At 60.2% G+C, this 229,760-nt stretch carries 203 protein-coding genes, 2 tRNA genes and 10 pseudogenes (1 of these 215 running past the window's edge); 100 read left to right on the top strand and 115 right to left on the bottom strand.

Annotated elements, in window-relative coordinates; all coding sequences use genetic code 11:
- Positions 1–713, top strand: the 3' portion of a protein-coding gene (gene mgrA, locus HCU66_RS02590) for an L-glyceraldehyde 3-phosphate reductase (RefSeq protein WP_205886970.1). The gene continues 325 nt to the left of window position 1, outside the view; the window shows 713 of its 1,038 coding nt (coding positions 326–1,038); the start codon falls outside the window, past its left edge; its stop codon occupies positions 711–713.
- 123 nt (positions 714–836) lie between these two features.
- Here the strand turns inward: mgrA and tauD are convergent, their stop codons facing one another.
- The 7 genes from tauD to HCU66_RS02555 form a co-directional block, all read right to left on the bottom strand.
- Positions 837–1,679, bottom strand: coding sequence for a taurine dioxygenase (gene tauD / locus HCU66_RS02585; protein WP_205886968.1), 843 nt, complete (start codon positions 1,677–1,679; stop codon positions 837–839).
- 39 nt (positions 1,680–1,718) lie between these two features.
- Positions 1,719–2,552 (bottom strand): taurine ABC transporter permease TauC, encoded by an 834-nt coding sequence (tauC, locus tag HCU66_RS02580; RefSeq protein ID WP_205886966.1) that lies wholly within the window; start codon positions 2,550–2,552, stop codon positions 1,719–1,721.
- A complete protein-coding gene (tauB, locus tag HCU66_RS02575; protein WP_205886964.1) occupies positions 2,549–3,343 on the bottom strand; it encodes a taurine ABC transporter ATP-binding subunit in 795 nt (264 codons plus the stop codon). Before tauB ends, tauC begins: the two co-directional genes overlap by 4 nt.
- Positions 3,344–3,359: 16 nt before the next feature.
- Positions 3,360–4,337: a taurine ABC transporter substrate-binding protein gene (tauA, locus tag HCU66_RS02570; protein WP_205886962.1), complete on the bottom strand. Its 978-nt coding sequence runs from the start codon at positions 4,335–4,337 to the stop codon at positions 3,360–3,362.
- A gap of 272 nt (positions 4,338–4,609) precedes the next feature.
- The gene (gene gshA / locus HCU66_RS02565; RefSeq protein ID WP_205886961.1) at positions 4,610–6,193 is read right to left on the bottom strand and encodes a glutamate--cysteine ligase; all 1,584 of its coding nucleotides are present in this window, start codon (positions 6,191–6,193) and stop codon (positions 4,610–4,612) included.
- A gap of 225 nt (positions 6,194–6,418) precedes the next feature.
- A complete protein-coding gene (locus HCU66_RS02560; RefSeq protein WP_192346434.1) occupies positions 6,419–6,802 on the bottom strand; it encodes a PaaI family thioesterase in 384 nt (127 codons plus the stop codon).
- Positions 6,802–9,126 (bottom strand): Tex family protein, encoded by a 2,325-nt coding sequence (locus HCU66_RS02555; RefSeq protein ID WP_205886959.1) that lies wholly within the window; start codon positions 9,124–9,126, stop codon positions 6,802–6,804. The genes HCU66_RS02560 and HCU66_RS02555 overlap by 1 nt, the downstream gene beginning before the upstream one ends.
- Before the next feature lie 361 nt (positions 9,127–9,487).
- Between HCU66_RS02555 and ompR the strand changes: the two genes are divergently transcribed.
- Complete coding sequence (gene ompR / locus HCU66_RS02550) at positions 9,488–10,228, top strand: osmolarity response regulator transcription factor OmpR (RefSeq protein WP_205886957.1); 741 nt, start codon at positions 9,488–9,490, stop codon at positions 10,226–10,228.
- Positions 10,229–10,343: 115 nt separating this feature from the next.
- Positions 10,344–11,657 carry an ATP-binding protein gene (locus tag HCU66_RS02545; RefSeq protein ID WP_205886951.1) on the top strand — a complete coding sequence of 438 codons (1,314 nt, stop codon included), beginning with the start codon at positions 10,344–10,346 and terminating at the stop codon, positions 11,655–11,657.
- Between the two features lie 64 nt (positions 11,658–11,721).
- Here HCU66_RS02545 and rimK read toward each other — a convergent pair whose 3' ends face one another.
- Entirely contained in the window at positions 11,722–12,627 is a 906-nt protein-coding gene (gene rimK, locus HCU66_RS02540) for a 30S ribosomal protein S6--L-glutamate ligase (protein WP_008005189.1), read from the bottom strand.
- The gene (gene rimB / locus HCU66_RS02535; protein ID WP_007939540.1) at positions 12,624–13,103 is read right to left on the bottom strand and encodes a retropepsin-like aspartic endopeptidase RimB; all 480 of its coding nucleotides are present in this window, start codon (positions 13,101–13,103) and stop codon (positions 12,624–12,626) included. Before rimB ends, rimK begins: the two co-directional genes overlap by 4 nt.
- A gap of 212 nt (positions 13,104–13,315) precedes the next feature.
- On the opposite strand from rimB, the gene HCU66_RS02530 reads away from it, so the two are divergent.
- The 3 genes from HCU66_RS02530 to HCU66_RS02520 all read left to right on the top strand — a co-directional run bounded on the left by HCU66_RS02530 (position 13,316) and on the right by HCU66_RS02520 (position 16,576).
- Positions 13,316–13,726 carry an RNA-binding S4 domain-containing protein gene (locus tag HCU66_RS02530; protein ID WP_205886950.1) on the top strand — a complete coding sequence of 137 codons (411 nt, stop codon included), beginning with the start codon at positions 13,316–13,318 and terminating at the stop codon, positions 13,724–13,726.
- Positions 13,727–13,952: 226 nt separating this feature from the next.
- On the top strand, positions 13,953–14,855 hold the full coding sequence (gene hslO / locus HCU66_RS02525; protein ID WP_205886948.1) for an Hsp33 family molecular chaperone HslO: 903 nt from the start codon (positions 13,953–13,955) through the stop codon (positions 14,853–14,855).
- Between the two features lie 179 nt (positions 14,856–15,034).
- Positions 15,035–16,576 (top strand): phosphoenolpyruvate carboxykinase, encoded by a 1,542-nt coding sequence (locus HCU66_RS02520; protein WP_205886946.1) that lies wholly within the window; start codon positions 15,035–15,037, stop codon positions 16,574–16,576.
- Between the two features lie 153 nt (positions 16,577–16,729).
- On the opposite strand, the gene HCU66_RS02515 is transcribed toward HCU66_RS02520, so the two are convergent.
- Positions 16,730–17,083, bottom strand: a complete 354-nt coding sequence (locus tag HCU66_RS02515; RefSeq protein ID WP_205886945.1) for a DUF1493 family protein — start codon at positions 17,081–17,083, stop codon at positions 16,730–16,732.
- Positions 17,084–17,291: 208 nt separating this feature from the next.
- On the opposite strand from HCU66_RS02515, the pseudogene HCU66_RS02510 reads away from it, so the two are divergent.
- Positions 17,292–18,218: pseudogene (locus HCU66_RS02510) on the top strand (S-type pyocin domain-containing protein); the annotation flags it as partial.
- Between the two features lie 147 nt (positions 18,219–18,365).
- Positions 18,366–18,596 carry a DUF7683 domain-containing protein gene (locus tag HCU66_RS02505; protein WP_205886944.1) on the top strand — a complete coding sequence of 77 codons (231 nt, stop codon included), beginning with the start codon at positions 18,366–18,368 and terminating at the stop codon, positions 18,594–18,596.
- 18 nt (positions 18,597–18,614) lie between these two features.
- Here the strand turns inward: HCU66_RS02505 and HCU66_RS02500 are convergent, their stop codons facing one another.
- The 5 genes and pseudogenes from HCU66_RS02500 to HCU66_RS02490 form a co-directional block, all read right to left on the bottom strand.
- Positions 18,615–18,797 carry a YhfG family protein gene (locus HCU66_RS02500; protein ID WP_205886943.1) on the bottom strand — a complete coding sequence of 61 codons (183 nt, stop codon included), beginning with the start codon at positions 18,795–18,797 and terminating at the stop codon, positions 18,615–18,617.
- A gap of 180 nt (positions 18,798–18,977) precedes the next feature.
- Positions 18,978–19,101: pseudogene (locus HCU66_RS27045) on the bottom strand (transcriptional regulator); the annotation flags it as partial.
- Between the two features lie 172 nt (positions 19,102–19,273).
- Positions 19,274–19,572, bottom strand: a pseudogene (locus tag HCU66_RS27040) (hypothetical protein).
- Positions 19,573–19,920: 348 nt separating this feature from the next.
- Positions 19,921–21,048 (bottom strand): hypothetical protein, encoded by a 1,128-nt coding sequence (locus tag HCU66_RS02495; RefSeq protein WP_205886942.1) that lies wholly within the window; start codon positions 21,046–21,048, stop codon positions 19,921–19,923.
- A gap of 113 nt (positions 21,049–21,161) precedes the next feature.
- Positions 21,162–21,440, bottom strand: coding sequence for a hypothetical protein (locus HCU66_RS02490; protein WP_205886941.1), 279 nt, complete (start codon positions 21,438–21,440; stop codon positions 21,162–21,164).
- Positions 21,441–22,095: 655 nt separating this feature from the next.
- Here HCU66_RS02490 and HCU66_RS02485 point away from each other — a divergent pair.
- The 3 genes from HCU66_RS02485 (at position 22,096) to HCU66_RS02475 (ending at position 25,881) form a co-directional block, all read left to right on the top strand.
- Positions 22,096–24,024 (top strand): RecQ family ATP-dependent DNA helicase, encoded by a 1,929-nt coding sequence (locus HCU66_RS02485; protein WP_205886940.1) that lies wholly within the window; start codon positions 22,096–22,098, stop codon positions 24,022–24,024.
- A 124-nt stretch (positions 24,025–24,148) separates the two neighbouring features.
- Positions 24,149–25,375 (top strand): 3-hydroxyacyl-CoA dehydrogenase, encoded by a 1,227-nt coding sequence (locus HCU66_RS02480; protein ID WP_205886939.1) that lies wholly within the window; start codon positions 24,149–24,151, stop codon positions 25,373–25,375.
- 74 nt (positions 25,376–25,449) lie between these two features.
- Entirely contained in the window at positions 25,450–25,881 is a 432-nt protein-coding gene (locus HCU66_RS02475) for an acyl-CoA thioesterase (RefSeq protein ID WP_205886938.1), read from the top strand.
- Positions 25,882–25,949: 68 nt separating this feature from the next.
- On the opposite strand, the gene HCU66_RS02470 is transcribed toward HCU66_RS02475, so the two are convergent.
- The 5 genes from HCU66_RS02470 to yrfG form a co-directional block, all read right to left on the bottom strand.
- Positions 25,950–26,444 (bottom strand): glycine zipper domain-containing protein, encoded by a 495-nt coding sequence (locus tag HCU66_RS02470; RefSeq protein WP_205886936.1) that lies wholly within the window; start codon positions 26,442–26,444, stop codon positions 25,950–25,952.
- Between the two features lie 232 nt (positions 26,445–26,676).
- Complete coding sequence (locus HCU66_RS02465; RefSeq protein ID WP_205886934.1) at positions 26,677–29,025, bottom strand: FdhF/YdeP family oxidoreductase; 2,349 nt, start codon at positions 29,023–29,025, stop codon at positions 26,677–26,679.
- Positions 29,022–29,861 carry a formate dehydrogenase accessory sulfurtransferase FdhD gene (fdhD, locus tag HCU66_RS02460; RefSeq protein WP_205886932.1) on the bottom strand — a complete coding sequence of 280 codons (840 nt, stop codon included), beginning with the start codon at positions 29,859–29,861 and terminating at the stop codon, positions 29,022–29,024. Before fdhD ends, HCU66_RS02465 begins: the two co-directional genes overlap by 4 nt.
- Positions 29,862–29,955: 94 nt before the next feature.
- Positions 29,956–30,843 (bottom strand): LysR family transcriptional regulator, encoded by an 888-nt coding sequence (locus HCU66_RS02455; RefSeq protein WP_205886930.1) that lies wholly within the window; start codon positions 30,841–30,843, stop codon positions 29,956–29,958.
- Between the two features lie 201 nt (positions 30,844–31,044).
- Positions 31,045–31,707, bottom strand: a complete 663-nt coding sequence (gene yrfG / locus HCU66_RS02450; protein WP_205886928.1) for a GMP/IMP nucleotidase — start codon at positions 31,705–31,707, stop codon at positions 31,045–31,047.
- 208 nt (positions 31,708–31,915) lie between these two features.
- On the opposite strand from yrfG, the gene nudE reads away from it, so the two are divergent.
- Entirely contained in the window at positions 31,916–32,482 is a 567-nt protein-coding gene (gene nudE, locus HCU66_RS02445) for an ADP compounds hydrolase NudE (RefSeq protein ID WP_205886926.1), read from the top strand.
- Positions 32,479–33,312 (top strand): 3'(2'),5'-bisphosphate nucleotidase CysQ, encoded by an 834-nt coding sequence (cysQ, locus tag HCU66_RS02440; protein ID WP_205886924.1) that lies wholly within the window; start codon positions 32,479–32,481, stop codon positions 33,310–33,312. Before nudE ends, cysQ begins: the two co-directional genes overlap by 4 nt.
- A 104-nt stretch (positions 33,313–33,416) precedes the next feature.
- Here cysQ and HCU66_RS02435 read toward each other — a convergent pair whose 3' ends face one another.
- From HCU66_RS02435 to rfbC, 4 genes are all read right to left on the bottom strand, one after another.
- The gene (locus HCU66_RS02435) at positions 33,417–33,872 is read right to left on the bottom strand and encodes a thioesterase domain-containing protein (protein WP_205886922.1); all 456 of its coding nucleotides are present in this window, start codon (positions 33,870–33,872) and stop codon (positions 33,417–33,419) included.
- A gap of 40 nt (positions 33,873–33,912) precedes the next feature.
- Positions 33,913–35,307 (bottom strand): sigma-54-dependent transcriptional regulator, encoded by a 1,395-nt coding sequence (locus HCU66_RS02430; protein ID WP_205886920.1) that lies wholly within the window; start codon positions 35,305–35,307, stop codon positions 33,913–33,915.
- The gene (locus HCU66_RS02425) at positions 35,304–37,112 is read right to left on the bottom strand and encodes a sensor histidine kinase (protein ID WP_205886918.1); all 1,809 of its coding nucleotides are present in this window, start codon (positions 37,110–37,112) and stop codon (positions 35,304–35,306) included. The genes HCU66_RS02430 and HCU66_RS02425 overlap by 4 nt, the downstream gene beginning before the upstream one ends.
- A 106-nt stretch (positions 37,113–37,218) precedes the next feature.
- On the bottom strand, positions 37,219–37,764 hold the full coding sequence (gene rfbC / locus HCU66_RS02420; protein ID WP_205886916.1) for a dTDP-4-dehydrorhamnose 3,5-epimerase: 546 nt from the start codon (positions 37,762–37,764) through the stop codon (positions 37,219–37,221).
- 177 nt (positions 37,765–37,941) lie between these two features.
- Between rfbC and HCU66_RS02415 the strand changes: the two genes are divergently transcribed.
- The 10 genes from HCU66_RS02415 to HCU66_RS02370 all read left to right on the top strand — a co-directional run bounded on the left by HCU66_RS02415 (position 37,942) and on the right by HCU66_RS02370 (position 47,260).
- Complete coding sequence (locus HCU66_RS02415; RefSeq protein ID WP_205886914.1) at positions 37,942–40,854, top strand: aminotransferase; 2,913 nt, start codon at positions 37,942–37,944, stop codon at positions 40,852–40,854.
- A gap of 199 nt (positions 40,855–41,053) precedes the next feature.
- Positions 41,054–41,932, top strand: coding sequence for an N-carbamoylputrescine amidase (aguB, locus tag HCU66_RS02410; RefSeq protein ID WP_205886912.1), 879 nt, complete (start codon positions 41,054–41,056; stop codon positions 41,930–41,932).
- Between the two features lie 4 nt (positions 41,933–41,936).
- A complete protein-coding gene (gene aguA, locus HCU66_RS02405) occupies positions 41,937–43,043 on the top strand; it encodes an agmatine deiminase (RefSeq protein WP_205886910.1) in 1,107 nt (368 codons plus the stop codon).
- 249 nt (positions 43,044–43,292) lie between these two features.
- A complete protein-coding gene (locus tag HCU66_RS02400; protein WP_205886909.1) occupies positions 43,293–43,505 on the top strand; it encodes a hypothetical protein in 213 nt (70 codons plus the stop codon).
- Positions 43,506–43,737: 232 nt separating this feature from the next.
- Entirely contained in the window at positions 43,738–44,409 is a 672-nt protein-coding gene (locus HCU66_RS02395) for a DsbA family protein (RefSeq protein WP_205886908.1), read from the top strand.
- Between the two features lie 17 nt (positions 44,410–44,426).
- Positions 44,427–44,822: a nuclear transport factor 2 family protein gene (locus HCU66_RS02390; RefSeq protein ID WP_205886907.1), complete on the top strand. Its 396-nt coding sequence runs from the start codon at positions 44,427–44,429 to the stop codon at positions 44,820–44,822.
- Between the two features lie 222 nt (positions 44,823–45,044).
- The gene (locus HCU66_RS02385) at positions 45,045–45,791 is read left to right on the top strand and encodes a 2OG-Fe dioxygenase family protein (protein WP_205886906.1); all 747 of its coding nucleotides are present in this window, start codon (positions 45,045–45,047) and stop codon (positions 45,789–45,791) included.
- A 46-nt stretch (positions 45,792–45,837) separates the two neighbouring features.
- Complete coding sequence (locus tag HCU66_RS02380; RefSeq protein ID WP_205887079.1) at positions 45,838–46,251, top strand: GNAT family N-acetyltransferase; 414 nt, start codon at positions 45,838–45,840, stop codon at positions 46,249–46,251.
- Positions 46,248–46,964, top strand: a complete 717-nt coding sequence (locus HCU66_RS02375) for an AzlC family ABC transporter permease (protein ID WP_205886905.1) — start codon at positions 46,248–46,250, stop codon at positions 46,962–46,964. The genes HCU66_RS02380 and HCU66_RS02375 overlap by 4 nt, the downstream gene beginning before the upstream one ends.
- Positions 46,943–47,260: an AzlD domain-containing protein gene (locus HCU66_RS02370; protein WP_007939492.1), complete on the top strand. Its 318-nt coding sequence runs from the start codon at positions 46,943–46,945 to the stop codon at positions 47,258–47,260. The genes HCU66_RS02375 and HCU66_RS02370 overlap by 22 nt, the downstream gene beginning before the upstream one ends.
- On the opposite strand, the gene HCU66_RS02365 is transcribed toward HCU66_RS02370, so the two are convergent.
- Entirely contained in the window at positions 47,177–48,103 is a 927-nt protein-coding gene (locus HCU66_RS02365) for a LysR family transcriptional regulator (protein ID WP_205886904.1), read from the bottom strand. The genes HCU66_RS02370 and HCU66_RS02365 overlap by 84 nt on opposite strands.
- A gap of 608 nt (positions 48,104–48,711) precedes the next feature.
- Between HCU66_RS02365 and HCU66_RS02360 the strand changes: the two genes are divergently transcribed.
- Both HCU66_RS02360 and HCU66_RS02355 read left to right on the top strand, forming a co-directional pair.
- Positions 48,712–49,122, top strand: a complete 411-nt coding sequence (locus tag HCU66_RS02360) for an MbcA/ParS/Xre antitoxin family protein (protein ID WP_205886903.1) — start codon at positions 48,712–48,714, stop codon at positions 49,120–49,122.
- Entirely contained in the window at positions 49,122–49,799 is a 678-nt protein-coding gene (locus HCU66_RS02355) for an RES family NAD+ phosphorylase (protein WP_205886902.1), read from the top strand. The genes HCU66_RS02360 and HCU66_RS02355 overlap by 1 nt, the downstream gene beginning before the upstream one ends.
- A gap of 57 nt (positions 49,800–49,856) precedes the next feature.
- On the opposite strand, the gene HCU66_RS02350 is transcribed toward HCU66_RS02355, so the two are convergent.
- Positions 49,857–51,014: an AAA family ATPase gene (locus HCU66_RS02350; RefSeq protein ID WP_205886900.1), complete on the bottom strand. Its 1,158-nt coding sequence runs from the start codon at positions 51,012–51,014 to the stop codon at positions 49,857–49,859.
- 206 nt (positions 51,015–51,220) lie between these two features.
- Here HCU66_RS02350 and HCU66_RS02345 point away from each other — a divergent pair, with 206 nt between their 5' ends.
- The 3 genes and pseudogenes from HCU66_RS02345 to HCU66_RS02340 all read left to right on the top strand — a co-directional run bounded on the left by HCU66_RS02345 (position 51,221) and on the right by HCU66_RS02340 (position 52,347).
- Positions 51,221–51,442, top strand: coding sequence for a tautomerase family protein (locus HCU66_RS02345; protein WP_205886898.1), 222 nt, complete (start codon positions 51,221–51,223; stop codon positions 51,440–51,442).
- Positions 51,439–51,559 (top strand): annotated as a pseudogene (locus HCU66_RS27035) (DsbA family protein); the annotation flags it as partial. The gene HCU66_RS02345 and the pseudogene HCU66_RS27035, both read left to right, overlap by 4 nt.
- Before the next feature lie 77 nt (positions 51,560–51,636).
- Positions 51,637–52,347 (top strand): SDR family NAD(P)-dependent oxidoreductase, encoded by a 711-nt coding sequence (locus HCU66_RS02340; protein ID WP_205886897.1) that lies wholly within the window; start codon positions 51,637–51,639, stop codon positions 52,345–52,347.
- 66 nt (positions 52,348–52,413) lie between these two features.
- On the opposite strand, the gene HCU66_RS02335 is transcribed toward HCU66_RS02340, so the two are convergent.
- Positions 52,414–52,737: a hypothetical protein gene (locus tag HCU66_RS02335; protein WP_205886895.1), complete on the bottom strand. Its 324-nt coding sequence runs from the start codon at positions 52,735–52,737 to the stop codon at positions 52,414–52,416.
- Between the two features lie 440 nt (positions 52,738–53,177).
- Between HCU66_RS02335 and HCU66_RS02330 the strand changes: the two genes are divergently transcribed.
- From HCU66_RS02330 to HCU66_RS02320, 3 genes are all read left to right on the top strand, one after another.
- Positions 53,178–53,576 (top strand): carboxymuconolactone decarboxylase family protein, encoded by a 399-nt coding sequence (locus HCU66_RS02330; protein WP_205886893.1) that lies wholly within the window; start codon positions 53,178–53,180, stop codon positions 53,574–53,576.
- Complete coding sequence (locus tag HCU66_RS02325; protein WP_241015326.1) at positions 53,542–53,886, top strand: hypothetical protein; 345 nt, start codon at positions 53,542–53,544, stop codon at positions 53,884–53,886. The genes HCU66_RS02330 and HCU66_RS02325 overlap by 35 nt, the downstream gene beginning before the upstream one ends.
- A gap of 250 nt (positions 53,887–54,136) precedes the next feature.
- Positions 54,137–54,886 carry a hydroxypyruvate isomerase family protein gene (locus HCU66_RS02320; protein ID WP_205886891.1) on the top strand — a complete coding sequence of 250 codons (750 nt, stop codon included), beginning with the start codon at positions 54,137–54,139 and terminating at the stop codon, positions 54,884–54,886.
- Positions 54,887–55,047: 161 nt separating this feature from the next.
- On the opposite strand, the gene HCU66_RS02315 is transcribed toward HCU66_RS02320, so the two are convergent.
- From HCU66_RS02315 to HCU66_RS02280, 8 genes are all read right to left on the bottom strand, one after another.
- Complete coding sequence (locus HCU66_RS02315; RefSeq protein ID WP_205886890.1) at positions 55,048–56,037, bottom strand: Abi family protein; 990 nt, start codon at positions 56,035–56,037, stop codon at positions 55,048–55,050.
- A gap of 271 nt (positions 56,038–56,308) precedes the next feature.
- Positions 56,309–56,384: transfer RNA gene (locus HCU66_RS02310), tRNA-Thr, on the bottom strand.
- A 77-nt stretch (positions 56,385–56,461) separates the two neighbouring features.
- On the bottom strand, positions 56,462–57,286 hold the full coding sequence (locus HCU66_RS02305) for an FkbM family methyltransferase (RefSeq protein WP_205886888.1): 825 nt from the start codon (positions 57,284–57,286) through the stop codon (positions 56,462–56,464).
- A 343-nt stretch (positions 57,287–57,629) separates the two neighbouring features.
- Entirely contained in the window at positions 57,630–58,859 is a 1,230-nt protein-coding gene (locus tag HCU66_RS02300) for a methyltransferase (RefSeq protein ID WP_205886886.1), read from the bottom strand.
- On the bottom strand, positions 58,840–59,529 hold the full coding sequence (locus HCU66_RS02295) for an ABC transporter permease (protein WP_205886884.1): 690 nt from the start codon (positions 59,527–59,529) through the stop codon (positions 58,840–58,842). The genes HCU66_RS02300 and HCU66_RS02295 overlap by 20 nt, the downstream gene beginning before the upstream one ends.
- A complete protein-coding gene (locus HCU66_RS02290; protein ID WP_205886882.1) occupies positions 59,526–60,221 on the bottom strand; it encodes an ABC transporter permease in 696 nt (231 codons plus the stop codon). Before HCU66_RS02290 ends, HCU66_RS02295 begins: the two co-directional genes overlap by 4 nt.
- Before the next feature lie 78 nt (positions 60,222–60,299).
- A complete protein-coding gene (locus tag HCU66_RS02285) occupies positions 60,300–61,046 on the bottom strand; it encodes an ABC transporter substrate-binding protein (protein ID WP_205886880.1) in 747 nt (248 codons plus the stop codon).
- 13 nt (positions 61,047–61,059) lie between these two features.
- Entirely contained in the window at positions 61,060–61,833 is a 774-nt protein-coding gene (locus HCU66_RS02280) for an ABC transporter ATP-binding protein (protein WP_019651465.1), read from the bottom strand.
- Between the two features lie 564 nt (positions 61,834–62,397).
- On the opposite strand from HCU66_RS02280, the gene gabP reads away from it, so the two are divergent.
- Positions 62,398–63,789, top strand: coding sequence for a GABA permease (gene gabP / locus HCU66_RS02275; RefSeq protein WP_205886878.1), 1,392 nt, complete (start codon positions 62,398–62,400; stop codon positions 63,787–63,789).
- A 78-nt stretch (positions 63,790–63,867) separates the two neighbouring features.
- Here the strand turns inward: gabP and vapC are convergent, their stop codons facing one another.
- The 6 genes and pseudogenes from vapC to HCU66_RS27030 form a co-directional block, all read right to left on the bottom strand.
- A complete protein-coding gene (vapC, locus tag HCU66_RS02270) occupies positions 63,868–64,275 on the bottom strand; it encodes a type II toxin-antitoxin system tRNA(fMet)-specific endonuclease VapC (protein ID WP_205886877.1) in 408 nt (135 codons plus the stop codon).
- A complete protein-coding gene (vapB, locus tag HCU66_RS02265) occupies positions 64,275–64,505 on the bottom strand; it encodes a type II toxin-antitoxin system VapB family antitoxin (protein ID WP_205886876.1) in 231 nt (76 codons plus the stop codon). The genes vapC and vapB overlap by 1 nt, the downstream gene beginning before the upstream one ends.
- A gap of 180 nt (positions 64,506–64,685) precedes the next feature.
- Positions 64,686–65,138: a hypothetical protein gene (locus HCU66_RS02260; RefSeq protein WP_205886875.1), complete on the bottom strand. Its 453-nt coding sequence runs from the start codon at positions 65,136–65,138 to the stop codon at positions 64,686–64,688.
- A gap of 6 nt (positions 65,139–65,144) precedes the next feature.
- Entirely contained in the window at positions 65,145–65,561 is a 417-nt protein-coding gene (locus HCU66_RS02255) for a hypothetical protein (protein WP_105348826.1), read from the bottom strand.
- A gap of 37 nt (positions 65,562–65,598) precedes the next feature.
- A pseudogene (locus HCU66_RS02250) lies at positions 65,599–65,715 on the bottom strand (alpha/beta hydrolase); the annotation flags it as partial.
- A 125-nt stretch (positions 65,716–65,840) separates the two neighbouring features.
- Positions 65,841–65,981: pseudogene (locus tag HCU66_RS27030) on the bottom strand (PDDEXK nuclease domain-containing protein); the annotation flags it as partial.
- Positions 65,982–66,177: 196 nt separating this feature from the next.
- Between HCU66_RS27030 and HCU66_RS02240 the strand changes: the two are divergent.
- Positions 66,178–66,627 (top strand): carboxypeptidase regulatory-like domain-containing protein, encoded by a 450-nt coding sequence (locus HCU66_RS02240; RefSeq protein ID WP_205886874.1) that lies wholly within the window; start codon positions 66,178–66,180, stop codon positions 66,625–66,627.
- A gap of 85 nt (positions 66,628–66,712) precedes the next feature.
- On the opposite strand, the gene HCU66_RS02235 is transcribed toward HCU66_RS02240, so the two are convergent.
- The 5 genes from HCU66_RS02235 to HCU66_RS02215 all read right to left on the bottom strand — a co-directional run bounded on the left by HCU66_RS02235 (position 66,713) and on the right by HCU66_RS02215 (position 70,937).
- Positions 66,713–66,788, bottom strand: a tRNA-Phe gene (locus HCU66_RS02235).
- A 103-nt stretch (positions 66,789–66,891) separates the two neighbouring features.
- The gene (locus HCU66_RS02230) at positions 66,892–67,164 is read right to left on the bottom strand and encodes an oxidative damage protection protein (RefSeq protein WP_205886873.1); all 273 of its coding nucleotides are present in this window, start codon (positions 67,162–67,164) and stop codon (positions 66,892–66,894) included.
- On the bottom strand, positions 67,161–68,228 hold the full coding sequence (mutY, locus tag HCU66_RS02225; RefSeq protein ID WP_205886871.1) for an A/G-specific adenine glycosylase: 1,068 nt from the start codon (positions 68,226–68,228) through the stop codon (positions 67,161–67,163). The genes HCU66_RS02230 and mutY overlap by 4 nt, the downstream gene beginning before the upstream one ends.
- Complete coding sequence (locus tag HCU66_RS02220) at positions 68,225–70,456, bottom strand: AsmA family protein (RefSeq protein WP_205886870.1); 2,232 nt, start codon at positions 70,454–70,456, stop codon at positions 68,225–68,227. The genes mutY and HCU66_RS02220 overlap by 4 nt, the downstream gene beginning before the upstream one ends.
- Before the next feature lie 76 nt (positions 70,457–70,532).
- Entirely contained in the window at positions 70,533–70,937 is a 405-nt protein-coding gene (locus tag HCU66_RS02215) for an acetyl-CoA sensor PanZ family protein (RefSeq protein WP_205886868.1), read from the bottom strand.
- A gap of 239 nt (positions 70,938–71,176) precedes the next feature.
- Here HCU66_RS02215 and HCU66_RS02210 point away from each other — a divergent pair, with 239 nt between their 5' ends.
- The 7 genes from HCU66_RS02210 (at position 71,177) to HCU66_RS02180 (ending at position 77,005) form a co-directional block, all read left to right on the top strand.
- Entirely contained in the window at positions 71,177–72,838 is a 1,662-nt protein-coding gene (locus HCU66_RS02210; protein ID WP_205886866.1) for an OFA family MFS transporter, read from the top strand.
- 287 nt (positions 72,839–73,125) lie between these two features.
- Positions 73,126–73,719 carry an imidazoleglycerol-phosphate dehydratase HisB gene (gene hisB / locus HCU66_RS02205; RefSeq protein WP_007939452.1) on the top strand — a complete coding sequence of 198 codons (594 nt, stop codon included), beginning with the start codon at positions 73,126–73,128 and terminating at the stop codon, positions 73,717–73,719.
- Complete coding sequence (gene hisH / locus HCU66_RS02200) at positions 73,719–74,357, top strand: imidazole glycerol phosphate synthase subunit HisH (RefSeq protein ID WP_205886865.1); 639 nt, start codon at positions 73,719–73,721, stop codon at positions 74,355–74,357. Before hisB ends, hisH begins: the two co-directional genes overlap by 1 nt.
- Entirely contained in the window at positions 74,358–74,618 is a 261-nt protein-coding gene (locus tag HCU66_RS02195; RefSeq protein WP_205886863.1) for a DUF2164 domain-containing protein, read from the top strand. It begins immediately after the preceding gene.
- A 42-nt stretch (positions 74,619–74,660) separates the two neighbouring features.
- Complete coding sequence (gene hisA / locus HCU66_RS02190; RefSeq protein ID WP_019581800.1) at positions 74,661–75,398, top strand: 1-(5-phosphoribosyl)-5-[(5-phosphoribosylamino)methylideneamino]imidazole-4-carboxamide isomerase; 738 nt, start codon at positions 74,661–74,663, stop codon at positions 75,396–75,398.
- A 9-nt stretch (positions 75,399–75,407) separates the two neighbouring features.
- Complete coding sequence (gene hisF / locus HCU66_RS02185; protein WP_007897430.1) at positions 75,408–76,178, top strand: imidazole glycerol phosphate synthase subunit HisF; 771 nt, start codon at positions 75,408–75,410, stop codon at positions 76,176–76,178.
- A gap of 71 nt (positions 76,179–76,249) precedes the next feature.
- Positions 76,250–77,005, top strand: coding sequence for a substrate-binding periplasmic protein (locus HCU66_RS02180; protein ID WP_205886861.1), 756 nt, complete (start codon positions 76,250–76,252; stop codon positions 77,003–77,005).
- On the opposite strand, the gene HCU66_RS02175 is transcribed toward HCU66_RS02180, so the two are convergent.
- The 5 genes from HCU66_RS02175 to gpmI all read right to left on the bottom strand — a co-directional run bounded on the left by HCU66_RS02175 (position 76,996) and on the right by gpmI (position 83,525).
- Entirely contained in the window at positions 76,996–78,225 is a 1,230-nt protein-coding gene (locus HCU66_RS02175) for a trypsin-like serine peptidase (RefSeq protein WP_205886859.1), read from the bottom strand. The genes HCU66_RS02180 and HCU66_RS02175 overlap by 10 nt on opposite strands.
- A 104-nt stretch (positions 78,226–78,329) precedes the next feature.
- Positions 78,330–79,127: a divergent polysaccharide deacetylase family protein gene (locus tag HCU66_RS02170; protein WP_205886857.1), complete on the bottom strand. Its 798-nt coding sequence runs from the start codon at positions 79,125–79,127 to the stop codon at positions 78,330–78,332.
- Between the two features lies 1 nt (position 79,128).
- Complete coding sequence (locus tag HCU66_RS02165) at positions 79,129–80,448, bottom strand: S41 family peptidase (RefSeq protein ID WP_205886855.1); 1,320 nt, start codon at positions 80,446–80,448, stop codon at positions 79,129–79,131.
- A 34-nt stretch (positions 80,449–80,482) separates the two neighbouring features.
- Positions 80,483–81,775 carry a murein hydrolase activator EnvC family protein gene (locus HCU66_RS02160; RefSeq protein WP_205886853.1) on the bottom strand — a complete coding sequence of 431 codons (1,293 nt, stop codon included), beginning with the start codon at positions 81,773–81,775 and terminating at the stop codon, positions 80,483–80,485.
- 220 nt (positions 81,776–81,995) lie between these two features.
- A complete protein-coding gene (gene gpmI, locus HCU66_RS02155) occupies positions 81,996–83,525 on the bottom strand; it encodes a 2,3-bisphosphoglycerate-independent phosphoglycerate mutase (protein ID WP_205886851.1) in 1,530 nt (509 codons plus the stop codon).
- 152 nt (positions 83,526–83,677) lie between these two features.
- Between gpmI and HCU66_RS02150 the strand changes: the two genes are divergently transcribed.
- From HCU66_RS02150 to secB, 3 genes are read left to right on the top strand one after another with little or no spacing between them, the layout of a single operon-like run.
- Positions 83,678–84,091 (top strand): rhodanese-like domain-containing protein, encoded by a 414-nt coding sequence (locus tag HCU66_RS02150; protein ID WP_205886850.1) that lies wholly within the window; start codon positions 83,678–83,680, stop codon positions 84,089–84,091.
- Position 84,092: 1 nt separating this feature from the next.
- Positions 84,093–84,347 carry a glutaredoxin 3 gene (gene grxC, locus HCU66_RS02145; protein ID WP_053153180.1) on the top strand — a complete coding sequence of 85 codons (255 nt, stop codon included), beginning with the start codon at positions 84,093–84,095 and terminating at the stop codon, positions 84,345–84,347.
- Positions 84,348–84,403: 56 nt separating this feature from the next.
- The gene (secB, locus tag HCU66_RS02140) at positions 84,404–84,889 is read left to right on the top strand and encodes a protein-export chaperone SecB (protein WP_007939439.1); all 486 of its coding nucleotides are present in this window, start codon (positions 84,404–84,406) and stop codon (positions 84,887–84,889) included.
- A gap of 172 nt (positions 84,890–85,061) precedes the next feature.
- Here the strand turns inward: secB and trmL are convergent, their stop codons facing one another.
- The gene (trmL, locus tag HCU66_RS02135) at positions 85,062–85,517 is read right to left on the bottom strand and encodes a tRNA (uridine(34)/cytosine(34)/5-carboxymethylaminomethyluridine(34)-2'-O)-methyltransferase TrmL (protein WP_205886849.1); all 456 of its coding nucleotides are present in this window, start codon (positions 85,515–85,517) and stop codon (positions 85,062–85,064) included.
- Here trmL and HCU66_RS02130 point away from each other — a divergent pair.
- The gene (locus HCU66_RS02130) at positions 85,516–85,956 is read left to right on the top strand and encodes a hypothetical protein (protein WP_205886848.1); all 441 of its coding nucleotides are present in this window, start codon (positions 85,516–85,518) and stop codon (positions 85,954–85,956) included. The genes trmL and HCU66_RS02130 overlap by 2 nt on opposite strands.
- 547 nt (positions 85,957–86,503) lie before the next feature.
- On the opposite strand, the gene ntrC is transcribed toward HCU66_RS02130, so the two are convergent.
- The 6 genes from ntrC to glnA all read right to left on the bottom strand — a co-directional run bounded on the left by ntrC (position 86,504) and on the right by glnA (position 92,573).
- Complete coding sequence (gene ntrC, locus HCU66_RS02125; RefSeq protein WP_205886847.1) at positions 86,504–87,940, bottom strand: nitrogen regulation protein NR(I); 1,437 nt, start codon at positions 87,938–87,940, stop codon at positions 86,504–86,506.
- On the bottom strand, positions 87,937–89,022 hold the full coding sequence (gene glnL, locus HCU66_RS02120; protein WP_205886846.1) for a nitrogen regulation protein NR(II): 1,086 nt from the start codon (positions 89,020–89,022) through the stop codon (positions 87,937–87,939). The genes ntrC and glnL overlap by 4 nt, the downstream gene beginning before the upstream one ends.
- 230 nt (positions 89,023–89,252) lie before the next feature.
- The gene (locus tag HCU66_RS02115) at positions 89,253–89,870 is read right to left on the bottom strand and encodes a DUF4124 domain-containing protein (protein ID WP_277397038.1); all 618 of its coding nucleotides are present in this window, start codon (positions 89,868–89,870) and stop codon (positions 89,253–89,255) included.
- A complete protein-coding gene (locus HCU66_RS02110; RefSeq protein WP_205886843.1) occupies positions 89,867–90,382 on the bottom strand; it encodes a DUF4124 domain-containing protein in 516 nt (171 codons plus the stop codon). Before HCU66_RS02110 ends, HCU66_RS02115 begins: the two co-directional genes overlap by 4 nt.
- 101 nt (positions 90,383–90,483) lie before the next feature.
- The gene (locus HCU66_RS02105; RefSeq protein WP_205886841.1) at positions 90,484–91,032 is read right to left on the bottom strand and encodes a chorismate mutase; all 549 of its coding nucleotides are present in this window, start codon (positions 91,030–91,032) and stop codon (positions 90,484–90,486) included.
- Positions 91,033–91,166: 134 nt separating this feature from the next.
- Positions 91,167–92,573: a glutamate--ammonia ligase gene (glnA, locus tag HCU66_RS02100; RefSeq protein ID WP_205886839.1), complete on the bottom strand. Its 1,407-nt coding sequence runs from the start codon at positions 92,571–92,573 to the stop codon at positions 91,167–91,169.
- Between the two features lie 328 nt (positions 92,574–92,901).
- Between glnA and thiI the strand changes: the two genes are divergently transcribed.
- Both thiI and typA read left to right on the top strand, forming a co-directional pair.
- Positions 92,902–94,356 (top strand): tRNA uracil 4-sulfurtransferase ThiI, encoded by a 1,455-nt coding sequence (thiI, locus tag HCU66_RS02095; RefSeq protein ID WP_026286654.1) that lies wholly within the window; start codon positions 92,902–92,904, stop codon positions 94,354–94,356.
- 139 nt (positions 94,357–94,495) lie between these two features.
- Positions 94,496–96,316, top strand: a complete 1,821-nt coding sequence (gene typA / locus HCU66_RS02090; protein WP_047536358.1) for a translational GTPase TypA — start codon at positions 94,496–94,498, stop codon at positions 96,314–96,316.
- Between the two features lie 172 nt (positions 96,317–96,488).
- Here the strand turns inward: typA and HCU66_RS02085 are convergent, their stop codons facing one another.
- Entirely contained in the window at positions 96,489–96,929 is a 441-nt protein-coding gene (locus tag HCU66_RS02085) for a YkgJ family cysteine cluster protein (protein ID WP_026286653.1), read from the bottom strand.
- A gap of 259 nt (positions 96,930–97,188) precedes the next feature.
- On the opposite strand from HCU66_RS02085, the gene HCU66_RS02080 reads away from it, so the two are divergent.
- From HCU66_RS02080 to HCU66_RS02060, 5 genes are all read left to right on the top strand, one after another.
- The gene (locus HCU66_RS02080; protein WP_205886838.1) at positions 97,189–99,639 is read left to right on the top strand and encodes a glycogen/starch/alpha-glucan phosphorylase; all 2,451 of its coding nucleotides are present in this window, start codon (positions 97,189–97,191) and stop codon (positions 99,637–99,639) included.
- Positions 99,640–99,782: 143 nt separating this feature from the next.
- Positions 99,783–103,370, top strand: a complete 3,588-nt coding sequence (locus tag HCU66_RS02075) for a DUF2339 domain-containing protein (protein WP_205886836.1) — start codon at positions 99,783–99,785, stop codon at positions 103,368–103,370.
- Positions 103,367–104,737 (top strand): DUF3999 domain-containing protein, encoded by a 1,371-nt coding sequence (locus tag HCU66_RS02070; protein WP_205886834.1) that lies wholly within the window; start codon positions 103,367–103,369, stop codon positions 104,735–104,737. The genes HCU66_RS02075 and HCU66_RS02070 overlap by 4 nt, the downstream gene beginning before the upstream one ends.
- A 181-nt stretch (positions 104,738–104,918) precedes the next feature.
- The gene (locus HCU66_RS02065) at positions 104,919–105,929 is read left to right on the top strand and encodes a class 1 fructose-bisphosphatase (RefSeq protein WP_205886832.1); all 1,011 of its coding nucleotides are present in this window, start codon (positions 104,919–104,921) and stop codon (positions 105,927–105,929) included.
- 3 nt (positions 105,930–105,932) lie between these two features.
- A complete protein-coding gene (locus tag HCU66_RS02060) occupies positions 105,933–106,535 on the top strand; it encodes a DUF924 family protein (protein ID WP_205886830.1) in 603 nt (200 codons plus the stop codon).
- 136 nt (positions 106,536–106,671) lie between these two features.
- On the opposite strand, the gene HCU66_RS27460 is transcribed toward HCU66_RS02060, so the two are convergent.
- Together HCU66_RS27460 and HCU66_RS27455 are read right to left on the bottom strand one after the other, a co-directional pair.
- The gene (locus tag HCU66_RS27460; RefSeq protein ID WP_420908039.1) at positions 106,672–107,436 is read right to left on the bottom strand and encodes a methyl-accepting chemotaxis protein; all 765 of its coding nucleotides are present in this window, start codon (positions 107,434–107,436) and stop codon (positions 106,672–106,674) included.
- Positions 107,437–107,529: 93 nt separating this feature from the next.
- Positions 107,530–108,552: pseudogene (locus HCU66_RS27455) on the bottom strand (HAMP domain-containing protein); the annotation flags it as partial.
- A 296-nt stretch (positions 108,553–108,848) separates the two neighbouring features.
- On the opposite strand from HCU66_RS27455, the gene HCU66_RS02050 reads away from it, so the two are divergent.
- Positions 108,849–109,103, top strand: a complete 255-nt coding sequence (locus HCU66_RS02050) for a hypothetical protein (RefSeq protein WP_205886827.1) — start codon at positions 108,849–108,851, stop codon at positions 109,101–109,103.
- Between the two features lie 33 nt (positions 109,104–109,136).
- Positions 109,137–109,706 (top strand): lipocalin family protein, encoded by a 570-nt coding sequence (locus HCU66_RS02045; protein ID WP_205886825.1) that lies wholly within the window; start codon positions 109,137–109,139, stop codon positions 109,704–109,706.
- Between the two features lie 113 nt (positions 109,707–109,819).
- Here HCU66_RS02045 and HCU66_RS02040 read toward each other — a convergent pair whose 3' ends face one another.
- A complete protein-coding gene (locus tag HCU66_RS02040) occupies positions 109,820–111,184 on the bottom strand; it encodes a formimidoylglutamate deiminase (RefSeq protein ID WP_205886823.1) in 1,365 nt (454 codons plus the stop codon).
- A gap of 146 nt (positions 111,185–111,330) precedes the next feature.
- On the opposite strand from HCU66_RS02040, the gene hutC reads away from it, so the two are divergent.
- From hutC to HCU66_RS01940, 20 genes are all read left to right on the top strand, one after another.
- Positions 111,331–112,041 carry a histidine utilization repressor gene (gene hutC / locus HCU66_RS02035; RefSeq protein ID WP_162135916.1) on the top strand — a complete coding sequence of 237 codons (711 nt, stop codon included), beginning with the start codon at positions 111,331–111,333 and terminating at the stop codon, positions 112,039–112,041.
- Positions 112,042–112,053: 12 nt separating this feature from the next.
- Positions 112,054–112,623: a HutD/Ves family protein gene (locus HCU66_RS02030; RefSeq protein WP_205886821.1), complete on the top strand. Its 570-nt coding sequence runs from the start codon at positions 112,054–112,056 to the stop codon at positions 112,621–112,623.
- A 449-nt stretch (positions 112,624–113,072) separates the two neighbouring features.
- On the top strand, positions 113,073–114,770 hold the full coding sequence (gene hutU, locus HCU66_RS02025; RefSeq protein WP_205886819.1) for a urocanate hydratase: 1,698 nt from the start codon (positions 113,073–113,075) through the stop codon (positions 114,768–114,770).
- A 171-nt stretch (positions 114,771–114,941) separates the two neighbouring features.
- Positions 114,942–115,910: an ABC transporter substrate-binding protein gene (locus tag HCU66_RS02020; protein ID WP_205886817.1), complete on the top strand. Its 969-nt coding sequence runs from the start codon at positions 114,942–114,944 to the stop codon at positions 115,908–115,910.
- Positions 115,911–115,980: 70 nt separating this feature from the next.
- On the top strand, positions 115,981–116,832 hold the full coding sequence (locus HCU66_RS02015) for an ABC transporter permease (protein ID WP_008025264.1): 852 nt from the start codon (positions 115,981–115,983) through the stop codon (positions 116,830–116,832).
- Positions 116,829–117,659, top strand: a complete 831-nt coding sequence (locus tag HCU66_RS02010) for a quaternary amine ABC transporter ATP-binding protein (protein ID WP_205886815.1) — start codon at positions 116,829–116,831, stop codon at positions 117,657–117,659. Before HCU66_RS02015 ends, HCU66_RS02010 begins: the two co-directional genes overlap by 4 nt.
- 167 nt (positions 117,660–117,826) lie before the next feature.
- Positions 117,827–119,350: a histidine ammonia-lyase gene (hutH, locus tag HCU66_RS02005; RefSeq protein ID WP_205886813.1), complete on the top strand. Its 1,524-nt coding sequence runs from the start codon at positions 117,827–117,829 to the stop codon at positions 119,348–119,350.
- 111 nt (positions 119,351–119,461) lie between these two features.
- On the top strand, positions 119,462–121,000 hold the full coding sequence (hutH, locus tag HCU66_RS02000) for a histidine ammonia-lyase (RefSeq protein ID WP_205886811.1): 1,539 nt from the start codon (positions 119,462–119,464) through the stop codon (positions 120,998–121,000).
- 82 nt (positions 121,001–121,082) lie between these two features.
- Positions 121,083–122,492 (top strand): amino acid permease, encoded by a 1,410-nt coding sequence (locus HCU66_RS01995; protein ID WP_205886809.1) that lies wholly within the window; start codon positions 121,083–121,085, stop codon positions 122,490–122,492.
- Positions 122,493–122,509: 17 nt separating this feature from the next.
- A complete protein-coding gene (gene hutI / locus HCU66_RS01990) occupies positions 122,510–123,715 on the top strand; it encodes an imidazolonepropionase (protein ID WP_205886807.1) in 1,206 nt (401 codons plus the stop codon).
- Positions 123,716–123,725: 10 nt separating this feature from the next.
- On the top strand, positions 123,726–124,529 hold the full coding sequence (gene hutG / locus HCU66_RS01985; protein ID WP_205886805.1) for an N-formylglutamate deformylase: 804 nt from the start codon (positions 123,726–123,728) through the stop codon (positions 124,527–124,529).
- Between the two features lie 234 nt (positions 124,530–124,763).
- On the top strand, positions 124,764–125,711 hold the full coding sequence (locus HCU66_RS01980; RefSeq protein WP_205886804.1) for a choline ABC transporter substrate-binding protein: 948 nt from the start codon (positions 124,764–124,766) through the stop codon (positions 125,709–125,711).
- Positions 125,712–125,793: 82 nt separating this feature from the next.
- Positions 125,794–126,714, top strand: a complete 921-nt coding sequence (locus HCU66_RS01975) for an alpha/beta hydrolase (protein ID WP_205886802.1) — start codon at positions 125,794–125,796, stop codon at positions 126,712–126,714.
- Between the two features lie 114 nt (positions 126,715–126,828).
- Complete coding sequence (pip, locus tag HCU66_RS01970; RefSeq protein WP_018929173.1) at positions 126,829–127,800, top strand: prolyl aminopeptidase; 972 nt, start codon at positions 126,829–126,831, stop codon at positions 127,798–127,800.
- A complete protein-coding gene (gene dtd / locus HCU66_RS01965; RefSeq protein WP_205886800.1) occupies positions 127,797–128,234 on the top strand; it encodes a D-aminoacyl-tRNA deacylase in 438 nt (145 codons plus the stop codon). The genes pip and dtd overlap by 4 nt, the downstream gene beginning before the upstream one ends.
- Before the next feature lie 320 nt (positions 128,235–128,554).
- Complete coding sequence (locus tag HCU66_RS01960) at positions 128,555–130,360, top strand: glucan biosynthesis protein (RefSeq protein WP_205886798.1); 1,806 nt, start codon at positions 128,555–128,557, stop codon at positions 130,358–130,360.
- On the top strand, positions 130,353–132,923 hold the full coding sequence (mdoH, locus tag HCU66_RS01955; protein ID WP_205886796.1) for a glucans biosynthesis glucosyltransferase MdoH: 2,571 nt from the start codon (positions 130,353–130,355) through the stop codon (positions 132,921–132,923). Before HCU66_RS01960 ends, mdoH begins: the two co-directional genes overlap by 8 nt.
- 315 nt (positions 132,924–133,238) lie before the next feature.
- Positions 133,239–134,036, top strand: coding sequence for a transporter substrate-binding domain-containing protein (locus tag HCU66_RS01950; protein ID WP_205886794.1), 798 nt, complete (start codon positions 133,239–133,241; stop codon positions 134,034–134,036).
- 140 nt (positions 134,037–134,176) lie between these two features.
- Positions 134,177–135,136, top strand: coding sequence for an amino acid ABC transporter permease (locus tag HCU66_RS01945; RefSeq protein WP_205886792.1), 960 nt, complete (start codon positions 134,177–134,179; stop codon positions 135,134–135,136).
- On the top strand, positions 135,129–135,863 hold the full coding sequence (locus tag HCU66_RS01940; protein ID WP_205886790.1) for an ATP-binding cassette domain-containing protein: 735 nt from the start codon (positions 135,129–135,131) through the stop codon (positions 135,861–135,863). Before HCU66_RS01945 ends, HCU66_RS01940 begins: the two co-directional genes overlap by 8 nt.
- 132 nt (positions 135,864–135,995) lie before the next feature.
- Here HCU66_RS01940 and HCU66_RS27450 read toward each other — a convergent pair whose 3' ends face one another.
- From HCU66_RS27450 to ubiE, 11 genes and pseudogenes are all read right to left on the bottom strand, one after another.
- Positions 135,996–136,709 carry a methyl-accepting chemotaxis protein gene (locus HCU66_RS27450; RefSeq protein ID WP_420908038.1) on the bottom strand — a complete coding sequence of 238 codons (714 nt, stop codon included), beginning with the start codon at positions 136,707–136,709 and terminating at the stop codon, positions 135,996–135,998.
- Between the two features lie 144 nt (positions 136,710–136,853).
- A pseudogene (locus HCU66_RS27445) lies at positions 136,854–137,912 on the bottom strand (methyl-accepting chemotaxis protein); the annotation flags it as partial.
- Between the two features lie 252 nt (positions 137,913–138,164).
- Positions 138,165–138,872, bottom strand: coding sequence for a 16S rRNA (uracil(1498)-N(3))-methyltransferase (locus HCU66_RS01930; protein WP_205886788.1), 708 nt, complete (start codon positions 138,870–138,872; stop codon positions 138,165–138,167).
- Positions 138,869–139,663, bottom strand: coding sequence for a twin-arginine translocase subunit TatC (tatC, locus tag HCU66_RS01925; RefSeq protein ID WP_241015325.1), 795 nt, complete (start codon positions 139,661–139,663; stop codon positions 138,869–138,871). The genes HCU66_RS01930 and tatC overlap by 4 nt, the downstream gene beginning before the upstream one ends.
- On the bottom strand, positions 139,660–140,091 hold the full coding sequence (tatB, locus tag HCU66_RS01920; protein WP_205886786.1) for a Sec-independent protein translocase protein TatB: 432 nt from the start codon (positions 140,089–140,091) through the stop codon (positions 139,660–139,662). The genes tatC and tatB overlap by 4 nt, the downstream gene beginning before the upstream one ends.
- 10 nt (positions 140,092–140,101) lie before the next feature.
- Positions 140,102–140,380: a twin-arginine translocase TatA/TatE family subunit gene (locus HCU66_RS01915; protein WP_205886785.1), complete on the bottom strand. Its 279-nt coding sequence runs from the start codon at positions 140,378–140,380 to the stop codon at positions 140,102–140,104.
- Positions 140,381–140,404: 24 nt separating this feature from the next.
- On the bottom strand, positions 140,405–140,737 hold the full coding sequence (locus tag HCU66_RS01910) for a phosphoribosyl-ATP diphosphatase (RefSeq protein ID WP_150802271.1): 333 nt from the start codon (positions 140,735–140,737) through the stop codon (positions 140,405–140,407).
- Positions 140,730–141,131, bottom strand: a complete 402-nt coding sequence (gene hisI / locus HCU66_RS01905; protein WP_205886783.1) for a phosphoribosyl-AMP cyclohydrolase — start codon at positions 141,129–141,131, stop codon at positions 140,730–140,732. Before hisI ends, HCU66_RS01910 begins: the two co-directional genes overlap by 8 nt.
- Positions 141,132–141,221: 90 nt before the next feature.
- Entirely contained in the window at positions 141,222–142,826 is a 1,605-nt protein-coding gene (ubiB, locus tag HCU66_RS01900) for a ubiquinone biosynthesis regulatory protein kinase UbiB (protein WP_205886782.1), read from the bottom strand.
- On the bottom strand, positions 142,823–143,446 hold the full coding sequence (locus HCU66_RS01895) for a ubiquinone biosynthesis accessory factor UbiJ (protein WP_205886780.1): 624 nt from the start codon (positions 143,444–143,446) through the stop codon (positions 142,823–142,825). The genes ubiB and HCU66_RS01895 overlap by 4 nt, the downstream gene beginning before the upstream one ends.
- Entirely contained in the window at positions 143,446–144,216 is a 771-nt protein-coding gene (ubiE, locus tag HCU66_RS01890; protein WP_205886779.1) for a bifunctional demethylmenaquinone methyltransferase/2-methoxy-6-polyprenyl-1,4-benzoquinol methylase UbiE, read from the bottom strand. Before ubiE ends, HCU66_RS01895 begins: the two co-directional genes overlap by 1 nt.
- Before the next feature lie 154 nt (positions 144,217–144,370).
- Between ubiE and HCU66_RS01885 the strand changes: the two genes are divergently transcribed.
- The 3 genes from HCU66_RS01885 to HCU66_RS01875 all read left to right on the top strand — a co-directional run bounded on the left by HCU66_RS01885 (position 144,371) and on the right by HCU66_RS01875 (position 146,079).
- A complete protein-coding gene (locus HCU66_RS01885) occupies positions 144,371–144,646 on the top strand; it encodes a polyhydroxyalkanoic acid system family protein (protein WP_018929158.1) in 276 nt (91 codons plus the stop codon).
- Positions 144,647–144,848: 202 nt separating this feature from the next.
- Positions 144,849–145,271 (top strand): phasin family protein, encoded by a 423-nt coding sequence (locus tag HCU66_RS01880; protein ID WP_205886777.1) that lies wholly within the window; start codon positions 144,849–144,851, stop codon positions 145,269–145,271.
- Between the two features lie 10 nt (positions 145,272–145,281).
- The gene (locus tag HCU66_RS01875) at positions 145,282–146,079 is read left to right on the top strand and encodes a phasin family protein (RefSeq protein ID WP_205886776.1); all 798 of its coding nucleotides are present in this window, start codon (positions 145,282–145,284) and stop codon (positions 146,077–146,079) included.
- A 200-nt stretch (positions 146,080–146,279) separates the two neighbouring features.
- On the opposite strand, the gene HCU66_RS01870 is transcribed toward HCU66_RS01875, so the two are convergent.
- From HCU66_RS01870 to HCU66_RS01825, 10 genes are all read right to left on the bottom strand, one after another.
- A complete protein-coding gene (locus tag HCU66_RS01870) occupies positions 146,280–146,897 on the bottom strand; it encodes a TetR/AcrR family transcriptional regulator (RefSeq protein ID WP_205886775.1) in 618 nt (205 codons plus the stop codon).
- A 59-nt stretch (positions 146,898–146,956) separates the two neighbouring features.
- Positions 146,957–148,639: a class II poly(R)-hydroxyalkanoic acid synthase gene (gene phaC / locus HCU66_RS01865; RefSeq protein ID WP_205886773.1), complete on the bottom strand. Its 1,683-nt coding sequence runs from the start codon at positions 148,637–148,639 to the stop codon at positions 146,957–146,959.
- 129 nt (positions 148,640–148,768) lie between these two features.
- A complete protein-coding gene (gene phaZ, locus HCU66_RS01860) occupies positions 148,769–149,623 on the bottom strand; it encodes a poly(3-hydroxyalkanoate) depolymerase (RefSeq protein ID WP_205886771.1) in 855 nt (284 codons plus the stop codon).
- 134 nt (positions 149,624–149,757) lie between these two features.
- A complete protein-coding gene (phaC, locus tag HCU66_RS01855) occupies positions 149,758–151,437 on the bottom strand; it encodes a class II poly(R)-hydroxyalkanoic acid synthase (protein ID WP_205886769.1) in 1,680 nt (559 codons plus the stop codon).
- 236 nt (positions 151,438–151,673) lie between these two features.
- The gene (locus tag HCU66_RS01850) at positions 151,674–152,045 is read right to left on the bottom strand and encodes a gamma-butyrobetaine hydroxylase family protein (RefSeq protein ID WP_205886768.1); all 372 of its coding nucleotides are present in this window, start codon (positions 152,043–152,045) and stop codon (positions 151,674–151,676) included.
- Between the two features lie 80 nt (positions 152,046–152,125).
- On the bottom strand, positions 152,126–153,466 hold the full coding sequence (hslU, locus tag HCU66_RS01845) for an ATP-dependent protease ATPase subunit HslU (RefSeq protein WP_205887076.1): 1,341 nt from the start codon (positions 153,464–153,466) through the stop codon (positions 152,126–152,128).
- Between the two features lie 54 nt (positions 153,467–153,520).
- Positions 153,521–154,051: an ATP-dependent protease subunit HslV gene (gene hslV / locus HCU66_RS01840; protein ID WP_007936812.1), complete on the bottom strand. Its 531-nt coding sequence runs from the start codon at positions 154,049–154,051 to the stop codon at positions 153,521–153,523.
- Between the two features lie 246 nt (positions 154,052–154,297).
- Complete coding sequence (locus HCU66_RS01835) at positions 154,298–155,005, bottom strand: SPOR domain-containing protein (protein ID WP_205886766.1); 708 nt, start codon at positions 155,003–155,005, stop codon at positions 154,298–154,300.
- A gap of 1 nt (position 155,006) precedes the next feature.
- Positions 155,007–156,743, bottom strand: a complete 1,737-nt coding sequence (argS, locus tag HCU66_RS01830; protein ID WP_205886764.1) for an arginine--tRNA ligase — start codon at positions 156,741–156,743, stop codon at positions 155,007–155,009.
- 148 nt (positions 156,744–156,891) lie between these two features.
- Positions 156,892–159,111 (bottom strand): primosomal protein N', encoded by a 2,220-nt coding sequence (locus tag HCU66_RS01825; protein WP_205886762.1) that lies wholly within the window; start codon positions 159,109–159,111, stop codon positions 156,892–156,894.
- A 172-nt stretch (positions 159,112–159,283) separates the two neighbouring features.
- On the opposite strand from HCU66_RS01825, the gene rpmE reads away from it, so the two are divergent.
- From rpmE to HCU66_RS01810, 3 genes are all read left to right on the top strand, one after another.
- A complete protein-coding gene (gene rpmE, locus HCU66_RS01820) occupies positions 159,284–159,502 on the top strand; it encodes a 50S ribosomal protein L31 (protein WP_047700495.1) in 219 nt (72 codons plus the stop codon).
- Between the two features lie 35 nt (positions 159,503–159,537).
- Entirely contained in the window at positions 159,538–160,326 is a 789-nt protein-coding gene (locus HCU66_RS01815) for a thermonuclease family protein (RefSeq protein WP_205886760.1), read from the top strand.
- Positions 160,327–160,509: 183 nt separating this feature from the next.
- Positions 160,510–161,778, top strand: a complete 1,269-nt coding sequence (locus HCU66_RS01810; protein WP_205886759.1) for a malic enzyme-like NAD(P)-binding protein — start codon at positions 160,510–160,512, stop codon at positions 161,776–161,778.
- A 252-nt stretch (positions 161,779–162,030) separates the two neighbouring features.
- On the opposite strand, the gene HCU66_RS01805 is transcribed toward HCU66_RS01810, so the two are convergent.
- Positions 162,031–164,469, bottom strand: coding sequence for a penicillin-binding protein 1A (locus HCU66_RS01805; RefSeq protein ID WP_420908037.1), 2,439 nt, complete (start codon positions 164,467–164,469; stop codon positions 162,031–162,033).
- 220 nt (positions 164,470–164,689) lie between these two features.
- Here HCU66_RS01805 and HCU66_RS01800 point away from each other — a divergent pair, with 220 nt between their 5' ends.
- The 11 genes from HCU66_RS01800 to hemE all read left to right on the top strand — a co-directional run bounded on the left by HCU66_RS01800 (position 164,690) and on the right by hemE (position 180,498).
- A complete protein-coding gene (locus tag HCU66_RS01800) occupies positions 164,690–165,754 on the top strand; it encodes a type IV pilus assembly protein PilM (RefSeq protein ID WP_205886756.1) in 1,065 nt (354 codons plus the stop codon).
- The gene (locus tag HCU66_RS01795; RefSeq protein WP_205886755.1) at positions 165,754–166,320 is read left to right on the top strand and encodes a PilN domain-containing protein; all 567 of its coding nucleotides are present in this window, start codon (positions 165,754–165,756) and stop codon (positions 166,318–166,320) included. Before HCU66_RS01800 ends, HCU66_RS01795 begins: the two co-directional genes overlap by 1 nt.
- Positions 166,317–166,940, top strand: a complete 624-nt coding sequence (pilO, locus tag HCU66_RS01790; RefSeq protein ID WP_205886754.1) for a type 4a pilus biogenesis protein PilO — start codon at positions 166,317–166,319, stop codon at positions 166,938–166,940. The genes HCU66_RS01795 and pilO overlap by 4 nt, the downstream gene beginning before the upstream one ends.
- Entirely contained in the window at positions 166,937–167,464 is a 528-nt protein-coding gene (locus tag HCU66_RS01785) for a pilus assembly protein PilP (protein ID WP_205886752.1), read from the top strand. The genes pilO and HCU66_RS01785 overlap by 4 nt, the downstream gene beginning before the upstream one ends.
- A 13-nt stretch (positions 167,465–167,477) precedes the next feature.
- Positions 167,478–169,553, top strand: a complete 2,076-nt coding sequence (locus tag HCU66_RS01780) for a type IV pilus secretin PilQ (RefSeq protein ID WP_205886751.1) — start codon at positions 167,478–167,480, stop codon at positions 169,551–169,553.
- A 4-nt stretch (positions 169,554–169,557) separates the two neighbouring features.
- Positions 169,558–170,076, top strand: a complete 519-nt coding sequence (aroK, locus tag HCU66_RS01775) for a shikimate kinase AroK (RefSeq protein ID WP_019581860.1) — start codon at positions 169,558–169,560, stop codon at positions 170,074–170,076.
- 150 nt (positions 170,077–170,226) lie between these two features.
- Positions 170,227–171,327 (top strand): 3-dehydroquinate synthase, encoded by a 1,101-nt coding sequence (gene aroB / locus HCU66_RS01770; RefSeq protein ID WP_205886750.1) that lies wholly within the window; start codon positions 170,227–170,229, stop codon positions 171,325–171,327.
- A gap of 10 nt (positions 171,328–171,337) precedes the next feature.
- A complete protein-coding gene (locus tag HCU66_RS01765; RefSeq protein ID WP_205886749.1) occupies positions 171,338–172,975 on the top strand; it encodes an AAA family ATPase in 1,638 nt (545 codons plus the stop codon).
- Between the two features lie 350 nt (positions 172,976–173,325).
- Entirely contained in the window at positions 173,326–177,771 is a 4,446-nt protein-coding gene (gltB, locus tag HCU66_RS01760) for a glutamate synthase large subunit (protein WP_205886748.1), read from the top strand.
- 33 nt (positions 177,772–177,804) lie between these two features.
- Complete coding sequence (locus HCU66_RS01755) at positions 177,805–179,223, top strand: FAD-dependent oxidoreductase (protein WP_205886747.1); 1,419 nt, start codon at positions 177,805–177,807, stop codon at positions 179,221–179,223.
- Positions 179,224–179,430: 207 nt separating this feature from the next.
- The gene (gene hemE, locus HCU66_RS01750; protein WP_205886745.1) at positions 179,431–180,498 is read left to right on the top strand and encodes a uroporphyrinogen decarboxylase; all 1,068 of its coding nucleotides are present in this window, start codon (positions 179,431–179,433) and stop codon (positions 180,496–180,498) included.
- A 68-nt stretch (positions 180,499–180,566) separates the two neighbouring features.
- Here the strand turns inward: hemE and HCU66_RS01745 are convergent, their stop codons facing one another.
- A complete protein-coding gene (locus tag HCU66_RS01745; protein ID WP_205886743.1) occupies positions 180,567–181,841 on the bottom strand; it encodes an MFS transporter in 1,275 nt (424 codons plus the stop codon).
- Positions 181,842–181,959: 118 nt separating this feature from the next.
- On the opposite strand from HCU66_RS01745, the gene HCU66_RS01740 reads away from it, so the two are divergent.
- Entirely contained in the window at positions 181,960–182,859 is a 900-nt protein-coding gene (locus HCU66_RS01740) for a LysR family transcriptional regulator (RefSeq protein ID WP_205886742.1), read from the top strand.
- Positions 182,860–183,358: 499 nt separating this feature from the next.
- Here the strand turns inward: HCU66_RS01740 and HCU66_RS01735 are convergent, their stop codons facing one another.
- The 22 genes from HCU66_RS01735 to HCU66_RS01630 all read right to left on the bottom strand — a co-directional run bounded on the left by HCU66_RS01735 (position 183,359) and on the right by HCU66_RS01630 (position 203,609).
- Positions 183,359–184,300, bottom strand: coding sequence for a lipid II-degrading bacteriocin (locus HCU66_RS01735; protein ID WP_205886741.1), 942 nt, complete (start codon positions 184,298–184,300; stop codon positions 183,359–183,361).
- Positions 184,301–184,641: 341 nt separating this feature from the next.
- Positions 184,642–185,445 carry a hypothetical protein gene (locus HCU66_RS01730; protein ID WP_205886740.1) on the bottom strand — a complete coding sequence of 268 codons (804 nt, stop codon included), beginning with the start codon at positions 185,443–185,445 and terminating at the stop codon, positions 184,642–184,644.
- 26 nt (positions 185,446–185,471) lie between these two features.
- Complete coding sequence (locus tag HCU66_RS01725; RefSeq protein WP_205886739.1) at positions 185,472–186,698, bottom strand: beta-ketoacyl-ACP synthase; 1,227 nt, start codon at positions 186,696–186,698, stop codon at positions 185,472–185,474.
- Complete coding sequence (gene fabG, locus HCU66_RS01720) at positions 186,698–187,426, bottom strand: 3-oxoacyl-ACP reductase FabG (RefSeq protein WP_205886738.1); 729 nt, start codon at positions 187,424–187,426, stop codon at positions 186,698–186,700. The genes HCU66_RS01725 and fabG overlap by 1 nt, the downstream gene beginning before the upstream one ends.
- A complete protein-coding gene (locus HCU66_RS01715; RefSeq protein WP_205886737.1) occupies positions 187,426–187,884 on the bottom strand; it encodes a hotdog family protein in 459 nt (152 codons plus the stop codon). Before HCU66_RS01715 ends, fabG begins: the two co-directional genes overlap by 1 nt.
- Positions 187,881–189,077, bottom strand: a complete 1,197-nt coding sequence (locus tag HCU66_RS01710; RefSeq protein WP_205886736.1) for a beta-ketoacyl-[acyl-carrier-protein] synthase family protein — start codon at positions 189,075–189,077, stop codon at positions 187,881–187,883. The genes HCU66_RS01715 and HCU66_RS01710 overlap by 4 nt, the downstream gene beginning before the upstream one ends.
- Entirely contained in the window at positions 189,074–189,571 is a 498-nt protein-coding gene (locus HCU66_RS01705; RefSeq protein WP_205886735.1) for a DUF3261 domain-containing protein, read from the bottom strand. Before HCU66_RS01705 ends, HCU66_RS01710 begins: the two co-directional genes overlap by 4 nt.
- Positions 189,571–190,296, bottom strand: coding sequence for a class I SAM-dependent methyltransferase (locus HCU66_RS01700; RefSeq protein ID WP_205886734.1), 726 nt, complete (start codon positions 190,294–190,296; stop codon positions 189,571–189,573). The genes HCU66_RS01705 and HCU66_RS01700 overlap by 1 nt, the downstream gene beginning before the upstream one ends.
- Positions 190,293–191,540, bottom strand: a complete 1,248-nt coding sequence (locus HCU66_RS01695) for a tryptophan 7-halogenase (protein ID WP_205886733.1) — start codon at positions 191,538–191,540, stop codon at positions 190,293–190,295. Before HCU66_RS01695 ends, HCU66_RS01700 begins: the two co-directional genes overlap by 4 nt.
- Positions 191,527–192,684, bottom strand: a complete 1,158-nt coding sequence (locus HCU66_RS01690; RefSeq protein WP_205887075.1) for a sodium:proton antiporter — start codon at positions 192,682–192,684, stop codon at positions 191,527–191,529. The genes HCU66_RS01695 and HCU66_RS01690 overlap by 14 nt, the downstream gene beginning before the upstream one ends.
- Positions 192,684–195,023, bottom strand: a complete 2,340-nt coding sequence (locus HCU66_RS01685; RefSeq protein WP_205886732.1) for an MMPL family transporter — start codon at positions 195,021–195,023, stop codon at positions 192,684–192,686. Before HCU66_RS01685 ends, HCU66_RS01690 begins: the two co-directional genes overlap by 1 nt.
- Entirely contained in the window at positions 195,007–195,573 is a 567-nt protein-coding gene (locus HCU66_RS01680; protein WP_205886731.1) for an outer membrane lipoprotein carrier protein LolA, read from the bottom strand. The genes HCU66_RS01685 and HCU66_RS01680 overlap by 17 nt, the downstream gene beginning before the upstream one ends.
- Before the next feature lie 170 nt (positions 195,574–195,743).
- Positions 195,744–196,169, bottom strand: coding sequence for an acyl-CoA thioesterase (locus tag HCU66_RS01675; protein ID WP_205886730.1), 426 nt, complete (start codon positions 196,167–196,169; stop codon positions 195,744–195,746).
- Positions 196,162–197,706 carry an HAL/PAL/TAL family ammonia-lyase gene (locus HCU66_RS01670; protein ID WP_205886729.1) on the bottom strand — a complete coding sequence of 515 codons (1,545 nt, stop codon included), beginning with the start codon at positions 197,704–197,706 and terminating at the stop codon, positions 196,162–196,164. The genes HCU66_RS01675 and HCU66_RS01670 overlap by 8 nt, the downstream gene beginning before the upstream one ends.
- Positions 197,687–198,634 (bottom strand): LpxL/LpxP family acyltransferase, encoded by a 948-nt coding sequence (locus HCU66_RS01665; RefSeq protein WP_205886728.1) that lies wholly within the window; start codon positions 198,632–198,634, stop codon positions 197,687–197,689. Before HCU66_RS01665 ends, HCU66_RS01670 begins: the two co-directional genes overlap by 20 nt.
- Entirely contained in the window at positions 198,631–199,365 is a 735-nt protein-coding gene (locus HCU66_RS01660) for a glycosyltransferase family 2 protein (RefSeq protein WP_205886727.1), read from the bottom strand. The genes HCU66_RS01665 and HCU66_RS01660 overlap by 4 nt, the downstream gene beginning before the upstream one ends.
- Entirely contained in the window at positions 199,358–201,040 is a 1,683-nt protein-coding gene (locus HCU66_RS01655; RefSeq protein ID WP_205886726.1) for an acyl-CoA synthetase family protein, read from the bottom strand. Before HCU66_RS01655 ends, HCU66_RS01660 begins: the two co-directional genes overlap by 8 nt.
- Positions 201,037–201,582 carry a COG4648 family protein gene (locus HCU66_RS01650; RefSeq protein WP_205886725.1) on the bottom strand — a complete coding sequence of 182 codons (546 nt, stop codon included), beginning with the start codon at positions 201,580–201,582 and terminating at the stop codon, positions 201,037–201,039. The genes HCU66_RS01655 and HCU66_RS01650 overlap by 4 nt, the downstream gene beginning before the upstream one ends.
- Positions 201,579–201,833, bottom strand: coding sequence for an acyl carrier protein (locus tag HCU66_RS01645; protein WP_205886724.1), 255 nt, complete (start codon positions 201,831–201,833; stop codon positions 201,579–201,581). Before HCU66_RS01645 ends, HCU66_RS01650 begins: the two co-directional genes overlap by 4 nt.
- A gap of 9 nt (positions 201,834–201,842) precedes the next feature.
- Complete coding sequence (locus tag HCU66_RS01640; protein WP_205886723.1) at positions 201,843–202,118, bottom strand: phosphopantetheine-binding protein; 276 nt, start codon at positions 202,116–202,118, stop codon at positions 201,843–201,845.
- The gene (locus HCU66_RS01635; protein ID WP_205886722.1) at positions 202,096–202,908 is read right to left on the bottom strand and encodes a lysophospholipid acyltransferase family protein; all 813 of its coding nucleotides are present in this window, start codon (positions 202,906–202,908) and stop codon (positions 202,096–202,098) included. The genes HCU66_RS01640 and HCU66_RS01635 overlap by 23 nt, the downstream gene beginning before the upstream one ends.
- Positions 202,884–203,609 carry a beta-ketoacyl synthase chain length factor gene (locus HCU66_RS01630; RefSeq protein WP_205886721.1) on the bottom strand — a complete coding sequence of 242 codons (726 nt, stop codon included), beginning with the start codon at positions 203,607–203,609 and terminating at the stop codon, positions 202,884–202,886. The genes HCU66_RS01635 and HCU66_RS01630 overlap by 25 nt, the downstream gene beginning before the upstream one ends.
- 355 nt (positions 203,610–203,964) lie before the next feature.
- On the opposite strand from HCU66_RS01630, the gene HCU66_RS01625 reads away from it, so the two are divergent.
- Positions 203,965–204,735: a ParA family protein gene (locus tag HCU66_RS01625; RefSeq protein WP_205886720.1), complete on the top strand. Its 771-nt coding sequence runs from the start codon at positions 203,965–203,967 to the stop codon at positions 204,733–204,735.
- Between the two features lie 3 nt (positions 204,736–204,738).
- Here HCU66_RS01625 and trxC read toward each other — a convergent pair whose 3' ends face one another.
- The 6 genes and pseudogenes from trxC to HCU66_RS27435 form a co-directional block, all read right to left on the bottom strand.
- Entirely contained in the window at positions 204,739–205,176 is a 438-nt protein-coding gene (gene trxC / locus HCU66_RS01620; protein WP_205886719.1) for a thioredoxin TrxC, read from the bottom strand.
- Between the two features lie 114 nt (positions 205,177–205,290).
- On the bottom strand, positions 205,291–206,754 hold the full coding sequence (selO, locus tag HCU66_RS01615; RefSeq protein WP_205886718.1) for a protein adenylyltransferase SelO: 1,464 nt from the start codon (positions 206,752–206,754) through the stop codon (positions 205,291–205,293).
- Positions 206,755–206,802: 48 nt separating this feature from the next.
- On the bottom strand, positions 206,803–210,153 hold the full coding sequence (gene mscK / locus HCU66_RS01610; protein ID WP_205886717.1) for a mechanosensitive channel MscK: 3,351 nt from the start codon (positions 210,151–210,153) through the stop codon (positions 206,803–206,805).
- Positions 210,154–210,187: 34 nt separating this feature from the next.
- Entirely contained in the window at positions 210,188–211,930 is a 1,743-nt protein-coding gene (locus tag HCU66_RS01605) for a potassium/proton antiporter (RefSeq protein WP_205886716.1), read from the bottom strand.
- Between the two features lie 228 nt (positions 211,931–212,158).
- Positions 212,159–213,022, bottom strand: coding sequence for a methyl-accepting chemotaxis protein (locus tag HCU66_RS27440; RefSeq protein ID WP_420908036.1), 864 nt, complete (start codon positions 213,020–213,022; stop codon positions 212,159–212,161).
- Positions 213,014–213,769, bottom strand: a pseudogene (locus HCU66_RS27435) (MCP four helix bundle domain-containing protein); the annotation flags it as partial. The pseudogene HCU66_RS27435 and the gene HCU66_RS27440, both read right to left, overlap by 9 nt.
- Positions 213,770–214,059: 290 nt before the next feature.
- Here HCU66_RS27435 and HCU66_RS01595 point away from each other — a divergent pair.
- From HCU66_RS01595 to HCU66_RS27425, 4 genes and pseudogenes are all read left to right on the top strand, one after another.
- Positions 214,060–214,290 carry a hypothetical protein gene (locus tag HCU66_RS01595; RefSeq protein WP_205886714.1) on the top strand — a complete coding sequence of 77 codons (231 nt, stop codon included), beginning with the start codon at positions 214,060–214,062 and terminating at the stop codon, positions 214,288–214,290.
- Positions 214,287–214,589, top strand: a complete 303-nt coding sequence (locus HCU66_RS01590; protein WP_007903196.1) for a cell division protein ZapA — start codon at positions 214,287–214,289, stop codon at positions 214,587–214,589. Before HCU66_RS01595 ends, HCU66_RS01590 begins: the two co-directional genes overlap by 4 nt.
- Positions 214,590–214,689: 100 nt before the next feature.
- Positions 214,690–215,775, top strand: a pseudogene (locus tag HCU66_RS27430) (HAMP domain-containing protein); the annotation flags it as partial.
- An 18-nt stretch (positions 215,776–215,793) separates the two neighbouring features.
- Positions 215,794–216,639, top strand: coding sequence for a methyl-accepting chemotaxis protein (locus HCU66_RS27425; RefSeq protein WP_420908035.1), 846 nt, complete (start codon positions 215,794–215,796; stop codon positions 216,637–216,639).
- Positions 216,640–216,758: 119 nt separating this feature from the next.
- Here the strand turns inward: HCU66_RS27425 and HCU66_RS01580 are convergent, their stop codons facing one another.
- Both HCU66_RS01580 and putA read right to left on the bottom strand, forming a co-directional pair.
- Positions 216,759–218,561, bottom strand: coding sequence for an acyl-CoA dehydrogenase (locus HCU66_RS01580; RefSeq protein WP_205886712.1), 1,803 nt, complete (start codon positions 218,559–218,561; stop codon positions 216,759–216,761).
- A 171-nt stretch (positions 218,562–218,732) separates the two neighbouring features.
- The gene (putA, locus tag HCU66_RS01575) at positions 218,733–222,686 is read right to left on the bottom strand and encodes a trifunctional transcriptional regulator/proline dehydrogenase/L-glutamate gamma-semialdehyde dehydrogenase (RefSeq protein WP_205886711.1); all 3,954 of its coding nucleotides are present in this window, start codon (positions 222,684–222,686) and stop codon (positions 218,733–218,735) included.
- Between the two features lie 461 nt (positions 222,687–223,147).
- On the opposite strand from putA, the gene putP reads away from it, so the two are divergent.
- From putP to HCU66_RS01555, 4 genes are all read left to right on the top strand, one after another.
- Positions 223,148–224,632, top strand: a complete 1,485-nt coding sequence (gene putP, locus HCU66_RS01570) for a sodium/proline symporter PutP (protein ID WP_205886710.1) — start codon at positions 223,148–223,150, stop codon at positions 224,630–224,632.
- A gap of 376 nt (positions 224,633–225,008) precedes the next feature.
- A complete protein-coding gene (locus HCU66_RS01565; protein WP_205886709.1) occupies positions 225,009–227,027 on the top strand; it encodes a type VI secretion system Vgr family protein in 2,019 nt (672 codons plus the stop codon).
- Positions 227,017–227,754 carry a DUF4123 domain-containing protein gene (locus HCU66_RS01560; protein ID WP_205886708.1) on the top strand — a complete coding sequence of 246 codons (738 nt, stop codon included), beginning with the start codon at positions 227,017–227,019 and terminating at the stop codon, positions 227,752–227,754. Before HCU66_RS01565 ends, HCU66_RS01560 begins: the two co-directional genes overlap by 11 nt.
- A partial coding sequence (locus HCU66_RS01555) for a DUF6531 domain-containing protein (protein WP_205886707.1) occupies positions 227,754–229,760 on the top strand: 2,007 nt, incomplete at its 3' end. The genes HCU66_RS01560 and HCU66_RS01555, both read left to right, overlap by 1 nt.

The following is a 229,760-nucleotide window of genomic DNA, read 5'->3' as shown; positions in this document are numbered from 1 at the left end:
AGGGCGGTGGTTCGCGCAAGTACGTGCTGGCCAGCCTTGATCAGAGTCTGCGACGCCTGGGCCTCGATTACGTCGACATCTTCTACTCCCACCGTTTCGACCCTGATACTCCGCTGGAAGAAACTGCCAGCGCACTGGCCACTGCCGTGCAGCAAGGTAAGGCGTTGTACATTGGCATCTCGTCTTATTCCGGAGTGAAAACCCGGGAAATGGCCGCGTTGCTCAAGGAGTGGAAAATCCCGCTGCTGATCCACCAACCGGCCTACAACCTGCTCAATCGCTGGGTCGAAAAGGACCTGCTGGACACCACCGATGAACTCGGCACCGGCGTGATCGCCTTCACGCCATTGGCTCAGGGGCTGTTGACCGACAAGTACCTCAATGGGGTGCCAGCGGATGCGCGGGTCAATCGACCGGGCGGTGGTTCGTTGCAGGCGTCGCACCTGTCCGAAGCCAACATCGCCCATGTGCGGGCGCTCAATGAAATCGCCAAGCGCCGCGGTCAGAGCCTGGCGCAGTTGGCGCTGGCCTGGACCCTGCGCGACCCACGGGTGACCTCGGCGCTGATTGGGGCGAGCCGGCCGGAGCAGATTATCGAGAACGTCGGGGCGTTGAAGAACTTGAGTTTTAGCGTGGAAGAATTGGCGCAGATTGATCGGTTTGCCCAGGAGGGCGGGATCAATTTGTGGGAGAAGCCTTCGGCGGCTGAGTAACTCCGTACTGATCGTTCCCACGCGCCGCAAAGGAATGCAGCCCGGGACGCTCCGCGTCCCATCCAAAGCCGAACGCAGAGCGTCCGTTGAGGCATTCCCACGCGGAGCGTGGGAACGATCGGCTCACCGAAAAAACGGTATATCCCCCAACACCGTCGCTCGCTGCATCACCCGCCGCGCCGGGCGGTAGTCGTCCACTGCGTAATGCTGGGTCACGCGGTTGTCCCAGAACGCGATGTCGTCTTTCTGCCAGCGCCAGCGAATGGTGAAGTCCGGCCGGGTGGAATGGGTGAACAAGAACTTCAGAATCACCTCGCTTTCCGTTTCCGACAATTCATTGATCTTCGACGTGAACCCTTCATTGACGAACAACGACCGACGTCCGCTCACCGGGTGCGTGCGAATCACCGGGTGTGACAGCGGCGGATTCTTGCGGCGCGCCTCTTCCCACTGGGCCAGGGCTTCAGGTGTGTTGCCATAGCGCTCCAGTGGAAACGAACGGGTGAAGTCGTGAGTGGCGGTCAGCCCTTCGAGCATGGTTTTCATCGGCGCGGACAATGCTTCGTACGCCGCAATACCGCTGGCCCATAACGTGTCGCCGCCAAACTCCGGCAGCAGTTTGGCGCTGAGCACCGCGCCCATGGCCGGGGTCGGCAGGAACGTCACATCGGTGTGCCAGATCGCATTGTCCCGAACGTCGGTGACGGCGGTGTCGAGGATCAGCACTTGCGGTTGTTCCGGCACGTTCGGGTAGATCGGATGAATATGCAGGTCGCCGAAATAGGCGGCGAAGCGCGCCTGCTGCTGCGGTTCGATAGGCTGGTTACGGAAGAACAGCACTTGATGCTTGAGCAGCGCCTGTTCGATGGCGTCGCGTTGCTCCACGCTCAGCGGCTGGCTGATGTCGATGCCGCTGATATGCGCGCCGAGGGCGCAACTTAAAGGGACGATGGTCAGGTGGCTCATGGTGGCCCTCTTCAATCCGGGGTGTCGACACATGAATATTCACTGAGCCTGGCCATGCCACGGCACCAGTTTGCGTTGCAGGGCGCGCAGGCCCATTTCCATGGCGAAGGCGATCAACGCGATCACCAGAATCCCCAGCACCACTACGTCGGTGACCAGGAACTGCGCGGCCGACTGCACCATGAAGCCCAACCCGCTGGTGGCGGCGATCAACTCGGCGGCCACCAGCGTCGACCAACCCACACCCAAACCAATCCGTACGCCGGTCAAGATGTCCGGCAAGGCACTGGGCAGAATCACATGCCGAATCAACTGCGCCCGAGTCGCGCCCAACGACTGCGCGGCGCGTAATTTGGCCGGGTCGACGGTGCGCACGCCAGTGGCGGTGGCAATCGCGATCGGGGCGAAGATCGCCAGGTAGATCAGCAAGACTTTCGACAACTCACCGATGCCGCACCAGATCACGATCAGCGGCAGATAAGCCAGCGGCGGAATCGGGCGATAGAACTCGATCAGCGGATCAAGAATGCCGCGGGCAATACGGTTGTGGCCGATGGCAATGCCAACTGGCACGGCGGTCAGCACTGCGAAGCCCAGGCCCAAGCCGATGCGGCTGAGACTTGCGCCCAAGTGCTGCCATAAGGTCGAATCCATGTAACCGGTGGTCAGCAGCAGCCAGCCTTTTTGCAGCACGGCGGACGGTGGCGGCAGAAATAGCGGTTCGATCAACCCGGTGGCGGTGACGGCCCACCAGATCGCCAACAATGCAATCAAGGTCAATACGCTGATTGCGCGTGTGCCGACGCTGCGACGCAGCACAATCGCCGTCGAGCCCGGTTTCACCGTCGTGGCGGGAATGTGATAGCTGCTCATGCACGCTCCTGCCGCTGAACGGCACTGCGTTGGGAGAACACTTTGGCGAGCACGTGTTCGCGGGTTTCGATAAAACGCGGGTCGGATTTGATCGAGCGTGCCGACTCCCCGGCGGCGTAACGCTGACCGAAATCCAGGCTCAGACGCTCGACAACTTGCCCGGGGTTCGGCGCCAGCAGAATCAGATCCGTGGCGAGGAACACCGCTTCTTCAATATCGTGGGTAATCAGGAACACCGGTTTGGCGGTGCGCTGCCAGACCTGCAACAGCAGCTCCTGCATCTGTTCGCGGGTAAAGGCGTCGAGGGCGCCGAAGGGTTCATCCATCAGCAAAACCCGAGGATCGGCGGCGAGGGCGCGGGCCAGGCCGACACGTTGTTTCTGTCCACCCGAGAGTTGCCAGATGCGGCGGTTTTCGAAACCGGAGAGGTCCACCAGCGCGAGCATTTCCCGGGCGCGGGTTTCGCGTTTTTCTCGGGGAATACCGGCCAGTTCCAGACCGAAACCGACGTTGGCCAGCACGTCCTGCCAAGGCAGCAGAGCGTCATCCTGGAACACCACGCCGCGCTCGGCGCTCGGGCCTTTGACCGGTACTCCATCAAGGGTGATGCGCCCCGTGCTGGGCTCGACGAAACCGGCAATCAGATTCAACAGCGAAGTCTTGCCACTGCCGGAGGGGCCGAGGGCGACCAGCAACTGCCGGGGCCCAAGGCTCAGGGAAATATCCGCCAGCACCGGTTCCGCTGCGCCGGGGTACTGTGCGCTGATGCGCTCCAGCTGTAGCAAAGCCATCGCGGTTAACTCCCGATCAGTTGGTGATGTACTTGGCGCTGACGTACGGCGCGTAGTCCGGCAGCACGGCCTCGACCTTGCCCTGTTCCTTGAGAAACACCGCCGTGTCGGTGATGGCTTTGGTGGTCGGCGCGCCGAGGGTGATCACCTGATCAGCTGCCAACGGGAAGACGTTGCCTTGCAGCAGCAACGGAATGTCGCTGGCCTTGGCACCGGAGAGTTTCACCAGTTTGTCGACGTTGCTTTGATTGGCCAGCCAGGCGTTCGGATCCTTGCGGTAGTCGGCGTAGGCATCGAGGGTCACTTTGGCGAAGGCGGTGACGATTTCAGGATGCTTCTCGGCGAAATCCTTGCGCACGATCCAGGCATCGAAGGTTGGCGCGCCGAACTTGGCCAGCTCGCCGGAGGTAATCAGCACTTTGCCGTTTTCCTTGGCTACACCGAGGGCCGGGTCCCACACGTAGGTGGCGTCGATGTCACCGCGTTTCCATGCCGCGATGATGGCTGGCGGCGCGAGGTTGAGCACGGTGACTTTCGACGGGTCGATGTTCCAGTGTTTCAGCGCGGCCAGCAGGCTGTAGTGGCCGGTGGAAACGAACGGTACGGCAACTTTCTTGCCGATCAGGTCTTGCGGGGTCTTGATCCCGGAACCGTCGCGGGCGACTAGCGCTTCGGCGGCACCGATCTGGGTGGCGATGAGGAAGGTTTCCACCGGGACTTTACGGGTAATCGCTGCCGTCAGGGGGCTGGAGCCGAGGTAGCCGATCTGCACATCGCCGGAAGCGATGGCCGCGATGATGTCGGCGCCATTATCGAATTTTCGCCAGTTGATGTCGGCTTTGGTGGCTTTTTCGTAGGTGCCGTCGGCTTGAGCGACTTTGGCCGGGTCAACGGTGGTTTGGTAGGCGACGGTCACGTCTGCTGCCTGAGCCAGGAAACTCGCCGCAGCCAGCGACGCGGCGGCCAGGAGGCGAAGGGAGGAAGTCAGTTTCATGGGAAAGCTCCTTGTCAGGCGACCGGGAAGTCGGCGTCAAAGGAGACTAAATGATATAAGAAACTTAAAATAAATAACTTTTTCGAATTATCTTATGAGCGGAAAATTCTAAGAGAGGTCGTTGTGGCGAGGGGGCTTGCCCCCGTTCGGCTGCGCAGCAGTCGTAACACAGACGACTCGGTTTATCCGAATGTTGCATGTATCGGTTTTGGGACTGCTGCGCAGTCCAACGGGGGCAAGCCCCCTCGCCACAGGGGACCTGCTCTGACAGCTTAGTTACTGATCGCCAGAATACTCGCCTGATACGCCCCGACAAACACATCGAAATCGCCGACTTCATTCCGTTCCAGCTCCGCCTGCTGAGCCAACGACGAACGTGCCAGTTCTTCAAATTTAGCCTGCTCTTCGCCTGAAAGCGGCTCGCTGCGGAAAAATTCGGCATGCGCCCGGCTCTGGCGCAAGGAGAACCGGGCGAAGCTCTCCTTGTGCTCGGCCATGGCCGCCAGCACTTGCGCCGATGGCGTCAGGGACGAGTCCTTGACCTTGGCCAGTTGGGCGTCCAGTGCCTTGCGGTGGGCATCGCCGCCATGGGTCTGATCCAGCAACGCCGCCAATGGCGCAATTTTTTCCAGCAACTCGTCGGCCCATTCCTTCAGGTCCACCGCTTGGCCATCACGTTGCAGTTGCAGGCCCGGACGACGACCTTCCTTGACCACGCTGAGGAAGTTCGACGTTGCGTTACCGCAGCTGGTACTGGTCAGCAGCGGGCTGTCGTTCAGCGCGCAGTACAGCAGGAACGCGTCGAGGAACCGGGATTCGGTGAGGTCGATGCCCATCGGCAGGAACGGGTTGATGTCCAGACAGCGCACTTCGACATACTGAATGCCACGGGCCACCAGCGCCTGGATTGGCCGTTCGCCGGTGTAAGTCACGCGCTTGGGACGGATGTTGGAGTAGTACTCGTTTTCGATCTGCAGGATGTTGGTGTTGAGCTGAACCCACTCACCGTTCTGGTGCGTACCGACCTCGACGTACGGCGGGTAAGGCGTGGCCACCGCCTGGCGCAGGCTGTCGGTGTAGCTGGTCAGATCGTTGTAGCACGGCGTCAAGCCGGCCTGGGCGTTGCTCTGGTAACCCAGATCGCTCATGCGCAGGCTGGTGGCGTACGGCAGGTACAAGGTGTCTGGGTCCAGCTGTTCCAGTTGATGCGGGCGACCGCGCAGGAAACCGGCGTCCAGCGCCGGCGAGGCGCCAAACAGGTACATCAGCAGCCAGCTGTAGCGACGGAAATTGCGGATCAGCGCAATGTAGGCCGACGACTGATAATCGCGGTCGGTGCCGTCAAAGCCTTCAGCTTCTTTGAGCAGCGGCCAGAGCTTTTCCGGCAGGGAAAAGTTGTAGTGAATCCCGGCAATGCACTGCATGGTCTTGCCGTAGCGCAGGGCCAGGCCCTTGCGATAGACATACTTGAGCTGACCGATGTTGGAGGTGCCGTAATAGGCGATCGGGATGTCTTCCTCGGCCGGCAACGGGCACGGCATCGATGGACTCCACAGGTACTCGTTGCCGAGCTTGCTGTAGGCAAAACGGTGAATCCTGTCCAGGCTCGCCAGCATATCCGCCGGGTCTGGCAGGGCGGGCGTGATGAACTCCAGCAGCGACTCGGAATAGTCGGTGGTGATTTGTTCGTTGGTCAGCGCGGAACCCAGTGCTTCAGGGTGCGGCGTTTGCGCCAGGCGCCCTTCGCCGGTCACGCGCAGGCATTCACGTTCGATGCCGTGAAGGCACTGTTCGAGCAGAGAGAGGTTAGCGCGCTCGCCGAGCAGAGCCAGGCGGCGGTTGAGAAGTTCGCTCAAGTTGGATTCCTTCACGCGTCAGTCGCCCCAATATGGGGGTGGGCAAGACGGTCTACAAGGGTGAAGTTAAAACTGGCGTTTTCGCCTGGTTTTGTAGGAGTGGGCTTGCTCGCGAAGAGGGGGGTGTCAGTCAACATTGAAGTCGCCTGACACTCCGCCTTCGCGAGCAAGCTCGCTCCTACAGGATTCGTTGAGCCGAAATTAACTCAAATTGATGACCAGTAGCTACAGGACAGCGAACGTGCCTTGTGCTTTTGCGACCAGTTTGTCGCCTTGCATCACATCGGCTTCGACCACCAGCGTCCGGCGGCCCGGATGGATCACCCGTGCCGTGCACATGACTTCACCGTCGGCGACGGCGCGGATGTAGTTGATCTTGCACTCGATGGTCGCGCTCTGCTGGTCAAAGCCGTGGGTGCTGGAGCAGGCCAGCCCCATGGCAATGTCCACCAGACTGAACAAGGCCCCACCGTGCAGTTTGCCGCCGCGATTGCGCAGTTCTGGCTCAAGCGCCAGGGCGACTTGCGCCACCCCGGCTTCCAGGCTGTGCAAGCGACATCCCAGCAGCTTGAAAAACGCGCTTTCGGTCAAGCCGGCCGGGATCTCCATCAGCGTTTCTTCAACTGCTTGGCGTTGGCGAACAGCGAGGCCATGGCGTTGTTGGCCGGGGCCGCTGCCGTGGTTTCCTTACGTGGTGCAGTGTTCTGGGATGGGCGCGGTGCCGACCCCGGACGTGCACCACGGGCACCGTCGATCTTCTCGCCCGGGGTGTCGCTCATGCGCATCGACAAGCCGACGCGTTTGCGCGGGATGTCGACTTCCATGACCTTCACCTTGACCACATCACCGGCCTTCACCGCTTCGCGCGGATCCTTGATGAACTTCTCCGACAGCGCGGAAATGTGCACCAGACCGTCCTGATGCACGCCGATGTCGACGAATGCGCCGAAGTTGGTCACGTTGGTGACCACGCCTTCGAGGATCATCCCCGGTTGCAAGTCCTTGAGATCTTCGACGCCATCCTGGAATTCGGCGGTCTTGAACTCTGGACGCGGGTCGCGACCGGGTTTTTCCAGCTCTTGCAGGATGTCGGTGACCGTCGGCAGGCCGAACGTTTCGTCGGTGTACTTCTTCGGATCCAGGCGCTTGAGGAACGCGGCGTCGCCGATCAGCGAGCGAATGTCGCGGTCGGTTTCAGCGGCAATGCGCTGCACCAGCGGATAGGCTTCCGGGTGAACCGCGGACGAATCCAGCGGGTTGTCACCGTTCATCACACGCAGGAAACCGGCGGCCTGTTCGAAGGTTTTTTCACCCAGGCGGGCGACTTTCTTCAGCGCCGCACGGGTTTTGAACGCGCCGTGCTCGTCGCGGTGGGCGACGATGTTCTGCGCCAGGGTCGCATTGAGACCGGAGATGCGTGCCAGCAGCGCCACGGAGGCGGTATTGACGTCGACACCCACGGCGTTCACGCAGTCCTCGACCACCGCGTCCAGGCCGCGCGCCAGTTTCAGCTGCGACACGTCGTGCTGGTACTGGCCGACGCCGATGGATTTCGGATCGATCTTCACCAGCTCGGCCAGTGGATCCTGCAGGCGACGAGCGATGGACACCGCGCCACGGATCGACACGTCCAGGTCCGGGAATTCCCTGGAAGCCAGTTCCGACGCCGAGTACACCGATGCACCGGCCTCGGAGACCATGACTTTGGTCATCTTCATGGCTGGGTATTTTTTGATCAGTTCAGCGGCCAGTTTGTCGGTCTCGCGGCTGGCGGTGCCGTTACCGATGGCGATCAGGTCCACCGAATGCTTGGCGCACAGGGCGGCGAGCACGGCGAGGGTCTGGTCCCACTTGTTGTGCGGCACGTGCGGGTAAACCGTGGCGTGGTCCAGCAGCTTGCCGGTGGAGTCGACCACGGCGACCTTGCAACCGGTGCGCAGGCCCGGGTCGAGGCCCAGGGTCGCGCGCGGGCCGGCCGGAGCGGCCAGCAGCAGATCGTGCAGGTTGTGGGCGAACACGTTGATCGCTTCGGTCTCGGCGCCATCGCGCAGTTCGCCCAGCAGGTCGGTTTCCAGGTGGGTGTAGAGCTTGACCTTCCAGGTCCAGCGCACCACTTCACCCAGCCATTTGTCGGCAGGGCGGTTCTGATTCTGGATGCCGAACTGCTGGCCAATCATGCCTTCGCATGGGTGCATGGTGCCCGGCAGTTCGTCGCCGACTTTCAGCGCGGAGCTGAGAATGCCTTCGTTGCGGCCACGGAAAATCGCCAGCGCGCGGTGGGACGGCATGCTTTTCAGCGGTTCGTCGTGTTCGAAGTAGTCGCGGAACTTGGCGCCTTCCTCCTCTTTGCCGGCGATCACGCGGGCGCTGAGGGTGGCTTCCTGCTTGAGGTAGTTGCGCAACTTGTCCAGCAGGCCGGCGTCTTCGGCGAAGCGCTCCATGAGGATGTACTTGGCGCCTTCAAGGGCGGCCTTCACATCGGCCACGCCTTTTTCGGCGTCGATGAAGCGCGCGGCTTCGGTTTCCGGGCTCAGGGTCGGATCGTTGAACAGGCCATCGGCCAGCTCGCCGAGGCCGGCTTCCAGGGCGATCTGGCCCTTGGTGCGGCGCTTCTGCTTGTACGGCAGGTACAAGTCTTCAAGGCGGGTCTTGGTGTCGGCGAGTTTGATGTCGCGCTCGAGTTGCGGGGTCAGCTTGCCTTGCTCTGCGATGCTGGCAAGGATGCTGATACGCCGTTCGTCGAGTTCTCGCAGGTAGCGCAGTCGCTCTTCCAGATGACGCAGTTGCGTGTCATCGAGGCTGCCGGTCACTTCTTTCCGGTAGCGGGCGATGAAGGGCACCGTGGAGCCTTCATCGAGTAGCGCGACGGCCGCTTCGACCTGTTGTGGGCGTACACCGAGTTCCTCGGCGATGCGGCTGTTGATGCTGTCCATAAAACCACCTGACAAATTGTGAAAGCAGGCTCGCAGGCGCACAGATAAAGGCGCGGCGAGTCTGGTTGAGCGGCCTGGCGTGCACCGCTACCTGGATCAACAGGCTTGCCGTTGACCCGTGAAATCGAACAATTACTGCCAGCACCATGAAAATAAAAAGCGGCTACCGGCAATAACGATCAGACGTTGCCTGACACAAAAGGCCGCGCATTATAACCAGCGTTCGGTCATGCGGGGGCATTGAAGGCTATAGGCGCAAAGGCCGGTTTTCTGGCGGGGCAGGAAAAATCTGCTAACAATGCACACGGTGCGTATAACGGCAGCTACGCCATAATGCGCGCCGAGCTAAAAGGAGCATCCAATGAGCAGCACTGCACAAACTGCTGAAGGCGAAAAAATTCTTATCGTTGACGACGATCCGGGGCTGAGCAGCCTGCTGGAGCGCTTTTTCGTCAGCAAGGGCTACCGCGCCCGCACCGTCCCGAACACCGAACAAATGGATCGCCTGCTGGCGCGTGAAGTGTTCAACCTGGTCGTCCTCGACCTGATGCTGCCCGGCGAAGATGGCCTGACCGCCTGCCGTCGTCTGCGTGCGGCGAACAATCAGATTCCGATCATCATGCTCACCGCCAAGGGCGACGAGCTGAGCCGCATCAAAGGCCTGGAGCTGGGCGCCGACGACTACCTGGCCAAGCCGTTCAACCCGGACGAATTGATGGCCCGGGTCAAAGCGGTGCTGCGGCGCCAGGCGGCACCAGTGCCGGGCGCACCGGGTAGCGAAGACGAAAACGTCACGTTCGGCGATTACGTATTGTCCCTGGCCACCCGCGAACTCAAGCGCGGCGACGAAGTGCATATGCTCACCACCGGTGAGTTCGCGGTACTCAAGGCCCTGGTCATGAACGCCCGTCAGCCACTGACCCGCGACAAGCTGATGAACCTGGCCCGCGGCCGCGAGTGGGATGCCCTGGAGCGTTCCATCGATGTGCAGATCTCCCGTCTGCGCCGGATGATCGAGCCCGATCCGTCCAAACCACGCTACATCCAGACCGTCTGGGGCGTGGGTTATGTGTTCGTTCCGGATGGCGCCGCCACGAAGTGATTGATGATTTGTAGGAGCGGGTCTTGCGGGTAACGGGTCGGATGGCCTTGGCCGCAGACTCGCGATCCGCAATATGCGAGCATGGCTCGCTCCTGCAAGTGTGTAGCGGTTACCCATGAAAACCCCTGTTTGGTTCCCCCAGAGCTTCTTCTCCCGCACCCTGTGGCTGGTGCTGATCGTCGTCCTGTTCTCCAAGGCGCTGACGCTGGTTTATCTGTTGATGAACGAAGACGTACTGGTGGATCGCCAATACAGTCACGGCGTCGCCCTGACGTTGCGCGCCTATTGGGCCGCCGATGAAGAGAACCGCGCAAAGATTGCCGATGCTGCGACCTTGATTCGGGTGGTCGGCGCCGGTGTGCCGGAAGGCGAACAGCACTGGCCTTACAGCGAAATCTACCAGCGCCAGATGCAAGCCGAACTGGGGGCCGACACCGAAGTGCGATTACGCATGCACTCGCCACCGGCGCTGTGGGTTCGGGCGCCCAGTCTGGGCGATGGCTGGCTGAAAGTGCCGCTGTACCCGCATCCGTTGCGTGGCCAGAAAATCTGGAACGTGCTCGGCTGGTTCCTCGCCATTGGTCTGCTATCCACCGCTTCGGCATGGATCTTCGTCAGCCAGCTCAATCAACCGTTGAAACGATTGGTCTATGCCGCGCGGCAACTGGGTCAGGGCCGCAGTGTGCGCCTGCCGATCAGTGATACACCGAGTGAGATGACCGAGGTGTATCGCGCCTTCAACCAGATGGCCGAAGACGTCGAACAGGCCGGCCGCGAGCGCGAACTGATGCTGGCCGGGGTGTCCCACGACCTGCGCACGCCGTTGACCCGTTTGCGGCTATCCCTGGAATTGATGGGTGACCACAGCGACCTGACCGACGACATGATCCGCGACATCGAAGACATGGATGCGATTCTCGACCAGTTCCTGGCGTTCATTCGTGACGGGCGAGACGAGTCGGTGGAGGAAGTGGACCTGAGCGAGCTGGTTCGCGAAGTCGCCGCGCCGTACAACCAGAACGAAGAAAAAGTGCACTTGCGCCTGGAGCCGATCCAGCCGTTTCCGTTGCGGCGGGTGTCGATGAAGCGGCTGCTGAACAACCTGATCGGCAATGCTTTGCATCACGCCGGCAGCGGCGTCGAAGTGGCGGCTTATGTGTCCGGGGATACCAGTGCGCCGTATGTGGTGTTGAGTGTCATGGACCGTGGCGCGGGGATCGATCCGTCGGAACTGGAAGCGATCTTCAACCCGTTCACTCGCGGCGATCGGGCCCGCGGCGGGAAAGGGACCGGGCTGGGCCTGGCGATCGTGAAGCGGATCGCTTCGATGCATGGCGGCAATGTCGAGTTACGCAACCGGCCCGGTGGCGGGCTGGAAGCGCGGGTGCGATTGCCGCTTGGGTTGATGTTGCCGCGGGATGCGGTTTAAAAACAGCTACAAGCTACAGCGGCTTTTACTTGCCGCTTGAAACTTGTAGCTTGAAGCTGCTTTTCTAACCCTTCCCTTTGGTCCGCGTCATATTCGGCCCGCCATTCTTCTCCAGATGCTCGATGATGATCCCCGCCACGTTCTTTCCGGTGGTGGTTTCAATCCCCTCCAGACCCGGCGACGAGTTCACTTCCATCACCAGCGGGCCATGATTGGAGCGCAGGATATCCACACCCGCCACCGCCAGACCCATGACCTTCGCCGCACGCAATGCGGTCATGCGTTCTTCCGGGGTGATCTTGATCAGGCTTGCACTGCCGCCGCGATGCAGATTGGAGCGAAACTCCCCCGGCTTGGCCTGGCGCTTCATCGCCGCGATCACTTTGTCGCCGACCACGAAACAACGGATGTCCGCGCCGCCGGCTTCCTTGATGTATTCCTGGACCATGATGTTCTGCTTCAGGCCCATGAAGGCCTCGATGACTGACTCCGCCGCTGTCGCCGTTTCACACAGCACCACCCCGATGCCCTGGGTGCCTTCCAGCACCTTGATCACCAGCGGCGCGCCGTTGACCATCTCGATCAAGTCGGGAATGTCATCCGGGGAGTGGGCAAAACCGGTGACCGGCAAACCGATTCCCCGGCGCGACAGCAATTGCAGCGAGCGCAGTTTGTCTCGCGAGCGGGCGATGGCCACCGACTCGTTGAGCGGAAACACCCCCATCATTTCGAACTGGCGCAGCACCGCGCAGCCATAAAACGTCACCGACGCACCGATCCGCGGGATCACCGCATCGAAACCCTCCAGCGGTTTGCCCCGGTAGTGGATTTGCGGCTTGTGACTGGCAATGTTCATGTAGGCGCGCAGGGTGTCGATCACCACCATTTCATGGCCACGCTCCATACCGGCTTCGACCAGACGACGGGTGGAATACAGACGCGGATTCCGCGACAGCACAGCGATCTTCATGCAACACCTGTGGAGAAGGTAGATACCGGGAACACCGGCTTGTCTTGTACATATTTGGTGCCCGGATTGACCACCAACTGGCCGTCGATCAGAGCTTTGGAACCGAGTAACAGGCGATAACGCATGGACTTGCGGCAGGCGAGGGTGAACTCGACCCGCCAGACCCGATCACCGAGGGCCAGGGTGGTACTGACCACGTAGCGCATCTGCGCGTGGCCGTTGGAGCTTTTAATGGTTTTCATCGTCACCAGCGGGGCTTCGCAGCGCCGGTGCCGCAATTGCACCACCGTGCCCAGGTGCGCGGTGAAGCGTACCCACTGTTCCCCATCGCGCTCGAATGGCTCGATGTCAGTGGCATGCAGGCTGGAGGTGCTGGCGCCAGTGTCGATTTTTGCCCGAAGGCCCGCGACTCCCAAATCCGGGAGCGCCACCCACTCGCGCAGACCGATAACGGTCAAATGGTCAAATGTCTTCAATAGTGCTCAACCGGCAAAAAACGCTCAGGCCGCGTGCGGCCGAATTCGCGGTATTCACGCAGAATAATGGGTAAAAGGCGACAGATATCTACTGCCCGGATTTCCATCCCTCAATTGCGGGGAATGCCTGCATTCTAATCCACCGCGTGGAGATTCATGGCACGACAGAAACGGTAGTACAGTTCATCGATATTTCAGAATGAGGTCATCCAATGGCACAAAAAAGCGAAGAGGACGACAAGGTCCGTCTCGATAAATGGTTGTGGGCCGCGCGTTTTTATAAAACACGTGCCTTGGCCAAGGCTGCAATCGAAAGCGGCAAGGTGCATTGCCGGGGTGAGCGTTGCAAGCCGGGCAAGGAGCCGAGGATCGGCGATGAGTTTCAGATCCGCACCGGTTTCGAGGAACGCACGGTGGTGGTCCAGGCCTTGTCAATCGTGCGCCGTGGCGCGCCGGAGGCTCAGACCCTGTATGCCGAAACCGAAGCCAGCATCGCCAAACGCGAAGCGGCTGCTGCCCTGCGCAAGGCCGGGGCATTGGGCGTGAGTACCGACGGCAAGCCGAGCAAGAAACAGCGCCGGGATCTGTTCAAGTTTCGCGGTAACAGCAACGACGAATCGTGACGGCCGTCGGGCACAGACTTGCAATCGTGCACCTGTGCAGCCATATGAGGAGTTCGCCAGCGGTGCTTTGAGCAGGCGGAAATGCCGTTCGTCGAAAACCATGGGTTTGACCTTGCTTGGAACAACCCCGGTTTGTTCATAAAATGCCGCCATGGCTGAACTTGCGCCTCGGCGCGACGTTCAGTTTTTGTAACCTTTTTTGTCACCACTTCAGATACCCAGACCTATGACCGATCTAGCGGATACCGACTACACCCAACGCTTCATCTTCGATGACAGCGACACCCGAGGCGAGCTGGTCGGGTTGGAACGTAGCTATGCCGAAGTCCTCGCCAAACACGCCTATCCGGAGCCGGTCGCGCAACTGCTGGGCGAGCTGATGGCGGCGGCAGCGTTGTTGGTGGGCACTTTGAAGTTCGATGGCTTGCTGATTCTTCAGGCCCGTTCCGAAGGCCCGGTGCCGTTGCTGATGATCGAGTGCTCCAGCGAGCGCGAAATTCGTGGCCTGGCCCGTTACCACGCCGAGCAGATCGCGCCCGATGCGACCCTCGCCGACCTGATGCCCAATGGCGTGTTGGCGCTGACTGTCGACCCAAGTCAGGGCCAGCGCTACCAGGGCATCGTCGATCTCGATGGCGAAACCCTGGCCGATTGCTTCACCAACTATTTCGTCATGTCGCAGCAGGTCGGCACCCGCTTCAAGCTGTACGCCGACGGCCGCCGTGCCCGCGGCATGTTGCTGCAGCAATTACCGGCCGACCGTCTGAAAGATGAGGAAGAACGCGCCGCCAGCTGGCAGCACATCACCGCCCTGGCCAACACCCTGAGCGCCGATGAATTGCTGAGCCTGGACAACGAAACCGTGCTCCATCGCCTCTACCACGAAGAGCAAGTACGCCTGTTCGACGTGCAGAAACTGCGCTTCCGTTGCAGCTGCTCCCGGGAACGCTCGGGCAATGCGCTGGTCAGTCTGGGTCTGGAGGATGCTCAGAAGCTGGTCGTCGAACATGGCGGCAGCATCGAGATCGATTGCCAGTTTTGCAATGAACGCTACCTGTTCGACGCGGCTGATATCGTCCAATTGTTTGCCGGTGCAGGGGTCGATACGCCGTCAGATACCCGTCACTAAAACGTTTCAGCGCAGGTAAATTCACTGCTTAACGCCGGAATAACGCCGTTCTGACGGGAGGGCCCTACACTTTTTGGGCTTTTCTGGCATAATCCGGCCCACTTTTTTCGCGGTAGTAGTGCAGGACTTTCTACTACAAAACGTTTGGAGCACTCGGCCACTGGCCGACGGGGAACCTCATGACGCAAGCCAATAACGCCGTGTACACCGATCTGAGTGTTGATGATCTGGTTAAAGAAGCCCTGAAGCGCGGTGAGGGCGAGCTTGCCGATACCGGCGCGCTGGTTGTTCGCACCGGTCACCGTACCGGCCGTTCGCCAGTCGATCGTTTCATCGTTGAAGAGCCAACCACCCAGGACGCCATTGCCTGGGGCCCGATCAACCGCAAGTTCCCGGCCGACAAGTTCGATGCCCTGTGGGCTCGCGTCGAGGCGTTCAACAATGCGCAAGAGCATTTCGTTTCCCACGTGCACGTAGGTGCGGCCGCCGAGCACTACCTGGCCGTGAAGATGACCACCCAGACCGCCTGGCAGAACCTGTTCGGCCGTTGCCTGTTCATCAATCCTGCACAGTACAACCCGGCTGGCCGTGACGAGTGGCAAGTGCTCAACGTTGCCAACTTCGAGTGCGTGCCAGAGCGTGACGGCACCAACTCCGACGGCTGCGTGATCATCAACTTCGCCCAGAAGAAAGTGCTGATCGCTGGCATGCGCTACGCCGGTGAAATGAAAAAAGCCATGTTCTCGGTGCAGAACTTCTTGCTGCCTGCCGCCGACGTGCTGCCAATGCACTGCGCCGCCAACATCGGCGAAGCGGGCGACGTGACCCTGTTCTTCGGCCTGTCGGGCACTGGTAAAACCACTCTGTCGGCCGACGAAAGCCGTTACCTGATCGGTGACGACGAACACGGCTGGGGCGAGGGCGTGGTGTTCAACATCGAAGGCGGTTGCTATGCCAAGTGCATCGACCTGTCCGAGAAGAACGAGCCGGTCATCTGGAAAGCCATCAAGCACGGCGCAGTGCTGGAAAACGTTGTGCTGGACGACGCCAAGAAGGCTGACTACGCCGACGGCAGCCTGACCCAGAACAGCCGCGCTGCGTACCCGCTGGAGCACGTCGAGAAGCGTTCCGAGAAGAACCTCGGTGGCGAGCCCAACGCGGTGATCTTCCTGACCTGCGACCTGACCGGCGTACTGCCGCCAGTCTCGATCCTCAGCGAAGAACAAGCGGCCTACCACTTCCTGTCCGGCTACACCGCACTGGTGGGCTCGACCGAAATGGGTTCGGGCAGCGGCATCAAGTCGACCTTCTCCACCTGCTTCGGCGCACCATTCTTCCCGCGTCCGGCCGGCGAATACGCAGAACTGCTGATCAAACGCATCCGCGGCTTCGGCTCCAAGGTCTACCTGGTCAACACCGGCTGGACCGGCGGCGGCTACGGCGTCGGCAAACGCTTCAACATCCCGACCACTCGCGGCGTGATCGCAGCGATCCAGAGCGGCGCGTTGATCGGTGCCGAGACTGAGCACCTGGACACCATCAACCTTGACGTGCCATTGGCTGTGCCGGGCGTTGAGACTGGCCTGTTGAACCCACGTAACACCTGGGCTGACAAGGCTGCTTACGATGAAGCGGCGAAAGCACTGGCCGGGTTGTTTGTTGAGAACTTCAAGAAGTTCGACGTGAGCGACGCGATCAAGGCTGCTGGGCCGAAGTTGTAAGAATCGGTAGTGGTTTGAGGTAAGAGAAAGCCGCCCTTTGAGGGCGGCTTTTTTGTGGGCGCTGCTTCAGTTCCTTTGAGGCATAACTGGCAATATTCCCGCAGTAAACACGCAAAACAGCCAGAATAATGCCACTTCTGTTGCGCTGATCTGCTAGACCTCTTCCACTTTCTGCGTGTCCCACCGTTGCTTCTTGACTGCTTGGTAGAGCATGCCAATGGTCAGCGGGACTTTGTCGCCACGCCCCTTCGCCCGGCGCTTGAGAAACACATCAAACCCTTCCGGCTTAAAATACCGATATGCGTCGTAGTCGACGAAGTCGATGGCGAACTGTTCCTCCAGCGCTTCCATCAGCTGCCGCGCATCGGCGCCGTCGCAACCCAGGTCGAAGTTGATCGAGGTGGTGAGGCTGATGGTTTTGCGTTCAGGCAGGCCGAGTTCTTCGTGCAGCAACTGCATGAGCAGGTGCATGGCGTGGTCGTCGGGGAAGTTGGGGGCGAGGTTCATGGTGCATTGTCCGTAAGGGGTATGCCGATGGGGCGGCTTGAGTCTGATTTTGCGGCAAGTTCAGGGCGGAATCATCCGCGATTGGAGATGAAGAAGGATCGCACGACAGGTTCAGACTCACCCTACAAACACATCTTCAAACACTCGGTAACGTCACCGGCCTCAGCTTTGAGCTGGAGGTTTTCAAGGCCTACCGAGAGGGAGATGGATGACCAGGAGCAAGGACACACCGCAAGTGTGGCAGCACTACGACACCGATGGTGGTGGCTATCGCCGTCTACGGGACATGACCGTTAGTGAGCTAGCGGAAAGAGAGTTCAGGCCAAAAGCCTACGACGATATGCTCGTCAGACAGGCCATGTATGAAAAAAGCCGGGAAGTGGAGTTTCAGAAAAAGCACCAGTCTCTGGCTGGCTGCGTTTTTGCCAAGTCCTGCAAGTTGCCGGATTCAATCATCGACTACTCCAGCCCATCCGGATTTGTGCCCACGGAACGCGTTAAAGAGTACGGCGAGTTCACCTTGCTGGGAGGTCGTCAGGCAGATGATTCCGGCTGTTTGCCGCTCAAGAAAATCAGTGGTGTTTTGCCGGCAGGCATTGGCTCTTTGGCGTTGGGTGGTGTAGCGATTGCTCCGGCAGCGACTTCCGTCGCAGGTACTGGCGCCGGAGTCGTCACTGCCGGCGTTGCCGCGGGTGCATTGGTGGGGTTGGTGGCTTTGCTTGCGCCATCGAGTCTGGGCGATGGTGCGTTGTATACCGACGATCAACTCAGATCACTCAAACAAGCTCGAACGCGAGTCCGATTGCGCGTGGAAGAGCAGGCTGACGGTACGCTCAAAGGCTACGGGTACAACACGCAGAGTCGACGCGATTGGGAGATGATCCCTGTTGTGACGTTTGAGGCTCGTGGTTCTCAGCAAGTGGCTGACTTTGGCGGCGGGGTTGAGTTGATCTGGACGCCCGCAGTGGACCCGGCAGATGTGATGGGCATCCCGGCGTTGGAAGCTGCACCGCAAGCGCCTCAGGTGTGGATCTTTCCACCTACTGATGCGGCTGACAGCATTATTGTCAGCCCGGTTTATCCGCCGGAGTATCAGGATTTCATTCTGGTGTTTCCGACGGATTCGGGTGTCCGGTTTCATTAGACCACTACAATGTGTGGTAGCCGGTAGCTGCTTAAAAATGTTTCGAGGTGTGCGCCCTCTATGACAAGCAGAGCCCTGTGAGAATGCGCAAAAGTCGGCAATAGTTTAGGGGCGAGGATTCAGGGCGGTCACACAAAAATGAAGCATTCCATCAGAGCGTTTTATAAAACAACGGAGCGGCTGGCATTCCGAATTGGTATTCCCGCAGAGCATTTCGAGCAGCTCAGAGAGCTGATGGAGTGGAAGGAGCCAGACGATCCCATCTATGAGTACGAGCTATCGCACGAGCAAATAAACAGCCTGGAGGTACTAATCGGGACGAAATTCGACAGCCCGGACTACCTGTTTTTTTTGTCTTGTAGCGCATGAAAAAATGGGAGTTTACTGTCAGGACGGACGTTGGCTTTTGTTTTGTCGGTATTTGGCAAGTGCTTCTTTTCGAGTCAGCAGCGGTTTTTCGAGGTCTGCCGGGGACGTGTCGAACCCTGCGAGCCGCAAACTTGCCAAGTAGTTTGAGCGGCGCATTTTTTCGTAGTGCGCTTGTTTTTGTTTGAACGTTAATTCGGTCATCGCGGTTGTCTCGGGTTACGAGTGTTTGGTCATTGCCACGGGGCTGCTGTCTTGACTTTCGAGGTTGACGCACGTTGCGACTGTCCACGTTTTATGGAATGTGGACAGTCGGGAAAACGGCTTCATGAAGAGTCAAGACTTTTGCTCGTTCTCGCGTTCTGGACCCAAGCGATGATGAGTCTTACGAATTTCTTTGACTTGCAGCGCATCAACATGGAATTCGCGGGGGAGGCTCTCGCTCACCGCGTAAGATTTCGTTCATCTGTTGGACGCTTTCCATTAGCTCATCAAAAAATTTGCTCATGGCTTTCTCCATTGTTCCTGATGGCATTCACGATGCTCAGGTCTTACTGTTTGATCGTTCCTACGCTCCGCGTGGGAATACAGCCCGGGACGCTCTGCGTTCCAAAAAGCCGAACGCGGAGCGTCCGTAGAGGCATTCCCACGCGGAGCGTGGGAACGATCTTCACTCGGCGTCAGGCCGGTGCTTTCCAGCTCATCATGCGTTGCTGGGCGACTTGCAGCAGGTCGTAGCCGTCCTGGGTCAGCAAGAAGAGCGCGTGGGTGATGTGGGGGATGTCTTCTACGTCGCCGTGTTTGAAGCAAATGCAGTGCAGGGTTTTGAGGAGGTCGCTGGAGGCTCGGATGCGCTGGAGGGCGGCTTCGAGGATGTCTTGCGGGTTGGCCTCTGTGTCGATGATCAGGGGCGGGGTGTTGGTGAGGTTGGATTGGATTGGAGTGGGCGGTAGCGATCGAGTGTGAACGGATTATTCATAATGTGTAATCTCGAATGCATCAGAAAGAACCGCTGCCATCGTGACCAAGCGATGGGAGGCGGACTGTATTCGGGTTGGTCAACCGGTGAGATCACACGCTTACCCGGCACGCCCGAAGACGTCCCAAACACAGCCGCCATAAAGGGTGCTGACACAAAGCGCCAGCAGCATACAGCGGGTGCGTACGTAGATCTAATTCGGGTGACCAAGCCCGAGCCGCTGATTTGGCAGCGACAATCACGACTATAGAGTTGAGCTACAGGGCGGCGATAGGCGACAAGGAGCTTTCGCTTGTAGGAACGGTATGAAGATTTGATAGGCCGTTCCTACCGATCCGCCATCGTTTTTCAACGGATATGCTGATACGCCGCAACATCCAGGACGCTAGTGGTCAACCCGGTCGCCGGGGTGTAGATCGTGCCTTTCACCGCCGAGAAGTTGACCCCATTGCTGCCCAGCGAAACGTAGCGTTCGCCTTGATCCAGCTCGGTGAAGTAGGTGTAGGAGTAGTTGTGCATCAGCCGGTACTTCGCTTCGGCATCGACCATGGCTTTGCCGAGGTTCTCCAGTTCGGCCTGGGTCAGGTTCAACGGCTTGTCCAGTTGTACGCCCCAACGCTTGAGGCAGACTTCGGCGAAGTGGCGGACGATTCGGCCGGGTTCGGCCAGGGCTTTCGGGCCGCTGACGCCATCGGTGGAGGCGTTGCCAACCAGCGTGGCGTGGCGGCCGGGCATTGGGTAGATGTGGGTATGGGTGCCGGTGGCGGTTTGCGGGATCACGCAGCTGAAGCCTTTCGAGCGTTCATCCCGGGCGTAGAAACCGACGTATTCTTTTACGTTTCTGTTCAGCTTTACCCGGTGCTCCTGAAAGTTACCGATACCCGGCACCGGATCAATTGCGAAGATGTTTACCGGGATATGGGTGAGTTGGGCGTCGTTGAACATGGCATTGGCCAGCATATGGCAACTGATGCCGCCGCGACTCCATCCCACCAAGTTGACCTGTGTGGGAATAACACCGTCCTTTCGGAAGGTTTTAATAATCTGTTCTTGCAGCGCCTGCTGGGTCACGCTGCGATCGCCATAGTTATACTTGCGCCAAAACCACGAGCCTTCCACTTTCACGTCTTCGATGGGGATGCCGGCGGCTTTCAGGCGGTTATATTCCTCTTCGGTCAGTTGCTCGCGCTGCCAGTTGCACTGACCTTTGATGATGTTGATAGCATGTTGCACGTTTTGCTCCCAGCCTTTGCCGAACAGCGTACCGCTGAGGCCGTAGTCCTCGGACTTGGTGAAGAGATCGTCGGCTTGCAGGTTGCCGCTGCCGGGGCCATCGACCACGATCCATTCGGCGAACTCTCGACCAAGATGGTGGGATGCGAGTGTTGACACCAGTTCGCCGTCCCAGTAATTGGCATTAGTATCGTCGAACTTGGTTGAGCCAGTGCCGCAGAAGAAAATAGTTAATACAGTCATTTGTGTTGCCCTTGTTTGATGTAAGAGCTGACACGCTAGTTTGTGATGTTTAAATAGTGAAGTGATGAAGTGTTGCTGTTTTTGTGTGAGGTGTTAGTTGTTTTTTAAAGTGGCTATTTTATTAGTTGTTTAGCGGTTTCAAGAAGTTCGCAACCATCTTGGGTCAGCAAATAAAGCGCATTGACGATATTGGGAATGTCTTTCACGTCGGCCTGTTTGAAGCACAGGCAATAGAGCGTTTCGAGCAGGTCGCTGGCAGCGCGGATGCGTTGCAGGGAGGCGTCGAGAATCTCGTGAGGATTGGCAGCGGTGTCGATGACCAACACGGGGGCATCGCTGTAGCTGGTTTTGAGCGGGCGATAGCGGTCTGTTAACGAGTGGAACGTGTTCATCAAAGTCAGTCCTGTGGGGAAGTCGTGCAGTTTCACCGGCAGGCCGACACAGTGTTTCAGCCTCGTCGAAAACTATAGAGGGCCGCGACGAGGCGTCGCAAGGTGGCGGAAATGGACAGGTTTTGTAGGGGATTTACCGGCTCTATCGCCCTTTGCCTACGCACCCCCAGACTATTTTTCAGCTTTTCCCCTGGAAGTCGAAATTCCTACGGGATTGTCAGGCTTAACGCATCAAACCTCGGTAGGGTGCGCGCCAGAATGTGTAGGACGTTTCGAAGCATCCGCAGTGAATGCGGCGAGGAGTGGAGGCTCTTCGGGAATCTTCGTGCATCCGCTCAGCAGCAGGGACGCAATGATGAGGGCGATTGGAAAAGTCAGTGTGTGAGGCATGGTCATTCCTTTGTGAAGATCCGCACGCATCAGAGCTTCCTGCCGTGACGTGAGTTTTGCGGACGATGGATTTGTGAAGGCGCACCGTATCGTCAAATCGGACGACCGAGCGAGGAACAAAGTGTTTCGTTTGTTTCATTCTGTGGCGAAGCACCCTGGGCCAAGGCTGTATCATCCCGTATCGATTTGCCCCCGGCCTTTTCTCGACTCGCTGCGATCGCCCGCTAGGCTTTGGGCATCGCAGCAGTCAACGGAGTGACAGCTTATGCACAACACCCTGGAACAGGTTTTCGGTTATCCACAGTTTCGACCCGGTCAGGAGGCGGCGGTCAGCGCGGTGCTGGCCGGGCGCTCGGCGGCGGCGATTTTCCCCACGGGCTCAGGCAAATCCCTGTGCTATCAGTTACCGGCCATCCTGCTGCCGCACCTGACGCTGGTGGTCTCGCCTTTGCTGGCGTTGATGCAGGATCAGTTGGCGTTCCTGCAGCGCCACGGCATAGCAGCGGGCAGTATCGATTCGGCCCAGAGCCGCGATGACGCCAGCGATGTGATGGCCCGGGCCAAGTCCGGCGAATTGAAGATTCTGATGGTTTCCGTGGAGCGCCTGAAGAACGAGCGCTTTCGCCATTTCTTGCAGCAGGTACCGATCTCGTTGTTGGTGGTGGACGAGGCCCACTGCATCTCCGAGTGGGGCCACAACTTCCGCCCCGACTACCTCAAGCTGCCGGACTATCAGCGCCAGTTCAACATCCCTCAGGCCCTGCTGCTGACCGCCACCGCGACACCCAAGGTGATCGCCGACATGGAGGCTAAATTTTCCATCGCCCCCGAGGACGTGGTGACCACCGGTTTCTACCGGCCCAACCTCAATCTGTTGGTGGAACCGGTGCGCGGCCAGGACAAGCGCCGTCGCCTGGTCGAGTGGATGAGCGAGCGTCCCGGCCAGCCGAGCATCGTCTATGTCACCCTGCAGAAAACCGCCGAGCACATCGCCGAACACCTGGGGCGCAACGGCATCCAGGCCGAGGCCTATCACGCCGGTTTGCCCCATGAGCAACGGGAAGCGATTCAGCGCCGGTTCATGGGCGGGCAGTCCAATTGCATCGTCGCCACCATCGCCTTCGGCATGGGCATCGACAAAAGCGACATCCGCAACGTGGTGCATTTCGACCTGCCCAAATCCATCGAAAACTACAGCCAGGAAATCGGTCGCGCCGGGCGTGACGGTCGGCCGTCCGATTGCCTGGTATTGGCCAACCGCGACAGCCTCAACGTGCTGGAGAACTTCGTCTATGGCGACACGCCGGAGCGGGATGGCATTCGGTGTGTGCTCGACGAGTTGCAAGCCGCCGCGCCCGAAGGGCAGTGGGAGTTTCTGCTGGGGCCGTTGGCTGATCAGAGCAACATTCGCCAGCTACCGCTCAAGACCTTGCTGGTACAGCTGGAGCTGCGGGGGTTGATCGCTCCGCGCTATGCCTATTACGCCGAATACCGCTTCAAGTATTTGCAGGAGCCTGAGGCGTTGCTGGCCCGTTTCGAGGGTGAGCGCAGGGACTTTGTCTCGGCGATCATTCAGACCTCCAGTCGTGCGCGGACCTGGGCCACGGTGAATTTCGATGCGCTGTATGAACAGCATCAGGCTGAACGCAGTCGGGTGGTCAAGGCGCTGGATTATTTTCAGGAAAAGGGCTGGGTCGAGCTTGAAAGCAAGCAGATGACGGAGGTCTACAGCTTGCTGAAGACGGACTTTGAGTCGCAAAACCTGAGCGCCGAGTTACACGCCTGCTTTACCCGACACGAGCACACCGAGATCGCACGGATTCATGACATGCTGGATCTCTTCGCCACCGACCGCTGCCTGGGCTATCGCCTGGCCGAGTACTTCGGCGACGAAAACGCGCCGCAGCGGTGCGGGCATTGTTCGGTGTGCCACGGTCATGTGGCGCGGCTACCCGAGCCGCCGCAATTGCCGGCGCTTGTGGATAAAAGTTTCGAGGCACTGTGCGGTGATTTTATCCACAGGCATGAGCAGCACACGGGGCGTGTTCCATCGGCAGAGCGCGTGACGCGGTTTCTGTGCGGGATCAGCGTGCCGCTGTTTACCAGGCTCAAGGCGCGGTCGATTCCGGGGTTCGCGGCGTTGGAGGATTATCCGTATGCCGAGGTCCGACGCTGGACTGAGGCGAACCTCTAACAGGGGGCGGTGTTTCGAAGTGCATCCATCCGCTGAATGTCGCCCATCACAGGAATAAACTTCAAAAACACCCATGGGCTGACTATGGTGAGGGCTGTCTTCGGATCGCCAACAAGAGAACAACATGAGCCAGACATCGTTCGATATTCAGCGCGCGGCCGTGATCGGCGCGGGCACCATGGGCCGTGGCATTGTCATGTGCCTGGCGAACGCCGGGGTGCCGGTGCAGTGGGTCGACAACAATCCACAGATGCTCGAGCAAGCGCTGACCAGCGTGGCTGACACTTACGCCCATAACGTGCGTCAGGGGCGGATCGATCAGGCCGAGGCGGATGCGCGTATTGCACGGGTAACGGCGGCAGCCGATTACGCAGCGATTCGCGATGTCGATCTGGTTATCGAAGCGGTCTACGAAAACCTCGAGCTGAAGCAGAACATCTTTCGCGAACTCGACAGCCTGCTCAAGCCTGAAGCGATTCTGGCCAGCAATACCTCGGCGCTGGATATTGACGCGATCGCTGCTGCTACTCGCCGTCCGCAGCAGGTGCTGGGCCTGCACTTCTTCAGCCCGGCGCACATCATGAAGTTGCTGGAGATCGTGCGCGGCGCCCAGACCGCGCCGGCGGTCCTTGATGCAGCCCTGGCGCTGGGCCAGCGCATGGGCAAGGTCAGCGTGGTCTCGGGCAACTGTCACGGTTTCATCGGTAACCGCATGCTGCATCCGTACGTACTCGAAGCGCGCAAGATGTTGCTGGAGGGGGCTTTGCCCTATCAGGTGGATGCGGCGCTGCAAGGGTTTGGTTTCGCCATGGGGCCGTTTCGCATGTACGACGTAGTCGGCATCGACCTGGAATGGCGCGCTCGCGAATTGGCTGGCAAAGGCCAGGATGCGCCAGAGGTTCAGGTGGACAACCGCCTGTGCGAGCTGGGGCGTTTCGGCCAGAAGAGTGGCGACGGGTATTACCACTACGAACCGGGCAGTCGTCAGGCGGAGCATGATCTGGAAGTCGATGCGCTGGTACTGGAAGTCAGCGAAGGACTGGGGTTTCAGCGACGCGAGATAGGGCCTGAGGAGATTCTGGAGCGCAGCTTGCTGGCACTGGTCAATGAAGGAGCAAAGATTCTTCAGGAAGGCATTGCCGCATCGGCGCATGACATCGATCTGGTGTACCTCAACGGGTATGGTTTCCCGGCGGACAAGGGCGGGCCGATGGCCTGGGCGGATCGGCAGGGGCTTGAAGATATTCATTTGCGGTTGTTGCAGCTTGAGACCAAGCAGGGTGATCACTGGGCGCCGGCGCGGTTGATTGGTGAACTGGCGGCGCAGGGCAGAGGGTTTGCCGACATGTGATTTAGGTGGCGCCTGTGACGGCGCCTTCGCGGTTTCACCTTAAACTGGCCATCCAACTCCAGGAGCCGACGCTGATGTCCAACCCGATGCCCCAACGCACCGACTACCCTCACTTCCAACCCGTTACCACTCGCTGGCACGACAATGACGCCTACGGTCACGTCAACAACGTCACCTACTACAGTTTCTTCGACACGGCGGTGAACACCTACCTGATCGAAGTCGGCGGTCTGGATATCCATGACGGCGAGGTGGTGGGTTTTGTGGTGAGTTCGGCCTGCGACTACTTTGCTTCCATCGCCTTCCCGGATCGAATCGAGATCGGTTTGCGGGTCGGCAAGTTGGGCAACAGCTCGGTGCAATACGAGTTGGCGGTGTTCAAGGCTGGAGACGACGAGGCCTGCGCGGCGGGGCGCTTCGTGCATGTATTCGTGGATCGGGTGTCGAATCAGCCGGTGACGATTCCTGCCGGGTTGCGCGGGGCGTTGGAGCGACTGGCGATCTGAGGGCAAAAAAAATCGCAGCCCTGGGGCTGCGATTTTTGGATCTACCGGTCGACGAGGCGATTCAAGCCTCAGTCGTCATCGTGATAGCGATGTTTATGCTTGCGATGGCCGTAGGCATGGCCGCGACCTGGGTGACCACGGTAGTAGCGACGATCATCATCGTCATAACCACGACGATAGGAACGACGATCATCTTCGCGATCGCTCTTGTTGCCCATGTAGTTACCCAGCGCGCCACCGGCGCCGCCGCCTGCTGCGGAGCCGATCAGGCTACCGGTGGTGCCGCCCATGCTGCGGCCGACCACGTTACCGCCAGCTGCGCCCAACGCACCGCCAATGGCGGCTTCGCCACGGCTGCGTTTGTCTGCGCCAACTGCGCTACCACCCGCGCCGCCCAGGGCCGCGCCAATGGTTGAACCTGTACTGCCGCCTAGCGATTGACCGACGACCGAGCCAAGAACCCCGCCCAATGCGCCGCCCACACCTGCTTCGGTGGTGCCGCCAGCAGACGCAAAGCCACTGACCAGGCCAAGGGACAACAAGAGAATCGAGGAGAACTTCATAGAGGAACCTCAAGGGGATGACGGCGCGATCCTGAGGCTGTGTTGTGGTTGTGACAATAGAAATCCGACGAATAACACGACTTGAGCACATTTCTATAAGTTGCTGTTTTTTGGGCGGAACTTAAGTGTTTTTCGCCGGTCTTTAGCTACTTATCAAAGGCCGTTTTTATATAAAAACGGCCTTTTTTGTGGGTGTTTGATAGTAGTTGTATCAGCGATCTTTGATCTTGAATTAAGCCGACTTCGCCATGATCAACCCCGTCTCACTCGCCGCTTCCAACCGGATCGCCACGAACTTCGACGTCGGCGTATGGCTGCCATCTCCGATGCTTTCCAGCGGCACCAACGGATTCACTTCCGGGTAGTAAGCGGCCGCTTGCCCGGCAGGAATATCAAACGCCAACAGTGTAAAGCCCTTCACCCGCCGCTCACGACCGTCATCCCAGATTGAAACGATGTCTGCTTTCTGCCCCGGTTTGAAGCCCAGGCGAATGATGTCAGCCTCATTGACGAACAGCACATCCCGCTGACCTTTCACCCCGCGATAACGATCATTGAGGCCATAAACAGTGGTGTTGTACTGATCATGGGAGCGCATCGACTGCATGATCAGGTCGGGCAGCACGCCGGTGGCGCGGGTGCGTTCATGCACCAGGTCTTTGGGCAGGATGTTCGGGCGGAAATTGGCCCGACCCGATGGAGTGTTCCAGCGACGTGCGCCGGCACTGCTGCCCAGGTAGAAACCGCCCGGGTTCTGGATTTTCTCGTTGAAGTCCCGGAAACCCGGGATGGTGTCGGCGATCAGGTCGCGGATGCGGTTGTAATCGGCTACCAGCCAGTTCCAGTCCACCGGTTGGTTGCCCAAGGTCGCGGCGGCGATGCCGGCGATGATTGCAGGCTCCGAGCGCATCAGGTTCGACAACGGCTGCAACTGACCGTTGGAGGCGTGGACCATGCTGAAGGAGTCTTCCACCGTCACCGCCTGGGCGCCTTCGGTCTGGATATCGATGTCGGTACGGCCCAGGCACGGCAGGATCAGCGCGTCTTTACCGTGGGCCAAATGGCTGCGGTTGAGCTTGGTGCTGATCTGCACGGTCAGGTCGCAGTTGCTCAAGGCCTGGAAGGTCCGTGGGCTGTCCGGGGTGGCTTGGGCGAAGTTGCCGCCCAGGCCGATGAAGACTTTCGAACGGCCTTCGGCCATGGCGTGAATCGCCTCGACCACGTTGTGACCGTTTTCACGCGGGACCTTGAACTGGAAGCGCCGCTCCAGGGAGTCGAGGAACGCCACCGGCGGACGTTCATTGATGCCCATCGTCCGGTCGCCCTGCACGTTACTGTGGCCACGCACCGGGCACAGACCGGCACCCGGCCGGCCAATGTTGCCGCGCAGCAGCATCAGGTTGGCGATTTCCTGGATGGTCGGCACCGAATGGCGATGCTGGGTGATGCCCATCGCCCAGCACATGATCACGTTCTTGCCCTTGGCGTACATGCGCGCTGCTTGCTCGATGTCCACCAGGGGCAAGCCGGATTGCTCGACGATCTGCTCCCATGGGGTGTCGTCGACGATGCCGAGGTATTCCAGAACGTTGACGCTGTGTTCATTGAGGAAGTCGTGGTCGAACACCGCAGGCTCACCCGTCTTCTGCGCATCGCGCTCCCACTGCAGCAGGAACTTGGCCATGCCGCGCATGATCGCCATGTCACCGCCCAGTGCCGGACGGAAGTAAGCAGTGTTGGTCGGCTTGTCGCCGTTGGTGAGCATTTCGATCGGGTGTTGCGGGTGCTGGAAGCGTTCCAGGCCGCGCTCTTTAAGCGGATTGATGCACACCACCTGCGCACCGCGTTTCACCGCTTCGCGCAGCGGTTCGAGCATCCGCGGGTGGTTGGTGCCAGGGTTTTGGCCCCAGACAAAAATTGCATCTGCATGTTCGAAATCGTCGAAGGTCACCGTGCCTTTGCCGACTCCGACGCTTTGGGCCAATGCCACACCGCTGGCTTCGTGGCACATGTTCGAGCAGTCGGGGAAGTTGTTGGTGCCGTAGGCGCGCACGAACAGCTGATAGAGGTACGCCGCTTCATTGCTGGCGCGGCCGGATGTGTAGAACTCGGCTTGATTCGGGCTCGACAGGTTCTGCAGATGTTTGCCGATCAGCGCGAAGGCGTCTTCCCAGCTAATGGGTTGGTAACGATCGGTTTCGGCGTTGTAGCTCAATGGCTCGGTCAGGCGGCCCTGATATTCAAGCCAGTAGTCGCTCTGTTCCAGCAACGAGGTGACACTGTGTCTGGCGAAGAATTTGCCATCGACACGCCGTTTGGTCGCTTCCCAGTTCACTGCTTTGGCGCCGTTCTCGCAGAACATCACCATGCCGCCTTCCTGAGAATCGCCCCAGGCGCAACCGGGGCAGTCGAACCCGCCGTTCTTGTTGGTCTTGAGCATCATGCGCAGATTTTTCAACGCGTTGTCGCTGGTCAACCAGGCCCGGGCAACGCTGGCCAGCGCGCCCCAGCCACCGGCCGCGCCCTTATAGGGCTTGTAACGTGGAACGGGTTTCTGGTCGGCTTGTTGATGTTGACTCACGCTTGATTCTCCAACGCAGGGCTGTAGACCCTCGGTGCACTTTTCTGAGGTAGGTGGATGAGATTGAGGTTGTGTCGACGGGCCCATTGCACGGCAAGACTAGTGGGCGACGACAGGCTGACCAAGGTCTGGATGCCGGCGCGTAACACTTTCTGGATCAACTCTAGGCTGCAACGACTGGTGACGATCGCCAGACCACCGGTGGTCGGGATTTTCTGGCGGATCAGCCCGCCGATCAGTTTGTCGAGGGCGTTATGTCGGCCGATGTCTTCGCGGCCCAGCAGCAATTGGCCTTGACTGTTCATAAACACCGCCGCATGCACCGCGCCGCAATGCTGGCCCAGCGGCTGGAATTCGCCGATGCGATGGCGCAGACCCTCCAGCCATTGGGCCGGGGGCAGCGGCGCACCGGGCAGCACCTTGAGGTCGGGCAGCGCTTGCTCCACTGCTTCCACGCCGCAGAGCCCGCAACCACTGGTGCCGGCCAGTTGCCGACGCTGCTGCTTGAGGTTCCAGAAGGCGCGGTTGGCGATGGTCACTTGCGCATATTGCGCCGAACCCGTGCCGCTGAGTTGCAGGTCATAGATGTCTGAAGCGTCTTCGATGATGCCGCTGCCGAGGCTGAAGCCGACGATGAAGTCTTCAAGATCCGTCGGCGTCACCAGCATGACCGCCTGGCTGATGCCGTTGTAGGAGATCGCCAATGCGACTTCCTCGGCCAGTGCGGCGCTGGCCGATTCGGTGTACTCAAGATTGCAGTAACTGTAAGTCTGGCTGGCGGCGGGCGCGGGCGTTTCAAGAGCAGGCGCCGCGCCGGAAGGGCGCTTGGCGTTCATTAGGCATCACCGACGGTTTAGTCAGCTTTAAGCCTATGCGCGTCAATGTGTCGTGTCTAATCGCTATTACTGATCTGCCGATAGATGGGCTCGATCAAGAGACCGTCAGTGATTTCTGATAGATCGCGAAACAGGCTTCTGCAAGTGCCGAACGCGGCGCGCTGCGACGCATGATCAGCCCCAGCCGGGCAAGGGTCCGGGCGTTTTCGATGGGCTGCAGTCGCAAATGATCGGTGAGGTTTTCGAGGCCGCTGTCCAGCGGCATCACCGCGCAACACAGACCACCGTGTACCGCTTGTAACAATTGGTGGACCGCGTCGGTTTGCAGCAACGGCTGTGGGGTCAGGCCACGGCTGTGAAAGTTATGGTCGATGGACTGGCGAAAATGCATGCCGCTAGTGAGCATGCCCAAGGGCAGTTCAATCAGCGACTCCCAACTCAGTGGCGCCTCGCCGAAACTGAAGAAACGCTGATCGTAGAGCAAGCCCATGCGGGTTTCGCTAAAGGCCAGGGAATCGAAACGCTCGCCGTCCAGATGCTCCAGGTACGACACGCCAAGGTCGAGACGGTTGTTTGCCAGTTGTTCGAGGATCTGCTCGGAACTCAGGGCCGAGAGTTCGAAGCGCAGGTTCGGGTGTTCGGCGTGCAGGCGTTGCATCAGCGGCACCGGGTCGAAACTCGACAATGGCACCACGCCCAGGCGCAACGTACCCACGAGGTTGCCGCGGCAGGCCGCCGCTTCGGCCTGCAAGCCGTCGTAAGCTGCCAGTACCGTACGCGCCCACGCCAGCACGCGCTCGCCCGGCGCGGTGAAACCTTCGAAGCGTTGACCGCGATTGACCAGCGGCAATTCGAGTTCTTCTTCGAGACTGCGCAGGCGCATGGACAGGGTTGGCTGGGTGATGTGACAACGTGCGGCGGCCTGGCCGAAGTGGCGGGTTTCGTCCAGAGCGATGAGGAATTTGAGCTGCTTGATGTCCATCTTCGCTCCAGGGCGCAGGCAAGGTTTGCGATTCTACCGCCTGCGCGGGGTTGGGTCATTGGTCGGCTGGGAACCGGACTTTAAGAGGCTGGTCTAGTCTTGGGCGTCTGGAACCCATACCGCAATGGTGTCGTTCACGAAGGATGCGAACGACACAGATCCGGTGGGAGCGTGGCTTGCCCGCGATGCAGGCGACTCGGTCTAAAGCCCTGCGATGAGCTCCCGATAATCCCCCACCGCCGCAAACTCGGCCGTGTCCTTCGGCCCTTTACGGCTGTCCGGCTCGCTCACGGCCAACAGGTGTGCCACGCCAAAATTGCGTGCGCTGCGCAGGATCGGCAAAGTGTCGTCGATAAACAGACTGCGCGCCGGGTCGAAGCCGATGTCGGCCTGCAAGGCATCCCAGAACTGCGGGTTTTCCTTGGCGAAACCGTAATCGTGGGAGCTGATCAACCGCTCGAAATATGGCGCCAGTTCAATTTTTTCCAGTTTCAATGACAGCGAATCGCGGTGGGCGTTGGTGATCAGCACCACGCGTTTGCCAGCCCGTTTGATCGCCGCCAGAAAAGTGTCTGCATCCGGGCGCAGGGCGATCAGGTGCGCGGTTTCCAGTTTCAGCTCGCGCACCGACAGTTTCAGCTCGGCGCTCCAGAAGTCCAGGCAATACCATTGCAACTGACCGGCATGGCGTTCGAACAGCGGCTGCAATTCCAGCTCTGCCATGGCCAGGCTCACCCCGTGCAGCTCGGCATAACGCTTTGGCAGGTGCTCCATCCAGAAATGGTTGTCGTAGTGCAGGTCCAGCAGCGTGCCGTCCATATCCAGCAAAACGGTATCGATGTCGCGCCAGGGCAGCAGGGACATAAAAAACTTCTCCAGCGGTAAAAAAGATATCCGAGGTAAACAATCAGGATAGGCCCTGTAGGAGCGGGCTTGCTCGCGAAGACGGTGTGCCAGGCAACATTAACGTCGACTGACACGCCATTTTCGCGAGCAAGCCCACTCCCAGATGAATTGCCCAGCATTAGCGATAGCCCGGGTATAGTAACCCGCTTACGCCAAGGAGCCGTCTATGCGCCAGAAACCCACCGTACTTGCCCGCGAGATCGTCGCCACCAGCCGATTGTTCTGCGTCGAAGAGCTGAAGTTGCGTTTTTCCAATGGCGTGGAGCGCACCTACGAGCGCCTGGTCGGCAAAGGCGCCGGTTATGGCGCGGTGATGATCGTGGCGATGCTCGACGCGGATCACGCGGTGCTGGTGGAGGAATACTGTGGCGGCACCGATGCCTACGAGCTGTCCCTGCCCAAAGGCTTGATCGAGCCGGGCGAAGACGTGCTGGCGGCGGCCGAGCGCGAGCTCAAGGAAGAGGCCGGGTATGGCGCGCGGCAGCTGGAGCATCTGACTGAGTTGTCGTTGTCACCTGGCTACATGAGCCAGAAGATCCAGGTGGTGCTGGCCACCGATCTGTACGAAGAACGCCTGGAGGGTGACGAGCCCGAGCCGATGGGGATGGACAAGATCAATCTGCGTGAATTGTCGGCGTTGGCGCAGAACCCGCGATTCACTGAGGGCCGTGCCTTGGCGGCGCTGTATCTGGCCCGTGATTTGCTGACTCAGCGCGGGGTATTCCTGCCATGACGCTGAATTTCCCCCATCCGTTGATGGCGCCGGTGGTTGAACTGGCATTGCAGGCTGGCGAGGCGATTCTTCCATTCTGGCGGGTCAATGTTGCCGTGACGGCAAAGTCCGATGATTCCCCGGTCACGGCCGCCGACATGGCCGCTCACCATGTGATTCTGGCCGGGCTGACGGCGCTGGATCCGAGCATTCCGGTGCTGTCCGAAGAGGACGCCAACATTCCTCAGAGTGTGCGCGCCGGGTGGCAGCGCTGGTGGCTGGTCGATCCGTTGGATGGGACCAAGGAGTTCATCTCCGGCAGCGAAGAGTTCACCGTCAACATTGCACTGATCGAGCAGGGGCGTGTGGTGTTCGGCGTGGTGTCGATGCCGACCAACGGGCGCTTTTATGCCGGCGGTTCCGGGCTGGGCGCCTGGCGTGGCGATAAAGGCGCCGAGCCGTTGCCGATCCAGGTGCGCGAGGTTCCGGCTGCGGGTGAAGCCTTCACGGTGGTTGCCAGTCGTCGGCATTCGAGCCCTGAGCAGGAGCGGCTACTTGCGGGATTGAGCGACAGCCTGGGTGAGCTGCAACTGGCCAATATCGGCAGTTCGCTGAAGTTTTGCCTGCTGGCGGAAGGGGCGGCGGATTGTTATCCGCGCTTGGCGCCGACTTCGCAGTGGGACACAGCCGCGGCTCAAGGCGTACTGGAAGGAGCCGGCGGCGAGGTGCTGGATTTGAGCGGTGAGCCGTTCTGCTATCCGGCGCGGGAATCGTTGTTGAATGAGTTCTTCCTGGCGCTGCCGGCCAAAGCGGCTTGGCGGGAGAAATTGTTGGCGTTGGCCCGCAATTAAGATCGTTCCCACGCTCCGCGTGGGAACGCAGCCCGTGACGCTCCGCGTCACTGGACGCGGAGCGTCCCTAGAGGCATTCCCACGCAGAGCGTGGGAACGATCAGTCATCGGTGAAGGACGTACTGCCCGGTAAACCTCACCGCATCCTCATCACTCGCTGAATTCACAATCCGCGAATGCAGCGTCAACCGCGCCCGACCATAGCGTCGATACATCGCCACAAACTTCCTCCACACGGCAGCACTCGGTGCCTGGCAAATCGCCGTCGCGTCCATGGTGACCGGCAGCGGATAGCTGATCTGCCCTTCCTGAATCACGATGTGCCCGTCTTCGATGCCTTCTTCGCGCAAACGTAAATGCAGCCAGCCCCAGCCGGCCAGCACTGCGCCGCAATACAGGCTGCCACCGAACATGGTGCTCTTGTGATTGACGTTGGGCGCAAGCGGCAGGTGCAGGCGCAGTTGTTGGTCGTGCCAGTCGAGCACTTTGAGGCCCATGTCCCGCGTCAGGGGAATGTCGTGATGGAGAATCGATTCCAGGTGACGACTGTCGCGGCTCATGCAGGGGTCTCTTGTATGAAGATGGTGATTTGACGGTAGCTCAATCGAGTTCGTCAGTGTGGCTGCTGGCGCCGCTGTCGGCGAAGTTCAGGCCATGCTTGCGCAGTTTGTCGTGCAAGGTTTTACGCGGAATGCCGAGCGCTTCGGCAAGGCTGCGCAGGGAACTGTGCGAGCGCGCCAGTTCGGCGGCAATCAGACTCTTCTCGAAGTTCTCCACTTGCTCGCTCAGGCCGCCGCTGACCACTTCAACCGTGCTGCCAACTCCGCCATCCGGCGCGCTGTTGTCCAGTGCCAGTTCCAGGCCAAGGGCAAAACGTTCGGCGGCGTTCTGCAGTTCCCGCACGTTGCCTGGCCAGCTGTGACGCAGCAGCAGCGCCCGTTGCCCCGGTTGCAGTTCGTGGGGCGGCAAGCCGTGGCGGGCGCTGGCTTCGTCGGCGAAATGCTGGAACAGCATCAGCGCATCTTCGCCCCGCTCGCGCAATGGCGGAATGCGCAACGGTGCGACGTTCAGGCGGTAATACAAGTCGGCACGGAAGCGCCCTTGATCGGCGGATTGCCGCAGGTCTTCCTTGGTTGCGGCAATGATGCGGATGTCCAGCGGGATTTGCTGGTTGCCGCCCAACCGCTCGACGACCCGCTCTTGCAGCAAGCGCAGCAATTTCACCTGCACGTCCAGGCTCATGCTTTCGATTTCATCGAGGAACAATGTGCCGCCGTTGGCGAATTCGAACTTGCCGATGCGGCGCTTCTGCGCGCCGGTGAACGCACCGGGCTCGTGACCGAACAGCTCGCTTTCCACCACCGACTCGGCCAGGGCCCCGGCGTTGATTGCCACGAACGGGCCGTTACGTCGACTCGACAAATCGTGCAGTGCGCGGGCCACCACTTCCTTGCCCGCACCGGTTTCGCCGAGGATCAGCACGTCGGCCTTGGTCGCTGCCAGCGCACCGATCTGCTCGCGCAGGCGCAGCATCGGCGCCGATTGCCCGACCAGTCGAGCGCTCAGCTCGTTGCGATCGCTCAGGGCCAGACGCAGGCTGCGGTTGTCCAGCACCAGCCGGCGCAAGGCCAGGGCACGGCGCACGCTGTCGAGCAGGGCGTCACTGGCGAAAGGTTTTTCCAGAAAGTCATAGGCCCCGGCGCGCATGGCTTGTACGGCCAGTGGCACATCGCCGTGGCCGGTGATCAGCAGCACCGGCAGCTCCGGGTCCTGGGCGTGGAGATCGGTCAGCAGTTCGAGGCCGTCCATGCCCGGCATGCGGATGTCACTGACCACCACGCCCGGCCAGTCGCGTTCCAGTTGCCCGGCCAGGCCCTTGGCTTCAGCGAGCGGCAGGATCTTCAGGCCGGCCAGGTCCAGGGTCTGGCTCAAGGCCTGGCGCAGGTGGGGATCGTCGTCGATCAACACGACCTGGATGCGGTTGTCGATGGTCATGCACTTCGGTCCTCGGACGGTTGCAGGCTCACACCCGGTGCGCCTGCACGCAGCTTCAGGGTAATCAGGGCGCCGCCTTCCTTGTGGTTGGAGAACGACAGTTCACCACCGAAGGCGCGCATCAGGGTGTCGCAGATGGCCAGCCCCAAGCCCAACCCCTGAGTGCGGGTCTTGGTGGTGTAGAAGGGCTCGCCGGCACGCCCCAGCGCCTCCATGCAGAACCCGGGGCCGTTGTCGCGGATGTACAGATTGACGCCATTGGCGGTGGATTCGGCACTCAACCAGAGTTTACGCGGCGGGCCTTTTTCCGTCAGCGCATCGAGGGCATTGGCCAGCAGGTTGCCGAGTACCTGGCGCAGACGGGTTTCCCCGGCTTCGACCCACAGGGTGGCGGCCGGCAGGTCACGGATCAGCTCGACTTCCATGCTCCGTCGGCGTTTGGCCAGTAACGCCAGCGCATCGTCCAGCGCCGGTTGCAGGGCGACGCTTTCCGGGGCGTGGCGATCACGCCGGGCGAAGGCGCGCAGGTGGGCGATGATCGACGCCATGCGCCCGGTCAATTCGCTGATCAGCTTGAGATTGCCGCGAGCATCCTCGGTGCGCTCATGATCGAGCAGCACTTCGGCGTTTTCGGCATAGCTGCGGATCGCCGCCAACGGTTGGTTGAGTTCATGACTGATGCTCGCCGACATCGTCCCCAGCGCCGAGAGTTTGCCGGCCTGCACCAGGTCATCCTGGGCGCGCACCAGTTCCTGCTGGGCGTGTTCGCGCTCCAGCACTTCCTGTTTCAGTCGACGGTTGAGGCTCTCGAGGTCGCTGGTCCGTTCGGCGACCCGGCCTTCCAGTTCATGGCGGGCCTTGGCTTCGAAGGCGATCCGGTCCAGGTAATGGCGTCGGCGTTGCATCATCAGGCCGAGCAGCAGCATCAATACCAGCAGCGTTGCGCCGCCGATGGCCACCACCGTGCGCACCGGGCGGTCGATCAAGGTGCGCGGGGCGAGGATACTGACGCTCCAGCCGGTTTCTTCGATCTGCCGGGTTTGGGTCAGCCAGGCATTGGTGTCGAGACTCAGCGGCTTTGGGTCGCGGGTCGGATAGGGTTGAATCGCGGCGATTGCCTCGTTCTCTTCATCGCTCAATGGACGGGTCGAGCGGAACCGCCATTCTGGCCGCGATGTGAGGATGACCACGCCGTTGTGGTCGGTCACCAACAGTTGTTCCGGGGTTTTGCCCCAGAGGCTTTCGGTGTGGTCGAGGTCGACCTTGACCACCAGTACGCCGATGATTTTTTCGCGATCATGTACTGGTGCAGCAAAGAAGTAACCGCGCTTGCCCGAGGTGGTGCCCAGGCCGAAGAAGCGCCCCAGGCGCCCGGCCATGGCTTCACTGAAATAAGGACGGAAAGAGAAATTGCGGCCGACGAAGCTATCGTGTTTGTCCCAGTTGGAGGCCGCCAGCGTCTTGCCGGTGGTGTCCATCAGGTACATGACTTCGGCGCCGGTCTGGGCGCTGATGTGTTTGAGCAGGCGATTGGCATTGCCTTGAATCACGCCTTCGTCGGGTGCGCCCAACGTCGCACGCAGAGCGGGCAGGTCGCCGAGAATCTGCGGCAGCACTTCGTAACGGTGCAGAGTGCCGAGCAGGTTGGCGACGTAGAGGTCGAGGGTCTGACGGTTCTGCCCGGCCAGCTCGCTGCGATAGTAACGCTCGGCCAGATGCTCCAGCGGCCACAGCAAGGGTGCCAGGCACAGCGCAAGCAGTGCCAGGCTGCGCCAGCGGGGTCTGCGGGGGAGAGTTGGTGTCATGAGCATCAAGCGCCTGTGGGTACAGACGCATTATGCCTAGGCTTGCGGGCGCAGTCTGCGCACCCGGGATCAAGTGCACGCTGGCGGTGAAAATTCAGACAGGAATTCAGGAAAAAACTTCAGCGTCCTTGAAGAACGCGGCGGCCTGATCCTTGGCCGACAGCTTCGGTGCTTCGTCCAGCTGCCAGTCGATGGCCAGGTCCGGGTCGTCCCAGCGAATGCTGCGCTCGGCCGACGGGGTGTAATAGTCGGTGGTTTTGTAGAGGAACTCGGCGAAATCGCTCAGCACCACGAAACCATGGGCAAAACCTTCCGGCACCCAGAGCTGGCGATGGTTGTCGGCGGACAGGCGCACCGCGACCCATTTGCCGAAATGCGGCGAGCTGCGGCGAATGTCCACCGCCACGTCCAATACTTCACCAACGGTGACGCGGACCAGTTTGCCCTGAGTGTTTTCCAGTTGGTAATGCAAGCCGCGCAGTACGCCTTTTTGCGAGCGGGAATGGTTGTCCTGAACGAATTGGGTGTTCAGGCCGGTTGCTTCTTCGAAAGCCTTGGCGTTGAAACTCTCATAGAAGAAGCCGCGCTCGTCACCAAATACCTTGGGTTCGATGATCAGAACACCGGGCAGGTCGGTGGTGATTACATTCATGGTGTTTCTCCAGCAATAGGCGTTGATGGCCGACATTCTTACGCAAAGTGATGGCCGGTGCGAGTGCGGTGAAGGGAGTTGCTCGGGCATTGGATTCGCGCCAATCAGGGAAGGGGGTTGCGTATCGCCCCCGGCAGTGGCGATATAAGCGCCTAATAAAATTTCAGGGGTCGTTGTATGCCGCTCGCCACGTTGATTCACCGCGCCAGTCTGCCCAGCCCGCACGTGTCTGCGGCGCAAGCGCTAGAGCTGCTGGAAGAACATTACGGGCTGAGCGGGCAGCTGCAGGCGCTGGGTAGCCAGCAAGATCTCAACTACCGCGTCGACAGCGAGCAGGGGCGTTTCGTCCTGAAAATCTGCCGGGGCGACTATTCGGTGCTGGAGCTGCAAGCCCAACACGCAGGGCTCAAGCATTTGGCTGAGCATTCCGGCGTGCAGGTGCCGCGAGTGATCCCGGCCAAAAATGGCGTTGACCTGCTCTCCCTGGAGATCGGCGGTCAGGCGGTGCATGTGCGACTGCTCGATTACATTGACGGCCAGTCCCTGACGCACCTCGATCATCTGAACCATTCAGTGGTCGCCGGTTTCGGCCGGCTCTGCGGCGAGATGGACCTGGCGCTGGCCGATTTCGACCATCCTGGCCTTGAGCGCACCCTTCAATGGGACGCCCGCCACGCCAATGCGTTGATCGCGCATTTGCTGCCGGTGATCAAGGATGACCAACAGCGAACGCTGATGGCTGAAGCGGCCGAACAGGCCGAGCGCCATTTGCTGCCGCTGGTGGATAAGCTGCCGGTGCAGGCGATTCACATGGACATCACCGACGACAACGTGGTCTGGCAGCGAGATGCGCAACGCCAATGGCAGTTGCAGGGCGTCATCGATTTCGGCGACCTGGTCCGAACCTGGCGGATCACCGATCTGTCGGTGACCTGTGCCGCGCTGCTGCACCATGCCGGTGGCGATCCGTTCTACATTTTGCCGGCGGTTCGGGCTTATCACGCGGTCAATCCGTTGCAGCATGAAGAGTTGCTGGCGCTCTGGCCGCTGATCGTTGCCCGCTCGGCGGTGCTGGTGCTGAGTGGCGAGCAGCAGGTCAGCATCGATCCGGGCAATGAGTACAGTCGCGACAACCTGACCCATGAGTGGGAAATTTTCCGTGTTGCCGCATCTGTGCCGTTGGAGTTGATGGAGGCGGCGATTCTTACCGCGGTTGGTCAAAGCCTGCCGAGTATTGGCAGTGAAAGTTTCGCGCCATTGTTGCCGAGTCTGGTGGGGCGTGAGTTTGCCTTGATCGATCTGGGCGTGCTCAGCCCGCACTTCGAGGCAGGTAACTGGGAGCAGCAAGGGATCGATCTGCGTCTGTTGAGGGAAGCCGCCGCTGCTCATGGATTGGCGGCCAGTCGCTATGGCCAATATCGTCTGTCCCAAACCCGACCGGACAGTGCCAGCGAACCGGACACTTTCCCATTGCATGTGGCGTTGCAAGTGCCTGACGGCACGGCGGTCGAAGCACCTTTTGCCGGAGTCATCCATATCGAAGGGCAGAGCCTGCTGCAACTGGACGGCCCAGAGCTCAGCGTCCGGTTGTGGGGTGTAACCCCATCGGTGCGCAGTGGCGCGGCATTGGTCAAAGGCCAGGTGCTGGGCTCGGTCGGCGGACCGTTGATCGTACAGTTGTGCCGCAGTACTCAGCTCGATGCGCCGTTATTTTGCACACCTTCACGCGCCGCAGCCTGGCAGGCGTTGTGTCCGTCACCGGCCGCGTTGCTGGGCCTGGCCTGCGATGCAGAAGAAGAACTCGACCCGCAGGCATTGCTGGCCCGCCGCGACGCCAGTTTCGCCCGATCCCAGAAGCATTATTACGTCGATCCGCCGCGCATCGAGCGTGGCTGGCGCAATCACCTGATCGATATGCAGGGCCGCTCTTACCTGGACATGCTCAACAATGTCGCGGTCCTGGGCCATGGTCATCCGCGCATGGCCGCCGTCGCCAGCCGGCAGTGGTCGTTACTCAACACCAACTCGCGTTTTCACTATGCCGCGATTGCCGAATTTTCCGAGCGCTTGCTGAAGCTGGCACCGGACAACATGGACCGGGTATTTCTGGTCAACAGCGGCACCGAGGCCAATGACCTGGCGATTCGTCTGGCCTGGGCCTACAGCGGCGGTCGCGACATGCTCAGCGTGCTGGAGGCGTATCACGGCTGGTCGGTGGCGGCGGATGCGGTCTCGACCTCGATTGCCGACAACCCCAAAGCCTTGAGCAGCCGGCCCGATTGGGTGCATCCGGTGACCGCGCCGAACACCTATCGCGGTGAATTCCGTGGCCCGGACAGCGCGCCGGACTACGTGCGCAGCGTCGAACACAACCTGGCAAAAATCGCCGGGCAGAAACGCCAACTCGCCGGTTTCATCTGCGAGCCGGTGTATGGCAATGCCGGTGGTATCTCGCTGCCGCCGGGTTACTTGAAGCAGGTCTATGCATTGGTTCGCGCGCAGGGCGGGGTGTGCATCGCCGACGAGGTGCAGGTCGGGTACGGCCGCATGGGTAAATTCTTCTGGGGCTTCGAAGAGCAGGGCGTGGTGCCGGACATCATCACCATGGCCAAAGGCATGGGTAACGGCCAGCCGTTGGGCGCGGTGATCACTCGCCGGGAAATCGCCGAGGCGCTGGAGGCCGAGGGGTACTTCTTCTCGTCCGCCGGCGGCAGCCCGGTCAGTTGCCGGATCGGCATGGCAGTACTGGATGTGATGGAGGAAGAAAAACTCTGGGAAAACGCCCAGGTCGTTGGCGGGTATTTCAAGGAGCGCCTTGAAGCCTTGATCGACCAGCATCCGTTGGTGGGAGCGGTGCATGGTTCCGGCTTCTATCTGGGCGTGGAGTTGGTGCGCAATCGCGAAACCCTTGAGCCGGCGACCGAAGAAACCACCGCGTTGTGCGATCGCCTTCGTGAGTTGGGGATCTTCATGCAACCGACGGGCGATTACCTGAACATCCTCAAGATCAAACCGCCGATGGTTACCTCGCGTCAGAGTGTGGATTTCTTCGTGGACATGCTGTCGAAGGTGTTGGATGAGGGTTTGTAGGTATCGTGAATATCGATTGTTATCGGGTTTAAGTGAAATATTTTTGACGGAATGAATGTTTATCGCTTTTAAAGCCGATTTTTATCGGCTATAAAGTCGCGACTGCCCGCGCCGTGGACGAACCACGCCCGGTGCTTCCCATTTCTGTCATCGGTCGATGCCACACTCGACCCTCAAGCACTTGCCCAGGAGATGATTCATGAGCCGTATCGTTACCGTCGCCGCCACCCAGATGGCCTGTTCCTGGGACCTTGAAGCCAACATCGAGACCGCTGAGAAGCTGGTCCGTGAGGCCGCGGCCAAAGGTGCGCAAATCATCCTGATCCAGGAACTGTTCGAGGCTCCGTACTTCTGCCAGAAGCCGAATCCGGACTACCTGCAGCTGGCCACGACGGTTGAAGACAACGTCGCCATCAAGCATTTCCAGAAAGTTGCCAAAGAGCTGCAGGTGGTATTGCCGATCAGCTTCTACGAATTGGCCGGTCGGGCGCGTTTCAACAGCATCGCGATCATCGATGCCGACGGCAGCAACCTCGGGATTTATCGTAAAAGCCACATCCCGGATGGTCCTGGCTATCACGAGAAGTATTACTTCAACCCGGGCGATACCGGCTTCAAAGTCTGGAATACCCGTTACGCGAAAATCGGCGTGGGCATCTGCTGGGATCAGTGGTTTCCTGAGTGCGCCCGCAGCATGGCGCTGCAAGGCGCGGAGATCCTGTTCTACCCGACCGCCATCGGCAGCGAGCCGCACGACAAGACCATATTGTCCCGCGACCACTGGCAGCGCGTGCAACAAGGCCATGCCGGCGCCAACCTGATGCCGCTGATTGCCAGCAACCGCATCGGCAACGAAGAGCAGGATGGCTACGACATTACTTTCTACGGCTCGTCGTTCATCGCCAATCAGTTTGGTGAAAAAGTCCAGGAGCTGAACCAAACCGAAGAAGGCATTCTGGTTCACCGCTTCGACCTCGATGAGCTGGAACACATCCGCAGCGCCTGGGGCTCGTTCCGTGACCGTCGTCCGAACCTGTACAGTGCGATCAAAACCCTCGACGGTTCCCTGGAGTCCTGAAGCCATGACCACTTTGAACAGCACCCCTCGCGCCGACGGCTTTTACATGCCCGCCGAATGGGCGACGCAAACCCAGACCTGGATGATCTGGCCCGAGCGCCCGGACAACTGGCGTTTGGGTGGCAAACCCGCGCAAGCCGCGCACGTGGCGGTGGCCAAGGCCATCGCCCGATTCGAACCGGTGACCGTGGCGGTTTCCGCTGGCCAGTACGAAAACGCTCGCACCCGTCTCGATGTGCCGAATATTCGTGTGGTGGAGATGTCCAGCGACGACGCCTGGGTTCGGGACACCGGCCCGACGTTCGTCATCAATAACAGCGGCGAAGTCCGTGGTGTGGATTGGGACTTCAACGCTTGGGGCGGTTTCGATGGCGGTTTGTATTCGCCGTGGAACCGTGACTCGCAGGTGGCGGGCAAGATCCTCGAAATCGAGCGCAGTCCGCGCTACCGCACCGAGGGTTTTGTGCTCGAAGGCGGCTCGATTCATGTCGATGGCGAAGGTACCCTGATCACCACCGAAGAGTGCCTGCTCAACCGCAATCGCAACCCGCACATGAGCCGTGAGCAAATCGAAGCGGTGCTCTGCGCCAATCTGGCTGTGGATAAGATCATCTGGCTGCCGGACGGTTTGTTCAACGACGAAACCGACGGCCATGTGGATAACTTCTGCTGCTACGTGCGTCCGGGCGAAGTACTGCTGGCCTGGACCGACGACCCGCAGAACCCGAACTACCCGCGTTGCCAGGCGGCAATGAACGTGCTGCAAAACAGTACCGATGCCAAGGGACGCTCATTTACGGTGCACAAAATGCCGATTCCGGGGCCGCTGTATGCGACCGAAGAAGAGTGCGCAGGTGTGGACCCGGTGGACGGTACTCAGGAGCGCAATCCGACTGTTCGTCTGGCCGGCTCTTATGTGAACTTCCTGATCGTCAACGGCGGCATTATCGCGCCGAGCTTCGACGACCCGCTGGACGGTCCGGCCAAAGAGATTTTGCAGAGCCTGTTCCCGCAACACGAAGTGGTCATGGTGCCGGGTCGGGAACTGTTACTGGGGGGCGGTAACATCCACTGCCTTACCCAACAACAGCCCGCACCGCACAAGGCGTGAGTGAGTGAGGTCGTAACAGCTTAAGTTGATTGAAAAATCGATTGAGCAAAGGTTTATCCTCGTTATTACACAGAAAACCCGCAGCCCATCAGGACTGTGGGTTTTTTTGTATCCACTTATCGACACTTCGAAAACATTGGCACAGCTCTTGTATCTTCGCTGAGGCAACACGGGGAGGGAGAGAACTTCGATGTTCTGTCATAAACCTTGGATAAGTTAGCCGCTCACAAACCGGGAGAGAGCGCTGAGATGAACGCCGAAATGAACGTAGTGAGCGAGCGGGCACTGCATCCCCTGGCAATTAACAGCGAATCGCTCCAGGCTCTGGCGCAGTGGTTGAAGTCCAATGGAACGCGTCAGATCAGAGAGCCTGATCCGCGCCGGATGATGATCGAGCGCTACCCTGCTGGTTTATTCAGCGAGGCGGAACTGGAAGCATTGTGGGATGTGATGGAAGGATAAGAAGAAAAACAACGGATTGATAAAAGCGCTGCCGGGAAGGCGGCGCTTTTTTATGCCTGTTGGAAAATTTACGCCTGCAAGATCTTGCCCTTAAAAGCTGTAGTTGCCGGTCACGAAGCTCATTCGACCGATTCATGAAACAGACTGAAAGCCATTCCAGCGTTTTTCAGAAACTGTCTGGGGACTAATCTGCCGGCATTGAGTTTTCCTACGTTGTTGCCGGAGTCTTCCCATGATCCTTCATTACATTTACGACCCATTGTGTGGTTGGTGCTACGGTGCCAAGCCATTGGTGCAGGCCGCTCAAGCCGTATTGCCGGTGATTGCCCACGGCGGCGGCATGATGACCGGCGCCAATCGCCAGACTGTTTCGCCACAACTGCGCAACTATGTGATGCCCCACGACCGACGCATCGCCGAGTACACCGGCCAGCCGTTTGGCGAGGCCTATTTCGAAGGTCTGCTGTGCGATGAAACGGCGGTGTTCGATTCCACGCCGCCGATTGCCGCCGTATTGGCGGCCGAGCAGATTGCTGGACGCGGACTAGCATTGCTGGGGCGTTTGCAGACGGCCCATTATGTGGAAGGTCGACGCATCGCTGACGAAGCCGTTCTGCTGGAACTCGCTATACAAATGGGTCTTGAACCTGAGACGTTCCAACAGGCATTTAATGAAGCCGACACTGATCGCCATATAAAGGACAGCCGCGGACTCCTGGCCCGTGTCGGCGGTCAGGGCTTTCCGACCTTCGCGCTGGAACAGGATGGCCAGTTCACCCTGGTCGATATCGGCCCCTGGCTTGGCAAGCCGCAAGCGTTCGCCCACTGGTTGAGCCAGTCACTCCCGGCAAAGGAGTCTTCATCCGTGTTTCAAGCTTGTGGTCTCGACGGCTGCGCCCATTGAATTCATCTGGAGTCATCATGGATAACCTGAGCCTGATCAAAAGCACTTACGAAGGTGCCAACTCCCAGGAGAACGCGCGCAACACCGCCGCGGCGCTGGCCGATGACGCGCGCTGGACCGAAGCGGCGGGTTTTCCGTATGCCGGGACCTACGTCGGCTTCGACGCTATCGTCGAAAACGTCTTCAAGCGCCTGGCCACGGAGTGGGAAGATTTTCAGTTCAAGGTCGAGAACTATGTCGCCCAGGACGACCAGGTATTTGCCTACGGCAATTACAGCGGCATCTACAAAGCCACCGGCCGTGCGATGAACGCCCGAGTTGCTCACTTGTGGACTCTGGCCGACGGCAAAGTCACCCATTTCGAACAATTCGTCGACAGCCATATCGTGCAATTGGCTGTCGCTGACAAGTGAAGAGTTGTTCAGAGTCGATAGAAACCCCGACGGGTTCGGTTTTTTTTCGCCTCATGATCGTAAGAAAACACTGAAAACGACTGTTTTCGATCGTAAAAAGTCGAATTGAAGCAACTTCATCCTGCGTTTCAAGCAACGCTTGATATGCCTGAAATTCTTTCTCATGGGCCGTAATTTCTACAGCTACTAGATTAAGCCGCTAAATGCAGCGGAGACCTAGTAATGATCGTTTTGAACAGAGAAGTGGGCGAATCGCTACGACGCGACAAATATGTCAACGTCCAGGGAGCCGACTTCAATCTCTTCGGTCATTTTTCCGACTTCGTCAGATTGACTAAAAGTTGGGAAAACATGGAGCCGGACAGTTATTACGGCCAGGCCGATGCGGGCATGCGTTTTCGTCGCTACAGCGATTTCGAATACAACCCGGTCACCCGTGACTTGAAGCAGTTGGAACACCGCGCCTACGTGCAATCGAAGGCCAACAACAGCTACGTCGGCGGACTGGAGCGGCACTTCCAGGATTTCTCCAATGAAGTCATCAATTCGCCGGTGATGCGCAGCCTCGTCGACGCGGATTTCGAGGTGTACAAACACGTATTGCCGTCGGAGTTGCACGACGAAATCTGGCAATGCCAGATCCATCAGATCCGCATCGAGATCAAGCCGGGCAAGCAACTGGAAATCACCCCCGAAGGTATTCACTGCGACGGTTATCCGTTCAGCGGTGTGCATTTCTGGGGCCGCAACAACGTGGATGGGGCGGAGAGCCGTTTGTATTCGGCCCAAGAGGAACAGTTGGCGGCTACGACCTATCTGGAAATCCTCGACACTACCTATTTCCTCGATCGGGATATGCGTCACTACGTGACACCTGCGCGCAACATCCATGCTCACGAAATGGCCTATCGGCAGATTCTGGCCATTTCCTTCTCGCGGCCCGGGACCGCTTTCGACATTGTTCGCTGAACAGCTCGATCCCATGATGAGCATCGCCGAGTGCCCTGCACCGGTGATGCTGCGACGCGCGACGGCCAAGGATGCCCAGCGCCTGGAGTGCTTCTTTCGGCAATTCGAAGAAGTGTCGTTCTGTGAATGGCAGGACGCCAAATGCCTGCGCGGTGTGTTGGTGCAGAAAACCACCACCGCGTTCCTTGCGCTCGATGTCTGTGGCGAAGTGGTCGGCGCGGTGTTGGGTGGCATGCTCGGCAGCCGTGGCACCATCAATCACCTGGCAGTGAGCCCGTTGTATCGCAGCCAGGGCGTCGGTCAGCGCCTGGTGGAAGCGGCCTCGGCGGACATGAAACGGGTGGGCGTGCTGCGCATGTTCCTGTTCGTCGACGATGCTAACCTTGCCGGCAAACGTTTTTGGAGTGCCCAGGGCTTTTGCGAGCCGCGCGGCGAAACGACCTTTGAGAGGGACCTATGAATGAGACGTCCAGCAGCCAGCCGCTGATGGTCGAGCCCCAGCCCTCGCGCACGTTTGCTGAAGCCAGCCCGGTGGTTGCGGGCTACTTCACGGTGTCGTTCGTGTTTGGTTTGATGGCCGTCAATGCCGGGTTGCCCGTGTGGCTGCCGGTCGCGATGTGCCTGTTCGTCTACGCCGGCGCCTCGCAGTTCGCCGCCCTGGCGCTGATCTCCAGTGGTGCGTCGCTGACCACCATCATCCTCACCACGTTTCTGATCAATGCGCGGCACATGCTGATGTCGGTCTACATGGCCAAGGCCCTGCAAGCGATGGGGCTCAGTCGCCTGGAGCGCTGGTGTTATGCAGGTGGGCTGACCGATGAATCGTTCGCCTTCCACAGCGTCAAACTGGGCAAGGGCTCGCCGGTCAATGTGCGTTACCTGATCGGCTTCAATCTGTATTGCCACACCTCGTGGGTGCTCGGCGGTTTGCTGGGGGCGATCTGCGCGCAGTACGCGGCGCACCTGATCAAATACCAGCTCGACTATGCGCTGACCGCGATGATGCTCTACGTGCTGGTATCGCTGTGCAACACCCGCAACAAACTGATCGCCGCACTGGCCGCGGTCGCCTGCATGGGTGTCCTGAGCCTGATCGGCAGCTCCCCCTTCAACGTGTTCATCGCCACATTCGTGGGCTGCGGAGTGGGTGTATGCCTGACCAAACGTTCCTGATCCTGGTCGTCGCGCTGATGATGGCCGTGACATTCCTGCCGCGCGCGTTGCCGCTGCAGGTCAACACCGACCATTGGCCACCCCTGGTCGCCCGGGCGCTGGAATACCTGCCGGTGGCGATCGTCGCTGCCATCAGCCTCACGCCCCTGTTGATCAAGGATCAGCATGTACAGCTCGATCGCCCGGAATTTTATGCGGCCATTCCGACGCTGTTATGTGCGTATTTCAGCAAAAACCTCTTTCTCTCCGTTGCGGTGGGAACGGCTGCGTACATTGCGCTCGGCTCGTTCATGTAGCGGCAGATCGACCACGTCGTTCAAGGCCTGGCCTGACAACTCGGGGTTATTGATCGCCAGCCGCACTTCGAGGGAGTCCTCGAAACCCGGGAAAATGGTCAGGCCGTTACGCAGGGCCGCCTCGCGGGAAACCATGCCGAGGCCGTCCATTTGTGTGATCAACGACAGGGTCAGGGTCTCGCTGCAGGAATAGATCATCCGCTTGCCTGACTCGTAGTTGCCAAGGCCGGCGTCGAGAAAGCGCAAGAAGCTGTGGGAATACGGACAATCGTCGGCTGGTCGAACCTGAAGCTTATTGCCGAGCAGCATCAGCGGATCGTTTTCCTGACCGCAATGAGCACCGACCACCTGCACCTGTACATCGGGCAGGACAATGCTGGGTAACCCCGGCTGCTGTGGCCCGATCAGTACGGCTAGGTCGAAGTCCTCATTCTTCAACTTGCTGAGGTTTTCCATCGACTCGGCGTAGCTGAATTCCAGCTGATAATCAGGAAACACCTCGATGAGGCGTCCGATCATTCGCCGGTTGAAGTCAGCTGCGAGCGTGGTATTAAGCGCAACCTTGAGCGTGCGCTGCCCGGGTACCTTGAGCGCGGCGACTTTTTCTTCCAGTTGGCGCGTGGCGACCAATACTTTGTCCATATAGGGCGTGAGCTCCGTGCCCTGGGTTGTCAGGGTCAGCCCCTTGTTGGAGCGACGAAACAACCGAAAACCGAACTGCTCTTCGACCTTGTTCAACTGTGCGGCCAACGCCTGCACCGTCAAACAGGAATGCTCTGCCGCCGCCGACAACGAGCCGGTCTGCACGATGCGCATGAGGTTGCGTAAGGTTCTGCTATCCATGGGGGTAATGCCCTCTAAAGTGGGCTGGCTATTGTTGTGTACCTGGCCGCCGGGTGGGCGTCGGTCGCGTGCTGGCTATGATCCTGCACCAGAGCATGCTTGTCCCGAGTTTAGTAGCGAAATGATTCCGCGTCCGATGGCTGGAGGCTGACGCAGGATCGAGGTTTTTGGCGGGGGGTGGCTGATCGGGGTCAAGGAAATGGCCCGGATGGGCAGGTGTGGGCGTTTTTTGGGTGTTGGTCTATCAACGAAACCTTTTCCCAAGGCAAAAAAAAGCAGCCTGATCAGGCTGCTTTCATGAAAAGGTGCTTGATATTGTGCTCCCTCAAGCAGGGGAGAAGAGGTCTCACCGAGCGCTGATGTCCAGGTCAACAGCGGGGTTCCTACGCCGACTATTGCCACCTGAAGGCAGTCGGTTTCGCGCTCTCGATTAAATTCTGTGCCCCTATAGTGTGGGTGTCAACGTGTGCGCTGGACCGTGTGTCGGCGCCTTTCCAGGCTGCGAAAAATCTGTGTGAAGGCTAATACGTATACGAATTAAAGTTTCATCTCTATTCGTATCTGTACTAGTCTGAAATCAAGACATCGCACATCCAAGGAGGCGACCCATGCCTGCCTCAACTACGGCCCTCAGCCCACAGCAACAACTCGACTCCCCCGAAGCCGGTCGAGTCGCGCTGAAGTTTTTTTTCAACCTCATGGAGCGCTGGGGCTGCACCGCCGAGCAGCAACGCACGCTCTTGGGCAAAGTCGGCAACACCACTTTCTACAAGTACAAACACCTGCCGCCCAACGTGCGCCTGCCCCACGACACCCTGGAGCGCATCTCGTATCTGATGGGCATTCACAAAGCGTTGAGCATCATCTTCAGCAACAGCCGTGAGCGTGCCTACACCTGGGTCAGCAGCCCCAACACCGCCGCGCCGTTCAATGGCCAGTCGGCATTGAGCTACATGCTGGCCGGCCGTGTAGTCGACATCGCTGACGTGCGCCGCTACCTCGACGGGGTGCGCGGTTGATGGCGCCGGAACTGGCCGACCCGCAGTGGCCGCGGGCCTACCGGATCGTCAACAGCTGCTTCCCGCCGATCTCGTTGTTCGAAGACGTCCTCGACCCCGAAGACCTGGCCACTGCCTATGCGCTGGAAGCCTTGACCAACGATCGGCTGATGGAAGAAGCCGGCGTACTCGCCCGCGTGCGCCCCGAAGACCGCATCTCCGGCCCCGGCTCCACGCCGGTCATGGCCGCGTTCACCCACATCGGCAAAACCAGCCGCTTCACCGACGGCACCTTCGGCGTCTACTACGCCGCCAGCAGCCAGGCCGCCGCCATCGCCGAGACGAGTTATCACCAGGAGCGATTCCTCGCCGCGACCAACGAGCCGGATCTTGAGTTGACCATGCGCACCTACGTCAACCAAGTGGTCAAACCTCTGCATGACATCCGCGCCGACTACCCGCACCTGCACGACCCGGATCCCAATGCCTACGGCCCGGCCCAGGCCTTTGCCCGACAACTGCGCGAAACATTGTCCTGGGGGTTGCTCTACAACAGCGTTCGTCTGCCTGGGCATGAATGTGTTGCCGCATTTCGGCCGCCGGCCGTGTCCATTCCGAAGCAGGGGAAACATATTCGGTATGTGTGGAGCGCGAGCAGTCGCAGGATTTCGTTTGTGTTTGAGGTCAGCGAGATGTGAGCCGGGAACGCGATGTTCGGCGACGGCGACGTACTCACAATTCTCTCCAGCTAGATTCTAACTGGCATCAATCAACGCTCGTTCTTCCAACCAAATCTCCTGAACAAACTGATCCGTAATCGCATAGATCCCATGCCCACGCCGCATGATGATGTTCTCGGCAACCAGCGCAATCACCACCGGTTGAATCTCTTCCACGCGTACCTCACGACCTACAGTCTTCGAATACTCAGCCGCCGCATCGGTGGAGAAAATCCCCCGAGCGTCGCCTTCCGTGGATGCGATTTTGTTGAAAATAGCCTGAGCCAGGCTGCCTAACTGCTCCACTTTCTCAAGCTCAATACTGGCCGCTGCCGAGCGCAAAGTACTGGCAATTACCGGGAGAAATAGATCGGGATCACCTTCTTGCTGCATGAGTTGTCGCAGCGCCTTGAGCATTTCCTCAGGCCGATTCCCCAAGGTGTTGAACGCTTCAATGGCAACCTCAAGAGACGGTAACTTTTCCTTCTTCACCGTCATTGCGAGGCGATTGAGCAGGTACTCAACGTAATCCCCTTTCAGCACCGGATACGCCGCTGACGTTGCGCCGGAAAACGCCTGGTTTCGCTTTGCGGTCAATTCGCTGACTTGCGCTCGGTGCGATCCCGTTCCGATGAACAGAAAGTAGCCCGGTGTATTCGGGCGCGGATTGATTGCATCACGTGCAGCCTTGAGTGCCAGGAGCAGTTGATTGCCATCGTCAGAGGAGATGGCGTGCTGCACTTCGTCGATGATCAGCACTAAATCGGTTTTCGCTTGATCGACCACCTCAGTCAGCGCCTGTGCCAACGTTGGCCCACCTGCATTGCCAATGCTGTCGAGCTTGAAACCAAACTTGAATCCGGCTGCGCCAATGTCTGCACCGCTAACGCGCTTGAGCATTTCAAGCAGGCTGGAGCCGGGCGTTTGGAGTTCTTCCAGGCGTTGACGGATAGCGTCATGCACGAGGGTGGCAGGATTGGCCAGCGTGTCGCTCCATAAGTCGACGTAAATGACCAGAGCACCCGCTTCTTCCAGGGCAGGGATGAGGTCATTTCTCAGGAATGTCGTTTTACCGGTCCTGCGCAGGCCGGACAGAAACAGACCTGAGCGCAGACCTTCATCGAGAACACCCGGATTGAGAAGCTGATTTGCCATCTGTTCAGCCAGTTCAGGGCGCTGAAAAATGCTGCTCATGCAATTACCTCTTTTTATGGATACGCCATAATTATTGGCCAGCCATAATTTAGCATAAAGGTTAAGACCTGACCTGAGGGCGGACTCATTACATCACGTCACTAATGATGTTCCCGCCCCCACCTTTATCCCCCCAAACCAACCTCCTACATTGAACTCCACCCACCTACCCCTCATCCCGAAGGGCAGGTCACTGGAGACTCATCATGCCTTTTGTCAGCGTACGCATTACCCGCGATGGCGTTACCTCAGAGCAGAAAGCTCAGGTGATCGCCGAAATCACTGAAACCCTGGAACGCGTCCTCAACAAACGCCCGGACCTGACCCACATCGTGATCGAAGAAGTCGACACCGATAACTGGGGCTATGCCGGTATCACCACCACCCAGTACCGCAAGCAATTGGCTGAGACGGAGGGGCAGTCATGACCGCGTCCGTCGCCATCGATTTCGTTTCCGATTGTGGTGTGCCCGTGGTGCGTCTTGGGTGCGACGGCGCTGGAGCAAGCGATCGAAGACCTGGCGGGTGAAGTCTCGGTGGAACTCTGAGGCAAATGGCGCAAGCCCCCGCCGAAGCCTGATTGGTCACTTTTCAAACCATCATTTATGAGTAGAGGTTCATCATGAGCAATTCGAAAAAAGTCATCGTTATTACGGGCGCATCCCAAGGTCTCGGCGCAGGCATGGTCAAGGCTTTCCGCGATCTCGATTACCGCGTTGTCGCTACTTCGCGCTCGATCCAACCATCCACCGATCCGGACATCCTCATCGTGGCGGGTGACATTGGCGACCCGGCAGTCGCTCAGCGAGTCATCCGTGAAGCGATCGCCCGTTTTGGCCGTATCGACACCCTGGTCAACAATGCCGGGATCTTCGTCGCCAAACCGTTCACCGCCTACACCCACGAAGACTACACCGCAGTGCTGTCGGTGAACCTCAATGGTTTCTTCTACATCACCCAACTCGCGATCACCGAGATGGAAAAACAGGGCAAAGGCCACGTCGTCAACATCACCACCAGCCTGGTGGACCACGCCATCGACGGCGTGCCATCGGTGTTGGCATCGTTGACCAAAGGTGGGCTGAACGCGGCGACCAAATCCCTGGCCATTGAGTACGCCAAGCGCGGGATTCGGGTGAATGCGGTCAGCCCAGGCATCATCAAGACCCCGATGCACAGCGAAGAAACCCATGAAGCGCTGGGGAGTTTGCATCCGGTTGGGCATATGGGGGAGATCAGCGACATTGCTCAGGCTGTGGTTTATCTGGACAGCGCCAACTTTGTCACCGGGGAAATTCTGCACGTGGATGGCGGGCAGAGTGCGGGGCACTAAGAGAGGTTCAGGAGTAGGGCGCTGTTCACAGCAGGGACGACGACCAGCGCTCTCATCCTTGAGTCATTAACCTCCGAACGGCGCTACCTTGATCGCCTCACCTTTCTTCGCGCACGAGGGCGGATTGGTCATGCCCAGCGTCAACAAGTTGCCGCCGTTAATGATGCAGTTGAACTGCTGGTTATCGCTGGTCTTCAGCGCGACATAAGTATTCGTGCCTTCAGTACGGCGGCTGACAATACTCAAATCAGAAGGTGAATAGCCCAACGCGCCGGCACTCTGAGATTTGATCTGCTCGTCGGTCAACGTGTTGGTACTGCTGGCGATGGAGTTGCAGCCGGCCAGAGTGAACAACAATGCACCAGCCAGGGTTATTTTGTGGAGAGTCATGTGAGCATTCCTTACTCGTTTGAGTTCTTTCGGTCGTGTGGTGCCACGTATTTACCGGAAATCACAACTGAGGAAAGCAGTGGCCTGTGAAGCGTAGCAGAGGGAAATCTGCCCATTGATGGTCGAGCGACTGCTTGTGCTTACCATTCAGGCCAGTGCGTCAGTACCCACCAAACCCCAGAAACGACAAAGCCCTCGCATTGCTGCGAGGGCTTTGTCGTTTAGTGACTCCTGTGTCGTCTCTGGCCCAACCCGCCAAGGTTGATAACTTCAGGTACTTAGCGGTACGTCAAAAAAATCTAAATCCATCCTGTTGTTTCTACGATGTTTAAGAATTCATTGCTGGAGTCGTCCTGCTGCGGGCTCTGGCATGGGCGCCAGCGAACTAAACTAATTGTACCTCCGGAGCAGATGTCTCTATGGAGGCAAGGAGGTGTCAAATGGCAATTCATGATACCTATCGGGAAATTGAACAGACCCTGGGTCAGGTACCGGAGTGGATCAAGCAGATGCCGGAAGGCGGAGCGATCGGATTCTGGTGCGCGGCCCGGGATTTCTGGCTGGCAGATACCAAGATTCCTAATAAGTACAAGGAACTGATAGGTCTGGCGGTGTCCGGGGCGACCCGTTGTAAGTATTGCGCCCTGTTCCATACCGAAGCCGCGCGGCTGTTTGGCGCGAGCGACGAGGAAATTTCCGAAGCCAGCTTTATGGGCGCGCTGACCATGATGGGCAGTACCTTTATCAACGCCCAGCAGATCGACTACGAGCAGTTCCGGCAGGAAACGCTGAGTATCGTCCGGTATGTCAAAGATCACTCGCAACCCAAAGCCGCTTAAGCCGTTGCGCGAACCTGCCCTTCGCCAGCTGACGAAGGATAAGTTGATTACAGTCACCAGCGATGGTCCCAGGACCACCGCTCGGTGGCAAGCGGCTGTGCTGCGAGCCATCAGCGAACTCATGCAACACAGCGATACCGCCCGCGAAGAAAACCAGGACCTGCGCATTCCCTTCGCCAAAGCACTCCATGACTTCTATGCCGGACAGAAGTCCGACGCCGAGTTGACGGAAATGGTGTTGCTGATGCTGGAAGTGGAAACCGCCCCATTTCTCGGTAAAGGGCCCCAAGCAGGGAACAACGACCCCTGAGAGTGGAAAAGGGACAACTTTATTTTCCCGAATGGAAATAGTCGTATCCCTGGTTTGAGCAAAAAAGACCCACACGATTGAGTATGCTGACTACGTCAACTCAGGCTTGACGGGTGTCACTCGTCAAGTAGCCGACAGCCAGGCGTGTGTACGGTATTGTATTGACCACTCTCGATAGTGCAGTGCTGGAGCTGCGAAGAATGCTCCAGACGGATGATTTCGTTTCTTTCCCAGGATGGATGTTTACCCAATGCTCAAGTTCAATGCTCATCTCGGTTTCCAATTCAATGAATTGCCATTTCTGCAACGCATCGAAGCCGCCGCGGCCGCTGGTTTTCGGGCAGTGGAGTTCCCGTCGCCCTATGAATTCGACGCGAGTCTCCTGGCCGACCACCTGGCTCAATACAGTCTGCCGTTGATTCAGTTCGCCGCACCGGCTGGCGTTACCAAAGGCATTGCTGCCTTGCAGGGCAAGGAAGAAGAGTTTCGCAACGGGTTGCTTCAGGCCGCCAGCTATGCAAAGACGCTGGGGTGTTCGGATGTCCACATCATGTCTGGCGTTACGATGCAGGATGACGCAGGGCGTATCTTCGGGGGCAACCTGGAGTATGCCGTCAAGTACTTCGAGGATCAGGGTTTGCGGCCGCTCATCGAAGTAATTTGTACGCAGGAGATGCCGGGCTATTACATGTCTGACTTCAGCAAGGCGCAACAAGTATTGGAGACCTTCCCGAGTGTTGGGCTGATTCTCGATCTTTACCATGCCCAGCTTCTGACCGGAGATGCAGCAGATGTTCTGGCTCGTTTTTATGACAGAACCGTCCATGTGCAAATTGCCGACTGCCCGGGGCGTCACGAACCGGGAACGGGGAGCATCGACTTTGTAGCCTTGTTCGCGGCGCTGGAGCAGCGCGGCTACACAGGATGGATCGGGTGTGAATACCGTCCTTCCGGTTCTACCGTGGCGAGCCTTGACTGGATTAAGCAGCTAAGTGCTTAGCGCTTGCGACGCGCGAACGTGATTCGGGTTTCGCGTACCCCAGAAACAACAAAGCCCTCGCATTGCTGCGAGGGCTTTGTTTTGCGCGAAAAGGGGACGGATTTATTTTCGGATTTTTAGGTTGGGTCTGGTCGAGGCGATACCCGCAGTTTCTGGCTTCCTTATTCCAAACACCATTGCTGCTGACGTTTCCAGTCATTTGGAAATCCCATGAGTCTCAAATAACCCGGTTCCTGCTGATCCATGATTTCGGCCAGGCGAAGCTTCCACTGGCTGTCTGGACTGATCAAGTCGGTTAGGTAAGCCAACATCGTCAATACGATGTATAGCCGCTGCTTGGGCTGAGGTCGGTCGGCAGGTGCAGTTGGGATAACCCATTCTTTGGGTAAGGCTGGTCGAATCGAGAGCTCTCGGTTCCATAGCCGTGAGTGGTGGGCACAGCAGTTTCGAATGAAGGTCAGAGTGTGTAGCCAAGAGGCCAATACATCGAAGGGCAGATTGAATCTGGCTGCGATAGCTTTCTTATCGGCACTTCTGCCTATGGCATTGAAGAGGGTAGATACCGTCCCAAGGCTGAGTTCTTCCAGGACCGCCCAAGCGGGCGGCAGCTCAGGGTGGGCATAGGTCGCTCCGTAGTATCGGAAATAGTTATCGCGCATGCGGTTTTCGATCCGCTGTTGCTGGAGTCCATCGGCCTGTCGGCCATTTTTGATGCGCTCAATATCACGTCTGAGTTTATTGCGCTCCTTATTCAATTGCTCTCGCAGCGGACGCAACAGCTCGAGATGTGGGTATGACGAGGAGAAGACTGACGCGTCAGCTATCCAGTCAGGCCCATACTTAGGGCACATGTGATTGCTGATAGTCGCTCGTACGGCGACTTCGACACGTTCGATGGCATCCATGGTTATGCGTCGCAACGAACCATCGAAGCGGTAGATGTCGACGACTGCTTTCAGAGTGCTGCCGGGTTTGAAGGTGTGTTCAGGGTCTGGCTCTTGGAAGGGGCGCATGTAGGGACTCAGACGAAACAGCGTGACCACTTCGAGAAAGCGCATGGCCCGATCGTCGTTGGCGACGTGCAGGCCTCGTTGCTTTAGCAGTTCCAATTGCTGTTCTACGCTGAGGGCCGGCTTGTCGAAGGGCCTCATGTAGTTTTCTCCAGGCAAAAAAAACCCGCACGATTTGAGCTTGCTGACTGGGTCAACCTAGGCTTGGCGGGTGTGTTGGGGTGCATTATAGGTAGCTGGAGAAGGTCGTCAACGTCATGCCGAAGTGAAATTGTAACGGGTAGGTGTGCAGGTAGATTTTGGTGCAGGTTGTCGGTAAGGGTTAATGCGGTACTTACAGGGGGTAGCAGTTGGACTTCCGGATACCAGAAACAACAAAGCCCTCGCATTGCTGCGAGGGCTTTGTTTTGTATGGTGCCGGCACCAGGAGTCGAACCCGGGACCTACTGATTACAAGTCAGTTGCTCTACCAACTGAGCTATACCGGCGTGTTGGGCGACGATTATAGCGATTGGGTTGGTTCTGTAAACCCCTGAATTCAGACTATTTTTGCGCAGGCTTTCGGTCAGGTGCGAACCAGTACTTTCCTCAGTTTCTGCAGGGCGCGCCAGGCTCGGCTGTTTTGCATCGCCCGCAGTTGCGCTTCGGCGTGTTCGGCGCGGTGCAGGGCGGCGGCGAGGTGGTTTTCGGCATCGGTGGCGGGGTGGCTGAAAGCGTGGCCGCGACAGAACTGAAAGTCGTCCAGGTTGCACGGCGGGATGTCGAAGGCGGGTTTGAGGGCCAGGTGTTCATCGGCGAGGTAGTAGGTGTTGATGCCGTCGAACAGGATGGACTGGTAGCCGGCGCCGGTGATGAGGGTTTCCCAGGTCTGGTCGCGTTCCCACGGGGTTTCGATGAGGATGATCCACGGCCGCCATTGGGCGAAGTCCATGCCGCGCAGGACGGTTTCTTCGTGGCCTTCGACGTCGATTTTCAGGAAGTGGATCGGGCGATTTCGGGCGTGTTGTTCGCAGATGGAGGCCAGGGTGCGGGAGGTGACGGTTTGGCTGCGCACGTCCAGGCCGGCGTCTTTATGTTGTTGGGCCAAGGCCGGGTCGAGGGTCGAGAGGCCGGTGCCGGCGATGCCGTAGAAGGTCAGGTCGTCGGCGCTTTCGCCGGCCACGCATTGCAGGTTGATGTCGTTGGGGCGTTGTTGGCAGAGGGCGTCGTAGTAATTTGGCATGGGTTCGACGTTGATGCCGGTCCAGCCGTGGTCATAGAAGGCTTTGGTGACTGAGTCGTGGGTGGGGTCGTTGGCCCCGATGTCGATATAAAAACCGTTTTCGATGTTTTTGAGGGCGCGCCACAGGCGGATGTCTTCGAAATTCTGTGCGTAAGAAATGAACGTCACGGTCGCATCCTGTCGGTCAGATTTTTCTTGTTCATGGCCGCACTGTCGGCGCCCTCGTATGCGTGTATAGCAAGGGGTATTGCAAGGCGCAATTTTCCGCCCTTGATGTCCGGAATTCGGCGGTTATGTCGTTTTGATTGAATGCTTATGCACAACGGGCTGGCGGAACCTGCCTGTTCATTGCGCTTTTGTGGACTCGTTCTCATTTGTCCGCAAATGCCTGTTTTATGGGTTTTTTATTTTTGTGAACAAAAAATGACCAGCAGAGTTTAAGGCGTAAAACAGCGTGGATATTGGATCCACGATAATTCCATCAACAGAGTTATCCACAGGTCGTGGCTTTTTAAGGGCGTTCTGCCAGGAGCAGGAAATTGCGTGGTGTGAGTCGGGTTTCACAGAAGGTGCCAAGATGAACGGCATAACCCTGCTCAATGAGGAAAAGTGCCCGATCGAGTACCAGCCAAAGTTCCAGCGGCCGTCGGAAAAGGCCTCGCAGCAGCTCCAGGTTGCGCACCTCGGCCAATCGCTGCCAACCGGCGGCTTCCAGCGCGGCCCAGTCTGGCGCACCGACTGTGGATAAGTCTTTGAGTGCGGCCAGATCGCGGCAGTAATCGGCGAACGGTTTGTCCAGCCAGGCGCTGGGCAGGGAAGGGGTGGGCAAGTATTCGTCGACACCGCGCAGTTGCCGTTGCAGCAGGTCGAACCCCAGGCGGCGGGCCATGGAGATATCGCGCTGACGTCGGACGCGAGCGCCGGCGGTGACGGTTTCGCTTATCGGCAGCGCAAGATCATCGAGGGAAAGGTGTAGGTCGGAGCGCTCAGCCACACAGGAAAGTGGCCGATAGGTGTTCAGACTGATCCGGTTGTAGCAGCACGGAGCGATGGCCAGCTGTTTGCAACCCGCGGCGCTGGCGAGCTGGATCAGCCGCACATGCAGATCGCCGCAGGCGTGCAGAGCGACCGGTGTGTGATCGGCATTTAATAAGGAGGCTGCGCCAGGCGCGAGCACATCCTGCTCGACATGCAGCGCATGCAATTGATGACGCAGGCTGAGTGCCTGGCCGCTGGCGACCAGTGTCGGATCATATTCCAGGCAGGTCAGTTGTTGCCCGGTGTGCAGCAGGCGTCGGCCTAAGTGCCCTTTGCCCGAACACCAATCCAGCCAATGCGTCGGTGCATGAGCAAACTGCAAGCAGCCGGCGAACGCTTCAATCTGCTGCCATTTGCGTCCTGGCACATCCACATTCAATCGATGGCCCGCCGCTTCGAGTGTACGAGCCGGCAATTCACCTACCGCACCCAGCTCAAGAGACATCGCCGCCAATGAAGCAAACGGCTCCGGCGCATCGAGCCAGCACGGCTGGTTATGACTGTTTTCCGCGTCTTCCAGCGACCGCCTGCGTAGCCAAAGCGCCAATTCCGGGTAGGACGCTTCCCAAGGCAATTGCAGATGAGTAAACGGGCGGGGCTTCCACAATGCCTGATGCTCGATCAGAAAAGCATCCAGCGCAGCAAAGCGGACGAGCAGGGCCTCGCCCGTCAGCACGCAGGCATCAACGTCCTTGGCAGGCATCGACGCGCAGCCAGCGCTCCAGCAGCTTGAAGCCGCGAACCAGCACATAAGCCATCAGCAGATAGAACATGCCCGCGGCGAAGAAAATCTCCACCGGCAGGTAGGTGCGGGCAATGATGGTGCGGGCCATGCCGGTCAGTTCCAGCAGGGTCACGGTGCTGGCCAGGGCGCTGGCCTTGAGCATCAGGATCACTTCGTTGCTGTACGCCGGCAGGCCGATGCGTGCGGCACGCGGCAGCATGATGTAGAACAGCGCTTTGGCCTTGGACATGCCCAGCGCCCGCGCCGCTTCGATCTCACCCGGCGGAATCGCCTGGATCGCGCCGCGCAGGATTTCGGCGATGTAGGCGGCGGTGTGCAGGGTCATGGTCGCGGTGGCGCACCAGAACGGATCACGCAGGTACGACCACATCGAGCTGTTACGCACCGCGTCGAACTGCGCCAGGCCGTAGTAGACCAGAAACAGCTGAACCAGCAACGGCGTGCCACGGAAAAAGAAGATGTAGCCGTAGGGGAATGCCCGCACGTACCAGAGTCGCGACGAGCGAGCGATGCCCAGCGGAATCGCCAGCAGCAACCCGGCGATTACGGCGATCGCCACCAGCTCCAGGGTCAGTGTCGCGCCCTGAGCCAATTTCGGCAGCCACTTGATGATGACTTCCCAGTTCATTGGGTGCTCCTCGCGAAGCCGCGAGCGGCGCGTCGTTCCATAAAGTGCATGCCGGTCATGGCCAGAATGGTCAGGCCCAGGTACATGAAGGCGGCCACCATGTAGAAGGTGAACGGCTGCTTGGACACGGTCACGCCGATTTGCGCGTGACGCATGATTTCTTCCAGGCCGATGACCGATACCAGTGCAGTGTCTTTCATCAGGATCATGAACAGATTGCCCAGGCCCGGCAGGGCGATACGCCACATCTGCGGCATGATCAGCCTGGTGAAGATGCGCAATTTTGACAGGCCCAGGGCCACGCCGGCTTCACGGTGACCTTTGGGGATCGCCAGAATTGCACCGCGAAACACTTCCGTGGCGTAGGCGCCGAAGCACAGCCCCAGCGCGATCACACCGGCGGCGAAGGCGTTGAGTTCGAGCTCGGGATTGCCGAAGAACTCGCCCAGGGCACGCATCAGGTTGACCGTGCCAAAGTAGATCAACAGCACCCAGAGCAATTCCGGGATACCGCGAACCAGCGTTGAATAAGTGCCGCCAAGCCATTGCAGCGGCTTGTACGGGGAAGTCTTGGCCAAGGCACCGAGCAGACCGAGTACCAGCCCCAGGCACAAGGCCGAGAGTGCCAGTTTCACAGTCATCAGCGCGCCAGCGGCGAGCGCCGGGCCGAATCCGTAGAGGTCGATAATCATGGATTTCTTTTCAAATCGCGGCAGGCAATACCAGGGACTGGCGCCGTCAGATAACGACGCCGGCCGGGCAGGTCAGAATCAATAGATGCTGAACGGGAAGTACTTGTCGTTGATCTTCTTGTAGGTGCCGTCAGCGACGATTTCTTTCAGCGCGGTGTTCAGCTTCTCGCGGATCGGGTCGTTCTTGCGCACCGCAATACCGATCTTGTCGCTTTCTTCCACCGGGTCGCCTTTGAACTCGTAAGCACGGCCGGCGTCGCTTTTCAGCCACTCATAGTTGACGTACTTGTCGGCCAGGATGCCGTCCAGACGACCCGAAGTCAGGTCCAGGTAGGCGTTTTCCTGAGTGTCGTAGAGTTTGATTTCTACGCCGTCCATGTTGTCTTCCAGCCAGGTGCCGGCCAGGGTCGCGCGTTGGGCACCGATCACCTTGCCTTGCAACGAAGCCTTGTCAGTTTTGAAGTCGACGTTTTTCGGCGCGATGAATTGCAATTTGTTGGAGTAGTAGGGTTCGGTGAAGTCCACCGCTTGCTTGCGCTCGTCGGTGATCGACATCGAGGAGATCAGGAAGTCGAACTTCTTGGCGTTCAGGGCCGGGATGATGCCGTCCCAGTCGGACGTGACCACGCTGCATTCGACTTTCATCTTGGCGCACAAGGCATCGCCGATGTCCTTGTCGAAGCCGACGACATTGCCACTGGCATCTTTGTTGTTGAACGGCGGGTAGGCCGCTTCGATGCCCATCTTCAAGGTCTCGGCGGCGGCACCGGCGCTGAAGGCCAGGGTGACGGCCGCGGCCAGGAAGATTTTTTTGTAGTTCTGCATGCGGGTAGCTCCGTTAGCGGTTGCTGGACATGAATTGTTTGCAGCGCGCCGAAAGCGGGTTTTCGAACACCTGCTGTGGCGATCCTTGCTCCTCTACCAGGCCTTGGTGGAGGAACACCACCTCGCTGGAAACCTGACGGGCAAAACCCATTTCATGGGTCACGAGCAGCATGGTGCGGCCTTCTTCGGCCAATGCGCGGATGACATTAAGTACTTCCTGGACCATTTCCGGGTCAAGGGCGGAGGTGGGCTCGTCGAACAGGATCACCTTCGGCTGCATCGCCAGCGTGCGCGCGATGGCTGCACGTTGCTGCTGGCCGCCGGAGAGTTGCGCCGGGTAGGCGTGGCGCTTGTCAGCGATGCCGACCTTGGCCAGCAAGGCTTCGGCGACTTCGATGGCTTCGGCTTTACTCTGGCCGAGCACGCGGCGCGGGGCTTCGATGATGTTGTCGAGCACGCTCATGTGCGGCCAGAGATTAAAGTTTTGAAATACAAAACCGATCTCGCTGCGCAGGCGATTGATCTGCTTGCCGTCGGCAGCGACCAGTTCGCCGTTCTTGGCGGACTTGAGTTTGAGTTCTTCGCCGGCCACCAGAATCTGGCCCTGATGCGGGTTTTCCAGCAGGTTGATGCAACGCAGGAACGTGGATTTGCCGGAACCGGAGGAACCCAGGATCGAGATCACGTCGCCGTCGCGGGCGGTCAGCGAGATGCCTTTGAGCACCTCAAGCTGTCCGTAGCGTTTGTGCAAATTGCGGATTTCAAGCGCGGGCGTGGCCTCAGCCATGTGCGTTCCTCATAGTGTTTTGCGCTCCTGCTGTTGGTGGCCTTCCTGACGAGGTGGCCAAGCTAGCATAGCGTTCGAATGGCAGCCAACAGCGCTACGGACGGTAAACGGATGGCATGTGGCAGGTTGTCGCATCGGCACAGCAGACTGTCGCGCTGCTATCAACCGAACAGCCGTTTGAACCCTGCCCTTGAATAAAGAGGCGGGGCGGCTGTTCCAAAAAAAGGCGCGATGTTGCCAGCTTTGGCGGGGTGTTGGAAGCGCTAACCGGCCAAACGTTCCTGATCTGCACTTTTATTGTGCGCGCTCGATTTTTTGGGTGTGTTTCCGGTGCGCTGATTCGTTCTTGAAGTGGGTGGCAGGGTAACGCTCTGGCGAATTGCCATTAATCTCAATGACTTGCGATGACTGCTCGAGTGGCGTGCAGGCCCCGTGTATCGGGAACATGAAACATTTTGGCGCAATTATTGCGTGCAGAATTCGCAACGCCCCGTTGGATTCTTTTTACGAGAAGGAAGACCAGACGGGCCGGACTGAATCGCTTTCCTCGCAAAGGTAGTTTCAATGAGCAGTACCCAAAGCTCCAATGGCCTCGAACAGGGGCTCAAACCGCGTCATGTGACCATGCTGTCGATCGCCGGGGTGATCGGCGCCGGGCTGTTCGTCGGCTCCGGCCACGCCATCGCCGCTGCAGGCCCTGCCGTGCTGTTGGCTTACGCTGCCGCCGGTGCTCTGGTGGTTCTGGTCATGCGCATGCTCGGCGAGATGGCCGTTGCATCGCCAGACACAGGCTCCTTCTCGACATACGCCGATCGCGCGATCGGTCACTGGGCCGGCTTCACCATCGGCTGGCTGTATTGGTGGTTCTGGGTGCTGGTGATTCCGCTGGAAGCCAACGCCGCCGCAACCATCCTGCATGCCTGGTTCCCGGGTGTGGACATCTGGGCTTTCGCCCTGATCATCACGATGTTGTTGACGGTTACCAATCTGTTCAGCGTGAAGAATTACGGTGAGTTCGAGTTCTGGTTCGCCTTGCTCAAGGTTGTGGCGATCATCGGTTTCATTGTCGTCGGCGTTCTGGCGATCTTCGGCTTCCTGCCGAACAGCCAGGTCAGCGGCGTTTCGCACTTGTTCGACACCCAGGGCTTCCTGCCAAACGGTATGGGCGCGGTATTGGGTGCCATCCTGACCACCATGTTTTCCTTCATGGGCACCGAGATCGTGACCATCGCGGCCGCGGAGTCGAAGAACCCGGGCAAGCAGATTTCCAAGGCCACCAACTCGGTAATCTGGCGGATCGGTTTGTTCTACCTCGTCTCGATCTTCATCGTTGTGGCGCTGGTGCCATGGAACGATCCAACGCTGGCCAGCCTGGGCTCGTACCAGACAGTGCTTGAGCGCATGGGCATCCCGAACGCCAAGATGATCGTCGACATCGTGGTACTGGTCGCTGTGACCAGTTGCCTGAACTCGGCGCTCTACACCTCGTCGCGCATGCTGTTTTCCCTGGGCAAGCGCGGTGATGCACCGGCCATGTCGACACGCACCAACAACAGCGGCACGCCTTACTGGGCGGTGATGCTGTCCACAGGCGCGGCGTTCCTGGCCACATTCGCCAACTACGTGGCCCCGGCCGCCGTGTTCGAATTCCTGCTGGCCAGCTCCGGCGCCATCGCGCTGCTGGTGTATCTGGTGATCGCGATTTCGCAACTGCGTATGCGTAAACAGCGCATGGCCCGCGGCGAAAAAATCGTCTTCAGCATGTGGCTGTTCCCGGGCCTGACCTACGCGGTGATCGTATTCATTGTCGCGGCCCTGACCATCATGCTGTTCCAGGACGCCCATCGCGTGGAAATCCTGGCGACGGGTCTGCTGAGCGCATTGGTCGTCGCTGCCGGGTTGTTGGTGGCTCGTCGTCGCAAGCTTCAACGGCATGGGGCAGTGGTGTTGAATTGATTCGCACCGTGTAACGCAAAACGGCCGCTGTCAGTGATGACAAGCGGCCGTTTTTGTTTTGTCTGTGGTACTCGATATTCAGTCGGGGTGAACCCAGTCTTCAACCCGTAAACCGGATACACGCTCAAACTCTCTAAGGTTGTTCGTCACGATGGTGAATCCTCGTGAGCGTGCGTGGCCGGCAATCATGTGGTCATAAGGGCCTATTGGCGTCCCTGCCTTAGCCAGTTCCGAGCGAATCATTCCGGTGTGCGCGGCTGCTTCATAGTCGAAAGGCAAGATCTCAAGACGGGCAGCAAAGCCCTCGATGACGGCGAGGTTTCTCTGCGGTGCTGCGGACTTTTCGGCACCGTAGATCAACTCCATCAAGGTGACGGCGCTGATGCACAGCTGGCCGTGATGACGATTGAAGGCTTCGCGTACAACCTGTGGCTTGTTCTTGATGGTGAAGATGCAGATGTTGGTATCAAGCATGTATTTGATCATTAGAACGGATCACGCTCCTGATCGGTTGGCTGTTCACGGTCGGCCATGAAGTCTGCGCTCACGCCTTCACCATCGAACCAGCTGTCCCAGGCTTCTCCTGCCGGGGTGATGAGGCGAGCCCTGCCGATAGCGATAACATCGACTCGTTTCACATCGCTGGGCATGGCAACGGCTTTGGGCAGGCGGACGGCCTGGCTTCGATTGCTCATAAAAAGGGTGGTTTGTTCCATGGTGGCCTCCTGCGTTTTTTGCCGACGCTTGAAGTCAGAAGGATAGAACTCAGGCGGGATATGTCAATGGGATATACGTAGCGGCTGACGAAGGGTGGTGATAGCTACAACAGGTTTATGGTTAAAAAAACGGCCGTTGTCAGTGATGACAAGCGGCCGTTTTTTACTTGCGGGGTGGCCTTACTCGGCCTTTTCGACCGGCAGGTTCAGCGACTGACGATAGCTGTCCAGCGCATCGCCGAAGTCGGTAATGAATTGCGGGTCGGTCAGCCAGGCCTGGGCGGCGTCGCGGTCCATGCCGTCGGCCCACATGCGGTAGTCGATCAGCATGTCGGCGGCCAGGTGCGTGGCGGCCATGGCTTCGTTGTCGGCGTTTTCCATGTCCAGCAGTTCTGGATGGTCGCTGATAATCCCGGCGAGGTCCGACAGCAGGGTCAGCAGCATGTCGCTGCGGCTGGTGGCCTCGGCGTCACGCATTTTGCTGAACATCGCCAGGGTGTATTCCGGGATCGGTTCACCAGGTTCGCCCAGGTCATCGTTCAGTTCGGTGGGTTTTCTGCCGACCATGCGGATTTGCTTGGCTTTGGCCTTTGCGCGTTTGGCGCGTTTCTGTTGCTTGTTCAGGGATGCCATAGGGGCTCAGTTGGTTTTCTGTTGGGTTTGGGCCGCGATGGCGTCGGACGCCGCCACGTAGTCGGCCTGGAAGGCCGGGGATTCGATCCATGCCAAGGCGCCGGCTTCGTCTGTCTCGGTGGACCATTGGCGATATTCGATCAGTGCCGCGAGGATGAAGTCCATCGCGCCTTCCTCGCCTTCCTGCTCATACACCAGCTCCAGCAGCGGGTCTTCGAGGAAGGCCGCGCACATCGCTTGCTGGCTGGTCTTTTCGGCGTCGATCATTTTCTTGAACAGTTCGGTCAGGTCCACCGATTCGAAATCGATTCGATCGTCGTTCGGGTCCAGCTCGACCGGCGCGGCGGCCCGCTGGGTGCGGTTCTGCTTGGCCTTGGCTTTGGCGCGGGAGGCGCGTTTGTTCTGCTTGTTGGCGGAGGCCATGGACGTCGTTCCATAATTCGTTGGGAGGGCGCATCAATCAACTGCGTGGCACTCGCCGCCCGGGGGTATCGGGGGCCAGCTCGCCGGTCTGCAGCCAGGGCAATGCAATGGGCCATAGTGTGGCTTGGTATGCGCTGCGAAAAAAGGCGAAATGCAATCCACCTCGGATTATCGGGGCCTCTGCTTGAGTAGCCGCTCCTCAAGCACGGCTCGTTCACGGTCCAGTTCTGCGCGAAGCTCATCCTGTTCCTGTTCCTGTTCCTGTTCCTGTTCCTGTTCCTGTTCGAGTTCGCTTTCCTGGACCTGGCCCGCATTGGGCGGGCCGAGGAACTCCAATAGCACGGGGTCCCGGATGAAATCCCGCGGGCTGGTTTTCATTTGCTGGATGTTGGTGACGGCTTCCTGCTTGACGGCGGCCCGGGCGCTGCTGGTAAACCGGAAGGAAATGCCGGATTTGGTTTGCAGGACCGCGCCGACGGCAGCCCATGTTTGAGGAGCCTATCGCGTAGTCCGATTCGTAGTGAACTCAATTGCGAATCGATCTAAAACTTGAGTATTCAGCGATAAATCTAAAAGGAGTAACGAGTGGGTTCTGTGTAACCCGGGAGTCGCCATCATGAAGTACGTCCATTCATTCATGCTGCCCATCGCCGCTGTCGGCGTACTGATGTTGCCATTCGTGCTTGACGCCGCCAGTCTTGAACCAATCGACAGCTCAGCCGTGCAAGTCCAGCAGCAACAGCAAAACGGGATTACCTACCTGTCCGGGGGGATTGGAGAGGACGAGGCCAAAGCCATTCAGCAAACCAAGGGCTACAACCTGCACATGACCTTCTCCACCGGGACGGAGAACAAATATGTTCCAGACGTGAATCTGGTCATCCAGAAAAGCCCGGGGCAGCCCGTGCTGACGCTGAGCGAAGCCGGCCCGTTGGTTTACGTACAGCTGCCACCTGGCAAGTACACTGTAATCGCGACACGCAATGGTGAGGAGCGGCGTGATACGGCGGATGTAGGAAGTGGCGCCGCTCGCAATCTGGTCTTCCACTGGGGTAGCGAAAACTAGCCGAGAGAAAGGACTTGCGCGATGCCTGACCAAATCGCGAGCATAAAAAAAACCCTGAATCTTGCGATTCAGGGTTTTCGGTATTTGGTGCCCAGAGACGGAATCGAACCGCCGACACGGGGATTTTCAATCCCCTGCTCTACCGACTGAGCTATCTGGGCAACGGGGCGCATTAAACGGGTTTTTCAGGGGGGCGTCAAGCAAGTTTTCAAAAAATATTTAATTATTACCGTCGCTTACGTGCCGACCCCGAATTTTGATCAATTATTGAGCAGGTGGAACGTAGCCTTCGGCCTTGGCGTATTCCTCACCGGAAAAGAACTTGTCCATCTCGCCCTGAAGGTATTTGCGGTCTTCGGCGTTCATCATGTTCAGGCGTTTTTCGTTGATCAGCAGGGTCTGGTGTTTCTGCCAGTCGGCCCAGGCTTTTTGAGATACGTGCTCAAAAATATCCTGACCCTTGGCGCCCGGGTACGGTGGGCGATCCAGGCCTGGCAATTCTTCTTTGTACTTGCGGCACATCACGGTGCGGGTCATTGCAACTCTCCTGCGTTCAATACGGCGGCCGCGCGTTCGAGCAAGGTTTTGACCGGGGCGGCAAGGCCCAGGCGCGGCGGGGTGGCGAGGTTATACCAGAGCCAGTCGGCCTCGGCCACGTGATGGCCGGCTTCCTGGACCTGGACCAGCCAGGGTTCGATGGATAACTGAAAGTGGCTGAAGGTGTGCACCAGGCTCGGCAGTGCCTGCTGGCTGCCCAGTTCCAGCGAGTGCTGCGCGGCCAGATGTTGCAGGTCGTCGAGGTCATCGAGTTCCGGCAGGCTCCAGAGACCGCCCCACAGGCCCGTGGACGGGCGTCGGTAAAGCAGAATCGCGCCGTCGCCGTTGGTAAGCATTGGCATCAGCGTGCGCTTCTGTGGCACGGCTTTGCGTGGCTTGGGGATCGGGTAGCGGGTTTCCAGGCCGAGCATATGTGCTTCGCAGCCCTTTTTCAGTGGGCAGAGCAGGCAGCTCGGCTTGCTGCGGGTGCAGAGCGTGGCGCCCAGATCCATCATCGCCTGGGTGTAGGCGTTGACCCGATCATGGGGCGTGAAGCGCTCAGCGTGGGCCCACAGCTGTTTGGCGACCTTCGGCTCGCCCGGATAACCCTCTTGCGCGGTAAAACGCGCCAGCACCCGTTTGACGTTGCCATCGAGGATCGGCGCGCGGATGCCCATGCTCAGGCTGGCAATCGCGCCGGCGGTGGACAGGCCGATACCCGGCAGATCGGTGAGCTTTTCCACATCACGGGGAAACTCGCCGCCATATTCGGCGACCACAATTTTCGCGGTCTTCTGCAGGTTGCGCGCGCGAGTGTAGTAGCCGAGGCCGGTCCACAGGTGCAGCACTTCGTCTTCCGGCGCGGCAGCCAGGGCTTCGACGGTGGGCAGTGAGGCCATGAACCGGTCGAAGTAATTCAGCACAGTGCTGACCTGGGTCTGCTGCAACATGATTTCCGAGACCCACACCCGGTAAGGGGTGATGCCCTGCTGCCAGGGTAAATCGTGGCGGCCGTGGCGGTCGTACCAATCCAGCACCGCCGTTGAAAACTGCTCGGCTCTCATCGCTTGAACAGCCCCTTGAGCGCGTTTTTCAGTTCCGGGCTGACTTTGTCGCCAAGCTTCTCATCGATTTTTTCGCCGATCCGCTCGCCGGCCAGTTTGCTGGCGACTTGGCCCATGCGTTCGCTGTCGAGGCGGCAAGCCTTGGCACCCAGTTCCAGCGGGCCACGGCAGCGCAGCGGCCACTCAATGCCGACGTAGCGTTCGCCGACCTGGCAGGCCGGGTCCGGCATGTCGCTCTTGTCGCCTTCGACGATGACCCCGACGCGGTAATCCATACCCAGTACCCGCAGGTCGATGTCGCCATTACCGTTGACGGTCATGCCCGGGATGCGCACTTTCAGGTCCGGGTTACTGGCCACGCCATTGCGAAACGTCAGGTTACCCTTGAGCTCCTCGAACGGTGTGTCCTTGCCCCGCGGCTCACCGGTGAGGGTTTTGCGATTCAGGGTCGCGATGCCCTTGCACAGTTGCTGCTCAAGGTTGGCATTGAGCAGCACGCCGTTGTTGATGACGAAACTGGCGTTGCCGTTGAGGCTGTCGATCAGTGCGCTCTGGCTATTGCCGCTGCCTGTCAGCGCGCTGTCGAGCGTGACCAGGCCTTTGACTGGTGGATTCTTGCCCTGGCTTTCGAGGATTTTTTCCACGGGTACTTTGCTGATGTGCGTCTGCATGTTCAGCGCCGGCACTGGCTGGCGCACGTCCAGGGTGCCCTTGGCTTCGAAGTTGCCTTCGAACAGATCGCCGCGCAGGTTCTCCAGGGTCAGCAGGCCACCCTGGCCGGTGGCCTTGAGGGCAGCATTCTGGATCGGCAGTTTGTTGAGGGTCAGTTGGCCGAAGGTCAGGTCGGCGTCCACGTCGAGTTTGCTCAGGCGCTCCACCGGCAACAGGCGCTCGGTGCTCCAGGGGCCTTTGGTCGGGGATGGCGGCAGCGGTGAACTGCCCGCGCCGGCCATGGCCTCGGTCTCAGTGCTGGCCACTTCGGCCTGACGCACCTGCTTGGCGCTGTTGGCTTCGGCGGATTTTGGCGGCAGGTAACGGTCGACATTGAAGGTATCGGCCTTGAGGTTCGCCCGCAGCGATTGCTTGGCGAAGTCTTCAACCGCGATGCGACCGCTGAAGGTGCTGTCATCGAGTTTCAGGTTGATGTTATCGAGCGACAAGCTGCTCGGCGTGCCGGCAACCTGGCTGGACAGCTCGACCTTGCTCAGGCTGCCTTCGGCCATCGCCGGGAGCTTCTGGCCGATGCTGTCGACGAATTTCGCCAGATCGAACTGCGCAATCGACAGGCCACCGCTGATTTGCGGGGTCTTGTCGAGGTCGTTGGCCTTCAACTCACCCAAGGCGCGCAGTTGGTTGGCGGAGATCTTGATGCCGGTCCATTCGGCAACGTTGGCGGCCTTGTCCAGCAGCAGTTGGCCTTGGGCGGCGAAGGTCATGGTCTTGCCTTGCAGCGGATCGCCAGCGACTTCGCCGGAGAGTTTCATGTCTTCGAATTTGTAGCGTTGCAGCGCACGCTCGAAACGCAGTTCGCCGGCCAGCTCGGTCCGCACCCGCAGAACCGGTTGGTTGGTGCCCAGGAACGCGGTGAGTTTGACCGGGATGTTGGTCGAGTCATGTACCGGGCCGGTACTCAGCTGGATGCTCTCGGCGCTGAACTGCTTGCCGGTTCTCTCGTCGCTGTACTCAACGCGGGCGTTGTTGACGGTCAGGCTGTCGATGTCCAGGCGAATCGGCTGAGCCGGTTTTTCTGCCTGGTCGGTGATTGTTGGCGCAGGTTCGCCGGTAGCGGCGGGCGTGGACGAGGTCGTTGCAGTGGCAGGCGCCGGAACCTTGCCGATGTCTTCCCAGTTGCCGTGGCCGTCCTTGTCCCGGTTCAGGCGCAGGTTGAGGCCTTCGACGCGCACATCGCTCATCTGCACTTCTCGGCGCAGCAGCGGAATCACGCGGACCGACAGGCCGAGCATCTGCAAATCGGCAAACGGCTCGGCGGGCTTGGCCAGGGTCGCCACACTGGCTTCGTGCAATTCCAGGCCCAGCCACGGGAACAGGCTCCAGCCGATATCGCCGTTGAGCGTCAGCTCGATGTGGGCCTTGTCGCGGGCAATCTGGCGAATCTCGTCTTTGTAGTCGTTGGGATCGAAGAGGTGGGTCAGGGCAAAGCCCAGCGCCACAATGATCAGCAACAGCCCGAGAAGTACCAGACCCAGGATTTTGCCGAACGCTTTCATGGGCGAGTCCTTGTATTAGTCGAATTCAAATTTAGCCGGGGAGTATAGCGCTCCAAAGTGGTCGCCCGGTCAGCGATCACGTCGGGAGGACATCCAGCGGCACCTTCAGCTTAGCTGCCAGCGCCTGGGTTTCGAGGTGCCCGGCAGGCGCCAGCAGGCGCAATATCGCGCCCGATTGCGACGCCATTTTCTGCGCTTCGCTCACCAGGCGCTCAGCAACGCCACGACGACGGGTGATTTTTCGTACGCATAAATGGGACAAGTGCCAGACGTCGTGGTGCCGTTGCAAGCGTGCCGCACCCAGCAACCGGTCGTTGAAGCGTCCGGCGATCAGCGAACCGTCCCGCAGGCAGCCCTCGATCAACTCCGCATCCCCTGTAAATGGTGCAAACAGCCAGTCCGGGGCGTCGCGGTAGATCTTCTGCAGATCTTGCTGATCCTGATAAGTGGCCTGGTTCAGCTGTTCGACAATGATCGGCATGGTGTCTCCCTTGAAAGCTGATCCCCCTGCGCGTGGAAATATGGTCTTGCGCAAAAGGTGATATCAGTTTGGTTTTTCTGTCACGTGCAAATGGTAACCTCTGCCCGTTCGTCCGTCCTTCTGCGGCGTGATGTCGCACCAAAATGGCGCTTCACCTAAAAAACAGTCATGCCTGCGTGCGTATAAGGCTGGGGGTGAGGAGTGGCTGGCGAACTCTACTAATAATTGGGGGAAACACCATGACTACGAGCATCACGGCGGACGGCTTTGCCGACCAGCCCGCGTTCCTGTCCAAAGAGCGCATCATCGCCAGGCCCGGTTTTAACCGTTGGCTGGTACCACCAGCCGCTCTGGCCATCCACCTTTGCATCGGCATGGCCTATGGCTTTTCGGTGTTCTGGTTGCCGTTGTCCAAAGCCTTGGGCGTCAGCAAGCCCGTGGCTTGTGCGCCGGACATGAGCTTCATCGCTCAGGTCTTTTCGTCTCAATGCGACTGGCCGATTTCGATGCTCGGCTGGATCTACACCCTGTTCTTCATCTTCCTTGGCTGCTCGGCAGCGATCTGGGGCGGCTGGCTGGAACACGCAGGCCCGCGCAAGGCCGGTGTCGTGTCGGCACTGTGCTGGTGTGGCGGTCTGCTGATTTCGGCGCTGGGGGTCTATACCCACCAGATCTGGCTGATGTGGATCGGCTCCGGGGTCATTGGCGGTATCGGCCTGGGCCTGGGTTACATCTCGCCGGTCTCGACCCTGATCAAGTGGTTCCCGGACAAGCGCGGCATGGCGACCGGCATGGCGATCATGGGTTTCGGTGGCGGCGCGATGGTCGGCGCTCCACTGGCCGCAGCCCTGATGGGCCACTTCGCTTCGCCAACCAGCGTGGGCGTGTGGCAGAGCTTCCTGGTGATGGCCGCTATCTACTTCGTGTTTATGATCGGTGGGGCGCTGTCCTACCGTGTTCCGCCAACCGGCTGGAAGCCTGAAGGCTGGACGGCTGCGGTGAAAAAAGCCTCGAACGCGATGATCACCCATCGTCACGTCCATGTGAATGTGGCGTGGAAGACTCCGCAATTCCGCCTGGTGTGGCTGGTGCTGTGCCTGAACGTTTCGGCGGGTATCGGCATCCTCGGCATGGCTTCGCCGCTGTTGCAGGAAGTGTTCGCCGGCAAATTGCTGGGCACTGACCAGACGTTTGGTCAGTTGGATGCCGGGCAACTGGCCTCGATCGCTGCAATCGCTGCCGGTTTCACCGGTTTGCTGAGCCTGTTCAACATTGGTGGCCGGTTCTTCTGGGCTTCGTTCTCGGACTACCTGGGTCGCAAAAACACTTATTTCGTGTTCTTCGCCCTGGGTTTCGCCCTGTACGCGCTGATTCCGAATCTCGGTCACCTGGGCAGCGTTGCGCTGTTCGTGGCGGCGTTCTGCATCATCCTGTCGATGTACGGCGGTGGTTTTGCGACGGTGCCGGCTTATCTGGCGGACCTGTTCGGCACGCAAATGGTTGGCGCGATCCACGGTCGTCTGCTGACGGCGTGGGCGGCGGCGGGTGTGTTGGGGCCGGTGTTGGTGAACTACCTGCGTGAATATCAGTTGAGCATCGGTGTTGAACGCGCCGCGGCTTACGACATCACCTTGTACATCCTCGCGGGCCTGTTGGTGCTGGGCTTCATTTGCAACCTGCTGGTGCGTCCGGTGGCCGACAAGTACTTTATGACCGAAGCTGAACTGGCCGCCGAACAGGCGCTGGGCCATGACAAGGGGGCTGACGCCAGCACTGTGCTGGAGTGGAAAGCGGATGCAGGCACCAAGCCTTTGGCGGTGGCTGCGTGGCTGGTGGTGGGGATTCCGTTGGCGTGGGGTGTTTGGGTGACCCTGCAGAAGACGGCTGTCCTCTTCCACTAAGTAAAACGCATTACCCCTGTAACTGATCGTTCCCACGCTCTGCGTGGGAATGCCTCCCATGACGCTCCGCGTCACATACAGAGCGGACGCGGAGCGTCCAGGGCTGCACTCCAACGCAGAGCGTGGGAGCGATCAGAGGCTGCGATCTTTTGCTTGTATGGACATGTCTATCCCCGGCGGCATTGGGTTCACTCCGTCAGTGATATCACCTCCTGTGTTTCTGTTTAGCGCCCGCGACCCTATAATGGCTGCCTTTTTCGCCCCAATGATTTTTTGCGGAGCTGGTGATGGCCGAACGTATGGCGTCTGTCGAGCGCGACACTCTGGAAACCCAGATCAAAGCCTCGATCAACCTGGATGGCACCGGAAAGGCCCGATTTGATATCGGTGTACCTTTTCTTGAGCACATGCTGGACCAGATCGCCCGTCACGGGCTGATCGACCTGGATATTGTCAGCAAGGGCGACCTGCATATCGACGACCACCACACGGTGGAAGACGTCGGTATCACCCTGGGTCAAGCCTTCACCAAAGCCATCGGCGACAAGAAAGGCATCCGTCGCTACGGCCACGCCTACGTGCCGCTCGATGAAGCGCTGTCGCGTGTGGTGATCGACTTCTCCGGCCGTCCTGGCCTGCAGATGCATGTTCCGTATACCCGCGCTACCGTTGGCGGCTTCGACGTTGACCTGTTCCAGGAATTCTTCCAGGGCTTCGTCAACCACGCCAACGTCACCCTGCACATCGACAATCTGCGCGGGCACAACACCCACCACCAGATCGAGACCGTGTTCAAGGCTTTCGGCCGCGCACTGCGCATGGCCGTGGAGCTGGATGACCGCATGGCCGGGCAAATGCCTTCGACCAAAGGCGTTCTGTAATGCAGACGGTCGCGGTTATCGATTACGGCATGGGCAACCTGCACTCGGTGGCCAAGGCCCTCGAGCACGTTGGTGCCGGCAAGGTCCTGATCACCAGCGATGCCGATGTGATTCGCGAAGCCGACCGGGTGGTATTCCCCGGTGTTGGCGCGATTCGCGATTGCATGGCGGAGATCCGTCGCCTGGGCTTCGACTCGCTGGTGCGTGAAGTCAGCCAGGATCGTCCGTTTCTCGGCATCTGCGTGGGCATGCAAGCCTTACTCGAGTGCAGCGAAGAGAACGACGGCGTCGATTGCATCGGCCTGTTCCCGGGCCAGGTGAAGTTCTTCGGCAAGGATTTGCATGAGGATGGCGAACACCTGAAAGTGCCGCACATGGGCTGGAACGAAGTGAAGCAGACGGTGACTCACCCGCTGTGGCACAACATTCCGGACCTGGCGCGTTTCTACTTCGTGCACAGCTACTACATCGCTGCCGGCAATGCACGGCAAGTGGTCGGTAGCGGTCACTACGGCGTCGATTTCGCCGCCGCGCTGGCCGAGGGCTCGCGTTTCGCCGTGCAGTTCCACCCGGAGAAGAGCCACACCCATGGCCTGCAATTGCTGCAGAACTTCGCCGCGTGGGACGGTCGCTGGTAAATGGCTGTCAAGAAGAGCAAGCCGCCGATCCTGACCCTCACTCCCGAACAGGAGAGCGAGGCCAATCACAAGATCAAACGCTTCATGGAAGACCGTTTCGAACTGAACCTGGGTTCGTTCGAAGCGGCTGAAATCCTTGAGCTGTTTACCCGCGAAATTGCTCCGCACTTTTACAACAGGGCGATTTTCGATGTGCAGACGCACCTCAAAGAGAGGTTCGAAAGCATCGAAAGCGACCTGTGGGCGCTCGAGAAAAACTGATTTCCGAGCCAAGCTGAACACTCGAATTTGAAGGTTTGCCAGATGCTGATTATTCCCGCTATCGATCTTAAAGACGGTGCCTGTGTTCGTCTGCGCCAGGGCCGCATGGAAGATTCCACGGTGTTCTCCGATGACCCGGTGAGCATGGCTGCCAAGTGGGTGGAGGGCGGTTGCCGTCGTCTGCATCTGGTCGACCTGAATGGCGCGTTCGAAGGCCAGCCGGTCAACGGCGAAGTGGTCACCGCCATCGCCAAGCGCTACCCGAACCTGCCGATTCAGATCGGCGGCGGTATCCGCTCGCTGGAAACCATTGAACACTACGTGAAAGCGGGCGTGAGCTACGTGATCATCGGCACCAAAGCCGTGAAAGATCCGGCCTTCGTCGCTGAAGCCTGCCGCGCATTTCCGGGCAAAGTGATCGTCGGTCTGGATGCCAAAGACGGTTTCGTCGCCACCGACGGCTGGGCCGAAATCAGCACCGTGCAGGTCATCGACCTGGCCAAGCAATTCGAAGCCGACGGCGTGTCCGCGATCGTTTATACCGACATCGCCAAAGACGGCATGATGCAGGGCTGCAACGTCTCTTACACCGCTGCTTTGGCTGCTGCGACGAAGATCCCGGTGATCGCTTCCGGCGGTATCCACAATCTGGGTGACATCAAGTCGCTGCTTGACGCCAAGGCGCCAGGCATCATCGGCGCCATCACGGGCCGCGCGATCTACGAAGGCACCCTCGACGTCGCTGAAGCGCAAGCTTTCTGCGATTCGTACAAAGGCTGAGGACTCACCATGGCGCTGGCCAAACGCATCATCCCTTGCCTGGACGTGGATAACGGCCGGGTGGTCAAGGGCGTCAAGTTCGAGAACATTCGCGATGCCGGCGACCCGGTGGAAATCGCCCGTCGTTATGACGAGCAAGGTGCCGACGAGATTACCTTTCTCGACATCACCGCCAGCGTCGACGGTCGCGACACCACGTTGCATACCGTCGAACGCATGGCCAGCCAGGTGTTCATCCCGCTGACCGTGGGCGGCGGCGTGCGCACCGTGCAGGACATCCGTAACCTGCTCAATGCCGGCGCGGACAAGGTCTCGATCAACACCGCCGCGGTGTTCAACCCGGAATTCGTTGGCGAAGCGGCGCAGCATTTCGGCTCGCAGTGCATCGTCGTGGCCATCGACGCCAAGAAGGTTTCTGGCCCGGGCGAAACTCCGCGCTGGGAAATCTTTACCCACGGTGGTCGCAAACCTACCGGTCTGGACGCCGTTGAGTGGGCGAAAAAGATGGAAGGCCTGGGTGCCGGTGAAATTCTGCTGACCAGCATGGACCAGGACGGCATGAAAAACGGCTTCGACCTGGGCGTCACCCGTGCCATCAGCGATGCACTGGGGATTCCGGTGATCGCGTCCGGCGGTGTCGGTAACTTGCAGCACCTGGCCGATGGCATTCTCGAAGGTCATGCCAGTGCGGTATTGGCGGCGAGTATTTTCCACTTCGGCGAATACACCGTGCAGGAAGCCAAGGCTTACATGGCCCATCGCGGAATCGTCATGCGTTAAACAACAGGCCAGTGGACAGCATGGCGGGCTCAAGGCACTCTTGGGCACGCCATGGATTCCGGTAGCCCGACATGCTTAAACGACTTCTTCTTGCTCTCGCCAGCGCTTCTCTGTTGTTCATCAACGGAGTTCACGCCGAAGAAAGTCCCGGCACTGGCCTGGTGTTGCTGACAGAGAATTTTCCCCCTTACAACATGGCGAAGAACGGCAAGAACTTCGCCCAGGACGAGAACATCAATGGTATCGCCGTGGACATCGTCCGCGAGATGTTCAAACGCGCCGACATCCCCTACAGCCTGACGCTGCGCTTCCCTTGGGAGCGAATCTACAAACTCGCCCTGGAAAAGCCCGGTTATGGCGTGTTCGTGATGGCGCGGTTGCCGGATCGCGAGAAACTCTTCAAGTGGGTCGGCCCTATCGGCCCGGACGACTGGATCATGCTGGCCAAGGGCGATAGCAAGATCACCCTTGAATCGCTGGAGCAGGCGCGCAACTACAAGATTGGTGCCTACAAGGGTGATGCGATTGCCGAGACGCTGGCCAAGCAAGGCCTGAAGCCGATTGTGGTGTTGCGCGACCAGGACAACGCGAAGAAGCTGGTTAACGGTCAGATTGACCTGTGGGCCACCGGCGATCCGGCCGGGCGTTACCTGGCGCGTCAGGATGGGGTGACCGGGCTCAAGACCGTACTGCGCTTCAACAGCGCCGAGTTGTACCTGGCGCTGAACAAGGACGTGCCGGACGAAACCGTCGCCAAGCTGCAAGCCGCGCTGGATCAGTTGCGCAAGGAAGGCATCGTTGACGACATCATGGGGCGCTATCTCTGAAGCGTAGCGTCCGGTGTCGCGCTCAAGTACACGGCACTTGTAAACACGTTATTCAGCGTCGCCCTTGTCAGCTGCTGTTCCCCTGAGGCGACGCCGATAATGCAGAGTGCATGTGCGCCGCTTTGTGGCCCGATTTCAGTATTGATGTAAGCATCTTCAGCGCTGGTGGCGGCGCTGTAATTGTCGGGAGCCTTGCAGTCCCAGGCGTTACGGACCGTTTTGTAGCGATACAAGGGCGTATCGAGGGAGAACCTGAAATCCCACGTAGGCAATACGATCTGCCCCTCCGCGTTTTGCGTTCTATGAACGTATGACTTGAGCTTCCAGGGTTCAGTGACAGTCAGCTCGACTGGCTCCAGCGAACAGTCCGCTCCATCGCGGGTGAAGACACCGTCAATAAAGCATTTGTGCAGAAAATTGGCCGAGTAGCTGTAGTTGAAGCGAGCGGCCTTGCAAGACGTCGAGTGCTCACAGTCGGGTGGCGCTGGGGTATTGCGGGAGGCCATGACTTTACTGACGATGCCGGTGATTTCATTGGTGCGGCGGTTCAGCATCGGGCTGCCGGAGCTGCCGGCGTGAAGGTCGCAGCTGTTTTTCATGGCCAAAGGGAAGACCCCGGGATGATCGATGAACGTTCCGGCGGTTTGTTCAGCGCAGGCGCTCAATCGAAGCCCCTGTTTGGTAAAGCCACCCGGCGCGCCAACGTTAAGCGCATCCTGACTCTCGTAGGTTTGATGGGACGCGAGCTTGAGCGGGTTGACCCCGGCCTGTATCAGCGACGCCAATGTTGCGTCGACCTCGAGTACTGCAAGATCGGTCCCGACCAGGCTGCTCCATCGGGCGGTCCGGATGGTGTAACGGCGCTTACGCTGTGGCATGTCATGAAAGTAGTGGAAGGTGACGCTGGCTTTCAAAGGCAGATTGGTCCGCGCCGAACCGTACTCAAAGAACACGCAATGACCGCTGGTGAGCAGGTAAGCAGGGCCAGTGGCTCGGCCTTGCCTGTTTCGCGTATCCAGTAGAACGGCGCTGCAAATCTCGCCCGATTGGAGACTGAGTCGTCCCACGCCACTCCAGATCTCATAAAAATGCTCACTGTTTTGCAGGGCTCTTGAAGGGGATTCGTTGATGGCGCCTTCGCCCAGGTCGCGGGCCTGCATTGCGGAAATAGCCGGCAGACCAATCAAGCCTGCGAAGCAAAAGAAGCTGAGATATTTCATGTCCATTCCTTGGTGATGAAATTCGGGGTGAGCGCTATCGTGGCACGTGGCGGCGTACCGGCAGGTATGAATAGTTATCGCGAAATGGAGTGGGCTGGGAGGAATTACCGGGCAGTCGGGAGGCGGTACTGACCATCCTTGCCGTGCGCTGCCGTGGCACGATTGCCGCGCACGCTGATCATCTGTTTGATGTCGATCCAGTCAATGCCCTGAGCCTTGAGCTTGGGCAATTCACGTTCAAGCACCGCTAATGTCTGCGGATACGGATGCCCGATCATCACCGCCGAACCCTGCTTGCGCGCCAGGCTGATCGCGGTCTGTAGCTGAGTGAAGATCGCGGCTTCAGTGGGCTCATCGTCCAGGAATACATCCCGCGAAACGCTCGCCAGACCAATCTTCTGCGCCTCGGCGGCCGCCACGGTTTGCGCGCTGGTGCGGCTGTCGACGAAAAACTTGTGTCGACGCTGCAGGTCCGCCATCAGCCAGGCCATCGCCGGTCGCTGAGCGGTCATGCGGCTGCCCATGTGGTTGTTGATACCAGCGGTGTATGGCACGACCTTGAACGCCGCGTTCAGGCGTTTCTCGAGTTCTTCGATGGAAAGGTCGGGATGCCAGGCAAACGGTCCGGTGGCCGGAGCCATGGGCATGTGCAGGATGACGGTCTTGCCGGCGCGATGGGCTTGGCGGGCGAAGTCGGTGGCGTGGGGCGTGTCGGGCATGATCGCCGTGGTCACCGGGCCGGGCAGGGCCAGCACGCGGCGATCCTGGGGCAGGTTCTGCCCCAGGTCATCGATGATCAGGCTCAGGTAAGCCTTGTGAGGTGTGGTCGCTGTCGTGACGGGCGCCGCGTGAGCCACACCCGCCAGACTGCACAGCAGGCCGAGGAGTAACCGCAGACGCATCTCAGTGGCCGCGGGTGATGCTCAGTCCTTTGAGCAGGCTCAGGGCCTGGGCCAATTGGTAATCGTCGTCCTGCGGCATGGCCTTGGCTTTGCCGCCGGAACCGGTCGGTTTGTCGGCGCCGCCGTTGCCATTGCCCAGGTGGCCTTGCAGATCGGCTTCCTTGAAGTATTCGCCGTCCTGCTCGTTGGTGATTTTGGCCTTGCGCACTTCGATGTCCGGGACGATGCCCTGAGCCTGGATCGAGCGGCCATTGGGCGTGTAGTACAGCGCCGTGGTGATTTTCAGTGCGCGTTCGTTGTTCAGCGGCAACACGGTCTGGACCGAGCCTTTGCCGAAACTGGTGGTGCCCATGACCACCGCGCGTTTCTGATCCTGCAGGGCACCGGCGACAATTTCCGAGGCTGAGGCACTGCCGCCGTTGATCAGTACGACCATTGGCACCGCTTCGCTTTCGTCCTTGCCGGTGGCGGAGAAGCGCAGTTCGGAGTTGGCGATGCGGCCCTTGGTGTAGACGATCAGGCCCTTGGTGATGAAATGGTCGACCACTTCCACCGCCGATTGCAGCACGCCGCCGGGGTTGTTACGCAGGTCGAGGACGATGCCGCTGAGCTTCTTGCCGTTGTCCTTGCGCAACTTGGCCAGGGCCTTGGAGACCTCTTCGCCGGTCTTGACCTGGAACTGGGTGATGCGGATGTAACCGTAGCCGGACTCCAGCAGCTGGCTCTTCACGCTCTTCACTTGGATGATGGCGCGGACCAGCGTCACGTCGAACGGCGCGCCGCCGTCGCGTACCAGGGTCAGGGTGATCTTCTGGCCGATCTTGCCGCGCATCTTGTCCACGGCTTCGGTCATGCTCTGGCCGCGAGTCGGCTGGCCGTTGATCTTGACGATGAAGTCGCCGGCCTGGATGCCAGCCTTGGAGGCCGGGGTGTCATCGATGGGCGACACCACTTTGATGAACCCGTCTTCGGCGCCGACTTCGATGCCCAGGCCGCCGAATTCGCCGCTGGTGCTTTCCTGCAACTCAGTGAAGTCTTCCGGGCCCAGATAGGCGGAGTGCGGGTCGAGGTTGCTGAGCATGCCTTTGATGGCGTTTTCCAGCAGGGTCTTGTCGTCCACCGGCTCTACATAGGCGGCCTTGATCCGGTCCATGACTTCGGCAAAGGTGCGCAATTCGTCCAGCGGCAATGGCGCCTTGGTGGTCGCAGCGGTGCCGGCAGGCGCGACCGCCGGGGCCGGTTGAGCGGCAAACGCCAACGGCGCGCCGATCACCAGGGCGATCGTCAGGGCCAGCGAGGTAAGGCGGGACAAATGCAGCATGTCGAACGAACTCCTAATGTAGGTGACTCAACGCCTATCCTTGCGCGCGGCACCATTGCGCCGGATCACTCGGGTGACCCTGCTGACGAATAGCGAAATACAGTGCTGGTGTGTCCTGCCCGCCACTGTTACCGACAGTGGAGATGGACTCACCGGCTTTTACCACGTCACCGGCCGACTTGAGCAGCGTCTGGTTGTGACCGTAAAGACTCAAGAAACCGTTGCCGTGGTCGAGAATCACCAGCAACCCGGCCCCACGCAGCCAGTCGGCAAACACCACGCGACCGCCGTGCACGGCATGCACCTGGCTGCCGGCGGAGGCGCTGATCATCACGCCGTCCCATTTGGTTCGGGCATCGTCGCCACGGGTTTCACCGAAGCGCGCCAGCAGTCGACCATCAACCGGCCATGGCAGTTTGCCGCGGGTGGAAGCAAAGGGGCCGCCAAAGGTCTCGCCTGAACTTGAAACCAGAGCACCGGGTGTCGATTTGGCGGGTTTGCGTGGGGCGTCGCTGGCGTCTGCCGCAGCCTGAGCCTCACGTAACCGCTTTTTTTCGGCTTCCTGCTGGGCGATCAGCGCTTTTTGCCGCGCTTCTTCTGCCTCACGGGCCTGACGGGCCAAGGTTTCTTCGATAGTTTTAAGGACTTTAGACAGGTCCGCCTGATCCTGCTCGCGGGCGGCCAGTTTCTGGTCGCGAGCCTTAACGTCGTCATTCAGCTTGGCCAGGACTTGCTGGCGCTCTTTGCGGACCTTGTCGAGCTCGTCGCGCTGGCTGTCGAGGCTGCTTTTCTGCACCAGCAACTGGGCTTGCTGCATGGCGATGTCTTTTTCGACATTGGCCAGCTGGCGCAGGGTCTCGTTGAAGTTCTTCAGCTGCTCCAGGCGGGCCTGGCTCAGGTAGTCGTAATAGGTAAGGGTGCGGGCGAATTTTTCCGGGTTCTGCTGGTTGAGCAGCAGTTTCAGATACTCCTGACGGCCATTCTGATAGGCCGCGCGGGCCTGGATGGCGATCAGTCGTTGCTGTTCAACGCGCGCGCTCTGGAGTTTTTTTTTCTCGGCATCGAGTCGCTGCAGCTCGGATTCGCTTTTCTTCAGCTCTTTTTGCAGCGCCTCGACCTGCTTCTCGAGCTTGCCCATCTCGGTTTCGGTGCCCTTGAGGTCTTTCTGCACCCCGGACTTTTCTTCCTGGAGCTTGCCCAGCAGTTTTTTCAGCTCGGCAATGTCCTGACGCGTGGCGTCCAACTGTTGTTGGGTTTGCGTGCGCTCGTCGGCAAAGGCCGGTTGGAGCAGGCATGTCAGAGCGAGGGCTATCAGGACGCGAAGCATAGAGGCGGGCGACACCAGGGAAAGGGACGGGCCTAGTATGCCCGCCAAGCGCAGCAAAAAAAATGCCCAATTGGGGTTGTGTGATAACTGGACTGAAAACCAATGTGGGAGCGAGCCTGCTCGCGATTGCATCAGTACATTCAACAAGGATGTTGACGGTCAGATTGCTATCGCGAGCAGGCTCGCTCCCACAGGGTTTGGCGGTGTTTGAAGAGGCGGATTACACCAGAATCGAAGTCCCGGTCATTTCCACAGGCTTCTCAAGCCCCAGCAACTTCAGCATGGTCGGCGCCACGTCCGCCAGCACGCCGCCTTCGCGAACCTTGAGGTCACGCTTGCCGACATAGATGAACGGCACCGGCTCGGTGGTGTGCGCGGTGTGGGCCTGGCCGGTGGAGGCGTCGGACATTTGCTCGACGTTGCCGTGGTCGGCGGTGATCAAGGCTTCGCCGCCGACTTTTTCCAGCGCATCGACGATGCGGCCGACGCAGGTGTCCAGGCATTCCACGGCTTTCACTGCCGCCTCGAACACACCACTGTGGCCGACCATGTCACCGTTGGCATAGTTGACCACGATCACGTCGTAACGCTGGTTTTCGATGGCGTCGACGATGCGGTCGGTGACTTCCGGGGCGCTCATCTCGGGCTGCAAGTCGTAGGTGGCGACTTTCGGCGACGGGATCAGGATGCGTTCTTCGCCCGGGAATGGTTCTTCGCGACCGCCGGAGAAGAAGAAGGTCACGTGGGCGTACTTCTCGGTTTCGGCGATGCGCAGCTGCGTCTTGCCGTTTTTCGCCAGGTAATCGCCCAGTACGTTGTCCAGGCTGCTCGCGGCGAAGGCCGACGGCGCGGGGATGCTGGCGGCGTATTGGGTCAGCATGACGAAACCGGCCAGTTTTGGCTGGCGAGCACGTTCGAATTCCTTGAAATCGTCTTCGACGAACACGCGGGTCAGTTCGCGGGCACGGTCGGCGCGGAAGTTCATGAAGACCACGGCGTCGCCATCTTCCACCTTCACTGGCTCACCGATGCTGGTGGCTTTGACGAATTCGTCGCTTTCGCCACGTTCGTAAGCGGCTTGCAGGCCTTCCTGTGCGGTGGCGGCGTTGAATTCGCTGGTGCCATCGACAATCAGGTTGTAGGCCTGGGACACGCGGTCCCAGCGGTTATCGCGGTCCATGGCGTAGTAACGGCCAATGATGCTGGCGATCCGGCCTTTGCCGAGCGCCTGGAAGGTTGCGTCCAGCAACTCGATGGACGACTGGGCGCTTTTCGGCGGCGTGTCGCGGCCATCGAGGAAGGCGTGCAGGTAGATTTTCTCGGCGCCGCGCTTGAAGGCCAGTTCCGCCATGGCGACCAGGTGGTCCTGGTGACTGTGAACACCGCCATCGGACAGCAGGCCCATGAAGTGCACGGCTTTGCCGGCAGCGACGGCTTTATCCACCGCGGCGCAGAGGGTCGGGTTCTCGAAGAACTCGCCGTCGCGGATCGCTTTGGTCACGCGGGTGAAGTCCTGATAGACCACCCGGCCGGCGCCGAGGTTCATGTGGCCAACTTCGGAGTTGCCCATCTGGCCGTCCGGCAAGCCGACGTCCATGCCGCTGCCCGAGATCAGGCCGTTCGGCACGGTGGCCCACAGGCGGTCCAGTACGGGCTTCTTCGCCGCATAGATGGCGTTGGATTCAGGGCTCTCACTGTGACCGAAGCCGTCGAGAATAATCAGGACCAAAGGTTTAGGCGTGGTAGTCATGGATTCCACTCGTGGCTGAATTAAAAGAGGCGATGGAAAAGGGAGTAGGAGTTTAAAGCGAAGTTCCGACCGCGTCACCGCCGGACGGGGTTTGGCCCACCATAGTGGCTGTGTATACTGGCCGACATTTTAACGCCCTGGAACCTCCTTCGATGGTTGCTAACCTGATTCAATTTGCCACCAACCACTATCTGCTCGTCGGTATCTTCGTCGTACTGCTGGCGTTGCTGATCGCTTATCAGATGCAAGGCGGCGGCCGCAGCCTGAGCACCGGTGAACTGACCGGGCTGGTCAACAAGGACGCAGGCGTGGTGATCGACATTCGTCCGAGCAAGGATTTCGCCGCCGGTCACATCGTTGGCGCGTTGAACATTCCTCAGGACAAACTGACCGCACGCGTCGGCGAACTGGAAAAGCACAAGGCCAAGACCATTATCCTGGTCGACGCCATGGGCCAGACTGCCGGCACTCATGCCCGTGAACTGGTGAAAGCCGGTTTCACCGCTGCCAAGCTGTCTGGCGGTATTTCCAGCTGGAAAGCCGACAATCTGCCGCTGGTGAAGTGATATGAACAACGTCGTCGTCTATTCCAGCGATTACTGCCCTTATTGTTCCCGAGCCAAGTATTTGCTCGAGAACAAAGGCGTGGCCTTCGAAGAGATCAAGGTCGATGGCAAGCCGCAGGTGCGTGCCGCGATGGCTCAGAAGGCCGGGCGTACGTCCGTGCCGCAGATCTGGATCGGCAGCACACACGTGGGCGGCTGTGATGATTTGTTTGCCCTGGAGCGCGCCGGCAAGCTCGACGCCCTGCTCAAGGCCTGACTGCCTTACTCAACCATAGCTAACTCTATAAGACCCGAGATCAGAAAGGATCTGAGATGACTGACCAACAGAACACTGCAGCTAGCGAAGAAGAAAACGCACCGCAATTCTCCTTGCAGCGCATCTACGTACGTGACTTGTCCTTCGAAGCCCCGAAAAGCCCGGCGATCTTCCGCCAGCAGTGGGAGCCGAGCGTCGGTCTGGATCTGAACACTCGCCAGAAGGCGTTGGAAGGCGATTTCCACGAAGTCGTGCTGACCCTGTCGGTCACCGTGAAAAACGGTGAAGAAGTGGCGTTCATTGCTGAAGTGCAACAGGCCGGGATCTTCTTGATCAAGAACCTGGACGCGGCTTCGATGAGCCATACCCTGGGCGCGTTCTGCCCGAACATCCTGTTCCCGTACGCTCGCGAAACCCTGGACAGCCTGGTGACCCGCGGTTCGTTCCCGGCCCTGATGCTGGCCCCGGTGAACTTCGACGCGCTGTACGCACAAGAGCTGCAACGCATGCAGGCGGCGGGCGAGACTCCGACCGTTCAATAAGCGTTCGATGCCGTAACGAAAAAAGCGCCGTAACAGGCGCTTTTTTCTTGGGCGGTAGATGATCGTTCCCACGCTCTGCATGGGAATGCCTCTAGGGAGGCTCCGCGTCCAGTGACGCGGAGCGTCACGGGCTGCATTCCCACGCGGAGCGTGGGGACGATCAGTCGCGGGGTTACTTGAACCCGAGCTGGCGCCAGGCTTCGTACACGGCGATGGCCACGGTGTTGGACAGGTTCAGACTGCGGCAGCCTTCGCGCATGGGCAGGCGCAGGCGTTGTTCGCCGGGCAGGGCATCAAGCACTTCGGCCGGCAAGCCACGGCTTTCCGGGCCGAAAAGGAAGGCATCGCCTTCGGCGAAGCTGACCTCGTGGAACGGCCGCGAGCCCTTGGTGGTAAAGGCGAACAGCCGAGGATGACCGAGGCTTTCCAGACAGCTGGCGAGGTCTGCATGGCGTTGCAGGGTGGCATACTCATGGTAATCGAGGCCCGCCCGGCGCAGGCGCTTGTCGTCCATCTCGAAGCCCAGCGGTTCGATCAAATGCAGGTGGCAGCCACTGTTGGCGCACAGCCTGATAACGTTGCCGGTGTTCGGCGGAATTTCTGGTTGAAAAAGGATGACGTGAAACATGCACGGCTCCGAAGGTAAAGATGAGCAGCATTCTACGCCGCAAGCGGATCCCCGTTCGAAACTATTCCCGCGGGTGATGGGTTCGCTGGCGATTGTCGGGGTGATGGTGGGTTTGATGATCGGTCGTCTGACTGCGCCCGACCCCAGCGTTTTGCAGCAGGTCGAGGTGACCGACGATGGGCTGGTGGTGTGGTTCAACAACGAACCCAAAACCCACGGCGAGTTGGTCGACGGCAGTGTTGCATTGCTGTTTGAGGCTGAAGGCCGTGCGCAGAAAGGTCAGCTCAAGCTCAATGGCAAGGACGTGAACTGGCGAACGCGTTTGAGTGATGAAGGATTGTTGCTGACGGTGGTGGCGGCCCGGCCACTGCAGGGCGAGTGGGCCGGTAGCGAGGTCGATGACCGCTGGCGGCTGGAGATCCATCTCCGAGAGCAATAAAAGAGGGAATCCCCGGCCTGCCTGTACCAAGGTTCCCCAAAACGGGAGGGCTCGCGCATTGCGTCGTGAGCCAGGTGTAAAGAGGGAATCCCCGGCCTGCCTGTACCAAGGACCCCAAAACGGGATGGGCTCGTCGCTGTTGCGGTATGAGCCTGGTGTAAAGAGGGGAATCCCCGGCCTGCCTGTACCAAGGTCCCCGAAACTGGGTAGTGAATCGAATCACTGATTGGGCTATTGCAGGGGGCGTGCCAGTTTTTAACGGGTTGAAGCAAAAAGTCGCTGCGCAGCGCTGAAGGCCCCGTGTTCCGGGGCTTTCGTGTTTTTTCGATAGAGGTTCGATTGCGAACGCAGGCGGGATTTCGGATCTGTTGCCGTGCGCGATTGCGGTTCACGGTGCATTGCGGCGGTGCACAGAGGGTCTATTTGATCGTTCCCACGCTCTGCGTGGGAATGCAGCCCGGGGCGCTCCGCGTCCCTGCCGAAGCGGACGCGGAGCGTCCATTGAGGCATTCCCACGCGGGAGCGTGGGAACGATCAGGTAAGGGAATTAACCCTCATCCCCCTCATCATCATCCCCAGCATCAACCTTCATCCCCAATTCCTTGATCTTGCGCGTCAAGGTATTGCGGCCCCAGCCCAGCAGCACGGCGGCGTCGCGACGGCGGCCGGCGGTGTGTTTGAGGGCGGTTTCGATCATGATCCGCTCGAAACTCGGCACGGCGCTGTCGAGCAGGCTCGACTGACCGCGTGCCAGGGCCTGATCGGCCCACTGGCGCAGTGCCTGTTCCCAGTTGGTCACCGGTGCCGAATCCTGCGGCAGGCTCAGCAGCTCCGGCGGCAGGTCGCTGATGTGCACTTCACGACCCGAAGCCATCACGGTGATCCAGCGGCAGGTGTTCTCCAGCTGGCGCACGTTACCCGGCCATGGCAGGTTTTTCAGGTATTCCTCGGTTTCGCTTTTCAGCAGCTTCGGTTCCACGGCCAATTCTTGCGCGGCGCGGCTGAGGAAGTGCTTGGCCAGGGTCGGGATGTCTTCGCGACGGTCCGACAGCCGTGGAATGTGGATGCGGATCACGTTGAGGCGGTGAAACAAGTCCTCACGGAATTTTCCGGCATGCACCAGGGTTTCCAGATTCTGGTGCGTCGCGGCGATGATTCGCACATCGACCTTCACCGGCACATGACCGCCAACGCGGTAAAACTCGCCGTCCGCCAGTACCCGCAGCAAGCGGGTCTGAGTGTCCGCCGGCATGTCGCCGATTTCATCGAGGAACAGCGTGCCGCCATCGGCCTGTTCAAAACGCCCGCGACGCAGATTGGCCGCGCCGGTGAACGCGCCTTTTTCATGGCCGAACAGCTCGGACTCCATCAGATCCTTGGGGATCGCCGCCATGTTCAACGCAATGAACGGCGAAGCCGCCCGTGGGCTGTGACGGTGCAGGGCGTGGGCCACCAGTTCTTTACCGGTACCGGATTCGCCGTTGATCAGCACGGTGATGTTGGAGTGGCTCAAGCGCCCGATGGCGCGAAACACTTCCTGCATCGCCGGCGCTTCGCCGATGATTTCCGGGGTGCGGGTCAGCGTTGGGACGACTTCCAGGCCTTGCTGTTCCTGAGCGTGCTGATTGGCGCGCTTGACCAGCGATACGGCTTCGTCGACGTCGAACGGCTTGGGCAGGTATTCGAACGCGCCGCCCTGATAGGACGCGACAGCGCTGTCCAGATCGGAGTGCGCGGTCATGATGATCACCGGCAACCGTGGGTGTTGTTCGCGAATCCGCGCCAGAAGGTCCAGACCGCTGGCACCCGGCATGCGGATGTCGGAGATGATCACGTCCGGCTGCTGGCGCGCCAGGCGGCTCATCACGCCATCGGCGCTGTCGAAGCTTTGCGTGGTCATGCCCTCCTGCTGCAAGGCTTTTTCCAGGACCCAACGGATAGAACGGTCGTCATCGACGATCCACACGGTTTCACTACGGCTCATGTCGATGTGGCTCCTTGTTCCAGTGGCAGAAAGATCGAGAACGTGGTGTGGCCTGGATGGCTGTCACATTCGATCAGGCCCTGGTGCTGGCTGATGATGTTCTGGGTGATGGCCAGGCCCAGCCCGGTACCGTCCGGGCGGCCGCTGACCATGGGGAAGAAGATGGTTTCCTGCAGCTCGGCGGGGATTCCCGGGCCGTTGTCGATGATTTCGATCTTGGTCACCAGGCGATGGCGCACGTGGCCGATGGTGAACTGGCGCATGGTGCGGGTACGCAAGCTGATGCGGCCAAGGCGCAGTTCGTTCTGGCTGCTGATGGCCTGCATCGCGTTGCGCACGATGTTCAGCACGGCTTGAATCATCTGTTCGCGATCGATCAAGACATCCGGAATGCTTGGGTCATAGTCGCGCACCAAAGTGATGCAGCCCTGACTTTCGGCCTCCACCAACTGACACACACGTTCCAGCACTTCATGGACGTTGCACATGGCCAGCGACGGCAGCTTGTTGGAGCCGAGCATGCGATCCACCAGGTTGCGCAGGCGATCGGCCTCTTCAATGATCACATTGGTGTAGTCGCGCAGGCTTTCCTCCGGCAACTCACGGGCGAGCAACTGTGCCGCGCCGCGAATTCCGCCCAGCGGATTCTTGATCTCGTGGGCGAGGCCGCGCACCAGCATCTTGCTGGTTTCCTGCTTCGACAGCTGCGCCTCTTCCTTGGTGATCCGCAGCAAGCGGTCGCGGGGATGAACCTCCAGCAGCAGCATCGTGTCGCCATTGCTCAGGATCGGCGTTACCGCGTAGTCGACGGTCAGGGTCTGGCCGGTGAGGGCGGTGAGCATCGCTTCGCGCTTGGTGAACGGGTGCGCCTGCTCGACCGCCTGACGCAGGGAGTTCAGCGCTTCGGTGGATTCGGTGAACAACTCACTGATGAACTGCCCATGGCTGCGCTGGCCGCTGATGGCCAGCAGCATCTCCGCCGCGGGGTTCATGTATTCGAGGCGCAGTTCGGCGTCGAGCAGAATGGTGGCGGTGGTCAGGTTGTCGAGTAGCAAGCGGTGCAGTGCGTCGCTAATGGTCATCAGGACCTCTTTGGAGCCGGGCGCGCGAAAGGAAACAAGCGCTGATACGAGGAAAATGCAAAAACCAAACCAAGGCTCCGAAAAGAAGCGTTTAGAGCCTGAAACAGGCGTTTTACGCTCGTTTGCGTGGCGTTCTGCCAGTTTTTGCGAGTACTTTCGAACCAAAATGGGTTGAAATGTGAGTACGGTGCAGATGAGTGCACCAATAGAGTGCGCCAACCTGAACGAAGTTAGAAGAAGCGCAGCAAGGAGCTTCTTTCTTCTTCAGGCTTGTCTTTGAGAGGGCATTCCGGCCGTTGGCCGTAGTCGGTGAGGGCGCAAGGTTTGGCCTGGCGTTTCTGCGCGAGGGAGATACGCAGCATGTGGAACGGCTGATTGGCCGTGCGTTCCACGGTGCGGCCCTGTTCGTCGAGGATTTCCACCGACAGGTTGTGACTGCCGCGGTCGATATTGCTCAGGGCGAACACCGGGCTCGGGCCGGGCTCGGCGGTGGGCTGGCCGTCCAGCAGCAAACGGTAACGATGACCCTGTTGCAGGCCGGGTTCGCTGGTAACGCTGACGATCAATTCACCGGCACTGCTACGGATCGTGGCATCCGGTTCCGGCACCAGTACCCGAAGCATGTCGTAATGAAACAGTGGTTTGGCTTTGGTTTCTTTCGCTGCCGTCACGGGGGCGCCGCTCGGGTTGGCCGACATTCGATTGCTTGTCGCCAGTGGCACACGCTTGGCGTTGCGGGTGCCCGGCTGATCGGTGAAGACTCGATTACCCTGGGCGTCGACGTAGGTAAAAACCTCAGCCATTGCCGGCAGACTGAGCAGGCACGCGACCAACAGCCAGATCCTCAAGGCTTATGCACTCGCTGCACGGTGAAGGTCACGGTGGGGCTCTGTTGCACGACCTTTTGCCCATCGATCACCTGAACCGCGAGGTTGTGCTCGCCACGGTCAATGTTCACCAGTTGCAGAGTCGGTACGTTGCTCGGCTGGCCGTAGGGTTGATCATCCAGCAACAGCCTCAATCGGTGAGTGCCTTGCAGGCGCGGTTGAATCAGTACACCGACGGTGAACGTGCCATTGTTGGCGCGCAGGGCTTCTTCGGTGGGCAGGCCGGTCAGTTCCAGCACTTGATAGGCGCTGCCGGGCTGTTCGCGGCTACTGGCTTGCGCCGGCGCTACCGGCTCGCTTGGCGACTGGCGCTCGACGCTGTTGAGCGGTGGTAATTCCACCAGTCGAGCGTTAACGCCATCGGGCGGTTGATTGCTGTAGGCGGTGTTGCCGTTGGCGTCGGTGTACTTGTAGATCTGCGCGGCGGCGGGCAGAGCGATCAGTACGAGCAGGCATAACAACAATGAGCGCATTGCAGGCTTCCATTGGCCGTTGGGCAAGTGTCCGGCCCTGTTCCGTTCGTGGCGACTAAGCGCTGAGCATAGAGCACCTCAGCGCATATCGGCAGGCCGGCTCAGCGGCTGGCGCTGCACAACTCGGCGGTGGCGCGTACCCGGGCGAGCTCGCGCAGTGGCGCCTGGGCGCCGGTTTTATTGGCCTTGGCCAGCCAGGATGCGCACTGCGGATCGTTGCGATAAGGGCTGAAATCGGCCAGTTGTTGCAGCAGGCGTTTTTGTAACTGATCAAGTTGCGGGCGGATCTGCCCGACGAGGTCGGGGCGAGGATCGTCGGGTGCCTTGCCTTGCGCATGCCAGTCAGACAAATGCGCGTATTGCACCAGTTTGTTGGCCTCGATCTGCGCCGAGAAAAACTGTTCGACGGCTTCATTGCTCAATTTATAGGCAGGTGCCAGGGCGACGGCTCCGGCAATCACCTCGCGCTCGCGTTGACGGTCTTCCACAGGTTTGCCGCTGTCCCATTTGCTCAGCGCGACCTGGTCGGCAATCGCCAGGCGCTCCTCGATGGTGCCAAGCAACGGAGCGAGGGCGGCAGGTGCCGGGCTGGCAAAAGCGCTGTTGGCCAGCAAGGCAGTGAACAAGGCAAGGCATGGGCGTAGACGCATGGGGGGGCTCGGCTTTATCGGATGAAGGGCATGATGCACGCAACCGGGCATCCGATGACAGGCGTTCGCCCATAAAAAAGGCCTCCCGAAGGAGGCCTCTCTTTTGTCACGCCGCGTGCCGCGGCGCTACCGGATCAGCAGCTGTAGTACAGCTCATATTCCAGTGGGTGTACGAAGGTACGAACCTTGATTTCTTCTTCGCTTTTCAGCGCGATGTAAGCGTCGATGAAGTCGTCGCTGAAAACGCCGCCTTTGGTCAGGAACGCACGACCTTTGTCCAGCTCTTCCAGGGCTTCTTTCAGGCTGCCGCAAACTTGTGGGATCTCTTTCGCCTCTTCAGGCGGCAGGTCGTACAGGTTTTTGTCAGCGGCGTCGCCAGGGTGGATCTTGTTCTGGATACCGTCCAGACCGGCCATCAGCAGTGCAGCGAAGGCCAGGTACGGGTTGGCAGCCGGATCCGGGAAGCGAGCTTCGATACGGCGGGCTTTCGGGCTCGACACGTAAGGAATGCGGATCGAAGCGGAGCGGTTACGGGCCGAGTAGGCCAGCATTACTGGCGCTTCGAAGCCTGGAACCAGACGCTTGTAGGAGTTGGTCGCCGGGTTGGTGAAGCCGTTCAGGGCCTTACCGTGCTTGATGATGCCGCCGATGAAGTACAGAGCGGTATCGGACAGGCCGGCATAGCCTTCACCTGCGAAGGTGTTCTTGCCATCTTTCCAGATGGACATGTGTACGTGCATACCCGAGCCGTTGTCGCCGTACAGAGGCTTAGGCATGAAGGTCGCGGTGCGGCCGTAGGCATCGGCAACGTTGTGCACGACATACTTCAGGGTTTGGGTTTCGTCGGCTTTCTTCACCAGGGTGTTGAACTTGACGCCGATTTCGTTCTGGCCGGCAGTTGCCACTTCGTGGTGGTGAACTTCGACGGTCAGGCCCATTTCTTCCAGTGCGTTGCACATGGAGGTACGGATTTCGTGGTCGTGGTCGAACGGTGGAACCGGGAAGTAGCCGCCTTTGACGCCTGGACGGTGGCCCTTGTTACCGCCTTCGATGTCCTGGTCGGACATCCACGAACCTTGTTCGGAGTAGATTTTGAACATGGAACCGGAAATGTCGGACTTGAACTTCACTTGGTCGAAGATGAAGAACTCTGGCTCCGGACCGGCGTATGCGGTATCGCCAACGCCGGTGGACTTCAGGTACTCCTCGGCACGCTTGGCGATCGCACGTGGGTCGCGGTCATAGCCTTGCATGCTCGAAGGTTCGATGATGTCGCAGACCAGGATCAGGGTTGGTTCTTCAGTGAACGGATCCAGTACGGCAGTGGAATCGTCCGGCATCAGGATCATGTCGGAGGCTTCGATACCTTTCCAGCCAGAGATGGAGGAGCCGTCGAACATTTTGCCGACTTCGAAGAAGTCTTCATCCAGCGCATCGCGAGCCGGCATGGTCACGTGGTGCTGAGTGCCTTTGGTGTCCGTGAAGCGCAGATCAATCCACTTGACGTCATGATCTTTGATGAGTTGAACCGACTTCGACATAGTGTCCTCCGGGTGGCTTCGGGCTAGTAATGGATGCCCTTAAATGTGGGTGATGCCGGCGCGAATACTCTGCCAAGGCAACCTGCCTCACAAGGGAGCAAATTGCATGCCAGTGCCCCACCATGGGTTTTTTGCCCCAATTTCACGCTTATAGAGGGGCAACGCACCGTAAAGCGCAAAATCACGCCCTGTAATGTAGCGTTGAATTCCATAAATGACCTGTTTTGGTGCGCACAAAACCTTCTGCACATTAACTGGTTAAACCTTGAGCAATTTCCGCTATAATCCGCGCCCCCCTTTTTCGGCTGGCCCTGCGCGCGCTGTTTTCATGAAACTAATCGTAAAAGTCTTCCCCGAGATCACCATCAAGAGCCGCCCGGTACGGATGCGTTTCATCCGCCAATTGGCCAAGAACATCCGCACCGTGCTCCGCGACCTGGATCCGGCCGTGGTGGTGAACGGTGTGTGGGACAATCTCGAGCTGGAAACCCGCGTCAGCGACCCCAAGGTCCTGAAAGAGATGGGCGAACGCCTGACCTGCACGCCGGGCATCGCGCACTTTCTGCAGATCGACGAGTACCCGCTGGGCGACTTCGACGACATCGTCGAGAAGTGCAAGCAGCACTACGGCGATGCGCTGGCCGGGAAGATTTTCTCGGTGCGCTGCAAGCGTGCCGGCAAGCACCCATTCAGTTCGATAGACATCGAGAAATATGTCGGCAGCCAGTTGCGCCGCCAGTGCGGTGCCGCCGGAATCGACCTGAAAAAACCCGAAATCGAAGTCCGTATCGAAGTTCGCGACCAACGGTTGTTCGTGATCCACAGCCAGCACAACGGCATCGGCGGTTATCCGCTCGGCGCCCTGGAGCAGACGCTTGTACTGATGTCCGGTGGCTTCGATTCCACCGTTGCGGCCTACCAGATCATGCGCCGCGGGCTGATGAGCCATTTCTGCTTCTTCAATCTGGGCGGGCGAGCCCATGAGCTGGGCGTGATGGAAGTCGCGCACTTCATCTGGAAGAAGTACGGCAGCTCCCAACGCGTGTTATTTGTCAGTGTGCCGTTCGAGGAAGTGCTGGGAGAAATTCTCGGGAAAGTCGATAACAGTCATATGGGTGTAGTTTTGAAGCGTATGATGTTGCGCGCTGCTTCCCGAATTGCCGATCGACTGCACATCGAAGCGCTGGTCACGGGTGAGGCGATCTCCCAGGTGTCGAGCCAGACGTTGCCGAACCTGTCCGTGATCGACTGCGTGACCGACAAGCTGGTCTTGCGTCCACTGATCGCCAGTCACAAGCAGGACATCATCGACACGGCCAACGAGATCGGCACCGCCGATTTCGCCCGGCACATGCCGGAGTACTGCGGGGTCATCTCGGTCAATCCGAAGACCGCGGCCAAGCGCTACCGCGTGGAGCACGAAGAGAAAGAATTCGACATGGCAGTCCTTGAGCGCGCGCTCGAGAACGCCAAACTGGTGCCGATCGATCGCGTGATCGACGAATTGGGCCAGGACTTGCAAATTGAAGAAGTCAGCGAAGCGCTGGCCGGCCAGATCATCATCGACATCCGTCACCCGGATGCCGCCGAGGACGACCCGCTGGAGCTTCCTGGTATCGAGGTACAGACGATGCCGTTTTATGCACTGAACGCTCGTTTCAAGGAACTGGACCCTACTCGCCAGTACCTGCTGTATTGCGACAAAGGCGTGATGAGTCGCCTGCATGCCCACCATTTGCTCAGTGAGGGGCATGCCAATGTGCGCGTTTATCGACCGAGCTAAGTGCCCGGGGCTGTTTGCCTGTGGCCTGCGTCACCGGCCCCCCGATGCCACCGTCAAGCTGTAACGGCTTTCACGGACGCTACTGTTAATCGCTGCCAAGACTTGTCAGCACACCGAATCCTCTGATCGAGATACACAAGTGATCGAAAATCTACGCAACATCGCCATCATTGCCCACGTTGACCACGGTAAAACCACCCTGGTAGACAAACTCCTGCGTCAATCCGGCACCCTGGAGCGCAACGAGCTCAACGACGAGCGCGTGATGGACTCCAACGACCAGGAGAAAGAGCGCGGTATTACCATTCTGGCGAAAAACACCGCCATCAACTGGAACGGCTACCACATCAACATCGTGGACACCCCGGGCCACGCCGACTTCGGCGGCGAAGTTGAACGCGTAATGTCGATGGTCGACTCCGTTCTGCTGCTGGTTGACGCTCAAGACGGCCCGATGCCGCAAACCCGTTTCGTGACCAAGAAGGCGTTCGAAGCCGGCCTGCGTCCAATCGTGTGCATCAACAAGGTTGACCGTCCAGGCGCGCGTCCGGACTGGGTTCTGGACCAGATCTTCGACCTGTTCGACAACCTGGGTGCCACCGAAGAACAGCTGGACTTCAAAGTCGTCTACGCCTCGGCCCTGAACGGTATTGCCGGTCTGGACCACAACGAAATGGCTGAAGACATGACCCCGCTGTACCAGTCGATCGTCGACAACGTACCGGCGCCGGCTGTTGACCGTGACGGTCCGTTCCAGATGCAGATCTCCGCACTGGACTACAACAGCTTCCTGGGTGTTATCGGCGTTGGCCGTATCGCTCGTGGTCGCGTCAAGCCGAACACCCCGGTTGTGGCGATCAGCGCCGACGGCAAGAAGCGCAACGGTCGTATCCTGAAGCTGATGGGTCACCACGGTCTGCACCGTATCGACGTTGAAGAAGCGGCTGCCGGCGACATCGTGTGCATCAGCGGTATGGACGAATTGTTCATCTCCGACACCCTGTGCCAGCTGGACACCCCGGAGGCGATGAAGCCTCTGACCGTTGACGAGCCGACCGTTTCCATGACCTTCCAGGTAAACGACTCGCCTTTCTGCGGTAAAGAAGGCAAGTTCGTGACTTCCCGTAACATCAAGGAACGTCTGGACAAAGAGCTGCTGTACAACGTTGCACTGCGCGTCGAAGAAGGCGACTCGGCTGACAAGTTCAAGGTGTCCGGCCGTGGTGAGCTGCACCTCTCGGTTCTGATCGAAACCATGCGTCGCGAAGGCTTCGAAATGGCTGTAGGCCGTCCGGAAGTGATCATCCGTCTGGTTGACGGCGTGAAGCACGAACCGTACGAAAACGTCACCATCGACCTGCCGGAAGAATCCCAGGGCAAGGTGATGGAAGAGATGGGCCTGCGTAAGGGCGACCTGACCAACATGGTGCCGGATGGCAAGGGCCGTGTACGTCTGGAATACAACATCCCTGCTCGTGGTCTGATCGGTTTCCGTAACCAGTTCCTGACCCTGACCAACGGTGCTGGCATCCTGACCTCGATCTTCGACCGTTACGACGTGATGAAGTCCGGCGACATGTCCGGCCGTCAGAACGGCGTTCTGGTTTCGGTTGAAACCGGCAAGGCGCTGACCTACTCCCTGGAAACCCTGCAGGCGCGTGGCAAGCTGTTCGTTGAACACGGTCAGGAAATCTACAACGGTCAGATCGTTGGTCTGAACAGCCGTGACAACGACCTGGGCGTTAACCCTACCAAGGGCAAGAAGCTCGACAACATGCGTGCTTCGGGCAAAGACGAAACCATCGCTCTGGTTCCACCTGTTCGCTTCACCCTGGAACAGGCTCTGGAATTCATCCAGGACGATGAGCTGTGCGAAGTGACGCCTAAGTCCATCCGTCTTCGCAAGAAGATCCTGGACGAAAGCGAGCGTACCCGCGCTGCCAAGAAAGCCAAGGCATAAGATTTAGCCCCGGCTGAACGAAAACGCCCCCGGTCGAAAGGCCGGGGGCGTTTTTGTTTGTCTGGCTGTAGCAGCTGCCGAGCCTGCGAGGCTGCGTTCGGCTGCGCAGCCGTCGTGAAATCAAACGCAGCCTCGCTGGGGCTCGACAGCTGCTACGGGGATCGAGGCGGCTTTAAAATTTTTCGAGGGTGCGGCTGGAGCTGCTGGTCTCGCGCACCACTTCTTTAGGCTTGTACGCGCAATACCCCGGCCGTGGTCCGATCTTGGGGTGGTTGCGGCAGGTGTCCGGGCGCTTATCATAAATAGTGCACAAACGGCTTTTACGATCCAGGTACAGGCAATCGTTGTTGCTCATGCGCTGGAGGGTGAAGATCTCGGACTTCTGGTTGTAGCGCTCGACAATCCCTTCCTTCTGCAAGCGCTTGGCGATGTTCTTGGGTGGATCGCCCAGTTCGAATTCGTCGACGATGCCGATACGGATCAGATCCTTGATCTTGACCTCGACCGGCAGCGTGCAGCAGCTGGACATGCACGAGCCGCACATTGGGGCAGAGTACTTGGCCCAGGTATCGAGGCGATCGATTTCCGCGGCGGCGATCAGGTTGGGCTTCATCATCGGTTGTTACCAGCGTGTGCATCAGGGCGCGCGATCATACCGGGACTGGTGGATTTTTGAACAACCTTTCGCCAGATTTTTTTGTTTGTCGCAAAATAGACACTGTGTCCGGCACGGCCCCTGCATTGTTTCAGGCACGCGATAACCTGATGCCGATCTATCTCGCACTAACAGGAAAAACTGCCGAACCAGAGTCTCCATGGTCTGTCAGACCGACTAGGCTCAGACAACTTCACGCTCGCTCGAGGTCCTATCGATGACTCAAGAACCACTTGTTCGCGAAGCAGAGGTGGCCGCATTCCGCGACGCCGTCTTGACCAAGCTCACCTACGCGGTGGGCAAAGACCCGGATCACGCCTTCGACCATGACTGGTTCGAAGCCATTGCCCTGGCGGCGCGCGATCACATGGTCGAGCACTGGATGGACCACACCCGGCAGATCTACCGCAAAGGCCAGAAACGGGTTTATTACCTCTCCCTTGAATTCCTCATCGGCCGCTTGCTCTACGACAGCCTGAGCAACCTTGGCCTGCTCGATGTCGCCCGTGAGGCCATGACCGAACTGGGCGTCGACATCGAACGGATCCGCCTGCTGGAACCCGATGCGGCACTGGGCAACGGTGGCCTCGGGCGTCTGGCGGCGTGCTTCATGGAAAGCATGTCGACCCTGGGCATCGCCGGCCATGGCTACGGCATTCGTTACGAACACGGCTTGTTCCGCCAGGCCATCGTCGACGGCTGGCAGCAGGAGCAGACCGAACACTGGCTGGATTTCGGCAACCCCTGGGAGTTTGAGCGGCCGGAGGTTGCCTACCCGATCGGCTTCGGCGGCAGTGTCGAAACCGTGACCGATGAAACCGGCAAGTCCAGGCAAGTCTGGTCCCCGGCGGAAACCGTGCGGGCCATTGCCTATGACACCCCGGTGGTCGGTTGGAAAGGCGCGAGTGTCAATACGCTGCGACTGTGGCGCGCCCGGGCGATGGAAGAGTTGCACCTGGAGCGCTTCAACGCTGGCGATCACCTGGGCGCGGTAGCAGAAGTGGCCTGGGCGGAAAGTATCTCCCGCGTGCTCTACCCGGCGGACAGCAACGAGGCCGGCCAGGAATTGCGTCTGCGTCAGGAATATTTCTTCGTCGCCGCGTCCTTGCAGGATTTGTTGCGCCGCCATCGCAACATGCACACCTCGGTGCTGACCCTGGGCGATCACGCCGCCATTCAACTCAACGACACTCACCCCTCGATCGCCGTGGCCGAACTGATGCGTCAGCTGGTCGACGTGTATGACGTGGCGTGGGATGCGGCGTGGCAGATCACGGTCGACACGCTGTCGTACACCAACCACACGTTGTTGCCGGAAGCGCTGGAAACCTGGCCGGTCGGTTTGATGGAGCGAATGCTGCCACGGCACATGCAGATCATTTATTTGATCAACGCCCAGCACATCGACTCGCTGCGAGCCAAGGGCATTCACGATTTCGACGTGCTGCGTGCGATTTCGTTGATCGAGGAAGACAACGGTCGCCGCGTGCGCATGGGTAACCTGGCGTTCCTGGGTTCCCACAGCGTCAACGGCGTATCCGGCCTGCACACGCAGCTGATGCGTAGCACGGTGTTCTCTGAACTGCACAAGCTTTACCCGGACCGGATCAACAACAAAACCAACGGCATTACCTTCCGCCGCTGGCTCTATCAGGCCAACCCCGAGCTGACCTCGATGCTGGTCGACGCCCTCGGTCCGAAGCTGCTGGACAACCCCGAGGAGGGTTTGCTGGCGCTGGAACCGTTTGCCGAGAAGACTGCATTTCGCAAGCAGTTCGCCGAACAGCGACTGCACAACAAGAAGGCCCTGGCGTACCTGATTCATGAGCGGCTGGGGGTTGCGATCAACCCGGCGGCGATGTTCGACGTGCAGGTCAAGCGCATCCACGAATACAAACGTCAGTTGCTCAACCTGCTGCACACCGTCGCGCTGTATCAGGCGATTCGCGCCGAGCCGGAAATCGACTGGGTGCCGCGGGTGAAAATCTTCGCCGGCAAGGCGGCGGCCAGTTATCACCAGGCCAAGCTGATCATCAAGCTGACCAACGACATCGCCCGGGTGGTCAACAACGACCCGACCGTGCGCGGTTTGCTCAAAGTGGTGTTCCTGCCCAACTACAATGTGAGCCTGGCCGAAAGCATCATTCCGGCGGCGGATTTGTCGGAGCAGATTTCCACCGCCGGCTTCGAAGCCTCGGGCACCAGCAACATGAAGTTCGGCCTCAACGGCGCGTTGACCATCGGCACCCTGGACGGGGCCAACGTGGAGATGTGCGAGCGTATCGGCGCCGAGCACATGTTCATCTTCGGCCTCAGCGCCGAGCAAGTGGAAGCGCGCAAGCTCAATCATGAATTCAACGCGACGCCGGACATTGCCGCCTCCCATCGCCTGAACGACGTGCTGCAAGCGATTCGCAGCGGGGTGTTCTCGCCGGACGATCCGTCCCGTTACACCTCGTTGATCGATTCGCTGGTGGACTACGACCGTTTCCTGGTCTGCGCCGATTTTGACTCCTACTGGAACGCCCAGATGCGGGTCGAGGCTCACTGGCACGATTCGAAAGAATGGTGGCGCTCGGCGGTATTGAGCAGCGCGCGGATGGGCTGGTTCTCGTCCGACCGGACCATTCGCGAGTACGCCACGGATATTTGGAAGGCTTTTGAGTAACTTTTAGCAATAATTGCGAGTCAGGCCCGACGGTTGTTGGGCCGGACCGATATACTAAGCGCCAGTTCCACCGGATGTTTCAGTGACCGCGATGACGTCATTGCAAACGCCACAAGGCAATGGGCTGCTTAGGGATATCGACCATGCAATGGATGTTCATGCTGATTGGGCTGCTGTTGGGCTGGATACTTGACGAGTCGTTCAGCGACGCGCTGTTGGGCGCTTTGCTCGGGCTGGGTATCGGTCAGGCCATTCGCATGGGCCGCTTGAGCGCTCAATCGACGGAGCAGCGGCGCTTGCTCGATCAGGCCCAGGTTGCGCTGCATGCGGTCGAGCAGCGTCTGGCATTGCTGGAGGTGTCGGGCGTCAAGGCGCCGGAACCAGACGAACCGGTTGCCGGCGAGCCCGCTGAATCGCCAGAAATCACTCTTGAGCAAGCCCCCGTCGCAACCCCGGAATTGGTCTGGGAGCTGCCGCCCGAACTCGAACCCATCACTGCGGCCGCTGCCGAAGCCAGTGGTCCGCAGCCTGCTGATGCCTGGAAACCCGAGCCGGTCGCCCGCGAACCACAGCAACCGGCTGAGCCGCGCGGCCCGAACTTCATCGAACGCGCCATCAGCGGTGCGCGCAATTGGTTGTTCGGCGGCAATACCGTGCTGCGGGTCGGCGTGGTGCTGTTGTTCCTCGGCCTGGCCTTCCTGTTGCGCTATGCCACCGAAGGCATGGTGGTGCCCGTCGAGTTGCGTTATGCCGGTGTCGCGGCGGCGGCCTTGGGCCTGCTCGCTCTGGGCTGGTGGCTGAGGCTGCGCAACAGCAACTACGCGCTGATGCTGCAAGGCACCGGGATCGCAGTGTTGTACCTCACGGTATTTGCCGCGATGCGTTTGCATCCGTTGCTTGATCCCAAGGCGGCATTGGGCCTGTTGGTGGTGGTGACCGTGTTCTCGGCGATTCTGGCCATTACCCAAAACGCGTTAGGCCTGGCCGCCGCTGCCGCGCTGGGCGGTTTCGCCGCGCCGATCCTGACCTCCACCGGTTCCGGCAATCATGTCGCGCTGTTCAGCTATTTCACCCTGCTCAACGCCGGCATTCTCGCCATCGCGTGGTTCAAGGCCTGGCGGTTACTCAACCTGATCGGTTTTGTCGGCACCTTCGGCATCGGGTTGGCCTGGGGCCTGCGTTCCTATAAACCGGAACTGCTGTGGAGCACCGAGCCGTTCCTGATTCTGTTTTTCCTGATGTACCTGGTCATCGGTTTGTTGTTCACCCGGCGCAAGTTGCTGGAAATGAGTGACGCGCCCGAGGATGACAGCCGTGAAGCGCTGCTGCACTGGTCGGCGCGCAAGGGTGATTACGTCGACGGCACCATGCTGTTCGCGCCACCGCTGGTGGGCTTCGGTCTGCAGTTCGCGCTGGTGGAGCATCTGGAGTTTGCCGCGGCCTTCAGCGCCTTGGCACTGGGCATGATTTACATGGGCCTGGCCCGGATGCTGATGGGCGGACGGGCATTGCTGCTGGCGGAAACCTGTCTGGCGCTGGGGGTGATCTTCGCCAGCCTGGCGATCCCTCTGGGGCTCGACGCGCGTTGGACTTCGGCAGCCTGGGCGGTGGAGGGTGCAGGGATTTTCTGGCTCGGCCTGCGTCAACAGCGACCGTTGGCGCGAGCCTTTGCCTTGCTGCTGCAACTGGGCTCGGCAGTGGCTTTCCTCAGCGAACTGCGCAGCGGCGAGAGCAGCCTGCTCGATGGCGCACCGCTGGGGGCGTTGATGCTCGGCGTGGCGTTGCTGTTCAGCTTCTACCAATTGCGCAAAGCATTGCCCGAACAGGCATCTCCGTGGGAACGCCAAGGGTTGCCGGTGTTGGCCTGCCTGGGCCTGACGTTCCTCTATCTGTTGGCGCCGCTGTTTTTCTTCACTCACGGCACAGCGATCAGTTGGGCGCTGGCCGGGTTGGCGACACTGTTCGTCGGCCTGCGCCTGCAATCGCGGGCGTTCCTGTTCAGCGCGTTTGCCGTGCAACTGCTCGGCGGTGCGCTGTTCCTGTTGCGGTTGCAAGGGGCGAGCGGCGAATCGGCTGCGGTATTCAGCGCTGGCTGGAGCGGTTTACTCAGCGCGTCCCTGATCGGGTTGGCATTGATTGCGGGCATGTTGCTGGCGGCCCGCGACGACATGGTGCGCAATGACGTGCGCTTGCTGCGCGGCTTGTCGGTGGTGTTACTGGCCGGTCTGGTGCTGATCAACCTTGCGGTGCTGTTCGTGTTGCCGTGGCAAACCGCGAGTGCGGTGTGGGCGGCCAGTGGTTTGTTCATCATCTGGCTGAGCCTGTACCTGAAGCAGCGCGTGAGTTTTGTCTTTGGTCTGCTGTTGCAGGTGATTGGTGGCGTGGCGTTCCTGTTCGCCGGGCCGGACTTGCTCGGGCCGCTGCTCAGCGAAGGGTTGCGACCGCTGGCTCATAGCGGGTTCTGGACACCGTTGGTGTTGGGGCTGGCGGCATTCGTCGGCGCCTGGCGTTTGCAGCTCGGCAACCATGCTTCGGCCTTTGACGTTTTGAGCCTGCAGCGTTTGTCCGAAGTGTTGCTGGTGTGGGGCGCGGGTTGGTGGGCACTGGCGTGGATCAGCGAAGTGCTGCGCTTTGCGCCTGTGAACCTGCAAGCGACGTTGTTGCTGGCGGTCGCGGCAGTGAGTGTGGCGCTGTGGGCGGTACTGGCGCTGCGGTTGACATGGTCGTCGCTGGGCTTGCTTTGCACCTTGCTGATTCCCGCCGCCGGTCTGGTGTTGCTCGCAGCCTGGTATTCGCGTTATCACCCGGCCGCCAACTTCGGCTGGCTGGTTTGGGCTGCCGTGTTCGTGGTGCATTTCATCTCGCTGCGACGCTTGGCACCGATGCTGCCTGCAAGAGCCCTGAGCACCGCCCATGTGCTCGGTTGCTGGCTGTTGATCGGCGTGTTGGCCCTGGAGCTGCGTTATGGCTTGCTGCTGTTGTCCGAGCAGTACAACGCCTGGCGCTGGTTGGGTTGGGCGATTCTGCCAAGCCTGTATCTGGTGCTGATGGCCGCACCGCGCGCGTGGCCGTGGCCGGTGTCGGCATATTCGCGCGAGTACCGGGTCTATGCCGCCGCGCCGTTGGCGTTGTTGATGCTCGGCTGGTTTTGGCTGGCGAACATCGCCAGTGACGGCACCGCCGAGCCGTTGCCGTATGTACCGCTGATCAACCCGCTGGAGCTGGGCCTGTTGTTCGCCCTGTTCGGCGTTTACGTCTGGTCCCGCAACGCAGTCGCGCCACTGGAGATCCGTAAGGATTACGCCGATAACGCCACGCAGGTGATTGCCGGTGTTTCACTGTTCGCCTTCTTCACCGCGCTGGTGATGCGTGCGGCTCATCACTGGGGCGGCGTGCCGTTCGCGCTGGATCTGCTGCTCGAGTCGATGCTGGTGCAGGCCGGCCTGTCCATTGTCTGGACCTTGATGGCCTTGAGCCTGATGATCGGTGGGCATCTGCGTCACCGCCGCGAAGTCTGGCTGATCGGCGCGGCGCTGATCGCGCTGGTGGTCGCCAAATTGTTCTTCGTTGAATTGAGTAACCGCGGCGGGCTGGCGCGGATCGTGTCGTTTATCGGTGTTGGCGTGTTGCTGTTGGTGGTGGGCTATTTCGCCCCATTGCCACCCAAGCGTGCCGAGACTGTGTCGGGTGCTGAAAAACCGGCCCCTGAAACCGAAGGAGTGTCGTCTTGAGTCAGAAGCTGAGCCTGGGCTGGTGCGGTGCTGTTGTGCTGGGTGTGACGCTGTCGGTCGGCGCGCAGGAAAAACCTTCGGATTTCGCCACGCAGGTGCCGTTGTCCGTGAGTGGCCAGGGCCCGTGGTATCGCCTGGAATTGCCCTTGGGCGTGCAACTGAACGCGCGGCAAACCGATCTCAGCGATCTACGCGTGTTCAATGCAGCCGGTGAGCCTCAAGCCTACGCCTTGGCCCGGGAACCGGCGCAGACCCACGAAAACCGCCTGCTGACCGACGTAAAGTGGTTCCCGTTGTACAACTCGGCGGACGACACTGAACGCGCGCCGAGTGTGCGCGTGCAATCGAACACCAACGGCACGTTGATCGAAGTGCAGCCATCCAGCCAGTTGGAGGCGGGCGAAGAAGAGCTGCGCGGCTGGTTGCTCGATGCCAGCGGCATCAAGGCGCCGTTGCAGCAACTGATCCTCGACTGGACCAGCGAACGCGACGGTTTCCAGCGTTTCAGCATCGAAGCCAGCAACGATTTGCAGCATTGGCAGTCGTGGGGCGAAGGGCAGGTGGCGCGGCTGACGTTTGCCGACGAGAGAGTCGAGCAACATGAAGTCGGCCTGCCGGGGCAATCGGCGCGCTATCTGCGCTTGCTGTGGAACTCGCCTCAGTCGGCGCCAGTGCTGACGTCGGCGCAGCTGGAAAGCACCAACCCTCGCACCCTGCCGCTGCCGTTGGTCTGGTCGCAACCATTGGCCGGCAGCAGCGTGAAGGCCGGTGAGTACATCTGGCAATTGCCGATGGGGCTGAATGTCCAGCGTTTGCAGATCGAGCTGAGCCAGCCCAACAGCCTGGCACCGGTGACGTTGTCGGGTCGCCGGGAGACCAGCCTGCCGTGGCAACCGCTGACCAGCGGTTTGCTTTATCGCCTGACCCAGAATGGCCAGGACGTGGTACAGAACGAATTGCAGCTGCCGGGCCAGACTGTGCAGCAATTGAGGCTGACAGTGGATGAGCGCGGCGGCGGCCTGGGCGCCGAAGCACCGACCGTGCGGTATGCCGTGCGCTCCACGCAGCTGGTGTTCCTGGCGCGCGGAGCCGGGCCGTATACGCTGGCGTTGGGAAGTGCGACAGTGAAGGCGGCGAGCTTGCCGTTGTCGACGCTGATTCCCGATTACAGCGCGGCGAAGCTGGCGGCGTTGGGCAAGGCGACGGTGGATGGCGAGGCAGTCATGACCCCGGCAGCGGCGACCGTGCCAACGGTGGCGGACACGAACTGGAAGAAATTCGGGTTGTGGGCGGTGTTGTTGCTCAGTGTGCTGGCTCTGGGGGCGATGGCGTTCAGTTTGCTGCGCAAGCCTGCTGTTAAACCCTGAGAAGGCATCCTTCCAGGCACCAAAAATATTGAAACGGCCGCCAATCGCGGCCCCATTTCCAACTACGCTCAACCCCGCGCATGAACTCTATTGGGTGTATCACGTCTGATAGGAGGAAATGCGCCCCGACTCGCGTTAAACTGCGCGGGTTTTTAGCCCCCCCATTCCTCCGGAGCCGTCCATGTCCCGCGTTACCTTGAGTCGCTATTTGATTGAGCAGACCCGCAGCAACAACACTCCTGCCGATCTGCGCTTCCTGATCGAAGTGGTGGCGCGTGCTTGCAAGGAAATCAGCCACGCCGTCTCCAAAGGCGCCCTGGGTGGCGTCCTGGGCAGCATGGGCACCGAAAACGTCCAGGGCGAAGTGCAGAAGAAACTCGACGTGCTGTCCAACGAAATCCTGCTTGAAGCCAACGAGTGGGGTGGTCACCTGGCCGGCATGGCGTCCGAAGAAATGGACAATGCCTACCAGATCCCTGGCAAATACCCGAAAGGCGCCTACCTGCTGGTATTCGACCCACTGGATGGTTCGTCGAACATCGACGTCAACGTATCGGTCGGCACCATCTTCTCGGTACTGCGCTGCCCGAACGAGCACCTGAGCCAGAACGAAACCCTGAGCGAAAAAGCCTTCCTGCAGCCAGGCACCAAACAGGTTGCCGCCGGTTACGCGATCTACGGTCCACAGACCATGCTGATCCTGACCCTGGGCGACGGCGTGAAAGGTTTCACCCTGGACCGCGAGATGGGCAGCTTCGTCCTGACCCACGAAAACATCACCATTCCTGAAACCACCCAGGAATTCGCCATCAACATGTCCAACCAGCGTCACTGGGAAGCCCCGGTACAGCGCTACGTTGGCGAGCTGCTGGCCGGCGAAACCGGTCCGCTGAAAAAGAACTACAACATGCGCTGGATCGCTTCGATGGTGGCGGACGTACACCGCATCCTGACCCGTGGCGGCCTGTTCATGTACCCACGCGACAGCCGCGAGCCGTCCAAGCCGGGCAAGCTGCGCCTGATGTACGAAGCCAACCCGATGTCGTTCCTGGTCGAACAGGCCGGCGGCGCGTCCACCGACGGTCACCAGCGCATCCTCGACATCCAGCCAGAAGGCCTGCACCAGCGCGTAGCGGTGTTCCTCGGCTCGAAAGAAGAAGTCGAACGCGCCACGGCGTACCACAAGGAGTAACCCATGACCGCGCCCTGGCAGCCGTTGCTTGAGTGGTGGTTCGGTTCAGCCGATGCACCCAACGAAGTGGCGGCTGACAAGGGCAAGTTATGGTTCGGTAAGCGCGACAGTCAGGATCTCGAAGCGCGCGAGCGCTTCGGGAACTTGGTCGAGCAGGCACTGACCGGCGGATTGACTGAATGGGCGCAACGCCCCGAAGGTTGGCTGGGCCTGGTGCTACTGCTCGATCAACTGCCGCGAATGATCTTTCGCGACACCCCCAAATCCTTTTCAGGCGATCTCAGCGCCCAGGCACTGGTAGCGCAAGGCATTGCCGCGGATTTCGATCGGCAACTGCGACCGATCCAGCGGGTATTTATCTATCTGGTGTTCGAACACTGCGAAAACCTGGCGGTGCAGAACGAAGCGGTTTCGCGGTTTCTCGATCTGGTTGAACAGCAACCCGAGGCGGATCGGGCGGTGTTTGCCAGCAACCTGGATTACGCCGAACGGCATCAGAAGATCATTGCGCGGTTTGGACGGTTTCCCCATCGCAATGCGGTGTTGGGGCGTGAGTCTACGGCTGAGGAAATTGAGTTTCTTTCAGGGCCTGGATCCCGCTTCTAACTGATCGTTTCCACTCGCAGCAAAGGAATGCAGCCCGGGACGCTCCGCGTCCCTTCCAGAGTCGAACGCGGAGCATCCGTTGAGGCATTCCCACGCAGAGCGTGGGAACGATCAGCGCGAGGCCGCTGAAAACGACTCAGATCCTGAAACTACCCACCAACTGCTTCAACCGCGCCGCCTGCTGTTCAAGATCGGCACACGCCCGCAAGGTCGACTGCAGGTTTTCCACACCTTCCTGGTTCAGCGTGTTGATCTCGGTGATGTCGACGTTGATCGACTCGACCACCGCGGTCTGCTCTTCGGTCGCGGCGGCCACGGACTGGTTCATCCCGTCGATTTCACCGATGCGCTGCGTCACGCTACCCAGGCGTTCTCCAGCCTGGTTGGCGATGCCGACGCTGCTTTCGCTCTGGCGCTGGCTGTCGGTCATGGTGCTGACCGCTTCCCGGGCACCGACTTGCAGTTCTTCGATCATCTTCTGCACTTGCTGCGCCGAATCCTGGGTACGGTGGGCGAGGTTGCGTACCTCATCTGCAACCACGGCAAAACCGCGGCCGGCTTCACCGGCACGGGCCGCTTCGATGGCTGCGTTGAGGGCCAGCAGGTTGGTTTGCTGCGAGATGCTGGTGATCACTTCCAGAATCTGTCCGATGTTCACCGTGTTGCTGTTCAGGGTTTCGATGTTGCCGCACGAATCGCTGATTTTTGCCGAAAGCTGGTGCATCGCGGCGATGGTTTTATCCACAACTTGCTGGCCGTCTTCGGCCAGGCTGCGCGCGTCGCTCGAATGCTGCGAGGCGAGGGCGGCGTTCTGAGCGATTTCCTGGGCGGCGGCACCGAGCTGGTTGATCGCTGCCGCGACGCTGCTGGTGCGCGAGGCCTGTTGATCGGAGTTGAACATCGACGAGTTCGAGGCCGCCACCACGCGCAGGGCGACTTCGTTGACCTGGCCGGTGGCCGAAGACACTTCACGGATCGAGGTGTGAATCCGCTCGACGAACCGGTTGAACGAGGTGCCCAGCGCACCGAATTCGTCCTGGCCGTGGATAGTCAGGCGTCGGGTCAGGTCACCTTCGCCCTCGGCGATGTCATGCATGGCGCGGCCCATGGTCAGCAGTGGTTGCATCAGCACGCGGATCAACATGCCCAGCAGCGCGATGATGATCACCACGGCGATAACCATGGCGATGATCGCCGAGGTGCGGAACTCGCTGAGCATCGCAAACGCAGTTTCCTGATCCAGCACCAGCGCCACATGCCAGTCCGCCGACGGCACACCGTTAACGTGGGTGAAGGAGATGAACCGGGTTTTGCCGTCCAGTTCGACTTCCTTCAGGCCCGGGCTGACATTAGGCGCACCGTTGGGGTAGGCCTCGGCCAGCGTCTTGAGCACCAGTTTGCTGTCCGGGTGGATCAGGATCTTGCCGTCGGCGCTGACAATGAACGCATGGCCATGACCGCCGAAGTTCAGAGAGTTGATGATTGCGCTGACGCTGGACAGGTCAATATCCGCGCCGGCGACGCCAATCATTTGATTCTGATGTTTCACCGGCGTGGCCACGGTGATCACCAGTTTGCCCGACGATGCCGCGATGTAGGGTTCGGTGACGATGGTCTGTTGCGCGTTGTTGGCCGCCTTGTACCAGCCACGGGCGCGGGGGTCATAGTCTGCGGCGCGGTTACCGGCCGGCACCGAGAACATCACACCCTCGGTGCCGCCGAAGTAGCTCAGCTGGAAGTTGCTGGTATAGGCCGGCAGGTCGATGGCGCGTTTGAGATTGGCCGGGGCGCTGCCGTCCACGGCGATCTGCTGGGACAGCGATTGCAGCAATTGGATGCGGCTTTCCAGCCAGGTCTGGATGTTGCTGGTGGTCAGGCTGCCGAGTTCCTGCATCGAGGATTCGGTGCTGTTGCGCAGGGTCTGCCGCTGGCGGTAATCGTTGAACAGGATGAAACAGGCGAATGCAACGGCCACTACGAGAGCGGCTGCCAACAAGATCTTGTGGCTGAACTTCATGTTTCTGGTCATTAAATGATCTACCGCGCAGTGGCTGGTCAACAAAGGGGCGTCAATTTGCCACAGTCGGAGGCTTGGCGCTGCTTTGTATGTCGACTGACCAACGCCAAAGATTAGGCGGGTTTTGACGAAAACCGACGAAATACTCAGTGGCGCGAGAAAGTGGCTGATTTATCGGCTAAAGGCTGACAGACGGCCGAACAAATAGCCGAGTGCTCAGGGAACCAGACAGGGCTTTTCTCTTCTAAGCTTCAGCTTGGCAGCCATGCCATTCCTTTCGCCCCAGGAGTTACACCATGTCGCTGCGTTCTATCGCCTTGCTTTCGTTCTGCGTGCTGTTGGCCGCGTGCGGCAAGATCAATCAGGAAAATTACTCGAAGCTGTCGACTGGCATGCCCAAGGCCGAGGTTGAAACCTTGCTGGGCAAACCAACTGACTGCGCGGGCGCGCTCGGTATGTCCAGTTGCACTTGGGGCGACAAAAACAGCTTTATCAGCGTGCAGTATGCCGGTGACAAAGTGCTGATGTTTTCGGGTCAAGGCCTGAAGTAAACCGGGGCTATGCGCCCACGGGAGAAAAAAATAATGAAGCGGTTACTGATTGTTCTTTTTGCCGGCCTGGTATTGGCCGGCTGTGCCTCTTCTGGCGTAGACCCGTTGGCGCCCAAGACCGTCAACAGTGTCAACCTCAAGCGCTACCAGGGAACCTGGTACGAATTGGCGCGTCTGCCGGTGTATTTCCAGCGCAACTGTGCGCAATCCGAAGCCCATTACAGCCTCAAACCTGACGGTGAGATGGCGGTGCTGAACCGCTGCCTGACCTCGGAGTGGCAATGGGAAGAGGCCAAGGGCACGGCTTATCCACAGGTACCCGGCAAGGCAGACAAACTGTGGGTCGAATTCGATACCTGGTTCTCGCGACTGATACCCGGTGTGTCAAAGGGAGAATACTGGGTGTTGTACGTCAGCGATGATTACAAGACCGCGATTGTCGGCGATCCGAGTCGCCATCATCTCTGGCTGCTGTCACGGACCCCGACGGTCAATGGCGTGGTGCGTGAAGAACTGCTGAGCAGGGCGCGTCAGCAGGGGTACGACACGACACGGCTGATCTGGCGCACGTCGGATAGCAAGATGGCCAAGACCTCGAATTAACCGCGCATGCCCCCTGTAGGAGCTGGCTTGCCAGCGAAGACGGCCTATCAGTCAACATCTATGTTGAATTTGACGGCCTCTTCGCTGGCAAGCCAGCTCCTACAAGTTTTGTATCAGCCGAGCAATTCGCGTAGAACTTGGGTAAACGCCCGATTGCTCTCTTCTTCCCCGGCATGCCGCCCATCGCGCACGACCCACTGGCCATTGACCAGTACATCCCGCACCTGGCGATCGCCACCGGCAAATAACCAACGATTGAGAATCCCGTCGCCACTGGCCGTCGCCAGGTATGGATCGTTGCCATCAAGCACCAACCAATCCGCGCGCTTGCCGACTTCCAGGGCACCGATCGGCTGTCCCAACGCTTGGGCACCGCCATCCAGCGCCGCGTCGTACAGCGTGCGGCCGACCATCGGCTGATTCGCGCCATACAAACGATTACGCCGCTGATCGCGCAGACGCTGGCCGTATTCCAGCCAGCGCAATTCTTCCACCACGCTCAACGACACATGGCTGTCGGAGCCGATGCCCATGCGCCCGCCCTGAGCGAGGAAATCCACCGCCGGGAAAATCCCGTCGCCAAGGTTGGCTTCAGTGGTCAGACACAGGCCAGCGATGGCGCGGCTCTTGGCCATGAGCGTGACTTCTTCCGGGTTGGCGTGGGTGGCGTGGACCAGGCACCAGCGTTGATCGACTTCAGTGTTTTCGTACAGCCACTGCAGCGGGCGGCGACCGCTCCAGCTCAGGCAGTCGTCGACTTCCTTCTGCTGCTCGGCGATATGTATGTGCACCGGGCACTGCTTGTCGCTGGCCGCCAGCACTTCGCTGATCTGCTGCGGTGTGACCGCGCGCAACGAGTGGAAACACAGGCCGAGCGACTGCGCCGGTTGCTGCGCCAGGATCGGCTGCAAGCGCGACTGAAGTTTCAGGTAGTTTTCGGTGCTGTTGATGAAACGGCGCTGGCCTTCGTTCGGGGCCAGGCCGCCGAAACCTGCGTGGCTGTAGAGCACCGGCAGCAGGGTCAAGCCGATACCGGCGGAGCTGGCCGCCTGGCTGATGCGCAGCGCCAGTTCAGCCGGGTCCGCATACGGCTGGCCATTATTGTCGTGATGGACGTAATGGAATTCCGCGACCGATGTGTAACCGGCCTTGAGCATTTCGATGTACAGCTGACGGGCGATGACGCCGAGTTGATCCGGGCTGATTTTTCCGACGAGCCGATACATCAGATCGCGCCAGGTCCAGAAACTGTCATTCGGATTACCCGCCACTTCCGCAAGTCCCGCCATGGCCCGCTGGAAGGCGTGGGAGTGTAAATTCGGCATCCCCGGCAGCAGCGGACCGCTCAACCGTTCGGCGCCATCTGCGTGGGAATCGGCCTGGATATGGGTCAGCACGCCATCGGCGTTGACTTCAAGACGTACATTGTTGGCCCATCCACTAGGCAGCAGCGCGCGTTCGGCAAAGAAGGCGGACATGGTTCAGCACCCCATCGTGTGTTATTTGTATATACATATACAGACGTTTGCCTGCTCGGTAAACTCCGGCAAGCTAGCAACTTCTAACCGATGAACAAGGATTAACCGTGCCGACTCCGCCTGCAGTCTCCCCGTTGGCCGCGAACATGGGCGACAGTCCGGCGCCCTTGTACGCCCGCGTAAAACAAATGATCACCCAGCAAATCGACAGTGGAAACTGGCCGCCGCACTACCGCGTTCCGTCGGAAAGCGAGCTGGTCAGCCAGTTGGGTTTCAGCCGCATGACCATCAACCGCGCCCTGCGCGAGATGACTGCCGACGGCCTGTTGGTGCGTATGCAAGGCGTCGGAACGTTCGTCGCCGAGCCAAAAAGCCAGTCTGCGCTGTTTGAAGTGCACAATATCGCCGACGAAATCGCCTCCCGTGGCCATCGCCACACGTGCAAGGTGATCACCCTCGAAGAAGAGGCCGCCGGTTCCGAGCGGGCCCTGGCCTTGGACATGCGTGAAGGCCAGAAGGTGTTCCACTCGCTGATCGTGCATTTCGAAAACGATATTCCGGTGCAAATCGAAGACCGTTTCGTCAACGCGCTGGTGGCGCCGGACTACCTCAAGCAAGACTTCACCCTGCAAACGCCTTACGCCTATCTGAATCAGGTCGCGCCGTTGACCGAAGGCGAGCATGTGGTTGAAGCGATTCTCGCCGAGCCGTCCGAATGCAAGTTGCTGCAGATTGAAAAGGGCGAGCCATGCCTGCTGATTCGTCGCCGCACCTGGTCCGGTCGTCAGCCGGTGACCGCCGCCCGTTTGATCCACCCCGGTTCCCGTCATCGTCTGGAAGGACGGTTCCATAAATAAAAAGAGCCATAAATGAGTCAATTGAAGGTTTTACGCGCCGAAGATTATCTCCGCATGCCGTGGAAGAATGGCGGCGGCAGCACTGAAGAAATCACCCGCGATACCGGTGCAGGCCTCGATGGTTTTGGCTGGCGCCTGTCGATTGCCGACATCGGCGAGTCGGGTGGGTTTTCCACCTTTGCCGGTTATGAGCGGGTGATCACCGTACTGCAGGGCGAGGGCATGACCTTGCGCGTCGATGGTCAGGACACGCGGGCGTTGTTACCGCTGGACCCGTTTGCTTTCAGTGGCGAGAGTCACGTGTCCTGCACATTGCTCGGTGGACCGATTCGCGATTTCAACCTGATTTATGCACCGCAGCGTTACGGCGCGCGGTTGCAGTGGCTGGAGGGTGAGCAGCGGTTTTTTAGTGAATCCGGGACTCTGCTGGTGTTCAGTGTCAGTGAAGCGCTGGAAGTGAAGGTCGGTAACAGCGCATCGCAACTCGGCCGCCATGATTGCCTGCAACTGGACGGTAACGTCGGTCTGCTGGACGTCGCCATCAATGGCTCGTGCTGTGTCATTGAGCTGACTGCACGCTGATTCAATATCGAGTCACCCCTATCGCGGGCAAGCCTCGCTCCCACAAGGTCGATGACAATCTTGTGGGAGCGACGCTTGCCCGCGATGCTTTTCGCCCTCGCAATTGCGTTTCCCATCGCGCACCAATTTGTTACCGAACGCCCCAGCGTGGCGCAAAACCACGCTCAAGTAACAACCGCCACGTCCCCGAATAAATCCCCGCGAAAAATTTCATTTACGTCAGAACCCTTGATCCAGGCGCTTTCCAGCCCTGGAAAAATTTTCTTGGATGCTCATTCAACAAGTTGGCCGCTTGATTGCATATGCTTGTATGTACAAGTAAAGACGTATGTGTATGAGTCACGAAGACTCAACCATCGTCCACTGATTCGCCGGTGTGCACTGATGCCCATTGGCTTGCTCGCCCACTGCCTGGGCTGGTTTGGATTGATTGCTGAGGAGTTCTTTTCGTGACTGAGAATAAACCTACGACCGCTTCTTTTACTAAGCACCGTGACGTTGAAATCCGCGCAGCCCGTGGTAACAAGCTGACCGCCAAGAGCTGGCTGACTGAAGCACCGCTGCGCATGCTGATGAACAACCTCGACCCGGAAGTCGCCGAGAACCCTAAAGAACTGGTGGTTTACGGTGGTATCGGTCGTGCGGCACGTAACTGGGAATGCTACGACAAGATCGTCGAGAGCCTGACCAACCTGAACGACGACGAGACCCTGCTGGTGCAATCCGGCAAGCCGGTCGGCGTATTCAAGACCCACAGCAACGCCCCGCGCGTGCTGATCGCCAACTCCAACCTGGTGCCGCACTGGGCGAGCTGGGAACACTTCAACGAACTCGACGCCAAAGGCCTGGCCATGTACGGCCAAATGACCGCCGGCAGCTGGATCTACATTGGCAGCCAGGGCATCGTCCAGGGCACCTACGAAACCTTCGTCGAAGCCGGTCGCCAGCATTACAACGATGACCTGAAAGGCAAGTGGGTCCTGACCGCGGGCCTGGGCGGCATGGGGGGCGCTCAGCCTCTGGCCGCAACCCTGGCCGGCGCTTGCTCGCTGAACATCGAATGCCAGCAGATCAGCATCGATTTCCGCCTGAAGACCCGCTACGTCGACGAGCAAGCCACCGACCTCGACGACGCTCTGGCGCGTATCGCCAAGTACACCGCCGAAGGCAAGGCTGTCTCCATCGCCCTGTGCGGCAACGCGGCTGAAATCCTGCCGGAACTGGTTCGTCGCGGCGTACGCCCTGACATGGTCACCGACCAGACCAGCGCCCACGACCCGCTCAACGGTTACCTGCCGGCCGGCTGGACCTGGGACGAATACCGCGCTCGCGCCAAAACCGAACCTGCTGCCGTGGTCAAAGCCGCCAAGCAATCGATGGCCGTGCACGTTAAAGCGATGTTGGACTTCCAGAAAATGGGCGTGCCGACCTTCGACTACGGCAACAACATCCGTCAGATGGCGCAAGAAGAAGGCGTGGAAAACGCATTCGATTTCCCAGGTTTCGTACCAGCTTACATCCGTCCGCTGTTCTGCCGTGGCATCGGCCCGTTCCGTTGGGCTGCGCTGTCGGGCGATCCGCAGGACATCTACAAGACCGACGCTAAAGTTAAAGAACTGATCCCGGACGACGCCCACCTGCACAACTGGCTGGACATGGCCCGCGAGCGCATCAGCTTCCAGGGTCTGCCGGCACGTATCTGCTGGGTTGGCCTGGGCCTGCGCGCCAAGCTCGGCCTGGCGTTCAACGAAATGGTACGCAGCGGCGAGCTGTCGGCGCCAATCGTGATCGGTCGCGACCACCTGGACTCCGGTTCCGTGGCCAGCCCGAACCGCGAAACCGAATCGATGCAGGACGGTTCCGACGCCGTGTCCGACTGGCCACTGCTCAACGCTCTGCTGAACACCGCGAGCGGTGCGACCTGGGTTTCCCTGCACCACGGCGGCGGCGTCGGCATGGGCTTCTCCCAGCACTCGGGCATGGTGATTGTCTGCGACGGTACTGACGAAGCGGCCGAGCGTATCGCTCGCGTGCTGCACAACGACCCGGCCACCGGTGTCATGCGTCACGCCGATGCCGGTTACCAGATCGCGATCGACTGCGCCAAGGAGCAGGGCCTGAACCTGCCGATGATCACCGGCAAATAAGAGAAAAGACCACTGCAGGAGCTGCCGCGGCGGCTCCTGCAGAGATCACGATGTCGCAGACCTAACAACAAGCGGGGCTGGTCGCGCGGTTGCGCAGGCCTGATTGGATGTGGACAGGGCTGGATGCCTCTTGACTGCCGTAAGCCAACTCATGATTAGGAGCGTCACACAATGAAATCGAACAAGACCCTGCTGACCACTTTGCTTTCCATGGGCCTGCTGGCCAGTGCTGGTGTCACCCAGGCAGCCGGCTGGTGCGAATCGGGTAAACCGGTGAAGTTCGCCGGCCTGAACTGGGAAAGCGCCATGCTCCTGACCGACGTGCTGCAAGTCGTGCTGGAGAAAGGTTACGACTGCAAGACCGACAGCCTGCCGGGCAACTCCATCACCATGGAAAACGCCCTGAGCAGCAACGACATCCAAGTGTTCGCCGAAGAGTGGGTCGGCCGCAGCGAAGTCTGGAACAAGGCCGAGAAGGCCGGCAAAGTCGTCGGTGTCGGCGCGCCGGTGGTGGGTGCCGTCGAAGGCTGGTACGTGCCGCGTTACGTGATCGAAGGCGACGCCAAGCGCAAACTGGAAGCCAAGGCGCCGGACCTGAAAAACATTGCCGACCTGGGCAAATATTCCGCGGTATTCAAGGACGCCGAAGAGCCATCCAAAGGCCGTTTCTACAACTGCCCGGCCGGCTGGACCTGCGAGCTGGATAACAGCGAAATGCTGAAAAGCTACGGCCTGGAAAACAGCTACACCAACTTCCGTCCAGGCACCGGCCCGGCGCTGGATGCGGCGGTGCTGTCGAGCTACAAGCGTGGCGAGCCGATCCTGTTCTACTACTGGTCGCCAACCCCGCTGATGGGTCAGATCGATGCGGTCAAACTGGAAGAAAAACCGGGCGTGGACAAGCGCGTGACCATCAAGGTCGGCCTCTCCAAGACTTTCCACGAGCAAGCCCCGGAACTGGTGGCCGTGCTGGAAAAGGTCAACCTGCCGATCGACCTGCTGAATCAGAACCTGGGGCGCATGGCCAAAGAGCGGATCGAATCGCCAAAACTGGCCAAGATCTTCTTGAAGGAACATCCTGAAGTCTGGCACGCGTGGGTGAGCGAAGACGCAGCCAAGAAAATCGACGCGGCCTTGTAGGTTGAGCCTCTGCGACTGTCGGCAACGGCAGTCGGATGCTTGATCGCAACCCCTTGATTGAGAGTCTCTTATGTTTCCCGAAAGCTTTACCTTTTCCATCGCCGACTGGGTCAACGGTTGGGTCGATTCGCTGGTCACCAACTACGGCGACGTGTTCCGCAGCATCTCCGACACCCTGCTGTGGGCCATCGTCAATCTCGAAGGGCTGCTGCGTGCGGCGCCCTGGTGGTTGATGCTGGCAATCGTGGCAGGCGTGGCCTGGCACGCGACCCGCAAAGTCGTGACCACGTCGGTCATCGTCGGTCTGCTGTTCCTGGTGGGTGCGGTCGGTCTCTGGGACAAGCTGATGCAGACCCTGGCGCTGATGATGGTGGCGACGGTCATCTCGGTGCTGATCGGCATTCCGTTGGGCATTCTTTCTGCGCGCAGCAATCGCCTGCGTTCGGTGTTGATGCCGTTGCTGGACATCATGCAAACCATGCCGAGTTTCGTGTACCTGATCCCGGTGCTGATGCTGTTCGGTCTGGGCAAGGTCCCGGCGATTTTCGCTACCGTTATTTACGCTGCGCCGCCGCTGATCCGCCTGACCGATCTGGGTATTCGCCAGGTCGACGGTGAAGTGATGGAAGCCATCAACGCCTTCGGTGCCAACCGCTGGCAGCAACTGTTCGGCGTGCAACTGCCGCTGGCCCTGCCGAGCATCATGGCCGGGATCAACCAGACCACCATGATGGCCCTGTCGATGGTGGTGATCGCCTCGATGATCGGTGCCCGTGGCTTGGGTGAAGACGTGTTGGTGGGGATTCAGACCCTCAACGTCGGACGTGGCCTTGAGGCCGGTCTGGCGATCGTGATTCTGGCAGTGGTAATCGACCGCATTACACAGGCGTACGGTCGTGCACGGCACGAGGTGAGCAAATGAGCAACGAAGCCATCAGCAAGATCGAAGTCAAAAACGTCTTCAAGATTTTCGGCAACCGTTCCAAGGATGCGCTGGCCATGATTGGCCAGGGCAAAACCAAAGACCAGGTACTGGCCGAAACCGGCTGCGTGGTCGGCGTGAACGACCTGTCGCTGAGCATCGGCAGCGGCGAGATCTTCGTGATCATGGGCCTGTCCGGTTCCGGCAAGTCGACCCTGGTGCGTCACTTCAACCGCCTGATCGACCCCACCAGCGGCGCGATCCTGGTAGACGGCGTGGACATCCTGCAATACGACATGGACGCCCTGCGCGAATTTCGCCGGCGCAAGATCAGCATGGTGTTCCAGAGCTTCGGCCTGCTGCCGCACAAGACGGTGCTGGATAACGTCGCCTACGGCCTGAAAGTGCGTGGCGAGAGCAAGCAAGTGTGCGCCGAGCGCGCGCTGCACTGGATCAACACCGTGGGCCTGAAGGGCTACGAAAACAAATACCCGCATCAGCTTTCCGGCGGTATGCGCCAGCGTGTGGGCCTGGCTCGCGCCTTGGCGGCGGACACCGACATCATCCTGATGGACGAAGCCTTCAGCGCCCTCGACCCGCTGATCCGCGCCGAAATGCAGGACCAGTTGCTGGAACTGCAAAAGACCCTGCACAAGACCATCGTCTTCATCACCCACGACCTCGATGAGGCCGTGCGCATCGGCAACCGCATCGCGATCCTCAAGGACGGCCGGCTGATTCAGGTCGGCACGCCACGGGAGATCCTGCATTCGCCGGCGGATGAGTATGTGGATCGGTTCGTACAGCGGCGGGCGGCGGTGGTTTAAAGGTTTGCGGTGAATGGGCGGGCCTCTTCGCGGGCAAGCCTCGCTCCTACAGGATTGGCGTTTGCCTCCGAATGTGGGAACGACGCAAACCCTGTAGGAGCGAGGCTTGTCCGCGAAGAGGCCGGTAAAGCTGCATCAATATTCAGGTTGTACGCATGAGGTTGAAGATGTCCCAGGCTGAAAAAATCGTTATCGCCGACGCTCCGTTGCGCTGGCAGGATGTGGTCGCAGTCGCTCGTCACGGCGCGCAGCTCGAGCTGTCGCCCCAGATCTGGGCGCGGATCGAGAATGCCCAGGCGATCGTCCAGCGCATCGTCACCAGCGGCGAGCGTGCCTATGGCGTCAATACCGGCCTGGGCGCCTTGTGCAACGTCTCGCTCAAGGACGAACAACTCAGCCAATTATCGCGCAACACCTTGCTCAGTCACGCCTGTGGTGTCGGCGCACCCTTGGCCGACGAGCAGACCCGCGCCATCCTCTGTGCCGCCATCCTCAATTACAGCCAGGGCAAATCCGGCATTCACCGCCGGGTGGTCGAAGCCTTGCTGGCGCTGCTCAACCGCGGCATCACCCCGCAAGTGCCATCACAGGGTTCGGTGGGTTACCTGACCCATATGGCTCACATCGGCATCGCGCTGCTGGGCGTCGGCAATGTCAGCTATCGCGGGCAGATCGTTTCCGCGCAACAAGCCTTGAGCGAAGAAGGCCTGCAACCGGTGCAACTCGGTGCCAAAGACGGTTTGTGCCTGGTCAACGGCACGCCGTGCATGACCGGCCTCAGCTGCCTGGCCCTGGCCGATGCGACGAACCTGGTGCAATGGGCCGATGTGATCGGCGCCATGAGCTTTGAAGCCCAGCGCGGCCAGATCGCGGCGTTCGATGCCGAGATCATCGCGCTCAAACCGCATCCGGGCATGCAGCAGGTGGGGATCAATCTGCGGGCGTTGCTCGACGGCAGTGAAGTGATCGCCAGCAGCAAAGGCATTCGCACTCAGGATGCGCTGAGCATCCGCTCGATCCCGCAAGTGCACGGCGCGGCGCGCGATCAGCTCGAACACGCCAGAAAACAGATCGAAACCGAACTCAACTCCGCGACTGACAACCCATTGCTGCTGGGCACGCCGGACAACTTTCGCGTGATGTCCCAGGCTAATCCGCATGGCCAATCGGTTGCTATGGCGGCTGACTTGCTGGCGATCGCCATGGCCGAAATCGGCTCCATCGCCGAACGTCGGCTGGACCGCTTGGTCAATCCGCATGTCAGCGGTTTGCCGGCCTTTCTGGTGGCCAATCCGGGCGTGAACTCCGGCATGATGATCGTGCAATACGTCGCCGCTTCCCTGTGTGCGGAAAACCGCCAGTTGGCGCAACCGGCAGTGCTCGACAACTTCGTCACGTCGGGCTTGCAGGAAGACCACTTGAGCATGGGCACCAACGCCGCGCTGAAGCTGCATCGTGCGTTGGAAAACTGCACGCAGATTCTCGCCATCGAGTACCTGTTGGCGGCTCAGGCCTTTGAATTCCTGAAGGACCAACGCTTCGGCGCCGGCACCGATGCGGCGTGGCGCCTGCTGCGCGAACGTATTCGGGCCTATGACCAGGATCGTTGGCTGGCGCCGGACATCGCCAGCGCCGCGGCTGTTTTGAAAGACCCGATTTTGCTTCACAAGGCTTTACCGAACCTCAACTGATTTCCACCACACCAGCGTGCCAAGGCGCGGCCCCCCAAAAAGGTGGGAAGCGACGGACAACGGACATCTCCGGAGCGTCTGGTGAGTTAATAAAAAACTCTCAAAAGGAGAATGAATGTGACTGCGCTTAATTTGATTCCCGGCCAACTGAGCCTTGCCCAACTGCGTGATGTGTATCAGCAACCGGTCAAAATCACCCTCGACGAAAGCGCTTCGGCGCAAATCGAAGCCAGCGTTGCCTGCGTGGAACAGATCCTCGCCGAGAACCGCACCGCGTATGGCATCAACACCGGTTTCGGCCTGCTGGCCTCGACCCGCATCGCCAGCGAAGACCTGGAAAACCTCCAGCGCTCGCTGGTGCTGTCCCACGCCGCCGGTGTCGGCGAGCCGATCAGCGACGCCCTGGTGCGACTGGTCATGGTGCTCAAGGTCAACAGCCTGAGCCGTGGTTTCTCCGGCATTCGTCGTCAGGTGATCGACGCCCTGATCGCGCTGATCAACGCCGAGGTGTACCCGCACATTCCGTTGAAAGGTTCGGTCGGTGCCTCCGGCGATTTGGCGCCACTGGCCCACATGTCGCTGGTGCTGCTGGGCGAAGGCAAGGCGCGCTACAAAGGCGAATGGCTGCCCGCCACCGAAGCGCTGAAAGTCGCCGGTCTGACGCCGCTGACCCTGGCGGCGAAAGAAGGCCTGGCGCTGCTCAACGGCACTCAGGTGTCCACCGCCTACGCCCTGCGTGGCCTGTTCGAAGGCGAAGATCTGTTCGCGGGCGCCCTGGCCCTTGGCGGTCTGACGGTCGAAGCGGTGCTGGGCTCGCGCTCGCCATTCGACGCGCGCATTCATGCCGCTCGCGGCCAGAAAGGCCAGATCGACGCCGCTGCCGCTTACCGCGATTTGCTGGGCGAGCGCAGCGAAGTGTCCGACTCGCACGAGAACTGCGAAAAGGTCCAGGACCCGTACTCCCTGCGTTGCCAGCCGCAAGTCATGGGCGCCTGCCTGACTCAGTTCCGTCAGGCCGCCGAAGTGCTCGCCATCGAAGCCAACGCCGTATCGGACAACCCATTGGTGTTCGCCGCTGAAGGCGACGTGATCTCCGGCGGCAACTTCCACGCCGAGCCGGTGGCCATGGCTGCCGACAACATGGCGTTGGCCATCGCCGAAATCGGCTCCCTGAGCGAACGCCGCATCTCGCTGATGATGGACAAGCACATGTCGCAACTGCCGCCGTTCCTGGTGGCCAATGGTGGCGTGAACTCCGGCTTCATGATCGCCCAGGTGACCGCGGCGGCCCTGGCCAGCGAGAACAAGGCGCTGTCCCATCCGCACTCGGTGGACAGCCTGCCGACTTCCGCCAACCAGGAAGACCACGTGTCCATGGCCCCGGCGGCCGGCAAGCGTCTGTGGGAAATGGCCGAGAACACTCGCGGGATTCTCGCCGTGGAGTGGTTGGCGGCGGCCCAGGGTCTGGATCTGCGCGACGGTCTGAAAACCTCGCCAAAACTGGAAAAGGCCCGCGCCATCCTGCGTGCCGAAGTGCCTTTCTATGAGAAGGACCGCTTCTTCGCCCCGGACATCAATGCGGCCAGTGAGTTGTTGGCTACGCGGTGCCTGAGCGAGCTGGTGACGGCGAAGTTGCTGCCTAGCCTGTAATGGCTCCTTCTCTAATGATCGTTCCCACGCGGAGCGTGGGAACGATCATTTAGCGTCGAATAAGAATAACTAAGGACGAGAAATGCAACAGCCAGCAAAAGGTTTGAAACGCGGGCTCTCTGCCCGACATATTCGCTTCATGGCACTGGGGTCGGCGATCGGCACCGGGCTGTTTTACGGTTCTGCCTCGGCCATCCAAATGGCCGGCCCCGCGGTCCTGCTCGCTTACCTGATCGGTGGCGCGGCGGTGTTCATGGTCATGCGCGCCCTCGGCGAGATGGCGGTGCATAACCCGGTGGCCGGCTCATTCGGCCAATACGCCAGCACCTATCTGGGGCCGATGGCGGGCTTCATCCTCGGTTGGACCTACGCGTTTGAAATGGTCATCGTCGGCATGGCTGACGTGACCGCATTCGGCATTTACATGGGGTTCTGGTTTCCGGAAGTCTCCCGCTGGATCTGGGTGCTGGGCATCGTTTCGGTGGTCGGTGGCTTGAACCTGTGTAACGTCAAAGTCTTCGGTGAAATGGAGTTCTGGTTGTCGCTGCTCAAGGTCGCGGCCATCGTTGCGATGATCCTTGGCGGCTTCGGCATCATGCTGTTCGGCATCAGTAACGCGCCTGGTGCCCAGGCGACCGATATCAGCAACCTCTGGACCCAGGGCGGCTTCATGCCTAATGGGGTGGGCGGCTTGATCGCCTCGTTTGCGGTGGTGATGTTTGCCTTTGGCGGCATTGAAATCATCGGCGTTACCGCCGGTGAAGCCAAAGACCCGCAGCGTGTGCTGCCCCGGGCGATCAATGCCGTGCCGTTGCGAATCTTGCTGTTCTACGTGCTGACGATGCTGGTGCTGATGTCGATCTTTCCGTGGCAGCAGATCGGCAGCCAAGGCAGCCCGTTCGTGCAGATTTTCGACAACCTGGGGATCAGCTCGGCGGCGACCATCCTCAACATCGTGGTGATCTCGGCGGCGGTGTCGGCCATCAACAGTGACATCTTCGGCGCGGGCCGCATGATGTACGGCCTGGCTCAGCAAGGGCACGCACCCAAAGGCTTCGCCCGCTTGTCGCGCAATGGCGTGCCGTGGCTGACAGTGGTGGTGATGAGCAGTGCGCTGCTGCTGGGCGTGTTGTTGAACTACCTGATCCCGGAAAACGTCTTCCTGCTGATTGCCTCCGTCGCGACCTTTGCCACGGTGTGGGTCTGGCTGATGATTCTGTTCACCCAGGTGGCCATGCGTCGCTCCATGAGTGCCGAGCAGGTCGCGCAATTGAAATTCCCGGTGCCGTTCTGGCCCTATGCGCCGATGGCGGCGATTGCCTTCATGCTGTTCATCTTCGGCGTGCTGGGCTATTTCCCGGACACCCAGGCAGCGTTGATCGTCGGCGTGGTCTGGATTGTGTTGCTGGTGCTGGCCTACCTGACGTGGGTCAAACCGGCGGCAGGCAAGGCGGTACCGGTGGAGCAGGAACCTACTTTTTCTCATCGATAACCTAACGGAGGCCAAGGATGAAAACGCTCTGGCAACACTGCCACGTCGCAACCATGGCGCAAGGCGTCTACTCGATCATCGAGGATGCGGCCATCGTGACGTCCGGTGCGCACATTGAATGGATCGGCCCACGGGCCGAACTGCCGGCCGGCGAATACCCGGCCGTCAATGACTTGAGCGGGGCCTGGGTCACTCCGGGCCTGATCGACTGCCACACCCACACGGTGTTCGGCGGCAACCGCAGCGGCGAATTCGAGCAACGCCTGCAAGGCGTCAGTTACGCGGAAATCGCCGCAGCCGGCGGCGGCATCGCCAGCACCGTGCGCGCCACCCGCGCCGCCAGTGAAGACGAGCTGTTCGCCAGCGCCGCCAAGCGTCTGAAAAGCCTGATGCGCGATGGCGTGACCACGGTCGAAATGAAATCCGGCTACGGCCTGGACCTGGCCAGCGAACGCAAAATCCTGCGGGTGATCCGCCGTCTTGGCGCCGAGTTGCCGGTCAGCGTGCGCAGCACTTGCCTGGCGGCCCACGCCTTGCCGCCGGAATACACCGACCGCGCCGACGCTTACATCGATCACATCTGCAACGAAATGCTCCCGGCCCTGGCGGCCGAAGGGCTGGTGGATGCGGTGGACGCGTTCTGCGAATACCTGGCATTTTCGCCAGAGCAGGTCGAGCGGGTGTTCGTCGCCGCGCAGAACCTCGGCTTGCCAGTGAAGCTGCACGCCGAGCAATTGTCGTCGCTGCACGGCTCGAGCCTGGCGGCGCGCTACCACGCACTGTCCGCCGATCATCTGGAATTCATGACCGAAGACGACGCCATCGCCATGGCCAAGTCCGGCACCGTCGCGGTATTGCTGCCCGGCGCGTTTTACTTCCTGCGCGAAACCCAATTGCCGCCGATGGAAGCCCTGCGCAAACACGGCGTAAAAATCGCCATCGCCAGCGACCTCAACCCGGGCACTTCGCCGGCGCTGTCGTTGCGCTTGATGCTGAACATGGCCTGCACCTGCTTGCGCATGACGCCGGAAGAAGCGCTGGCTGGCGCGACTATTCACGCCGCCACCGCGCTGGGCATGGCCCAGACTCACGGTTCGCTGGAAGCCGGCAAGGTCGCAGACTTCGTCGCCTGGCAAATCGATCGTCCGGCCGACCTGTCGTACTGGCTGGGCGGCGACCTGGAAAAACGCGTCGTGCGTCATGGCGTTGAATCAAATCTGTAGGAGAGCGGTTGTGGATAAGGTTCTGAACTTCAAACAAGGCCGCGTGCCACTGCTGATCAGCATGCCCCACGCCGGTTTGCGTCTGACCCCGACGGTGGAAGCGGGGTTGATTCCCGACGCGAAAAGCCTGCCGGACACCGACTGGCACATCCCGAGACTTTACGAGTTTGCCGCTGAACTGGGCGCCAGCACCCTGGCGGCCGAGTACTCGCGGTTTGTCATCGACTTGAACCGGCCATCCGACGACAAACCTTTATATGTCGGCGCGACCACCGGTCTGTATCCGGCAACGTTGTTCGACGGTATTCCATTGTTCCGTGAGGGCATGGAACCCTCGGCGGCTGAGCGGGCGACGTATCTGGAACACATCTGGACGCCGTACCACCGCACCTTGCAGGAGGAGCTGGCGCGGTTGAAAGCCGAGTTCGGTTACGCGTTGCTGTTCGACGCGCACTCGATCCGCTCGATAATCCCGCACCTGTTCGACGGCAAGCTGCCGGACTTCAACCTCGGCACCTTCAACGGCGCCAGTTGCAATCCGCAGTTGGCCACACAGCTGGAAGCGATCTGCGCGAAGCACACCGATTACAGCCATGTGCTGAACGGTCGCTTCAAGGGCGGGCACATCACCCGGCACTACGGTAACCCGGCCGAGAACATTCATGCCGTGCAACTGGAGTTGGGCCAATGCACGTATATGGAAGAGTTCGAGCCGTTCCGTTATCGCCCGGATTTGGCGGCGCCGACGCAAGTGGTGCTCAGGGAATTGCTGCAAGGGCTGTTGGCGTGGGGCGAAAAGCACTACGGCGCATGATCGTTCCCACGCTCCGCGTGGGAATGCCTCTAGGGCCGCTCCGCGTTCAGTGACGCGGAGCATCACGGGCTGCATTCCCACGCGGAGCGTGGGAACGATCGGTTGAGACAGTCGCCACCGTGCAAAACACGGTCGCCACAGGTCACTTTTGGCGACTCGGCGCTGCGTAACGTGTGGGCACGGTGCACAAAGACACCGGGCCCATAACAATCTGCCGCCGAGCGAGCCTTCCCGATGAAACGACTGTTCAACCGCTGTCTGTTAATCCTCACCGGCACTGCTCTTCTGAGCACCAGCGTTTTCGCCAACGACCCCGCTTCCTGCAAGGCCGTGCGCATGGGCGTGGTCAACTGGACCGACGTCATTGCCACCAGCGGCATGGCCGATGTACTGCTCAATGGCCTTGGCTATGAAAGCAAACAAACCAGCGCCGTGCAGCAAATCATCTTCGCCGGCATCCGCGACAAACGCCTGGATATTTTCCTCGGCTACTGGAAACCGGCGATGGACAAGAATATCGCCCCGTTCGTGGCCGCCAATCAGGTGAAAGTCATGGACAAGCCGAGCCTGGCCGACGCCCAGGCGACGCTCGCCGTACCTGATTACGTGGCTGCCGCCGGCCTGAAAACCTTCGCTGACATCGCCAGGTTCAAGGATCAGTTGGGCGGCAAAATCTACGGCATCGAGCCAGGCAGCGGTGCCAACACCACCATCAAAACCATGATCGAGACCAACCGCTTCGGTTTGAAGGACTTCAAGCTGATCGAGTCCGGTGAGGCCGGGATGCTCGCCGCCGTGCAACGGGCGGTCAATCGCAAGGAGTTCGTGGTGTTCGTCGGCTGGACCCCGCATCCGATGAACATCAACATGAACATCGCTTACCTGAGCGGCAGCGAAGACGTCTATGGCCCGAACGAAGGCGCGGCGACCGTTTCCACCGTGACCGCGCCGGACTATGCCGAGCGTTGCCCGAACGTGAACCGTCTATTGGAAAACCTGACCTTCACCGCCGCCCAGGAAAGCCAGTTGATGGTGCCGATCATGGAGCGCAAGACGCCGCAGGATGTCGCCAAACAGTGGCTGCGTGATCATCCCGAAGACCTTCAGCGCTGGCTGGCGGGTGTCAGCAGTTTCGATGGCAAGGATGGCGTGGCAACCGTTCAGGCCAGTCTCAAAAATTGACTGCGCCCCCTTTGTGGCGAGGGAGGAAGCTCCCTCGCCACAGGTTATCAATCAAAAACTTCGAACTGACTGGCTGTAGTCCATGGCTTCTTATCCACTCTCTGAACAGATGGCGGCTTTCGTCGAGAAAACCCTCAGCTTCAACAGCACTGACAGCAGCCTCGCCGGTATGCGTCAGGCCTACAGCGAGATGTGCCGGGCGTTCACCCCGTCACATCCCGCGGGGCTTGAGGTGGTCGATCTCGAGTTGGCGGGTGTGGCGGTGCGCGCCTGGCAACCGCCGGTTCCGGCGCCGACCAACGGTTGGCCCTGCATTGTGTATCTGCATGGTGGCGGTTGGGTGGTGGGGGATCTGGACTCCCACGCCTTCATCTGCGCCGAACTGGCGTCGGTGCTCGGTGTGTTGGTGATCGCCGTCGATTATCGGCTGGCGCCGGAGCATCCGTTTCCGGCGGCGTTCGATGATTGCGTGAGTGTCTGGCGCGCGCTGCGCACCGGGCCATTTCAGCTCAATCCGGCGCGCACCCTGGTGGCGGGCGATAGCGCTGGCGGCAACCTCGCCGCTGCGTTGTGTCTGGCCTTGCGCGATGCCGGCGAACCGGCGCCTTGTGCACAGGTTCTGATCTATCCGGGCCTGGGCGGTGATCTCCGGTTGCCATCACGCAGCGAATGCGCCGACGCGCCATTGCTTGGCAGCAGCGATCTGGATGGTTATCACGCGCTGTACTTGGGCGGTATCCGCCAGCCAACGGCCTATGCGATGCCATTACTCGCCGACAATTTCAGCGGTCTGCCGCCGGCGTTGATCGCCGTGGCGCAGTTCGACCCGCTGCGCGATGATGGCGTGCTTTACGCCGAGCGACTCAACACCGCTGGCGTGAATGCAACGCTTTACTACGGCGAGGGGCTGATTCACGGCTGTTTGCGGGCGCGGGGGCAGGTCGCCGAGGTCGATCGACTCTACGAAGCCCTGCTTGGCTATTTGGCTGAGCAGACGGGCTGACAGATTCTGACGCTGCAAGGGCATGCTCATTGAAGTAATTCGGGTTTATGATGCCGGACGGCAGAATAATAGAAGTCCCCACAGGGATGACCTCGACCCCTTACGGAGCGCGCAATGCAGACTTTGTACCCGCAGATCAAACCCCACGCCCGGCACGATCTGGCCGTCGATAAAACTCACACGCTGTATGTCGACGAAAGCGGTTCACCGGAAGGTTTGCCGGTAGTGTTCATCCACGGCGGCCCCGGCGCCGGGTGTGATGCGCAGAGCCGCCGGTATTTCGATCCGAACCTGTATCGCATTGTCACCTTCGACCAGCGCGGTTGCGGTCGCTCCACCCCCCACGCCAGCCTTGAGAACAACACCACCTGGGATCTGGTCGCCGACCTCGAGCGGATTCGCAAACACCTGGGCATCGACAAATGGGTGCTGTTTGGCGGTTCCTGGGGGTCGACCCTGGCCCTGGCTTACGCACAAACCCATCCGGAACGTGTGCACGGTCTGATTCTGCGCGGGATTTTTCTCTGCCGCCCCCAGGAAATCGAGTGGTTCTACCAGTGTGGCGCCAGTCGTCTGTTTCCCGATTACTGGCAGGACTACATTGCGCCAATCCCGCTGGACGAGCGCGACGACTTGCTCACGGCGTTTCATAAACGCCTGGTCGGCAACGACCAGATCGCCCAGATGCATGCGGCCAAGGCCTGGTCCATCTGGGAAGGCCGCACCGCGACCCTGCGTCCGAACCCGCTGGTGGTCGATCGCTTCTCCGAACCCCAGCGTGCGTTGTCCATCGCCCGCATCGAATGCCACTACTTCACCAACAATGCTTTCCTCGAGCCGAATCAACTGATCCGCGACATGGGCAAGATCGCCCATTTGCCCGGCGTCATCGTCCATGGTCGCTATGACGTGATCTGCCCGCTGGACAACGCCTGGGAACTGCATCAGGCCTGGCCGAACAGCGAACTGCAGGTGATTCGCGACGCCGGCCATGCAGCGTCCGAGCCGGGGATCACCGATGCATTGGTACGCGCCGCCGATCAGATGGCCCGTCGCCTGCTCGACCTGTCGCCTGACGAAGCATGAAGGGCCTGCTGCAGCGCGTGCGTGGCGCGCGAGTCGAGGTCGCGGGAGAGGTGGTTGGCGCGATAGATCAGGGGTTGCTGGTGCTGGTGGCGGTCGAGCCCGATGACACGCAGGCCAGCGCCGACAAACTTCTGCATAAGCTGCTTAACTATCGAGTATTCAGTGACGCCGAGGGCAAGATGAATCTGTCCCTGGCGGACGTGGGCGGCGGGTTGTTGCTGGTCTCGCAGTTCACCCTGGCCGCCGATACCAAAAACGGGTTGCGTCCGAGTTTTTCGACGGCGGCCCCTCCGGCCTTGGGCGAGGCGCTTTTCGACTATCTATTGGGCAACGCGAAACAGGTGCATGGCACTGTGGCATCAGGTAGATTCGGCGCGGATATGCAGGTGCACCTGGTCAATGATGGCCCGGTAACCTTCCTGTTACAGACGTGAAAGCGCTTGAAACTTCTTTTTAAGGGCGTTTCGGCTGAAAACAGGTGCTTTTCCCGATAAATACTTGCTTGCCCCTGATGCGTTGTAACGCGGCCTACTAGATAATCGCGCGCTACGGGGATCAGCGTTCGTTGGTCCATTTTGACTTAGGTAGAGACTTGTCCGGGACCTGTTGGGGAATCATTTTGCCCCATGGGAGTCGGAACAATGCTCGCCAACTTGGCAAGAGTGGCTCGCAGGGTCGGTTTTTTCCACCGCTCACCGTGCTGGCACTTTAACTGGCCGTTGGTTTTTTGATCTGTTTTCGGCGAGGGTTGCTCGTGATTGTTAGTCCCTGTAATGCACCAAAATTGTCTGCCAAACGGTTTCGAAACGCACTGGTAGCGGGCTCTGCACTGCTCTGCCTGTTCAGCGCCGGCCAGCTTTGGGCATTCAATCTGGATGACGTATCGGTCAAGGCAAAAGAGCTGGCCGGGCAGAAGTACGAAGCCCCACGCAGTAACCTGCCGAACGAATTTCGTGAGATGAAATTCGCGGATTATCAAAAAATTCGCTTCCTCACCGAAAAAGCCGAATGGGCGAACCAGAAAACCCCGTTCAAGCTGTCGTTCTATCACCAGGGCATGCACTTCGATACGCCGGTGAAAATCAACGAAATCACGGCCAATACCGTCCAGGAAATCAAATACGACCCCAGTCGTTTCGATTTTGGCGACGTGAAGTTCGATCCTAAAGCCACCGAACAGCTGGGTTATGCCGGTTTCCGTGTGCTGTACCCGATCAACAAGGCCGACAAACAAGACGAAATCATGACCATGCTGGGCGCGAGCTACTTCCGCGTCATCGGCAAGGGGCACACCTATGGCTTGTCCGCTCGCGGCATGGCCATCGATACCGCCTTGCCGTCCGGCGAAGAGTTCCCGCGTTTCACCGAGTTCTGGATTCAACAGCCGAAACCGGGCGACAAGCATCTGGTGATCTTTGCCCTGCTGGATTCGCCACGCGCCACCGGCGCCTATCGCCTGACCCTGCGTCCGGGCAGCGACACGGTCGTCGACGTCAAGGCCAGGATGTTCCTGCGCGACAAGGTCACCAAACTCGGCGTTGCACCGCTGACCAGCATGTTCCTGTTCGGCGCCAACCAACCGTCGAAAGTGCTGAACTACCGTCGCGAACTGCACGACTCCAACGGTCTGTCGATCCATGCCGGCAACGGCGAATGGATCTGGCGTCCGCTGAACAACCCGAAACACCTGGCCGTGAGCAACTTCTCGATCGAGAACCCGCGCGGTTTCGGCTTGCTGCAGCGTGGTCGTGACTTCAGCCACTACGAAGACCTCGACGACCGCTACGACAAGCGCCCAAGTGCCTGGATCGAGCCCAAAGGCGACTGGGGCAAGGGCTCCGTCGATCTGGTGGAGATTCCTACCGCCGACGAAACCAACGACAATATCGTGGCTTTCTGGAGCCCGGAAAAACTGCCGGAGCCTGGCCAGTCCCTGGACGTTGCCTATCGCATGCACTGGACCATCGACGAAGCTTCCCTGCATTCGCCGGACAGCGCCTGGGTCCAGCAGACCCTGCGTTCCACCGGTGACGTGAAGCAGTCGAACCTGATTCGTCAGCCGGACGGCAGCGTGGCCTACCTGGTGGATTTCCAAGGCCCGTCCCTGCAAGACTTGCCGGAAAATGCCGAAGTGCGCAGCCAGGTGAGCGTTGGCGACAACGCGGAACTGGTCGAGAACAGCGTCCGTTATAACCCTGAAACCAAGGGCTGGCGCCTGACCCTGCGGATGAAGATCAAGGATCCGAACAAGTCCACCGAGATGCGTGCGGCCCTGGTCAAGACCATCACGCCAGTCGAGGCGCTCAAGAACGCGGCGCCAGCGTCCAGTTCTTCCGTTGCCAAGGCCGACAAGATCGCCGCCAAACAGCAGGAGAAGAAGGACAAGGAAGCCAAACAAGCTGAAGCACACGCCCAGCAAGTCAAGGACACCAAGGACAAGGACAACAAAGACGCCAAGCAGCCTGTCGCTGCCGAAGCGGCCCCAGTCACACCGGAATCGGCACCGACTGAACAAGTCCTGACCGAGACCTGGAGCTATCAGTTGCCCGCCGATGAGTAATTCACACGTACAGCCACAAACGCTTGCCGAGTACCTGGCGCATTTGCCGATGAGCGACGAGCAGCGCGCGGAACTCGCGGGCTGCAAGTCTTTCAGTGAACTGCACGAACGTCTGTCGTCCTCGACGTTCGACGCACCGACCGAGGCCGCCCAGGCGTCGGTCGGGCGGCGCCTGACCCTGAACACCGCCGAAGAACTGGCGGACGCGCAAATGCTGGGGCTCGATGCCAGTGGTCGGGTTTGCCTCAAGGCAACCCCGCCGATCCGTCGGACCAAAGTCGTGCCGGAGCCATGGCGCACCAATATTCTGGTGCGTGGCTGGCGCCGGCTGACCGGTCGCACCAATCCGCCGAAACCGCCCAAAGACGAGAACGTGCTGCCGGCGGCTCGCTGGCGCACCGTCGGTTCGATCCGCCGTTACATTCTGCTGGTGCTGATGCTCGGTCAGACCATCGTCGCCGGCTGGTACATGAAGGGCATCATGCCGTACCAAGGCTGGTCGTTCGTCGATCTTGAAGAGGTCCTGCACCAGCCGCTGCTGCAAACCGCGGCCCAGGTGCTGCCTTATGCATTGCAAACCAGCATCCTGATTCTGTTCGGAATTCTGTTCTGCTGGGTGTCGGCCGGTTTCTGGACCGCGCTGATGGGCTTCCTCGAGTTGATCACCGGCCGTGACAAGTACCGCATTTCCGGCGCCAGCGCCGGCAACGAGCCGATCGCCAAGGACGCACGCACCGCATTGGTGATGCCGATCTGCAACGAAGACGTGCCGCGGGTGTTCGCCGGTTTGCGGGCGACCTTCGAGTCGGTTGCAGCCTCGGGTAACCTCGATCGCTTCGACTTTTTCGTGCTCAGCGACAGTAACGACGCCGACATCTGCGTCGCCGAACAGCAGGCCTGGCTGGACGTTTGCCGCGAAGCCAAGGGTTTCGGCAAGATCTTCTACCGCCGTCGTCGCCGCCGCGTAAAACGTAAAAGCGGCAACCTCGACGACTTCTGCCGTCGTTGGGGCGGTGACTACAAGTACATGGTCGTGCTCGACGCCGACAGCGTGATGAGCGGCGAATGCCTGAGCAGTCTGGTACGCCTGATGGAAGCCACGCCGGACGCCGGGATCATCCAGACCGCGCCGCGTGCGTCGGGCATGGACACGCTTTATGCACGTATGCAGCAGTTCGCCACGCGTGTGTATGGTCCGCTGTTCACCGCCGGTCTGCACTTCTGGCAGTTGGGCGAATCCCACTACTGGGGCCACAACGCGATCATCCGCATGAAGCCGTTCATCGAGCACTGCGCCCTGGCGCCGTTGCCTGGTAAAGGCGCGTTCGCCGGTGCGATTCTGTCCCACGACTTCGTTGAAGCCGCGCTGATGCGCCGTGCCGGCTGGGGCGTGTGGATTGCCTACGACTTGCCGGGCAGCTATGAAGAATTGCCGCCGAACCTGCTGGACGAACTCAAGCGTGACCGTCGCTGGTGTCACGGCAACCTGATGAACTTCCGCCTGTTCCTGGTAAAAGGCATGCACCCGGTACACCGTGCGGTGTTCCTGACGGGTGTGATGTCTTACCTGTCGGCGCCGTTGTGGTTCTTCTTCCTCGTGCTGTCGACAGCCTTGCTGGCGACCAACACGCTGATGGAGCCGCAGTACTTCCTGGAACCGCGTCAGCTCTATCCGTTGTGGCCACAATGGCACCCGGACAAGGCCATTGCGTTGTTCTCGACGACCATTGTGCTGCTGTTCCTGCCGAAGTTGCTGAGCATCATCCTGATCTGGGCCAAGGGCGCGAAAGAGTTCGGTGGCAAGTTCAAGGTGACGCTGTCGATGCTGCTGGAGATGTTGTTCTCCATGCTGCTGGCGCCGGTGCGGATGATTTTCCATACCCGTTTCGTACTCGCCGCGTTCCTCGGCTGGGCCGCGACCTGGAACTCGCCGCAACGTGACGACGACTCCACGCCGTGGAGCGAAGCGGTCAAGCGCCACGGTCCGCAAACCTTGCTGGGCTTCTTCTGGGCGCTGTTGGTGATCTGGCTGAACCCGAGCTTCCTCTGGTGGCTGGTGCCGATCGTCGGTTCGCTGATCCTGTCGATCCCGGTATCGGTGATCTCCAGCCGTGTGGGTCTGGGCCTCAAGTCCCGTGACGAAAGCCTGTTCCTGATTCCTGAGGAATACGCGCCGCCACAGGAGTTGCTGGCGACCGATCAGTACACCCACGAAAACCGTTGGCATGCACTGAACGACGGTTTCATCCGCTCGGTGGTCGATCCCCAGCAGAACGCGTTGGCGTGCGCGCTGGCGACGTCCCGTCACCGTCAGGCCGAGCCGATCGAGTGGCTGCGCATCGAGCGGGTTCGCCATGCGATGAAGGCCGGCCCTGCCGGGCTGACCAACAACGAACGCGTGGCCCTGCTGAGTGATCCGGTGGCCCTGGGTCGCTTGCATGAGCAGATCTGGAACGAAGGCCATGCCGAGTGGCTGCAAGCCTGGCGCACATCGGTGGATGCCGATCCCCATGCGCCGCTGTTGCCGCTCAAGCCGCTGAGCGTGCAGCCTCAGTTGGCATAAATGAAAAACCCCGCGAAAGCGGGGTTTTTTGTGCTGTTGATCGTCCCCACGCTCTGCGTGGGAATGCAGCCCGGGACGCTCCGCGTCCCCTTCAGAGCCGAACGCGGAGCGTCCGTTGAGGCATTCCCACGCAGAGCGTGGGAACGATCAAGCGATCAAACAAATCCCGCCCAACCCCTTGTGCAAACGGCCGAGTACGTTAGCATCCGTCCCCGAATGGGTGCGCCCGGACAATTTTCTGTTCGTATCTGCCGGTTTCCAAAGGGAAAACCGCAGTTTGCGTGCCTCACAACGCGATGGTTTGGGGACTTGATGATGAAGAAGTATCTTTCGATGCTGCTGGTCGGCGTCACGGCACTGATTGCAGTCAACGCGGCGCAGGCCGGTGCCATCGATGACGCGGTCAAGCGCGGCACGTTGAAAGTCGGCATGGACCCGACCTACATGCCGTTTGAAATGACCAACAAGCGTGGCGAGATCATCGGCTTCGAAGTCGACATCCTCAAAGCCATGGCCAAGGCCATGGGCGTCAAACTGGAAATGGTTTCTACCGGCTACGACGGCATCATTCCGGCCCTGCTGACCGACAAGTTCGACATGATCGGCAGCGGCATGACCCTGACCCAGGAGCGCAACCTGCGCCTGAACTTCAGCGAACCCTTCATCGTGGTCGGCCAGACACTGCTGATCCGCAAGGAGCTGGAAGGCACCATCAAGTCCTATAAAGACCTGAACACCGCCGACTACCGCATCACCTCCAAGCTCGGCACTACCGGCGAGATGGTCGCCAAAAAACTCATCTCCAAAGCCAAGTACCACGGCTACGACAACGAGCAGGAAGCCGTGCTCGACGTGGTCAACGGCAAGGCCGACGCCTTTATCTACGACGCCCCTTACAACGTCGTGGCGCTGAACAAGGTCGGCAACGGCAAACTGGTGTTCCTCGACAAGCCGTTCACCTATGAGCCTCTGGCCTTCGGCCTGAAGAAGGGCGACTACGACAGCCTCAACTTCATCAACAACTTCTTGCACCAGATCCACGAAGACGGCACCTACGATCGCATCCATGACAAGTGGTTCAAGAGCACCGAGTGGCTCAAGGACATGGAATAACACCTCTACTTGATCGTTCCCACGCTCTGCGTGGGAATTCCGCCCGGGACGCTCCGCGTTCCTTCGCAAGCGTGACGCAGAGCGTCCCTGGATGCATTCCTTTGCTGCGCGTGGGAACGAGCGAATCAGAGAAACGTTTAATGAAACAGAAAAAAGCCCAATGGCCCTGGCACGTATTGACCGTGCTGGTGCTGATCGGCCTGGCCGGCGCGCTGTACTACGCCACCTCGCTGATGTCCTACGAATGGCGCTGGAACCGCGTGCCGCAGTACTTCGCCTACCACGCCGAAGAGTCCCAGCGTGCGGCTGACATCTCCACCGTCAGCGAACTGGTGCGCAAGGGCGACAAGGCGCAAGTCACCCTGCGTAATGATGCCGGTGATGAACAGCATCTGACGGTCGACGACAACAGCCTGCAAGTCGCGCAAGGCGATGATGTGGCTGAAGGTGACGTGATTGGTGTGACTCGCCATTGGGCCGCCGGACCGCTGCTATGGGGGCTCTGGACCACATTGTGGCTGTCCATGGTGTCTGGCGTGCTTGGCCTGCTGATCGGCTTGGCCACCGGCCTGTGCCGTCTGTCGAACAACCCGACCCTGCGCGACCTTTCGACGATCTACGTGGAGCTAGTGCGCGGCACGCCACTGCTGGTGCAGATTTTCATTTTCTACTTCTTCATCGGCACCGTGATGAACCTCTCCCGGGAGTTCGCCGGGATCGCCGCGCTGTCGCTGTTCACCGGTGCCTACGTGGCCGAGATCATCCGGTCCGGCGTGCAGTCCATTGCCCGCGGCCAGAATGAAGCGGCGCGTTCCCTGGGTTTGAGCGCTGGCCAGTCGATGCGCCACGTGGTGCTGCCGCAAGCGTTCAAACGCGTGCTGCCGCCGCTGGCCGGGCAGTTCATCAGCCTGGTCAAGGACACCTCGCTGGTGTCGGTGATTGCCATCACCGAGCTGCTCAAAAGCGGTCGCGAAGTCATCACCACCTCGTTCTCGCCGTTCGAAATCCTGTTCTGCGTGGCCGGGTTGTACCTGTTGATCAACCTGCCGCTGTCGAAAATCGCCAGCCGGCTTGAGCGGAGGCTCGCGCAAAGTGATTGAAGTCCGCGATCTGGTAAAAGTCTACGACACCCGCGGCCATGTCGTTCGCGCGGTGGATAACGTCTCCACGCAAGTGGCGAAAGGCGAAGTGCTGGTGGTGATCGGCCCGTCCGGCTCCGGCAAATCGACCTTTCTGCGCTGCTTGAATGGCCTGGAAACGTTCGACTCCGGCTCGGTGAGCATCGACGGTCTGCAACTGGCCGACCCGAAAACCGACGTCAACGCCTACCGCCGCGAAGTCGGGATGGTGTTCCAGCATTTCAACCTGTTCCCGCACATGACCGTGCTGGACAACCTTTGTCTGGCCCAGAAGGTCGTGCGCAAGCGTGGCAAGAAGGAGCGCGAGGCCAAGGCCATGGCGTTGCTGGAGAAGGTTGGTATCGCCCAGAAAGCCCTCGAGTTTCCGTCGCGTCTGTCAGGCGGTCAGCAACAGCGCGTGGCCATCGCCCGGGCATTGGCGATGGAGCCGAAGGTCATGCTGTTCGATGAGCCGACGTCGGCGCTCGATCCGGAAATGGTCGGCGAAGTGCTGGATGTGATGAAAACCCTGGCCGTGGAAGGCATGACCATGGTCTGTGTCACCCACGAAATGGGCTTCGCCCGGGAAGTGGCGGATCGGGTGCTGTTTTTCGATCACGGCAAATTGCTGGAAGACGCCTCGCCGGCCGAGTTCTTCGATGCGCCGAAGGATCCGCGGGCGCAGGCGTTTTTGCGCCAGGTTCTCTAGCCAATGATGTGATCGTTCCCACGCTCTGCGTGGGAATGCATCCTGTGACGCTCTGCGTCACGCTTGAGAAGGGACGCAGAGCGTCCCGGGCGGCATTCCCACGCAGAGCGTGGGAACGATCAGCCCGGCCGATTAAACCTTGAACCGTCCCACCAGCATCTGCAGATGCGTCCCCAGGCGCGCCAGCTCCACGCTGGAGGCCGCGGTCTCTTCACTCGCAGCCGAGGTCTGCTCAGACACGTCTCGTACGTTCAGCACGCTGCGGTTGATCTCTTCGGCCACCGCGCTCTGTTGCTCGGCAGCAGCGGCGATCTGCTGGTTCATCGACTGGATCGCCGACACGGTGCGGGTGATGCTTTCCAATGAGCCACCGGCACGGCGGGTCAGTTCGACGCTGCTGTCGGTCAGGCTGCGGCTGTTGTCCATGATGGTCGCGACTTGCTGAGTGCCGCTTTGCAGGCCGACGATCAGCTCTTCGATTTCTTCGGTGGACTTCTGGGTGCGCTGGGCCAGGCTGCGGACTTCGTCGGCGACTACCGCAAAACCACGCCCGGCCTCACCGGCGCGGGCGGCTTCGATGGCGGCGTTGAGCGCCAGCAGGTTGGTTTGCTGGGCCACGGATTTGATCACGTCGAGCACGCTGCCGATCTTGTCGCTCTCGCGCTTCAGATCGCCCATGGCGGCCGTGGAGTTACCGACTTCGAGGGCCAGGCGCTCGATCTGGACGATGGCCTCGCCGACCACCTTGTCACCCTCGCGGGCCTGCTGGTCGGCGGCGACGGCGGCTTCGGACGCTTCCTCGGCATTGCGCGCGACTTCCTGCACGGTGGCGGTCATTTCGTGCATGGCGGTGGCCACCTGATCGGTTTCGACCTTCTGACTGTTGACCCCGGCGCTGGTTTGCTCGGTGACGGCGGACAGTTGTTCAGCGGCGCTGGCGATTTGCGTGACGCCATCGCTGATGCCGCCAATCAGTTCCCGCAGGCCCAGGGTCATGCTCTGCATGGCGCGCTGTAGCTGGCCCAGTTCGTCCTGACGTTCGGAGATCAGGTTGTGGCTCAGGTCACCCGCGGCGACACGCTCGGCCACTTTGAGGGTCTGGCTCAGGGGAATGACGATCTGGCGGGTGATGGCCCAGGCTGCGAACAAACCGAAAGCCGACGCCAGGACGGTGGCCATCAGCAGCAGGTTTTTGGCGTGCGCCGTATCGGCGTCACGCACGGCGGTTTGCGACGTGGTGAGCTTTTTGCTGACGTCCAACAGAATGTCGCCTTGGGCGATCATGCGTTTGGAGGCGGCGGCGCTGGCGACCTGGGAGTCGCGGAACTGGCTGACGGCCGCACGATAGGCTTTGAGCGAGTCGGTCGCCTGTTGCAGGTTGGCGATGTGCTGTTCCGGCAGTCTGGACGGCAGGCTCTCGAGGTTTTTCAGAGCATTGTCGATGGCGTCCAGCGCCGGCTGCTCGGCCTCGGGCTTGCCGCTGTAGGTGTAGCCGCGCACCTGAAAACGCGCTTGCTGGATCAGTTTGCTCAAGTCGATCACGCTGTTGAACTGAGCGACGCTGTCGCCTTGCAGCAGTGATTTTTCGACTTCAGCGACGCGGGCCACGGCGTTATCGGCGGTGGCACCCAGTTTGCTGCGAGCGTCTTCGCGAGCGGCGGTGGCCTGAGTCAGGTCGGCGAAGGCGCGTTTGTACTCGCTGACGGCGGCCAATTGCTGGTCGATCAATACCACATCGCCAGGTTGTTCGATCAGCGTGCGAGCGGTTTTCAGACCGCTATCGAGTTGGCCGATCAACTCATTGACGGCGCCCGGGCCTTGTTCGCCACGGCGCATGACATAGTCCAGACGGGCCAGGCGCAGGTCTTTGGTCAGCTCATTGAGGCTGGAAATGAACCCGAGGGTGTCGCCACGGCTGATCACGCTGCTCAGGCCGGTCCAGCCGGTGAAGGTGATCAACAAGGTCAGAAGCAGCACCAGACCGAAGCCGACACCCAGTTTGCGGTTGACGCTTACGTTCCCCAGTTTCTCGGCCAGCCATCGGTACATGCTGCAACTCCCCTCGGACCATTAATCGGTTTTATGGGGACTGTATCGGCAGGCAGACGGGATTCTGTAGGCGTTGTGGGCATAGACCTCACGGTGAACGCGTTCCCTGTAGCAGCTGGCGCAGCCTGCGTTCGGCTGCGAAGCAGTCGTTAAACAGTTACACACGACCAACCTGAAAGACCGCTGTGCCGGATTTTACGACTGCTTCGCAGCCGAACGCAGGCTGCGCCAGCTGCTACAACGAGTGTGCAGTCAGAACAGGCGCGAAAGCAGCGCGGTCACGGCGGTTTCGACCCGCAGGATGCGCTCGCCAAGCTGCACCGGCTGCAAGCCGGCCTTGGCCAGCAGGTCGATTTCGTAGGGAATCCAGCCGCCTTCAGGGCCGATGGCCAGGGTCACCGGTTCGTCCAGGCCTCGGGGACAGGGCGGGTAATTGCCGGGATGGCCGACGAGGCCGAGTGTGCCTTCGGTGATCGCCGGCAGGTGGTCTTCGACAAAAGGTTTGAAGCGCTTCTCGATGACCACCTCCGGCAGCACGCTATCCCTGGCTTGTTCAAGACCCAGAATCAACTGCTCGCGAATCGCCTCAGGTTCCAGGAACGGGGTTTGCCAGAAGCTCTTCTCGACGCGATAGCTGTTCACCAGCACGATTCGCGGCACACCCATGGCGGCCACGGTCTGGAACACCCGACGGAGCATTTTCGGTCGTGGCAGGGCCAGTACCAGGGTCAATGGCAGCTTGGCCGGTGGCGGCTGGTCGAGGGTGACGCGCAACTCGGCTTCGTCGGCATCCAGACGCAGTACTTCGGCTGCACCCATCAGCCCGCCAATACGCCCGACGCGCATGCTGTCACCCACTTCACAGCGGTGAACTTCCTGCATATGAGTCAACCGGCGATCGCGCAGGATCGCCCGGTCGGCCGCAATGAAGTCAGCCTCTTCTAGGAGCAGCAGGTTCACGCTTGAGTCGCTGGTGGCTGGTCGTTGTGGTCGTCAGCCGGCTGGTCGTCCGGATGCTCGCCGCGCTTGCTGATCAGGCTGCCGAACAGGATGCCGATCTCGAACAGCAACCACATCGGTACGGCCAGCAGCGTCTGCGAGAAAATGTCCGGAGGGGTCAGGATCATGCCGACCACGAAGCAGCCGATGATCACGTACGGGCGAATTTTCTTCAGGTAGGCGACGTTGACTACGCCGATCCACACCAGCAGCACCACGGCCACCGGGATTTCGAACGCCACGCCGAAGGCGAAGAACAGCGTCATGACGAAATCGAGGTAGCTGGTGATGTCGGTCATCATTTCCACGCCGGCCGGGGTGGCGGCGGCGAAGAATTTGAAGATCAGCGGGAACACCAGGAAATAAGCGAAGGCCATGCCGGTGTAGAACAGCAGGATGCTGGAGACCAGCAACGGCATTGCGATGCGCTTCTCATGCTTGTACAGGCCTGGCGCGATGAAGCCCCAGATTTGGTGCAGGATCACCGGGATCGCCAGGAACAGCGAGACCATCATGGTCAGCTTCAGCGGCGTCAGGAACGGCGACGACACGTCGGTGGCGATCATCGTCGCGCCAGCCGGCAGGTACTGGCGCAGCGGCGTGGAGACGAAGGTGTAGATCTGCTGGGTGAAGGCGAACAACCCGGCAAAGATGATGAACACCGCCGCTACACAGCGCAGCAGGCGGGTGCGCAACTCGGTGAGGTGCGAAACCAGCGGCATGTGCTGGTCGTTTTCGGGGAGATCGCTCATGGGGCTCGCGGCGGCAATGTTGGGTCATGAGGGGCGGAAGCCATCGGCGCCGCCGCAGGAGGAACAGGTTCTACTGGCGTCGCCGGTGCAGGTTCTGCGGATGCAACCGCTGGCGTAGCGTCAGCCGTTGGCGCATGGATAGTCGGTGTCGCCACAGGCTCCACCGGAGTTGGCTCCTGCTGAGTCGGCGTGAAAATCTTCCGCGCCTCCTGCTCCAGGGACAGAATGTGCTCGTTGTGCAGTTGCCGGCGAATCTCGTCGGCACCGATTTCCCGTTCAACTTCCTGTTTGATCGCGTTGAAGCTGCGCTTCAGCCGCCCGACCCACAGGCCGGCGGTGCGCGCAGCACCCGGCAGGCGCTCAGGGCCCAGCACCAGCAGGGCGACGAGGCCGACGAGCAGCAGTTCAGAGAAGCTGATACCAAACATTAGTCAGTGCTCACGAGTCTTTGCGGATCGGCTCTTCGACTTTTTGCGCCTGCACGTCGATGGTGTGCGGCGGGTTCACCGACGTTGTGGCCTGTGGCTGGGCTGGCGGAACCGGTTGGGCCGGAGTCGCTGTCGGGTCGGCCGGTTTTTCGTCGTCGTTCATGGCCTTGCGAAAGCCCTTGATCGACTCGCCCACATCAGTGCCGAGGTTTTTCAGTTTCTTGGTGCCGAACACCAGCACCACGACAATCAGGATGACGACCCAGTGTTTCCAGTCAAAAATGCCCATGCTGCGTTCCTCTCTAATAGTTGTTCAGGCGGACGGGCGAGAGGCTTTCTCGGCGTGTCCGGACAGACCGAAGCGACGGTCCAGTTCATCGAGCACAGCCTGTGGATGCTGCCCCAGTTGGGCGAGCATGACCATGCTGTGGAACCACAAATCGGCGGTCTCGTAGATCACATCGCTGCAGTCGCCGCTGATGGCGGCATCCTTGGCGGCAATGATGGTTTCGACCGACTCTTCGCCGACTTTTTCCAGAATCTTGTTCAAGCCCTTGTGGTACAGGCTGGCGACATACGAGCTGTCGGCGGCGGCGCCTTTGCGCTCTTCCAGCACCTGGGCCAGACGGGTCAGAGTGTCAGTCATGGGTATGTCCTGCGGAGTAGATGGCGTGCGGGTCTTTCAGAACCGGGTCGACGGTTTTCCAGTCGCCGTTCTCGAAGACACGGTAGAAGCAGCTCTGACGGCCGGTATGGCAGGCGATGTCGCCGATTTGCTCGACCATCAGGATGATCACGTCGGCGTCACAGTCCAGGCGCATCTCATGCAGGGTTTGCACGTGGCCGGACTCTTCACCCTTGCGCCACAGCTTGCCACGGGAACGTGACCAGTAAATGGCACGGTTCTCGGCGGCGGTCAATTGCAGTGCTTCGCGGTTCATCCAGGCCATCATCAGGACGCGTCCGGTCTTGTGATCCTGGGCAATCGCCGGCACCAGGCCATCGGTGTCCCACTTGATCTCGTCCAGCCAGTTTTTCATCTTCGACTCCGACAGCGGACCCTACTTCAATAGTTGAGGCCAACGTTCAATTCAGCGTTGAAACAGTGTGCCAGCGTGTGGCGCGACTGGCTATCGGCGAACGACCAGATACAGGCCGACCGCCACCATGATTCCGGCGGGCCAATGCCCCAGTTCGTGCAACGGGCCACCGGCCGCGAGTATCGTGCCGCCGGCCAGGTGAGCGGTACCGAGCAGGCGCAGGAACAAATCGTCCTTGCGCCTGTGCCACGGGGGTGTCGGGTCGTTGGCGTGGGGTTGGGACACGCGCTCGAGCAGGTCGCGGGCCATGTTGGCCAGGTGCGGGAGCTGCTCGAACTGACTCTGCACGTTGCCGATCAAGGCTTTGGGGCTGACGCGCTCGCGCATCCAGCGTTCGAGGAACGGCTGGGCGGTGTTCCACAGATCGAGGTCCGGGTACAACTGACGACCCAGGCCCTCGATGTTCAACAGGGTTTTTTGCAGCAAGACCAACTGCGGCTGCACTTCCATGTTGAAGCGGCGGGCGGTCTGGAACAGGCGCATCAGCACCTGACCGAAGGAAATATCTTTTAACGGTTTTTCGAAGATTGGCTCGCACACCGTGCGGATCGCCGCTTCGAATTCGTTGAGTTTGGTTTCCGCCGGCACCCAGCCCGAATCGATGTGCAGCTGCGCGACACGCCGGTAGTCACGCTTGAAGAACGCGAACAGGTTGCGCGCCAGATAGTCCTGGTCTTGCGGGGTCAGGCTGCCGACGATGCCACAGTCGATGGCGATGTACTGCGGGCTCCAGGGCTGCACGGTGCTGACGAAGATGTTGCCGGGGTGCATGTCGGCGTGGAAGAAGCTGTCGCGGAACACCTGGGTGAAGAAGATCTCCACGCCACGCTCGGCGAGCATTTTCATGTCGGTGCGCTGGTCGGCCAGGGTCGCGAGGTCGGTGACCTGAATCCCGTAGATGCGCTCCATCACCAGTACTTTCGGCCGGCACCAGTCCCAATAGACTTGCGGCACGTAGAGCAGCGGCGAACCGTCGAAGTTACGCTTCAACTGGCTGGCGTTGGCGGCCTCGCGCAGCAGATCGAGTTCGTCGTAGATGGTTTTTTCGTAGTCGCTGACCACGTCCACCGGGTGCAGCAAACGGGCGTCGGCCGAGAGCTTTTCCGCGGCGCGGGCCAGAATGAACAGCCACGCCAGGTCCTGGGCAATGACCGGTTTCAGACCGGGGCGGATCACCTTGACCACCACTTCTTCACCGGTTTTCAGCTGCGCGGCATGCACCTGCGCCACCGAGGCCGAGGCCAGCGGTTCGACGTCGAAACGGGAGAAGACTTCACTGATCTTTTTGCCAAGCTGCTCTTCGATCAACCGGACCGACACTTGCGAGTCGAACGGCGGCACGCGGTCCTGCAACATCATCAGTTCATCGGCGATGTCTTCGGGCAGCAGGTCGCGGCGCGTCGAGAGAATCTGGCCGAACTTGATGAAAATCGGCCCCAGGTCCTGCAACGCCAGGCGCAATCGCGCGCCACGGCTCAGGTCCAGGGGTTTGCGCGGGAACCAGCGCCACGGCAAGGCATAGCGCAGCGCCAGCAGAAACCAGGGCAACGGCAGGGCGAACAGCAGGTCATCGAGGCGGTAGCGGATCACGACGCGCTGGATGCGCAACAAACGGCGGACGGCAAGCAGCTTCATGCGTTATCGCTTGGGTCGAGGGATCGGGAAAGGCGCTCGAAACGCGCCTCGAGTCGTTCCAGATCGAGCTTGATCTGGTCCAGTTCACTGAAACGGGCTTCGGCTTCGCGCTGACCGACGAGGGTGCGCGATTCTTCGGCCAGGTACTCGCCCAGGTTCTGGTTGAGGCTGGCGAACCCTTGCTGATACCAGCGTGCGCGGCTGCGCAGGTGACCGCCGACCAGTTGCGTGGCCACCGGTCCCAGCCAGCGTGAGAGTTCGTACTCCCAGTCCAGCTCAAGGTCCTGAAGGATCGCCGCCAGCTCCAGCAGCACGCCGCTGTCGCCGTCGAGTTCGACTTGCGGGGCATGCAGCACCGAAGTCTTGTCCTTGCTCGTCGCCAGTTTCAGCAGGCTTGAGGCCGGTCCACGCAAGGTGCAATCGGCACCGGTTTCCCAGTGGGACGCCAGCATCAGGCCTTCATCGCTGGGCAGGATGAACACTTGCATCGCCGGGCTGCGGCAGTCGACGGCAATCACCTTGCCGCTCAAATGCGCCAGCCGCGGCAGCGCCGTGCTGTCGAGACGCAGCACCCGGTTCAGACCGAGTTCAACGCTGGCGAGCAGGCCGGCCAGCAACATCAGGGCTTGATGCCGCGGTGCAGGGCGACGATGCCTGCGGTCATGTTGTGGTAGGTCACGCGGTCGAAACCGGCCTCGACCATCATCGACTTCAGGGTTTCCTGGTTCGGGTGCATGCGGATCGATTCGGCCAGGTAGCGATAGCTTTCCGAATCATTGGTGATCAGCTTGCCCATCAACGGCATGAAGGCGAACGAATAGGCGTCGTAGGCTTTGGACATCAGGGCGTTGGTCGGCTTGGAGAACTCCAGCACCAGCAGACGACCGCCGGGCTTGAGCACGCGCAGCATCGAGCGCAGGGCGTCTTCTTTATGCGTCACGTTGCGCAGGCCGAAAGCGATGGTCACGCAGTCGAAGTGGTTGTCCGGGAACGGCAGTTTTTCAGCGTCGGCCTGGACGAACTCGACGTTGCCGGACACACCCAGGTCCAGCAGGCGGTCACGACCGACCTTGAGCATGGATTCGTTGATGTCGGCCAACACGACCTGACCGGTAGGTCCCACAAGATGCGAGAATTTGCGGGTCAGGTCGCCAGTGCCGCCGGCGATGTCCAGCACGCGGTTGCCGGAGCGCACGCCCGACAGTTCGATCGCGAAACGCTTCCACAGACGGTGCATGCCGCCCGACAGGAGGTCGTTCATCAAGTCGTACTTGGCGGCTACCGAGTGGAAAACCTCAGCGACTTTTTCCGCTTTCTGGCTTTCCGGAACGTTTTTGAAGCCGAAGTGAGTGGTGGGTTCGGCATCGCTGCCTTTGCGCTGATCAGTCATATCGCTGTCACCAAAAGAGAATGCGCGACATTCTAATCCCGGTGGCCTGCTTTGTCTTGGCAAGGCTGAAGGTAAGATAGAGAGAAATCGGGGCGTTTTGACGCAGCTACGGTCAAGATGCTTCAGGAAGTATTCATAAAGCAGGAGTCATTCGATGGCCCATATTAGTGTTGAGCGTGCCCACGGCCTGGGTAAGGAAGCGGCGCGCGAGAAGGCCGACAAGTTGGCGCAGAAGCTGTCCGATCAATATGGCCTGGAGCCGCAGTGGTCCGGTGACACCCTGAACCTCAAACGTTCTGGTGTGAAAGGCGCGGTGCATGTGGGCGAGGACTCGATCAGGGTCGATGTCGAACTGGGCCTGTTGATGTCCGCCATGAGCGGCACCATCAAGTCGGAAATTGAAAGAGCCCTCGACAAAGCCCTCGCGTGATTCTCCAAAGATCGCAGCCTTCGGCAGCTCCTACATCGAAATGTGTACATCCGGAGCTGCCGAAGGCTGCGATCTTTTCCCGGAGGCACCACCGATTTGTGTCATTTGTTAGGGTGCCGTTTCTAATTATTCTCACTACTTTGTGCCTGAGCCCGACACTTTCGCGGGCAGTTCCTCAACCCTTCTGCGCGTGAGGTGCACCATGGCCAAAGTTGTTTTGAAGAAAAAAGTCGACGTTGAGACCAACACGCTGAGCGACGTCAAATCGTATGCCCGCAAGATCTGGCTGGCAGGCCTGGGTGCTTACACCAAGGTCGGTCAAGAAGGCAGCGAGTACGTTCAAGAGTTGATCAAGGCTGGTCAAGCTGTTGAAAAGAAAGGCAAAAAAGTAGTTGTGGAGAAACTTGAAGCGGCTAATGCCGAGATCGATGAAGCCAAGAGTGAAGTGAGTACTTTCAAAGGCAAAGTTGAACTTCAACTCGACAAAGTCGAGAAGGCTTTCGATACGCGTATCGCAAGTGCCTTGAATCGTATCGGCATTCCGTCTAAACATGACGTGGAGACACTCTCTGCTAAGCTCGATGAGCTGACGGCATTGCTCGAACGTGTCGCGCGTAAATCTTAAGGAGAACGGGATGGCTGGCAAAAAGAATACTGAAAAAGAAGGCAGCTCGTGGATCGGGAAGGTCGAAGACTACTCCCGCAAGATCTGGCTGGCTGGTTTAGGCGTGTACTCGAAGATTGACACTGACGGCAGCAAACTCTTCGATGCATTGGTCAAGGACGGCGAGAAAGCCGAGAAGCTCACCAAGAGCGCTGTCGAAAAGAAAGTCGATGCCGCCAAGGACTCCGCTTCGTCGGCCAAATCGCGCATCAGCGGTGTGAAAGATCGCGCACTGGGCAAGTGGGATGAGCTGGAAGGGGCTTTCGACAAGCGCCTGAACAGCGCCATTTCGCGCCTGGGTGTGCCGAGCCGCAATGAAGTCAAGGCACTGCACAGCAAGGTCGATACCCTGACCAAGCAAATCGAAAAACTCACCGGCGCCAAGGTTGCACCTGTTGCGGCGAAAACCGCGGCGGCCAAACCGGCGGCCAAAAGTGCTGCCAAACCGTTGGCCAAAGCTGCCGCTAAACCGGCAGCCAAAACTGCCGCGGCGAAACCTGCAGCCAAGGCGGCCGCTAAACCAGCTGCCAAACCAGCTGCCAAACCAGCTGCCAAACCTGCAGCTAAAACCGCAGCGGCCAAACCCGTTGTTGCGAAGAAGCCGGCAGTGAAAAAACCGGCAGCCCCGAAAGCGGCCGCCCCAAAACCGGCAGTGGCTGCCGCCAAACCGGCAACCCCGGTCAGTCCGGCGAACTCCGCCGCTGCGCCGACCCCTGCTGTAACCCCGACTGTCGCACCGGTTCCATCGGCGCCAACCAGTCAGTCCTGATGATCGTTCCCACGCTCCGCGTGGGAATGCCTCACCGGACGCTCCGCGTCCAATGCGGCAGTGACGCAGAGCGTCACCGGCTGCATTCCCACGCGGAGCATGGGAACGATCACGCCCGGCCTGCAAAGGTCGGGCGTTTTTGTTTGAGGGTTGAAAAGATCGTCCGAAAGCGGCCCGAGCGTTCGGACGATCTTTTGATCTTAATGCTCTTCCAGATACTGCAACGCCAACCGCTCGGTCGCGACTTTAATCGGTGGCAGCAAGTGCGGCGCCACCAGCATCATGATCTGATACACCACCAGTCGCACTTCACCCTCACGGTCGAGAATCCGTTGATAGTCCAGCGAGAACAGCAACGTCATGGTGATTTGTTCCACCAGTTGCCCCAGTGCCTGGGTGTCACTGACCAACTGACCTTGAGCCTTCAACTGCGCCAGCAATGAAGCCAGTGTGCGCTTCAGCGCATTGAGCAGGTTGCGGATCCCCTTGGCCAGTTTCGGCAGGCGGCCGGCAAGGTTAGACAGGTCCTGGAACAGAAACCGGTAGTGGGCCAGGCGTTCGACGATCAGATGCAGGAACAGCCAGTAATCTTCGGGCGCCAACTCCACGTCGGACGGTGGATCGAGTAATGGCGTCAGTTCGGCCTGGAAGCGCTCGAACAGCCCGAGAATCAGGGGTTCCTTGCCGTGGAAGTGGTAGTAGAGGTTACCCGGGCTGATGCCCATTTCGTTGGCCACCTCCATGGTGGACACGTTCGGTTCACCCTTTTGATTGAACAACTGCAGGGCACATTCGAGAATCCGGTCGCGGGTTTTCATCCAGTCTTCTTAATGGTCGAGTCATGCCACGGCCATTGGCGGCCGTGGTTCGTTGAACGTCAGCGCACGCGCACGTAAGTACCGGGTGCCGCCTCCATCGGTGGATAGTTCTGGTTGCCGAGGGTCATCCGGGTCTCGTGTTGTGCGCCGGAGCGTTCCTGAATCCAGCCCAGCCATTGCGTCCACCAACTGCCGTCGACGCGTTTGGCGTCGTAGTACCAGGCCCTCGGATCACTGCTCAGTTTCGGATTCTCGACATAGTTGGCTTTCGAATTGTGGGGCGGATTGAGAATGCTCTGCACATGACCGCTGCTGGACAGCACGAAGCGTCGCTCGCCACCCAGCAGCAAGGTCGAGCGATACACCGCATCCCAGGGAGTGATGTGATCATTCATGCCGGCCACGCTGAAACTGTCGACGGTGACTTTCTGCAGGTCGATCGGTGTGCCGCATACTTCCAACCCACCCGGATGACTCAGTGGGTTGTGCTTGAAGAAATCCAGCAGGTCGCCATGAAACGCTGCCGGCAGGCGCGTGTTGTCATTGTTCCAGTAGAGGATGTCGAACGCCGGTGGCTCCTTGCCCAGCAGGTAGTTATTGATGAAGTAATTCCAGATCAAATCGTTGGGGCGCATCCAGGCAAAAACCCTGGCCATGTCGCGACCTTCCAGGACGCCTTTCTGATACGAGCGGCGCTTGGCCGCTTCCAGCGTCTGCTCGTCGGCGAAGAGGGTGGCCGGGCTGTCGATCTGACTGTCGAGCAGGCTGACCAGGTAGGTCGCGCTGGACACCCGCCGCAGCTGCCGCTTGGCCTGCAAGTGCCCTTGCAGTGCGGCGATGGTCAACCCGCCGGCACAGGCGCCCATCAGGTTGACCTCGCGAGCGCCGGTGATCGCGCGGCACACATTCATCGCTTCTTCGGCGGCTTCGACATAAGACGACAGCCCCCATTCGCGATGACGCACATCGGGATTGCGCCAGCTGATCACGAAAGTTTGCAAGCCGTTTTTAAGGGCGAACTGGACGAAGCTGTTGCTGGGGCTCAAGTCGAAAATGTAGAACTTGTTGATCTGTGGCGGCACGATCAGCAACGGCTTGGAATACTGCTTTTCGCTCATCGGCTTGTACTGGATCAGCTCCAGCAACTCATTGCGAAACACCACGGAGCCGGTGGTGGTGGCGACCGTTTTGCCCACCTCGAACGCTTGCTTGGTGACTTGTCTGGGCAGGCCGTCGTTGTGCAACAGGTCGTCGAGCAGATGGCCGATACCCCGCACCAGGCTGCTTCCGCCAGAGTTGAAAATCTCCTTGATCGCCAGCGGATTGAGCAGGGTGTTGGACGGCGCCACGGCGTCGTTGATCAAGGCAAAGGCAAAGTGGGCACGGGCACGATCGTCCGGACTCATGTTGCTATCGTCGATCCAGTTCTTGATCTCTTTCTGCCAACTCAGATAGGCCTGCAAACTGCGGCGATAAAAAGGATTGAGGCTCCACGTCGGGTCGGCAAAGCGACTGTCCTGCGGGTTGATTGGGTGCAGGGTTTCACCCAGCAGGACGCGGCCCAACTGGCCGCCCAGCTTCAAGGCATGCCGGGCCGTGTACACCGGATTGCGCAGGCCGTGGGTGGCCAGGCTGCGCAAGGTCGACAACAGGTCCCGGCCGCGCAGACCGGTCACCGCATTCTGTGCGTTGATGAATGCAGCGGGAGTGGGCAGAGCGCCCTTCGCTGGTTTGTCGCGCATGACTTAACACTCCTTCGTCATCAGGCCAAAAACAAACACCCCGAAACAGAACACCATAGACGTTGTTGCGGGTTGTTGCGCGGCACGGCGTCCTGCCAACCCCTTTTCATGAACAAAAGCCGGGGCCGGTCAACCGCCCGATGGCGCCGGGTGCGGATGCATCACTGCCCGCTGACGTTCCTCCTCGAGAAACTTCATGATGATCGGTGCCACCGCTTCGGCCCGGGTAATCAAGAACAGATGCCCGTCGTCGATGATGTGCAGTTGGGCATTGGGAATTCGCCAGGCCAGCATGCGCATATTGATCAACGGGATCAGTGGGTCGTCGTCGCCCGCCAGCACCAGGGTCGGCTGGTGGATCTTGTGCAGCCAGTGAATGCTGGTCCAGCCGAACCCGGCGAACAGCTGCCAGTAGTAGCCCAGTTTGCCTGCCGAGCGAACTCGCGCGGCGTGACTGGCCGCCAGGGTCGGATCGCGACGGAACGAGCCTCCATAGATCATCGGCGCAATGCGAATCACATGGGACGGCTGGATGTAGCGCCGTGGGCTGGCCATCATCCATAGCACTTTCGGCTTGCCCGGAACCATCACGGTGCCGGCCGCCGTGGCCGCCAGCACCAGCTTCTTGCAGCGCTCGGGATAGTCATGGGCGAACTGCTGCGCCAGCGCGCCACCCCATGACACGCCGATCACATTGACCTGCCCGTAATCGAGATAGTCGAGCATTCGCGCCGTCAGTTTCGCCAGGCCCGAAAAGCGGTACGGCCGGTTGGGCGTCGATGAGCCGCCGACACCGGGTACGTCGAAGGCGATGACTTCCAGGTCCGGATCCAGCGCCTGGACGAACGGAAATATCAGCTCCAGGTTGGCGCCGATACCGTTGAAAATCAGCAAGGGCGTCAAGTGAGGCTTGCCGGGGCGTACCGCGGTGCGCAGGGTCTGGCCATCCAGGTTGACGGTACGAAAGACGAACGGTTGCGGCATGCACGGAGCCCTGTAGGTTTTAAACGCTGATCGGGCCATCCCGGGCCGTCGCAGAATGTTCGAGGTTGGCCTCGAGGGTGATTGATAGAGATCGCGGCGCCTCCCGGCACCGCGGACTGCGAGTTACTTGCAGCTCAACGCTCATGCACATAAGTGCCTGGCGACGCTTCTCCCGCGGGATAGGCCTTGTTGCCAAGGTGGGCGGGGGACTTCTTCAGTTTGCCCGAGCGCTCGGCCTGCCACGCCTGCCAATGCAGCCACCAGGAGTCGGTGTGCTTGGTGGAGTTTTCCATCCAGTCCTCGGCTTTGACCGGCATGTCGGTGCTGGTCATGTAGCGCGCTTTCGGATTGCCCGGTGGGTTCAGAATGCTCTGGATATGTCCGCTGCTGGACAGCACGAACTCGACCTTGCCACCGAACAGCTGCGCGGATTTGTAGCAGGACTTCCACGGGGTGATGTGATCGTTGGTGCCGGCCAGGGAAAAGATGTCGGCGGTCACCTTTTTCAGGTCGATCGGTGTACCGCACACTTCCAGTGCGTCAGGACGGGTCAGTGGGTTGTTTTTGAACATCTCGATCAGGTCGCCGTGGAACGCCGCCGGCAAGCGAGTGGTGTCGTTGTTCCAGAACAGAATGTCGAAAACCGGTGGCTCGTTGCCCAGCAGGTAGTTGTTGACCCAGTAGTTCCAGATCAGGTCGTTGGGGCGCATCCAGGCGAAGACTTTCGCCATGTCGCGGCCCTCCAGCACCCCGGCCTGGTAGGAGTGACGCTTGGCGGCTTCGAGGGTCTGCTCGTCGACGAACAGGGCCACATCGCTGTCGAGGGTGGTGTCCAGCACGCTGACCAGCAGCGTGAGGGCGTTGACCTTGTTCTCGCCGATCGCTGCGTAGTGGCCCAGCAGAGCGGTGCAGGTGATGCCGCCGGAGCAGGCGCCGAGCATGTTCACGTCTTTGCTGCCGGTGATCGCGGTGACCACGTCGACCGCTTCCTTGAGTGCTTCGATGTAGGTCGACAGACCCCACTCGCGCTGCTCCTTGGTAGGGTTGCGCCAGCTGACGATGAACGTCTGCATGTTGTTGCGCAGGCAGAAGCGCGCCAGGCTCTTGTCCGGGCTCAGGTCGAAAACATAGAACTTGTTGATTTGCGGCGGCACCACCAGCAGAGGGCGTTCATGCACTTGCTCGGTGATCGGCTTGTACTGGATCAGCTCCAGGACGTCGTTGCGAAAGACCACCGCGCCTTCGGTCACGCCCAGGCTCTTGCCGACTTCGAACGCGCCCATGTTGACCTGACTCGGCATGCCGCCGTTGTGGATCAGATCCTTGGCCAGATGGGAGAGGCCGTCGAGCAGGCTTTTGCCGCCGGTTTCGAAGAAGCGTTTGACCGCCGCCGGGTTGGCTGCCGTGTTGGTCGGAGCCATGGCCTCGGTCATGAGGTTGATCACGAAATGCCCGCGAGCGACGTCCTTGGGCGAGAGGTTGCTCTTATCGATCCACGTGTGGAGCTCCTTGCGCCACGCCAGATAAGTTTGCAGATAGCGTTTGTAGAGAGGGTTCTGACTCCAGGCCGGGTCGAGGAAGCGACGGTCATCGCTTTGCGGCTCAAGCTCGGATTTTCCGAACAGCACGTTCTTGAGTTCGATGCCGAAATGGGCGACATGCCTGGCACTGTGAATGGGTTGTCTGATGGCCTGGGTCAGCACCATTCGAGCAGAGCCCAGTAGATCTTTTCTACGCAGTCCAACGACGGGATTCAGCCCCAAGGTATTTTCCGAAGCCTGGAATTTCAGGTCATCGTTTTGCTTGTTACTCATCTACGACGCTCCATTGTCCTGAGACGAGTACCTGAGTCCAGCTGTGTAGTCACACAGCGCGCCAGGTACTACTGCTCGGGTGACTGTTTAGTTCAGAGAGCACTGCACGGAACCTGCCAGCTCCATTGGTTACCCGAGTTTAATTTTTTTCGCAAGCGGGCCAGTCGTTGACTCCGCAGCCAAGCATTCAAACAGATGGAATTAGAAAATGCCCTCTAAAGAGCCAGAGTCCTGATTTAGAGCATCAGCTTGACGACCGACTCATTCGGATCACGGGTCTTTCCAGCTGCTTTGAGCTCTGCAAGATAATCGTTCCACAGATCCTCTCGGCGCACCGCCAGCTGGTACAGATACTCCCAAGTGAACAGGCCGCTGTCGTGGCCGTCGTCGAAGGTCAATTTCAGTGCGTACTGACCGGCCGGTTCGACCTTGCTCAGGCCGACGCCGATCTTGCCAAATTGCAGGATAGGTTTGCCGTGGCCCTGGACCTCGGCGGAAGGAGAGTGCACGCGAAGGAACTCGGCGGGGAGGTGATACTCCTCGCCGGACGCGTATTTGAGCGTCAGGGTTTTGGAGGCTTTGTGCAGCTTTATATCGGTGGGAAGCATAGAAAATGGCCTTGGGCGGCAAGCTACAAGCTGCAAGCTTAACTCTATCAGCTTGACGCTTGTAGCTTGCAACTTGAGGCTTACAGAATATAGCGCGACAGGTCTTCGTTCTGCGCCAATTCGCCCAAGTGGCTGTTGACGTAATCGGCATCGATCAGGATCGGCTTTTCCTCGTGGGTACTGGCCAGGTCACCGGCGCTGAACGACACCTCTTCGAGCAGACGCTCGAGCAAGGTGTGCAGGCGACGGGCACCGATGTTCTCGGTCTTCTCGTTGACCTGCCAGGCAATCTCGGCAATACGCTTGATGCCGTCCGGCTGGAACTCGATGAGCAGCCCTTCGGTTTTCAGCAGCGCGCAATACTGCTCGGTGAGCGATGCATGCGGCTCACTGAGGATGCGTTCGAAATCTTCCGGGCTCAGGGCCTTGAGTTCGACCCGAATCGGCAGACGGCCTTGCAGCTCCGGCACCAGATCGCTCGGCTTGCTCAGGTGGAACGCACCGGAAGCGATGAACAGGATGTGGTCGGTCTTGACCATGCCCAGTTTGGTGTTGACGGTGCAGCCTTCGATCAGCGGCAGCAGATCGCGTTGCACGCCTTCGCGGGACACGTCGACGCCACCGGAATTGCCGCGCTTGGCGACCTTGTCGATCTCGTCGATGAACACGATGCCGTTTTGTTCGACCGCTTCCAGCGCCTTGGCTTTCAATTCTTCATCGTTGACCAGGCGGCTGGCTTCTTCGTCGCGCACCAGTTTCAGCGCTTCCTTGACCTTGATCTTGCGGCTTTTTCGCTTGCCCTTGCCCATGTTGGCGAACAGGCTCTGCAACTGGTTGGTCATTTCTTCCATGCCCGGTGGCGCGGAGATATCGACGCCGGTGATTTCGGCCACTTCGATTTCGATCTCCTTGTCATCCAGCTGACCTTCACGCAGGCGTTTGCGGAACAGCTGACGGGTGTTGGAGTCCTGGGCCGGTGCGGCGTCTTCGTTGCTGAAGCCCATGCGTGCCGGTGGCAGCAAGGCGTCGAGGATGCGTTCTTCGGCGGCGTCTTCGGCGCGGTGACGAACCTTGGTCATTTCCTGTTCGCGCAGCAGCTTGATCGCCGCGTCGGCCAGATCACGAATGATCGACTCGACGTCGCGGCCGACATAACCCACTTCGGTGAATTTGGTCGCTTCGACTTTGATGAACGGCGCGTTGGCGAGTTTGGCCAGGCGACGGGCGATCTCGGTTTTGCCGACACCGGTCGGGCCGATCATCAGGATGTTCTTGGGGGTGACTTCGACGCGCAGCTCTTCTGGCAGCTGCATCCGGCGCCAGCGGTTGCGCAAGGCGATGGCGACGGCGCGTTTGGCATCGTCCTGGCCGATGATATGGCGATTGAGTTCGTGGACGATTTCACGGGGGGTCATGGGCATAGTCATTGGCGGTCCTCAAGCAAAAGTAAGCCGTGGCGCGATGGCCAACACAGCTTACTCAGCGAGATCCTGCTCCTCGATGGTGATGTTGTGGTTGGTGAACACGCAGATGTCGCCAGCGATGCCCAAAGCGGTTTCGACGATTTCCCGGGCCGACAGGTCGGTCTTTTTCAACAGCGCGCTGGCCGCCGCCTGGGCGTAGCCACCGCCGGAACCCATGGCGATCAGGCCTTCTTCGGGCTCAACCACGTCACCGTTACCGGTGATGATCAGGGAGGCATCTTTGTTGGCGACCGCAAGCATGGCTTCGAGGCGGCTGAGGGAGCGGTCGGTGCGCCATTCCTTGGCGAGTTCGACGGCGGCGCGAACCAGGTGACCCTGATGTTTCTCGAGCTGGCCTTCGAAACGCTCGAAGAGGGTGAAGGCGTCAGCGGTAGCCCCGGCAAAACCGGCGATAACCTGGCCGTGATAGAGGCGGCGAACTTTCTTCGCGTTGCCTTTCATCACGGTATTGCCGAGCGAAACCTGGCCGTCGCCGCCCATGACGACTTTGCCGTGGCGGCGAACTGAAACGATGGTGGTCAAGGGAGAGTCTCCACGCAGCGGGGCGAAAATGCCTTATGCCCACTCATATGGGGGTGGTGGAGCGTTTTTCAACTGTAGGACGGGAGAAGGGACGAGCGGTGCCTGACAGATGATCGTTCCCACGTTCCGCGTGGGATTGCAGCCCGGGACGCTCTGCGTCCCTTGCGGCGCCGGAACGCGGAGCGTCCCTTGAGGCGTTCCCACGCAGAGCGTGGGAGCGATCAGATGCGGTGTCCCTGACGGGAATCAGCGGCTCTGACGTTGTTGTAACAACAGGTTGCTGAAACCGCTGCCGGCCAGTTGTTTCTGGGCGGTGGTCAGTTGTTCGCGGTTGCTGAACGGGCCGACCAGCACCCGATACCAGGTCTCGTCCTTCACGGTGCCGGATTCAACCGACACGGCCTGCCCCAGCAGGATGATCTGCGCACGCACCTTGTCGGCATCGGCTTCCTTGCGGAACGAGCCTGCCTGTAGGAAGAACTTGGTCACCGGCGCCGCTTTTGCCACCGGTGGCGCTGGCGGCGGGGTGATGCCAGCCAATGCCGCCTGAGCCCGGGCGGTGTCGATCTTCGCCGCTTCCGCAGGCGTCACTGGCGTGGTCGGTACGGCCGGCACTTGCGGCGTCGGCAGGGTTTTCTCCGGCACCGCATCCGGCGGCACGATGACTTCCGATTCCGGCAGCAAGGTGTAGAAGTCGTACTTCGGCTTTACGGGTTGCGTCGGGCTCGGCGGGGTTTTGTTGGCCTCGGCGATCTTGGTGGCTTTCTGCTGCTCGATCTTCTCGCGCTTGACGCTGTCGCTGCCCTTGCCCGGCTCCAGCTTCATCAGGAACACAATGAACGCGCCGACCGTCAGGCCGATGGCCATCCACAGCCAGCCCGGGATCGGTTGCTTTGCAGGAGCTTGGTATCGGCTGGCGCCACGCTTGGGTGCAGGTTTTTTCTTGGCAGCCAACTTACATGCGCTCCAGAGTTTCCAGACCCAAGAGTTCCAGGCCTTGCTTGAGAGTGCGGCCGGTCAGTGCGGCAAGGCGCAGGCGGCTCTGCATTTGCGCCGGGGTGTTGGCAGCGAGGATCGGGCAGTTCTCGTAGAAACTGGAAAACAGGCCGGCCACATCGTACAGGTAGGTGCAGAGGATGTGCGGCGTGCCTTTGTCAGACACGTTATTGAGGATTTCGCCGAACTGCGCCAGTTTCGCCGCCAGCTCATGTTCGTGCGACGCTTCGAGGACGATTTGCCCTTCGACTTCGCTGAAGTCCTTGCCGAGTTTGCGGAACACGCCGGCCACCCGGGTGTAGGCGTACAGCAGGTACGGCGCGGTGTTGCCTTCGAAGTTCAGCATCAGGTCGAAGTTGAAGCTGTAGTCGCTGGTGCGGTGCTTGGACAGGTCGGCGTACTTCACCGCGCCGATGCCCACGACCTTGGCAATGTTGCGCAACTCGTCTTCGGCCAGCTCCGGGTTCTTCTCCTTCACCAGCGCATAGGCGCGCTCCTGGGCTTCGGTCAGCAGATCGATCAGCTTCACGGTGCCGCCGTCACGGGTCTTGAACGGACGGCCATCGGCGCCGTTCATGGTGCCGAAGCCCATGTGTTCCATTTCCATCGGATGGGTCACGAAGCCGGCCAGTCGCGCGACCTGGAATACTTGCTGGAAGTGCAGGGCCTGGCGCTGGTCGACAAAGTACAACGCGCGATCGGCTTTCAGCACGCCGCTGCGGTAGCGCACGGCCGCCAGGTCAGTGGTGGCGTAGAGGTAGCCGCCGTCGGCCTTGACGATGATCACCGGCAGCGGCTCGCCCTCGGCGTTCTTGAATTCGTCGAGGAACACGCATTGAGCGCCGTTGCTCTCGACCAGCATGCCCTTGGCCTTGAGGTCGTTGACCACGTTGATCAGGTCGTCGTTATAGGCGCTTTCGCCCATCACGTCGGCCATGGTCAGTTTGACGTTCAGCAGTTCGTAGATTTTCTGGCAATGGGACAGCGAGATGTCCTTGAACTTGGTCCACAGCGCCAGGCAGTCCGGATCGCCGGCTTGCAGCTTGACCACCAGGCCACGGGCGCGATCGGCGAACTCTTCGGATTCGTCGAAACGCTGCTTGGCGGCACGGTAGAAGTTTTCCAGGTCCGACAGCTCGTCGCTGGTAATCGGGTTTTCCTGCAGATAAGCCATCAGCATGCCGAACTGGGTGCCCCAGTCGCCGACGTGGTTCTGACGAATCACGGTATCGCCGAGGAATTCCAGAACCCGGGCCACGCCGTCGCCGATGATGGTCGAACGCAAGTGGCCGACGTGCATCTCTTTGGCCAGGTTCGGCGCCGACAGGTCGACCACGGTGCGCTGCGCCGGACCGGCCTTGCGCACGCCGATGTGTTCGTCGGCCAGGGCCGCGTCCAGGCGGGTCGCCAGGGCTTGAGTGTTCTGGAAGAAGTTCAGGAAGCCGGGACCTGCGATTTCGGTCTTGCTGACGTTTTCGTCAGCCGGCAGCGCGGCGATGATTTTCTCGGCCAGGTCGCGGGGTTTCATGCCGGCCGGCTTTGCCAGCATCATGGCGATGTTGCTGGCGAAGTCGCCGTTTTTCTTGTCGCGAGAGTTTTCCACCTGGATCGCCGGCGACAGGCCTTCAGGCAACACACCTTCGTTGACGAGTTGGGTGATGGCTTGTTGGATCAGCTGGCGAATGGTGTCTTTCATGGTCTTCTCTTTCGACCGCAGGCGCGGCGGCGCTTCAGTGCGCTGGTGGAAAAACTGGGCATTATCCGTTGCGAAGACGGGCTTGCCAACTATAGCGGGCAGGTTATGGATAGGTGGTGACAAATTGCCCGCGAAGGCAATCTCTCGATCAATACAAATCGACCGGATCCACATCCAGCGACCAACGCACCGCGCGCCCACTCGGCATCTGTTCCAAAACCAGCAACCAATGGCTCAGCAATCGATGCAGCGGCGCCCGGGCCGTGGCTTGCAGCAATAACTGCGCGCGGTAGCGTCCGGCCCTGCGTTCCATTGGCGCCGGCACCGGCCCCAACAACTCGATACCGGTCAGATGCTGCTCGGCCAGAAGTCGCTCGGCCTCGCTGCACGCTTCATCGAGGAAACCTTCGGCCTGTCCCGGTTTGTGCGCTTCGGCCCGCAGCAGCGCGAGATGCGCAAACGGCGGCAGCCCGGCGGAGCGGCGTTCGCTCAACGCCTGTTCGGCAAAGGCGAAATAGCCCTGCTCGGTCAGCTGCACCAGCAGTGGGTGGTCCGCCAGGTGCGTCTGGATGATCACTTTGCCCGGCTCTTCGGCCCGGCCCGCGCGGCCGGCGACCTGGACGATCAACTGCGCCATGCGTTCGCTGGCGCGGAAGTCGCCGGAGAACAGTCCGCCATCGGCATCGAGAATCGACACCAGGGTCACCCGGGGAAAGTGGTGACCTTTGGCAAGCATTTGCGTGCCGACCAGAATGCACGGTTGGCCTTTCTGGATGGTCGCGAACAGCTGATTCATCGCGTCTTTGCGTGAGGTGCTGTCGCGGTCGACCCGCAGCACCGGGACGTCCGGGAACAGAATCCCCAGGCGTTCCTCGGCACGCTCGGTACCAGCGCCCACCGGTCGCAAATCGACCTTGCCGCACTTCGGGCAATGCCGGGGCACGCGTTCGACGTAGCCGCAATGGTGGCAGCGCAGCTCCCCCGAGCGCTGGTGCACGGTCATGCGCGCGTCGCAGCGCTGGCATTCGGACATCCAGCCGCAGTCGTGGCACAGCAACGTTGGGGCGAACCCTCGACGGTTGAGGAACACCAGCACCTGCTGGCCGGCGGCCAGGGTCTGACCGATGGCTTGTTGCATCGGCCCGGAAATGCCGCTGTCCAGTGGGCGACTTTTCACATCCAGGCGCAGGAAGCGCGGTTGCTTGGCGCTACCGGCCCGTTCATTCAGGCGCAGGAGGCCGTAACGACCGGTGTAGGCGTTTTGCAGGCTCTCCAGCGAAGGGGTGGCGGAGCCGAGGACAATCGGGATGTTCTCCTGGCGGGCGCGAACCAGAGCCAGGTCGCGGGCGTGGTAGCGCAGGCCTTCCTGCTGTTTATAGGAACCGTCGTGCTCTTCATCGATGATGATCAGGCCGGGGTTCTTCATCGGCGTGAACAGCGCCGAGCGGGTGCCGATAATAATGTCGGCTTCGCCATCCCGTGCGGCCAGCCAGGCGTCCAGACGCTCGCGGTCGTTGACGGCGGAGTGAATCAGCGCGATGCGCGCATTGAAGCGCTGCTCGAAGCGCGCCAGGGTTTGCGGGCCGAGGTTGATCTCCGGGATCAGTACCAGGGCTTGCTTGCCGGCTTCGAGGGTTTCACGGATCAGTTGCAAATAGACTTCGGTCTTGCCGCTGCCGGTGACGCCGGCCAGCAGGAACGCGTGATAACTGTCGAACCCGGCGCGAATGGCTTCAAAAGCAGCGCGCTGCTCCGGGTTGAGCGGTAATTCCGGTTGCGCCAGCCAGTGTTCGTGGCGAGCGCCGGGCGCGTGCCTGCGGATGTCGACCTGCACCAGATCCTTGGCCAGCAGCAGGTCGAGGCTGTCCTTGCTCAGCATCAGTTTGCTCAACAATTGATGGGCGACGCCGTGGGGATGCTGGGCCAGGGTCGCCAGGGCTTCACGCTGCCGCGGGGCGCGGGCAATGCGCGGGTCATCGAGGCTGGCGCCGGGCGCGGCAGACCAGAAACGCTCCTGACGGGCTTCGGCCAGTTCGCCCTGGCGCAGCAACACCGGCAACGCCCAGCTCAACGTGTCGCCGAGGCTGTGCTGGTAATACTGGGACGTCCACAGGCACAACTTGAACAGCGCGGGCGGTAGCGGCGGTACGGCATCGAGCAGCGCCAGAGCCGGTTTGAGCTTTTCCGTCGGGACTTCACTGTGATCGGTGACTTCCACCAGAATCCCGATCATCTCCCGCCGACCGAACGGCACCCGCAAGCGCATGCCCGGATGTAGCTGGGCGCGCAGGACTCCGGCCGGTGCGCGGTAATCGAACAGGCGGCGCAGGGGCGAAGGCAGGGCGAGGCGCAGAATGGCGTCGGGCACGCGATTGTTTTCTCGAAATCAGGGGGCAAGGAAGAAGGCCGGGAGCCTAGCAGACGGTCGGGCGAAGCGACAGCTTGCGTGATCGCGAAGGTCTGGTAGAATCCGCGGCCTAATTACGTGCGGTATTCAACAATAGTGTTGGGTGGCGGCACGCTAGCCTGAGGAAGACACCATGAAAGCCGATATCCATCCAGAATACCCAGTAGTTGCCGTCACTTGCAGCTGCGGCAACAAGTTCGAAACCCGTTCGACCTACGGCAAAGCCCTGGCGATCGACGTTTGCAACGAGTGCCACCCGTTCTACACCGGTAAGCAGAAGACTCTGGATACCGGCGGCCGTGTTCAGAAGTTCGCCGATCGTTTCGGTGCTTTCGGCGCGAAAAAGGCCTAAGGCCGATCAACTTGGGAAGCCGTCACGGTTTTTCCATGCTGATGAAAAAGGCGTCCCTCGCGGGCGCCTTTTTTGTGTCTGCGATTTGGCTTTCCTCTGCCCAGGCCTTCTGTCCGGCGCCGAGCGGGCTGACGCCGGTCGCGGTGCAGCGAGTGGTGGATGGCGACACCTTGCGTTTGAGTGATGGCCGCAGCGTGCGCATGATCGGTTTGAACACGCCGGAGCTGGGCAAGCAGGGTCGTTCCGACGAGCCGTTCGCCGTGGCTGCGCGCAAACGCCTGGAAGCACTGGTGGCCGCCAGCGGCGGGCGGGTCGGTTTGCTGCCGGGTAAGGAAAGCAAGGACCATTACGGCCGCACCCTGGCCCATGTCTACAGCATCGATGGCGCCAACCTCGAAGCGCAGATGCTCGCTGAAGGCCTCGGTTTTCAGGTCGCGGTGGCGCCGAACGTCGATTTAGTCGGCTGCCAGCAAGCGGCGGAACGCAGTGCCCGTCAGGCCGGTCTCGGGCTGTGGCGCCAATCACCTGTGCTGAAAGCGGAGCAGATCAGCGCGTCCGGCTTTGCCATGCTCAGTGGTCGTGTGAGCAGGATTCAGCGCAATCGCGGCGGTGTTTGGATCGAGTTGCAGGATTCGGTTGTATTGAAGGTTGCGCCCAATCTGCTGGGTCAATTCGATGTTGCGGCGCTTGAAAAGCTCAAAGGCAAGCAAATCGAGGCTCGTGGCTGGGTGGTGGATCGTTCGCGTCGCGGCGGACTGAAACCCGGGCAGGCGCGCTGGCTTTTGCCGCTGACCGATCCGGCGATGTTGCAGGCGGCACCATAAGAAAAAGTTGTAGGCATTTTTTCTATTGATTGTGAACAGTCCATTCCTTGTGTTCCGTGGCTCTTGGCCCAAAGTCGTAGGGGCTGGCGCTTGACAGGGGTGACTGGCCAGTCTTGTGGGGACTTTGCGACACGCGTATCCTCGGCGGTCCGTCTGTCCAACAGTAAAAAGCGGAATGCCCACATGTCTGATCTGAAAACTGCCGCTCTCGAATATCACGCCAATCCTCGTCCAGGGAAGCTGAGTGTCGAGCTCACCAAGGCCACCGCTACCGCCCGCGATCTGTCGCTGGCCTACAGCCCCGGCGTAGCCGAACCGGTACGCGAAATCGCCCGCGATCCTGAACTGGCCTACAAATACACCGGCAAAGGCAACCTGGTTGCAGTCATTTCCGATGGCACCGCGATTCTGGGCCTGGGTAACCTCGGCCCATTGGCTTCCAAGCCGGTGATGGAAGGTAAAGGTGTTCTGTTCAAGCGCTTCGCCGGCATCGACGTGTTCGACATCGAAGTCGACTCCGAAAGCCCGCAAGCCTTCATCGACACCGTCAAGCGTATCTCCATCACCTTCGGTGGCATCAACCTGGAAGACATCAAGGCACCTGAGTGCTTTGAAATCGAACGCGCGCTGATCGAGCAGTGCGACATTCCGGTGTTCCATGATGACCAGCACGGCACCGCGATCGTGACCGCTGCCGGCATGATCAACGCCCTGGAAATCGCTGGCAAAACCCTGGCTGACGCCAAGATCGTCTGCCTGGGCGCCGGTGCTGCCGCCATCTCCTGCATGAAGTTGCTGGTGAGCATGGGTGCCAATATCGAAAACATTTACATGGTTGACCGTACCGGTGTGATCCACTCCGGTCGTGACGACCTGAACCAGTACAAGGCTGTGTTCGCTCACGCGACCGAGAAGCGCACCCTGGCTGATGCTCTTGACGGTGCCGACGTGTTCGTTGGTTTGTCTGGTCCGAATCTGCTGAGCGCTGAAAATCTGAAGCTGATGGCCAAGGACCCGATCGTGTTCGCCTGCTCGAACCCTGATCCGGAAATCGCTCCTGAGCTGGCTCACTCCACTCGCAATGACGTGATCATGGCCACCGGCCGTTCGGACTACCCGAACCAGGTCAACAACGTACTGGGCTTCCCGTTCATTTTCCGTGGTGCCCTGGACGTTCGCGCCAAGCGCATCAACGAAGAAATGAAAGTGGCTGCCGCCAACGCCCTGCGTGAACTGGCCAAACTGCCAGTGCCTCAGGAAGTGTGCGACGCCTACGGTGGCATCAAGCTGGAATTCGGTCGTGAGTACATCATTCCGAAACCAATGGATGCCCGCCTGATCACCGTGATCTCCGATGCCGTGGCCAAGGCTGCGATCGAGACGGGTGTGGCGACCCTGCCGTATCCGAAGAACTACCCGCTCAAAAGCGTGGATGACGTGTTCAACGGCTAAGCCGTTGTAGCGCTTCAACCAAAGGCCCCGGCTCATTCTGAGTCGGGGCTTTTTTGTATCTGAGGGGTTTGTATTGACCGTTCCCACGCTCTGCGTGGGAATGCCTCAAGGGACGCTCTGCGTTCCAGTTCGCGAAAGGGACGCGGAGCGTCCCAGGCTGCATTCCCACGCAAAGCGTGGGAACGATCAGCCGACAGGCAATAAAAAGCCCCGCACTTCTTTCGAAGGCGGGGCTTTTTGGTGTTGCGGCGATCAGAACAAATCGATCGGCGCTGCCTCGTCCGCTGGCAGCGGGCTACCCGGTACGTTGCCGGTACCCAGCTCGTTCACCGACGGCGGCGTGTCTTCGGCCTTGAACAGTTCGAAGTAGGCGCCTGGCGTGCCTGGGGTGGCTGCACGGCCGCTGACCGGGTCGACGCGCAGGCTGAGGATGCCTTCAGGTTCTGGCTGGGTATGAGGTGGCTTGTCTTTGAGGGCGGCGCCCATGTAGTTCATCCAGATCGGCAGGGCGACGGTGCCACCGAACTCGCGTTTGCCCAGGCTTTCCGGTTGGTCGAAGCCGGTCCAGACGGTGGTCACGTAATCGGCGTTGTAGCCGGAGAACCAGGCGTCCTTGGATTCGTTGGTGGTGCCGGTCTTGCCCGCAATGTCGCTGCGGCCCAATGCCAGGGCTCTACGGCCAGTGCCGAGTTTGATCACGTCCTCAAGCATGCTGTTGAGGATGTAGGTGGTGCGGCCGTCGATGATGCGCTCGGCCACGGCTGGCGTTTGTGGCGCTGGCTGGGTGCTCGGCGCTTCGCCTGGGGTAGCGTTGACCGTGAAGGTGTTGGCGGCCGGTACGGCAATGCCGTCGCTGGCGACAACGCCTTTTGGAACGCTCGGCGGATTGGCAACGAACAGCGTGTCGCCATTGCGGCTTTCGATCTTGTCGATGATGTACGGGGTGATCTTGTACCCGCCGTTGGCGAAGGCGCTCCAGCCAGTGGCGATTTCCATTGGCGTCAAGGTCGCGGTGCCCAATGCCAGGGACAGGTTGCGCGGCAGGTCCTGCTTGTTGAAGCCGAATTTGCTGATGTAATCGATGGTGCGGTCGACACCCAGCGCTTGCAGCAGGCGGATCGATACCAGGTTGCGCGACTTGTAGAGCGCTTCACGCATGCGGATCGGGCCGAGGAAGGTATTGGTGTCGTTCTTCGGACGCCAGACCTTGTCCAGGTACTCGTCGACGAACACGATCGGAGCGTCGTTCACCAGGCTGGCGGCGGTGTAACCGTTGTCCAGAGCGGCGCTATAGACGAACGGCTTGAAGCTCGAACCCGGCTGACGCTTGGCCTGCATGGCGCGGTTGTAGTTGCTCTGCTCGAAGGCAAAACCGCCGACCAACGAGCGAATGGCGCCGTTCTGCGGGTCGAGGGAAACCAGCGCGCTCTGGGCCTGTGGAATCTGGCTGAATTTGAGCGAATTGTCTGGCTGGCGCTGTACGCGAATCAGATCGCCGACCTGCGCGACATCCGACGGCTGCTTCGGATTGGCGCCCATGCTGTTGGTGTTCAGGAACGGACGGGCCCACTTCATGGTGTCCCAGGCAACGTGCTCTTCGCCGGTGCGGGTCAGCACCTGCAAGCCGTTTTTGTCGACCTGGGTCACGATCGCCGGTTCCAGGCTGCTGATGGTTCGTTGCTTGGTCAGCTCCAGGGTCCAGGCTTCTCGGGTTTTGCCCGGCAAGCGTGATTCGGGGCCGCGATAACCGTGCCGTTGATCGTAGGTCATCAAACCTTCGTGAACCGCGGTGTTGGCCATTTCCTGCAAATCGCTCGGCACCGTGGTGGTGACGCGGAAACCTTCGGTGTACGCATCACTGCCATAGCGGCCGACCATTTCGGCACGGGCCATTTCCGCGACGTACGGTGCATTCACTTCCGGGGTCGGTACATGGTAGCTGGCGTTCAGCGGCTCATTGATCGCAGCGGTGTAGTCGGCTTCGGTGATCTTGCCGAGCTTGTACATGCGCCCCAGGATCCAGTCGCGACGCTCCTTGCTGCGGGCCGGGTTCGCCAGGGGGTTGAAGCGTGACGGGGCTTTTGGCAGGCCGGCGATCATCGCCATCTGCGCCAGGCTGACATCACGAATCGACTTGCCGTAATAGACCTGCGCCGCCGCTTCGATGCCATAGGCGCGGTTACCCAGATAGATCTTGTTGACGTACAGCTCGAGGATCTCGTCCTTGGTCAACTGTCGTTCGATCTGTAGCGCCAGGAGGATTTCGGTGGTCTTGCGCGAAAAGCTGCGTTCGCTGGTCAGGAAAAAATTCTTCGCCACCTGCATGGTGATGGTGCTGCCGCCGGATTGAATGTGTCCGCTTTTTACTAACTGGGTGGCGGCACGCATCAGGCTGCTGGGATCGACGCCGTAGTGATTGGCGAAATTGTCGTCTTCAGCACTTAGTAACGCATTAATGAAATTGGGGGGAATGTCGGCGAAACGGATCGGCGTGCGGCGCATTTCGCCAAATTCTGCTATCAACTTATTGTCGCTGCTGTACACCCGCAAAGGAATCTGCAACTGAATACTTCTCAGCGCCTCCACGGACGGCAATCCAGGACTAAGGTAAAGGAAAGCGCCGCTCAGACCCAGGAGCAGTCCGCAGAAAACGGCGACGATGGACCAACCGAAAAATTTCAGCAGACGAATCAAGGCTTTTGGATATCCAGAGCAAAAAATGAATTAGGTATCAGGGTTCAAGCTATACAGAGAATGACCCGCGCTTGCAGCAAAAAGCGGAAAAAACGCTCGGTATTATAAGCATTTTTCCGAAGGGGGCGTCATTTTGCGCTGCTGTCAAGACGGGGGGTATTGAACGCAATGGATATTACAGAGTCCGTAACTCACGGATAGTCATAGGGAATGGGTAGTGCTAGGACTCTTCAATAAAAAAACCAGTGCGCTTCTGGGGATCGACATCAGCTCCACGTCGGTGAAGCTACTGGAACTCAGTCGCCAGGGTGACCGCTATCGGGTCGAGGCTTATGCGGTGGAGCCGCTGCCCGCCAGTGCCGTGGTCGAGAAAAATATCGCCGAGCTTGAAGGTGTGGGGCAGGCCCTTGCGCGCGTGCTGTCCAAGGCAAAGACGGGTCTCAGGAACGTTGCCGTGGCCGTCGCCGGTTCGGCGGTGATCACCAAGACCATCGAGATGGACGCTGGTCTTTCCGACGACGAGATGGAAAACCAGCTGAAAATAGAGGCCGATCAGTACATTCCTTATCCGCTGGACGAGGTGGCGATCGACTTCGAGGTGCAGGGCGCATCGGTGCGCAACCCAGAGCGGGTCAATGTGCTGCTGGCAGCCTGTCGCAAGGAAAACGTCGAGGTTCGTGAAGCGGCCCTGGCCCTGGCCGGGTTGACCGCGCGGGTGGTCGATGTCGAAGCCTATGCCCTGGAGCGATCGTTCGGCCTGCTGGCCACCCAGCTGGCCGCCTCTCAGGAGCGTCTGACCGTGGCGGTGGTGGATATCGGCGCGACCATGACCACCCTGAGCGTGCTACACAACGGGCGAATCATCTATACCCGCGAACAATTGTTCGGCGGCCGTCAACTGACGGAAGAAATCCAGCGTCGTTATGGCCTGACAATCGAGCAGGCGGGGCTGGCGAAGAAACAGGGCGGTTTGCCGGACGATTACGTCAGCGAGGTGTTGCAGCCGTTTCGTGACGCGTTGGTGCAGCAAGTGTCGCGTTCGTTGCAGTTTTTCTTTGCCTCCGGCCAGTACAACTCGGTCGATCACATCCTCCTGGCTGGCGGCACCGCCTCGGTTCCGGGGCTGGATCGGTTGATCGAGCAGCGACTGGGTACGCCGACTCAGGTCGCCAATCCATTTTCCGACATGACCCTGAGCAGCAAGGTCAACGCCGGTGCCCTGGCCAGCGATGCCCCGGCACTGATGATCGCCTGCGGGCTGGCCCTCAGGAGTTTCGACTGATGGCGCGGATCAATCTTTTACCCTGGCGCGAAGAGTTGCGCGAAGTGCGTCGCAAACGCTTTTTGCTGGCGTTGGTCGGTGTGCTGGTGGGATCAGTGGGGGCGCTGTTGATCGCGGATCAGGTCATAAACAACGCCATTGATCGGCAAGTTGCCCGTAACGACTACATCGGCAAGCAGATTGCCGTGGTCGATGGGCGGATCAAACAGATCAGCGACCTGAAGGCTCGTCGTCAGCAACTCGTCGAGCGCATGCGCATCATCCAGGACTTGCAAGGCAACCGCCCGATCAGCGGAAGGATTTTCGATCAGTTGGCGCGCACCTTGCCGGAAGGAGTGTATTTCACCGAAGTGAAAATGATCGGCAAGACCTTGTCCATCACTGGCGCGGCGGAGTCCAACAATCGTGTTTCGGATTTGATGCGCAATCTTGATGCGTCCGACTGGTTCGACGCGCCCAATCTCACGGAAGTCAAAGCGACCACTGCCGGTCAACTGGATCAGGCCAATGTTTTTCAGTTGACCGTCCGTCAGACTCAACCCGCCATTGTGGGGGGTGCCAAATGAGGCCGTCCGAATGGTTCGAAGGGTTGCGCCAGATCGATATCAACGATCTGGACACCAACAACATGGGGTCCTGGCCAGCGGCGATCAAGGTTCTGGCGAGTGTTCTGCTCATGGTTCTGGTGCTGGTCCTGGGCTACAGCTTCTTGATCGGCGATCTGCAAAACCACCTGGAACTCAAGCGTGAGGAAGAATCCACGCTCAAGGAGCAGTTCGCGAGCAAAGCCCATATGGCGGCTAATCTGGAGCTGTATACCCAGCAGATGAAGGAAATGGAGAACTCCTTCGGCGTGTTGTTAAGGCAATTGCCCAGCGACACCGAAGTGCCCGGCCTGTTGGAGGACATCACCCGAACCGGTCTGGGCAGCGGCCTGGAGTTCGAAGAAATCAAGCTGCTCCCGGAGGTCACCCAGCAGTTTTACATTGAACTCCCTATCCAGATCACCGTCACCGGCGCTTATCACGATCTGGCCACTTTCGTCAGCGGCGTGGCCGGGCTGCCGCGGATTGTCACCCTGCATGACTTCGACCTGGCGCCGGCCAATCCCGATGGCGGTCCGAAGTTGCGCATGAGCATCCTTGCCAAGACCTACCGCTACAACGACAAAGGGGTGCAGAAATGAGCCCGATTCGTTGTCTGTCGATGGTTATGTGCCTGGTCGTCCTGGCCGGTTGTGGCGGCGACGATGGTTTCAGCGACATCGACGCCTACCTGAACGAAGTGCGTCTGCGTGCGCCCGGCAAGATTGAACCAACGCCGACATTCCGGTCTTACCCGACATTCACCTACAACGCTGCCAACCTGCGCAGCCCGTTCTCCCGGCAGGTCAAAGTCGATCTGGCCGGCCAAAAGCACGGCTCGCGCAACGTCAAGCCCGATCCCAATCGGGTCAAGCAGTACCTCGAAGGTTTCAACATCGAGCAATTCGAAATGGTCGGCACGATCTCCAATGCCGCCGGCTCCTTTGCGCTACTACGCGGGGCGGGCGGCGTGCATCGGCTGAAAGTAGGTGATTACCTGGGGCGTAACGATGGACGAATCGTCGCCATCAGCGGTTCACAAGTAGAAGTGGTCGAAATCGTTCCCGATGGCGAGGGCGCCTGGCTGGAGCGGCCGCGGACCATCCCTTTGAAAGAGCACTCATAGTGGAACTCGTATAATGAACAGGATTTTCTCAGCCTTCGGTATTTCGCTATGGATAGCGTTTCTGTCGCCGATGGTACAGGCGGCCAACCTCAAAGCGCTGGATGTCGCCGCGCTGCCCGGTGACCGTATCGAGTTGAAGTTATCGTTCGATGGGCCACCGCCCCAGCCTCACGGTTATACGACAGAGCAGCCTGCGCGGATTGCGCTGGACCTGCCGGGGGTCACCAGCCAGTTGGCGAACAAGAGTCGAGACCTGGGTGGCGGCAATGCCCGCAGCGCCACGGTGGTGGAGGCCAAGGACCGCGCACGGCTGATCATCAGCCTGACTCAATTGACCCCGTATAACGCACGCGTCGAAGGCAACAATCTGTTCGTGGTCGTCGGGGAGGGCGCCGGTAACAAGACGCCCAAGCCAATCGCCAGCGTGCCGCGCACCGCCATGGCGAACCCGGTGCCTGCCAGAGTCAATGCGCCCGTGGGCAAAGCCATTCGCGGCGTGGATTTCCAGCGTGGCACCCAGGGCGAAGGCAATGTGGTCATCGATTTGTCGGATCCGTCCATCGCCCCGGACATCCAGGAGCGCGATGGCAAGATCATCGTCGGTTTCACCAAGACCCAATTGCCTGAACGGTTGCGCGTACGCCTCGACGTCAAGGATTTCGCCACGCCGGTGCAGTTCGTCAACGCCAGCGTCACGGGCGACCGGGCCATTATCAGCATCGAACCCAGCGGCGCCTTCGATTATTCGACCTATCAGACCGATAACAAGCTGACGATCAGCATCCGTCCGATGACTGTCGATGATTTGCACAAACGCAATGCCGAACGTTTTGCCTACAGCGGTGAAAAGCTCTCGCTGAATTTCCAGGACATCGATGTGCGCTCGGTGCTGCAATTGATCGCCGATTTCACCAATCTCAATCTGGTGGCCAGCGACACGGTGCAGGGTGGCATCACGTTGCGCCTGCAGAATGTGCCGTGGGATCAGGCGCTGGACCTGGTGCTCAAAACCAAAGGTCTGGATAAACGCAGGATCGGTAACGTGCTGCTGGTGGCGCCGGCCGATGAAATCGCCGCCCGGGAGCGTCAGGAACTGGAGTCGCAGAAGCAGATCGCCGAGCTCGCGCCTCTGCGTCGCGAATTGTTGCAGGTCAACTACGCCAAGGCCGCCGATATCGCCAAGCTGTTCCAGTCGGTGACCAGCGCCGAGGCGAAAATCGACGAGAGAGGTTCTATCACTGTCGATGAGCGGACCAACAACATCATTGCCTACCAGACCCAGGACCGTCTCGACGAACTGCGTCGCATCGTTGCACAACTGGATATTCCCGTGCGCCAGGTGATGATCGAGGCGCGCATCGTCGAAGCCAACGTCGATTACGACAAAAGTCTCGGCGTGCGCTGGGGCGGTTCGGTGCAGAAGGGTAACTGGAATACCTCCGGGGTCAACGGCTCCTCGACCACCGTTGGTACGCCGGGCAGCACCAGCACCAACTCGCCGTTCGTCGACCTGGGAACCTCCTCCAACACCTCGGGGATCGGCATCGCCTTCATTACCGACAATGTGCTGCTGGACCTTGAGCTGTCGGCCATGGAAAAAACCGGCAACGGGGAAATCGTCTCGCAGCCCAAGGTGGTCACGTCTGACAAGGAAACCGCGAAAATCCTCAAGGGCACCGAGATTCCCTACCAGGAAGCCAGCTCCAGCGGCGCCACATCGGTGTCGTTCAAGGAGGCTTCGCTGTCCCTGGAAGTGACGCCGCAGATCACCCCGGACAACCGCATCATCATGGAGGTCAAGGTCACCAAGGATGAGCCGGACTACCTGAACAAAGTGCAGGACGTGCCGCCGATCAAGAAAAACGAGGTCAATGCCAAGGTGCTGGTCAACGATGGCGAGACCATCGTCATTGGTGGGGTTTTCTCAAATACTCAGAGCAAGGTTGTAGATAAGGTGCCATTTCTTGGCGATGTGCCGTATCTTGGCCGCCTTTTCCGGCGTGACGTGGTTTCGGAGAAAAAATCCGAGCTGTTGGTCTTTCTCACTCCGCGTATCATGAACAATCAGGCGATTGCTGTGAGTCATTGATTCTGTGCGAAATTTGATTCTTGTTGGACCGATGGGGGCTGGTAAAAGCACCATCGGCCGGTTGCTGGCCAAAGAGCTGCGCCTGCCGTTCAAAGATTCCGATAAGGAAATTGAATTGCGCACGGGCGCCAATATTCCGTGGATTTTCGATAAAGAAGGCGAGCCGGGCTTTCGTGACCGCGAGCAGGCGATGATTGCCGAGCTGTGCGCGTCCGACGGCGTGGTATTGGCGACCGGTGGCGGGGCGGTGATGCGCGAAGCCAATCGCCGGGCGCTGCATGCTGGCGGTCGGGTGGTCTATCTGCATGCGTCTGTCGAGCAGCAGGTCGGCCGAACGGCTCGCGACCGCAATCGGCCGCTGTTGCGTACCGCCGATCCAGCCAAAACCCTGCGGGACTTGCTGGCGATCCGTGATCCGCTGTATCGGGAAATAGCCGACCTGGTGGTGGAAACCGATGAGCGGCCACCGCGGATGGTGGTGCTCGATATTCTCGAGCGCTTGCAGCAGCTACCGCCCCGTTAATGCGCGGCGCGAAATGCGCTATCCTCGGCGTCCTGTCGCAGCCGCTCCAGGTTGTGGCGGATGCCTACCGAACGGCGTCACACCAGCAGATGCCGTGGAATTCGTTAACTCAAGGCAGGATGCCTGATTCCATCTTCACTGTGGGGACACATGCAGACACTCAAGGTCGATCTAGGCGAGCGTAGCTACCCGATTCATATTGGCGAAGGTTTGTTGGATCAGCCTGAGCTACTGGCCCCGCATATCCGCGGGCGGCAGGTGGCGATCATCTCCAACGAGACTGTCGCGCCGCTCTACCTCGAGCGTCTGACCCGCAGTCTGGCGCAGTTCTCGGTGATTTCCGTGGTGCTGCCCGACGGCGAAGCCTTCAAGACCTGGGAAACCCTGCAACTGATTTTCGACGGCCTGCTGACCGCACGGCATGATCGCCGCACCACGGTGATCGCCCTCGGCGGTGGCGTGATCGGTGACATGGCCGGTTTTGCGGCCGCCTGCTACCAGCGTGGCGTCGATTTCATCCAGGTGCCGACCACGTTGCTGTCGCAAGTCGACTCCTCGGTGGGCGGCAAGACCGGGATCAATCACCCACTGGGCAAGAACATGGTCGGCGCCTTCTATCAGCCCAACGTGGTGCTGATCGATACCGCCACCCTCAAAACCCTGCCGGCCCGCGAACTGTCTGCGGGGCTGGCGGAGGTCATCAAGTACGGGTTGATCTGCGACGAACCGTTCCTGACCTGGCTCGAAGAAAACGTCGATCGCCTGCGAGCGCTGGACCAGAGCGCCCTGACTTACGCCATCGAACGCTCCTGTGCGGCCAAGGCTGCGGTGGTCGGTGCCGACGAGAAAGAGACCGGCGTGCGTGCCACGTTGAACCTGGGCCATACCTTCGGCCACGCGATCGAAACCCATATGGGCTATGGTGTCTGGTTGCATGGTGAAGCGGTCGCTGCTGGCACCGTAATGGCTCTGGAAATGTCCACGCGCCTGGGCTGGATCAGCGAACAGGAGCGCGATCGCGGTATTCGTCTGTTCCAGCGTGCCGGCCTGCCGGTTATCCCGCCGCAAGAGATGACTGAAGCCGATTTTCTCGAACACATGGCAATTGACAAGAAAGTGATCGACGGTCGTTTGCGCCTGGTGCTGCTGCGCCATATGGGTGAAGCAGTGGTGACCGACGATTATCCGAAAGAGGTTTTACAGGCCACGCTGGGAGCGGATTACCGCACCCTGGCTCAGCTTAAAGGTTAATAAGATCCCGATGACTAGTTTGCATGCCGACGAGGCTTTCCTCGGCCATTACCAGTTAAGTCATGACCCTTTCGCTCCACGGGTACCTGGCTTCAAATTCTTCCCGGCCCAGCGCAAACCGGTGCTGGGACAACTGCATCACCTGGCGCGTTACAGCCAGTTGCTGCTGGTGGTCACTGGCCCTCAAGGCAGCGGCAAAACCTTGTTGCGCCAGGCTCTGGTGGCCAGCACCAACAAACAGTCAGTGCAGAGTGTGGTGGTTTCCGCCCGTGGCGCCAGCGATGCCGCTGGCGTGCTGTATCAGGTGGCTCAGGCGCTTAACGTCGAGCAGGCCGAGATCGGCGCGATCCTGGCTCAAGTGGTACAGCTTGCGCTCACGGGGCAGGAAGTCTATTTGCTGGTGGATGACGCCGAGCAACTCGACGAGTCTGCGCTGGAGGCCCTGTTGGCCCTGGCTGCCGGTGCTCCGGAAGGACGTCCGCACGTGTTCCTGTTCGGCGAGTCCTCGCTGATTGCTCAACTTGAAGCACTGAGCCTCGAGGAAGAACGTTTCCACGTCATCGAGCTGCAGCCTTACACCGAAGAAGAAACCCGCGAATACCTGGATCAGCGTCTCGAAGGCGCCGGCCGGGGGATCGAACTTTTCACCGCGGATCAGATCTCTGATATTCACGAAAGCTCCGACGGTTGGCCTGGCAACATCAACCAGGTCGCCCGCGATGCAATGATCGAAGCCATGATTGCCAGCCGCTCAGCGGTGAAGCGTCCAAGTATGGGGTTCAACATGCCGAAGAAACACGTATTGGCGATTTCCGCCGTTGTCGTGGTCGCGGTAGCTGCCGCCTGGTTGATGCCGGGTCGCAGCAAAGCACCGACCACCGGCGTGCCTGCCAACGAACAGGCGCAACTGCCGCTGGGCCAGGGCACGCCACAACCTAACAGCGGCGGTGCACCCGCCGTGGAGTTCGCTGGTAACTCACAACCGATGCCATTACCGTTGGTCGGTAACTCGCAGCCGGTGATGCGTGGTCCACTGGCCGAAGCGGCCGGTGGCATTACCGAAGGCGATGACGGCGTGCCGGTCGAAGGCTCCAGCGCCATACCGCCGACCGTGACCACCACTGCGCCGCCGGCAGGCGTTCCGGCGGGGCCTGCGCCGACACCGACACCGACCGCCAAGCCGACGCCTGCGCCGACACCGACACCGACCGCCAAGCCGACGCCTGCACCGACCCAGGTCGCGACCGCCAAGCCAGCGCCTGCGCCGGTTGCCAAACCAGCCCCAGCCCCCGCCAAGCCGGTCGCTGCCGTTAAGCCTGTCGAGAAGCCAGCCGAGAAGCCAGTCGTGGCCAAAGCCGCCGGTGGCAGCTGGTACGCCGGTCAGGCGCCGGGTAACTATGTGGTGCAGATCCTCGGCACCAGCTCCGAATCGGCCGCGCAAAGTTTCGTCAAGGAGCAGGGCGGCGAGTACCGTTATTTCAAGAAAGTGCTCAACGGCAAGCCGCTTTACGTCATCACCTACGGCAGCTTCGCCAACCGCGATGCAGCCGTTACCGCCATCAAGGCCTTGCCAGCGAAGGTTCAGGCTGGTAAACCTTGGCCTCGCACTGTCGCCAGCGTCCAACAGGAACTGGCAACAACTCGCTGAAGATTCGGCGGCCTTACCCAGGCCGCCTCTCCAAGCACCTCAAAATTTCTGCAAGTGCATGCCGTCTCTACAGACCGCGTGCCTTGTGGTGTCTGCGTCACAGTAGTCTTTGAGTCGCTGCGGTCAAAATTAAAAAAGTTTTGACTAGCACAGCATATCGCTTTAAACCTTTCACAAATGCGACATGGATTTGCGACATTTCGTCGTCAAATTTGTGAGCCTCTGTGTCGGTGTGTACAATGACCTCCCTTTTGCCCCCGCAAAGCTGGCGTACGTTCGGCGTGGAAGGTAACTGGTTGAATTGAAAAGAAATTTGCCTCGATTAGAGGCAGCCTGGTGAGAAAGCGTCTATGAAAGCAGGTCTGTACCAACCAGATGAATTCAAGGATAACTGCGGTTTCGGCCTGATAGCCCATATGCAGGGCGAGCCCAGTCATACCCTTTTGCAAACGGCCATTGAGGCCCTGACCTGCATGACCCACCGCGGTGGGATCAACGCCGACGGCAAGACCGGTGACGGTTGCGGTCTGCTGATTCAGAAGCCGGATGTGTTCCTGCGTGCCATCGCCCAGGAAACCTTCGGTGTCGAACTGCCCAAGCAATATGCCGTGGGCATGGTCTTCTTCAACCAGGATCCGGTCAAAGCCGAAGCCGCTCGCGAGAACATGAACCGCGAGATCCTGGCCGAAGGCCTGACCCTGGTCGGCTGGCGCAAAGTGCCGATCGACACCAGCGTCCTTGGCCGCCTGGCCCTCGAGCGTCTGCCACAGATCGAACAAGTGTTCATCGGTGGTGAAGGCCTGAGTGATCAGGACATGGCGATCAAGCTGTTCAGCGCCCGTCGTCGTTCGTCCGTGGCCAACGCCGCCGACGTCGATCACTACATCTGCAGCTTTTCCCACAAGACCATTATTTATAAAGGCCTGATGATGCCGGCGGATTTGACCGCCTTCTATCCAGACCTCAGCGATCAGCGCCTGCAAACGTCGATCTGCGTGTTCCACCAGCGCTTTTCGACCAACACGCTGCCGAAATGGCCGCTGGCGCAGCCATTCCGATTCCTCGCCCACAACGGCGAGATCAACACCATCACCGGCAACCGCAACTGGGCCGTGGCCCGTCGCACCAAGTTCACCAATGATCTGATGGATCTGGAAGAACTCGGCCCGCTGGTCAACCGTGTCGGTTCCGACTCCTCCAGCATGGACAACATGCTCGAGCTGATGGTCACCGGTGGCATCGACCTGTTCCGTGGCGTGCGGATGATCATTCCGCCTGCGTGGCAGAACGTCGAAACCATGGACCCGGATCTGCGTGCGTTCTACGAATACAACTCGATGCACATGGAGCCGTGGGACGGCCCGGCCGGCGTGGTCATGACCGATGGTCGTTATGCGGTGTGCCTGCTCGACCGTAACGGCCTGCGTCCGGCGCGTTGGGTGACTACCAAGAACGGTTTCATCACCCTGGCCTCGGAAATCGGTGTCTGGAACTACCAGCCTGAAGACGTGATCGCCAAGGGTCGCGTAGGGCCGGGCCAGATCTTTGCCGTGGACACCGAAACCGGTCAGATCCTCGACACCGATGCCATCGACAACCGCTTGAAGTCCCGTCATCCGTACAAGCAATGGCTGCGCAAGAATGCCCTGCGTATCCAGGCGACCATGGAAGACAACGACCACGGTTCAGCGTTCTACGACGTCGATCAGCTCAAGCAGTACATGAAGATGTACCAGGTCACGTTCGAAGAGCGCGACCAGGTGCTGCGTCCGCTCGGCGAGCAAGGCTACGAAGCGGTCGGTTCGATGGGCGACGATACGCCGATGGCCGTGCTGTCCCAGCGCGTGCGCACGCCGTACGACTATTTCCGCCAGCAGTTCGCGCAGGTCACCAACCCGCCGATCGACCCGCTGCGTGAAGCCATCGTCATGTCGCTGGAAGTCTGCCTCGGCGCCGAGCGCAACATCTTCCAGGAGTCGCCGGAACACGCCTCGCGCGTGATCCTCAGCTCGCCGGTCGTTTCTCCGGCCAAGTGGCGCTCGCTGATGAACCTCGATCGCCCAGGCTTCGAGCGTCAGATCATCGACCTCAACTACGACGAGAGCGTCGGCCTCGAAGCGGCGGTGCGTAACGTCGCCGATCAGGCTGAAGAAGCCGTGCGCGCCGGTCGCACCCAGATCGTGCTGAGTGACCGCCACATCGCCCCGGGCAAGCTGCCGATCCACGCTTCGCTGGCGACCGGTGCCGTGCACCACCGCCTGACCGAAAAAGGCCTGCGTTGCGACTCCAACATCCTGGTGGAAACCGCCACCGCTCGCGATCCGCATCACTTCGCGGTGCTGATTGGTTTCGGTGCCTCGGCGGTCTACCCGTTCCTGGCCTACGAAGTGCTGGGCGACCTGATCCGCACCGGTGAAGTGCTGGGCGACCTCTATGAGGTGTTCAAGAATTACCGCAAAGGCATCACCAAAGGCCTGTTGAAGATCCTGTCGAAGATGGGGATCTCGACCATCACCTCCTATCGCGGAGCACAATTGTTCGAAGCGATCGGCCTGTCCGAAGAAGTCTGCGAACTGAGCTTCCGTGGTGTGCCAAGCCGCATCAAGGGTGCGCGCTTCGTCGACATCGAAGCCGAGCAGAAAGCCCTGGCGGCCGAAGCCTGGAGCCCGCGCAAGCCTATCCAGCAAGGCGGTCTGCTGAAGTTCGTCCACGGTGGCGAATATCACGCCTACAACCCGGACGTGGTCAACACCTTGCAAGCCGCAGTGCAGCAGGGCGACTACAGCAAGTTCAAGGAATACACGTCACTGGTGGATAACCGCCCGGTGTCGATGATCCGCGACCTGCTCAAGGTCAAGACCCTCGACACGCCGCTGGACATCAGCGAAGTCGAGCCTCTGGAATCGGTACTCAAACGCTTCGACTCCGCGGGCATCTCTTTGGGCGCGCTGTCGCCGGAAGCCCACGAAGCCCTGGCCGAAGCCATGAACCGCCTCGGTGCGCGTTCGAACTCCGGCGAAGGCGGTGAAGACCCGGCGCGCTACGGCACCATCAAGAGCTCGAAAATCAAGCAAGTGGCCACGGGTCGTTTCGGTGTGACGCCGGAATACCTGGTCAATGCTGAAGTGCTGCAGATCAAAGTCGCCCAAGGCGCCAAGCCAGGCGAAGGTGGTCAGTTGCCAGGCGGCAAGGTCAACGGTCTGATCGCCAAGCTGCGTTACGCAGTGCCGGGCGTGACCCTGATTTCGCCTCCGCCGCACCACGACATCTATTCGATCGAAGACTTGTCGCAGCTGATTTTCGACCTGAAACAAGTCAACCCGAACGCATTGGTTTCGGTGAAACTGGTGGCAGAAGCCGGCGTCGGCACCATCGCGGCCGGTGTGGCCAAGGCCTACGCGGACTTGATCACCATCTCCGGCTACGACGGCGGTACCGGTGCATCGCCACTGACCTCGATCAAATACGCGGGCGCACCGTGGGAACTCGGCCTGGCCGAAACCCACCAGACCCTGCGTGGCAACGACCTGCGCGGCAAAGTCCGGGTACAAACCGATGGCGGCCTGAAAACCGGCCTCGACGTGATCAAGGCTGCGATCCTCGGCGCTGAAAGCTTCGGCTTCGGCACCGCGCCAATGATCGCCCTGGGTTGCAAATACCTGCGCATCTGCCACCTGAACAACTGCGCCACCGGCGTCGCGACTCAGAACGAGAAGCTGCGCAAGGATCACTACATCGGGACCGTCGACATGGTGGTGAATTTCTTCACCTACGTCGCCGAAGAAACCCGTGAGTGGCTGGCCAAGCTGGGCGTGCGCTCCCTCGAAGAGCTGATCGGCCGTACCGATCTGCTGGACGTGCTTGACGGCCAGACCGCCAAGCAGAACCACCTGGACCTGACTCCGTTGCTCGGCAGCGATCACATCCCGGCAGACAAGCCTCAATTCTGCCAGGTCGACCGCAACCCGCCGTTCGACAAAGGCCTGCTGGCCGAAAAAATGGTCGACATGGCCACCTCGGCGATCAACGACCTGAGCGGCGCCGATTTCGCTCTGGATATCTGCAACTGCGACCGTTCCATCGGTGCGCGGATCTCCGGTGAAATCGCTCGCAAACACGGCAACCAGGGCATGGCCAACGCGCCGATCACCTTCCGCTTCAAAGGCACGGCAGGTCAGAGCTTCGGCGTGTGGAACGCTGGCGGTTTGAACATGTACCTGGAAGGCGATGCCAACGACTACGTCGGCAAAGGCATGACCGGCGGCAAATTGGTCATCGTTCCGCCAAAAGGCAGCCTCTACAAGACTCAGGACAGTGCCATCATCGGCAACACCTGCCTGTATGGCGCCACCGGCGGCAAGCTGTTCGCCGCCGGCACCGCGGGCGAGCGTTTCGCGGTGCGTAACTCCGGTGCTCACACCGTGGTGGAAGGCACGGGCGATCACTGCTGCGAATACATGACGGGTGGTTTCGTCTGCGTGCTGGGCAAGACCGGTTACAACTTCGGCTCAGGCATGACCGGCGGTTTCGCCTACGTGCTCGACCAGGACAACACCTTCGTTGACCGGGTCAACCACGAACTGGTGGAAATCCAGCGGATCAGCGGTGAGGCGATGGAAGCCTACCGCAGCCACCTGCAACGCGTGCTGAACGAATACGTTGAGGAAACCGACAGCGAGTGGGGTCGTGAACTCGCCGAAAACCTTGATGACTACGTGCGCCGTTTCTGGCTGGTCAAGCCAAAGGCTGCCAACCTGAAGTCGTTGCTTTCCAGCACCCGTGCCAACCCGCAGTGATATGCGCCTGAAGAGTTTGATGAGGTTTTAACAATGGCTGAACGTCTGAATAACGACTTCCAGTTCATCGATGTCGGGCGCAAGGATCCGAAGAAGAAACTGTTGCGTCAACGCAAGAAAGAGTTCGTGGAAATCTACGAACCGTTCAAACCCCAGCAGTCGGCCGACCAGGCCCACCGCTGCCTGGGTTGCGGCAACCCGTATTGCGAGTGGAAGTGCCCGGTGCACAACTTCATTCCCAACTGGCTCAAGTTGGTGGCCGAGGGCAACATCCTCGCCGCCGCCGAGCTGTCGCACCAGACCAACACCCTGCCGGAAGTCTGCGGCCGTGTGTGTCCCCAGGATCGTCTGTGCGAGGGTGCCTGCACCCTCAACGACGGTTTCGGCGCGGTGACCATCGGTTCGGTCGAGAAGTACATCACCGACACCGCGTTCGCCATGGGCTGGCGTCCGGACATGTCCAAGGTCAAGCCGACTGGCAAGCGTGTTGCGGTAATCGGTGCGGGCCCTGCGGGCCTGGGCTGTGCCGACGTGCTGGTGCGTGGCGGCGTGACGCCGGTGGTATTCGACAAGAACCCGGAAATCGGCGGTCTGCTGACCTTCGGTATTCCTGAGTTCAAGCTGGAAAAGACCGTGTTGAGCAATCGCCGCGAAGTCTTCACCGGCATGGGCATCGAGTTCCGCCTGAACACCGAAGTGGGCAAGGACGTGACCATGGAACAACTGCTCGAAGAATTCGATGCGGTCTTCATGGGCATGGGCACCTACACCTACATGAAGGGCGGCTTCGCCGGCGAGGACCTGCCGGGCGTGCACGATGCGCTGGATTTCCTGATCGCCAACGTCAATCGCAACCTGGGCTTTGAAAAGTCGCCGGAAGACTTCGTCGACATGAAAGGCAAGAAAGTGGTGGTGCTGGGCGGCGGCGACACGGCGATGGACTGCAACCGTACCTCGATTCGTCAGGGCGCCAAGGCGGTGACCTGTGCCTATCGGCGTGACGAAGCGAACATGCCGGGCTCGCGCAAAGAGGTGAAAAACGCCAAGGAAGAAGGCGTGAAATTCCTCTACAACCGCCAGCCGATCGCGATCGTCGGTGAAGACCGTGTCGAAGGCGTGAAGGTGGTCGAGACCCGTCTCGGCGAGCCGGACGCCCGTGGCCGTCGCAGCCCCGAGCCGATCCCGGGTTCCGAAGAGATCATTCCGGCCGACGCCGTGGTCATCGCCTTCGGCTTCCGTCCAAGCCCGGCACCGTGGTTCGAGCAGTTCAGCATCCAGACCGACAGCCAGGGCCGCGTCGTGGCGCCGGAACAAGGCCAGTACAAGCACCAGACCAGCCACCCGAAAATCTTCGCCGGTGGCGACATGGTGCGCGGTTCGGACCTGGTGGTGACGGCGATCTTCGAAGGTCGCAATGCCGCTGAAGGGATCCTGGATTACCTGGGCGTCTGATCAAAAGCTTCGCCGGCAAGCCGGCTCCTACAGGATTGCGCATTACCTGTAGGAGCTGGCTTGCCAGCGATTGGCCCTACCTGACGAGGCAGATTTGTCGCCTGCCACCCGCGACAAATTGACCCGATAGACAAAAGGAACGGCTCTTGCCGTGCCTTTTGCGTCGCGCTCTGAGAAAATGCCCGCACTTTTTTTCCGGATGCCGACATGACTGCCCTGAAGAACGACCGTTTCCTTCGCGCCCTGCTCAAGCAACCCGTAGACGTCACCCCCGTGTGGATGATGCGTCAGGCCGGTCGCTACCTGCCTGAATACCGCGCCAGCCGTGCCAAGGCCGGCGACTTCATGAGCCTGTGCATGAACCCGGCGTTCGCGTGCGAAGTCACCCTGCAACCGCTTGACCGCTATCCGCAACTGGACGCGGCGATCCTCTTCTCCGACATCCTCACCATTCCCGATGCCATGGGCCAAGGCCTGTACTTCGAGACCGGTGAAGGGCCGCGCTTCAAGAAAGTCGTCAGCACCCTGGCCGACATCGAAGCCTTGCCGATTCCTGATCCACAAAAAGACCTCGGTTACGTCATGGACGCGGTCAGCACCATCCGCCGCGAACTGAACGGTCGCGTGCCGCTGATCGGTTTCTCCGGCAGCCCATGGACCCTGGCCACCTACATGGTCGAAGGCGGCTCGTCGAAAGACTTCCGCAAAACCAAGGCCATGCTCTACGACAACCCGCAAGCCATGCACCTGCTGCTGGACAAGCTCGCGCAGTCGGTCACGTCCTACCTCAACGGCCAGATCCTGGCCGGCGCGCAAGCGGTGCAGATATTCGACACCTGGGGCGGTAACCTTTCGGCAGCGGCCTATCAGGAATTCTCCCTGGCCTACATGCGCAAAATCGTCAGCGGCCTGATCCGCGAACACGAAGGCCGCAAAGTACCGGTCATCCTGTTCACCAAGAACGGCGGCCTGTGGCTGGAAAGCATCGCCGACGCCGGCGCTGATGCGCTGGGCCTGGACTGGACCTGCGACATCGGTGAGGCCCGTCAGCGCGTCGGCAACAAAGTCGCCCTGCAGGGCAACATGGACCCGACCGTGCTTTACGCCAAGCCAGAAGCCATCCGCGCCGAAGTCGGCCGGATCCTCGCCAGTTACGGCAAGGGCAGTGGCCACGTGTTCAACCTCGGTCATGGCATTACCCCGGAAGTTGATCCGGAGCACGCAGGCGCTTTCTTGCGCGCGGTGCATGAACTGTCGGCGCAGTATCACGAGTGATCGTCGCCCGATAAAAAACGCCCGGCATTTGCCGGGCGTTTTTGCATCAAAATCAAAAGATCGCAGCCTTAAGCTTTCAAATTCTCCAACGGCGGCAACTTCGCCAATTTCAACGCCACCAACAGCGCAATCACCAGCAATGCGCTGATGAACAGCCCGATCCCGTTCCAGCCACCCAGATGCCAGGCCATACCGCCCGCCGTACCCGCGATACTCGACCCGGCGTAATAGCTAAACAGGTACAACGACGTCGCCTGCCCCTTGGCCTTGGTCGCGCGACGGCCGATCCAGCTGCTGGCCACCGAATGCGCGCCGAAGAAGCCAAAGGTGAAGATCAGCATGCCAATGATCACCACCGGCAGCGGCGTGAACATCGTCAACGCAAGGCCCGCTAGCATGGCCACAATGGTTGCCCAGAGCACTTTGCGCCGGCCGAGTTGGTCGGCCAGGGCGCCGATTTTCGCCGAGCTGTAGATGCCCGACAGGTACACCACCGAGAGCAGTCCGACGAAGGCCTGATCCATGTGATACGGCTCGGCCAGCAGGCGATAGCCGATGTAGTTGAACAGGGTGACGAACGCTCCCATCAGCACGAACGCCTCGACAAACAGCAGCGGCAGGCCGGCGTCGCGAAAGTGCATGGTGAAGCCGTCCAGCAAACTGCGCGGATGTAGCGAGCGAGCGCGGAAGTTGCGCGACTCGGGAAGGATTTTCCAGAACACCACGGCGGCAATCAGCGCCAAGCCGCCGATGACCAGCATTGCCGTGTGCCAGCTGACGAAGTCGATCAGTACGCCAACGATCAACCGTCCACACATGCCGCCGATGGCGTTGCCGCCGATGTACAAGCCCATGGCCAGGCCGATGTGCTGCGGGTGAATTTCTTCGCTCAGATAAGTCATCGCCACCGCCGCCAGACCGCTCAACGACAGCCCAACCAGCGCCCGCATCACCAGCACGCCTTGCCAACTCGGCATCGTCGCGCTGGCCATGGTGCAGAGTGCGGCGGCGAACAGCGCGGCAACCATCACCGGTTTACGCCCGATGCGATCGGAGATGGGGCCGGTGATCAACAAGCCGATGGCAAGCATGCCGGTGGCGACCGACAGGATCAGGCTGCTCTGGGCCGCATTGATGGAAAACTCGCGGGACAGCAGCGGCATCATCGGCTGCACGCAGTAGAGCAGGGCAAAGGTCGCGAAGCCGCCCGAGAACAGCGCCAGCACCGTGCGCATGAACATCGGCGTGCCTTTTTCGATGTAGATCTCGTTGCGTTCAACGACGACATCGTTCAACGCGGCGGGCGGAATTTCATGGGCGAGTGGGGCGACAGCAGTTTTCACTTCGGACCTCGGAGAGCGCAGCCGGTCAGGCAATGAAAAAATCATATAGCTGGCTAATGTTTCTATCCAATATATTGTTCGACCTGTTTGATAGGTTTAACGACCTAATGGAGTTTCCATGGAATTGCGTCACCTGCGCTACTTCATTGCCGTCGCCGAAGAACTGCATTTCGGCCGCGCCGCCCAGGTGCTGGGCATCTCACAGCCACCGCTGAGCCAGCAGATTCAGGCGCTGGAACAGGAAGTGGGCGCGCGTCTGTTCGAGCGGACCAATCGTCGGGTCGAACTCAGTGAGGCCGGTCGGCTGTTTCTTGAAGAGGCGCGGCTGGCGCTGGCTCAGGTCGACAAAGCGGCGGATGTGGCTCGGCGGGCACAACTCGGTGAGTTGGGTGAACTGAAGATCGGCTTCACCTCGTCGGCCCCCTTCAACTCGACCATTCCTCAGGCGATTTTCTCGTTTCGCCAGCGCTTTCCGGCGGTGCACCTGAATCTGCGGGAGATGAGCAGCACCCAAGTGGCCGATGCACTGGTGGATGAGTCGATCGAAGTCGGCATCATGCGACCGCTGGGGTTGCCGGACTCGCTCAGTGTGGTGGAGCTGATGCGCGAGCCATTGGTGGCGGTACTCAGTTCCAAGCATCCGCTGGTGAACGGCAGCGAAGAAGGCCTGTTCCTGTCAGCCCTGGCCCTCGAACCGTTCGTATTTTTCCCACGCAGTTATGGCAGCGGTCTGTACGCACAACTGCTCAGCCTGGCGCGGGACGCCGGCTTCAGCCCACACTTTGCCCAGGAGGCTGGCGAGGCGATGACCATCATCGGGTTGGTGGCGGCGGGGCTTGGGGTATCGGTGTTGCCGGCCTCTTATCAGCGGATGCGCATTGATGGCGTGGTCTATCGCCCGTTGCTGGATCCGGAAGCGGTATCGGCGGTGTGGCTGGTGCAGCGCAAGGATCAGAAGTCGCCGATGGCGAAGGCGTTTGTGGAGTTGCTGACGCGTAAGGTTGAGTCCATAACGTGATGCTCTATCAAATCAAAAACTTCCCGTTTTGGTGGTTTTTTTTGTCCGCGAAACGAGCCTTTTGTAAAGTTTGAATTGGTGAATTAGATAGGTCGAGAGTGTGATGAAGTAGAGTGCGGAGATGGTTAAGTGGCTTGGGGTAATCCAGTAATAAATGCTTTCAATAAGCAATGCCGATGAAAGTGCCGTTGCAAATAGTGCTAGCGTAAACGAGATTGTGCTCGCTGGCTTTTTATGCTTTAACCGTTTGTAGAGTGGCAGCTGGGCCAGAGATGATAGTAGAAGTATCGCCAGTACCTCGGTTGTAGTGATAAGTGGAATGGCTATTGAATCTTGCGTGGCGATGTAGATGCCGCTTCGGTAATTTGAAATTACGATATAGTAGTTCATGAGTGAAGAGATAATTAGTGTCGTGAAATACAGGGTTGGAAATATAGTGTTAATCATAGCGCCTTCCTGACAAAGGCAGTCAGATGCGATCTGACTGCCTGGGTAGTGATTAAAATGGCTGAGGTTGATATCCCATTCCGACTAAGTGTATTTTGTGCTCGCCTGAAATATCTATCTCGTAACTTGTCCCCGGCAGCGCCCTGCCAGCAGTAGTTAATTCTTCTAATGCGCGAGGTCTGTTACTTGCGTTGAAATCGTATCTGTCATGGTAGGCCTTTATCACCCCAATGAATCGCCAGGCCCCATCATGGCTTCGTGTGAAATCACCTGCCATGTTCAAAGTGATTCGGCCCAGATAAGCTCCGGTTGCAATACTGTCGTCAAATGTATTGTATTCAACGCGCGGGTCAACCAGATGATACGCGCCAGGTGATTTCGTGTTTTCAATGGCCTGTCTTAATAGCGGTAACTTATGCTCCAGAATGTTAAGCCCGATGGTGTTTATATCGACTTCAAGTTTTTGCCCGTTTCCCCATAGGTAATGCCCAAGTGCTTTGACTGGGCTAAACGTGCCTCCGGAAAGCTTTGGCGTTTCCAGTTTGTAAGAAGTGCTGTCTACGTATTTGGAGTTGGCAATGGCAATAATGGCTTCTCTTGCACTGAATCCGCTTTTTTGAAGGGCGTCAGCCAAGCTAAAATTTACGACTTTATTTTTGAATAAATCATCGTTGATTCTCCAGTGTGGGTCTACCCAGCCACGATCACTTTCTACGATGCGCCAAATATCTTTTATTGCGCCGTAGGCATCGTTTTTGTTTAAAGCTTTATCCAGTATTCGTAAATTGAAGGTGAAGTCATCAAGCCCTGTCTGGCGCTTTATCATATCGATGTTGTAGGCTTTATTTTCTTCAGTAACCACCTCGGGTTGAGGGGGAGGAGAAACGTAAGTGCCATCAATGATGATGCCGTCTGTAGACCAGTATCCTCCCGACGAACCTTTCCAGGTTCCAGTAACGTGTGTAGCGGGTAAGTCAATTCCATTTCGTGTCATTACCTACATCCTTGTTCGGTATTGATTAATTAAACTTCTGAGTCGTATATTTAAACTCCCTAACAATTAACCATGGATCAAAAAGGCGCTCAATGGGGTAAGTACACACTCGGAAATGTATTACATGTATTACGGAATGGTCCGGTGATTCGGGGGGGAGACTTTATCCAGTCGGGGAATTATCATCGATACAAGCGGCGTTCCCGAAAGGGGCTTGTGAGACTCTGAGGATCCTGGGCAACCAGCCATCGCAGAGCCAGGCAGGTACCGGGCGATGACAAGCCGACCTGTTTGTGAAAGGACGCCGAAAGGCGCCCTTTGTCGCTCTCGGATGACGAGCCTCAGTCAACGTGCGCCAAATCACCGCGCAACGCTACGCTGGACACCACCAGGCCGGCGCGGCACTGGAATTTTTCGGGGTCTTTGTACAGGTCGCGATTGTCGACGCTGGCGATGTTGATCACCGCGTTGGCATCGGCTTTTTTCGCAGCGTCCTGCAAGGTTGCCAAGGCCGATTGCAGGGCCCAGAAGCAGGCATCCTGATCAGATTTGTTGGAGCCGTTGGTTTTGCGGCTGCTGCTCACGGTATCGAGCTTGCGCACTTGCTTGGGCAAGGATTCGCCGGCCAGGTAGAACTTGACGCTGCCGTCCAGCAGACCGGCGTCGGTGGCGCGTTTTACGCCTTCGCGAAAACTCAGGTACGTCGGCTCTTCGGCGCCTTGTTTGATGATGCCCAGTTCGTTGACCTGCTCGATGGTCGGGTCGAAGGACAGTTCCTTGAGCACGTTGTCACGCAGTTTGTTGACCCAGCGGTTGTAGTTGCCGTGGATCTTGCCGTTCTTATAGTCCAGGCCGTAGCTGCTGCGGTAGTCGATTTCGAACGAGGTCGGGGTGAACGGGATATCGACTTCGGCGTGGTGCCGGCCACGGACGGTGATGGCGGCCTTGATCATGCCTGGACGTACCGATTGCACGACCCATTGACGGTCATTCAGGGCGGTGACGATGGCGCGGCTCATCTGCGATTGGGTAAAGCCCAGGTCGCTGGAGAAGTTTTCCTTGGCGTTGTACACCGGCTTGCTGGTGCAGCCGCCCAGCACAAAGGCCAGGGCCAGCAAGGCGACGATGCGGTGAAACTGAGTCATTCCCTTCACTCCGTAAGTGGTTCAGGTCAGTGCCAGCGGCGGAAAATCAACGAGGTGTTGACCCCACCAAAAGCGAAATTGTTGTTCATCACGTATTCATTGCTCATCTGCCGGAACTCACCGCGCAAATAATCAAGCTTGCCGCACTGCGGATCGACCTCATCGAGGTTGAAGGTGTGCACATACTGGTCGCGGTTCATCATTTCGATGCTGAACCAGGACTCCAGCGCGCCGCAGGCTCCCAGGGTGTGACCGAGGAAACTCTTCTGCGAACTGATCGGCATGTGTTCGCCGAACAAACTGCTGGTGGCCAGTGTTTCGGCAATGTCGCCCTGTTCTGTAGCCGTGCCGTGACCATTTACATAACCGATGGCGCTTGGGGCGAGCCCGGCGTCTTCCAAAGCCAGCTCCATGGCCCGGCGCATGGTGATTAGCTCGGGGCGGGTGGCATGCTGGCCGTCGGCGTTGCTGCCGAAACCGACGATCTCGGCGTGGATGCGGGCGCCACGTGCCAGGGCGTGTTCGAGTTCTTCGAGTACCAGCATGCCTCCACCCTCACCGATGACCAGGCCATCGCGGCCGATGTCGTAAGGGCGCGGGCTGGTTTGCGGGGCATCGTTTTTCAGGCTGGTGGCGTAGAGCGCATCGAACACCATGGCTTCGGTCGGGCAAAGCTCTTCGGCGCCGCCGGCGAGCATCAGCGGCAGGCGGCCGAACTTGATCGCCTCGTAGGCATAACCGATGCCCTGGCTGCCGCTGGTGCAGGCGCTGGAGGTCGGGATCAGTCGGCCAGTAAGGCCGAAGAAGATGCTGATATTCGCTGCCGTGGTGTGCGGCATCATTCGCACGTAGGAGTTGGCGTTCAGGCCTTCGGCCACTGAGTTGAGCAGCATGTTGCCGAACGCTTTGATCTCGTCGGTGCTGCCGGTGGACGAGCCGCAGGAAACACCCATGCGCCCGTCCTTGATCGACTCGTCACCCAGCAGCCCGGCGTCCGCCAGGGCCTGTTCCGCCGCGCCCACTGCCAGCCGCGACACCCGGCCCATGCTGCGCAGTTGCTTGCGTGTCCAGTGGCCGGGCACCTGGAAGTCGTCAATCGGCCCGGCCAGGCGCGTATTGAGCTCGGTAAAGCGATCCCACTCGTCCATGCGACGGATGCCGCTGCGGTTGGCGGCGAAATTGGCGGCGATGGTGTCCCAGTCGCTGCCCAGTGAAGTGATGCCGGCCATGCCGGTGACGACGACGCGCTTCATCAGCACAGGCCTCCATTGACGGCCAGAACCTGCCGGGTGATGTACGACGCTTCCGCCGACATCAGGAAATTCACGGCACTGGCCACCTCTTCAGGGGTGCCCATGCGTTGTGCGGGGATCATTTTCATCAGTTCTTCCACCGGCACGTTTTCATCGAGCATCGCTGTGTCGATCAGGCCGGGTGCGACACAGTTGACGGTGATTTTGCGCTTGCCCAATTCAATCGCCAACGCCTTGGCCGCGCCGATCAGACCGGCCTTGGACGCGCTGTAATTGACCTGCCCGCGATTGCCGATCAGCCCGGACACCGAGGTGATGCAGACAATCCGCCCGGCGGCGCGACGACGAATCATCGGCATCATCACCGGGTGCAGCACGTTGTAGAAACCGTCGAGGTTGGTGCGCATCACCGAATCCCAATCCTCTTCGCTCAAGGCCGGAAAAGCCCCGTCGCGGGTCAGGCCGGCATTGAGCACCACGCCGTAATAGGCGCCGTGAGCTTCCACGTCGGCTTCGAGAATGGCTTTGCAACTGGCGCGGTCGGACACGTCGAATTGCAGGACACGCGCGTTGCGGCCCAAGGCTTCCACTTCGGCCTTTACCGCGATAGCGTCCGCCAGACCGCTGCGGCAGTGCAGCACGATGTCATGCCCGGCCCGGGCCAGACGCAATGCAATGGCGCGGCCGATACCACGGCTGGAGCCGGTGACCAGTACGGATTCAGTCATCACTCGACTCCTTGGGGTTCATGCAGATATTGCGCGGCCTGAGGCGGGCGGAACACGTTCAGCCGGGCGGTCGCGTGGATGCCGGGGGCGGTGATGTGGCATTCGAACACGCCCATGCCATTGTCGTCTTCCAGCGAGCGTATCCCGTGGATGGTCAGCTCGGTGCCGGCGGGGAAGTGTTCCACGTTGCATTCGAATTTGCGGGTGCCGAGCAGAAAACCCAGTTCCACCGCATTGCCTTTGCGGCGCGCGTGGCAGCCGGCATAAGCGGCGACGCTCTGGGCCATCAGCTCGATGCCGACCCAGGCCGGCAGGCTGCCGTCGGGGCGATTGAACAGGCCGTCGGGCTTGACGGTGAGTCGGGTGTGGATCTGCTCGTCATCGAACGACAGGATCTGGTCGATGAGGATCATGTCGCCGGCATGAGGCAGCAGTTCGGCGAGCGGCCAATCAATCATGGGGCGTCTCCGATAATCAGGCTGACGTTATTGCCACCGAAGGCAAAGGAATTGCTCATCAGGTAGCGGGGTGCAATGGACGTCAGGTGGTCGGTCGGGGTCACCCAATGCAAGGCCGGCAATTCGGGATCGGGCTGACCGTCCCAGACGTGGGGCGGCAGGGCGTGCTCGCGATTATCCGCGCTCAGGCTCAACCAGCAGAACGCGGCTTCCAGGGCGCCAGCGGCGCCGAGGGTATGGCCGGTCATCGGTTTAGTCGACGAGCAGGGCACGCCATCCGGGAACAGCGCCGTCACGGCCAGGCTTTCCATGGCGTCGTTGTGTTGGGTGGCGGTGCCGTGCAGGTTCAGATAACTGATCTGGTGGGGTTGCAGGCCTGCGCGGCTCAAGGCTTTACTCATCGCTTGTCGGGCGCCACGGCCGGTCGGTTCCGGCGCCGAAATATGGTGCGCATCGGAGCTGGCGCCACTGCCGAGCAGGGCAATCGGTTGGCTGCTGCCGACGTTTTTGCTCATCAGAAACAGCACCGCCGCTTCGCCGATATTGATGCCGTCGCGGTTCGCCGAAAACGGATTGCAGCGCTGTTCGGACACCGCTTCCAGGGCCGAGAAACCGTTGAGGGTCAGTTTGCACAAACTGTCGACACCGCCGCACAACACGGCATCGCATATGCCCAGGTCGAGCAGTCGTTGGGCACTCATCAGCGCACGAGCGCTGGAGGTGCAGGCGGTGGAAATCACATAGGCCGGGCCGCTCACTTGCAGCCAGTCGGCGAGAAACGTGGCCGGCGCGCCGAGTTCCTGTTGCTGATAATCATAATCGGCGGGGAACTGATGCTCACGGATGTAATGGGCCAGCCCCTGGCTGGCCTCCTCGATGCCCGAGGTGCTGGTGCCCAGAATGACGCCGATGCGATCGCGGCCGTAGGCCCGGATGGCCTGCTCGATGTCTTGACGAATTTGCAGCGCGGCTTCCAGCAGCAATTGATTGTTGCGAGTGTTTTGACGCGCCAGCTCAGCCGGAATCGGCGCCAGCTCACCGCGCACCGCCGCCACTGGCAACAAGCGTTCCGCCACCCAGCCGGCCTCGCTGCGCATGCCCGAGCAATCGCCGGCAAACAGGTTGCGGGCGACTTCCTGCTTGTCGCGGCCCAGGGCGCAGATTACCCCGAGGGCGTTCAGATAAGCGGTCATGGCGTGTGCTCGCCTAACGGGGTGACGCGATAATTCGGGCCTTGGGACACGTTCAATTCAAAGCTCAGTGATTGTGAAAAGCTTGGTTGTGAATAGCGGATATTCCAGCGCGCTGACAAGACCCGTAGCCCATCATGCTGGCGGGCGGCGGGGTAATTTGCGTGCAATTCGCCTGCGGGGGTCAATGCAAACAACAAAGCGGCGAACAGCTCCCGGGCTTCCGGATTAGGTGGCAGCAGGCCGTCGGCCTGCCATTGGCCATCGATCAGTTTCTGCCGTGCCACGGGAATCCCCAAGGGGTCCATCATCGACCAGCGAATGCCCGGGCCTTCACGCTGGATCACCAGCAGCCAGTCCTGACGCTGCTCGGACATCTGTCGTTCGATGTGCAGTTGCAGCGGCAACGTCAGGCTTGGGCTTTGCTTGGGCAGCGGCGTCTGGCTGGCACAGGCGCTCAGCAACAGGACACAACCCAGCAGCAGGAAACGAATCATCAGGCACACCCTTCAAGAGGCTTGCGCGCGACCACATTGACCAGGGTTTCTTCCCGTTGGCCAAAGGGTTTTGGCCGGCGCAGGCCGAAGCGTTCGAGCAGGCCGAAATCCTTGGCGCGACTCCACCACAAGTACGGGTAAGACACGTTCTGCGGGCCGAACTCGAAACCCTGGCGCCGAATCATCTCCAGGTAGCCGGCGGCGCTCTTTTGTACGTGCATCGGGTGGCGGAACAGCCAGCGAATCACCCACGTATCAATGTAAGCCTCGGTGGACTCGGCGAACAGCAAATAACCGCCCGGCTTGAGCACCCGATAGAACTCGGCCAGGGCCTGATCCTGCTCGACAAGGTGATGGAAGGTCTGGTGGCAGAACAGCAGATCGACACTGGCGTCCGGCACTTCGATGCTGGCGCAGTCACTGCCGATCAGCTCTACATCCATGCCCTGGCGGGCCGCTTCTTCGCCGCTCAGGTTCAGGCTGTGAGGGTCGGCATCCAGCCCGATCAGACGACGAGGCGCGAAGGTCTGGCGCAGGTACTGGAACGACTTGCCTTGGCCGCAACCGGCATCGAGCAAGACCGGGTTGTCGGGCAATGGCGCGCTGAACAGACCGCGCAAATCATTGATCGCCACTCGCAGTACATGGTGCTGCCAGGTGTGGCTGCGCAGGAACCAGAAACCGAAACGGGTTTCTTCGACGTAGTTGTCGCTCAAGTAGCTCATGTCGCATCCCGTGCGCAAAGGTCCGAGATCATCCGCAGTCGACGCTTGGCTTCGCTGACGAACGGGTTGCGTTCGTCCCAGGCATAACCGGCGAGGATCGAGCTGATCATGCGGCGAATATCCTCTGTGCCGCCCTGATAGAAAATCACATCCTGAAAAGTCCCGGCGTACCAGCCTTCGACGTAACAGCGGAAGGTGTCGACGCCACGCTTGAGCGGCTCGGCAAACTCGGTTTGCCAATCGACGCTTTCACCTTGCAGTTGGCGGTGCAGCACCCCGGCGGCCATGCTCGCCGAGCGCATGGCGATGGTCACACCGGAGGAGAACACCGGGTCGAGAAATTCCGCGGCATTGCCCAGCAGGGCGAAACCGGGTCCGTGCAGGGTTTTGACGTTGGCCGAATAGCCGCCGATGGTTCGCGCGGGGGTATCCCACACGGCATTGTTCAATACCCCGGCCAGGCTTGGGGTTTCAGTGATGAAGCCGCGCAGGCAATCGTCCAGGTTTTCGGTACGGCCTTCGAAGTGTTCGGCGGCTGCCACCACGCCCACCGAGCAACGGCCGTTGCTGAACGGGATGGTCCAGAACCAGATGTCGCGTTGGGTTGGATGGGTGGTGATGAGGATCTTTTCCCGTTCGAAGGCCGGGCTGTCGATACGGTCTTCGATGTGGGTGAACACCGCCTGACGCACCGGAAAATTCGACGGTGCCTCAAGGTCCAGCAAGCGCGGCAGCACGCGACCGTAGCCGCTGGCATCGAGCACGAAATCGGCCTCGACGCGGTATTGGCTGCCGTCTTCACGGAGCACATCGAGCTGCGGTTTCGCCAGGCTGAAATCGACACTGACAATGGCTTCGCCGTAGCGGACGTCGACACCTTGCAACTCGGCCTGATCGGCCAGCAGCTTGTCGAAATCGGCGCGCTGGACCTGGAAGGTCGTCGGCTTGCCGTTGCTGAACGTCTCGCCGAAATCGAAGGCGCTGTACTGATCGCCCCAGGCGAACGCCGCACCGTTCTTCAACTGGAAACCGGCGGCATTGACCGCCTCGAGCATGCCGGCTTCTTCGACGAAATCCAGGCAGTGGGACAGCAGGCTTTCACCGATGGAAAACCGAGGGAAATGCTGGCGCTCGATCATCAGCACATCATGACCTTTACGCTTGAGCAGCGCGGCGGCGATGGCGCCCGAGGGGCCGGCACCGATCACCACCACCTGACGACGTTCCATTTCAACTGTTGGCACGGGTGCTCCTTGCCGGGGCGGCGATGTTCAAGGGAATTCGATGCATGCCGGCCAGTGCCGGCAGCAGGGTTGCGATCAGACCCATCAACATCAGCGCGAAGTACAGCGCCGGGCTGATGAGCTGTTGTTGCAGCAGCAGGTTGAGAAAGACGATCTCGCTCAAGCCGCGAATGTTCAGTAAAAGGCTTTCCCGCCAGCGGCTGGCCCCTTCAAACGAGACGCCGGCCCAGCCGAGGCCCAGCCAGTTGCCCAACAATTTGCTGGCAATCGGCAACAGCAGGAGCGCGGCCAGTTGCACTGCGCCGAGACTGTCGAGGGCGCTGTGCACGTTGATCTGCACGATGCCGAACGTGAGGATCAGCGGGATGGCGATCCAGGTCTGCAAACCGCTCATCCACGCCGCCGGTAATGGCAGCACCAGCGGTACCTTGAGCGCGGCCATGCACAGCAGGTAGCCGATGCCGAAAATCAGCGCATTGAGCTTCAAGTGTTCGGCGACCACCAGCAGCGCGAAGAAGCAAATGCTGTGCAGCAACGGTTGGCGCAAGCCGAGCAGTCGCAGCACCAACGGCAGGCAGGCGCCGGCCAGCGGCAGCAACAGGCTGCTCAGGTGCAGGCTGCCCTGGGCGAACGCGAACAGGGTCCAGCAGGTCAGGTCGATCAGGATCGCGGTCTGTACCAGGCGCCGGGTGGCGGCGGGCGGGTAGTTGATGTGTCGCAGGTACAAGTACAGCACCGGAATCGCGGTGATGGCGAACAGCAGACCGACCGCCAGCGAGCTGATCCACGGCTGCGGCGGCAACAGCCAGACCGCTGTCGCCAGCCCGCAGGCAAACGGAATGCAGAAACTCGGCAGGGCGATTTTCAGGCTCTGGCGATCCAGTCGCAGGTCGATCACGTCGCTGAGGATGTGCCCCAGCAGCAAGGCAAAGCTCAGGCTGTAGAGGTTCTTCAGCCAACCCGGCGAGATCAGTTCGGCACCACTGAGTTGCCAGCCCGGTTCGATCCAGAAATACATCAGCAGCGGCAGGCCGAAGGTCGCCAGCAACAACTGGCTGACGATCGGAATCAGACCGAAATGACGACCGACACGGGTGGCCACGGCGAACAACACCAGGGCCATTACCCAGAACGCCGCGACCATCACGCTGTCGGCTCCGCTACCGGCGCGGCGTGGGCTTGTCGCCCGGCCCACGGCGCCAGAATGAAGCTGTACGCCAGGCCGAGGCTCACCGACAGGCCGAAATTGCTCACCGCCGGCGTGCTGGATACCGCCAGCAGGCCAAACGACAACCAGGTGGTCACCGCTGCCAGCAAGGTGCCCAGCAGGCTCGCCGCGGCACCGCCGATCTGTTCGCGCATGAGGATCGCGTAGTCGACACTGATGGCCGTCACCAGCAACAGGCCAAACAGGCTGAACAGTGTCAGCGGCTGACCGAGCCAACCAAGGCTTGCCAGGCTGCACAGTGCCGCCAGCAGCGGCAGGGAGACGATTCGCAACGCACCACCGAAACCGAATGGCAGGATCAGCACCAGCACGATCAACACGCAGGAAGCGAGCTTCAATTCGGCGGCGCTGATCTGGGTGTCGGCGAACACCCGGTTCAGTTCGCCGAGGCGGTCCACCAGTTCCACACCCGGCAAGTCCTGCGCCTGGATCCGCAACAGCGCGGGATTGTTCAAGCCTTGCAGGCTGACCATCGCAGCCACGCCGTCATCGGTCGGGCCTAGCCACAAGGTGCGGTAGGGTTCGGCCAATGGACCGGCCAGCGCTGCATCGATGTCTTCGACGGGTAGCGCTTGCAACGTTGCCAGCTCGGCTTGCAACGCGGCGGCCGGCACGCCAAGGTCGAGCAACGGTTGCCAGAACTGCGGCAGCTTGCCCAGTGCATCACGCACTTTGCGCTGTTCGCTCGGCGGGCTGACCAGTTGGTTGAGCGACAGATAGCCCTGGAGTTTTTCCAGATTGACCAACTGATCCAGACGCTCGCTCAGTGCTGTCTGGCGCTCGAGCAACGCCTGCTGATTGGCCGCGCGCACCAGGAAAAACTGGCTGGTGGGTTGATAGCCGGTGATGCGCGCAATGGTCTGGGCTTCGTCCGTCAGTTGCTGCGGTGCGCCGATCCATTGGCGAATGTCGTTTTTGGTCTGCAACTGCAACAGACCGCCGACACAGAAGGCAATCAGCAGCGCCAGCAACACCGGCGTGCGTACGTATTTGAGCAACGATTCACGCAGCGCCAGCAAAGACTCGGCGATGCGCATCGGCCATTGCGCCGGACGCAGCTGCGCGCCCTTGAGCAGCGCCGGCAGCAGGCACACCGCCGACAGATAGGCGCCCAGCAGGCCGGCGGCGGAGAACACGGCAATCTGGGTCAGGGCCGGGAACGGCGTCCAGGCCAGGGCCAGGTAGCCGATGCAGCTGGTGATCAGGCTCAGCGTCAGCCCCGGTAGGGTCAGGCGCAAGGCCGGCCAGCTGTGCCAGGGTTTCAGGCTCCAGCTTTTGGACAGGTAATGCAGCGGGTAATCCACCGCCACGCCGATCAGGCTTGAGCCCAGCACCAGCGTCATCACATGCATCTGACCGAACAGCGCCACGCAGGCCACCGCGCCGAACAGCATGCCCACCAGCACCGGGACGAACGCCAGCACCACCCGCCAACGCCGGAAGGCCAGCAACAGCAGCAACAGAATCCCGACTGTGGCGCCGCCACCGACCCAAGTGATCTCGCGCGCGGCTTGTCGTTGTCCGCTGGCGGCATACAGCAGGCCGCTCGCGGCGAGCAGTTGCACATCCGCCTCGGCGGCTTCTTCGCGACTGTGCTGAAGCAGGTCGGCCACTTGCAGCGGCAGGTTCATGTCGAACGCGTTGCCGGCGGTACGTGCCCGCAGCATCACCCAGCTCTTACCCTCGGCATCGGCGACCAATGCTCCGCTGCCGATGTCCAGCTGAACCGAGCCACGCTGCGGCTGGCTGTTCTGGATGCGCCCGGTCAGGCCGAGCCAGTCATCCTGGCTCGGCACCAGGCTGAAGCCGGTGAACGGGTCGAACAGGGCTTGTACCCGTTGCTGGATAAAGGCATCAGGGTGTTCGATGAGTTGCTGGCGGTCGGACGCGGACAGCATCGCCAGTCGGCCTTGCAGCAATTGTGTACGCAGCGCCGGCAAGTCGGCTTGCAGGTTCCACTGGACCTTTTCGAACACGCCGCTGGCTTGCCACTGCTCGCCGAGTTTTTGCGCCATGGCGATGGCTTGCTGGCGATCTTTATGGCCGACCAGCACCAGCATTTCCCGGTTCAGCGGCTCTTGCATGCGTTGTTCGGCGCGCTGCTCCAGCGCGTCCGGCGCGGTGCCTGGCACCAGTTCCATCAGGTTGGCGGACAGCGGGGTGCCGTCGCGCCACTGCCAGCCGGCAAGGGCGATCACCGCCAGCAGCAGGATCAGAAACAGCCGCGGCAGCATCCGTTCACTCGGCAAAGTCATGTTGCTCCGCATCACTCAAAGGTTGGGCGCTGGTGCTGTCCTGCATGCGCAACAGGGTTCGGTCACCCTGGGTTTCGAGCAGCTCGATGCTGTGCACCAGTTCGCTGCCGTCAATGTTGATCTGATTGAACACCTGCTTGAGCAGCATCGAACGCGGGGTCAGGGTCAGCTTCCAGTTTTGTGCGTCGCCGCTCAGCGACAACTCGAAATCCCGTTGCAGGCCACTGCTGTCGCCTTGCAGCACAGCGAGGAACAAACGGTTCTGTTCGGCACCGGCACTCTTGTTCGGCAGCATTTGCCAGCCGCTGGCATCTCGCCGGGCAATGCCCTTGTCGCTGATGCGGTAGTCCTGTTGCAGTGGGGTTTTCAGTAGCCAGAGCAGGCCGTGATCCTTCGCCAGAACGAAGGTGCCCTTGCTGGTCAGCGGCTGGGGCAGGGCGCGCAGGTGTTTTTCCTGAATGAAGTTGCCGTGGATCACATCGGGCTTGGCCAGTTGATCGCTGAGCTGCTGCAGGTCAAAGGCCTGCGTCAACGATGAAAAGCCAAACATCAATATCAAACTCACCCCAATCCCGTAGCAGCTGCCGAGCCTGCGAGGCTGCGTCCGGCGGCGAAGCCGTCGTAAAACCTCAACGCGCGGTGCGTCAGACAGATCCGGTGGCGACTGCTGCGCAGTCGAACGCAGGCTTCGCCAGCTGCTACAGAGGGTTGTCAGCAGGTTCATGCGAGCACCCTTTCAACCGCGTCGGTGAACACTTTCGGTGAGGCCAACTGCATCTCGCGGCTGCTCATGTTGACGGCGACCTGCACGGAACTGGCGCGGGTCAGGCGCTCGCCGGTGGCCAGATCGCTGATCAGGTAATTGATCTTCAGGCGGTTTTCCCACTCCACCAGGCTGGCGCGCACGTTCAGCTTCTGGCCGAACACGGCGCCGCGCACATAGCGCAGCTGCAAGTCGATCACCGGCCAGGCGTAACCCGACGCAACCATGGCGTCGTAGTTGTGGCCGATCCTGTCCAGCAGCGCACAGCGGGCGACTTCCAGGTATTTGACGTAATGACCGTGCCAGACCACGTTCATGGTGTCGACGTCAAAGAACGGTACGAGGATTTCCGTGTCGGTGTGAAGCACTCCCTTGCTACGCATGCAGCCTCCAGTGTTGCTCGGCGATGCGTTGCAGGCACAGGCGCAATTCACCTTCCAGGGCACGGTCTTCGATGACCGGCGGGAAGTCCTTGGCCAGTTCTTCGTGCATCGCGGCCAGGGCCGGTGGCAGTGGGCGCGCGTCTTCAGCCTGGCCGCGCAGCCAGACGCCCTGGTTGGCGGCCAGCAGCGTGGCGGCGGCGACCTGTTCGGTCAGCTCCAGTACGCGGATGGCGTCGCGGGCGGCGATGGTGCCCATGCTGACTTTGTCCTGGTTGTGGCATTCGGTGGAGCGTGAGAAAACGCTGGCCGGCATGGTGTTTTTCAGGGCTTCGGCGGTCCAGGCGCTGGCGCCAATCTGCACGGCCTTGAAGCCGTGGTTGAGCATCGCACGGTCGGCGCTGGCGCCGGACAGGTTGCTCGGCAAACCATGGTTGTAACGCTCGTCCACCAGCAGTGCGAGCTGGCGGTCGAGCAAGTCGGCGACGTTGGCCACCAGGTTTTTCAGGCTGTCCATGGCGAATGCGATGTGACCGCCGTAGAAGTGCCCGCCGTGCAGCACGCGTTCGGCTTCGGCGTCGATGATCGGGTTGTCGTTGGCGCTGTTGAGTTCGATCTCGATGAACGAGCGCAGCCAGTTCAGGCTGTCAGCCAGTACACCGAGCACGTGGGGCGCGCAACGCAGGGAATAACGGTCTTGCAGGCGATGCAGTGGCGCGGTCGGCGCATCGATTGCCAGATCCTTGCGCAGCCACGCAGCGACTTGCATCTGCCCCGGATGGGGTTTGGCGGCAAACAGGCGCTCGTCGAAGTGCTCCGGGTTGCCTTGCAACGCGACCACGTTCAGCGCGGTGATGCGGGTGGCCAGTTGCAGCAGGTAATCGGCGCGGGCGTAAGCCAGGCAGGCGAGGCCAGTCATCACGGCGGTGCCGTTCATCAGCGCCAGTGCTTCTTTGGGACGCAGCACCAGCGGCTCCCAGCCGAGTTCGCGGTGGACGTCGGCGGCTTGACGGCGCTCACCGCGGAACATCACTTCGCGCTCGCCGGACAAGGTCGCGGCGACGTAGGACAGCGGCGTCAGATCACCGCTGGCGCCCACCGAACCTTCTTCCGGAATCAGCGGCAGGATGTCGTGTTCGAGGAACGCTTGCAGGCGCTCCAGCAGCTCCACGCGCACCCCGGATACGCCGTGGCACAGCGACTGCAAACGCGCCGCCAGCACCGCACGGGTGGCCTGGGCGTCGAGCAGTTTGCCCAGGCCGCAGCCGTGGAACGTGTACAGATGACGGGGCAACGCCTCGACGTGATGCAGTGGTACCGCGACGACGCAGGAGTCGCCATAACCGGTGGTCACGCCATAGATCACGCCTTCCTTGTCCAGCAGGGTGTCAAGGAACTGCGGGCCCTTGGCGATGCGCTGGCGAAACGCGGGGTCGCCCTGCAACTGCGTCGGCACCTGACGGTTGGCCAGGGCCAGCACGTCTTCGATGCGCAAAGGGAGTTCGCCGAAGGTTACCGGCTCAAGCGTTGGCGTCGTCATCGGTCTTCCAGAAAGGGTAAAAGTTGAACCATTGTTGGGGCGCTTCAAGGCAATAGTGACCCAGGCGTTCGGCGTAGCGGGAGGCCCACTGATGAATGACCTGTTCACGGTCGCCGCGTTTCCACACCACCGCTTCGGTGAACGGCTCAAGGGTCAGTCGATAGTCACCCGTGGGTTTCTTCAGGCACAGCAGCAGATTGACCGGGCATTTCAGCAGACCGGCCAGCAACCACGGGCCTTGGGGAAACGCTGCCTGATGCCCGAGAAAATCCACCGTCACGCTGCGGCCTCCATGCAGCGGCACGCGGTCGCCGGCAATCGCCAGCCATTCGCCGCGCTCCAGGCGTTCATGCAGTTGCAGCATGATCACCGGGTCGAGCTCGCTGACCTGAATCAGCCGCAGATTGGTCGCCCCGGCTTCACCCAGCAGGCGGTTGAACTGTTCGGCGTGCTTGGTGTGCACCAGCACGTTCATGGTGACTTTCTCGCCGATCTCGGCCAGCGCCCGGCAGACCTCGAGATTACCCAGGTGCGCGCCCACCAGCATTTGCCCACGTGTGCCGCGCAGCTGGTTGCGCAGCAGCGCCGGGTCGATGATTTCGATCTGCTCGATGCTCAGCTTGCCGTTCCACACGTCGAGTTTGTCGAGCATGGAGTCGGCGAAAGCCATGAACTGGCCGAACACCCGCCAATGGGTCGGGCGCAATTCCCAGCGACCACTCCAGTCGGCGAGCCGCTGCTGATATTGCCAGGCGCTCTGGCGGGCGCTGCGCCCAAACAGGAAAAAGTACAGCACGATGCCATACAGCAGCGGGCTCAACAGCCGGCGCCCCAGGACTTTTGCGCACAAAGCGGTGAACTTCATCATCCAGAAGCTGCCGCGCTCCTGGCGGTCGGCCCAATGCTGGTTATCTGCGTTGCCGCTCATGCTCGCCACCGTCGCCAGAGGATCACCGGTGCCCGCAGCAACATGCCGAAAAACAGCCGGGTGTGCATGCTCGAAATCAGTACATTGTCGTGGAACAGCCGGAAATGCGAGACGCCATCCAGAGGGTAATGGACCCGGGTTTTCAGCCATTGCATCGGCTGATTGCGCCAGGCCAGGCGCACCAGAATGTCGGAGTCGAAATCCATGCGTTTGCCGATCCTGGCCGAGTCGATCAGAGCCAGGGTCGGCGGCAAGGGATAGACGCGGAAGCCGCACATTGAGTCGCGAATCTGCAGCGACAGGGTGTTGATCCAGACCATGACGTGAGTCAGGTAACGGGCGCACAAACGACCTTTCGGCACGCTGGCGTCGTATTGCGGATAGCCACAGATCACCGCCTCGGGATGGTTGCGTGAGTATTCGATGAAGACTTTGACGTCTTGCAGGTCGTGCTGGCCGTCGGCGTCCACCTGCAAGGCATGGCTGAAGCCCAGGCGCGAAGCCTCCCGCAGACCGGTCATCACCGCGCCGCCCTTGCCCTGATTGACCGTGAGCCGGATCAGGTAAACCCGGTCGCGCTGGGCCAGTCGGTCAAGCACCTTGGCGCAGGCGGGGCTGCTGGCATCGTCCACCAGAATGCATGGCAGGCCACAGGCAAGCAGCGCATCGACCACGGCAGTGATTGCGGTTTCGTGGTTGTAGACAGGGATTACGGCGCAGGGGTTATGCATCGCTGGCAGCCTCCAGCAAAATCCGCCCGCTGGAGCAGGTGGCGGACTCGTTGCGATAGGCGAAATACAATTTGCCGCGTACGGGGTCGAAGCGCAGATGCAACTGGACTTCATCGCCGGGACGCACCAGTTGCTGGAATTTCAGCACTTCCATGCCGGCGAATTTTGCCGGCAGGTCCATCAATTGCTGACCCAGGCTCAATGCCCACTCCACCTGCACCACACCGGGCAATACCGGCGCCCGGGGAAAGTGCCCGGTGAAGTACGCCAGGTCCGGCGGGACGGCCAGTTGCAGGCTCCACTCGCCATCGACTTCGACCTGCTCCAGCACGTGCGGCGCCTTTGGGCGGGGCGCCAGCAGCAAGGCTTCAACTTCGGCCTGGGGCAGTTTGCCCTGGGCGTTCAGCGGCAGTTGCCGCAACAGGCGCCAGCGTCGTGGCAGGGCCAGGGTTTCACAATGCTGACTCAGATGCAGACGCAAGGCTTGAGTGAGGCTGCGCCGACCCTGATTGCGCAAGGCATGCAGGCCTCGCTCACTGAGCACCACTAGGGCCCCCAATGAGGCGCGGTTTTCCTGAACCACGCCCAGGCGCGCTTCGGCGACCCAGGCGTGAGCCATCAGCGCGTGTTCAAGCATCGGTAGCGAGATTCGTTTTTCTTCCAGTTTGACGATCCGGTCCAGTCGTCCCAGCAGCTCGAAACGGCCGTCGGCGGCGATGCGCGCGGCATCGGCGGTGTGTTCGATATGGCCCGCCGGCAAGTACGGCGATGCGATGAGCAGGGCGCCGTCGCTGTCCTGGCTCAGCTGTACGTCGGCGAAGGGTTGCCAGAGATCCTGGCCCTGACGCCAGGCGATGCCGCCGGTTTCCGAGCTGCCGAAGATCTCGGTCGGCCATTGTCGCAGGCGTTCGTACAGGCTTTGCGAGGCTTCGGCGGGCAACGCGCCGCCGGAGGAGAACACTCGACGCACTGCGCTCAGCGCTGGCCAGTCGAGGTTGTCGCCCATGCGTTTGAGCAGCGCCGGGCTGGCGACCCAGGCGAAGGCCGGGTGTTCGCGGCTGGCGCGTTGCAAGTCTTCCGGGAAGGCCAGTTGCTTGCGTACGAATGAACGCCCGGCGCACAACGGCCACAGCACCCGAAACAGCAAGCCGTAGATGTGTTGGGTGGCGACGCTGCCGATGATGCAGGCCTGGCCCAGATCGGCGCCCCACAGCTGCTCCAGTGCGGCGACTTCATTGGCCAATTGGCGCAGGGTTTTATCGATGCGCTTGGGTTCGCCACTGGAGCCGGAGGTACACAGGCTCAGCTGACAGCGATCCAGGTCCAGTTGCCTGGCTGGCAGTGGCGGATGCCGATAATCGCTCAGGTGGGCATCGTCGGCCTGATCGGTCAGCCACAGATCGACCTCAGTCGACCAGCGCTGGCGCGTCTGTGCTTGCAGGTCGGCGGGCAGCAGTACGCTGACCCCGGCCCGCCAGGCGCCGAGCAGGGCAATGGCCAGGTCGGCGGCGTCCTCAAGGTGCACGGCCATGCGCTGCACACCCTGGGCTTGCAGGCCGGCAGCCAGGCTCAGGGCCCGGTCGCACAATTGCGCATGATTCAACGCCGGTTCGGCCGTCACGGCACGCTCCGGCTGAGCCTTGAGCAACAGTTGCTCAAGTTTTATCCAATTCATGGGTGGCCTCGTACCCGTTGTCGTATCAGCCATTCAATGGCAAACATCAGGCCGATCAATCCATAGGAGATCAGGCCGGTGTACAACATCCACCAGCTCAGCGGCGCCCAAAGAGTCAGGGCGGCGGCGCACAAACCGTTGCAGAGAAAAAACACGCTCCAGGCAATCGTCACCTGGCGGGTGTAGCGAATGGCCCTGGGCGGTAATTCCGGTTCTCGCAGTCGGGCCAGGCGTTCGACCATCGGTGGGCCATATTTCAGACTAAGACCAAATAGCACCAACATGAACGCGCTGATCAGCACTGGGTACCAGCGCAGCAGCACCGGGCTGTTGAACACTGCCAGCAGCAGGCAGAACGCAATAGCGGCCGTGGACATCCACAGGCTTCCGGGGCGCCGCTCGCCGGTCAGCGCCCGCGCCAGCCACAGGCTACCCAGCAGCAGACCGAACTGCCACGGGGCGAAATGCTCCATGCCGAAATACACCGCAAAGGGGTACAGCAGGCCTGCCAACAGCAAGCCAAGGCCGATCAGTCGGCTCATGCGGCCGGTTGAACCAGACGGTAAACCGCCTCGACCACGTCGCTGACGGTACGCACCGATTTGAATTCTTCGGCGGCGATTTTCTTGCCGGTCTGGCGTTTGATGTGATCGATCAGGTCGACCGCATCGATGCTGTCGATTTCCAGATCCTGATACAGGTTGGACCCCAGGCTGATGCGCTCGGGGTCCAGCTCGAAGAGTTCGACCAGAGCATCGCGCAGGGTGTTGAAAATGTCGTCACGAGTTTGCATGGTCCGGTCTCAAGCTGCCTGTTTTGCAGTGACGAATGCCGCAAGGCTCGCCACGTTGGTGAAGTGATTGCGGGTGTCCTTGGCGTCGGCATCGATTTTGATACCGTACTTTTTCTGGATCGCCAGGCCGAGCTCCAGCGCGTCCACCGAGTCCAGGCCCAGGCCTTCGCCGAACAACGTCTGGTCGTCACCGATGTCGTCGACGCTGATGTCTTCGAGGCCCAGGGCCTCGATGATCAGCTCTTTGATTTCCAGCATCAGGCTAACGGTGTTCTGATCGCTCATCTTCGGCGAGCTCCTTGATAAAGTAAGAGTGCAAATAGTCATTGAGCTTGCGCGAGGCCTGGGGCGCAGGTCCTTGCGTAGCGAAAGCCTGTGGATCTATATCGGCCCCGACGCGGAAACTGAAGTGCACGCGGCGTTTGGGGATCCGATACCAGGGTTCGGCCTTGGTCAATGTGGTCGGGTTGACCTTGATAATCACCGGGGTGAGGATTCTCGCACCACGCAAGGCAATTGCCGCGCCCCCCCGATGAAAGGCCGGCGGTTGGCCGGGTCGGGTGCGGGTGCCTTCGGGGAAGATAATCAGGGTCTGACCGCTTTTCAGCGCGTCGGCAGCGGCGTCGAGCATGTCCATGCTGCCATCGTTGCTGATGTATTCGGTACAGCGTAGCGGACCGCGGGTGAACGGGTTTTCCCAGAGGCTTTTCTTGACCACGCAGTTGGCGTGAGGCACCAGGCCGATCAAAAACACCACATCAATCAACGAGGGGTGGTTGGCGACGATCATCTGGCCTGGTCGCCCGAGTTTTTCCGCCCCTTCAATGTCATAGGTCAGCACGCCACTACGCGCCATGAATCGAATGAAAAACCAGAAGCACCGGCTGACGGTCTGCCGCGCACGCTGACGATGGGCCTGGGCGTCTCCCGGCAGGCAGCTCAGCAGCGGGAACACCACCAGTCGCAGGCATAGCCCGCCCAACCCGAACAGGGCGAAGCTTGCGGCGGTGGCCAGCAGGCGCCAGTAGTAGGCGTCGCGGTTTTTATCGGTTACAGGTTGCGTTGCCAGGTCCATACGCGATTTTTCCAGGCATGTTGGCAGGTAGTCTGCTGGCCGAGCAGGGTACGCAACAGATTCAGGGCATGGGGCCAGCGGGCTTTGGACAACGCTTGCGAAGTGCTGTTCAGCGACAGCTGCCACTGATTACCGGGAGTGATCAACAGACCGACCGCGTAAGGGAAAGGCACGTCGTCAATCCAGGCCGAGTACGCGGCGGGCGGTTGCTCTTCGGTCACCACCAGCAGCACCGCGGGCGCGCCTTCCTCAAGCAGCGCCGCCGCCTCCAGCATGCCGTGTTCAAGGCCATCGCCGGCCGCGGCGAGGGCCGTCATTTCGCTGGTTTCGCCACGCATGATCGACCACAGGCCGATGACCGCGTTGTGTACCGACAGGCTGAACTGGGTGGGCGACAACGGTTGGTCGGTCGCCAGATCGCTAAGAATTTCGAAAGTGCGCGGGGTTTCGCCGTGGCGGGAAATAAAGACCAACGGTAGGTCCTGGCGACCATCGGCCAAGGGCCAGCCGACACTGAACGCCATCCGCGCCAGACGGCTGAGTCGCCGGCGCTGCATGGCCGGCAGAAACGACACATCCGGGGCGGCATCGCTGGGCTCGAGCACGACCGGTTGTCGGCTCCAGGCCTGCCAATCATCCACGCTTTCAAGCCCAGGGGCCCACGCGCGCCATTGGGCGATGTTGAAGTTGATCACAGACATTTATCCCGCCCCTGCGGGCTTCCTTTAACGCGGTGAGTCGCAAAAGCCGCGGCTGACGTGACGTGGCGCTTAACGCCGAGTGGCGCGCATTATCCCGGTGCTGCGGGTGTGTAGCAAATGCTGGTTACATTTTGCGCAATGAAATGTACCGTCTGGTTCGCAAAAAGCTGTCGTTTGGCCATTATCCACATTGCAGCGGACCTGTCTGTCGGCTCTGTCGCCTGTCGCTGGACGAGTTGGCGGTTTTTCCGCCGGAGATTTGCCTTTGTCTGTGTAGTCTAGATGCTGGCGAGGTAGCTAAGCAGCGTTGTGGACTACTACACTCGGTCATTCTTTGATACACGGAGGTTTTGTCATGCGGCGCGTGGTGTTCAATCAGAAAGGTGGCGTGGGCAAGTCAAGCATTGCCTGCAATCTGGCGGCGGTCAGTGCCAGCGAGGGTTATCGCACGTTGTTGGTGGATCTCGATGCCCAGGCCAACTCCACTCAATATCTGACGGGGCTCACCGGTGATGATATCCCGATGGGCATCGCCGACTTCTTTAAACAGACGCTGTCCTCCGGGCCATTTTCAAAGAAAAACCAGGTCGACATCTACGAAACCCCGTTCGACAACCTCCACGTCATCACCGCCACCGCCGAGCTGGCTGACTTGCAGCCCAAGCTTGAGGCCAAACACAAGATCAACAAGCTGCGCAAATTGCTTGAGGAGCTGGACGGCGATTATGACCGCATCTACCTCGATACTCCGCCAGCGCTGAATTTCTATGCCGTCTCTGCCTTGATCGCCGCTGATCGCGTGCTGATCCCCTTCGACTGCGACAGTTTCTCGCGTCAGGCGCTGTATGGCCTGCTGGCGGAAATCGAAGAGTTGAAGGATGACCACAATGAAGGGCTGGAAGTCGAAGGCATCGTCGTCAACCAGTTCCAGGCTCGCGCCAGCCTGCCCCAGCAAATCCTCGACGAGCTGATCGCCGAAGGGTTGCCGGTGTTGCCGGTGTACCTGGCCAGTTCGGTGCGCATGCGCGAATCCCACCAGGCCAATACGCCGCTGATCCACCTCGACCCGCGACACAAGCTGACCCAGCAATTCGTCGACCTGCATAACTTGCTGGAAAATGCCTGAAAATCAAAAGATCCCCTGACTACGCAACCAGCTCATCAACTGCGGTAACGGGAAGGCCCCGCTCTGGCGAGCCACTTCCCGGCCGTTCTTGAACAGAATCAGACTCGGGATTGAGCGAATCCCCAATTGCGCCGACAACTGCTGGTTCGCCTCACTGTCCAGCTTGGCCAGTCGACACTTGCCCGCCAACTGCCCCGCCGCCTGCTCGAACACCGGTGCAAACGACTTGCACGGCCCGCACCAATCTGCCCACACATCCACCAGCAACGGCAGGTCGCCCTTGATCTGACTGGCGTAATCGCCCTGCTTCAATTCGAACGGCTTGTTCAGCAAGACCTCGGTTTTGCAGCGACCGCACTTTGGATGGTCGTTGAGACGCTCGGCAGGAATGCGGTTCAGGCCATTGCAGTGGGGGCAGGGGATGAGGAGTGGGTCAGTCATGATTGGCTCTCAGTTGGGCAGTTCATGAAATTGATCTGGAGTCGAAGATGGTCTTTATCAAGGAGATAGGTTTCAGACCATTTTCTTCTTCGGTTGCAAAGAGGGCCTTTTCATTCACGACGAACAACTGATCTCCAGATGCTTGCCCCATTCCGGCGGCCGCTCGGCATAGCTCTCCATCCCCGGCTGTTCCTCGAACGGATTGCTCAGCACTGCATGCAAGCGACGCACTTCTGAATAGTCGCCGCTCTCCGCTGCATCGATGGCTTTTTGCGCCAGATAGTTACGCAGGATGTACAGCGGATTCACCGCATGCATCCGTTCGCGGCGCAGTTCCTGATCAACCTCACCTTCGCGAGCAACCCGGGCGATATACAGCTCGCCCCAGGCATCGAAGCCCTTGATGTCGACGAAGTCATCGCGCAAACGGGCGACGGCCAGTTCCGGTGACTCTTCGCCCAGGCGGCGGAAGAACAGGCTGTAATCGACGCCGCTGTTCTGCATCAGTTGCAGCAGGTGCTCCAGCAGTTTCTGGTCGTCGTCTTCGGCAGTGGTGAGACCGAGGCGGCGGCGCATCAGGTCCAGGTAGTGGGCCTGGAACAGTGGCAGGTACAGGCCGAGGGTTTCGCGCAGGGCTTCGACGCTGATGAGCGGCGTCAGGGCCTGGGCGAGGGCGCTGAGGTTCCACTGGCCAATCGGTACCTGGTTGCTGAAGGAGTAGCGGCCTTGGTCATCGGAGTGGTTGCAGATGAAGTGGGCGTCGAAGTCGTCGAGGAAGGCGAACGGGCCGAAGTCGAAGGTGATGCCCAGGATCGACATGTTGTCGGTGTTCATCACGCCGTGGCAGAACCCGTAGGCCTGCCATTTGGCGATCAGTTCAGCGTTGCGTTCGACGATTTCGCGGAACATCGCCAGATACGGTTCCGGTTGTTCCAGGCAGTGCGGGAAATGCATGGCCAGCACGTGCTCGCCGAGTTCTTTCTGCTGCTCGGGGCGTTTGGTGTAGTAGAAGAATTCGAAATGCCCGAAGCGCACATGGCTCGGCGACAGGCGCAAGAGCATGGCCGCGCGTTCCTGTTTCTCGCGCCAGACCGGCGTGTCGGAGCCGATCACGCACAGTGCACGAGTGGTGGGGATGTTCAGGGCATGCAGGGCTTCGGAGGCGAGAAACTCACGGATCGACGAGCGCAGCACCGCGCGTCCATCCCCCATGCGTGAATACGGCGTCTGACCGGCACCCTTGAGGTGCAGGTCCCAGTGCTCGCCGGCTTCGTTATAGACCTCGCCCAGCAACAGGCCGCGACCGTCGCCCAACTGTGGGTTGTAGAAGCCGAACTGATGCCCGGAATAGACCATCGCCCGCGGCTCGGCTTCGGCCCACAGCTTGTGGCCGCCGAACAGCTCGGCGAACACCGGCGTCTGGGCTTCGGCCGGGTCCAGGTCCAGCAGCGCCATGGCGGCAGGGCTGGCGACCACCAATCGCGGAGCGGCGATGGGCTCGGGCAGCACATGAGTTGAGAACGCGTCGCCCAGGCGGGCGAAGCGATTGTCGAAGGTCAGTTCGTCGAGGGCTTTCAACGGCCATCTCCAGCAGAATGTCCGAGCATTCTGCTAGGGATAGCGCGCTTAGTCGAGTTCGACAGAGGGTGGCTCTTGCCGCGGTTTGCCGTCGGCCACCGGCACGATGGTTTTGGCTTCCGGCTCGATCGGCACCATCTTGTACTCCTGGCCGTGAAGGTTCTTGAGGTAGACCTCCATCTGCCGGAACGAGATGTTGATGTGCTGCTTCTTGAATTCGCGATTGATGAAACGGTTGACCTCATCAAGCACCGGGTTGCGGTCACCGAGGTCACGTACATGCATGCGCAACTCGTGGTCGAGGGTGCTTTCGCCGAAGTTCAGGAAGTACACATGGGGTTCCGGATCCTTCAGCACGCGCGGGTTATCCCGGGCTGCCTTGAGCAGCAGCTCTTTCACCAGGTCCAGGTCCGAGCCGTAGTCGACGCCGAGCTTGAGGGTCACCCGGGTGATGGTGTCGGTCAGCGACCAGTTGATCAATTGCCCGGTGATGAACGTCTTGTTCGGGACGATGATGTCCTTGCGGTCGAAGTCGGTGATGGTTGTGGCGCGGATGCGGATCTTGCTCACCGTGCCCGACAGGTTGCCGATGGTGATGGTGTCGCCGATCCGCACCGGGCGTTCGAACAGGATCATGATGCCGGAGATGAAGTTGGCGAAGATTTCCTGCATCCCGAAACCAAGACCCACCGACAGCGCCGCCACCAGCCATTGCAACTTGTCCCAGCTCACGCCGAGCGTGGACAGGGTCGAAACGAAACCGACACCGGCGATCACATAGGACAGCAACGTGGTTGTGGCGTAGGAACTGCCCTGGGCCAGGTTCAGCTTCGACAGCACAAACACTTCCAGCAAACCCGGCAGGTTGCGCGCCAGCGCGAAGGTGATGCCGATGATGATCAGAGCACCGAGCATGTCGCCGATGCTGATCGGCACCATGCTCATGTTGGCGCCGGTGCCGCTGGTGTATTCGTAGAGGGTGATGTTGTCCAGGTACGAGAACACCGAAATCAGGTCCGACCAGACCCAGTACAGCGCCGCGATGAAGCCGCCGAGCAGGGCCAGGCGGATCAGTCGCAGCGACTGTTCGTTGACCTTCTCGATGTCCAGGGTTGGTTCTTCGATCACCGCTTCGCCGTCGCCGGCCTCTTTCGCGGCCTGGCGTTTGGCCAGGGCGCGCTGATAGGCCAGGCGCCGTGCCGCAACGGCGAGGCCGCGCACGAAGGTGGCTTCGATCACCAGCCAGAACATCAAGAGGTACAGGGTGTTGATCAATCGGTCGCTGAGTTTCAGCGCGGTGTAGTAGTAGCCGAAGCACACCGCGACGAACAACGCGATCGGCAGGACGGTGAACATGACTCCCACGGCCTTGCGGAACAGCGAGGCGTTTTCGTGGGTTGGGCTGCTGACCAGCAGGCGGCTGAGCAGCCAGGCCATCAAGGCGTAGCAGGTCAGCACCACCGGCATGCCGAGCACGTCATCGGCCAGCGCCGCCGGTTGCAGTTCGGCGACGGCCACCACGGTCACCAGGGCCATCACCACCAGCCCGAGCCGGCGAATCCAGCCCTGAAGGAATTCGACCTGGGGCTTTTCCCAGCGGAAGTGCAGTTCGGCCACGCCGCCCGGCGCAAGGATGCGGTAGGCGGTGTAGAACACCAGCCAGGCCTGGGCCATTTGCAGCAGTGCCGCGCCCATATTGGCGTTCTGCCCCCGGGCGTCGATCTGCAAGGCCAGGCCGCACAAGGCCAGACCCAGGGAGACCGGCATCGCCAGCAGAATGTTGATCAGAATCGCTTGCGGGGTGTGCCACTGGCTGTCGCGCTTGAAGTGGCCGATGTCCTGGTGAACTTTGTTCAGGCGGGCATAAAGGTTTTTGCGGCGCCACAGCAGCGCACCGATCAGCAACGCCAGCGGCAGGAACAGCAGCGGCCGTTGCGTCAGGCCATCGGTCAGTTCGCTCAGGCTCGAAGCCCACGGCAGGGTATTGACCTGACGTTGCAGGCGGTCCGGCACGCTGTGCACCCACTCAAGATCCAGCGGCTTGTTGCTGGGGATCCAGAACATTTGCTCGTCCAGCGTAGCCCTCAGACTTTGCGCGGTGCTGAGCAGTTGCTTCTGGTTGAGTTGCAGGGTGATGGATTCGTTGAGTACCGCGCTCAGTTCGCGATTCAAGCGCTCCAGCAGATCCGCGCGGGTGGTGGCCAGTTCCAGCAGGCTCTTGCGCAGTTGCGGGGTGACTTGCTCGGGCGGTTGAGAGGCCAGCAGGTTGTCGACATAGGTGATCGGGTTGCTGAGCAGTTCCCGTTGCTGACTGACTTCGAACTGATACAGGCGAATGTCGGCGATCTGATCGGCCAGGTCGCGGTCAAGCCTGAGACGCGGCAGGGCCTGTTTCTGTTTGTAGAGAATCTTGGAGAGCAGCAGGCTGCCCTTGAGCACGTTGATCTGTTCGTCCAGCGCCGAATCGCTCTGGGTCACGCTGTCCAGTTGCTGCTTGGTCTGCAGGTTCTGTTGGGTGACTTCGTTGAGGCGGTCAGTGCTTTTGAGCAGGTAGTCGGAGAGCTTCAGGTTGGCCGCGCTTTCGGTGGCCAGCAGGCTGCTGCCGCCGGCCTTCTGCGCCTCGATGGACTGCTGGGTCACCGTCTCTTGCGACTGGGCCAGGCGTTTCTGGTTGATCAGGGTTTGCAGGTCCTGGATCTCCTGATCCAGGCGATCGGATTTTTCCGACAGCAAGTCATGCTGGCTGTTGCCCAAGTCCTGCAACAGGCTGTTGCCGGCCAGTTCCTGGCGACGCAACGGGATCAAGGCGTTGAGCGCCGCGAGCTCGGCGTTGAGCTGATCGCGCTGCTCGGCAGTCAGGGTCTTGCCGCTGTCCTTGCCGAGCTTGAGGATGTTGTTGATCTGCTGGATGCGCGTCTGGCTGGCAGAGATCTCAGCCTGGGCGCGCTCGGGGCGGGTCTGGGCGGTAATGATCAGGCTGTTCGCTTCGGCCAGGGCTTTCTGCAGATCGCTTTGCTGGGTGGAGCGTTCGGTCAACAGTTGTTCGAGCTGCTGAATCGTCTCTTTGGCATAGCGTTGCGCCACCGGCACCACTTTAGTGGCCTTGAGGCGGGTCAGTTCGCGCTGATTCTCGATGTTCTGCTTCGGCGCATTGGCCAACTGCTGCTTGAGATCGATCAGTTTTTGATCGTAATCACGCTGGTTGTTGAGCTGGGTGAGCGTGCCCTGCAGGACCGCTTGCAGGGCTTTCTGATCGGCTTCCGGCAGTTTGCGGTCGGCGATCTTGTTCAGGCTCGTCTGCACGGCTTCGCTGGACGGCGGTTCGGCGGCTTGCAACGTGCTGATGGAAAGATTCAAACCCAGCAGGGCCATGACGAAAAAGGTGCGCAGAGTTGACATAGAGACCGATCGAAAACGAGACGAAGTGTGGAGTTTAGAGGAACAGGCCGGGTCCGGGGCGACTTCCTTCGGGGAATCTGACGCCCACTTTACCAATCTTGTTCCCTTCCATGACCGCGACGGTCCAGAGGGTGTTGTTCCACTCCACCTGGTCACCGACGACGGGTGCGCCGCCCACTTTCTGGGCAATGAAGTGGCCCAGGGACATGTTCGGGTCGATGCCCTCGACTTTCAACCCGTACAGGGCAGCAACCGCGCCCAGCTGGGCGTCTCCTTCGAGTACGAAGTCGCCGAAGAAGCGCAAATCCAGCCCCCGTTGCGGTGCCTGGCTGAAGAGTTTTCCGAGGGCCGGGAGGTTGTGTTCGTGGCCGATCACGCAGAGCAAATCATCGACTTCGAGCACCGTACTACCCGACGGATGGAGCAGTTGCTGGCCACGAAACAGGGCCGCGATACGGGTGCCTTCGGGCATTTTCAGCTCGCGAAGGGGGGAGCCGATGCACCATTTCTCGGCACCGAGGCGATAAACGAACAGCTCCCACTCGCTGGTGACATGCACTTCCAGCGCTGATCGGGAGATCGGCAGAGGCTCCGGCGGGACGGTCACTTTCAGAAGCTTGGCGACCCACGGCAGGCTTGTGCCTTGCACCAGCAGCGACACCAGCACGATAAAGAACGCCAGATTGAAATACAGCTGAGCGTTGGGCAGCCCCGCCATCAGCGGGAACACCGCCAGAATGATCGGTACGGCGCCGCGCAGGCCAACCCAGGAAATGAATGCCTTTTCGCGCCCATGGAATGCCTTGAAGGGCAGCAGGCCGGCCAGCACTGACAGGGGGCGGGCAAACAGAATCATCCACAGCGCCAGGCCCAGTGCCGGCAGGGCAATTGGTAGCAAATCATGGGGCGTGACCAGCAGCCCCAGCACCAGGAACATGCCGATCTGGGCCAGCCAGGCCATGCCGTCGAGCATGTGCAGAATGCCGTGACGGCTGCGCACCGGGCGGTTGCCGATCACCAGACCGCACAGGTACACCGCTAAAAAGCCGCTGCCATGCAGGGCGTTGGTCAGGGCAAATATCACCAGGCCGCCGGCGATGACCAGGATCGGATAAAGGCCGGTGGCCAGGTGGATACGGTTGACCAGTTGCAGCATCAGCCAACCGCCGCCGAGGCCGATGACGCCGCCGATCCCGAATTCACGCACCAAGTGCCCGAGCAGGCTCCAGTGCAGGCCGGTCTGGCCACTGGCGAGCATGTCGATCAGGGTGACGGTGAGGAACACCGCCATCGGGTCGTTGCTGCCGGATTCAATCTCCAGGCTCGCGCTCACCCGTTCGTTCAGGCCCTTGCCGCCCAACAACGAGAACACGGCCGCGGCGTCGGTAGAGCCGACGATGGCGCCGATCAGCAGGCCCTGAATCAGGTTCAGATCGAACAACCACGCAGCCGCCATCCCGGTCAGCCCGGTGGTGATCAACACCCCGACCGTGGCCAGCGACAGCGCCGGCCATAACGCCACGCGGAAACTCGTCACCCGGGTGCGCAAGCCGCCGTCGAGCAGGATCACTGCCAGGGCGAGGTTGCCGACCAGATAAGCCGTGGGGTAGTTATCGAAAATAATGCCGGCACCGTCGACACCGGCCGACATGCCCACCGCGAGGATGATCACCAGAATCGGGATCCCGAGGCGCGAGGAAAGTGAGCTCACCAGAATGCTCGCACCCACCAGCAACGCGCCGATCAAGAACAGGCTGTTGATGGTCGTCGCATTCAAAGGCAGTACTCCGGAAAGCTAGAGGCGGGCGCAAACTGACCATGCAGTCCGCGTGCCAGCGATTCTAACCTGTTGAAATGTGATGCTGTCAAAAAGCTTTTGCAGATCAAAAGCCAGGCGCGTTGTAGGAGCTGGTTTGCCAGCGAAGGCGCCCTCAAGAACACTGCAAAAACTTGAGGGCCTCTTCGCTGGCAAGCCAGCTCCTACGGGGATTTTGGTGTTGGCAGGTTACAGGCTAAACCGCCCAACCATGTTGTTCAGGTCCAACGCCAGGCGCGACAGTTCGCTGCTGGCAGCGCTCGTCTGGTTGGCACCGGTGGCCGATTGCACCGACAGGTCGCGAATGTTCACCAGATTGCGGTCCACTTCACGGGCCACTTGCGCCTGTTCTTCAGCCGCGCTGGCGATCACCAGGTTGCGCTCGTTGATTTCGACGATGGCGCTGTTGATGGTGTCCAGCGACAGACCGGCACCGCGTGCGATGTTCAAGGTCGACTCGGCGCGCTCGGTGCTGTTGCGCATCGAGTCCACGGCGTGTTCGGTGCCGCTCTGGATGCTGCCGATCATGCGTTCGATTTCGCTGGTCGACTGCTGGGTGCGATGGGCCAGGGCACGCACTTCGTCGGCGACCACTGCAAAACCGCGACCGGCTTCACCGGCGCGGGCCGCTTCAATGGCGGCGTTCAACGCCAGCAGGTTGGTCTGGTCGGCCAGGCCGCGAATCACATCCAGCACTTTGCCGATGTCTCGCGACTCGTTGGCCAGATCGCCGATCAGGGTGGCGGTGCTCTGGACGTCGGTGCTCATGCGTTCGATGGCGCTGACGGTTTCCTGCACCAGGTCGCGACCATCGCCCGCCGAAGTGGTGGCGTTTTTCGAGGCTTCGGAGGTGCTCACGGCGTTGCGGGCGACTTCTTCCACGGCGCTGGTCATTTCGTTGACGGCGGTGGCGGCCTGTTCGATTTCGTTGTTCTGCTGGGTCAGGCCACGGGCGCTTTCGTCGGTGACGCTGTTGAGTTCTTCCGCGGCAGACGCCAGTTGCGTGGCCGAACCGGAAATCCGTTGCAGGGTGTCGCGCAGTTTGTCCTGCATCTTCGCCATGGCCGCCAGCAGACGACCGGCTTCGTCGTTGCCATCGACCGTAATCGGGCGCGTCAGATTGCCTTCGGCGATTTCCTCGGCAGCATTCAGGGCGTTGGCGATCGGCTGGGTGATGCTGTTGGTCAGCAGCCAGGCGAACAGAACCGTCAGGCCGGTGGCGATGACGAGCAGGGTAATCACCAGATTGAAGGCTGAGGCGTACTGGTCGACGGCTCGCTGGTTGGTGTCGGCGGTCTGCTGAGTATTGATCTCCATCAAACGGTTGAGCACGGTGTTGATGGCTTCGGAGTTGTTCATCAAATCGTTGTTGAGCAGCGTGCGCAGTTCGTCGACCTGATTGTTGCGCGACAGGCTCTTCATCCGGTCTTCGATCTGGCGGTACTGTCCCAGCAACTGCACATACTGATCATAGGCTGCACGTTCCTGCGGGCTGGCGATCAACTTTTCGTAGGTCGCCTGAGCTGCTCGGATCTGCTGGTTTCGGGTTTCCAGCAGCTCGATGGTTTTCTGCTGGACGTCCGGCTCGCGATTCACCAACAGGCGATAAGACAGCACACGCAGGCGCAGGGTCAGCTGAGTGAACTCATCGAGACTTTTAATGCTCGGAACGCTGTTCGAGGTGATCTCCTCGGCGGCGTCGCGAATCTTGCTCATCTGGTTCAGGGCGAACACGCCCAGAACCAGCATCAGGCCGCCAATCAGGGCAAAACCGAGGAGCGCCCGCGGTGCGATATTCATATTTCGTAGGGACATGGTGTTCACCGAAAAGAGCGCATCCGTGCGGGGCTGAGACTGCGATATAGAGGGCTTATCGGTCATACGACTAAAGTCTTGAGTCGCTGCGCGCTTTTGTCGCAGAAGGGACGCGACGACGAAGTGCAGGAACCAGAGCCGCCGATCACAGTCTTTAAAGCTCGCGAGGAAGGTTGCCCGCCAGGAAAATCAAGGCCTTGCGCCTGCATAACCCTGGCATCCACGGTGACTTTTCTTTATCGTACGCGCCCTTTGAAAATGCCCGGAAAATCAAAATGTTAGAAGCATCCCTAAGCCAACTGGAACAACTGGTCAGCGACTTGGTGCAACAGAACCAGACCCTGCTCGGCACCAACCAATCCCTGAGCGCGGAACTGGCCCAGGTCAAGGATGAAAACGAAAGCCTGCAGCTGAGCCTGATGGAACAGGAAGAGAAGCAAGGCGCCACCGTTGCACGCATCCAGGCCTTGGTTGAGCGCGTCAGCACCGGCCCTGTCAGCGCATGAGTTACGGCGCCGCAGGGGTAAAAGTCGTCTCGATTCTGGGTGAGGACTATTCGATCAAGGCGCCGGCCGGGGAAGAGCAGACCCTGCTGGACGCTGCGTTGATGTTGAAGGCCGCCCTGGCCGAGACCAAAAAGAAATACCCGACGCTGATCGGTGACCGCTTGCTGGTACTGGCGGCGATGAACTTGTGCTCGCAGCAGATCGAAATGCAAAAGCGTCACCAGCAGGAACTCGACCGTTACCAAGAGCAAGTCAGCGCCACGGTTGAAGTGATCGCCAAGACGATCAATCAGGCCTGATCGGCTTTGCGCACAACCAAAGAATAAATTGTCGATTTAGTTGTATACAATCGGCACGGCTGTTGCAGTGTTTCAGCCTCTTATTCTTTGGGGGTGCTCCATGCAGTTCTGGCGACGCAGTATTCAGTGGCAGTTGATCCTGAGCATGGGCACCGCCCTGCTGGTCAGTATTTTGATCGTGGTTGGCATTTATACCCTCGTGGTCAATCGTCTTGCCCAGCGCTATCTGGTCGAACAAGCACTACCGTCGAGCATCGAAGCGATGCGCAACGACATCGAGCGCATCCTCGTCCAACCCCTCACCGCCGCCAAGGACATCGCCAGTAACAGCATGGTGCGCGACTGGCTGGCCGGGGGCGAAAACACTGCCCAGACGGCAGGCTTCGTCAGTTACCTGGAAGGCATCCGCGCCGAGCACAAAGCCTTTACCGCGCTGATCATCGGTACCGCTTCAAACCATTACTTCACCGAAAAGGGCCTGGACCGCACACTCAGCCGCTCCAATCCCAGCGACGCCTGGTTCTATTCGTTCCTCGACAGTAATCAGCCACGCACCCTCAATATCGATCATGACACCGCCACCGGCGAGTTGGCGCTGTTCATTGACCTCAAGGTCGAGCAGGCCGGCAAAGTCGTGGGCGTTGCCGGGCTGGGCCTGAGCATGAAAGAGTTGTCGGAGCTGATCCACAACTTCAACTTCGGTGAGCGCGGCAAGGTCTATCTCGTGCGTTCCGACGGTTTGATCCAAATTCACCCCGAAGCGCAGTTCAGCGGCAAACGTACACTGGTCGAACAGATCGGCGCTTCGGCGGCGCAAGCGGTCATGGGGCAGCTCTCTACCTCCACCGCGTCTGCCAGCAGCAGTTTTGTCCGCGATGGCGAAGAGTTTCTGGCGTTGAGCCTGCCGCTGCGTGATCTGGGCTGGACCCTGGTGGCCGAAGTGCCGCAGTCGCAGATCTACGCCGAAGCTCGTCGGGCGATGTGGATGAGCAGCGGCATTGGTCTGGCCGTGGCATTGGTTTGTCTTTTATTAGTGGTGTTGCTGGCTCGTGGATTGGTGCGACCGATTCGTCAGGTAACAGCGGCGCTGGTTGCCATCGGTAGCGGTGGTGGAGATTTGACCCACCGGTTAGATTCCAGCCGCGCCGATGAGCTGGGTGACCTGGCTCGCGGCTTTAATCGGTTCCTGGAAAGTCAGCGCGAGATGATCGGCGAAGTGCTGGCCACCAGTGAGCGTTTGCGCACGGCGGTCAGCCAGGTGGCGCGGGTGGTGGACAACACGGCCGAACGTTCCGGACGTCAGCAGGAAATGACCGACATGGTTGCCACCGCTGTCCATGAAATGGGCCTGACCGTGCAGGAAATCGCGCAGAACGCCGGCAACGCGGCGCTCGCTTCGCAAACTGCGCGGGATGAAGCGCTGCAAGCGCGGGAAGTGGTGGGCGGATCGATCCGGCATATCGAAAGCATGTCCGATGAAATTGGCGTCGCCGCCGGAGCGGTGGGCGAGTTGGCCCAGCAGGTGGCGTCCATCGATCAGGTGTTGGCGGTGATTCGCGGGATATCCGAGCAGACCAATTTGCTGGCGCTCAACGCGGCCATCGAAGCGGCGCGGGCCGGGGACATGGGCCGTGGCTTTGCCGTGGTGGCCGATGAAGTGCGGACCCTGGCGCGGCGGACTCAGTCGTCCACCGACGAGATCCAGCAGATGATCGGCAGCCTCAAGCAGGGCGCGGAGCATGCGGTGTCTTCCATGCACGCCGGGCAAGCGGCGACTGGCACGGGGGTTGAGTCGAGTCAGCGCACCGGGGCTTCGTTGACGGCGATTACCGGGCAGGTCGAGCACATCAGCGACATGAACCATCAGGTGGCGACAGCGACGGAAGAGCAATCGGCGGTGACCGAGGAAATCAACCGCAACGTTCAGGGGATTTCCGATTTGGCGCGGGCGACGGCGGGGGAAGTCAGGGCTTGCCGTGAAGACTGCCAGACGCTACAGCGCCTGGCCGATGATTTGGCGCGGCAGATGAGCAGTTTCAAACTCAGCTAACCGATCATTCCCACGCGCAGCAAAGGAATGCAGCCCGGGACGCTCCGCGTCCCATTGGAACGCGGAGCGTCCCCTGAGGCATTCCCACGCGGAGCGTGGGAACGATCAGTGTGAGGGGGTCAGAACCACTCATCCTGCATGCCCAGGCACACATCATCCCGCGCCTCAAGAATCGCCAGCTCATGGTGGCAACCCGGCACTTCCCACGTCAGAAAATACCGCGCCGCCTGTAGTTTGCCTTTATAGAAGTTCTCATCCGCCGCATTCCCTTTGGCCAACCCTTCCTCGGCATGAATCGCCTGTTCCAGCCAGCGCCAACCAATCACCGTGTGCCCGAACACTTTCAGGTACAGCGCCGAGTTCGCCAGGCTGCTGTTGACCTTGCCCTGGGCCAGATCGGTCAGCAGGCCGATGGTCACGGTTTGCAGGCGCGCCACCAGTTTCTCCAGCGGTTCGCGCAGCGGCGTCAGTGATTCATACGCCTGCGCCCGCTCGGTGGTGTCGGCGATCAGGCGGATCAGTTGCTTGAGCCCCGCGCCATCGTTCTGCGCCAGTTTGCGCCCCAGCAAGTCCAGCGACTGAATGCCGTGGGTGCCTTCATGGATCGGGTTCAGGCGGTTGTCGCGGTAATACTGCTCCACCGGATACTCACGGGTGTAGCCGTGGCCGCCGAGAATCTGGATCGCCAGTTCGTTAGCCTTGAGGCAAAACTCCGATGGCCAGGATTTGACGATCGGCGTCAGCAAATCCAGTAGCTCATGGGCCTGTTTACGTTCAGCTTCGGTTTCCAGCGTCGTGGTGTCGTCGAACAGCCGTGCCGCGTACAGCCCAAGGTCGAACGCGCCTTCGACGTAGGATTTTTGGGTCAACAACATGCGTTTAACGTCGGCGTGCTGAATGATCGCCACCGGTGCGGTGGTCGGATCCTTACTGTCCGGCACCCGACCTTGCGGACGCTCGCGGGCGTATTCCAGGGAATACAAGTAGCCGGCGTAGCCCAGCATCACCGCGCCCATGCCGACGCCGATCCGCGCCTCGTTCATCATTTGGAACATGTAGCTCAAGCCATGGTGCGGCTTGCCCACCATATAGCCGACGCACTCACCGTTATCGCCAAAATTCAGCGCGGTGGAGGTGGTGCCGCGCCAGCCCATCTTGTGAAACAACCCGGCCAGCAGCACATCGTTGCGCTTGCCGAGACTGCCGTCATCGTTGACCAGGAACTTGGGCACGATAAACAGCGAAATCCCCTTCACCCCGGCCGGCGCGTCTGGCAGCTTGGCCAGCACCATATGCACGATGTTTTCCGACAGTGGGTGATCGCCACCGGAAATGAAGATCTTGTTGCCCTTGAGTCGATACGTGCCGTCGGACGCTGGCTCGGCGCGTGTACGAATATCCGACAGCGACGAGCCGGCGTGAGGTTCGGTGAGGGCCATGGTGCCGAAGAAACGACCGTCGATCATCGGTTGCAGGAAGCGCTGCTTCTGCTCATCGGTGCCGAAGCTTTCAATCAGGTTGGCCGCGCCCATGGTCAGGAACGGGTAGGAGGTCGACGCCGCGTTGGCCGATTGGAAGTGCGCGAAGCAAGCCTGGGACAGCAATGTAGGAAGTTGCATGCCGCCGGCATCGAAACTGCGCGCGGCGTTGAGGAAACCGGCTTCGAGGAAGGCATCCACCGCCGTTTTCACTTCCGGAATCAGAATCGCCTGACCGTCCTCATAGCGCGGCTCGTTCTCGTCGCCCTTGCGGTTGTGCGGGGCGAAGAACTTCTCGGCGATGGTGCGGGCGGTGCCGATGGCGGCATCGAAGGTCTCGCGATTGTGCTCGGCGAAACGCTCACGCTGGGTCAGGCCCTCGGCATCGAGGACTTCATACAGCTCGAAAGCCAGATTACGGGAACTGAGCAACGTCTCGGACATGGCGGCCTACCTTTATTTGGGATGGACCGAGTCTAGGCGTGGGAATAGAGGCTGAACAGGATGATTGATGCGCGTGATGGAGAGGCAAAACAAGGGTAGGGCATGATCGTTCCCACGCTCTGCGTGGGAACGATCACAGCACCTATTGCAGGCCCCCGGTTTTATTACGGTTTACCCAATGGTCATCAAACTGGCATTGCCCCCCGCCGCAGCGGTATTGACGCTCAACGCCCGCTCGATCACCAGACGCTCCAGCGCAATGTTGGTATCACCCTGCGACAAACCATGAACCCCGACGATGGCGCCGGCACGCTTGGCCACTTGCTGGCACACCGCACGCAGCTGATCGGAGTGGCCATGATGCAGCACTGCATCCACCACCACTTCGTCCTTGGTCCAGTCGGCCACTCGCTTGATCCGCGCCTGAACTTCCTTCGGCAGGCGTGCGAACAAGGCCTTGCCCGGTTCAGCGTCCGGCCATACCGCGGAACCACCAACGGCCAATACCGCCGCCAGTTGAGTCAGCAGATCGCCTTCGACGTCCGCCAGGCACAGCACGTGTTCGCGCGGCAGGATGGCGTAGCTGTTGCGCTCGCCGGTCGGGCCGGCCAGCACGCGGGTGATCCCGCTCTGGGATTGCGCCGCGAACTGCACGCACAGGGCGCTCAGGTCCGTGAGCTTGTTGCTGTCGGCCCAGGCTTTCAGCGCAGTCAGCGGTTTGCTCATGGCATCACGCAGACGCACGTCCGGTGCAGCGATGGCGTCGCCGCGAGCGAAGGATTGTTCGATCGCATCGGTAGGACGTGTCGACAGCAGGCGGTACAGGTACAGCGGACCACCGGCTTTCGGACCTGTACCCGACAAGCCTTCGCCGCCGAATGGCTGCACGCCGACCACGGCACCGACGATGTTGCGGTTGACGTAGACGTTACCGGCGTTGACGTTGTCGATCACCTTGGCGATGGTCTCGTCGATGCGCGTGTGCACGCCCAGGGTCAGGCCGTAGCCGGACGCGTTGATCTGGCCGATCAACTGGTCGATGTCTTTGCGCTTGTAGCGCACCACGTGCAGCACCGGGCCGAAAATCTCCCGTTGCAGCTCGTCGAAGCTTTCCAGTTCGATCAGGGTCGGCATCACAAAGGTGCCGCGTTTGACTTCTTCGCTGTTGGCGATCGCCACCTGGTACACGGTGCGACCTTTGTCGCGCATGGCCTGGATGTGCTTCTCGATGCCGGCCTTGGCTTCGGCGTCGATCACCGGGCCGATGTCCACGGACAGGCGCTCCGGATTACCGAGGCGGCATTCAGCCATGGCGCCCTTGAGCATTTCGATGACACGGTCGGCGGAATCTTCCTGCAAGCACAGCACCCGCAGTGCCGAGCAACGCTGACCGGCGCTGTCGAAGGCCGACGACACCACGTCGATGACCACTTGTTCGGTCAGTGCCGAGGAGTCGACGATCATCGCGTTCTGACCGCCGGTTTCAGCGATCAGCGGAATCGGACGGCCTTGGGCATCCAGGCGACCGGCAATGTTGCGTTGCAGCAAGCGCGCGACTTCGGTGGAGCCGGTGAACATCACGCCTTTGACCCGATCGTCGCCGACCAGGCGGGCGCCGACGGTTTCGCCGCGGCCCGGCAGCAGTTGCACCACGCCTTCCGGAATCCCGGCTTCGAGCAACAGACGCACGGCTTGCGCGGCCACCAACGGCGTTTGTTCGGCAGGCTTGGCCAGTACCGGGTTACCGGCAGCCAGCGCCGCAGCCACTTGGCCACTGAAGATGGCCAGCGGGAAATTCCACGGGCTGATGCAGACCACCGGACCCAAGGGGCGGTGGGCATCGTTGGTGAAATCGTTGCGCGCCTGCACCGCGTAATAACGCAGGAAGTCCACGGCTTCGCGCACTTCAGCGATGGCGTTGGCGAACGTCTTGCCGGCTTCGCGAGCCAACAGGCCCATCAGCGGCTGGATCTCGCCTTCCATCAGATCGGCGGCACGTTCCAGGATTGCGGCGCGTTCGGCCGGTGGGGTGGCCTGCCAGATCGGTGCAGCGTTCAGTGCGCACTGGATGGCGTTGTCGACGTCGTCGACGGTGGCTTCCTGCACATGACCGACCACGTCACGCAGATCCGACGGGTTCAGGACTGGCGCAGGGGTTTCGCTGCTGGAGGCGCAACCGAGCATCGGCGCGGCTTTCCAGTTGTTGTGAGCGGTGGCCAGCAGGGCGCACGATAGCGAAGCCAAACGATGTTCGTTGGCCATGTCGATGCCGCTGGAGTTGGCGCGCTCGGCACCGTACAGGTCACGTGGCAGCGGGATACGCGGATGCGGCAGGCCGAAACCGCCTTCCAGCGTGGCCATTTGCTCGATGCTGGCCACCGGATCGGCCACCAGTTCCTGAATCGAAATCGACTGGTCGGCGATGCGGTTGACGAACGAAGTGTTCGCGCCGTTTTCCAGCAGGCGACGCACCAGGTACGCCAGCAACGTTTCGTGGGTGCCGACCGGAGCGTACACGCGGCACGGACGGTTCAGCTTGCCTTCGGACACTTTGCCTACAACCTGTTCGTACAGTGGTTCACCCATGCCGTGCAGGCACTGGAACTCGTACTGACCCGGGTAATAGTTCTGACCGGCAATGTGATAGATGGCCGACAGTGTGTGGGCGTTGTGCGTGGCGAACTGCGGATAGATGACTTCCGGCACCGACAGCAGTTTGCGTGCGCAGGCGATGTAGGACACGTCGGTGTACACCTTGCGGGTGTAGACCGGATAGCCTTCCAGGCCTTCGACCTGGGCGCGCTTGATTTCGCTGTCCCAGTACGCGCCTTTCACCAGGCGGATCATCAGGCGATGACGGCTGCGGCGAGCCAGGTCGATCACGTAATCGATCACGTAAGGGCAGCGCTTCTGGTAAGCCTGGATCACGAAACCGATACCGTTCCAGCCGGTCAGTTGCGGCTCGAAGCACAGGCGTTCCAGCAGGTCCAGGGACAGTTCGAGGCGGTCGGCTTCTTCGGCGTCGATGTTCAGGCCGATGTCGTATTGCTTGGCCAGCAGGGTCAGCGACAGCAGGCGCGGGTACAGCTCGTCCATCACGCGCTCATACTGGGCGCGGCTGTAACGCGGGTGCAATGCGGACAGCTTGATCGAAATGCCCGGGCCTTCATAAATCCCACGACCATGAGAGGCTTTGCCGATCGCATGGATGGCTTGTTCGTACGAGGCCAGGTACTTCTGGGCGTCATGTTCGGTGAGCGCGGCTTCACCCAGCATGTCGTAGGAATAGCGGAAGCCCTTGGCTTCGAACTTGCTGGCGTTGGCCAAGGCTTCGGCGATGGTTTCGCCGGTCACGAACTGCTCGCCCATCAGGCGCATGGCCATGTCGACGCCCTTGCGGATCATCGGCTCGCCGCTCTTGCCGATGATGCGGCTCAAGGACGAGGTCAGGCCGGCCTCATTGTGCGTAGACACAAGCTTGCCGGTCAGCAGCAGGCCCCACGTGGCGGCGTTGACGAACAGCGACGGGCTGTTGCCCAAGTGCGGTTGCCAGTTACCGGTGCTGATCTTGTCGCGGATCAACGCATCGCGAGTGCCTTTGTCCGGAATGCGTAGCAGCGCTTCGGCTAGGCACATCAGCGCCACGCCTTCCTGGGACGACAGGGAAAATTCCTGCAACAAGCCCTGAACAATCCCGGCACGGCCGCCGGCGCTCTTCTGATTGCGCAGTTTCTCGGCAATCGAGGCGGCGAGCTTGTTGGTGGCCTCGGCCATCGGCGCCGGCAGGCGCGCCTGCTCGATCAGCATCGGCACCACTTCCGGTTCCGGGCGACGGTAGGCGGCAGTGATAGACGCGCGCAGCACCGATTGCGGCAGGATGCTTTCAGCGAATTCCAGGAAGCACTGATGCGCGTGATCGACGTGGATCTCGCCCGCTTCGTCAACTTCCTTGCCGTTCAAACCGTTCAGCTCGGACAGGGTTGCACCACCCTCGAGTTTTTCCAGGTAATTGAAAATTGCCTGCTTGATCAGCCAGTGCGGCGTGCGATCAATCGAGGTCGCGGCGGCCTTGAGGCGTTCGCGGGTCGGGTCGTCAAGTTTGACCCCAAGGGTGGTGGTAGCCATATTTTTATCCTCATGTTTGCCACGACCGCGTGGCATCAGCTGACGGCAAGATTAGCCGTGCGTTGATCGAGGTGCAACCGGGTGCAACCCTTTTTTTGTCGGAATAATAAACAGCTCGTCAGGAAATAAATTCTGGTACACAAGTCCTGTGCCTGCTTGGTGCTTTTACTTCTAGTGCAACCTGAAAAACGCCCTAAAAGGGAGCAGAAACCGACCTTTCTCAAGAAAATCCGACTAGGTGCAACTTATTCGATCGAAACTGGTTGCACCTTATTTGCTTTGTTGAATAGCATTCGCGGCCAAGGTGCAACCGGTCAATAAGATCGGCGCGCCGGCTGATGGCTTTCCTGGGGAAACATCAGTCATAAATGCGCGGGATCCCGAATCGTCACTCAAACGTCGTCGTTTGCGAGCGGTTCACCAGCCGCCGCTACATAAAAACAATGCCAGGGCGTAACTCAATGAGCGTAAGCAATCCAACCCTGATCACGTTCGTGATCTACATCGCAGCAATGGTGCTGATCGGCTTCATGGCCTATCGCTCCACCAACAACCTTTCTGACTACATTCTGGGCGGTCGTAGCCTGGGCAGCGTCGTGACTGCACTCTCTGCCGGTGCTTCCGACATGAGCGGCTGGTTGTTGATGGGCCTGCCGGGCGCTATCTACATGTCCGGTCTTTCCGAAAGCTGGATCGCCATCGGCCTGATCGTCGGTGCTTACCTGAACTGGCTGTTCGTCGCCGGCCGTCTGCGGGTGCAGACCGAGCACAACGGCGATGCGCTGACCCTGCCGGACTACTTCTCCAGCCGTTTCGAAGATAAAAGCGGCCTGCTGCGGATCATCTCTGCGGTCGTGATTCTGGTGTTCTTCACCATCTACTGCGCTTCCGGCATCGTGGCCGGCGCCCGTCTGTTCGAAAGCACCTTCGGCATGTCCTACGAGACCGCGCTGTGGGCCGGTGCCGCGGCGACAATTGCCTACACCTTCGTCGGCGGTTTCCTGGCAGTGAGCTGGACCGACACCGTACAAGCCACGCTGATGATCTTCGCCCTGTTGCTGACGCCGATCATCGTGCTGCTGGCTACTGGCGGCATCGATACCACGTTCCTGGCCATCGAAGCGCAAGACCCAAGCAACTTCGACATGCTGAAAAACACCACTTTCATCGGCGTGATTTCGCTGATGGGCTGGGGTCTTGGCTACTTCGGTCAGCCGCACATCCTGGCGCGCTTCATGGCGGCGGATTCGGTCAAATCGATCGCCAACGCTCGTCGCATCTCCATGACCTGGATGATCCTGTGCCTGGGCGGCACCGTCGCGGTAGGTTTCTTCGGTATCGCTTACTTCTCGGCACACCCTGCGGTGGCCATGCCGGTGAGCGAAAACCACGAACGTGTGTTTATCGAACTGGCGAAAATCCTGTTCAACCCATGGGTTGCCGGTGTGTTGCTGTCGGCCATTCTGGCGGCGGTGATGAGTACGCTGAGCTGCCAACTGCTGGTGTGCTCGAGCGCCCTGACCGAAGACTTCTACAAAACCTTCCTGCGTAAAAGCGCTTCCCAGGTTGAGCTGGTCTGGGTCGGTCGCGCCATGGTGCTGCTGGTTGCCCTGATCGCCATTGCGATGGCGGCCAATCCGGAAAACCGTGTACTGGGTCTGGTCAGCTACGCCTGGGCAGGTTTCGGTGCTGCATTCGGTCCAGTTGTCCTGATCTCCGTGATCTGGAAAGACATGACCCGCAACGGCGCACTGGCCGGCATCCTGGTCGGCGCGATCACCGTGATCGTCTGGAAACACTTCGAACTGCTGGGCCTGTACGAAATCATCCCTGGTTTCATCTTCGCCAGCCTGGCGATCTACTTCGTCAGCAAAATGGGCGCACCGACCGCCGGCATGCTTCAGCGCTTTGCCGCGGCCGAGAAGGACTTCCGCCTGAACCAGTGAGGGGGATGAGCTGATGCTCTGACCTTTCGCCGAACATGAAAACGGCCCGCTTCCTTTTGGAGGCGGGCCGTTTTTGTTTGCGGGGAAAAATTCGCTGTTATCGATGCCGCCTTCGCGGGCAAGCCTCGCTCCTACAGGATTGCGGCAGACCGAATTGATGTGAACGACACAAATCTTGTAGGAGCGAGGCTTGCCCGCGAAGACGTCCGCCGCTTCAACGCACTACTTCTGACAGGAATGTCTGTAGTGCTTTATCCAGTTTTTTGAAGGAAAAATCCCTAAAAAAGCAGGGCAAATCTGATTTCCTTGTCCCTCCATCAACGCCCCTTGTCGCTCATGCAGAATCGCCCGCCTTCATTCTGCAGAGACACATCGGATGTTCGCGCCTGCCAATCAACCGCGTTTCACGTTGACCCTCGACGGCGTCCAGAATGAGCTCAAGGTGCTTGAGTTCACGGGCAAGGAAGCCATCAGCCAACCCTACCGCTTCGACCTGGAACTGGTCAGCGAGTGGCCCGACATCGAGCTCGAAAGCTTGCTGCATCGTCAGGCATTTCTGAGTTTCGATGCGCAAGGTTCCGGGATTCATGGTCAGATTTTTCGTGTCGGCCAGAGCGATTCCGGCCAGCGTCTGACGGGCTACCAAGTCAGTCTCGTACCACGTCTGGCGTATCTCGGCCGACGCATCAATCAGCGGATCTTCCAGCACAAAAGCGTGCCGGCGATCGTTGCGCAAATCCTCAAAGATCACGGCATCCAGCGCGATGCCTTCGAGTTTCGGCTCGGCAGCGATTACCCCCAGCGCGAATACTGCGTGCAATACGCTGAAAGCGATTTGGCGTTCATCCAGCGGCTGTGCGCCGAGGTCGGCATTCACTACCACTTCCAGCACAGCCCCGACGGGCACCTGCTGGTGTTCGGCGATGATCAAACGGTTTTCCCCCGTCTGCCCGAGCCGACGCTGTACCTGCCGGGTAGCGGGATGGCCGCGGATGCGCCGGCCATCAAGCGATTCAATGTACGGCTGGAAACCCGGACCAGCGCCGTCACCCGTCGCGACTACGACTTCCAGAAACCGCGTTTGCAACTCGAAAGCCGCCTCGACAGCGAGCAGCGACCGGTGTTGGAGGATTACCACTTCCCTGGCCAATTCAGCGATCGCGAACACGGCAAGCATCTGGCTCAACGAGCGCTGGAGCGGCACAACGCGGATTACCGTCAGGCCGAAGGTCGCGGCGACGAATCCGCTTTAGTCAGCGGGCATTTCCTACATCTGGCCGAACACCCGCGTCAGGCGTGGAATGACCTGTGGTTGATCACCGAAATCGAACACCGCGGCCGTCAACCGCAGGTGCTGGAGGAGTCGGCCACCAGCGACAGCCCGGATGATTTCCAGGGCTATCGCAATACCTTTCTGGCGACGCCGTGGGACGTTTCTTTTCGCCCGCCGCTGGGGCCAGAAAAACCACGCATGCTCGGCTATCAACCCGCCGTGGTCACCGGCCCGGCTGATAGCGAAATCCATTGCGACGAGTACGGTCGGGTCAAGGTTCAACTGGCCTGGGACCGTGACGGGCAGCTCAACGAGCACTCCAGTTGCTGGCTGCGCGTCGCCACAGGCTGGGCCCATGACCGTTACGGCAGCGTGATGATTCCGCGGGTCGGCATGGAAGTGTTGGTGGGGTTTGTCGACGCCGATGCCGACAAGCCGCTGGTGATGGGTTGTTTGCCCAACGCCGCGACCCCGGTGCCCCTCGATCTGCCGGCCGACAAGACCCGCAGCATTTTCCGCAGCCAGAGTAGTCCCGGTGGCGGCGGTTACAACGAATTGCGTATCGAGGATCGCAAGGGCGCCGAGGAAATCTACCTGCGCGCCCAGCGAAACTGGACTGAGCATGTACTGAACGATCAACAGGTGCAGGTCGATAACCAGCGCAGCATCGTCGTCACCGGCACCGCCCGCCATGAGTTGAAGGCTGACGAAAAACGCATCACCCACGGTCAGCGCCAGACCGAAGTGCGGCAGGACGATCATCTGGTGGTGATCGGCGACCGGCACATTCGCGTGACCAGTCAGGCCCTCAACGCCAGTCAGCAATTCCATGTCAGCGCCGGCCAGCAAGTGGTCATCGACGGTGGCGCCAGCGCGACCATTCAGGCGGGCGGGCAGTGGATCAACATCGGTCCCGGCGGGATTTTCAGCAGCGTGCCGATTCAGGTCGGCGGTGCACCGATGGCGGCCATGGCCTCTGCGCCGAGCTTGCCGGATGTGCCGCTGAAACTCGCAGCCGCCCCGGCGGCGCTGCTCAGTGCCGCACAAATACTCAGCCTGCAGAGCGACGCGCCGTTCTGCGAAGAGTGTGAGCGCTGCAAGGACGGTGTCTGTGCTGCCTGATGTTTTGTCGCCTCGCGCCTGGCTGGAGCGCCAGCCGCTGCTGCCGTCGGAGCAACTGTTCGCGATTTTCAGCAGTGCCAGTGCTGCTGAACCCTTTAAAGCCTGGCAGCGCTCGATCACCGCTCAAGCGCCGAGTCCGATCTGGGCTGGCACTGCGTATGCCGAGTGGGACGCGGTAATGCCCTATGTCGGAATCGTCGCTGCTGATGGTGAGTTTTTGGAGTGGGTCGCCACCACTGAGTCTCGCGATTGGGGGTGGTTGGCGGTTTCTTCTGCTTCTCAAGAAGCGCTGGTCGAGCATTTTCGCAGCCTCACTCAAGTTCTTTTGCCAAACGGCAACGCGGTGTTTTTCCGTTTCTGGGATGGGCGTTATTTGTTGCCGATTCTTCAGTCTGCCGACGTTAACGCCACGCAGTTAATGCCTGTCATCGACCGTTGTTTGATCAATGGGCAACCGCTCGATATCGGTGGCAGTGCATTGAAAAACGCTAGGGATTTTCCGTGGTGGGAAGTTTCTGAATCGCTGCTCAAACACCTCGCCACTGAGTCCGCCACAACCCGCATCAACAACTTGATGAAGTGGTTGAGCGAGGACCGCCCAGACCTCTACGAAGCATTTTCCGAAGGTGTGTTGCGACGCAAAGTCGCGAGCTTTCTTGAGACGCCCGACCTGCCTCAAGCGCCGAAATCAGCGTTGGTGGATTACCTGATGACGGAGCTTGACTGATGGATCAGATCGTACGGATCGAGCAGGAGCTCGACGGTTTTAAAGACACGCTGGTCTTGTATCGCCAACAGCTGGGCAAATTTTTGAGCCGGAATGCGGATAGGGCCAGCCGGACGATGGACATGCCCTCGCTGTTGGACATGGAGCGGGTGATAAAACTCGGCAATACCACGACTGCGGTGAGCAGTGGCGACGATGATTTTATCTCGGGTCTTGCGCAGTGTCCGGCTAGTGGAATTCTGCAGATCGAGAGCAAGTTCGAATCGGTCTACGACATTCCGTTGGGGAACATTCAGGTCGATGTGATTGCCACTGATGGCGGCGAAGTTACACCCATCACACTCGATGAAAACGGTCAGGGACAGTTCAAAGGCACTCCCGGCAAGTTCTACCGCGTTCATGTTCAGAGTGAAGTCACCCCGACTCAAATCGATGATCTTTTCTCCTCTTACAACGGCCTGACCCAGGAGCTGGAAGGCTGGTTGCGCAAGGAGTGGGAAGGGTTCAAGCCGCAATGGTCGCAGCAATCGGCATCCGCATCGTTGGCGGCGGTGGGCAATGGAATGCTCGCGGGAGGTTGGGCGGCGATTCAGGCGGTTTGGGATGGCATGGGTGAACTCGCCGACATCCTGAAAGACCCCAACGCCTATTCCGAGAAGCTGGGTGAAAGCGCCGGCAGACTTGCCGATCTGGCCGTAACCGCTCCAGACAAAATGGAAAAGGCCATGTTGCTGGCCAGCGACGAGGCGGCGCTGTGCTTGTTGATGCGCACCGCGACCTTGTGGCTGGAAGCATTGCCACCTTCGCAACTGGCCGGGGCCTCGGCTGAGGCGATTTCCAAGGTCGTGGTTGGCTTGGTCATCGACCTGTTGATTGGCTTGGTTCTGAGTGTGGTCGGGGTTGGCATTGCCTGGCTGACCGTACGCCTGGCCAAGTACAGCGCACAGATTTTCCAGGCCGTGATGGGCTTCGTGAAGTCGATGGTCACGATCATCAACAACTTCATGGAGTACGTTGATCGCTACAAAAAGGTCGCCGCGCGCGGTGTTGCGGCGGGCCTGAAAAAAGGCCGGATGCAACTGCGCTGGGATGCCAAGCGCAACACCACGCTCAAGCAAAACGAACACCACGACGACTCCCCGGATCAGGCGAAAAACCCCAACGGCGACAGCGCCACCTGTGCACCGTCGACCTGCAAAAATAACTGCCCGGTGTCGATGGTCACCGGCGAAGAACTGCTGACCCTCACCGACGGTGCGCTGGACGGCCTCCTGCCGTTCGACTTCACCCGGCTCTATCGCACCAGCGCCGCCGAGATCGACTGCGGCCTCGGCTTTGGCTGGAGTCATTCGCTCGCCCATCGGCTGGAAATCGACGGCGACACCGTCATCTGGATCGACCACGAAAACCGCCGCACCACGTTCCCGCTGCCGGGTGCCGAACGCCCGGCGATCCACAACAGCCTGTCCCGGGCGGCGATTTACCTCGGCGCTGACCCCGAAGAACTGATCCTCGCCCAGGCCGGCGACGACACGCGGTTCTACCACTTTCACAACGGTCGGCTGACGGCGATCAGCGACGCCTACGACAACCGCCTGCGCATCACCCGCGACCGTCAGGAGCGCATCCAGCGCCTCGACAACGGCGCCGGCCGTGCCTTGCTGTTGCGCTACGACCGCGCCCACCTGATCGCCGTCGACTACCAAAGTTTCCGCCCAGCCCAGACTCTCGCCGAGGCCTGGCACACCGAGCAGACGCTGGTCAGTTACCACTACGACGAACGCGATCAACTGATCGAAGCGAGCAACGCCGCCGGGGAAAGCGAGCGTTACGACTACGACGACCAGCATGTGATTTTGCAGCGGCAACTGGCCGGTGGCGCGAGTTTCTTCTGGGAATGGGAACGGTCTGGCAAGGCGGCCAGATGCGTGCGGCATTGGGCGTCGTTCGCGCAGATGGACACGCGTTATGTCTGGGACGATCAGGGCAGCGTCACGGTCCGGAAC

The organism is Pseudomonas frederiksbergensis (assembly GCF_017114915.1).
Taxonomy (GTDB): Bacteria; Pseudomonadota; Gammaproteobacteria; order Pseudomonadales; family Pseudomonadaceae; genus Aquipseudomonas; species Aquipseudomonas frederiksbergensis_I.
Note: the sequence above shows the minus strand (reverse complement) of the source record. Positions and strands in the feature narration are given on the sequence as shown.

Excerpts from the sequence above, each read along its gene's own strand:
- tauD (WP_205886968.1), bottom strand. The coding sequence starts at position 1,679 with ATGAGCCACCTGACCATCGTCCCTTTAAGTTGCGCCCTCGGCGCGCAT.
- tauC (WP_205886966.1), bottom strand. The coding sequence starts at position 2,552 with ATGAGCAGCTATCACATTCCCGCCACGACGGTGAAACCGGGCTCGACG.
- tauB (WP_205886964.1), bottom strand. The coding sequence starts at position 3,343 with ATGGCTTTGCTACAGCTGGAGCGCATCAGCGCACAGTACCCCGGCGCA.
- tauA (WP_205886962.1), bottom strand. The coding sequence starts at position 4,337 with ATGAAACTGACTTCCTCCCTTCGCCTCCTGGCCGCCGCGTCGCTGGCT.
- HCU66_RS02560 (WP_192346434.1), bottom strand. The coding sequence starts at position 6,802 with ATGGAGATCCCGGCCGGCTTGACCGAAAGCGCGTTTTTCAAGCTGCTG.
- HCU66_RS02555 (WP_205886959.1), bottom strand. The coding sequence starts at position 9,126 with ATGGACAGCATCAACAGCCGCATCGCCGAGGAACTCGGTGTACGCCCA.
- ompR (WP_205886957.1), top strand. The coding sequence starts at position 9,488 with ATGAGCAGCACTGCACAAACTGCTGAAGGCGAAAAAATTCTTATCGTT.
- HCU66_RS02545 (WP_205886951.1), top strand. The coding sequence starts at position 10,344 with ATGAAAACCCCTGTTTGGTTCCCCCAGAGCTTCTTCTCCCGCACCCTG.
- rimK (WP_008005189.1), bottom strand. The coding sequence starts at position 12,627 with ATGAAGATCGCTGTGCTGTCGCGGAATCCGCGTCTGTATTCCACCCGT.
- HCU66_RS02530 (WP_205886950.1), top strand. The coding sequence starts at position 13,316 with ATGGCACAAAAAAGCGAAGAGGACGACAAGGTCCGTCTCGATAAATGG.
- hslO (WP_205886948.1), top strand. The coding sequence starts at position 13,953 with ATGACCGATCTAGCGGATACCGACTACACCCAACGCTTCATCTTCGAT.
- HCU66_RS02520 (WP_205886946.1), top strand. The coding sequence starts at position 15,035 with ATGACGCAAGCCAATAACGCCGTGTACACCGATCTGAGTGTTGATGAT.
- HCU66_RS02515 (WP_205886945.1), bottom strand. The coding sequence starts at position 17,083 with ATGAACCTCGCCCCCAACTTCCCCGACGACCACGCCATGCACCTGCTC.
- HCU66_RS02505 (WP_205886944.1), top strand. The coding sequence starts at position 18,366 with ATGAAGCATTCCATCAGAGCGTTTTATAAAACAACGGAGCGGCTGGCA.
- HCU66_RS02500 (WP_205886943.1), bottom strand. The coding sequence starts at position 18,797 with ATGACCGAATTAACGTTCAAACAAAAACAAGCGCACTACGAAAAAATG.
- HCU66_RS02495 (WP_205886942.1), bottom strand. The coding sequence starts at position 21,048 with ATGACTGTATTAACTATTTTCTTCTGCGGCACTGGCTCAACCAAGTTC.
- HCU66_RS02490 (WP_205886941.1), bottom strand. The coding sequence starts at position 21,440 with ATGAACACGTTCCACTCGTTAACAGACCGCTATCGCCCGCTCAAAACC.
- HCU66_RS02485 (WP_205886940.1), top strand. The coding sequence starts at position 22,096 with ATGCACAACACCCTGGAACAGGTTTTCGGTTATCCACAGTTTCGACCC.
- HCU66_RS02480 (WP_205886939.1), top strand. The coding sequence starts at position 24,149 with ATGAGCCAGACATCGTTCGATATTCAGCGCGCGGCCGTGATCGGCGCG.
- HCU66_RS02475 (WP_205886938.1), top strand. The coding sequence starts at position 25,450 with ATGTCCAACCCGATGCCCCAACGCACCGACTACCCTCACTTCCAACCC.
- HCU66_RS02470 (WP_205886936.1), bottom strand. The coding sequence starts at position 26,444 with ATGAAGTTCTCCTCGATTCTCTTGTTGTCCCTTGGCCTGGTCAGTGGC.
- fdhD (WP_205886932.1), bottom strand. The coding sequence starts at position 29,861 with ATGAACGCCAAGCGCCCTTCCGGCGCGGCGCCTGCTCTTGAAACGCCC.
- HCU66_RS02455 (WP_205886930.1), bottom strand. The coding sequence starts at position 30,843 with ATGGACATCAAGCAGCTCAAATTCCTCATCGCTCTGGACGAAACCCGC.
- yrfG (WP_205886928.1), bottom strand. The coding sequence starts at position 31,707 with ATGTCCCTGCTGCCCTGGCGCGACATCGATACCGTTTTGCTGGATATG.
- nudE (WP_205886926.1), top strand. The coding sequence starts at position 31,916 with ATGCGCCAGAAACCCACCGTACTTGCCCGCGAGATCGTCGCCACCAGC.
- cysQ (WP_205886924.1), top strand. The coding sequence starts at position 32,479 with ATGACGCTGAATTTCCCCCATCCGTTGATGGCGCCGGTGGTTGAACTG.
- HCU66_RS02435 (WP_205886922.1), bottom strand. The coding sequence starts at position 33,872 with ATGAGCCGCGACAGTCGTCACCTGGAATCGATTCTCCATCACGACATT.
- HCU66_RS02430 (WP_205886920.1), bottom strand. The coding sequence starts at position 35,307 with ATGACCATCGACAACCGCATCCAGGTCGTGTTGATCGACGACGATCCC.
- HCU66_RS02425 (WP_205886918.1), bottom strand. The coding sequence starts at position 37,112 with ATGACACCAACTCTCCCCCGCAGACCCCGCTGGCGCAGCCTGGCACTG.
- rfbC (WP_205886916.1), bottom strand. The coding sequence starts at position 37,764 with ATGAATGTAATCACCACCGACCTGCCCGGTGTTCTGATCATCGAACCC.
- HCU66_RS02415 (WP_205886914.1), top strand. The coding sequence starts at position 37,942 with ATGCCGCTCGCCACGTTGATTCACCGCGCCAGTCTGCCCAGCCCGCAC.
- aguB (WP_205886912.1), top strand. The coding sequence starts at position 41,054 with ATGAGCCGTATCGTTACCGTCGCCGCCACCCAGATGGCCTGTTCCTGG.
- aguA (WP_205886910.1), top strand. The coding sequence starts at position 41,937 with ATGACCACTTTGAACAGCACCCCTCGCGCCGACGGCTTTTACATGCCC.
- HCU66_RS02400 (WP_205886909.1), top strand. The coding sequence starts at position 43,293 with ATGAACGCCGAAATGAACGTAGTGAGCGAGCGGGCACTGCATCCCCTG.
- HCU66_RS02395 (WP_205886908.1), top strand. The coding sequence starts at position 43,738 with ATGATCCTTCATTACATTTACGACCCATTGTGTGGTTGGTGCTACGGT.
- HCU66_RS02390 (WP_205886907.1), top strand. The coding sequence starts at position 44,427 with ATGGATAACCTGAGCCTGATCAAAAGCACTTACGAAGGTGCCAACTCC.
- HCU66_RS02385 (WP_205886906.1), top strand. The coding sequence starts at position 45,045 with ATGATCGTTTTGAACAGAGAAGTGGGCGAATCGCTACGACGCGACAAA.
- HCU66_RS02380 (WP_205887079.1), top strand. The coding sequence starts at position 45,838 with ATGCTGCGACGCGCGACGGCCAAGGATGCCCAGCGCCTGGAGTGCTTC.
- HCU66_RS02375 (WP_205886905.1), top strand. The coding sequence starts at position 46,248 with ATGAATGAGACGTCCAGCAGCCAGCCGCTGATGGTCGAGCCCCAGCCC.
- HCU66_RS02370 (WP_007939492.1), top strand. The coding sequence starts at position 46,943 with ATGCCTGACCAAACGTTCCTGATCCTGGTCGTCGCGCTGATGATGGCC.
- HCU66_RS02365 (WP_205886904.1), bottom strand. The coding sequence starts at position 48,103 with ATGGATAGCAGAACCTTACGCAACCTCATGCGCATCGTGCAGACCGGC.
- HCU66_RS02360 (WP_205886903.1), top strand. The coding sequence starts at position 48,712 with ATGCCTGCCTCAACTACGGCCCTCAGCCCACAGCAACAACTCGACTCC.
- HCU66_RS02355 (WP_205886902.1), top strand. The coding sequence starts at position 49,122 with ATGGCGCCGGAACTGGCCGACCCGCAGTGGCCGCGGGCCTACCGGATC.
- HCU66_RS02350 (WP_205886900.1), bottom strand. The coding sequence starts at position 51,014 with ATGAGCAGCATTTTTCAGCGCCCTGAACTGGCTGAACAGATGGCAAAT.
- HCU66_RS02345 (WP_205886898.1), top strand. The coding sequence starts at position 51,221 with ATGCCTTTTGTCAGCGTACGCATTACCCGCGATGGCGTTACCTCAGAG.
- HCU66_RS02340 (WP_205886897.1), top strand. The coding sequence starts at position 51,637 with ATGAGCAATTCGAAAAAAGTCATCGTTATTACGGGCGCATCCCAAGGT.
- HCU66_RS02335 (WP_205886895.1), bottom strand. The coding sequence starts at position 52,737 with ATGACTCTCCACAAAATAACCCTGGCTGGTGCATTGTTGTTCACTCTG.
- HCU66_RS02330 (WP_205886893.1), top strand. The coding sequence starts at position 53,178 with ATGGCAATTCATGATACCTATCGGGAAATTGAACAGACCCTGGGTCAG.
- HCU66_RS02325 (WP_241015326.1), top strand. The coding sequence starts at position 53,542 with ATGTCAAAGATCACTCGCAACCCAAAGCCGCTTAAGCCGTTGCGCGAA.
- HCU66_RS02320 (WP_205886891.1), top strand. The coding sequence starts at position 54,137 with ATGCTCAAGTTCAATGCTCATCTCGGTTTCCAATTCAATGAATTGCCA.
- HCU66_RS02315 (WP_205886890.1), bottom strand. The coding sequence starts at position 56,037 with ATGAGGCCCTTCGACAAGCCGGCCCTCAGCGTAGAACAGCAATTGGAA.
- HCU66_RS02300 (WP_205886886.1), bottom strand. The coding sequence starts at position 58,859 with ATGCCTGCCAAGGACGTTGATGCCTGCGTGCTGACGGGCGAGGCCCTG.
- HCU66_RS02295 (WP_205886884.1), bottom strand. The coding sequence starts at position 59,529 with ATGAACTGGGAAGTCATCATCAAGTGGCTGCCGAAATTGGCTCAGGGC.
- HCU66_RS02290 (WP_205886882.1), bottom strand. The coding sequence starts at position 60,221 with ATGATTATCGACCTCTACGGATTCGGCCCGGCGCTCGCCGCTGGCGCG.
- HCU66_RS02285 (WP_205886880.1), bottom strand. The coding sequence starts at position 61,046 with ATGCAGAACTACAAAAAAATCTTCCTGGCCGCGGCCGTCACCCTGGCC.
- HCU66_RS02280 (WP_019651465.1), bottom strand. The coding sequence starts at position 61,833 with ATGGCTGAGGCCACGCCCGCGCTTGAAATCCGCAATTTGCACAAACGC.
- gabP (WP_205886878.1), top strand. The coding sequence starts at position 62,398 with ATGAGCAGTACCCAAAGCTCCAATGGCCTCGAACAGGGGCTCAAACCG.
- vapC (WP_205886877.1), bottom strand. The coding sequence starts at position 64,275 with ATGATCAAATACATGCTTGATACCAACATCTGCATCTTCACCATCAAG.
- vapB (WP_205886876.1), bottom strand. The coding sequence starts at position 64,505 with ATGGAACAAACCACCCTTTTTATGAGCAATCGAAGCCAGGCCGTCCGC.
- HCU66_RS02260 (WP_205886875.1), bottom strand. The coding sequence starts at position 65,138 with ATGGCATCCCTGAACAAGCAACAGAAACGCGCCAAACGCGCAAAGGCC.
- HCU66_RS02255 (WP_105348826.1), bottom strand. The coding sequence starts at position 65,561 with ATGGCCTCCGCCAACAAGCAGAACAAACGCGCCTCCCGCGCCAAAGCC.
- HCU66_RS02240 (WP_205886874.1), top strand. The coding sequence starts at position 66,178 with ATGAAGTACGTCCATTCATTCATGCTGCCCATCGCCGCTGTCGGCGTA.
- HCU66_RS02230 (WP_205886873.1), bottom strand. The coding sequence starts at position 67,164 with ATGACCCGCACCGTGATGTGCCGCAAGTACAAAGAAGAATTGCCAGGC.
- mutY (WP_205886871.1), bottom strand. The coding sequence starts at position 68,228 with ATGAGAGCCGAGCAGTTTTCAACGGCGGTGCTGGATTGGTACGACCGC.
- HCU66_RS02220 (WP_205886870.1), bottom strand. The coding sequence starts at position 70,456 with ATGAAAGCGTTCGGCAAAATCCTGGGTCTGGTACTTCTCGGGCTGTTG.
- HCU66_RS02215 (WP_205886868.1), bottom strand. The coding sequence starts at position 70,937 with ATGCCGATCATTGTCGAACAGCTGAACCAGGCCACTTATCAGGATCAG.
- HCU66_RS02210 (WP_205886866.1), top strand. The coding sequence starts at position 71,177 with ATGACTACGAGCATCACGGCGGACGGCTTTGCCGACCAGCCCGCGTTC.
- hisB (WP_007939452.1), top strand. The coding sequence starts at position 73,126 with ATGGCCGAACGTATGGCGTCTGTCGAGCGCGACACTCTGGAAACCCAG.
- hisH (WP_205886865.1), top strand. The coding sequence starts at position 73,719 with ATGCAGACGGTCGCGGTTATCGATTACGGCATGGGCAACCTGCACTCG.
- HCU66_RS02195 (WP_205886863.1), top strand. The coding sequence starts at position 74,358 with ATGGCTGTCAAGAAGAGCAAGCCGCCGATCCTGACCCTCACTCCCGAA.
- hisA (WP_019581800.1), top strand. The coding sequence starts at position 74,661 with ATGCTGATTATTCCCGCTATCGATCTTAAAGACGGTGCCTGTGTTCGT.
- hisF (WP_007897430.1), top strand. The coding sequence starts at position 75,408 with ATGGCGCTGGCCAAACGCATCATCCCTTGCCTGGACGTGGATAACGGC.
- HCU66_RS02180 (WP_205886861.1), top strand. The coding sequence starts at position 76,250 with ATGCTTAAACGACTTCTTCTTGCTCTCGCCAGCGCTTCTCTGTTGTTC.
- HCU66_RS02175 (WP_205886859.1), bottom strand. The coding sequence starts at position 78,225 with ATGAAATATCTCAGCTTCTTTTGCTTCGCAGGCTTGATTGGTCTGCCG.
- HCU66_RS02170 (WP_205886857.1), bottom strand. The coding sequence starts at position 79,127 with ATGCGTCTGCGGTTACTCCTCGGCCTGCTGTGCAGTCTGGCGGGTGTG.
- HCU66_RS02165 (WP_205886855.1), bottom strand. The coding sequence starts at position 80,448 with ATGCTGCATTTGTCCCGCCTTACCTCGCTGGCCCTGACGATCGCCCTG.
- HCU66_RS02160 (WP_205886853.1), bottom strand. The coding sequence starts at position 81,775 with ATGCTTCGCGTCCTGATAGCCCTCGCTCTGACATGCCTGCTCCAACCG.
- gpmI (WP_205886851.1), bottom strand. The coding sequence starts at position 83,525 with ATGACTACCACGCCTAAACCTTTGGTCCTGATTATTCTCGACGGCTTC.
- HCU66_RS02150 (WP_205886850.1), top strand. The coding sequence starts at position 83,678 with ATGGTTGCTAACCTGATTCAATTTGCCACCAACCACTATCTGCTCGTC.
- grxC (WP_053153180.1), top strand. The coding sequence starts at position 84,093 with ATGAACAACGTCGTCGTCTATTCCAGCGATTACTGCCCTTATTGTTCC.
- secB (WP_007939439.1), top strand. The coding sequence starts at position 84,404 with ATGACTGACCAACAGAACACTGCAGCTAGCGAAGAAGAAAACGCACCG.
- HCU66_RS02130 (WP_205886848.1), top strand. The coding sequence starts at position 85,516 with ATGCACGGCTCCGAAGGTAAAGATGAGCAGCATTCTACGCCGCAAGCG.
- trmL (WP_205886849.1), bottom strand. The coding sequence starts at position 85,517 with ATGTTTCACGTCATCCTTTTTCAACCAGAAATTCCGCCGAACACCGGC.
- ntrC (WP_205886847.1), bottom strand. The coding sequence starts at position 87,940 with ATGAGCCGTAGTGAAACCGTGTGGATCGTCGATGACGACCGTTCTATC.
- glnL (WP_205886846.1), bottom strand. The coding sequence starts at position 89,022 with ATGACCATTAGCGACGCACTGCACCGCTTGCTACTCGACAACCTGACC.
- HCU66_RS02110 (WP_205886843.1), bottom strand. The coding sequence starts at position 90,382 with ATGCGCTCATTGTTGTTATGCCTGCTCGTACTGATCGCTCTGCCCGCC.
- HCU66_RS02105 (WP_205886841.1), bottom strand. The coding sequence starts at position 91,032 with ATGCGTCTACGCCCATGCCTTGCCTTGTTCACTGCCTTGCTGGCCAAC.
- glnA (WP_205886839.1), bottom strand. The coding sequence starts at position 92,573 with ATGTCGAAGTCGGTTCAACTCATCAAAGATCATGACGTCAAGTGGATT.
- thiI (WP_026286654.1), top strand. The coding sequence starts at position 92,902 with ATGAAACTAATCGTAAAAGTCTTCCCCGAGATCACCATCAAGAGCCGC.
- HCU66_RS02085 (WP_026286653.1), bottom strand. The coding sequence starts at position 96,929 with ATGAAGCCCAACCTGATCGCCGCCGCGGAAATCGATCGCCTCGATACC.
- HCU66_RS02080 (WP_205886838.1), top strand. The coding sequence starts at position 97,189 with ATGACTCAAGAACCACTTGTTCGCGAAGCAGAGGTGGCCGCATTCCGC.
- HCU66_RS02075 (WP_205886836.1), top strand. The coding sequence starts at position 99,783 with ATGCAATGGATGTTCATGCTGATTGGGCTGCTGTTGGGCTGGATACTT.
- HCU66_RS02065 (WP_205886832.1), top strand. The coding sequence starts at position 104,919 with ATGTCCCGCGTTACCTTGAGTCGCTATTTGATTGAGCAGACCCGCAGC.
- HCU66_RS02060 (WP_205886830.1), top strand. The coding sequence starts at position 105,933 with ATGACCGCGCCCTGGCAGCCGTTGCTTGAGTGGTGGTTCGGTTCAGCC.
- HCU66_RS27460 (WP_420908039.1), bottom strand. The coding sequence starts at position 107,436 with ATGTTCAACTCCGATCAACAGGCCTCGCGCACCAGCAGCGTCGCGGCA.
- HCU66_RS02050 (WP_205886827.1), top strand. The coding sequence starts at position 108,849 with ATGTCGCTGCGTTCTATCGCCTTGCTTTCGTTCTGCGTGCTGTTGGCC.
- HCU66_RS02045 (WP_205886825.1), top strand. The coding sequence starts at position 109,137 with ATGAAGCGGTTACTGATTGTTCTTTTTGCCGGCCTGGTATTGGCCGGC.
- HCU66_RS02040 (WP_205886823.1), bottom strand. The coding sequence starts at position 111,184 with ATGTCCGCCTTCTTTGCCGAACGCGCGCTGCTGCCTAGTGGATGGGCC.
- hutC (WP_162135916.1), top strand. The coding sequence starts at position 111,331 with ATGGGCGACAGTCCGGCGCCCTTGTACGCCCGCGTAAAACAAATGATC.
- HCU66_RS02030 (WP_205886821.1), top strand. The coding sequence starts at position 112,054 with ATGAGTCAATTGAAGGTTTTACGCGCCGAAGATTATCTCCGCATGCCG.
- HCU66_RS02020 (WP_205886817.1), top strand. The coding sequence starts at position 114,942 with ATGAAATCGAACAAGACCCTGCTGACCACTTTGCTTTCCATGGGCCTG.
- HCU66_RS02015 (WP_008025264.1), top strand. The coding sequence starts at position 115,981 with ATGTTTCCCGAAAGCTTTACCTTTTCCATCGCCGACTGGGTCAACGGT.
- HCU66_RS02010 (WP_205886815.1), top strand. The coding sequence starts at position 116,829 with ATGAGCAACGAAGCCATCAGCAAGATCGAAGTCAAAAACGTCTTCAAG.
- hutH (WP_205886813.1), top strand. The coding sequence starts at position 117,827 with ATGTCCCAGGCTGAAAAAATCGTTATCGCCGACGCTCCGTTGCGCTGG.
- hutH (WP_205886811.1), top strand. The coding sequence starts at position 119,462 with ATGAATGTGACTGCGCTTAATTTGATTCCCGGCCAACTGAGCCTTGCC.
- HCU66_RS01995 (WP_205886809.1), top strand. The coding sequence starts at position 121,083 with ATGCAACAGCCAGCAAAAGGTTTGAAACGCGGGCTCTCTGCCCGACAT.
- hutI (WP_205886807.1), top strand. The coding sequence starts at position 122,510 with ATGAAAACGCTCTGGCAACACTGCCACGTCGCAACCATGGCGCAAGGC.
- HCU66_RS01980 (WP_205886804.1), top strand. The coding sequence starts at position 124,764 with ATGAAACGACTGTTCAACCGCTGTCTGTTAATCCTCACCGGCACTGCT.
- HCU66_RS01975 (WP_205886802.1), top strand. The coding sequence starts at position 125,794 with ATGGCTTCTTATCCACTCTCTGAACAGATGGCGGCTTTCGTCGAGAAA.
- pip (WP_018929173.1), top strand. The coding sequence starts at position 126,829 with ATGCAGACTTTGTACCCGCAGATCAAACCCCACGCCCGGCACGATCTG.
- dtd (WP_205886800.1), top strand. The coding sequence starts at position 127,797 with ATGAAGGGCCTGCTGCAGCGCGTGCGTGGCGCGCGAGTCGAGGTCGCG.
- mdoH (WP_205886796.1), top strand. The coding sequence starts at position 130,353 with ATGAGTAATTCACACGTACAGCCACAAACGCTTGCCGAGTACCTGGCG.
- HCU66_RS01950 (WP_205886794.1), top strand. The coding sequence starts at position 133,239 with ATGAAGAAGTATCTTTCGATGCTGCTGGTCGGCGTCACGGCACTGATT.
- HCU66_RS01945 (WP_205886792.1), top strand. The coding sequence starts at position 134,177 with ATGAAACAGAAAAAAGCCCAATGGCCCTGGCACGTATTGACCGTGCTG.
- HCU66_RS27450 (WP_420908038.1), bottom strand. The coding sequence starts at position 136,709 with ATGCACGAAATGACCGCCACCGTGCAGGAAGTCGCGCGCAATGCCGAG.
- tatC (WP_241015325.1), bottom strand. The coding sequence starts at position 139,663 with ATGAGCGATCTCCCCGAAAACGACCAGCACATGCCGCTGGTTTCGCAC.
- tatB (WP_205886786.1), bottom strand. The coding sequence starts at position 140,091 with ATGTTTGGTATCAGCTTCTCTGAACTGCTGCTCGTCGGCCTCGTCGCC.
- HCU66_RS01915 (WP_205886785.1), bottom strand. The coding sequence starts at position 140,380 with ATGGGCATTTTTGACTGGAAACACTGGGTCGTCATCCTGATTGTCGTG.
- HCU66_RS01910 (WP_150802271.1), bottom strand. The coding sequence starts at position 140,737 with ATGACTGACACTCTGACCCGTCTGGCCCAGGTGCTGGAAGAGCGCAAA.
- hisI (WP_205886783.1), bottom strand. The coding sequence starts at position 141,131 with ATGAAAAACTGGCTGGACGAGATCAAGTGGGACACCGATGGCCTGGTG.
- ubiB (WP_205886782.1), bottom strand. The coding sequence starts at position 142,826 with ATGAAGCTGCTTGCCGTCCGCCGTTTGTTGCGCATCCAGCGCGTCGTG.
- HCU66_RS01895 (WP_205886780.1), bottom strand. The coding sequence starts at position 143,446 with ATGTTGCTGGCCGGCCTGCTCGCCAGCGTTGAACTCGGTCTGAACCGG.
- ubiE (WP_205886779.1), bottom strand. The coding sequence starts at position 144,216 with ATGACTGATCAGCGCAAAGGCAGCGATGCCGAACCCACCACTCACTTC.
- HCU66_RS01885 (WP_018929158.1), top strand. The coding sequence starts at position 144,371 with ATGGCCCATATTAGTGTTGAGCGTGCCCACGGCCTGGGTAAGGAAGCG.
- HCU66_RS01880 (WP_205886777.1), top strand. The coding sequence starts at position 144,849 with ATGGCCAAAGTTGTTTTGAAGAAAAAAGTCGACGTTGAGACCAACACG.
- HCU66_RS01875 (WP_205886776.1), top strand. The coding sequence starts at position 145,282 with ATGGCTGGCAAAAAGAATACTGAAAAAGAAGGCAGCTCGTGGATCGGG.
- HCU66_RS01870 (WP_205886775.1), bottom strand. The coding sequence starts at position 146,897 with ATGAAAACCCGCGACCGGATTCTCGAATGTGCCCTGCAGTTGTTCAAT.
- phaC (WP_205886773.1), bottom strand. The coding sequence starts at position 148,639 with ATGCGCGACAAACCAGCGAAGGGCGCTCTGCCCACTCCCGCTGCATTC.
- phaZ (WP_205886771.1), bottom strand. The coding sequence starts at position 149,623 with ATGCCGCAACCGTTCGTCTTTCGTACCGTCAACCTGGATGGCCAGACC.
- phaC (WP_205886769.1), bottom strand. The coding sequence starts at position 151,437 with ATGAGTAACAAGCAAAACGATGACCTGAAATTCCAGGCTTCGGAAAAT.
- HCU66_RS01850 (WP_205886768.1), bottom strand. The coding sequence starts at position 152,045 with ATGCTTCCCACCGATATAAAGCTGCACAAAGCCTCCAAAACCCTGACG.
- hslU (WP_205887076.1), bottom strand. The coding sequence starts at position 153,466 with ATGCCCATGACCCCCCGTGAAATCGTCCACGAACTCAATCGCCATATC.
- argS (WP_205886764.1), bottom strand. The coding sequence starts at position 156,743 with ATGAAAGACACCATTCGCCAGCTGATCCAACAAGCCATCACCCAACTC.
- rpmE (WP_047700495.1), top strand. The coding sequence starts at position 159,284 with ATGAAAGCCGATATCCATCCAGAATACCCAGTAGTTGCCGTCACTTGC.
- HCU66_RS01815 (WP_205886760.1), top strand. The coding sequence starts at position 159,538 with ATGCTGATGAAAAAGGCGTCCCTCGCGGGCGCCTTTTTTGTGTCTGCG.
- HCU66_RS01810 (WP_205886759.1), top strand. The coding sequence starts at position 160,510 with ATGTCTGATCTGAAAACTGCCGCTCTCGAATATCACGCCAATCCTCGT.
- HCU66_RS01795 (WP_205886755.1), top strand. The coding sequence starts at position 165,754 with ATGGCGCGGATCAATCTTTTACCCTGGCGCGAAGAGTTGCGCGAAGTG.
- pilO (WP_205886754.1), top strand. The coding sequence starts at position 166,317 with ATGAGGCCGTCCGAATGGTTCGAAGGGTTGCGCCAGATCGATATCAAC.
- HCU66_RS01785 (WP_205886752.1), top strand. The coding sequence starts at position 166,937 with ATGAGCCCGATTCGTTGTCTGTCGATGGTTATGTGCCTGGTCGTCCTG.
- HCU66_RS01780 (WP_205886751.1), top strand. The coding sequence starts at position 167,478 with ATGAACAGGATTTTCTCAGCCTTCGGTATTTCGCTATGGATAGCGTTT.
- aroB (WP_205886750.1), top strand. The coding sequence starts at position 170,227 with ATGCAGACACTCAAGGTCGATCTAGGCGAGCGTAGCTACCCGATTCAT.
- HCU66_RS01765 (WP_205886749.1), top strand. The coding sequence starts at position 171,338 with ATGACTAGTTTGCATGCCGACGAGGCTTTCCTCGGCCATTACCAGTTA.
- gltB (WP_205886748.1), top strand. The coding sequence starts at position 173,326 with ATGAAAGCAGGTCTGTACCAACCAGATGAATTCAAGGATAACTGCGGT.
- HCU66_RS01755 (WP_205886747.1), top strand. The coding sequence starts at position 177,805 with ATGGCTGAACGTCTGAATAACGACTTCCAGTTCATCGATGTCGGGCGC.
- hemE (WP_205886745.1), top strand. The coding sequence starts at position 179,431 with ATGACTGCCCTGAAGAACGACCGTTTCCTTCGCGCCCTGCTCAAGCAA.
- HCU66_RS01740 (WP_205886742.1), top strand. The coding sequence starts at position 181,960 with ATGGAATTGCGTCACCTGCGCTACTTCATTGCCGTCGCCGAAGAACTG.
- HCU66_RS01735 (WP_205886741.1), bottom strand. The coding sequence starts at position 184,300 with ATGACACGAAATGGAATTGACTTACCCGCTACACACGTTACTGGAACC.
- HCU66_RS01730 (WP_205886740.1), bottom strand. The coding sequence starts at position 185,445 with ATGACTCAGTTTCACCGCATCGTCGCCTTGCTGGCCCTGGCCTTTGTG.
- HCU66_RS01725 (WP_205886739.1), bottom strand. The coding sequence starts at position 186,698 with ATGAAGCGCGTCGTCGTCACCGGCATGGCCGGCATCACTTCACTGGGC.
- fabG (WP_205886738.1), bottom strand. The coding sequence starts at position 187,426 with ATGACTGAATCCGTACTGGTCACCGGCTCCAGCCGTGGTATCGGCCGC.
- HCU66_RS01715 (WP_205886737.1), bottom strand. The coding sequence starts at position 187,884 with ATGATTGATTGGCCGCTCGCCGAACTGCTGCCTCATGCCGGCGACATG.
- HCU66_RS01710 (WP_205886736.1), bottom strand. The coding sequence starts at position 189,077 with ATGACCGCTTATCTGAACGCCCTCGGGGTAATCTGCGCCCTGGGCCGC.
- HCU66_RS01705 (WP_205886735.1), bottom strand. The coding sequence starts at position 189,571 with ATGATTCGTTTCCTGCTGCTGGGTTGTGTCCTGTTGCTGAGCGCCTGT.
- HCU66_RS01700 (WP_205886734.1), bottom strand. The coding sequence starts at position 190,296 with ATGAGCTACTTGAGCGACAACTACGTCGAAGAAACCCGTTTCGGTTTC.
- HCU66_RS01690 (WP_205887075.1), bottom strand. The coding sequence starts at position 192,684 with ATGGTCGCGGCGTTCTGGGTAATGGCCCTGGTGTTGTTCGCCGTGGCC.
- HCU66_RS01685 (WP_205886732.1), bottom strand. The coding sequence starts at position 195,023 with ATGACTTTGCCGAGTGAACGGATGCTGCCGCGGCTGTTTCTGATCCTG.
- HCU66_RS01680 (WP_205886731.1), bottom strand. The coding sequence starts at position 195,573 with ATGTTTGGCTTTTCATCGTTGACGCAGGCCTTTGACCTGCAGCAGCTC.
- HCU66_RS01675 (WP_205886730.1), bottom strand. The coding sequence starts at position 196,169 with ATGCGTAGCAAGGGAGTGCTTCACACCGACACGGAAATCCTCGTACCG.
- HCU66_RS01670 (WP_205886729.1), bottom strand. The coding sequence starts at position 197,706 with ATGACGACGCCAACGCTTGAGCCGGTAACCTTCGGCGAACTCCCTTTG.
- HCU66_RS01665 (WP_205886728.1), bottom strand. The coding sequence starts at position 198,634 with ATGAGCGGCAACGCAGATAACCAGCATTGGGCCGACCGCCAGGAGCGC.
- HCU66_RS01660 (WP_205886727.1), bottom strand. The coding sequence starts at position 199,365 with ATGCATAACCCCTGCGCCGTAATCCCTGTCTACAACCACGAAACCGCA.
- HCU66_RS01655 (WP_205886726.1), bottom strand. The coding sequence starts at position 201,040 with ATGAATTGGATAAAACTTGAGCAACTGTTGCTCAAGGCTCAGCCGGAG.
- HCU66_RS01650 (WP_205886725.1), bottom strand. The coding sequence starts at position 201,582 with ATGAGCCGACTGATCGGCCTTGGCTTGCTGTTGGCAGGCCTGCTGTAC.
- HCU66_RS01645 (WP_205886724.1), bottom strand. The coding sequence starts at position 201,833 with ATGCAAACTCGTGACGACATTTTCAACACCCTGCGCGATGCTCTGGTC.
- HCU66_RS01640 (WP_205886723.1), bottom strand. The coding sequence starts at position 202,118 with ATGAGCGATCAGAACACCGTTAGCCTGATGCTGGAAATCAAAGAGCTG.
- HCU66_RS01635 (WP_205886722.1), bottom strand. The coding sequence starts at position 202,908 with ATGGACCTGGCAACGCAACCTGTAACCGATAAAAACCGCGACGCCTAC.
- HCU66_RS01630 (WP_205886721.1), bottom strand. The coding sequence starts at position 203,609 with ATGTCTGTGATCAACTTCAACATCGCCCAATGGCGCGCGTGGGCCCCT.
- HCU66_RS01625 (WP_205886720.1), top strand. The coding sequence starts at position 203,965 with ATGCGGCGCGTGGTGTTCAATCAGAAAGGTGGCGTGGGCAAGTCAAGC.
- trxC (WP_205886719.1), bottom strand. The coding sequence starts at position 205,176 with ATGACTGACCCACTCCTCATCCCCTGCCCCCACTGCAATGGCCTGAAC.
- mscK (WP_205886717.1), bottom strand. The coding sequence starts at position 210,153 with ATGTCAACTCTGCGCACCTTTTTCGTCATGGCCCTGCTGGGTTTGAAT.
- HCU66_RS27440 (WP_420908036.1), bottom strand. The coding sequence starts at position 213,022 with ATGCAGGACAAACTGCGCGACACCCTGCAACGGATTTCCGGTTCGGCC.
- HCU66_RS01595 (WP_205886714.1), top strand. The coding sequence starts at position 214,060 with ATGTTAGAAGCATCCCTAAGCCAACTGGAACAACTGGTCAGCGACTTG.
- HCU66_RS01590 (WP_007903196.1), top strand. The coding sequence starts at position 214,287 with ATGAGTTACGGCGCCGCAGGGGTAAAAGTCGTCTCGATTCTGGGTGAG.
- HCU66_RS27425 (WP_420908035.1), top strand. The coding sequence starts at position 215,794 with ATGATCGGCGAAGTGCTGGCCACCAGTGAGCGTTTGCGCACGGCGGTC.
- HCU66_RS01580 (WP_205886712.1), bottom strand. The coding sequence starts at position 218,561 with ATGTCCGAGACGTTGCTCAGTTCCCGTAATCTGGCTTTCGAGCTGTAT.
- putA (WP_205886711.1), bottom strand. The coding sequence starts at position 222,686 with ATGGCTACCACCACCCTTGGGGTCAAACTTGACGACCCGACCCGCGAA.
- putP (WP_205886710.1), top strand. The coding sequence starts at position 223,148 with ATGAGCGTAAGCAATCCAACCCTGATCACGTTCGTGATCTACATCGCA.
- HCU66_RS01565 (WP_205886709.1), top strand. The coding sequence starts at position 225,009 with ATGTTCGCGCCTGCCAATCAACCGCGTTTCACGTTGACCCTCGACGGC.